Origin of the sequence: Paraburkholderia kirstenboschensis (assembly GCF_904848585.1) — a bacterium.
Lineage (GTDB): Bacteria > Pseudomonadota > Gammaproteobacteria > Burkholderiales > Burkholderiaceae > Paraburkholderia > Paraburkholderia kirstenboschensis.
This window is the reverse complement of the sequence record NZ_CAJHCR010000008.1, coordinates 1-230,686: the sequence shown is the minus strand read 5'-3', so window position 1 is coordinate 230,686 and position 230,686 is coordinate 1. Positions and strand designations below refer to the sequence as shown.

Below are 230,686 nucleotides of genomic sequence, written 5' to 3'. Positions count from 1 at the left end.
ATCGGCGGGATCGCCGACATGCAGCGTGCCCAGAACGTAGATGGTGGTCGTACCGCGAGTCGCGACGTAGAACGGCATGCGCGCCGGTTGCAGGCGCACCGGCCCGCTCGCAGTCGTACCAGGTGTGGCGGGCGGCGGGTTGAAGCCCGGCAGCGCGGCGCGTGGCTGCGACGGCGCGTGCGGCACCGGTAATGCGGGACGCGCACCTTGCGCGGTTGAATTGACGCCAGCCGCGGGCGTATTGGCCGCGGCGCCCGCAGCATGCGCGAGGCCGACCAGTGCCGCGGAGAAATACACAACGGAGCAAACGCCGACGAGCGCGGCACCGGTCAGTGCACGCGCCCGCAAGCGTCGCGTGAAGGCAGCGCGGCGGCCGCCATCACGCGAGCGGCGCGCAAGACGACGCGCCGCCAGCGCATCAGGCATCCACGTCCCCCACCTCCTCGGCGCGGTGACACGACACCTGACGGCCATCCACTTCACGCAGCTTCGGCTCCTCGCTGCGGCAACGGTCGATCACATAGGGGCAGCGCTGATGGAACGTGCAGCCCGACGGTGGATTCAGCGGCGAAGGCATCTCACCTTGCAGCTTGATCTTGATGGTGCGATCCGCCTCGAAGATCGACGGAGTAGCCGACATCAACGCGCGCGTGTACGGATGCCGCGGCTTCGAGAAAATCCGCTTCTTGTCGCCGAGTTCGGCCACGCCGCCGAAGTACATCACCATCACGTCGTCGGCGATATGCTCGACCACCGACAGATTGTGCGAGATGAACACATAGCTCGTCTTGAACTCCTGCTGCAGATCCATGAACAGGTTCAGAATCTGCGCCTGGATCGACACGTCGAGCGCCGACACGGGTTCGTCGGCGACAACGATCTGCGGGTCCAGAATCATCGCGCGGGCAATCGCCACGCGTTGACGTTGACCGCCCGAAAACATATGCGGATAGCGCTTCGCATGTTCCGGACGCAGGCCGACGGTACGCATCATTTGAGCGATACGTTCCGCGCGTTCCGTTGCGCTCAATTGGGAGTTGATCGCGAGCGGTTCGCCGAGCGTCTGCTCCACAGTCTTGCGCGGGTTGAGCGACGCGAACGGGTTCTGAAACACCATCTGCACGCGCCGCCGCAGCGCCGCGATTTTCGCGTGATCCGCGCCGGCCACGTCTTCACCGTCGATCAGCAAACGGCCCGCGCTGGGCGCTTCGATCATGGTGAGTTGGCGCGCAAGCGTGGACTTGCCGCAACCGGATTCGCCGACCACGGCGAGCGTCTTGCCGCGTTCGAGCGCGAACGACACGCCGTTGAGCGCCTTCACCGTGCCCGTTGCGAACATGCCGCGCTTGACCGTGTAGTAACGCGCGAGCTTGTCGGCGACCAGCACGTGATCGCCCGCATGGTCCGACTGGCGCCGCGTTTCGAGTACTGCGTTCATCGTGCGCCTCCACGGGTGTGAACGTTCGCGTCGCCGCTCAGGTTCAGGGGTTTGATGCAGCGCACGCGCGCCACTTCGGCGTGACCTTGCATCGGCGCAAGCGCGGGCCGCGCCTTCATGCAATCGTCGACCACGTACTTGCAGCGCGGCGCGAACAGACATCCTTTGGGACGATCGTCGCGCCCCGGCACCATGCCCGGCAAAGCAGCGAGACGCACGGCGCCCACGTTATGCTCGGGAATCGCGGCCAGCAACGCTTCCGTGTACGGATGATGTGGCGCGGCGAAGATATCCGGCACCTTGTTCGTTTCGATCACTTCGCCAGCGTACATGACCGCGACGCGCTGCGCGACCTCGGACACCACCGCGAGATCGTGCGAGATCAGCACGAGCGCCATGCCGCGCTCCTTTTGCAGGCGCATGAGCAATTCCATGATCTGCGCCTGGATCGTTACGTCGAGCGCGGTGGTGGGCTCGTCGGCGATCAGCAGCTTCGGGTTGCAGGCAATGGCCATGGCGATCATCACGCGCTGGTTCATGCCGCCCGACATCTGATGCGGAAACGCGCCAATGCGGCTCTTCGCGTCCGGAATGCCGACCTGATCGAGCAGTTCGAGCGCGCGCTTGTCGAGCGCGGCGCCGCGCAGCCCTTCGTGCAGTTTCAGCACTTCCTTGATCTGATAGCCGACCGTGTAGCTCGGATTCAGACTCGTGAGCGCGTCCTGGAACACCATCGCGATATCTTTGCCGATGATCTTGCGGCGTTCCTTCGCCGATGCCTTCAGCAGATCGCGGCCGTTGAACTTGATTTCGTCCGCCGTGACCTTGCCGGGGGCGTCGATCAGGCCCATCAGCGCCATCATCGTCACGCTCTTGCCCGAACCCGATTCGCCGACGACGCCGAGCACTTCGCCCGGCGCGACGTCGAGATTGATCCGGTCGACAGCGGGCAGTCCGTTGAAGTTCACCGCCAGATTGCGGATGGTCAGTAGATTGTCCATTTATGCCATCCGTTTCAGTTTGGGATCGAGTGCGTCGCGCAGCCCGTCACCGAGCAGATTGATGGCGAGCACCGAGATCAGGATGGACAAACCAGGCATCGTGACGATCCACCATGCGCTGTCGATGTAATCACGCGCCGAGGCCAGCATTGCGCCCCACTCCGCCGACGGCGGTTGTACGCCGAGGCCGAGGAAACCGAGCGCCGCCGCATCCAGAATCGCCGACGAGAAACCGAGCGTTGCCTGCACGATCAGCGGCGCGGTGCAGTTGGGCAGTACTTGCGAAAACATGAGACGCAAAGTGCCGGCGCCGGCCACTCGCGAAGCCGTCACGTATTCCTTCTGCAACTCGCCTTGCGCCGAAGCGCGCGTCAAACGCACGTAGCCCGGCAACGCGACGATCGCGATTGCCAGCATCGTATTGACGAGGCCCGGACCGATGATCGCGACCACCGCCACCGCGAGCAGCAGCGACGGCAGCGCGAGCAGCACGTCCATGATGCGCATGATCGGCGTGTCGGCCCACTTCTCGAAGAATGCCGCGATGAGGCCGAGCACGACGCCCGGAATCAGCGCGAGCACCACCGACACGAAGCCGATCCAGAACGACAGCCGCGCGCCGTACATCAGACGCGAGAGGATGTCGCGGCCGGCTTCGTCGGTGCCGAGAACGAACCGCCAGTTGCCGCCTTCGAGCCATGCAGGCGGAATCTTCACGAAGTCGCGGTACTGTTCGATCGGGCTATGCGGCGCGATGAGCGGCGCGAAAATCGCCACGACGATCAGCAGCAAAACGACGATGCCGGCGCCAACCGCACCGCGATTGCGCGAGAAATTCGCCCAGAATTCGCGAGCGGCGATAGCGCGGCCGCTAGGCGGAGTTACTGCTGTGGGGACTGTGTTTTGTATGTCTGCCATTTCCGAAATCACCTCGTATGGCGAATGCGCGGATTCAACACGCCGTACAACAGATCGACGACGAGGTTCACGAAGATCACCAGTGTGGCAATCATCAGGATACCGCCCTGCACGACTGGATAGTCGCGACGGCCAATTGCATCGATCAGCCACTTGCCGATGCCCGGCCACGAAAAGAGTGTCTCCGTCAGCACCGCGCCCGCAAGCAGCGTACCGACCTGCAGACCGATCACCGTCACCACCGGAATCAACGCATTGCGCAATGCATGAACGACGATCACTCGCCCCGGCGACAAACCCTTCGCGCGCGCGGTGCGGATGTAGTCTTCTCGCAGCACTTCGAGCATCGACGAACGAGTCATGCGAGCGACGACCGCAAGCGGGATCGTTCCGAGCACGATGGCGGGAAGAATCAGATGGCTCAGTGCGGACTTGAACGCGCCTTCGTCGGTGGACATCATCGCGTCGATCAGCATGAAGCCGGTCACGTGCGGAATGTCGTATTCGACCGCGATGCGGCCCGACACCGGCGTCCAGCCAAGCTTGACCGAGAACACCATGATGAGGATCAAGCCCCACCAGAAGATCGGCATCGAATAGCCGGTCAGCGCTGTACCCATCACGCCGTGATCGACCGCCGTGCCGCGCCTGAGCGCCGCGAACACGCCCGCCGGCAGGCCGACGATCAGCGCGAACAGCATCGCGCAAATCGACAGTTCAACGGTGGCGGGGAAACGGGCGAGAAATTCGCCCATGACGCTCGTGTTGGTGATGATAGAAGTGCCGAGATCGCCGTGCAGCGCGCGGCCGATGTAGTGGACGTACTGCATCGGCAGAGGTTCGTCGAGCCCTAGACGGTGCATAGCCGCGGCATGCATCGCCGGATCTACGCCGCGCTCGCCCATCATCACTTCGATGGGGTCGCCCGGTATCAGGTGAATCAGCGCGAATGCAAGGATCGTGATGCCGATGAACGTCGGTATCACCATGCCGATGCGGCGCAAAACAAAGCGGAACATGGTTCGTCCCTATGGTCTTGATGAAGAAAAAACGCAACCGGCGACGAGGGCTCGTGACCCCGGTCGCCGGACCATTTCGACCAGTTTTCTAACCGTGCGAAAAGCGTACTGCGCGAATTTTACGACTTGCCTGACGCAATATCTGGCGCCTTACTTGACGCTGACGCCGTCGAAGCGAGCGTAGCCGAGCGGCTCGATACGCATGTCGACCACCTTCTTGCTGACAGGCTGGTAGACCGTCGAGTGAGCGATCGGCGAGAACGGCAGTTGCTGCGCGAAGATCTGCTGTGCCTGCACGTATGCCGTGGTGCGCGCGCCCTGGTCGGACGTTGAACGACCCTTCTGGATCAGATCGTCGAAAGGCTTGTGGCACCACTTCGAGAAGTTGTTGCCGTTCACCGCGTCGCAGCCGAGCAGCGTGCCGAGCCAGTTGTCCGGATCGCCATTGTCGCCTGTCCAGCCGATCAGCATTGTGTCGTCCTCGCCTGCGTGTGCGCGCTTGATGTACTCGCCCCATTCATACGTGACGATCTTCGCCTTGACGCCGATCTTGGCCCAGTCGGCCTGGATCATTTCCGCCATCAGGCGTGCGTTCGGGTTGTATGCGCGTTGCACCGGCATCGCCCACAGCGTGATCTCGAAGCCGTTCGCATAACCGGCCTTCGCGAGCAGCGCCTTGGCTTTTTCCGCGTCGTACGATGCGCCCTTCAGGTTCTTGTCATAGGACCATTGGGTCGGCGGCATCGGGTTCGTGGCGGCCTGGCCTGCGCCCTGGTACACGGAGTCGATGATCGCCTTCTTGTTGATCGCCATGTCGAGCGCCTGACGCACTTCGACCTTGTCGACCGGCTTGTGCGTCACGTTGTACGCGAGGTAGCCCAGGTTGAAGCCAGGCTGCGACGGCATTGCCAGATTCGATTCGGCCTTCAGCGGCGCGATATCGGCCGGGCGCGGATAGCTCATCACCTGGCATTCGTCGCGCTTCAACTTCTGCACGCGCACGCCGGCGTCCGGCGTGATCGAGAAGATCAGCTTCGAGATCTTGACCGCGTTCGGCTTCCAGTAATCCGGATTGCCGTCGAAACGGATGGTCGCGTCTTTCGTATAGCTGCGGAAAATGAACGGACCCGTGCCGACCGGGAACTGGTTGATGTCGGCGGCCTTGCCGGCCTTCAGCAACTGATCGCCATATTCAGCAGACAGGACCGACGCGTATTCCATTGCCAGGTTCTGGATGAACGGCGCGTTGACTTCCTTCAGCGTGAACTTGACCGTGTACGGATCGACCTTTTCGACCTTCGTGATCAGCTTGTCCAGACCCATGTCGGTGAAGTACGGGAACTGCACCGGGTAGGCCTTGTGGAACGGCTGGTTCGCGTCGAGCATGCGCTCGAACGTGAAGATGACGTCGTCCGCATTGAATTCGCGCGTCGGCTTGAAGAACGACGTGGTCTGGAACTTCACGCCATGACGCAGGTGGAACGTGTACGTCTTGCCGTCCGCGGAAACTTCCCACTTTTCGGCGAGGCCCGGCTCGACCTTGGTGCCGCCACGCTCGAACTCGACGAGGCGGTTATAGACGGTGAACGTATTGGCCGTGAAATCGGTGCCCGTGGTGTATTGGGCCGGATCGAAACCCGCAGGGCTGCCTTCTGAGCAGTAAACGAGTGTTTTGTTCGGAATCTCGGCGTGCGCGCTGTTCGCACCCACCAGCGATGCCGCTGCAGCTGCGACGAGCGTCGTAACACGCGCGGCGCGCAACAGGTTGTTTTGCTTCATGTTTCCTCCAGGTTCGGGGCTGGCTGACGCCAGCGTAGCGCGATATTACTGAGCTTTCCCCGGTGTCACAAGCAGAGGAAATTATCCGCGACGCCGCAGCCGGCGCGCCTGCGCGGATATTTCGAGACCTCTTTCGAATGACTTTCAGAGTAGGACATCGCAGCGATTCCTGTGGAATCGTTTCGAGTTGTCCTGATTGGAGATTGGAGAAGGCGTTGGAACAGAGACAACTTGCCAGAGCCGCCGCGCATCGATCCGCGCGACGGCCCGGGCAAAACAACCAGCAACAACGACGAGTCAGCGGCTCAAACGCCCAACCGCTCGCAGATCGCCGTGGTCGCCGCGGCGCCGTTAAGCGTATAGAAATGCAGACCAGGCACCTTCGCGTCGGTCAGACGCTTGCACAGGTCGGTCACCACGTCGAGCCCGAACGCGCGAATCGACTCGCGGTCGTCGCCGAAACTCTCCAGCCGGCGCGCGATCCAGCGCGGAACTTCAGCCCCGCACATCTCGGAGAAGCGCATCAGTTGCGAGAAGTTCGTGATCGGCATGATGCCCGGCACGATCGGCACGTCGACGCCGAGTTTCCTTGCGTCGTCGACAAAACGGAAATACGCGTCCGCGTTGAAGAAGTACTGCGTGATCGCGGAATTGGCGCCGGCCTTCACCTTGCGGGCGAAGTTTTCGAGATCGTGGCGCGGCGAGCGCGACTGCGGATGATATTCCGGGTAGCCGGCCACCTCGATCCAGAACCAGTCGCCGAATTCGGCGCGGATAAAGCTCACCAGTTCCGACGCATAACGCAACTCGCCGACTTCGCCCATGCCGGACGGCAGGTCGCCGCGCAGCGCGACGATATGGCGAATGCCATGCGCGCGGTACTCGTTGAGAATCGCGCGCAAGCTCTCTTTGGAAGAGCCGATGCACGACAGATGCGGCGCCGCCTCCAGCCCTTCCTTCGCCATATCGACGACGGTATCGAGCGTGCCCTGTTGCGTCGAGCCGCCCGCGCCAAACGTGACGGACACGAACTTGGGCTTGAGTAAAGCGAGTTGTGCACGCGTTGCGCGCAGTTTGTCGACGCCTTCCTGCGTTTTCGGCGGGAAGAATTCGAATGAAAGTTCGATCGGGTTCATGGTTCAGTGTGTCAACCGAGACTGCGGTTGCCGAAAATGAGCGCGGACAGCAGCCATGAAACGATGCTGTACAGAATCGAGCCGAAGAACGCCGACCAGAAACCCGACACTTCGAAACCCTTCAGCAGCGACGCGCACAGCCAGAAGCACAGCGCATTGACCACCAGAATGAAGAGTCCGAGCGTGACAATCGTGACGGGCAGCGTCAACAGAATCAGCACCGGCCGCAGGACCGTATTGATCAGTCCGAGCACTACCGCGACGATCAACGCGGTGCCGAAGCTGCGGATATGAATCGACGGAACGAGGTAGGTGATGATCAGCAGCGCCAGTGCATTGATCAGCCAGGTCAGCAGAACGGTCATGTAAAGCTCCTTGCAGGCAGGATGTCCGTTGAACGAAAGAGGCAGGCATGGCGAGCAAAGCGGCGCCTAAGCGCCGCCCCGTCGTCACACCATCACGTATGCTTTCAGGCTGCCCTCGCACTTACGCGCGAAGGGCTTACCGGAACGCGCGTACTTAGTAGCGGTAGTGGTTCGGCTTGAACGGACCGTTCTTGTCGACGCCGATGTAGCCCGCCTGCGCGTCCGACAGCACGGTCAGGTTCGCACCGATGCGCGCCAGATGCAGACGCGCGACCTTCTCGTCCAGATGCTTCGGCAGCACGTACACGCGGTTCTCGTACTTCTCGCCTTGCGTGAACAGTTCGATCTGGGCGAGCGTCTGGTTCGTGAACGAGTTCGACATCACGAACGACGGGTGGCCCGTCGCGCAGCCCAGGTTCACGAGGCGGCCTTCAGCCAGCAGAATCACGCGCTTGCCGTCCGGGAAAATGATGTGGTCGACTTGCGGCTTGATGTTGTCCCACTGGTACTGACGCGTCGACGCCACGTCGATTTCCGAATCGAAGTGACCGATGTTGCACACAATCGCGTTGTGGCGCATCGCCTTCATGTGATCGTGGTTGATCACGTGGTAGTTGCCCGTTGCCGTGACGAAAATGTCGGCTTTGTCCGCCGCGTATTCCATCGTCACCACGCGGTAGCCTTCCATCGCCGCTTGCAGTGCGCAGATCGGATCGATTTCGGTGACCCACACGGTTGCGCCGAGACCGCGCAGCGATTGCGCGCAGCCCTTGCCCACGTCGCCGTAACCGGCTACCACGGCGATCTTGCCCGCGATCATCACGTCGGTCGCGCGCTTGATGCCGTCGACGAGCGACTCACGGCAGCCATACAGGTTGTCGAACTTCGACTTGGTGACCGAGTCGTTGACGTTGATTGCCGGGAACGGCAGGCGGCCTTCCTTTTCCATCTGATACAGACGATGCACGCCGGTCGTGGTTTCTTCCGTCACGCCCTGGATGTGCGCGAGGCGCGTGGAGTACCACGTCGGGTCGGCGTCCAGATGACGCTCGATCGACTTGTACAGCGCGACTTCTTCCTCATTGGTCGGCTTGGCGATCACCGAGCGGTCTTTCTCGGCCTTCGAGCCGAGGATCAACAGCAACGTCGCGTCGCCGCCGTCGTCGAGAATCATGTTCGCGAACTCGCCGTTCGGCCATTCGAAAATGCGGTGCGAGAACTCCCAGTATTCGTCGAGCGACTCGCCCTTGAACGCGAACACCGGTGTGCCGGCCTTGGCGATTGCGGCGGCGGCGTGATCCTGCGTCGAGAAGATGTTGCACGATGCCCAGCGCACGTCCGCGCCGAGCGCGGTCAGCGTTTCGATCAGCACGCCGGTCTGGATAGTCATGTGCAACGAACCTGCGATGCGCGCGCCCTTCAGCGGCTGCTGCGCCTTGTATTCGTCACGCGTTTGCATGAGACCGGGCATTTCCGTCTCTGCAATCGTGAGTTCCTTGCGGCCCCAGTCGGCAAGCGACATGTCGGCAACGATGTAGTCTTTGGAAGCTTGGGAATCGATAACTGCGGCGTTCATCACGCCCTCCTTTCTAAGTAGTGACTAGAAATTTGACGTGAGCGCGGTTCGATGCGGTGGATCGAAAAGCGCTATACGCATCCGATCCTTCCGATTGAAGCCTTCGAGCCTGGCGGGCGGCCGGCGAATATGCTGATTCGCGGTACCCGTCGCAACGCTCCTCGAAGACGAACGGCGATTGTAGCAAATCGAGATGGCTTCGGGGCGCGAGGATCGGTTTGGGGCGGGCTTTCAGGGTGGGCTTTTGGGTGGCTCACACAGCGGCCATGCCGCCTGCCGCATGCGCGCCAGCTTCGGCGGTCATCTGCGCGCCGTGCAACTGGACGATGCCTGCTCGCGCTCTGTCGAGGAACTGCCGGGAAAAGCGGAAAGCGTCGGCGACGTCGGCGGGATCCGGCGTCAGCCAGCCAAACGCAATGCGGAAATAGCGCTCAGCGTGAATGCCCGGGTGGTAATGCATGCGCACGCGCTTCATGTCCGCGAGCCGCGGATTGCCGAAAAGCTCGCGCAGCGCCCACGAAAATGCGCCGTCCTCGCCGCCGATACGGCGAAACGCGTCGTCCATAGGAAAGCCGCCGAGCGCCGCGTACGCCGCCCGACGCACGATGAGACTGCTCGGCACCGTGTTGCTGAGCGTCGCCGCATGCTGCGCGAAGTCCTGGTGACCGGTGATTTCATCAGGAAAACCAACGTAATCGACGTCGAGGCGCACCGATACCTGCTTCGGGTTCTGCGCCAGGAACGTGCTTGCTGCAGCCAATGCGCCGGGCAGGTATTCGTCGTCGGCATCGAGGAAGGCGAGCAGATCGTGCGACGCATGCAGCGCGCCCCAATTGCGCGCCTGCGCTGCGCCGCCGTTGCAGGGCATGCGCAGCAGCGCGACGCGCGAGTCGGTCCGCGCGTACCGAAGGACGAGTTCGGCGGACGAATCGGTCGATGCGTCGTCCACGACGATAATCTGCGCCGCCTCCGGCTGCAGCCGGCAACTTTCGAGAGCGCGGGCAAGCGTCGAGGCGCCGTTGTAGCAGGGAATAACGACGGAAATCGGGGAAGCGGGCGTCATGGGCGGAAGCTTTGGCGGGCGGCGGTCGCGGCAAAACTGGCGATGGTAGCGCGGGCGTCGGAAGACCCGTCTCGAAATCGCGGACTGCATGCGTCTGCCTGAAAGCCGCTTTCGCCAATCCTCGCCGCCATAAATACGATGACTTACAATCTGCGAGTTCATTCCAATATGGAATCCGGAGCCCGATAGTGGAACTGCGTGCGCTGCGCTATTTCGTCGAAGTCGTTCGTCAGCAGAGCTTCACTGTCGCCGCCGAGCAGATGTTCGTCACCCAACCGACCATCAGCAAGATGGTGAAGTCGCTCGAAGACGAGATCGGCTCGCCGCTGTTGCTGCGCGACGGCCGACAGATGGTGCTCACCGACGCCGGCCGCATCGTCTATCAGCGCGGGCAGGAGGTGCTTGCCGCGCACGCGCAGTTGCAAGCCGAGCTGAACGACCTCGGCACGCTCGGTCACGGCGAACTCACCATCGGCATTCCGCCGATGGGCGGTTCGCTCTTCACACCCGCTATCGCCACGTTCCGCCAGCGCTACCCGAAAATCGAACTGAAGCTTTTCGAGCAGGGCTCCCGCGCAATCGAAACCGCGCTCATCAGCGGAGAGCTGGAACTCGGGGGCGTTCTCCAGCCGGTGGACCCCGAAAATATCGACGTGCTGCCGATCACTCGCCAGTTGCTCTGGCTCGTCGCGCGCGCCGGCTCGCGGTGGGACGAGCTTCGCGAGGTGCCGCTCGCCCAGCTCGCCGACGAGCCGTTCGTGTTCTACGGCGAAAGCCTCGCGCTCAACGACGTGGTGCTCAGCGCGTGCCGCAGCGCGGGATTCGCGCCGACTATCGTCGGCCGCAGCGGACATTGGGATTTCATGGCGGCGCTCGTGCTGGCCGGCGTCGGCATTGCGCTGCTGCCTGCGCCCTATTGCCGGCGACTGGATGCTGCGCAGTTCACGTGCCGGCCGGTCGCCGAGCCGGAAATTCCATGGGAAATGGCGATTGGCTGGCGCCGCAATGGTTATCTGTCGCATGCCGCGCGTGCCTGGCTCGACGTGGCGCGCGAGACGCTGCCCGGTCGTGCCGGCGACGATCTGATGCTCGGCCTGACCGGCATTGCCGCGCCGCTTCAAACACCGCGTTCCGAATGACAACACGCCGCCCGGCGTGACCCGGGCGGCGTGTCGTTACCTACGTGCAAGCAGCGCCGGCCTTATTGCTGCGTAACGAACTTGATGCGGCGGTTGGCAAAGCGTCCGCTGGCAGTATCGTTGGTCCGGATCGGGCGCGCCTGGCCGTAGCCCTGAGCACTCAGCGAATCTGCCGGAGCGCCGGTTTTGACGAGGTACGTACGAACCGCCTCGGCACGCTGCTTCGACAGTTGCAGATTAGCCTGCTCGCCGCCCACGTTATCCGAGTATCCCGCCACTTCGAGCTTCGCCGCCCGGCCGTTGCGCGCACACGCGTTGAGCACGCGCGCGGACTGGTTCAGGTCTTCCGCTGCCGACGTGGGAACATGCGCGCTCGCGCTCGTGAAATTGATCACCTGTAGGTTCAGCACCTTGGCGACATCGGCTGCGGCGCAGGTAGCGCCGGGCGCTAGCAGCACCTTGATCGCGCTGCGAAAGTTCGCCGTTGCCTGCTGGACCGCGTTGTTTGCGTCGAAGGTGCCGATTTCATAGGGAGCGCCGAACAGCGATTTCAGCGTGTTCAGCCAGCCGAGTTTTGCATTGGCGGCTGCGCCGCTCAGTTCGACATGTGTGCCGTCCACTCTGAGTTCCGCGCCCGGCACGCTCATCAGCGGCATCAGGCCGTCGAGACGCGGGAGCCAGCCGGCGGGCTTCGTTGCCGGATCGACGGCAATATTTGCGGCGTAGTTGTACTGGCCGAGGCGCTTCGTCAGTTCATCCACAAGCTCGGTTTTTTCTGTTTCGCTGCCAACCGTCGCGGTGAGCGTCGGCTTCCCGCTTTCGCCGACCGTGAAAGCAAGCTGGCTGTCTTTCGTCGCCGCGGCGGCCACGCCCGGCTGACGTGCGGCGCTAGTAGCGCTGGCGACACTTGCGGCACTTGCCGCACTGACGCCGCTCGTGGAAGGCGAACCCGCAGCCGAGGCAGAAGCCCCACCCCCAGCCGCAGAACTCGCGGCATCAAGCGCGGCGACTGCACCTGCTGCAGTAGACGCCGCGGCATCGCTCGAAGCAGCCACCGCAGTAAGTTCAACTGACGCCGCGACCGGCGCCGAAGCGGTCCGCGCGGCGCCACGATGTTCTGCGTCTGCGCCCACCGCCGCCCCGCCACCCCATTGCCCGCGCTGGAAGCCGCCTGGAAACAGATAGACCAGCGCCATTGCGGCGGCGATGATCGCCAGTAGCGGCCACCACAGCCACGCATGCGAGCGGCGTTTTTCGCCGACCACCGCGTCCGCCGGGACGTGGACCGCGGCAGTGACCTCCGGTGCGGGCTTTGCCGCTGGCGTGGGCTGCTCGATATGCGCCGACACGGCCTTCAGTTGTGCGAGCACGCTCCCGGCGAAAGTGCCGATGCTGCCCAGGCCGAGCGCGGCAAGCAGACGATCGTTCAGATACGGTGCGATGAGCGGCATCTGATGGCTCAACAGCGCGGGCAACTGACCGACGTTGCCCTGGCTTTTGAGCATGTGCTGTTTCAACACGCCCAGCATGGTTGCACCGACGATACCCGTAATGGCATGCGTGGCGTGCGCCGGCACGCCGGTTTGCGCGGCGACTTCGTCGCTGAGCGACTCGGCGCGGCGGTCCAGCGAACGTTCGAGCAAACCGCGCCCCGCGCCTTCCAGTTCGCTGACGCCGCCCGTGCTCCCCGTCAGGTGCGGCAACTGTTCAGCGATTCTCGCGTTCACATCGGGCGAGACGACGGTGGCGAACAGCGAGCGCGCGCCCTCGAGCGTCGCAGCCTTTTGCATCAGCCCCGCGAGCAGCGCGGGTGCCGCCGTGCTCATCACCGAGCGCGCCGCCTCAGGCGGCAACCCGATGCGTGCTGCCAGCTGCCCGACCACCTCGTCCGTCAACGCCGACTGGATCGCGTGAACCAAATTGATACTCATGCCTTCGCTTCCTTGAGTTTCCGGACTCGCCACCTGACGCGACCGTTTTTGCGCGGCGATTATAGGCAGCGGGAAGTCTCATAAACCGAATGGCACAATTTATGACGATTTAAACGACGTTTGCCTGACTTATCTCCTTTTTGGCATCGAAAAGCCGGGTGTTCGGCCTGATCGGCGGAGCGTGGGGCGATGGATTCATGCCGCGTTGCCCGCAGGCGCCACGGTTGACGCTTTCACTGTCGCCGTCTGCGGCCTCCGACGGCTTGCCGCGATCAACTCGGCCGCGCGCTCGCCGATCATTACCGTGGGCGCATTCGTATTGCCGCCGATCAGCGTCGGCATCACCGATGCATCGACGATCCGCAGTCCTGTGACGCCTCGCACGTGCAATTGCGGATCCACAACGGAGCGCGCGTCGCCGCCCATCCGGCAGGTCGCGACCGGGTGATAAATCGTGTCCGCATGGCGCGCGATGGTCTCGCGCAATTGCGCGTCGGTCTGGCCCGCGCGCGTGTACAACTCGCGACCGCCATGCAGCGCGAGCGACGGCGCATCGAGAATGCGCCGCGCCATCTGCACGCCTTCCACCAGCAGGTCGAGATCGCGTGAATCGCTGAAAAAACACGGATCGATCACGGGCGCCGTGCGCGCATCCGCGCTCGCGAGCGTCACGGCGCCCCGGCTGAACGGCCGCAGCACGCATACATGCAGCGAATAGCCGTGCCCCCAATGCATATGACGGTTGTGATCGTCGACCAGCGCCGCGCAGAAATGCAGTTGCAGGTCGGGCCGTTTGAGCGTCGGCTTGCTCTTCAGGAAACCGCCCGCCTCCGCGACATTGCTCGACAACATGCCGCGTCCATGCCGGATGAAGGTGACGAACTGCGGCACCATTCGCGCGATGCCACGCACCGAAAAGCCCGTCGGCTCGATCGACGACACGCGTTTGTTGATCGTGAAATCGACGTGATCGATCAGGTTCTGCCCGACTTCCGGCGCATCGTGCAACACCTCGATACCATGCGCCTGGAGATGCGCGGCCGGCCCGACGCCGGAGCACATCAGCAGTTGCGGCGAGTTGAAGGCGCCCGCCGCGACGACGACTTCCGCGCGCGCTTTCAGCGTCTCCCGACGCCCGCCGCTCACGATTTCGACACCACAAGCGCGCTTTTGCTCGAAGACGACGCGCAGCACCGTGGCGTCCGCGATGGTATGCAGGTTGGCGCGCTCGCGGTCGTAGATATACGCACGCGCGACGCTGCAACGGCGCCCATCGCGCTGCGTGACCTGATAGAAGCCGATGCCTTCCTGGTCCGGGCCGTTGAAATCGTCGTTCGGCTTGTAGCCGGCTTCCATCGCGGCCTGCACGAATCGCCTGGAAAACGGATTGCGGTAGCGCAGATCCGACACGGTGAGTGGACCGCTGTCGCCGTGCCACGCGTCGGCGCCGCGTTCGTTGCCCTCGGCGCGGCGGAAATACGGCAGCACGTCGCGCCAGGACCAGCCGTCGCAGCCCAGTTCCGCCCATTCGTCGTAATCGAGCGGATGACCACGCGTGTAGATCATCGCGTTGATCGCACTCGATCCGCCGAAGCCGCGCCCGCGCGGCTGATAGCCTTGGCGGCCGGCGAGACCCGGTTGCGGCGTGGTCAGATAGCCGTAGTTCGTTTTGAGCCTGTTCGGCACGACCGCCGCGACGCCGACCGGCATATTGACCAACGGGTTGCGGTTCGTGTGCGGCCCCGCTTCGATGAGGGCGATCGTTGCGTCCGGACAGTTGTCCGCGAGACGGCTCGCGAGGGCGCACCCACCCGAGCCGGCGCCTACGATGATGTAGTCGTATTCCATCGCTCCTCCTGATAGCCCGCGTTGCTCGCGGACCCTGTCTCGTGCACACTTGTCTACGTGTGTTTCACTGGCATTGTAGGGAGCGTTCGGAGGCCGCGGCGGCTTCGCGTCAGAGCGATTACTCTAAACATGGGCGCCGCCGCGACCCTATGATGAAAGTCCCGCACGGCCCCGCCGGACGGCCGCGTGCGGCATTCAAACAGCGCCCGGGGACGTCACGCTTTTCCCACGCTGCCGAGATGCAGCGATCAAACGGCGTCGCGCCGATTTGGGCCGCAGACCCGTCCGCGAGGGCGGCGACCAATCGCGAAGAGCGAGGTCAAAAACGGGCCACGAACGGGCCGTCAACGAGCGATCAAAGAGCCCTAAGCGGAACGTGAACAAGCGAACGCAAAGGCCACCGACGGCGCGATGACCCCACGCGGGCAAACCGCCGTCGAACACACGGCGAACGGAGACAGCAGATGCAACGCCATAGCTTCGGCCAGACCCACGAGGTCACCAACCAGGTGCCGCCGCTCGCGGACTACAACCTGTTTTCGAGCGACGCCGCGCTCTCAGCCGCGCTAGAACGCGACGGCGCCGCATGGCATCGCGATGCGTTGTTGCGGCACGGCGCGGCGCTCACCACGCCCGAGACGCTCGCGCTCGCCGAACTAGCCAACCGCCACACGCCTGAGCTTTTCACGCACAGCCCGCGGGGCGAGCGCATCGACGCGCTGGAGTTTCACCCCGCGTGGCATGAGTTGCTATCGCTGCTGCGTCGCGGGGGGCTGCACGCGTTGCCGTTCTCCGATCCGCAGCCCGGCGCGATGGCCGCGCGCTGCGCCGGATATTTTCTGCATGCGCAGATCGAATCGGGGTCTCTTTGCCCGTTGACCATGACGTTCGCCAGCATTCCGGTATTGCAGCGCGAACCGCAATTGTTCGAGACGCTTCGCGACAAACTCTACGCACGTGAGCACGATCCACGCGACCTGCCGCTCACGCAAAAAATCTCCGCGATGATCGGTATGGGCATGACCGAAAAACAAGGCGGCTCGGACGTGCGTAGCAATCAGACGCAGGCGCGTGCCATCGCAGCCGGCGGCCGCGGCGGCGCCTACGAACTGGTAGGCCACAAGTGGTTCTTCTCCGCGCCGCAATGCGACGCCCATCTCGTACTCGCACGCACGCACGATCACGCTGGCCTCTCGTGCTTCTTCGTGCCGCGCTTCGCGCCGGACGGCAGCAAGAACGCAGTGCAGATCCAGCGTCTGAAAGACAAGCTCGGCAACCGCTCGAACGCCAGCAGCGAAGTCGAATTCTTCGACGCGTTCGGCATCATGATCGGCGACGAAGGACGCGGCGTGCCGACCATCATTGAAATGGCGAATTACACGCGGCTCGATTGCGTGATCGGCAGCGCAGCGCTGATGCGCGCGGCGCTCGTGCAGGCCATCCATCATGCGCGCCATCGCAGCGCGTTTGGCCGCAACCTCGTCGATCAACCGTTGATGCGCAACGTGCTCGCCGACCTCGCCCTGGAATCGGAAGCGGCCACCGTGCTGTTCATGCGGCTTGCCCACGCGTTCGAGCAATCCGCTGATGCGGATTCGACAACGTCTGCTGCGAACCCGGCGGAAGCATCCGCCGAGCGCGCATGGCGGCGCATCGTCACGCCCGCGGCAAAATACTGGGTCTGCAAGCGCACGCTCGAATTCACCGGCGAGGCAATGGAAGTGTGGGGCGGCAACGGCTATGTCGAAACCGGTCCGATGGCGCGCTTTTATCGGGAAGCGCCCGTCAACTCGATCTGGGAAGGCTCGGGCAACGTGATGTGTCTCGACGTGCTACGCGCGATGGAGCGCGAGCCGGAAGCGGCGCAAGCGCTCTTCGCGCAATGGCAAGTGGATGCCGCCGCGCATCCGGCGTTGAGCGCCGCGCTCGGCAAGCTTGCCGCGGCGCTCCATGGTCCCGCAGAGCATCGCGAAGCCTCGGCGCGGCGCATCGCACAGCAGATCGTGCTGATCGCGCAGGCCACGTTGCTCGTCAAGCATGCGCCCGCCGCTGTCGCCGAGGCTTTCATCGCCACGCGTCTCGCTAGCGGCTGCGGCGAAAGCAGCCGCGTCTACGGCACGCTGCCCGCCACGTTCGATCATGCGGCGATCGTCGAGCGGGCCTTTCCGGGTTGAATCTCGAAGCCGCACGCCTGATGGACTCTCCGGGGGACTTCCTGTCGCCCCCGGCGCGGCAAGCAACGAAAAGCAGCCCGCAACGACACCCAATAATCGCGGCGCGACAGTGCATCTTTCATCAGGGAGTGGTGAACAATGAAGAACGATCTGCCCGAGGTCGCCGCGCTAGACGCATTGCTTCGCGATCAGCGTCACGCTTATTTGCGTGCGCCGTATCCGTCATGGGAAACGCGCGCGGCGCATCTGAAAGCGCTGCGCAAAGTCCTGCTCGACAACCGCGACGCGCTAGCCGATGCGATGAGTGCCGACTTCGGCAATCGCGCGAAGCAGGAAGCGCTGCTCGCCGAATTTCTGTTGGTGAAGGAAGAAATCGACGCCGCGCTGCGGCACGGCAAACGGTGGATGAAGGCGCAGCGCCGCAGCACCAACAAATGGTTGTTGCCGGCCCGCGCGAAAGTGGTACCGCAGCCGCTCGGCGTGGTCGGCATTATCGTGCCGTGGAATTATCCGGTGCTGCTCGCGGCCGGACCGCTCATTAGCGCGCTGACCGCCGGCAATCGCGCGATCGTCAAGATGTCCGAGTTGACGCCGCGCACCTCGGCGATGTTCGAGCAGCTGATCGGCCAGACTTTTGCCCGCGATCACGTTGCGGTAGTGAACGGCGACGCCGCGCTCGCCGCCGCATTCAGCGCGCAGCCCTTCGATCATCTGCTGTTCACCGGCTCGACGAAGGTCGGCCACGAAGTGATGCGCGCCGCCGCCGAGCATTTGACGCCGGTTACGCTAGAACTCGGCGGCAAGTCGCCGGCGATCATCGGCGCGCATGCGCGGTTCGACAATGCCGTGGACAACCTCGTCGCCGGTAAGACGCTCAATGCCGGGCAAACCTGCATCGCGCCGGACTACGTGCTCGTGCCGCGCGGCAAGGAACAGGCGTTCGTCGAACGCGCGCGCACGCGGATGGCAAAGATGTATCCCGGCTTCGCGCGCAACCCGGATTACACGTCGATCATTTCGCCGCGCCACTTCGCGCGGCTCCAGCGTCTGGCCGACGAAGCACAGGCCGCCGGCGCGCAACTGCATCCCCTGACCGACAGCGCGCCGGACGCCGGGAGCCGCCGCTTTCCGCTGATCGCCGTCACTAACGCGCCGCAGCATTGCGAACTGATGCAGGAGGAAATCTTCGGCCCGCTACTGCCTATCGTGCCGTACGACACGCTCGACGAAGCGATCGCGTGGATCAATGCCCGGCCACGCCCGCTTGCGCTTTACCTGTATGCGGACGACGCAGCCACCATCGAACGGGTCACGCACGAAACCATTGCGGGCGGCATGGCGGTCAACGAAACGCTGATGCATCTGGCGTGCGAAAGCCTGCCGTTCGGCGGCGTCGGAGCAAGCGGAATGGGCGCGTATCACGGCTATGAAGGCTTCGTGACTTTCTCGAAGATGAAGCCTGTTCTGACGCAGGCGCGTCTGAACGCGCGTGCATGGATCGCGCCGCCGTATGGCCGGCGCGTCAACGCGCTGCTGAAACTGATGATGCGGTTTTGAGCAGGGCCGGCTGCGTGGCTTGACCGGACGGGTACCTAGCGCGCGCCTGCTGCGCCCTCGATATCGACCGCGACCACGTCGGTGACATCGTCCGCGCTAGTGCGGGCGGCGCCAGGCGCTGCCTGTGCCGGCTCGCTTTCCAGCCGGTGCAGCCACGCCAGCAATTCCGCCACCGCCTGATAGAGCTGCGGCGGAATGCGCGCGTCGAGGTCCACTTGCATAAGCAGCGAGACCATTTCGGGCGCTTCGTGCACATAGAGGCCGGCTTCCTTGGCGCGCTGCACGATCATCTCCGCCAGCATGCCGTAGCCCTTGGCGATCACGCGTGGCGCCGGATCGCCGCCTTGTGAGTCGTAGACGAGCGCAGCCGCGCTGCGGCGATGTTTGCGGCTCATCACATGTCCCAGTCGAAGTCGTCGAGCGGCGCGGTCGCGGCATTAGCCGCGTGCGGTGCGCGACGGCTTTTTCCGGCCGCGGCACTTGCCGGGCCCCCCGACGCCGCAGACGCCGCGGCGTCCGCCCGACTCGCCGCCGAAGCCGACCGCGCATACGCCGACGCCGCTGCCTGAGCCGCAGCCGCGGCGCCAGCTGCCGCCGCGCCCGTGGCAGGCGCACCGCCGCCGATCTCGCGAATCGTCAAACCGTTGAGCTGAATGCCCGCCGCCGCGAGCCGCTGGCGAAAACTTTCGCCCTGCATCGCGAGACGCGCCGCGCCGCCGGGACTCGCCTGCACACGCGCGACGAGGCGCATGCCGGTCAACGTCAATTCGGCGTCGACGGTGCCGAGCGTCGGCAGCGACAATGTAAGGCGCGTGCGCCACGGCTGATCGTCCTCGCTTGCGGTGCCGCCGCCGCTACGGTCCCACTCGTCGCCTTCCTGCTCGATGGTCCAGTCGAGCTTCGCGCCGGGCCATGCTTCGCCGGTCCAGCGGAACTGGCCGGTCGCGAGCAGATCCAGTTGCTGGCGCACGAGCGGCACCGTCGCGGGATGTACCGCGGCCGCCTGCGGATTCTGCTGCGACCCGCCGTCAGCCGCTGGGGAGGCTGCGTTATGCAGGCCGGCATGGGGCGTTTGGCCGTTCAGGTCCGAGAGGGAACTCGCCAGCACTTCACCGGCGACGAAGCGCGCGGCCTGCGCGGTGTCGATTGACGGCATCGGGCGGCCGGCGGTGTTGGCGGCATTCGGATTCGCCGCATTCGCGCTGCCGGCATCGGCCGCGCCGGCTGAACCGTGCGGCGTGGCGCCCATGCCTTGCCTCGCCGGAGCTTGCGCGGACGACGCGTCGGCGGTATCGCCTGTCCAGTTCAGCGGCAATTGCGCGGCGGCGGCGACGAGCTTGTTCTGCGCTTCGCTGGCGAGTGTCTCCGGCGAGCGTTGGCCGCTCAGCCATTGCGCGAGGTGCGCTTCGTAGAAGAGGCCGCTGTCGCCGACCGTGTGCGCGAGCGCGGCTGCGAGCGCCGCCACCGGCACCTGGGCCGCCGCGACATTGGCGGTGGCCGCGGAAGCTGCGGCGTTGGAAGCGATGTTGGACGGAGCAGGCGCGTCGAAGAGCGGCAAAGCGCCCACCTCGACGTCGAGTGCGGGAGCGGCGGGCCAAATCGGCAACTGCCCGACGATAGCGGGCGTCGCCTCGCCGCCGGAGCGCACGATCGCATTGAGCGTCAGTGCGACGGCGGACAGCGCGGTCTGCGCGGAAGGCTGCGGCGCAGAAGGAGCGACCGGAGCCGGCGTTGCCGGCGCGGTCTCGACATCGGCCGCGCCCGTCTGCGTGGTGGCCGCGCTGCCGGGGGCAATGTTGAGCAGGCTGTCGACGCGGGTCGCGAGGAGCGATGCGACGGCCGTGTCGATTCCGTTCATGCCGATTCCTTGATCACATTGGCGGCAACGCGCTCAATTCACACAATCAGACGCCTTGCGGTCACCCTCAGCGCGCCCCGTACAACTCCTTGAGCACCCGCGACGGCCGGCCCCCGAACAACGCCGACAGTTTGGCGAGGCTCGGATTGGCCAGGTCGCGGATCGCGGCGTCGTCGGCGAGGATTTGCCGGATCAGCGCGTACTTGCGCAGGCGTTCCGTCTCGTCGAGCTTGACGCCCGTCTCCGCCTCTTTCAGCGCGTCGACGAGCAGCCGGTATTCATCCTGCAAGTGGACCAGATCGTTCCACAGGGCACGTCGGGCAGCCATCAACATGCGGCAGGACAACGCTGCAATGGCCTCGTAGCGGGCAAAGTATTCTGCGTTCGATGTCATCTCATGCTTTCCGCGGCCGGCTGAGCAGCCATCCGCGCTATCTCCGGGGCAATCCCGATCCATGCCTCTTCGAGCGTAGCCAGCAGGCCGTCTACTTCGACCAGCATTGCCTCGCTCTCTTTTATGTTGGCTTCGAGCAGCCGGCGCGACATATAGCTATATAGCGCGTTCAGCCGCTGTGCAATCTCGCCGCCCACCTCAAGGTTGAGCGACTGTTGCAGCCCGCTTTCGACGATCTGAATCGCCTTGCCGATCGCCTCTCCACGACCGGGCACATTGGCCTGCTGCAAGTGCATCCGCGCTTGCGCGATTGCCTGCCGGGCCCCCTGATACAACATCACGATCAGACGATGCGGACTCGCGCCCATCACCCCTGTCTCGACGCCCACGCGTGCATACGCATTGGCTCCAGAGTGTCCTGGGGAAAACATCGGCGCTCCTCCTCAATTGCAACTACGGTTGGTCGTGGCAGCCCATCGCGATGCGTAAGCGCACCCCGATTCATGCCTGTATCTGGTTATCGGATACGCAGCGAAAAAGCTTTAGGCCGGTGTAAGGAGGATTAAGGGGCCAGGTCGCGCGATCCCCTTGGGGGCCGCGCGGCGCGTGTCACGCGGGCAGTTGCAGCCGGGCGGGCGGAACATTCTTGCCGCCGCGGCCACGGCCTCGTTCAGACCTGCATCTGCATGATGTCGTTATAGGCGGACACCAGCTTGTTGCGCACCTGCAGGCCGAACTGGAAGCCAACGTTCGCCTTCTGCATGTCGACCATCACGTCGTTCAGCGACACATTCGACGCGCCAAGCTCGAACGCCTGCGATTCGCCGACCGCCTTGGTCTGATCGCCGCTGATCTTGTCCAACGAAGCCTTCAGTGCCGACGCAAAACCGCCGGTAGTAGCCGCGCCGGACTCGCCTGCGGCCGAAGCGCCGGTCGCGGCGGTGCTGCCGCCGGCGGCGTGCGCCGCCATCGACTGCAATTGTTGCAGCGCCGACGAAAGCGCGTTCACGGGCAAAGTCATGTTCTCTCCAGGAATGACGAGCGGCACGACCAAACCGTACCGATCTGGACGAAAGCATAGCAGCGGGCTTTCCTGGAAAGCCCCGAAACTAGGGGGGAAACCCGGCTCTATTCAAGCAATCGCGCGCGCCTGCCGTGCGGATAATTTCAGTCGTGAAAGTATCTGTCCATACTCCCGCCGAGCCTCGGTGCGGTTGAGCGGCAGAACGCAAAAGGCTTCCCGGAGAAACCCGACGCATGGATTCGTCAGCCAACTCTTTGATCAACCCCGACGCCCGCATGGGCCTCGCCGGCGCACAGCCCGGCGCGGCGGCGGCGGGCGCCGGTCAGCCCGGCGGTAACGCAGACCTGGGCGGCCTCGGTGGCGGCCTCGGCGGCAATTTCGGCCAGCGCCTGTCGGGCCTCGCGCAAATGCGCGGCAACCCGCGCGCCCCGCTGATTTTCGCGGTGGCGCTGCTTGTGGCCATAGTGGCGGGCCTGTTCCTGTGGTCGCGCGCGCCGGACTACAAGGTGCTCTACAGCAATCTGTCCGATCGCGACGGCGGTGCGATCATCACCGCGCTGCAGCAGGCCAACATTCCGTACAAGTTCTCCGAGTCGGGCGGTGCGATCCTCGTGCCGGCGGAACAGGTGCATGAGATGCGCCTGCGCCTCGCATCGCAAGGCCTGCCGAAGAGCGGCTCGGTCGGCTTCGAACTGATGGACAACCAGAAGTTCGGCATCAGCCAGTTCGCCGAGCAGATCAACTATCAGCGCGCGCTGGAAGGCGAGCTGGAACGCACGATCGAATCCGTTTCGTCGGTCAAGTCGGCCCGCGTGCATCTGGCGATTCCGAAGCCCTCCGTGTTCGTGCGCGACAAGGAAGCGCCGTCGGCGTCGGTGCTCGTCAATCTCTATCCGGGCCGCGCGCTCGACGAAGGCCAGGTGCTGGCGATCACGCACATGGTGTCTTCCGCAGTGCCGGAAATGCCGGTCAAGGGCGTGACCATTCTCGATCAGGACGGCAACCTGTTGACGCAGCCGTCGGTTGCCGGCGGGCTCGATGCGTCGCAACTGAAGTATCGCCAGCAGATCGAACGCAGCACGCAGCAGCGCATCGACGCGATTCTCGCGCCGCTCTTCGGCGCCGGCAATGCGCATTCGCAGGTGAGCGCCGACATCGACTTCTCGCGCACCGAACAGACTTCGGAAAACTACGGCCCGAACGGCAACCCGCAACAGGCGGCGATCCGCAGCCAGCAGTCGAGCACCGCGACCGAAATGTCGCAAGGCGGCGCTTCGGGCGTGCCGGGCGCGCTGTCGAATCAGCCGCCGCAGCCGGCCTCCGCGCCGATCAATGCGCCCAACGGCGCGAGCGGCGGCGTGACGACGACACCCGTCAGCGATCGTAAGGACATGACCACGAACTACGAGCTCGACAAGACCGTGCGTCACCTAGAGCAGCCGATGGGCGGCATCAAGCGTCTGTCGGTGGCGGTGGTGGTCAACTATCTGCGCGTGGTCGACGGCAAGGGTCACGCGACGATGCAGCCGGTCACCGCCGACAAGCTCGCGCAGGTCAACCAGCTCGTGAAGGATGCGATGGGCTTCGACGCGCAGCGCGGCGACTCGGTCAACGTGGTCAACAGCCCGTTCACCGCCGACCTGGACCCGAACGCGGACCTGCCATGGTGGCGCACGCATGACATGTTGGCTCTGTACAAGCAGATCGCGACGTATCTCGGCATCGGCGCCGTAGCCCTGTTCCTCTACTTCGTGATGGTGAAGCCCGCGCTGCGCCGCGCCTTCCCGCCGCCGGAACCGGTCGCCGCCGCGGCGCTGCCGTCGCCGGACGAGCCGATCCTGCTCGACGGCATCCCGAGCGCGGAACGCGCCAACGGCACCGTCGAAATAGATAGCGGCGACAGCGAACTGCTGGCGCTGGAAAACGCGAAACACAAATATGAGCGGAATCTGGAGTTCGCACGCAGCATCGCGCGCCAGGATCCGAAGATCGTTGCAACAGTCGTCAAAAATTGGGTGACCGATGAGCGCTGAAGGCGTAATGAAGAGCGCGCTTCTGCTGATGTCGATCGGCGAGGAAGAAGCCGCGCAAGTGTTCAAGTTCCTTGGACCGCGTGAAGTTCAGAAGATCGGTGTCGCAATGGCCGCCATGAAGGCCGTGACGCGCGACGAGATCGACGTGGTGCTGCACGAGTTCGTGCGCGAGGCGGAAAAGCACACCGGCATGTCGCTCGACTCAAACGAGTACATCCGTTCAGTACTGACGAAGGCGCTCGGCGACGACAAGGCCGGCGCGATCATCGACCGGATCTTGCAAGGCAGCGATACCAGCGGTATCGAGGGCCTGAAGTGGATGGACTCGCCGGCGGTCGCTGAACTGATCAAGAACGAGCACCCGCAGATCATCGCGACGATTCTCGTTCACCTCGACCGCGATCAGGCGTCGGAAATCGTCGCGTGCTTCACGGACCGTCTGCGTAACGACGTGCTGTTGCGAATTGCGACGCTCGACGGCATCCAGCCGGCCGCGCTGCGCGAACTCGACGACGTGCTCACGCATCTGCTGTCGGGTAGCGACAACCTGAAGCGCAGCCCGATGGGCGGCATTCGCACGGCGGCGGAAATTCTCAACTTCATGTCGAGCAACCACGAGGAAGGCGTCATCGAGAACGTCCGCCAGTACGACGCGGAGCTCGCGCAAAAGATCGTCGATCAGATGTTCGTGTTCGAGAACCTGCTCGACCTGGAAGACCGCGCGATCCAGCTGCTGCTGAAGGAAGTCGAATCCGAGGCGCTGATCATCTCGCTGAAGGGCGCGGCACCGGCACTGCGTCAGAAGTTCCTGTCGAACATGTCGCAGCGTGCAGCCGAGCTGCTCGCGGAAGACCTCGACGCGCGCGGCCCGGTTCGCGTCTCCGAAGTCGAGACGCAACAGCGCCGCATCCTGCAGATCGTGCGCAACCTGGCAGAAAGCGGCCAGATCGTGATTGGCGGCAAGGCGGAAGATGCATATGTCTAATCGCAACTCCACGGCAAAGGAAAGCCTCTCGGCCTACCAGCGCTGGGAGATGGCCTCGTTCGATCCGGTGCCGCCGGCGCCGCCCACGTCCGAAATCGACGAAGCGGCTTTCGAAGCCGAGCTCGAGCGCCTGCGCGAAGCCGCGCACGCGCAGGGCATCGCATCCGGCCACGTGGCCGGTCAGGCGCTCGGCTATCAGGCGGGTTACGACCAGGGCCACGCGCAAGGCTTTGAACAGGGCAGAAGCGAAGCGCGCGAGGAAGCTGCGCGACTCGCTGCGCTCGCCGAGACCTTCAAGGCCGCGCTAGACGGCGCGCAAGGCGCCATTTCGGAAACGCTCGTCGCACTCGCGCTCGACATCGCGCAACAGGTGGTGCGCCAGCACGTGCAGCACGACCCGACCGCGCTGATCGCGGCCGCGCGCGAGGTGCTCGCCGCCGAACCGGCGCTGACCGGCGCGCCCGCGTTGATCGTGAGTCCCGCCGATCTGCCGGTGGTCGAAGCGTATCTGATGGAAGAATTGCAAACGCGCGGCTGGACCGTGCGCACCGATCCGGCCGTGGAGCGTGGCGGCTGCCGCGCGCAGGCCGGCAGCGGCGAGGTGGACGCGGGCATCGATACACGCTGGGAACGCGTTGCCGCGGCACTCGGCAGAGTGAGTACATGGTGAAGCCGACGCTCGAGGAAATCCGCGCAAGCGACCTGACGCCGCTCGAACGCGAGCTGGCGCTGGCGTCGTTCGGCGCCGAGGCGCTCGCGGACACGCCGTTCGCGGACGCAGTCTCGACTGCGGCTGACGCGGGTCACGCTCATCCGGTGACGGGCGCGGCCGCGAGCCGCGAGTCGGCACCGGCTGCGGGCGCCGGTATGGGTGCGAGTTCCGCCGCCGCCAAGGCAGCAAGCGCCGCCACGCCTGCTGCGTACGACCCCGCGCTCGACAGCAATCCGCATATGCAAGCCTGGCGCGGCCGGCTCGACGCACTGCGCGCGCGCAACGCGATTGCGAAGCCGATGCGCGCCTGCGGACGCCTGACGCGCGCCGCCGGTCTCGTGCTCGAAGCCGTCGGATTGCGCCTTTCGGTAGGCGCCGAAGTGATGATCGAACTGCCGCCGGGCAGTTCGCTGCCGATGGCGGAAGCGGAAGTTGTCGGCTTCTCCGGCGACAAGCTGTTTCTGATGCCGACTACCGAAGTGATCGGCCTGTTGCCAGGCGCGCGCGTCTACCCGCTCGAAAGCGCGCCGATCGCCGATCCGATGGCGGGCGCGAAGCGTCTGCCGGTCGGCTGGGAACTGCTCGGCCGCGTGCTCGATGCGTCCGGCCGCCCGCTCGACGGACTCGGCCCGCTCGGCGCGCATGCCGATGCGCCGCTGTCCGCGCCGGTCATCAATCCGCTGAACCGCGAGCCGATCCACAAGGTGCTCGACGTCGGCGTGCGCGCGATCAACGCGCTCTTGACCGTGGGACGCGGCCAGCGCATGGGGCTTTTCGCAGGCTCGGGCGTCGGTAAATCAGTGCTGCTCGGCACGATGGCGCGCTACACCAGCGCCGAAGTGATCGTGATCGGACTGATCGGCGAACGCGGCCGCGAAGTGAAGGAATTCATCGAACAGATTCTTGGCGAGGAAGGGCTCGCGCGCTCCGTCGTGATCGCCGCGCCGGCCGACGTCTCACCGCTTTTGCGGATGCAGGCCGCGTCGTACTCGACGTCGCTCGCCGAATATTTCCGCGATCAGGGCAAGCACGTGCTGCTGCTGATGGATTCGCTGACCCGTTACGCGATGGCACAGCGCGAAATCGCGCTGGCCGTCGGCGAGCCGCCCGCGACCAAGGGCTACCCGCCTTCTGTGTTCGCGAAGCTGCCGGCGCTCGTCGAGCGTACCGGCAACGGCCCCGCGGGCGGCGGCTCGATTACCGCGTTCTACACGGTGCTGACCGAAGGCGACGATCAGCAGGACCCGATTGCGGACTCGGCGCGCGCGATTCTCGACGGCCACATCGTGCTGTCGCGCTCGCTCGCGGAAGCCGGCCACTATCCGGCAATCGACATCGAAGCGTCGATTAGCCGGGCAATGACCGCGCTGATCGACGATAACCATCTGGACAAAACGCGTATGTTCAAGCAGATGCTGTCGCGCTATCAGCGCAACCGCGATCTGATCAACGTGGGTGCTTATTCGAGCGGACGCGACGCGTTGCTCGACCGCGCAATCGCGCTGTATCCGCGGATGGAAGCCTTCCTGCAGCAAGGCTTCCGCGAGTGCGCGAACTTTGAACCGAGTGTCGAGATGCTGGACGCGCTGTTTGCCCAAGGAGCCTGAGGATGGCGAAACACTTTCCGATCAAGACGTTGATTGGGCTGGCGCAAGACGATGTCAACGCCGCCGCGCAACGTCTCGGACGCGCTCAGCGCGAGCGCAACGACGTGGAGGCGCAGCTACAGTCGCTCGTGCAGTACCGCGACGAATACCACGCGCGTTTCACGGCGACCGCCCAGGCGGGCATGCCCGCCGGCAACATGCGCAATTTTCAGGCGTTCATCGACACGCTCGACGCCGCCATCGAACAGCAACGCAACCTGCTTGTGACGGCCAATGCGCGAGTCGAGGCGGCCAAGCCCGACTGGCAGCGTCAGAAGCAGAAGCTCGGCTCGTATGAAGTGCTGCAGGCGCGCGGCGAAGCCGCCGAGGCCAAGACCGTGGCGCGGCGCGATCAGCGCGACGCCGACGAACACGCTGCACGAATTCTGAGGATGCGCGCGGAAGGCGCCTGACGCCCGCGCCGCCCTCGACTGACTGAACACCGTACCCTTTGTCGGATTGACCGGACACTTATGTCGCTTCTTTCACAGATCGGCTCGCTGCTAGGTTCTACCAGCGGCACCTCCACCAACGGTTCGAACAGCGCCGCGGCTCGCGCCGCCGCAAGCGCGAAGCCGTTCTCGCAAACCTTGCAGCAAAGCATCAGCCTGCAGAACAGTGTGGCTGCGAACGCGGCTTCAAGCGCGGCTGCAAGCGCGGCTGCGAACTTCAACGCGAGCGCGAACCAATCGGCGCCGACGCCCTCGCCGGCGGATGCGTCGCAGGCGTCGTCGTCGAGCGTGCATGACGCGCCGCCGTCGGACGATTCCGCAACTAAAAGCGCCGACGACGCGAGCAGCGACAGCAAAGACAGCACCGCGACAGACGCAGCGGCGTCTGCGCCGGCGGACAAGCCGCAACAGGCATCGACCGACAAGACCGGGGCCACGCCGCCGAAGTCGGCCAACTCCGCCAGCGCGGCAAGCAACAGCGACGCCAGCACCGCGGCGGCAGCCGCAGCGGCTCAGGCGCAAGCCCAGGCCCAGGCGGATGCGAGCGCTGCCGCCGATGCGGCCAACGTGAACATTCCCGCATCGACGGATGCCGACGCGACCGCGACCGGCGCGGCCACCGACGCCACCACGGTCGGGCTGCCCGGCAAGAAAGCGCCGACCGATCCGAAGTCGCTGCAGGACGCATTGCAAGCGGCTTTGGCGGCGCTCGCGAACGGCCAGGCCGTGGTGCCATCGCAGGCGCTGGCGAGCGGCGCTGCCGCGGCTGCGGCGGCGAACGGACTGGCGAGCGCGAACGCGTCGTTGAACGATACAGACAGCAAGACGCTGGAAGCCGGTCTTTCCGGCGGCGGCAAGGGCTCGGCAGCCGCCCGCGGCGCATTGACGACGACGACCGCGGCGGTGGCTGATCCGACGGCGGCTGCTTCAGTTGCTTCAGCAACGGCGGCGGGCGCGTTAGCATCGGCGGGCGCGGCAGGCGCACAGGCGGACGATCTGGCGGCGTTCAAGAACGCAGCCGACGCGGCGAGCGAGGCGCTGGCCGCGACTCAGGCAGCAGCGAGCGCAGCCAGCGCGACGGCCGCCGTGCAGACGACCGGCAGTGCGGGCGCGGCTGCAGCGGCGAATGCGTTGGGACCGCAGGTCGGCACGACCGACTGGGAGGAAGCGCTGAGCCAGAAGGTAGTGTTCCTGTCGAACGCTCATTCTCAGAGCGCCGAGCTGACGTTGAACCCGAAGGATCTGGGGCCGCTCCAGGTTGTGCTGCAGGTTGCCGATAACCATGCCCACGCGTTGTTTGTTTCGCAGCACCAGCAGGTACGTGAAGCCGTCGAGGCAGCTTTGCCGAAGTTGCGCGAGGCGATGGAAGCGAACGGCATCGGGCTCGGCAGCGCGAGCGTGAGCGATGGGTTTGGGCGCCAGGGTGGGCAGCAGCAGAATGCCGAGTCGGGACGGTCTGGGTCTGGAAGCCGCTTTGCGGCGGCTAGTGGAGGCGGGATGGGCGGTGCGGCTGGCGGCGGCGGGGCGGTGGATGTTGCCGTGCGGCGTACCGTTGGATTGGTCGATACGTTTGCCTGACGGCTTTTTGCTTTTTTGCCGTTCGCGGTGTTGGCCTTTCCTTGAATTCGCGGTGGTCTATTGGCGTTGCCCCTGTGCGGGGCGGCACTTACTTTCTTTGCGGCCGCAAAGAAAGTAAGCAAAGAAAGCGGCTTTACACCGCTAGCTCATAAGTGGGTCCCCTGGCTCGCAGGGGGCAGTGGTGCATCTGGAGTCTGTGCTCTCGCACATTTCGCATCAGTGACAAGGCAGTCATACCTCCCGCCTCGCACTTCGTGCTCGCCGGAAAGGTCCGCTGAGACCACCCGCTCGCGGCTGCGCAGCGGGAGCGATCGGCTTCGTCAACAATGATCGAGCGCCGCGCCCCGCAAGAGTGGCTCCCAAGCAGTCGGTGCGAAACCCCCGATGGTCTAAAGAACGACCGCTGCGGCGCGCGCAGCGTCGCCGGAAGAATGACTGCCTTGTCACCGGCGCCGAATGTGCGAGAGCACAGATTCCAGATGCACCACTACCCCCTCCAAGCCAGGGGACCCACTTATGAGCTAGCGGTGTAAAGCCGCTTTCTTTGCTTACTTTCTTTGCGGCCGCAAAGAAAGTAAGTGCCGCCCCGCACAGGGGCAACGCCAATAGACCACCGCGAATTCAAGGAAAGGCCAAAAAAAGAAGCCCGAAAACCAGGCCAAAACCAAAGTTTCCGGAAAAAAGAACGAAAACAAATCCACAAAACCCATCAGCAAAAAGCACTGCCCCGCCGGGCCAAAAACTAGAGATAGCCCGCATTAACCCTTCTGTTCGACCCATCGCGCCGCAGGCAAATCAACAACAATCACTATCACCAGCACTAACGGCAAGCAAGCAAACCTCATGGCTACCACTCCCGCAAATCAGCAAGCCGCGCCCGCGTCTCCGGGCCCCTTGAAGCGCATCATCCTGATCGCCCTCATCGCTATCGTCGCCGCTGGCGCCGCCGGCGCAGGGGTGTGGTTCTTCATGTCCAAACGCGCTCCGGCCGCCGCCTCCGCAGCTGCGCCGGCCCCGGCTCCCGCTCCCACGTTCTTCCCGCTCGAATCGATGACGGTCAACCTGCAATCGGACGACGGCCAGCAGCACTTCCTGCGCATCGGCCTCACGCTCAAGCTTACCGATGCGAAGACGCCGCAGGAACTCACCGATCACATGCCGGAAATCCGCAGCCGCATCCTGCTTGCGCTGTCGAACCATCATCCGGATGAACTGGCTCCGCTCGAAGGCAAGCACGCGCTTTCCACCGAACTGCGGACGCTGATCGAGCAACCGACCGACAAGGGTGCCGCGCCGATCCATGTCCAGGACGTGTTGTTCACCGAATTCGTCGTGCAGTGACGTCGTTGTGACGCTATCCCGCACTGCCATCATCAACCGTCACGGTATGCACGAGGAATAAGGAATGGGCCACGAAGAGTTCATGTCCCAGGAGGAGGTCGATGCCCTCCTCAAGGGCGTAACCGGCGAGTCCGACTCTGAAGCCGAGCAGAGCGAGCGTGTAGGCGTACGTCCCTACAACATCGCGACGCAGGAACGCATCGTCCGCGGCCGGATGCCCGGCCTCGAAATCATCAACGACCGCTTTGCGCGCCTCTTGCGCGTCGGCATCTTCAACTTCATGCGGCGTTCGGCGGAAATCTCCGTCGGTCCGGTGAAGGTGCAGAAGTACAGCGAGTTCACCCGCAACCTGCCGATCCCGACCAACCTGAACCTGGTCCACGTCAAGCCGTTGCGCGGTACGTCGCTGTTCGTGTTCGATCCGAACCTGGTGTTCTTCGTGGTCGACAACCTGTTCGGCGGCGATGGGCGTTTTCATACCCGAGTCGAAGGTCGCGATTTCACGCAGACCGAGCAGCGCATCATCATGAAGCTGCTCAATCTGACGTTCGAACATTACGCGGCATCGTGGAAAAGCGTGCGTCCGCTGCAGTTCGAGTACATGCGTTCGGAAATGCACACGCAATTCGCCAACGTGGCGACGCCGAACGAAATCGTCATCGTCACGCAGTTCTCGATCGAGTTCGGCACGACGGGCGGCACGCTGCACATCTGCATGCCGTACTCGATGATCGAACCGATCCGCGACATCCTGTCGTCGCCGATCCAGGGCGAGGCGCTCGAAGTCGACCGCCGCTGGGTCCGCGTGCTGTCGCAGCAGGTGCAGGCGGCGGAAGTCGAACTGACGGCCGACCTCGCGCAGGTGCCGATCACGTTCGAACAGATCCTGAACATGCGCAAAGGCGATGTTCTGCCGATCAACATTCCCGAGCACATCACGGCGAAAGTCGACGGCGTGCCGGTGATGGAATGCGGCTACGGAATTTTTAATGGTCAATACGCGTTGCGCGTGCAGAAGATGATCAGCGCAGCCGACACGATGAAGGAAGGTGGATATGAGTGATCTGAACGCAAAGCCCGCGGACGAGTTGACCGCCGCCGCCGCGCAGGTGGCCGCCGACGCGGCGAGCGCGGAAGACGAAGCGGCGCTGGCCGACTGGGCGAGCGCGCTCGCCGAGCAGAACGACAACCCGAGCGAAATCAGCGCCACCACGGCCGGCGTGTTCCAGCCGCTGTCGAAAGTCGCGCCGACCTCAACACGCAACGACATCGAAATGATTCTGGACATTCCTGTCCAGATGACCGTCGAACTCGGCCGCACCAAGCTCGCGATTCGCAACCTGCTGCAACTCGCGCAAGGTTCGGTGGTGGAGCTCGATGGCATGGCCGGCGAACCGATGGACGTGCTCGTCAACGGCTGCCTGATCGCCCAGGGCGAAGTGGTGGTGGTGAACGACAAGTTCGGTATTCGCCTGACCGACATCATCACGCCGTCAGAACGTATCCGGAAGTTGAATCGATGAAAGCAGCAGTCCGCCGCGCCGTGTTCCCTGCGTCGCGCCATGTTCCGAGCCGTGCAGTACGGGCAGTGTTTGCGGCGACGTCGTTGTTTGGCGCGCTATGCGCACCGCTCGCCGCATCTGCGGCCGACATGAATGCGGTCAACAATGCTGCGAAGATCGCGTCCGGTGTCGGCGCGGGCACGGCCGTTCCGGCGCTCGGCGTCGGCGCGGTGTTGCAAACGATCGTCGGCCTGCTTGTCGTGATCGGCCTCGTATTCGGATGCGCGTGGCTTGCACGCCGCTTCGGCTTGCAGCCGGGTAGCCGCAGCGGTCTCGTCAAGACAGTGGGTGGCACGTCGCTCGGCGGCAAGGAGCGCGTCGCGGTGATCGAGATCGGCGATACATGGCTGGTACTCGGCGCGGCGCCTGGCAATGTACGCCTGCTTCATACGATGCCGGCCGGCTCGGTCGCCATCGAAACAGCAGGCAATGCGCAAGCGGGCACGCCCGGCGCAGCAGGCACCACGTTGACCGGCAACTTCGGCCAGCGCTTTCGCGACGCATTGAAAGGCGAAGTGAGCAAACGTTTCAACGGGCAAGGCAACGGGGTTCGGTAATGCAGTTCAGTCTTCAATCGGCGCATTGCGCGCAATCCGCCGGCACCTCGCGCGTCGCCCCGGCAATCCTTCGCGGATTGCGCCGCGCCGCACCTGTCGCGTCGGTTGCATTGCCCGCGCTGCTGCTTGCGCTGCCGTCGCTCTCGTTCGCGCAAGCCGCCGGCTTGCCGGCCTTCAACACGAGCCCTGGCCCGAACGGCGGCACCACGTATTCGTTGAGCGTGCAGACGATGCTGCTGCTCACGATGCTGTCGTTCCTGCCGGCCATGGTGCTGATGATGACGAGCTTCACGCGCATCATCATCGTGTTGTCGCTGCTGCGCCAGGCGCTCGGCACGACCACTACGCCGCCTAACCAGGTGCTCGTCGGTCTCGCACTCTTTCTCACGTTGTTCGTGATGTCGCCTGTGCTCGACAAGGCTTACACCGACGGCTATAAGCCCTTCTCCGAAGGCACGGTTCCGATGGAGCAGGCAGTGAGCCGCGGTCTCGCACCGTTCAAGACGTTCATGCTGCGTCAGACTCGCGAAACCGACCTCGCGCTGTTCGCGCGCATCTCGCACGCCGCGCCGATGCAAGGCCCGGAAGATGTCCCGCTGTCGCTGCTGGTGCCCTCGTTCGTCACCAGTGAACTGAAGACCGGCTTCCAGATCGGCTTCACGATCTTCATTCCGTTTCTCATCATCGACATGGTGGTGGCGAGCGTGCTGATGTCGATGGGCATGATGATGGTGTCGCCGGCAACGATCTCGCTGCCGTTCAAGCTGATGCTGTTCGTGCTCGTCGACGGCTGGCAACTGCTGCTCGGCTCGCTCGCGCAAAGCTTCGTGTGAGTTTGCTCAAGTTTGTCCAGGCGCGCCTTGCGCTCGCCTGGTTCAGGTCTTTCACGTTGTTCAAGCTTCCGGTTGAATCGCCATGAATCCAGAATCCGTCATGACGCTCGCGCACCAGGCCATGTATGTCGGCCTGCTGCTCGCTGCTCCGCTTTTGCTGGTCGCTCTCGTGGTCGGCCTGGTGGTGAGCCTGTTCCAGGCCGCTACGCAGATCAATGAATCAACGCTGTCGTTCATCCCCAAGCTTCTCGCGATTGCGGTCACGATGGTGATCGCAGGCCCGTGGATGCTCACGACCATGCTCGACTACCTGCGCCAGACGCTGACCAATATCCCGACGCTCGTCAACTGAGCGCCGCGTTTTCCTTCGCGCATCGAGCCCCGCCGCCATGTTTTCCGTCACCTACGCGCAACTGAACGCCTGGCTCACCGCGTTTCTGTGGCCGTTCGTGCGGATCCTCGCGCTGGTGGCGACTGCGCCCGTGCTCGGCAACCGCGCGCTGCCGCTGCGTGTGAAGCTCGGCCTGTCCGCTTTCGTCACGATCATCGTCGCCCCGACGCTCGGCGCGCTGCCTCAAGTCACGGTGTTCTCCGCCGAGGGCGTGTGGATCATAGTCAACCAGTTCCTGATCGGCATTGCGCTCGGCATGACGATGCAGATCGTCTTTCAGGCGATCAGTGCGACCGGCGATTTCGTCGGCCTGGGCATGGGCCTCGGCTTCGCGACGTTCTTCGACGCGCAGGCCAGCAGTTCGAGCCAGGTGCTTTCAACCTACATGTACACGATCGCGATGCTGGTGTTCCTCGTGATCGACGGCCATCTTCAGATGATCAGCGCGCTGCTCGCGTCCTTCAATTCGCTGCCCGTGTCGGCGAATATTCTTGGCTCGCCGGGTTGGCGTACGCTCGCCAATTTCGGCAGCACGATTTTCTCTGCGGGACTTTTGCTGTCGTTGCCGGTGGTCGCGGCTCTACTGATCACGAACCTGGCGCTCGGCATTCTGAACCGCGCGGCGCCGCAAATCGGCGTGTTTCAGATCGGCTTTCCGCTGACCATGCTGATCGGCATACTGCTTTTGCAGTTGATGATCCCGAACATGATTCCGTTCTTCACGCGTCTGTTCGCGGTGGGCATCGATCAGATGGGACGAGTTGCGCTGGGGTTCAGATAAGCCAACCGTTCCCGCAACAGACGTCGAAAACAGATTGAAAAACAAAAAGGGCGGAGCCGGTTAAACCGGTCTTCCGCCCTTTGTTCATGTACCGACCGCCCACTCCCCAATCAGTTCAAGTACTGGAACAACGACATATTCTGAATCTTGACGAACGCCTGTTGCGCCGCTTGCAACGCGTTCTGCGCCAACGTGTATTTGCCGACCGTCTTGATCAGGTCTGTCTGCGTCAGATCCGACAGGTTGCTGGCCGTTTGCAGCGTATTGGTCTGCGTGACCGTCTGCAATGCCTTGACCTCCTGTGAGCGGCCGCCCACCGTCGCTTGTGCGGTCGTGACGTTGTTCATCGTGTTCTCAAGCTGCGTCATGCTCGTCGTGAGCGCGCTCTGGTAGCTCGCGGTCGAGGCGCCGCCCGAGATCGGCGATTGCAGCGTGCTGATCAGCTGGCTCAGGTTCGCGAACACGTCCATGCTGCCTTGCGTCGCGGGAGTCACCGAGAAGCTGTCGCCCGCGTTCGGCGCGCCGCTGATCGTCACAGACTGGCCGCCGAGCGTGATCGCCGTGCCCGCCGTGAACGCCTGCGGCCCGCTCGTCGTCACCGCGCCGGTCGCCGGATCGGTCTGGCTCACCGTGTAAGTCGTCGACGACGTAAAGTTGATCGCGTATTTGTCGGCGTTCGTCGGATCGGTCGGGTTGTTCAGGCTCACAGTGCTGATGACGCCCGTACCCGTGTTGCCCGCGGTCGCCGCCGGCACCGCGCTCGTGCCGATAGGCGCGACGCTGCCGAAGATCGAAATGCCGGTGTCGCCGGTCTGCACGACGTGCGAGTCGGTGATCTGCACTGCAGGCGTGCCGGTATCGCCCGAATACGTGACCACACCGGCCGAACTCGTGGTGTATGGCTGCGCGCTGCTCTGATAGCCGGCGAACATGTAGTTGCCCTGCGGATCCGTCGCGTTGGCGAGCGTCATCAACTGGCTGCGCAAGCTTTGCAGTTGCGTCGCGATGGAGCCGCGGTCGCCATTGTTGAGCGAACCGTCGCCGGCGTGCAGCACGAGCGTGTGGATACTTTGCAGCACGTCGGTGACGCTGCCGAGCGTCGTGTCTTCGAGCTGCAGCGACGCAAGCGCCGTGTTCTGGTTGCTCGTGTACTGCGCGAGGCTCGTCGCGGTCGAACTCAACTGCACGGCCTGCGCCGCGCCGAGCGGATTGTCCGACGGCGTCGCGAGGCTCACGCCGCTCGAGATCTGCGCGTAAAGCTGCGACAACTGAGCTTGCTGATCGCTCATCGTCGCCACGTTCATGGTGAAGTACTGCGTGCTGGAGATGCGCATGTTCAACGCCTCACTGGAAGATGCCGAGCAGCGTCTGGAACAGGGTCTGCGCGGTCTGAATGACCTTGCTGTTCGCCTGATAGAGCTGCTGATACTGAAGCAGATTGGCTGCTTCTTCGTTGATGTTGACGCCCGAGACGGACTGCTGCGCGGTGGTGATCTGCGTCACCAGCGAAGCCTGCGCCGTGCTCGAAGTCTGGATCTGATTCGTCTGGTTGCCGATGTCGTTGACGTAGTTCGCGTAGGCGCCCGTCAGCGTGACCGTGCCGCCGTTCATCGATTTCGTCGTCGACAGGTTCGACAGTGCAAGCGCGTTGCGGCCGTCGTTGTTTGCGCCGGTGTTCGGACCGATCGTGAACTTGTCGCCGGCAGCGGGCACGCCGCTGATCGTCACCGACACGTTGTTCATCTGGCCGGCGGTCGGGTTGTTGATCGTCAGACTGGCGCCGTTGCTCGACGAATACGGCACGACGGTCGTCGCGCTCGTGATCGGATAAGTGGTCGCCGGCGAACCCGCGACGGTCACCGTCGAGCCGACCGGGAAGCCGGTGAGACCCGTGCCGTCATACGTCAGCGTGGTCGTCGAGCTCGGCATCGTGTAGCCCGCCGTAACCGTGCCCTTCGAGATGGTGCCGGTGCCGGTGTTGGTCGACGCTGCCGCGCCGAGAACCGGCGCTGCGGCCGCGATCGCCGAGGCGTCCGTCGTCGCGGTCGCAAAGCTGTTCAACGCGCCGCGGGTCGGCTGGACCGTGAACGAGTCACCGGCGTTCATCGTGCCCGTGGTCGAAAAGTTCAGGCCGTTGATCGGCTGGCTCAAATTGGTCGCCGATCCCACCACGCCGCCCGTCGAATTGTCGGTCAACGTGTAGGTGGTGCCGTTGAAGGCGAGCGTGTAGTCGCCAGTGGTCGGCTGTGCGGAATTCGCGAACGACACGTTGAGCGACGCATTGCCGGTGTTCTGCGTGTTCGCATAGACGGTCGGACCGCCTACCGAGAACAGCGCGCCGCCCTGCACGCCCGCGAGCGTGATGCCGAGCGCATTCTGCGCGTTGACTTGCGAGGCGAAGCTCACGGCAATCGCGCCGAGTTGCGCTTCTGCCGGATCGAGCGTCTGGCTGCGGAACGCGACGAGGCCGCCGAGCGTGCCGCCCTCGATCTTGCTGTCGGGCAGGTCTTGCGGGGCGGCGGCAGGATTCGCGCCGGCCTGGCCGAGATACTGTACGGACAGTTCGCTGGAATCGCCCTTCGAAGGCGTGGTACCCAGATTGAAGCTGTTGCCGCCCGACACGAGCGGCTGGCCGTTGCTCATGAAGACGCCATAGCTGCCGTTGCTGTTCACCACTTGCACGCCGATTAGTTGCGACAGATTCGACACGGCGAGATCGCGCTGATCGAGCAACTGGTTCGGCGGCTGGCCTTGCGTGCTCGCGGCGGAAATCTGGCCGTTCAACTGCGCGATCTGCTTCGTGTAGTCGTTGATCTGTGAAACGGTGTTGGTCAGTTGCGTATTGACGCTTTGGCGCAACGCGTCATATTGCTGGCCGGCGGCGTTGATCTGGTTCGCGAGCGTCTGCGCGCCGCTCATCGCCGTCTGGCGCGTGGAGAGGCTCGAAGCGCTGTTCGCGACGTTCTGCATGCCCGTGAAATAGCTCGTGACCGCGCTCGCAATGCCGGCAGTCGGGCTGCCGATCAGATTGTTCAGTTGCGAGATCAGCGTGTTGTAGGTCGCGAGCGAGCTGCTGGACGACTGCGCGTTATTCAGCTGGGTCGTCAGATACTGGCTGTACTGGCGCGTGACCGTGACGGTCGAGACGCCCTGCGGCAGATAGCCGGAACCAGTGTACTGGCCACCCGTTTCCGCGAAGACCGGCGTTTCAATGGTATAGCCGGGCGTCGACGCGTTGCTGATGTTCTGGCCGGTCGTCGTGAGTCCCCACTGGGCTGCATTCAGTCCACTGAGGCCGAGATTGATGAGATTGGACATGCGTCATCCTGAAGGGCGACACCACACATGCCGCCGCGTTGCTTGAACTTAGTGTTTAACGGCTTTCGCGACGGAAAATTGAGGCCATTCACGACGCTTGCGAGAGTTTGTTTCAACGTTTGCGAGGCCGATGCGCCGGGCCTTCGCCGGCGCGTCATGTCTGGTCCGCGCGCTGTCAGCGAACCAGCGAACGGCGCTTCATTTCGAGCTGCGTGATGAGACGCTGCAGCGTGTTCTCCGCGTTGCCCGGCAGCGTCAGAAAGCGGAAACCCAGCTGATACCGCTGCGTGCCGTTGGGCAGCGCGAGCGAGCGATGCGACACGAGCTGCAGATCGAGCGAGAGGCGGCCCAGTCCGCCGAGCGACAATTCGCAATCGTCGAGACGCGTGCCCATGGGCAGCTCGGCGACGCGTTCGTCGGAAGTGCGCATGCCGACGCCGCCCAGCGAGAGGTCGTGCACCTCGAAGCGGAAGGTATCGCCTTCCGGCAGACGGCCGCTGCACACGTACGGATCGAGAATCGGTGCGTCGACGCGGAAATACTCACGGCGTTGCACGTAGAAGAGCACTTGCGGAAAGTCGGCTTCGAATGCCGGCATTCCCTCGAAACGCGTTTCGCGCGGCGTGCCGGTGACGAACTCCATGCGCACGCCTTCGGGGGCCGCGTGGAACTGACAGCTCGACGCCGCAAGCAGACCGCGGTTCTGATCGGATAACGCGCCCCAGTCGAACGTGAAGGTGCGTCCGCGCACGTCGACGTCGAGCAGGCGCGTAACGAGTTGGCCGCCCGCATATTGAACGGTGAGGAAATCGCCCCGATTGACGAGGTTGCGCAATTGAACGCCGATTTCGAGCGGATTGCGGCGGCCAAAATCGTGCGCACTGTCGTCCAGCGGAACGTGCGGCTGAAGCGTGTCGGTTTGGCCGTTCGACTGATTGGTTTCCATGGGCTTGCCGGTATGCATGTTCTTGCGGGCACGTGCCAGAGCTCCTGACGGGGCTTTCACGCGGTCTTTCATTCCCGGCCGCGGCACGCACATTCAACCGGACATTAACGCTTCCGGTATGGGGTCTAACGGATTAGCGGCAGTATCGAGCCAAAATTTAGGGGCGACTAATAATATATTTAGAATAATCACTCGCAAACGTTAAAGCCCCGGTAACTCGCCGATAACGCGTCTGTAAATCGCCCACTGTCTCCTGGCCGCGTGTTTGTTGCTTGTACGTCCTTTGTTCGCCGCGCCCGGCAAAACCGCCTGTCGCGGCCAATCGCCGTCGACCGGTCGCATTGACGCCCGCTCAGCCCATCTTTTGCATAATGGACATCAGCTTCTTCGCGTAATGCGGGTCGGTTGCATAACCGGCGCGCTGCATGCCGTTCGCAAATCCCTTCACGTCGTGCGCAGAATTGATGACCTGCGCGTAACGCGGATTGCCCTTCAGCATGCTCGCATAATCGGTCATGGCTTCCTGATACGAGTCGTATGCGCGGAATTTCTCGACCACGCGCTGCGGCTTGCCGTTCACATATTCGGTAGTGAGCGTGGAAACCGTCTTGCCGGTCCAGTCCTTGGTCGCCTTGATGCCGAACACGTTGTGGCTCGTGCTGCCGTCAGCCTTCTTGATCTCGCTCTTGCCCCAGCCCGATTCCAGCGCGGCCTGGCCGATGATGAAGCGCGCCGGAATGCCGGTCGCCGCGCTGGCCGCCTGCGCCGGAGCCGCGAGCTTGTCGACGAAAGCGTCCACCTTCGGCGAGCTGCCGTCACCCTTCAACGGCGGCGTCAGCGCGCTATTGGCCGAGTAGCCCTTGCCCATCGCGAGCTGGCCGTTGGCTTGCGCATTGCCGTAGGCCTTGGCAAGCGCGTTGAGCGCCGCAGTCTGGCCTTCGTCCCCGCCGCTGCCGCCGCCGAGCGCGTTGGCCATGCCGGCCAGACCGCCGGCGCCGCCTGCTCCATTCGGGCCGCTCACCTGCATGCCCTGGTTGCGCATCAACTGCTTGAGCATCGCATCGGCCACACCGATGCCCTTCTGCGACATCTGCTGCGACAACTGCTGATCCATCATCGACGTAAACGTCGCGCTGTCGTGCGAGTCGAACGGGCCGTCCTGCGGCGTCGCATCGCGCATGCTCTTCAGCATCATCTGCGTGAAGACCGCGTCGAACTGCTGCGCGGCTACCTTCATGCCGGCTTGCGGCGACGCCTTCGCCTGCGCGCTCAGCTTCGCGAAACCCTGCACGTCGAGCGCGAAGCGCTGGCTAAGATCGTTTGCCGCCGCGGCGGAATTGGTCGTATCCGAATTCATCTGCTGTGTTCCTTAGATGATTTCCAGGTCGGCGCGCAAAGAGCCCGCCGCTTTCATCGCCTGCAGGATCGACATCAGATCCGCGGGCGTCGCACCCAATGCGTTGAGCGCCTTCACCACGTCGGCGAGATTCGCACCGGCGGTCACGAGCTTCAACGCGCCGTTGTCCTGCTTCATCTGAATCTGCGACTGTTTCGCCACCACCGTCTGGCCATTCGAGAACGCGCCCGGCTGGCTCACCACCGGCTGCGTGTTGATCACGACCGACAGGTTGCCGTGTGCGACCGCGCAGTTCTGCAGCGTGACCATCTGGTTCATCACGATCGAACCGGTGCGCGCGTTCAGGATCACCTTCGCTGCGGCCTGCGCCGGTTTCACGTCGAGATTCTGCAATTGCGCCATGAAGGCGACCTGCTGCTCCGGGTCAGCCGGCGCGCGCAGTTGAATCGTGCGGCCGTCGAGCGCCGTGGCCGTGCCGCCGCCGAATGCATTGTTCACTGCCGCCACCACGCGCTGCGTCGTGTCGTAGTCCATTTCGTTCAGATCGAGTTGCATCGTGCCGGCTTGCGACACCGAGGTCGGCACCGCACGTTCGACGATCGCGCCGCCGGCGATACGGCCGGCAGCGAGCGTATTGACCTGCACCTTGCTGCCGTTGGCGCTCGCGCCGGCGCCGCCGACCGCGAGATTGCCCTGGCCGAGTGCGTACACCTGGCCGTCGGCGCCCTTGAGCGGCGTGAGCAGCAGCGTGCCGCCTCGCAGGCTCTTCGCATTGCCGAGCGACGACACCGTCACGTCGATCTGTTCACCCGGGCGTGCGAACGGTGGCAGCACCGCCGTCACCATCACCGCGGCGACGTTCTTCAACTGGACGTTCGACAGCGACGATTGCGAGTTGCTCGAACCGGCCGCCTGGTTGTTGATCGAGATGCCGAGGTTCGCCAGCATGTTGGCGAGCGTCTGCGTGGTGAACGGGGTCTGCGTGGTCTGGTCGCCCGTACCGTCGAGACCGACGACGAGGCCGTAGCCGATCAGCGGATTGTCACGCACGCCCTGGATCTGCACGAGGTCCTTCAGGCGCTCGGCGTGAGCGGGCGTCGCCGCCGGCAGCGCCGCGCAGGCGAGCGCGACGAAAGCCAGCACCCGGCCGATCCGGCCGGCACGCGCGAGGAAGCGGAATGAAACAGTACGCATGATCACCACGGCGACACGTTGAGGAAGAAGCGTTGCAGCCAGCCCATGTTTTCGGCCTCGTCGAGATAGCCCTTCGCGGAATACTCGATCTTTGCGTCGGCCACCTGCGTGGAGTACACGGCATTCAGACTGGAGATCGTGTTCGGATTCACCACGCCGGAGAAGCGCACGAACTCGTTGCCCTGATTGATGAGCATCTGCTTTTCGCCGCTGACCATCAGGTTGCCGTTCGGCAGCACACCGGTCACCGTCACGGTGATCGTGCCGTTGAATGTGTTCGACGCGTTGGCGCCGCCGGTGCCGCTGAACACGTTCGCGCCGTTGGCGCTGAGACTCGCCTTGCCGAACAGTCCGGCAAGGAAGCCCGCCGTCGGCACGGCCAGATTGGTGCTGCCCGAGCGGTTTGAATTGGCACCAGAGGACTTCGTCGCGTTGACGTTTTCCTGAATCACGATGGTCAGGATGTCGCCGACATTGCGCGGACGCTGATCTTCGAACAACGGCCGGCCCGCGTAACCCGGGTTGTAGATCGAGCCTGGCGACTGTGCTTGCGGCGGCATCGGCGGCAGCGCCGTCATTGGCTGCTGCGTGATCGGCTGCTTCGGCACGAGCCCGCAACCGCCGAGCGCGACGAGCAGCGTGAGCTGCGCGAGCGCGACGGCAGTACGCGAATGAACCGGATTACGAGTGAAGTGCGACATCTTGATTACCGCCTGATTTACAGCCTGTTAATTCCAGTGACTTCAGCGTTAAACCTGCATCTGACTGAGCGTCTGCAGCATCTGGTCGGACGTCGTCACGGCCTTGCTGTTGATTTCGTAAGCACGTTGCGTCTGGATCATGTTCACCAGTTCCTGCACCACGTTCACGTTCGATGCTTCGACGTAGCCTTGATTGAGCGTGCCCGCGCCGTTCAGGCCCGGCTGTGCAATGTTGGGCGCGCCCGACGACGCAGTTTCCGCGAACAGGTTCTCGCCCTTCGCATCCAGACCGGCCGGATTGATGAAGGTCGCGACCTGCATCGAGCCGAGCTGCTGGCTGTTGGTCGAGCCGGCGACGGTGATCGACACCACGCCGTCGCTACCGATGGTGAGCGACGTCGCGTTGTTCGGCACCGTGATGGCCGGGATCACCTGGTAGCCGCTCGACGTCACGAGCTGGCCTTGCGCGTTGGTCTGAAACGAGCCGTCACGCGTGTAGGCGGTCGTGCCGTCGGGCATCTGCACCTGGAAAAAGCCCTGGCCGTTGATGGCGACGTCTTTCGAGTTGCCGGTCTGCTGCAGATTGCCCTGCGTGTACAGACGCTCGGTGGCGACCTGTTGCACGCCGGTGCCGAGCTGGATGCCCGACGGCAATTCCGTTTGCTGCGTCGAGTTCGCGCCGGGCTGGCGGACGGTCTGATACAGCAGATCCTCGAACACCGCACGTGAGCCCTTGAAGCCGTTGGTGCTGACGTTCGCGAGGTTGTTCGAGATCACGTCCATCTGCGCCTGTTGCGCATTCATGCCGGTGGCGGCGATATAAAGCGAGCGATTCATATTCCTTCTCCTATGTCGACCGGAGTCGGCGCTTCAGCTATGAACCAAAGTCCGCGCTTCAGCGCGTTACTCCGGTCTCATGCAAAGCACTTACTCTGGTCCCATGCAACATCGTTGCGGGCCGGCACGAGCCGGCGGCCCGTTAGCTAAAGCTGAGCAACTGGTTAGCCGACTGATCGTTCTTGTCGGCGCTTTCCAGCAGCTTGGTCTGCATCTGGAACTGGCGCGCGTTCGTGATCATCGAGACCATCGCGCTGACCGGATTCACGTTGCTCCCTTCGAGCGATGCAGGCGCGACCGTCACGGCCGGATCGGCGTCGGCGGGATTGCCGTCGGCGGTGCGAAAGAGTCCGTCGTCGCCGCGCGTCATGGTTTGCGGATCGGGGTTGACGAGCTTCAGCTGATCGACCGTCACCACGGCGGTCGGCGGATCGCCCGGCGTGAGCGCCGACACGGTGCCGTCCCTGCCGATGGTGATCTGCGCACCCGGCGGCACCGAGACCGGCCCGCCGTTGCCGAGCACCACCTGATTGGTGGCGTTCACCAACTGGCCGTTCTGGTCGATGTGCAGATTGCCCGCACGCGTGTAGGCCTCGCCGCCGTCAGTGGTTTGCACCGACAGCCAGCCCGGACCTTCGATCGCGACGTCGAGAGGATTGCCCGTCTGCTGGATCGGGCCGGGCGTGTAGTCCGCGCCCGGCGTCGACGACAGCACGAAAGTGCGCGTGGTGTTGTCGTTGATCGAACTGCCGTCGCCGAACGACATCGGCACGGCGCGGAAAGTCGCCAACTGCGCGCGAAAACCAGTGGTCGATGCGTTCGCCAGATTGTTGGCAACGATTGCCTGCTGTTCGAGCGCTTGCGTGCTGCCCGACATCGCGGTGTAGATCAGCCGATCCATGATGGGTCCGTCCTGCTCGCTTACAGGTTGATGAGCGTCTGGTCGACGGTCTGCTGCGTCTTGATCGTCTGCGCGTTCGCCTGATAGTTGCGTTGCGCGGTGATCAGATCCACCAGCTGGCTCGTCAGATCGACGTTCGAGTTTTCCACGGCGCCGCCTTGCAGCACGCCGTGGTTGGTCGAACCCGGCGCAGAGATTTGCGCGGCGCCCGATGCATCGGTCTGCTGGAACTCGTTATTGCCGAGGTTCACCAGACCGTTCTGGTTCGCGAAGTTCGCGAGCGCGATCTGGCCGAGCGCGGCCGTCTGCTGGTTCGAATAGTTGCCGGTCAGCGTGCCGTCGGCGCCGATGCTGAAGCTCGTCAGCGTGCCGGCCGGATAGCCGTCGGGCTGCAGCGAATTCACGCCGTCCTTGCCGCCGTATTGCGTGGTGCCGCCGATGTTCAGCGTCAGGTTCTGAGGCGTCGCCGAACCGTCGGTGGTCGGCACCGCGAAGTTGAAGACGAACGGCGTGGCAGTCGCCGCGCCCGAAGCGTCGGTCGTGCCGAGCAGCGTGCCCGACGAATTGAAGTTCGCATGGCCGACGAGCGCCGCAGTGCCGGTGGAGACGCCGGCATACACGTCCCACGTGCCGGCGGCCGTCTTGGCGAAATACATGTTGACCGTCTGCGAGCCGCCGAGCGTGTCGTACACCGTGGTGCTCGTCGAATAGTTGTACGTCGTCGAGCTGTTCTGGTTGAACGCCACGGCGGTCGGCGCGACGGCGTAGCTGTCACCCGCCGCCGGCACGCCGTTGAACGTGATCGTCTGACCGTTGCCGAGCGAAATGGGGGAGCCGGCCGTGTACGTGCCGGTCGTCGACGTGCCGAGCGTGGTGTCGGTCACCGTGTATGCCGTCGCGCTGGTGAACGAGACGGTGTAGTTGTCCTTGTTCGTTCCCGACGCCGTGTTGGTGATCGTCGCGCCGGTCGTGCTGAGCGTACCGGTGTTGGTGCCTCCTGCCGTGACGGTCGGCGTGCCGAGCATCAGCGGGTCCTGCGCATTCAGGTTCAGGCCGGCTGCGATGTTGGTGGTCGCCTTCGGCGCGATGTTCGCGGTCGGCACGCTGAGCGGCACGGTCTGCGCGGTATTGATGATGCCCGAACTGTTGGCCGCGTAGCCCATCAGTTGCAGGCCTTGCGCGTTCGTGATGAAGCCGTTCTTGTCGAGCTGGAACACGCCGTTGCGCGAGTACACGAGCGAGCCGTTGTTCGACAACTGGAAGAAGCCGTTGCCGTTGATCGCGACGTCGAGTGCCTGGTTCGTGCTGGTGATCGTGCCTTGCGAGAACTGCTGCTGCACCTGTGCGAGCTTGGTGCCGATACCGACCTGGTTGCCGACAGCCGTCGCCACCGAATTCGCGTACATGTCGGCGAATTGCGCTGCGCCGCTCTTGAAGCCAACCGTATTCGCGTTGGCAATGTTGTTGCCGATCACGTCGAGATCGCTCGACGATGCGGACAAACCACTCAAACCTTGTTGGTAACCCATGACGGTCTCCGTGTCTGGAAAGTCTTAACTGACTGAATCTGAATTAGAGGATCGCGGCCACGCTGGTCAGCCCGACAGTCGTGCCGTTCGACAGCACGAGACCCGGCGTACCGTTGTTCTGCATGACGACGCTTTGAACGGTTGCGCCTGCGAGCGTGGTGGCCGTGGCCTGCTGGCCGTTGATCGTGCCGACCGCGCTGATCGTGTACGTGCCGTCGGGCAGCGCGTTGCCGGCCGAGTCGGTCGGCGTCCAGCCCACCGGAATCGTGCCCGCCGACTGCTTGCCGAGGTCGATCGTGTTGACGATCTGTCCAGCCGAGTTCTTCACGACGACCTGCAGGTCGCTCACCGAGTTCGCGAGCTGCACGCCGAAAGCGCCGGCCTTGCCGCTCGCGACCGACACGGAGCTTCCCGGCGCGAGCACGGTCGAGCCGATCAGCAGCGCCGCTTGCGACTGCTGGCCCGCCGACATCTGCGTCGCGAGCGAGCTCAACGTCGTGTTCAACTGGCTGATGCCCGACACGGTGTTGATCTGGGCGAGCTGCGAGGTCATCTGCGAGCTGTCCATCGGATTGGTCGGATCCTGGTTCTTCAACTGCGCTACGAGCAGGCTCAGGAAGGTGTTCTGCAGATCGGTCGCCGAGGTGCCCGAGGTGCCGCTCTTCGAACTCGTCGAACTGCTCGAACCCGACGTGCTGTTCGTGCCGTTCATCGTATCGAGCAGCGTTTGCGACACGGTCGTGCCGTTGTTGCCGATGGTGGTGCCAGTAGTCAAGGGGCTCTCCTCAGGTTCCGATCGTGAGCGTCTTCAGCATCAGGGTCTTGGCGGTGTTCAGGGTCTCGACGTTGGCCTGGTACGAGCGCGACGCCGAAATCATGTTCACCATTTCCTGGACCGGGTCGACGTTGGGCAGCGTCACATAGCCGTCAGCGTTGGCCGCCGGGTTGCCGGGGTCGTAGGCGGTCTTCATCGGCGTCGGGTCGTCGACCACGCCGGTGACCTGCACGCCGCCAACCTGCTGGCCGGAGCCCGAGCGCGCGCCGCCGAGCGGCGCAACGCCGAACACGACCTGCTTGGCCTTGTACGGCTGGCCGTCCGGACCGGTGGTGCTGTCCGCGTTGGCGAGGTTCGACGCCGTCACGTTGAGCCGCTGCGACTGCGCGGACATCGCGGAGCCTGCAACACCAAATATGTTCATCAAAGAAGGCATGTTTGCTGACCTTTCCCGCCGGTTCGATCCGGCTTCAAGTTAGTTCCCGTAGCGATTGTTCTTGCGTACTGCGTGTTTCTTTGCGTGCAGACCGTTACCCGGTTACGAGCCCGACTGGATCGCCGACAACATCGTCTTGATCTGGCTCGACAGCATCGTCATGCCCGATTCGAAGTGCAACGTGTTGTCCGCGAACTGAACGCGCTCGGTGTCGATGTCGACCGTGTTGCCGTCGAGCGCGGGCTGCGTCGGAACGCGGTATTGCAGGTTGCCGTAGTCGTCGGGCATGCCGCCCGCCGGGCTCAGCGTCGATTTGCCGGACATGTGGCCCGGCGTGGTCGACGCCATCGACATTCCGCTTGTCACGCCGGCCGGCTGCGCCATCGGAAGCGTCGCGGTGTTCGAGGCCGTGTGCACGGCCACGCCGGTCTTTTTCAGCGCGCCGGCGAGCGACGAAGCGAAGTCGACGTCGCGCGCCTTGTAGCCGGGCGTGTCGGCATTGGCGATATTCGACGACAGGAGCTCCTGGCGATAAGCGCGCACATCGAGCGCTTCACGTCCAAAGGCGAATTCGGCATCGAGTTTGTCCAGCATAAGAATCTCCGGAGAACGGTCCCGAGGCTTCCCGTGCGCCTCGCGTGAGGACCGCATCAGGCGGGAAGACCTTTTTGCATGAGGTGCATCTTATGGGCCGAGTGCAAGCAGCAATCGGACGAATAACCGGGAAAGGGGGCTTCTATTCAACGTTTGCGCAGAGGGGGCTCTCAATAGAATGCAAGGCGTACCAAATGCATTCGATGGAGAACCGCAATGAACCAGCACACTTTCGATCCGACGCACCGCGCGAAACGCGCGGCGGCGCATCGCCTGTGTGCGGCCGCGCTGCGCGTCGCCGCGCGGCTCGTGCTGAGTTCGTCGCTGGGTGTGCCCGGTGTCGGCGCCGCCGCGCTTTGCGCGCCTGCCGCCGCTATGCTGTTCGCCAATGCCGCGCATGCCGGCGAGGCGGACGGCCCCATCGTGATTGCCGGTCCAAACGAAAAGAATCCGGCGGCACTCACCGAGCTTGCCGAGCATATGCAGGCAGCGCCCGCGAAACGCGTCGGCTCGGCGGCGACGCTCGCCTCCGCCACCGCGCAATCGCTCACGCGCGGTTCGGCCGCGCGCGACGCCGATTCTTTCAGCCGCGCCGCCAATGCAAGCGGCTCGATCGTCATCGCGGGCTCGGGCGACGCGCCGGCCGCGCCGCAAATGATCCGTACGAGTTTCAAGCCGGACGCGAACGGTGTCGTCACCATTCCCGCGCCGGGCCGTGCCGGTTCTGCCGCGACGAACGCAACAAGCGCAACAAACGCAACCGACGCACCCAGCAACATCAATCCGGCCGACGGTGCCGCACGCCTCAATGAGATGCCGGCCTCGCGCCGTGTGGTTCCGGTTGTCGTGACACCGGCGCCGCAAGCGAACGGCGTGCGTCAGGCTGCCGGCGTTCAGCCGGTGGCGGCCAACGCGCCGACCAGCGTGACGAGTCGCACAGCGGCCGCGCCGTCGCAAGCGTTGGGAGCATCGGCAACCGACTCGTTCGACACGCTCGCTTCGCGTGGCGAGCCGCCGCAGATCGGCGCGGACGGCAAGCCCATCAAGGCCCGTTTGAGCGCGCCCGCGAATTCGACCAGTGGCGCCGCCGCGCCGCCGACTGCACGCATGTCCGCGACACGGCCCGTCGCGCCCGCGGTCGCACAGCAGAATCTGCGTGCGGCAGCACCGGCGCAGCCTGAGCCGCTGCCCGGCCAGCAAGACCCGGAAGCGATCCGCACGACCGCGCTCGCGTTCCTGCAGCAGCAGTCGGCGGGATTGCCTGGCAAAGTGGACATCACCGTCGCACCCGCGTTTCCGCGCGGTCTCGCGGCCTGCATGATGCTGGAGCCGTTCATGCCGAGCGGCGCACGCCTGTGGGGCCGCGTGACCGTCGGCGTGCGTTGCGCGGGCCAGCGTCCGTGGACCATCTATCTGCAGGCGCGCATTTCGCTGCATGCCACCTACTACCTCGCAGGCCGCGCGATGTCGCCGGGCGAGGTGCTGACGGCCGCCGATCTGGTCGCGCGCGAGGGCGATCTGACGGGTTTGCCGCAGGCGATCGTGACCGACCCGTCGCAAGCGGTCGGCTCCGTCACGTTGACACGCGTTGCCGCCGGCATGCCGCTGCGCCGCGATATGCTGAAGAGCGCGTCGGCGGTGTCGATCGGACAAACGGTGCGCGTGGTCGCAGCCGGCGAAGGATTCGCAATTTCGTCGGAAGGCAGCGCGATGAACAATGCGTCGCCGGGTCAACAGGTCCGCGTGAAGACCCCCAACGGCCAGGTTATCTCGGGCATCGTCAAAGACGGCGCGACGGTGGAGATCCAACTGTGAGTCGCCAGCGTTCCAAGCTGGCGGCCGATCCAGATGCGTCCGCCGTTTCAGGGCCGGATCGTATTGACAGACAAGGAAAAAGCAGCAGCGATTGCGCTAAAGTTTTGATCGACGGTTGCCGTTATCAGAATCAAATCGTTCAGGAAGCCAATCGTGAAAGTCGATTCCAAAACCAATTCGAATCTGCCGACGTTGAAAGACGGCGTGTCCCGCTCGCAACAAAGCGACGCGGCGACGGCCAACACCGGCGCGCAGACCGCGAGCACTGCCTCGCAAGCCACTCCCAGCAGTTCGGGCGACGCCAGCGTCAGCCTGTCGGGTCTGTCGCAGCACCTGCGCAGCCTCGCGGCGTCCGGCTCGGCCGACATCGATACGGCGCACGTCGAGTCGATCAAGCAGGCCATCAAGGACGGCACGCTGCAAATCGACTCGGGCAAGATCGCCGACGGCGTGCTGAGCACCGCACGCGAACTGTTGCAAAGCAAAACCCCGTCGACCGGCAATTAATCGACGCATCGAAGTACGGTGAATGGCCGGGCGGCGTTCGACAAACCCGACTCGCGGATCGTCCGCGAGCCGTCGTTTTCAGCGAGTTGTTGAGATGAAAGACGCCCTGCTTGCCACCCTCATCGAAGAGTATTCCGCCGTCGAGGCGTTTGCCTCCGTTTTGACGCTGGAGACCAAGGCATTGACTGCCTTGTCGCCGGTCGAACTGCTGCCGCCAGTCATCGACAAGAAAACCGAGCTGATCGGCGAGCTCGCGCAGCTCGAAACCCGCCGCGACGAACTGCTCGCCGAAATGGGTTTTCCGGGCGGTTGGGCCGGCATGGAACTCGCGGCCAGCACCGACGAGCGGCTCGCCGCGCAGTGGTCGCTGCTGCAAAAAGCGGCCGAGCGAGCGCGCCGCTTCAACACGAGCAACGGCGAACTGATTCGCGTGCGCATGGATTACAACCAGCGGGCGCTGACGGCGTTGCAGGTAGCGTTGCCGCAAAAGGCCAACTTCTATGGCCCGGACGGACGCATTCCGGCGCGCGCCGCGGTGTGACGCCGGGTGACGCTGGCGCTCAGCGACAGCGTTTCGTGTTCACTTCTGCGAATGCTGATTGTCGCGATGCGGGCCTCGCATGCTTTGCATGCGTTTGACACTGACGCCCCACTCGCCCACAACTTCATGACTCGCGGCTAGCTCGCCGCAGCAACGCGGCCAACTCAAGCAGCCTTGCGTGAACAGATGGGTTCGTCGTCTCGACGAACCCTTTTTGTTTTCTGCCTCCTCTAGCGTTCGCGTCCTTCTCTTTCCCCGTCTGCTTTAGCCATTCGGCCAGGTGGCGGGAATCCGTCGCGCACGATCAAATCACCTCTTTCCCCAACGAAGTTTTTCGCTGCCAGCGAGCGCGCTGACGCGTCGCGACGAAGCGGGAGTCAACTTCCATCTAGCGAGGGTGTGTAATCGTGTGTATGATTAGAGGAGTGCAATATGAACAGTGCCGAAGTCGTAAAACTGATTCAGGCGAACGGTTGGCGGCTCGTCCGCATATCGGGCAGCCATCATCATTTTCGGCACGCATTCAAAGCCGGGCTCGTGACCATCCCCCATCCCAGGCGGGATCTACCAGCCGGCACGCTGAACAGCATCTTGAAACAGGCAGGGCTGAAATGAAAAATCTGATCTTCCCGATCGCAATCGAGGCGGGCGACGCGCAGCACGCGTTCGGCGTCATCGTGCCGGATATTCCGGGCTGTCACTCGGCGGGAGATACGCTGGAAGAAGCTTATGCGAACGCAAAAGAAGCGATCGAGGCGCATCTGGATACGCTGCTCGACGAAGGCTTGCCGATTCCCGAAAGGCTGACGCTAGACGAGCATCGGCGTAATCCTGACTACGCGGGTTTCACGTGGGGTTTCGTGACAACCCGGAATATTCCCGCGCTGAAGAGGGCGGTACGCATCAACATTTCGTTGCCCGAAGCTCTGGTGCATGAAATCGACGAATACGCGCAGGCGCGTGGCATGTCGCGTTCCGCTTTTCTCGCGCTCGCAGCCGAGCATGAAATGGCGGACGCATGACAGAAGGCGCGGGTAACGCCCTCGCTTCACAACTCATTCGCCCCGCTGAGCGCTAGCTCACGAGGCGAGCCGCTCACGTTGCCTCGGCATTGGCCCACGCCATCTCGCGCAAGCGCGTGCGCAAACGCGCCACCGCCTGGCTGTGCAACTGACACACGCGCGACTCGCTGACTTCCATCACCGCGCCGATTTCACGCAGGTTCATGCCGCGCTCGTAGTAGAGCGACATCAGCAACTTCTCGCGTTCCGGCAAGCGGTCGATCGCCTCGACCAACGCCGAGCGCAGACTGTCGTCGAGCAAGGCCGAAAGCGGGTCCGAGTGATCGACGCAGTAGCGGTCGAGAAACGGCTCGTCGTCCGCGGAACGGTCGAAGTCTTCGTAGTAGATCAACTGGCTTCCGTGCAGGTCCTGCAGCATCGACTGAAACTCGTCGAGCGGCATTTGCAGATGTTCGGCAATCTCCGTTTCGCTCGCCGAGCGGCCCAGATTCTGCTCCACCTTGTGCACTGCCGTCTCCACTTCTCGCGACGTGCGCCGCAAGCTGCGCGGCAACCAGTCGTTGCTACGCAGTTCGTCCAGCATCGCGCCGCGAATCCGCTGGCTCGCGTAGGTTTCGAACTGCGCGCCCTGATCTTCCTTGTAGCGACTCGCGGCATCCAGCAAGCCAATCATGCCGGCCTGAATCAGATCGTCGAGATCCACGCTGGCCGGCATTTTTGCAACGAGCTGCAAGCCGAGTCGACGCACCAGCGGTGCGTACTTCGTCAAAACATCGGCTTGGGAAATCTTTCCCTGAGCGTTATACATCGTGCTCCCCTTGTCCTTGTGCCGCCTCTCAGGCGTGCTGCGCAGACGGTTGGTCGGCGTGTTGCGCCGCTGTAACTGCCGCAGGCGCCATCCATGGCGTTTGCGGCGACATCGCTGGCCGCATCGGCCAGTACTGCAATTCGGCTGCGAGGTGCCGGAAGTCGCGCGCTGCCGGTGTCGACGGAAATGCGTCGACGACACAACGCGACAACTCCTCGGCTCGTGCCATCCGCGCATCCGCGGCAATACAACCGGCGTCTTCCAGCGCCACCGCGAGGTAGCGCCCGGCCACGCCGGCAAGGTTTGCAAAAGCGGTACGAGCGTCTTCCACGCTCTGCACGTGGTTCACCAGCACGCGAAACTGCGCGATGGCATGCACATAGTGCAGACGCTTCATGCACGCATACGCGTCGGTGATCGCCTGTGCCGCCATGCGCGTGACGATCATCACGTCATGGGCCTGCAGCGCGAGCGCCGAGAGGTGCCCTTGCTGATCCAGTTGCGCGTCGATCAGCACGATGTCGGCCGAACCATGCAGCACCGCGCTGAACTGCGCCGCGCCATAACCTTCGCGATGCGCACGTGAGGCGGCGAGCACCGAGAAGCCGAGCGCATGGCGCAAAGCGGCTTCGTCGAGCGTCATCTCGCCGCGCATAACGGCGGCAAAGTTGCCGGCGCCGCGCACGCTGCCGAGCATCGCGCTCACCGACTTGTCGCCGAGGCACTCGTCGATCACGAGCACGTCCTTGCCCTGCTGCGCGAGCGCCACTGCAAGGTTCATCACTGTCGCCGTACAGCCGGCGCCCAGCGAACCGCCCGTCACCGCAATCACGCGCGAGCCGCTCCGCGCGAGAAGGCGCCGCAGTCCTTCTGCCTGATCGGAGACGAGCTTATCCAAAGCGGACCTCGTGCAATTCGGCGGTCGAGCGCGCGGACAACGCGGACAGCAATGCCGGAACATCGTCGTCATGCGGGACGAATGGCGAGTGATCGCGCGGAATGCAGAACGCGCTCTTGATCAGGAAACGTTTGGTCGCGACGTACAGGTTTTCCGGCACTTTCTGACCGGTCGATACGTAGTGCACCGGCAGCTTGTAACGGATCACCGTATCGAGCACGCCGCCCAGGTTGGTCGCCTCGTCGAGCTTGGTCAGAATGCAGCCGGCGAGCGGCTGTTGATCCGGCCCGCGCTGATAGGCCTGCACGACTTCATTGAGCGTGTCGCCGTGGCTGGTTGCGTTCAGCAGCAACAGGCGCTGCACGGGCTGACCCGCGCGGCTCAGCATCGCGATCTGCTCGGAGACGAGGCGATCGCGCTGGCTCATGCCGATCGTGTCGATCAGCACGATGTGCTTGTTGCGCAATTCGGAGAGCGCGAGTTGCAGGTCGGCGCTGTCTTTCACCGCGTGAACCGACACGCCGAGAATCTTGCCGAAGATACGCAGTTGTTCGTGGCCGCCGATCCGGTAGCTGTCGGTGGTGAGCAGCGCCACTTTGCTGGCGCCGAAACGCATCACGCAGCGCGCGGCGAGCTTGGCGGTGGTCGTCGTCTTGCCGACACCCGTCGGACCCATCAGCGCAAAGACGCCGCCGCGTTCCATCAACGTGTCTTCGTCTTCCATGACCGGCAGATTCGAGGCGAGCACCGAGCGCACCCAGTCCATGCCGTCGTCCATGTTGTCGACTTCGTCGGGCAGGTTCGCGACCATCATCTGCACGAGCTGCGCGGAAAAGCCCGCGGCGAAGAGATGCTTGGTGAGCGACGCGTGCGCCGGGTTGCGGCGCTGACGATCGCCCCACATGAGGCCGGCGAACTGTTCTTCCATCATGCCGCGCATCGAAGAAAGCTCGTTCATCACGGTTTCTTTGACGACCTGTTCCATGCGCGCCTTGATCGCTTCAGCGACAGCAGCAGGCGTGCGCGAGTCGTCGGTCGGGGGCAGCGTCGTCGGTGCGATCTTCTGCGCGGCGCGGCGTGCGGCGACCTGCGCGGCTTCGCGAGCCCAATCAGGTGTGTTGTCCGCCTGCGACGCGGCGGCGTTGCCCGGTTCGACAGCGGCGCCAAGACCCTTGGCCATCGCGGCGGCCGGCGTCATCGCGCCGGGACGTGCGTTGTATTCGCTTTGCGGCTCGTGGTCGGCGGCGATCCGTCGAGCGTGATCGATCAGCCAGGGATTCGATTCGGCCATCGTGCGCGGCGCGTGAATGTCCGAAGCTGGCGCGGCAGAGCCGGACGGCACGCCTGCGGCATTCAGCAGATCAGCGCGAATGTCTTCGTTCAAACGCGCGGCGGCTGCTCGCGCGCTCGGCTGGCCGACGTGGATCTGTTGCGATTGCGGCGTCGACGCGTGCTTCGCGGCTGTAGCTGCCGACGCGCCCGGCAATGCGGTCTTGCGCGAGTCGGCTTGCCCGGCGGACGCCTTGGCTGCATTCATCGCGGCATTCATGGCCGCGCTCGGAACGACCTTTGCAGCAGGCTGGGCTTCGTGACTGGCGGCTAGCGCTGAGTCGGCGAAGCTGCCCGTCGTTTCGGTGCCGGCTTCCGGGCTCGCGCCGAACACCGACGAGAATACGTCCGGCATGCCGCTCGCGTACGGATTTGCCTGCATCGGCTGCGCGGCTGACATTGCGCGCGGCGCACTCAGCGCGGGCTGTGCAGCCGCTGCATTCGTCGATGCGAATTGCGCTGCGCTGGCGTCGGCGCGCGGAGCCTTCGGCGTGATCGCCGCGAGGTCGCTGTCGGCCAGGGCGACGATCTCGACGCTGCCGTCGTCCATCGTGCGATTGGACAGCACGACCGCGTCGGCACCGAGCGCTTCGCGCACGAGACGCAGCGCGTCGCGACTGGTAGCACCGATAAATTTACGAATGTTCAAGCTGGACCCCCGATGAGGTAAACGGACTGACGGACCGGCAACACACCGCTTCCCATTGAGATCATTATTGCGAAACGCGACGACCGACGATCGGTGGATAAAGGCTGTTAAACGTGGGTAATTCGAACGATGGACGCATGCAGCGATTCGCAGCCACCGCGCCTATCGAGTGAGCGCGCCCGCCGGGCGCTTCCCACTCCCGCGGTCGAAGCATGGACGCTCCAATACGGCGGCGGTACGAAAAGTCAGGCGCGGAAATGAAAACCGGCGCCCTGGGGCGCCGGTCAATATGTCGGGCGTGGATCTGGCCGAGAAGCGAGCCATGAAGCAAACGCAGCTCGCCCGATCGCAGTCACGCTCGTAGAACGCGCTTTAACCGTGCGCGCCGATCAGATTCACGACCTTGATGTTGCGTGTATCGGGCACTTCCGCATACGACAGCACCTTCAGTTGCGGCAGGCTGCGTCGCAGGAAGCGCGCGAGCATCGGCCGCAATGCGTGTTGCACGAGCAGCACCGGTGCGAGCCCCAGGTTCTGCTGGCGATTCATCGCCTTCTGCGTTTCGTTCATCAGCGTATGCGCGAGGCCAGGCTCGAGGCCCGGGTTGGAACCGGTCGAAAGCGCCTGCGACAGCACGCGTTCGAGATTCGAGTCGAGGCCCATTACCTGCATGTCGCCGGTGCCTGGGAACCACTGCTGCGTGATCGCGCGGCCGAGCGCGAGGCGCACGGCGGCGGTGAGATCGTGTGCGTCGGTGATCTTCGGCGTGTGTTCCGACAGTGCTTCGAGAATCGTGCGCATGTCGCGGATCGGCACGCCTTCTTCCAGCAGGTTTTGCAGCACCTTTTGCAGCGTGGTGAGCGGCAGCGACTTCGGCACCAGATCGTCGACGAGCGACGGCGTGTCTTTCTGCATCCGTTCGAGCAGCGCCTGCACTTCGCGGCGGCCGAGCAGTTCGGATGCATGCGTAACCACCAGGTGATTCAGGTGCGTCGCGACGACCGTGCTCGAATCGACCACCGTGTAGCCGTACACCTGCGCCTGTTCGCGCAGATTCGTGTCGATCCAGATGGCCGGCAGACCGAATGCCGGATCCTGCGTCGGCGTGCCCGGCAGCGCAGCGGAAACCTGGCCGGGATTGATCGCGAGCCATTGACCCGGATACGCCTCGCCGACGCCCACTTCCACGCCCTTGAGCGCGATCCGATAACCGTTCGGACGCAATTCGAGGTTGTCGCGAATGTGGATGACAGGCGGCAAAAAGCCGATTTCCTGCGCAAACTTCTTGCGGATGCTCTTGATCCGCTTGAGCAACTCGCCGTCGGAATTTTTGTCGACCAGCGGAATCAGCCGGTAGCCTACTTCGAGGCCGAGCGTGTCGATCATCGTCACGTCGTCCCAGCTTGCTTCGGCGTTTTCGATCGGCGTGACGGCTGCCGGTGCGACATCCACGAGCGCGGTCGTGTTCTTGCGTTCTTCGGCGCGCTTTTTCATCGTGCGGCCGAGCTGGATCAAACCGCCGCCGAGAATCAGAAACGCGAAGTGCGGCATGCCCGGAATCAGGCCCATCAGCACGAGAATGCAACCCGTGATCGCCAGCACGCGCGGGTTCGTGAAAAGCTGCCCCGTGAGCTGTGTGCCGATGTCTTCGTTCGTCGCGACGCGCGACACGATCACGCCGGCAGCGGTCGAAATCACGAGCGACGGAATCTGCGCGACAAGGCCGTCACCGATGGTCAGCAGCGTGTAGTTCTTGCCCGCCGACGCGAAGTCCATGCCGTGCTGAACCATCCCGACGATCAACCCGCCGAAGATGTTGATCACCATGATCAGCAAGCCGGCAATCGCATCGCCGCGCACGAACTTGCTCGCGCCGTCCATGGAGCCGTAGAACTCGGCTTCCTGCGAGACTTCCGCGCGACGCTTGCGCGCCTGTTCTTCGTTGATGAGACCGGCGTTCAGATCGGCGTCGATCGCCATCTGCTTGCCGGGCATCGCGTCGAGCGTAAAGCGCGCGGACACTTCCGCGATACGCCCCGCGCCCTTGGTGATCACCATGAAGTTGATGACCATCAAAATAATGAAGACGACGATACCGACCGCGAAGTTGCCGCCCACGAGGAAGTGGCCGAACGACTCGATCACCTGGCCGGCCGCGTCGGGACCGGTGTGGCCTTCGAGCAGCACGACTCGCGTCGACGCAACGTTCAGCGACAGCCGCAGCAAGGTCGAGAACAGCAGCACGCTCGGAAAAGCGGCGAAGTCGAGCGGCTTCATCGTGTACATGCTGACGAGCAGCACCATCACGGAAAGCGCGATGTTGAATGTGAACAGCAGATCCAGCAGGAACGGCGGCAACGGCAAAATCATCATGCCGAGGATCATGCAGATCAGCACCGGGCCGGCCAGGGCGCGTAAATTGGTGCCGCTCAAGGCATCGGGCCGTCGAGCGAGGAAACCGGCGCGAGCGTTCATGCGGAGGCTCCGTTATCGTTAGCGGGGTTAAGCGTGTCGGCGGCTTCCTGATCGGCTTCTTCATCCGATACACCGCCCTTGTCGAGTTCCGCGGGCACGTCGAGCTCGGTCGGTGCGACCGGCACGTCGCCGCCGTCGGTTTTGAAGCGCCGCAACTGGTACACCCACGCGAGCACTTCGGCGACCGCGCCATAAAGCTGGCCGGGAATCTCGCGGTTCAGTTCGACGTTGTGATACAGCGCGCGCGCAAGCGGCGGCGCTTCCAGCAGCGGTACATTGTTTTCGGCGGCGAGTTCGCGAATTCGCGCGGCCACCAGGTTCACGCCCTTGGCGACCACCTTCGGTGCGCGCATCTCACCGTCCGTGTATTGCAGCGCGACCGCGAAGTGCGTCGGGTTCGTGACCACGACGTCGGCCTTCGGCACCTGCGTCATCATGCGGCGGCGGGCAATCGCGCGCTGCTGCTGGCGAATCCGGCCTTTTACGTGCGGATCGCCTTCGCTTTCGCGGTGCTCGCGCTTCACTTCTTCCTTGCTCATGCGCAGTTTCTTGTGGAATTGCCACAGTTGATACGGCACATCCATCGCGGCCACGACGAACATGCCGGCCACCGTCATGCCGCAGCACACGGCGATCAGATGCACGGTGTTCGCGAGCGCGAGGTGCAGCGGCTGCGTGGCCAACGCGAGAATTTCCTCGCGCCGGTTCCAGATTGCAGTGCCGCCGATCACGCCCACCACCAGCGTCTTCGCGAGCGACATGACGAGCTGGATAGGTCCGTTGATCGAAAAGATCTTGCCGAGGCCGGCGATCGGGTTGAGACGGTCGAACTTGGGCTCGAGCCCTTTCGTCGACAGTTGCCAGCCGCCCAGCGCCATCGGCGCGAGCAAGGCCGCGGCGCCCGTGATGGCGAGGATCGGCAGCAACGCGTAGAGCCCTTCGCGGCTGGCGGCGCCTGCGCCGATCAACATACGGCGGGTCTCAAAAGCGGTGGCGTGATCGAAGGTAAAGGCCGCGCGCAGCATGCCCTGCAAATGTTCGCCGATGCTGCCGGACATGCCCCACACGCCGAAAAAGCCCGCCGCGAGCAGCGCGAACGTCGATAGCTCCCGCGAACGCACGATCTGCCCTTCCTCGCGCGCTTTCTGCAAGCGCCGGGGAGTGGCTGATTCGGTTTTTTCGAGGTCGCTTTCCTCTGCCACAAAGCTCTCCAGTCGGCCGAGGCACAGCGCCTCTTTCCAGTGAGAGCGATTATTCCCGCTCGGCGCAAGCACCGATCGACGGATAAGGAAGGGGAAACGGGGGCTTTTCGGGGGATGGGCAAGCGCGGCGTGGACCCGCGCGTGGCCGAAAAAAGAAACGCCCGCGCGGGGCCGCGCGGGCGTCGTGGACAGCCGTCAGGCTTTGCGTTGCCGCAGCTTAGCTTGCGTAAGCCACGTAAGGCGCCTGGGTCCCGCCGATTGGCCGCAGGTCGAAGCCGTGATACACGTGGCGTCCGTAGAAGAACGGCAAACCGAGGTCGAATGCGGCGAGCCCGCCGACCTGACCCGCCAGATCGTTGAACGCGTAGTTGGTGCCGTTGCCGAACAGCGTCGATGCACTGACGATGCCGATATTGGCCGTCGCCTTCACGCTGTTCAGGCCGGCCAGCGTGATGGAGCGGGTTTGCGCTGTGGACGGGCAATAGAAGCCCGAGAAGTTGCTGCCGCACATCGTGAGCGAGCTATCGGTGAAGAAATAGCCGTTCGAACCCGAATCCAGGAACGCCGTCACCGTGTTGCCGTTGAACACGCTGTTGGTCAGGTCGCCGAAGTTATCGGTCGTGAAGGTCTGTGCCGATCCGAGCGCATTGTTCGACTGCGTGCCGATGCCGAACACCAGCGTGCCGGTGGCCGACGCCGCGCCGCTATTCGATATGGGCGGCATCTGCACGATCACGCCATTGTTGTCGACGGGGAATCTGGCGACCGGATTGGCCACCTGATTCGCCAGCGCAACCGTGGCACGAGTGCACGATGTGCCGTTGGGACACTCGAAGTAATTGCTGTAGGTCGACGCAGTGGACGCGTTCGCGCACGTGGTGCCGCAATCGTAGAGCGCGGTGCCGATGCCGATGATGCCGTTCGCGCCGAGATCGCTCGCCGTGTTTTCCGCCGAGCCGCTGCCGCAACCGGCCGACGGCACGCTGCTCGCGTCCTTGTCGCCAATCACTTGGATTGGAACCGCCGATGTCGTGGTTTCGCCGCCGATGGTGACGGTGGCGGTACGCACGGTGCCCCACGTGTAGCCGTCGGCGAACGTCGCGCATTCGGCAAGCTGATTGCCGCTCGCGGTCGCGGTGACCGGCAATGCGCGCTGCATCGCCGTGCTCAGCGCCCCGCCTACGATGCGCAGCCCGAACGAGCCCGTGTCGACCTGAATGTTGTTGATGGTCTGGCAGGTCGTAGTGCCGGGCACGCACAGCGTCACGCTGATCGTGGGTATGTTGATCACACCGGAGGTGCCGTGGGCCACCGTGATCGGCACGGTGTTCGAGGCTGTCGCGGCAATCGGCTGCTGTGTTGGGCTGGCCGGCAACGAGCCGTTGATCTGGCCGCCAGACGAGCCGCCACTGGAGCTGGAACTCCCGCCGCTGTCGCCGCCGCCACCGCACGCGGCAAGCGCCGACACCAGCGCGACAGTCGCCACAACCTGCATCCAGTCCTTGAGTTTCATTGCAATATGCATGGTTCGCATCGTTCGTCCTCGCCGTTACTGGATGTCTGAGCTGGTGACGCCGGCCGGCAGCGCGGGCGGCAGCCATGCACGGCCGCTAAACGCGCCCATGTGACCACCGGACTGCACCACGAGCGTGCTCTGATCCACCGCGACCGGCCCACGGGCGCCGCCGCGCGCCGCGCGCGCCGCCTTCACACCCGCGACGTATTGCGGAAAGTAACTGCCGAGCATTTCATTCAGATCGGGCATTTGCGGGCCGCTCCACGCGATGCCGAACACGGTGCCGTCAGCGGCGAGATATTCGCGCACCACCGTGCCGTTGCCGAGCGTGGTTTCACGAACGGTATAGGACGCGGAAGCCGAAGCGGAAGACGCCGCACCGGATGCCGAGCGCATCACGGTGTTCGCCGAGGTGTCGGCAGGCTGGAACTTATGGGACGAAACCGACGCATCTGCCGGAGGCGACATTGGGGCGCCGCCGAGCGCCGCGTGAGCGGACTGCACGACCGACAACGAACAGGGCAAAACAAGCGCCGTAACCACACCGGCGCGACGTACACGACTCCACATAACGAGACTCCTCCCTGGCTGCTAGCCGGCGCATGCTCATGCCAACCGGCTGCAAATAGGCAAATCATAGGGCACGGACGGGGCCGCATTGTCGAGGAATACCTCGTCGTGCAGGCCGCTGGTGATAGCGTTCACCCTCGGGCCGCGCCGCTGCTTGACCTCGTAGTATGCCTGCGGTTTGTGTCGATAGACAGCATTCGCGCGCGGGAGCGCGCCTTGCTATTCATACTGGCTGGCCTCGCGCCGCAAGGGCGCGGGCCGCTCAGAAACCGAGGCTGGCGAGCAGATCGTCGACCTGAGACTGGTCCTGCACGACGTCAGTCTTGCCTTCAGGATTGATCTGCGGACCGTTCAGCAGATGCTCGGGGCTGCCGGTCGGCGATACTTCGGCGACCAGCGCTGCGGCGTGCGCCGCGAACTGCTCACGGCGCTCGAGCGCGATGTTCTCGACGAGCACGCCGAGCAACTGCTGCTCGATCAGGTACACGACGTCCGTGATCTTCTTGATCACCTGACCGGTCAGATCCTGGAAGTCCTGCGCGAGCATGATCTCCATGAGCTGCGAATTGGTCGCGGTGGTTGCTGCGGGCACGCCGCGCAGGAATTCGCGCGTATCGTTCATCAGCGCGCGCACTTCCGCGCGTTCGATCGGCGCCGCATACCATTGCTCCCAACGCGCGTCGAGTTCGCCGGCGTCTTTCTGCAACTGCTCCTGGATCGGCTTCGCGACGTCGATCGAGCCCAGCACGCGCTCGGCGGCCTGCTCGGTCATGTTCGCGATGTACTTCAGACGGTCGCGTGCATCGGGTACGGCTTCGGCCGCGCGCTCGACATGCTTGTCGAGCCCAAGCTCGCGCATCGAATCACGCAGCGTACGTGTCAGTTGTCCAATGCGGGCAAGAATGCGGTCTGACGCGAAGTCGCCGCTCTCGTTGACCGCTTCGGCGCCTGGTGCATTGGTCGGCAGGTTCACATCAGCTCCCGGTCTTGGCCATCTTTTCGAGAATCTTGTTGAGCTTCTCGTCCAGCGTCGCGGCCGTGAACGGCTTTACGACATAACCGCTCGCGCCGGCCTGAGCCGCCGCGATAATGTTTTCCTTCTTCGACTCGGCCGTCACCATCAGCACCGGCAAGTGCTTGAGGTTTGCATCGGCGCGAATCTCCTTGAGCATGGCGAGACCGTCGAGGTTCGGCATGTTCCAGTCGGAGATCACGAAGTCGTACGTGCCGCCGCGCAAACGGGCGAGACCGGCCTGGCCGTCTTCGGCTTCGTCGACGTTGCCGTAGCCCAGCTCTTTCAGAAGGTTGCGAACGATCCGGCGCATCGTCGGAAAATCGTCTACAACCAGAAACTTCATTGCCTTATCCATTTGATTCCCTTTACTTGATTCACGGTGCGGCGTATGACCGCCTCAATTCGAACGGCGCATCATACCCGCTGAACGCGATCGCCCATCGACGCAAGCCGCGCCATCACGCGCCGGCACATGTCCGGCAGCGACGCGATTTCGTCGGCCGCGCCCAGCGCAATCGCTTCGCGCGGCATGCCGAACACGATGCAGCTCGCCTCGTCCTGCGCAAGGGTGTAAGCCCCTGCCTTTTTCATATCCAGCAGACCCGCGGCGCCATCGCGCCCCATTCCAGTCAGGATCACTCCGACCGCATTCTTGCCCGCGTGCTGCGCGGCGGAACGGAACAGCACGTCCACCGACGGACGATGCCGGTTCACCGGCGGATCGTCCGACAGATGCGCGATGTAGTTCGCGCCGCTGCGGGCAAGCAGCAGGTGAGCGTGGCCCGGGGCGATATACGCATGTCCCGGCAGCACACGTTCGCCGTGCTCTGCCTCTTTAACGGTAATCCGGCACAAACCATTGAGGCGTTGCGCAAAAGATTTTGTGAAACCCGGCGGCATATGCTGTGCAATCAGCACCGCGGGTGCATCCGGCGGCAGCGGCACGAGCACTTCGCGGATGGCTTCCGTGCCGCCCGTCGACGCGCCGACGATGATCAGCTTCTCGGTACTCAGCAGCGGATTGTTGAAAAGCGGCGCGGCGCCGACGGGCGCATGTCCGGCGGCAGCCGGCGCATGATGCACCGGCGCGGCCTGGCGCACGCGAGCGCGCGCCGCGGCGCGAATCTTGTCGGCTAGCTTTTCCGAATAGTCGAGCATGCCGTCGCGAATGCCGACCTTCGGCTTCGTCACGAAATCGACCGCGCCGAGTTCCAGCGCGCGCAGCGTGATTTCATTGCCGCGCTCGGTCAACGAAGAGACCATCACGACCGGCATCGGACGCAAACGCATCAGCTTCTCGAGGAAGTCGAGACCGTCCATGCGCGGCATTTCGACGTCGAGCGTCAACACGTCGGGGTTGTGCTGCTTGATGAGCTCGCGCGCGACCAGCGGGTCGGGAGCGGTTGCAACGACGGTCATGTCCGGCTGGCTATTGATGATTTCCGTCATCAAGCTGCGGATCAGCGCCGAATCGTCGACGCACAATACTTTGATCTTTTGCACAGCGCTCACGCCTCCTCTGCGGTTCTGGCGTTATTTGAATTAGTCGGGCGCGGGGTCGAGCCGAACAGTTCGATACGCGATCTTGGCGCGCCCGCGCCGTTCGCTGCCGTGCTGCCCGAGCCACCGTTCGAGCCAAAGAGTTCTATCTTCGGCCTCGTGGCGGCTGGCGCTGAAAACAGTTCGACCCGCTTTCTCGCGGCGGCAAGCCGCTCGGCGCGCGCTTCGGCGGTCTGCCGCACGAGCGCCTGTTCGCGCTCGGCCACGCTCGGGTCCTGCTGCAGACGCAGCTTCTTCACCATCACCTGGCCCGTGCGCGGCATGAATGCCACCTTCCGCGGATGCGAGCCCTGCAAATCCTCGGCGACGATGCGAATCTTTTCGAGCGCCAGATAGCGGCGCACGAATTCCGAATTGCGATCGCCGATGTTGATCGTCGTCATGCCCGCAAGCACCGCGCCGCCGCCGAACACCTTCGCTTCGAAACGCTCGCGTCGGCCGCCGGCCTTGATGAGTTCGTTGATCAGCACTTCCATCGCGTAAGCGCCGTAGCGCATCGAATCCGATGCAGGCTGGCCGACTTCCGCGCCGTCGTCGGGCAACATGAAGTGATTCATGCCGCCGATGCCGGCCGTCCGGTCCTGAATGCAGGCCGCGACGCACGAACCGAGCACGGTGACGAGCACCATGTCCTCGTGCGTGGTGTAGAACTCGTTGGGCAACAGCTTCACGCCGGGGCGTTGGAAGTGGTTGTCGTAGTAGAGATTGGTCGCGATAGGCAAGGCGCTGCTCATACCGTCACCCCGCTCGTCGCCGCCGTGCGCGCCGGTGCGCGCGCGCCGGCTGCATCGCGCGTCAGTTCATACACAGTCTGACCGCGCAGCTTGAAAGCCTGCGTGACGTAGGTGAAGTTTTCCGAGTGGCCCGCGAACAGCAGGCCGCCCGACTTCATCAACGGCTCGAAGCGGCCGAGCACCTGAGCTTGCGTCGGCTTGTCGAAATAGATCATCACGTTGCGGCAGAAGATCGCGTCGAACTGCGTGCGCAACTGATAATCCCGGTCGGTGAGGTTCAATTGCTCGAAGCGCACCATCGCGCGCACTTGCGGACGCACCTTGACCATGCCCGCATGCGCGCCGGTGCCCTTCAGGAAAAAGCGCTTGAGCCGCTCGGGCGAAAGGTGCTTCACCTGGTCGAACTGGTACATACCGGCTTCGGCTTTCGCAAGCACTTGCGTGTCGATGTCGGTCGCGAGCACCGTGGCCTGGCGCGCGCCGGTCTCGCCGAGCGCTTCGATCAGCGTCATCGCGATCGAATACGGCTCCTCACCGGTCGATGCCGCCGAGCACCATACCGAAACGGGCTGCGCGCGGCGCGGCACGAAATCGGCGAGGATCGGAAAGTGATGCGCTTCGCGGAAAAACGCGGTCAGGTTCGTGGTAAGCGCATTGGTGAATGCTTCCCACTCGGCCGGATCGTTTTCCGCTTCGAGCAGATCGAGGTACTGCTTGAACGAGTCGAGACCACGGGCGCGCAGCCTCCGAGCGAGTCGGCTATACGCCATGTCGCGCTTGTGATCGGAGAGCGAAATGCCGGCGCTGCTGTGAATCAGTTCGCGAATGCGTGTGAAGTCCGCAGAAGTGAATTCGAAATCACGTCCCTGTTCGCCGGATCTGACCGGTTCTGCCCGGTCGGTGCGTTGCTGTGCGCGCGTTGCCATCATGAAAGTTCCTGCCTGCGATACGAGCCATCACGCTTGCGCGACGGAGCTGCCGGCGAGCAAGGGATTATTTTCACGGGGTCGCGCCCGCCCGCAAGTTCCACCACCATGCAGTCGGCCCGCGACACGCTGTATGAGCGTGCTTCGATGATTCGCGCCACATGGCGCGCGATACCGAATGACTGCATGTTTCTTCGTCATTTCCTAAAACGTTTCCCAGTCCGCGTCCGAGCCCGCCGAGGCTACGCTGGCAGCGGCCGGCCGTGCTGTGGGCGCGGATGCCGCAGGCGGCGTCTTCGGCTTGAGCGCCGGTTCGACGCGCACCGCGCCTGCTTCGTGATTGCCCGAAGCGGAAGCGGTGCTGCCTGCCGATGCTGCATTTGCCGTTGCTGCTGCGCTTGCTGCTCCGCTTGCTGCTCCGCTTGCTGCTGCGCTTGCTGCCGGCTGCGCTGCGGCGCCATGCGCCGGTCGCGGCGCGCTCTTCGCCATCGTCTTGCTCTTGCCCACCGCTGCCCGCGCCTTCACCTGCGGCTGCGCCGGCGCGGCGAAACTGCGAGCCGGGCTGCTGGCGACCTTCCAGCCGCTCAGCACGGCTTGCAACTGACGCGTCTGATCTTCGAGCGACCCTGCTGCTGCCGCCGCTTCTTCGACGAGCGCGGCGTTTTGCTGCGTCACTTCGTCCATCTGCACGACCGCGCGATTCACCTGCTCGATGCCGCCCGATTGCTCCTCGGACGCCGCGCTGATTTCACCCATGATGTCGGTCACGCGGCGCACGGCCTGCACGATCTCGTCCATCGTCGTGCCGGCGCGTCCGACGAGTGCCGAACCGCTTTGCACCTTGTCGGTCGAGTCGCCGATCAGTTCCTTGATTTCCTTCGCGGCGCTCGCGCTGCGTTGGGCAAGGCTGCGCACTTCGCCGGCCACCACCGCAAAGCCCCGGCCCTGTTCGCCGGCACGCGCCGCTTCCACCGCCGCGTTCAGCGCCAGAATGTTGGTCTGGAACGCAATGCCTTCGATCACGCCGATGATGTCGACGACCTTGCTCGAACTGCTCGCGATGTCCTGCATCGTCGTGACGACCTGGCTTACCACCTCGCCGCCGCGCGTCGCGATGTCGGACGCGTTCACAGCGAGCTGGCTCGCCTGACGCGCGTTCTCGGCGTTCTGGCGCACGGTGCCCGTGAGTTGCTCCATGCTCGATGCGGTTTCCTGCAACGAGGCGGCTTGCTGCTCGGTGCGTTGCGACAGATCGGTGTTGCCCATCGCGATCTCGCGCGCGCCGGTGTCGATCGATTCGGTGCTGCTGCGAACCGCGGTCACCATCGACGCCATGCTTTCCTGCATCCGTTTGATGCCGGCAAAGAGGCGGCCGATTTCGTTGCGGCTTCTCACCTCGATCGCTTCGGACAGATCGCCCGCGGCGATCCGCTCGAAGCATTCGGTTGCGTCCTGAAGCGGCTGCACGATGAGCCCGCGCAGCGCGAAACGCAGACCGATCACGAGCAGCAGCGCGAGTGCGGCAAACGCGACGATCAGCGTCGTCATCAGCGAAATGTTCGACTGCGCGGCTGCCTGCTGGTCCACCGCCTGTTGCTGCAGGTTCTTGATGACGAGCGACGCCGCGTTGTCATACGAGACGAACATCGGGCTGATCTTCGTATCGGCGATCGCGTGGTACGCGGCCATGTCGTTCGCCCGCAGCGCCGCGAATTCCGGCTCCATGCCGTCGCGCACGAGCGCCGTGCGGCGCGCGAGCAGTTCGTCCATCTGCGCCTGGTCGACGCCGTTTTTGGGCGCGTCGACGTAGGTCTGCCAGTTCTTGTTGCTGAAGCCGTACAGTTCCACTGCACGGTCCAGAACCTTCTTCGCCGTTTCAGTGTCGCCAGCGGCTGTCAGCGCGGTAAAGCGGTCCAGCGAAACACGCGAGCGCAGCAGATATGCCGAAGCGTCGTCGAGCGCGTGAATCGCAACCAGATCGCCGCGCGCGATGCGGTCGAGCGACTTGCTTGCGCTGCCGAGCGCCGTCAGCCCAAGCACGCCGACCACCATGGTCAGCGCGACGAGAATGATCCCCACTAGCGTGAGCGATGTGCGAATCGACCACCTGCTTAGCATCTCAATGCTCCCTGTTCCAAACTTTTCTGAACGCCGCGGCCGTTAGACGCCGAGCGTTTCGATGAGCGCCATTTCGCGGCTCGTCATCAGCTTCTCGATGTCCATCAGAATCAGCATGCGGCCGTCGACGGTGCCGAGACCCGTGAGGTACTCGGTCGTCAGCGTCGCGCCGAATTCCGGCGCCGGCATGATCTGGTCGATGGCAAGCGTCAACACGTCGGACACGCCGTCCACCACCATGCCGACCACGCGATGCGCGACGTTCAGGATGATCACGACGGTCTGGTGGTCGTACTCGACGCGGCCCAGATGGAACTTGATGCGCATGTCGACGATCGGCACGATGATGCCGCGCAGATTGATGACGCCCTTGATGAACTCGGGTGCATTCGCGATGCGCGTCACGTTGTCGTAGCCGCGGATTTCCTGCACCTTGAGAATGTCGATGCCGTACTCTTCGGCGCCGAGCGTGAAGACGAGGAATTCCTGACCGCCGGCGTCGGCCTGCTGCGCGTCGCGGCGACCATTCGTCGCGTTCGCGACGCTCGAATTGATGGATTGAACTTCTGCCACGTTAGCCCCCAAACGGTTGGGATAAATCAAGTTGAGTGAGTGTTACAGCGAATTTGACGGACATCATGCGAGACTCATTGCGCCATGCGCGTTGCGCGACTCGCGGTTCAGCGCCGCCACGTCCACGATCAGTGCTACGCGGCCGTCGCCAAGAATGGTCGCCGCGGAAATGCCGCGCACCTTGCGGTAGTTCGTTTCGAGGTTCTTCACGACCACTTGCTGCTGTCCCACCAGCTCGTCGATCAGCATCGCAAAGCGACGCCCTTCGGTTTGCATGATGGTGACGATGCCCTGGGTCGGCTCCTGCTTCGCTCCGTCGACGTTGAACACTTCGTGCAACGCGACGAGCGGCAGATATTCACCGCGCACGCGCACCACGCGCTCGCCGTTGGCGACCGTGTAGATGTCTTCGGCTTGCGGCTGCAGCGACTCCATCACGAAGTTCAGCGGCAGAATGAAGATCTCGTTGCCGACCTTGACGGACATGCCGTCGAGAATCGCCAGCGTGAGCGGCAGAACGATGCGCGTGGTGCTGCCCTTGCCGGCGTGCGACGTGATTTCCACGTGACCGCCCATCGCCTGGATGTTGCGCTTCACCACGTCCATGCCGACGCCGCGGCCCGACACGTCCGTGACCTGCTCCGCCGTCGAGAAGCCCGGCAGGAAGATCAGGTTCCAGACTTCCTCGTCGGTCATCGTTTCGCTGACCTGCATGCCCTGCTTCGCGGCCTTCGCGAGAATCTTGTCGCGGCGCAGACCGGCGCCGTCGTCGCTGACTTCGATCACGATGTTGCCGCCGTGATGCGCCGCCGACAGCACGAGCTGACCGGTCGAATCCTTGCCCGCCGCGCGCCGCGCTTCCACGGTTTCGATGCCGTGGTCGAGACTGTTGCGCACGAGGTGAGTCAACGGGTCGATGATCCGCTCGATCAGGCTCTTGTCGAGTTCGGTCGCCTGACCGAAGGTGACGAGTTCCACTTCCTTGCCGAGTTTCGCCGCGAGATCGCGCACGAGACGCGGGAAGCGGCTGAACACGTAATCCATCGGCATCATGCGGATCGACATGACGGCTTCCTGCAGATCGCGCGCGTTGCGCTCGAGCTGTGCCATGCCGTTGAACAGGCGATCGTGCAGTGCCGGATCGAACGTGCTGGTGGTTTCCGCAAGCATCGCCTGCGTGATCACCAGTTCGCCGACCAGGTTGATCAGCTGATCGACCTTTTCGACGCCCACGCGAATCGAGCTGCCTTCCGCGCCGCCTGCCGCCGCTGCCGGACGCGCGGCCTTGCGGTCCTGCTCGCCGGCTGCCGCGCCAGCGGTCGCCGGAGCTGCTGCCGGTGCGCTGGCCTGAGCCGCTGCGGGAGCCGGAGCCGCCTTGGCGGGCTCGGCGCTCGGCGTCGGAGCAGGCTGCGCTACAGACGCCGTGGGCGCCTCGGGTGCTGCGGTATTAGTGGCGGCCGAAGCCGCCGGTGCTGCTTGCGCCGGAGACGAGGGCTCAGCGTCGGGCGTTCCAGGTTCGCCTTGCTGAGCACCGTCCGCCGGTGCGGTTCCGCGGCCGATCGAGATCTGACTTTCGTCGATCACGAAACAGCACACGGCGATGATGTCGTCGGACGTAACATCGGTCTGAAGCCACAGCGTGAGATCGCCGCCGCTCTTGACCTGCCCGACGATATTGCCCAGGTTACCCAGCTCTTCGGCAAGGAGCTCCTGGTCCTTCTCATCAACGCCCCGTAGCGTAATTTTCAGATGCGGACCGGCGGCGTCGTCCGCGTCGCCGGTTCCTTCGGCTTGCCCGGTCTGTGCCGGTTCGCCGTCATTCCATTCGCCCGCCGCCTGCACCGCCTGTTCGACGACGTGTTCCGGCGGACTGCCTTCTTCTACTGTTGCCAGTTCCTCGACCGGCGCGGCCACTGTGGCTTCGACCGGCGCTGCAGCAGCCGGCGCAGCCACGCCGCGGCTTTCCGCGTGCAACTGCTCGAGCTTCGCGCAGATCGCCTTTGCAACCGCCGCGTCGGGCTCTGCGCTCGCGCGGTAGTCGGCGAGCTGCCCCGACAACACGTCCTTGGTTTCGAGGAACGTGTCGATCATGTCCTTGCGCAGAACGAGTTCGTTGTTGCGCGCACGGTCGAGCAGCGATTCGAGAATGTGGGTCGTCTCCGTCAAGGCGGTAAAGCCGAACGTCGCCGCGCCGCCCTTGATCGAATGCGCCGCGCGGAAAATCGCCGCGAGGTCTTCGGGGTCCGGGTGCGCGAGGTCCAGATTGAGCAGCAGCTGCTCCATCTGCGCGAGCAGTTCGTCCGCTTCGTCGAAGAACGTCTGATAGAACTGAGTGATGTCGAGTGTCATGCCTGGGTCACCGCGAGAGTTCCTGTCTAGGCTTGGGCTACCGTGCCGCAGCGTCGAGAGCTTCTAAAACTTGTCTAAGGTTGATGCTTACGCCTGATCTGGCTCGGCCAACGCCGCCACCAGTTCCGTGAGCATGTCGGGGTCGAGCGGCTTTTCGATCCAGCCGGTCGCGCCCGCTTCGCGCGCCGCGGCTTTGAACGACTCGCCCGATTCCGTCGTCAGGACGAGGATGGGCGTCGCCGCGTAAGCCGGATTGCCGCGCAGTTCCGCGATCAGATCGAGGCCGGTCTTGCCCGGCATGTGCTGATCGGTCAACACCAGGTCGAACCGCACGGCGAGCGCGTTTTCGAGCCCTTCCGCGCCGTCCGCGGCGAGCGTCACCTCATAGCCGGCCGCCGTCAGCGTCGCGGAAAGAATCTGCCGCATCGATGCCGAATCGTCGATTGCCAGGATATGCCTGATCATGAAAACCTCGCTGCACTTACGCTATGTGTCGCCCCGCTGTCCGCGCCAGTGAGGCGCATGGAGCAGCCGGGCGACCGCCTTCTGTTACTGAGCCGCCGGCGCTATCGCCGGTACCTTGGGCGCGACCGTCATCGGCTGCGCCAGTTTTTGCAGCAGCGGCTTCGAGCCGGCTGCGTCGTCCGACAAGGTCGTCGTAGTGGAGTCGTCATGATTGAGCGCCTCCTCTGACTTCCTGTTCAGAACGATGATGCTGATGCGGCGGTTTTCCGGATCCATTGCGTCCGCCTTGTTCAGGTTCTGCGTCGACGCGAGGCCGAGTACGCGCATCACCTTTGCTTCGTCCATGCCCCCGGCGATCAGCTCGCGGCGCGACGCATTCGCGCGGTCCGCGGACAGTTCCCAGTTGCTGTAGCCCTTCTCGCCGCCCGCGTACTGCGCGGCGTCGGTGTGTCCTTGCACGATGATGCGGTTCGGCACATCGTTCAGCGTGTGGCCGATCTCGCGCAGAATGTCGCGCATGTACGGCTCGACCTGATCTCTCGCTGTCGCGAACATCGGCCGCTTCTGCGAGTCGACGATTTCGATGCGCAAGCCGGTCAGCGTCGAATCGATTCGTATCTGCTGCTTGAACTGGCGCAGCACCGGATTCGCTTCGATCGCGGCCATCAGCTTCACTTGCAGATCGTGCAGACGGACCTGCTCGCGTCGCTCCAGCTCACCCTGCAACTGCTTCATCGAGTCTTCGCTGCTATGCGAGACCGTGCGCTCGGCTCGATTGTTCGAACCGTCCGTTGAGCGCGTCACTCCTTGCGCGTCGGTCGAAATATCGCGGCCGCCGCCCTTCAGAATGCTCGAATCTTCCGCGCTGCGGTCGCCGCCCCACAGCGTGATCTTCAACGGCTGGTTGAAGTACTCCGCGATGCCTTTCAGCTGCACCGTGGATGCCGAACTCAGCAGCCACATCAGCAGGAAGAACGCCATCATCGCGGTCATGAAGTCCGCATAGGCGAGCTTCCAGGCGCCGCCGTGGTGGCCGGCCTTCTTCGGCGCGGCGCGCTTGACGACAATGGCGCGGTCTTTGTTGTTGCTCATCGGTTCGTTCCCGGCGCCCTTACTTGGCCTTCACGCGGCGCACGTGCTCTTCGAGCTCGGCGAACGACGGACGCTCGGTCGAGAAGAGCACCTTGCGGCCGAACTCGACGGCAATCGCGGGCGCATAGCCGTTCAGGCTGGCGAGAATCGTCACCTTGATGCACTGGAACATCTTGGTCGACTCGGTCACGCGCTGTTCGGCGACGCTCGCGAGCGGCCCGATCAGCCCGTAAGAAAGCAGAATGCCGAGGAACGTACCGACCAGCGCCTGCGCGATCATTTCGCCGAGCACCGCCGGCGGTTTGTCGGCGGACGCCATGGTGTGCACCACGCCCATCACCGCGGCCACGATACCGAACGCCGGCATTGCGTCGCCGACCTTGTTCAGCGCATGCGCGGGCGCTTCGCCTTCCTGGTGATGCGTCTCGATCTCCTCGTCCATCAGGCTTTCGATTTCGAACGCGTTCATGTTGCCGCCCACCATGAGGCGCAGGTAGTCGGTCAGAAACTCGATGATGTGATGGTCGGCGAGAATCTTCGGGTACTGCGTGAAGATGGGGCTCTTCGACGGATCGTCGATGTCCGCTTCCAGCGTCAGCGTGCCTTCCTTGCGCGCTTTGGCGAGCAGGACGTAGAGGAGCGCCATCAGCTCCATATAGACGTCCTTGTTGTACTTCGCGCCCTTGAACAGGGTCGGAATGACGCGCAGCGTTGCCTTGATCGTCTTCATCCCATTACCGAGGATGAACGCGCCGACGCCAGCGCCGACGATCATCAGCACTTCAACGGGCTGCAACAGCGCGCCGAGATGGCCGCCTTCCAGCGCGTAACCGCCGAAGACGGACAAAAGCGTCACGAGTGTTCCCACGAAAATCAGCACTGCGGAGCCCTCACAAAGAAGCGACGGTGACCGTCGTTAAACTGGTTTACGGCAACGCACCAGAAAACTTTGACGGAAAAGAGGCTGGCCGCGCCGGTGTAAACCAGAGGCGGGCGCGGCTGGCCACACGCGCGATGCGCGAGGCTCGGCGCGGCAATCAGCCGGGCGGCAAGGCCCATTGGACGGGGAGGTGAACGAGGGCCGCGCGCCGGCGGCCCGCTTGCCGATCAGGCGACGAGCGCGGCGAGACTCTCGCGGGCCCGGGCGTCGGCAACTTTCTTTGTCTTACCGGCGCGCGAAGGCGGCTGGCACAGTCCGCAGACGAACCCGTGTTTCGGGTCGTGAGCATGTGCGACGAAATGCCCGCCGCAGCGGCAGCAGGGCGTGATCTGCAACATCCCCGAATCGAAGAAGCGCACGAGCGTCCATGCGCGCGTGAGGCTGAGCACGGGTTCGTCGTCGTGCAAATGCACGTGCTCGAGGTAAAGCCGGTAGCTCTTCACGATCGACTGGATCGTCGCGCAGCCGCCATGGTCGGCCATGAAGCGGTAGATGTTGTAGAACAGCGAGGAGTGAAAGTTCGGCTGCCACGTCATGAACCAGTCGGTGGAAAACGGCAGCATGCCCTTGGGCGGCGAGACCCCTTTCAGTTCCTTGTACAGCTTGATGAGCCGGTCGCGCGACAGGCTGGTTTCCGCCTCGAGCAGTTGCAGACGCGCGCCGAGTTCGATCAGTTCGATGGCCAAGGTGATTTCCTTGACTTCGAGCACCACGCTTTTATAGGCCATCCGCTTACGTTCCCGTCCCGACTGCTTGCCTCGTGCGGACTGCCATCAGCCGAGTTGCTCGACGGGCTGGCTTGCCATCAGGATCGCGGAGTGCGCCTGCGCAACGGCGCTTGATTTGCCCTTGTCCGCGAGCGCGGACAGCACGGCGTGATCGTCGAAACGGAAACGGCACAGCACCTGATTGGACGCCGCCAGCTTCACGGTCTGCGCCAACGAGAGGTTGGCGAGCACATCGGCCAACTGGTCCGAAATTCCCATGCGGAACATGCCCATGGGCTTGTCTTCGCGAAGCAGGCGCTGCGCGAGCAGGAGATAAGAAAGGTTGACTTCTCTGATCTCATTGAGCATTTCGCTTGTCGCGCTCATGATTCCCCCGGGGTGTATCTGGCTGGTCAGGCCGTTACGGAAACGTTTGCTCGAACGCGCGCAGTTAAACCGCGCCGGTCGGCTCGTTTGTAGTCTTGCAAGCATTGTCTCGAAAGGGGGAGCGAAACGAAATCGGACAGACACCCAGCTTGGTTGACGGATTAATCCGTCATTCGTGTAGGAGTTTTTCCTACAGCGCTGCGATTGGAGGCGGATTGAAGCGGATTAGTCGACCCGGTGGTCGGAGTCGCTATGCGCCGTGGATACTGGACTTCGCGGAAATGAACCAACCGGTGAGTTTGGTGAGCGCCAGGTTTGCACCGTTCAACGGTGAGCCGAATTATAAGACGTTTTCACCGCTCTGTAATAACTTGACCCTGTAGGCCTGGCTCGGTGCTTGCTATATAAGGGCGCGGCGGTTTCTCGTGGGTTCGCCATCCGCCGCCAGAACCAGTCTGAAAGCGCCGGAGGGCTGCCCGAGCGTGTGTAACGTCTCGTGTTTCGCGCTGTAACAACGTTAAGCGTTTGAAAAATAACTCGAATTGGCGCGGCCGATCCCGATAATGAAGCTAAGGGATAACCCGATGCAGATTCGGAGCACCCCCGGGCGGCGGCATACCGCGCCCAACCGTCCGTCAGGCATTCGCTCCTCGCTCTACTCGAGCGCCGCTGTGCGAAGCCGTACTCACAGGAGAAACGCATGCGAATCGCACAAATTGCGCCGCTATATGAAGCAGTCCCGCCGAAACTTTACGGTGGCACCGAACGTGTCGTGTCCTACCTCACCGAGGCACTGGTGGACGAGGGTCACGACGTCACGCTGTTTGCCAGCGGCGACTCGGCGACTTCCGCGAAGCTCGACGCGTGCTGGCCTCGTGCGCTGCGCCTCGACCCGACGATTCGCGACGCGCTCGCTCCCCATATCCTGATGATGGAAAAGGTTCGCCGGGTCGCGCACGAGTTCGACGTGCTGCATTTCCACCTCGACTACATGCCGTTTCCGCTCTTTTCGACGATGGACACGCCGTTCGTGACCACGCTGCACGGCCGCCTCGATCTGCCCGAATTGCAACCGGTGTTCGACGCGTTCTCCGGCGCGCCGGTCGTCTCGATTTCCGATTCGCAGCGCCTGCCGCTGCAGCAAGCAAACTGGCTGAGCACGATCTACCACGGCCTGCCCGAGCAGCTGCTCACGCCGCAAGCGCATAAGAAGCCGGAATACCTCGCGTTCCTCGGCCGGATCTGTCCTGAAAAGCGCGTCGATACAGCTATCAAGATCGCTGCACAAAGCGGTTTGCCGCTGAAGATCGCCGCCAAGGTGGACAAGGCCGACCAGGACTACTTCAAACGCGAGATCGAGCCGCTGTTGTCGCAGGCGCATGTGGAGTTCGTCGGAGAGATCAACGAGGCGCAAAAGCCCGAGTTCCTGTCGGGCGCCAAGGCGCTGCTGTTTCCGATCGACTGGTCCGAGCCGTTCGGACTCGTCATGATCGAGTCGATGGCATGCGGCACGCCGGTGATCGCTTTCAACCGCGGTTCGGTGCCGGAAGTGATCGACCATGGGGTGACCGGCTACATCGTAGAAGACGTGCAGGGTGCCGTGGCCGCGCTTGAACGTCTGGACGAGTTGTCGCGCAGCGAGATCCGCGCGCAGTTCGAGCGCCGTTTCAGCTCGAAGACGATGGCGCGCAACTACGTGGACGCGTATTCGGCGCTGATTGAGGCTTCGCGTCGGCCGATGCTTCGCCAGGTCGCGGTGGGCTAAAGCATGGTGAGCCTGTAGATGACAGCGCAGCCAGGGTGCCGGTGCTTTAAACGGGCCGGTACTCTGTCACTCTGTCGCGATCCGGGCTCACATGCCCCAAGCGCTTTTCGATTGACGCACGGAATGCAGGTATTTTTTCCACGTGAATCGTTTGCGCAAACGGTAACTCGGACTTATCCCGCTTCATTTACAGAAAAGCCGCCTCGCAAAGGCGGCTTTTTTAATGGCGACGTGGATGCGCTTCCATGTCCGATTAGAACAGCCGAGTAAAGTCGGACTCGCGCCCATCCTTCAATTCGCTTTCGTTCACTCGCGAACGACTCAGCTTGCGCCAATCAAAAAGCGTTCACGGTTCTTGCCGACGATCCACTTCGGCGGTTTGCCGCGTCCGCTCCACGTATTACCGGTTTTCGGGTCCTGATATTTAGCGGGCAGCGGCGCCTTCTTGGGCGGGCGTCCGCGCTTGGCGGCTACCGCAAAACCGAGGTCCTGCGCAGTCAGGCCGTATTCGGCGATTTTTTGGCGGATGTCGGCTATCACATTGTCGATTTCCGTACGGCGGGCTTCTTCTGCTTGTGCCTGCAATTTGGCGATCTGCGCCTTGAGGTCTGCATATTGAGACATTCCGGTTCTCCCCTTTTAGATCTCATTCGCTCCGCAGACTAACTGTAATTATAAAAATTCGCAATGGATAACATTACTGATTTAGGACAGTATCTTCTGATAATTATTAAGATCGATGAATTGCAAAACGGCTTTATCCCGGAATAATCGGTAATGCCGCCCGGCATTGACAATTCTTGACACTCGATTGGCGACTCTTTCCTTAGAATTGGCGGTCAAAGGCACGCGCCCGATCGGAGCGTGCGCTCAGACTCCGTGCTTTCACAGCATCAACTATTTTAGGATTACCAATCATGCAGTTGTCAAAGCGCCTTGCTGCCGAGTTGTTCGGCACCTTCTGGCTCGTGCTCGGGGGCTGCGGCAGCGCTGTCCTGGCCGCCAACTTCACCGGTCCGGTGCATGGCCTCGGCATCGGCTTCGTCGGCGTGTCGCTCGCTTTCGGGCTGACGGTGCTGACCATGGCGTATGCGATCGGCCACATTTCCGGCTGCCATCTGAACCCGGCGGTCAGCGTCGGCCTGACGGTGGCGGGCCGCTTCCCGGCTCGCGACCTGCTCCCGTACATCGTCGCGCAGGTGGTCGGCGCCGTGCTGGGCGCGGCTGTGCTGGCATTAATCGCCTCGGGCAAGCCCGGCTTCGAACTCGTCGCGAGTGGTTTCGCGAGCAACGGTTATGGCGAGCGCTCGCCGGGCCACTACTCGCTCGCCGCGGCATTCGTCTGCGAGGCGGTGATGACCGGCTTCTTCCTGTTCGTCATCCTCGGAGCGACGGACAAACGCGTGCCGGCCGGTTTTGCGCCCATCGCGATCGGCTTGTGCCTGACGCTGATTCACCTTGTCTCGATTCCGGTCACGAACACCTCGGTCAACCCGGCGCGCTCCACGGGCCCAGCGCTGTTCGTCGGCGGGGCAGCGGTGGATCAGTTGTGGCTCTTCTGGATCGCGCCGATCATCGGTGCCGCAATTGCCGGCGTGCTGTATCCCTTGGTCGCGGAAAGCCGCAGCGCTAACGCGCGGAAGCTGGCACTGGACTAGACGAAACCGGTTGGCTGCGGTCAGAGCGGGCGCTACGGCGCCCGTTTTTTATGAGGCCCGCGTGCCCGGTAGGTCGAGCAGCCGCTTAAAGCAGTATCTATATTGCTGGTCCTCGCGGCCGTTTGACACTGAAGTCAGCCAGCGCTGCCGATGCGCCGAAAGCCGCATAAGGGGTTTCGGCGAGCGGACCAGATTAATTCCGTTATACAGATGTAAGCCGCGATTACGCGCCACGCCTGCTAACGCTCCTGTTCGTTGCCGCCAATACGATGCGCGCGCCGCTTGCCCGCCTCAACGCCCCGCTGCGACAGGCTTTCCCCTCAACTACCTGCACCGATCCGACGCAAAGCAGGCAGGAGTGCGTGCTTTCCAGCCCTTCGACGATGCTTGCAGTCCGTAACATCTGGTCGCAGTACTCGCGACCCGGAATGCGTAGATTGGACCTGTGCGACAAACATCCGTCGCTTCACAGCAAGCCTCTTGCATGGAGAACAACATGAAACGCATCGTCACTAAATTGCTGGTTGCCGCAGGTCTCGCAGCAGGCGCATGCGGTGTAGCGCAAGCGCACACGGATTTGAACATCGGGCTGTCGCTCGGCACGCCGGTCTACACCCGCCCCGCGCCGGTCTACGCAGCGCCGCAACCGGTGTACTACGGCAATAGCGGCTGGGGCCGTCGCTATGATCGCGGCGACTACTATCGCGGCGACCACCGTTACGAGCACGGTTGGAACCGGAACGACCGCCGTTGGGGCCACGACGACCGTGGCGATCGTGGCGATCATGGCGACCGCCGTGGCGGATGGCGCGACTAGTCATCACCTCCGCTAAAAGAGCCGGAGATAGCCCGGCCTGGTGTCAACCGGCCCGCATCTGCAACGCGCGATGCGGGCCGGTTGCATTCGGGACTTCGGCTGTCAGGCCGTCAGTTCGTCGTCGAGTGAAAAGAGCTTGCGCAAGTGATGCGCGACGCCCGCTTCGAAATTGTTGCCGATGCGCGGCACATCTGGCAGCCGTGTCATCAAATCGGGATTCGCGTTGTTCATCATGAAAGGATGGCCGGCCGTTTCGAGCAGGTCGATATCGTTCATGTTGTCGCCGAAAGCCACGCAATGCGCGGCGTCCACGCCCACGCGCTCGAGCACGATCTGCAACGCGCGTCCCTTCGATACGTTCGACGTCATTACCTCCAGGCAGTCCGGCAGCGAATACGTCACATAGAGCGCGTCGCCGAACTCGCGTGCGAGATTCGCCGCCACCTTCGCCAGATCCGCCGGATCGCCAATGTAAAGAACCTTGGCGATGTCGACGCCGTCGTGGGTGAGCAGTTCGGCAACTTCATAGGTGAAGCCGGAATCCTGATGAAATTTCAGCAGCTCCGGTGCGTCCCGGTCGATCAGCCACGCCTGGTCGGCGAACAGATTCACGATCACGCGACCGTGCTCGCCGACAATTCGGGGCTGCACGAGACGTTGCACGATGGCGGGCGGCAGGTCGTCGGCGTGGATCACGGTGTTGTCGGGCGCATGGATGCGCGCGCCGTTCGACGTGATCAGGTACGGCTTGATGCCGAGAATGTCGCGAATACCCGCGACGTCGCAGAAATGGCGGCCCGTTGCAATCACGAATTGCACGCCGTCACTTTCCAGCTTGCGCACGGTGGCGACCGTGAACGGGTCGACCTGATGGTCGGCATTGAGCAGTGTTCCGTCGAGATCCGTGGCGATGACTTTATACATAGTGGGAAGGCGAGCAGCGTGGAAGGCGCTATTTTACCGTCGATGACGAGATGGGCCCGAGCGCTTTGCGCGCGGCATTGAACCCTCGGCGCCCGCGCACGCTCCGGACGCCGGTCAGACATTCGCTCACGCGTTGCCCACAAGCCGCGCGGCTTCGCGCTGCGCCAACTGCAAGCCACCGTGCGCGGAGTCCGACAACGGTTCGCGCAACCGTGGCTGATAGATCTGCGGCACATACTCGCGCAACGGCGCGCCGAGACCGCCGCACAAGGCAATGGGCAAAGCCGCCGATGGATCGAGTGCCGCGATCATCTTGCCGATCTGAAGGCCCGCTTCGCCGAGGAGCCGCGCGGCGAATGGATGCGCGCGGTGCGCAATCACGATTCGCGCAAGGCTCGCATACGCCGTTTGATTCGCTTCGCAAAGCCACACGACGAGCCCGTCGCGATCGTGTGCGCCGACGTGCGCGAGAAGCGCCTGCGCGAGGTCGTCGTTCGGGCCCCGTCCGTCGAGCGCGTGCTGTGCGTGAACAATGGCTCGCACTCCGAGCCACGCGCCACTCGCTTCATCACCCGACGGAAAACCATAGCCGCTGACGGTCCGGTATTCGCCGTCGTCCCGGTCGGCCGCCGCCGCGACGCTGCCCGTGCCGAGCGCGACAATCACGCCATACGCACCGCCGTGCGCGCCGAGCAATGTCGTGTACGCATCGCTTTCAACCGCGAGCCCGGCCAGAGCTGGCGTCTGCGCGAGGAACGCCGCCAGCCAGTCGCGATTGTTCACGCCCGCGAGACCACAACCGAGCACGCAGCGTGACCAGTCGAGCGCGGCGCCCGCGTGTGCGAACGCATCCGCACAGCCCGCCGCGATCGCTTGCCACGCACGTTCGACGCCCAGCCCAAGACCCGACGGCCCACTTGCCGCCTGCGCCAACTCGCGCCCGTGCGCGTCGGCCAGCACGATGCGCGTGCCGGTGCCGCCGCCGTCGACGCCGATCAGAAATAGGTCTTCGTTCATTGGCAAAGGTGCGTTTCCTGGGAAATGTGCATAGCGTGGCAGGTCTATTTCGATCCGGCAATTAGCCGAACGGCTAGCTTGCGGCGCCGAGGCGTTCCGCTATGCTGGCGAGCGACGTGACTACGGGGAGCGCCAAATGACACAGCGATGCAACTGGGTATCGAGCGAAGCGCTCGCACATTACCACGACACGGAATGGGGCGTGCCGTCCCGCGAGGACCAGCATCTCTTCGAAATGCTCGTGCTGGAAGGCGCGCAAGCCGGGCTGTCGTGGTCGACGATTCTTAATAAGCGAGCGGGCTACCGGCGCGCGTTTGCCGACTTCGATATCGACAAGGTCGCGCGCTTCACGCCGCAGCACGTCGAGACGCTCGTGGCGGACGAAGGCATCGTGCGCCATCGCGGAAAGATCGAGGCCGCCATCACCAATGCGCGCGCCGTGCAGCAGATCCAGGCGGAACACGGATCGCTCGCCAACTTCATCTGGTCTTTCGTCGACAACACGCCGATTCAGAACGAATGGGCATCGTACAAGCAGGCGCCGGCATCGACGGAAATTTCCGATGCACTCAGCAAAGCGTTGAAGCGCTATGGCTGCAAGTTCGTCGGTTCGACGATCTGTTATGCGTTCATGCAGGCGGTCGGCATGGTGAACGATCACGAGGTGACCTGCATGTGCCGCGCACGCTGCGCCGCCCTCGGCAAGAAGGGACGAGCTCGCAAAGCGGGTTGACCGCGGGGTTATCCGGTGACCGGTACCGGTCGCGCGGGAGACGACTTTTCTCTGTCTGCACGGTCCTCGCGCACCGGTCGAAACCGCTATCCGGTAAAGCCCTGCTGCGCTTTTCGCGGATGCCGGTCGTTATACGGTTATGAGCGCCGCTGCGTTTGCCGTCGCGAGCCCCGCTTTGAGTCACGCCGGAGTCACGCCGGAGTCACGCGGAAAAGCCGCGGCAAAGGCCGGAATTGAAGGCTTTTCGCCATGCTAGTCGGCGCTTGGCCAACGAACGCAGGCTGGATACTGGTATCAGGCGCTCAACAACGAGTAACCACCGCGCAGCATTGCGAGACCAACCATGAAAACCCTTGCCTTTCTCACGCATCAGGACATTTTTGACCAGGCCGTGAGCCACCTTTTCAGCCAGAGGCGTGCCGCGCTTCTGCCACGCGGGGGCGGCGCCTATCGCGGCTATTGCGGCGGCTGCCCTGTCGGCAACTTCATCAAGCTGCGCGACTATATGACAGCTATGGAAGGCGTGCCCGTGCGCTATATCGGCAAGACGCGCGTCGCGGCGCCTGCTTATATGGACGTGGGCGTGGCCGCGCTGAGGAAGGCGCTGCTGCGATCGCGCATCAATGTATACGATCAGGCCACCGTCGATCTGCTCAGCTGCCTGCAAAACGTGCACGACGTGTTCGGCACGTGGGAGTGGGACGAGCGCCTGAACTCGATCGCGCGTCAGTTCGGGCTCTCCGTGCACAAGCTGAAGAGCGCGGCGTAACCACGCCGGGAGCGTCGCTTGGCGAGGCCCTGTGTGCGGCGCCGCGCTCGCCCGCTCCAAGACCGCAAAACACGCGACCACAACGCAAAACGGCGGTGTGGCTTCTTTCGAAGCTCACACCGCCGTTTTGACGTGTGCTGAGAAGCTTGCTTAGTGCAGCTTCTTCGGCAGCATCTGGCTGCGCAGGCGCTTGTGCAGGCGCTTCACAGCAGCAGCCTTCTTGCGCTTACGTGCCGTAGTCGGCTTTTCGTACGATTGGCGCTCACGCAGTTCTGCGATCAGGCCGTTCTTTTCGATTGCGCGACGAAAGCGGCGAATCGCCACTTCGAACGGCTCGTTTTCCTTCAGAAGAATCGTCGTCATGTAATTCCTAACTCAATCACTTGATATGGGTTGATTGCGTGGCGGAGACCGCTCACGCGCCGGCCCTCCGGTCGTTTCGATTCATGGCCAGTAACAGGCAAACGCGGGAAGAACCCGGCCAAACCACGAATGAAACGAGAGGCAAAGCGGCCACGGAGGCCGGAAAAGAGAGGTGTGGAGCTCACCGCGGAACGCGGACAGACGTACTGTAAAGCCGCGCCTGCTGCCGTTTCGCCAACCTTTCACCAACGGAAAACCGATGACGAAACAGGCAAAGATCTCAATTCACTCCCGATGATATCAGGAAACTCTCCATGCTACCAGGGGTTTAGGGATTACGCCAGGCCATCCCGGCGGTTCATGCGCTCGCATCGTCCAGTTCGCGGATGTCGGTGCTCGTCAGCGTCAGATGAACCGCGGCGACAAGACTTTCCAGCTGCTGCAGCGACGTCGCGCTCGCAATCGGCGCCGTCACACTCGGGCGCGCGATCAGCCACGCCAGCGCCACGCTGGCCGGCGTGCTGCCGTGCCGCGCTGCGACGCGGTCGAGCGCTGTGAGAATTTGCAAACCACGTTCGTTCAGATACTTTTCGACGCGGCTACCCCGCGGCTTGTTGGCCAGATCCTGCCGCGAACGATACTTTCCCGAGAGGAATCCGCTCGCGAGACTCCAATACACGACCACGCCCAATTGATGGGCCACCGCGACCGGCTCAATGTCGGTCTCATATTCGGCCCGGTCATACAGATTGTATTCCGGCTGCAGCAACTGATATTCGGGCAGCCCGTGCTGGCGGGAAACGCCGAGCGCCTCCTCGACGCGCGCACCGCTGTAGTTGGACGCGCCGATAACCCGCACCTTACCCGCTTCGATCAGCCTCTGGTAAGCACCGAGCGTCTCGGCAAGCGGTGTTTCGGTGTCGTCTTCGTGGGAAAAATAGACGTCGATGTAATCGGTCTGCAAGCGGCGCAGCGAGTCTTCGACCGCCGCCTGAATGTTCGCAGCCGACAGTCCCTTGCGCCGCGGATGCTTCGCCACCTTGGTCGCAAGCACGATCCTGTCGCGCTTGCCGCTCTGCCGGAACCACTTTCCGAGGATGGTTTCGGACTCGCCGCCCTGATTGCCCGGCGCCCAGGCGGAATACACGTCGGCGGTATCGATAAAGTCCAGTCCGGCGTCGACGAAGGCATCCAGAATTGAAAACGACGTAGCTTCATCGGCGGTCCAGCCGAATACATTGCCGCCGAACATAAGCGGTGCCACTTGCAATTCCGAGCGTCCAATGCGGCGTCTTTGCATGATTTCTCCCGGCTTTATTCTCAAGAGAAAAAGAGAATACGCCGCCTTTTCAAATCCTGCAGCGCACCCGTGAATCGCACCGCAAACCGTTGCCAGGCGGGGCCGGCACGCCTCGCCCGTGATGGCATCTGCATCGCGATAACAGAAAGTCCCTCAAGTTTTTTTTAGGAGGGCCGTCAACCTTCACTGAGGCGGCCAGCAATGAACGAGTGCTTCCGCCGATGCCAACGTGGCGTATTGGGCTCAGGCTTATTTAGGAGATTTTCCATGCTCGGAATCAATAGCAATATCAACTCGCTGGTTGCACAGCAAAACCTCAGCGGCTCGCAAAGCGCCCTGTCGCAAGCTATCACCCGCCTGTCGTCGGGCAAGCGCATCAACAGCGCGGCTGACGATGCAGCAGGTCTGGCGATCTCGACGCGTATGCAAACCCAGATCAACGGTCTGGGCCAAGGCGTGTCGAACGCGAACGACGGCGTGTCGCTGATTCAAACGGCGTCGAGCGCGCTGTCCTCGCTGACGTCCAGCCTGCAGCGTATCCGTACGCTGGCTGTGCAAGCTTCGACGGGCACGATGTCCTCGTCGGACCAAGCTGCACTGCAGAAGGAAGTTGCGCAGCAAATCCAGGAAGTGAACCGTATCGCGTCGCAAACGACCTACAACGGCACGAACATTCTGGACGGCTCGGCTGGTATCGTGGGCTTCCAGGTTGGCGCGAACGTCGGTCAGACGATCAACCTCGACCTCTCGAAGAGCATGTCGGCATCTGGCCTGGGTAGCGGTTCCCTGGCAACCGGCCAACTGGCTGGCACGATCAGCGGTCTCGACATCGACGCATCGACCGGTGCAGCAGCAACGGCCGGCGCGACGGGCAGCGCGATCACCTCGATCAACGTTCTGTCGGACGGCCAGGGCGGCTTCACGTTCACGGACCAGAACGGCTCGGCGATCAACGCAACGGTTGCAGGCTCGATCTTCTCGACCGGTACGCAGACCGCGACGACGGCTTCGCCGATCACCTCGCTGACGATGTCGACGGGTGCATACGACACGACGAACGCAGCACTGGGCACGTCGATCACCAACGCGACGGCGCAGATCGGTGCGGTCAACGCATCCAACACCACCGTTTCGAGCCTCGACATCAGCACGGTCAGCGGCGCGAACGTGGCGATGGTCGCAATCGACAACGCACTGACCGCGGTGAGCAACCTGCAGGCAAGTCTCGGCGCAGCACAGAACCGCTTCAGCGCGATTGCAACGTCGCAGCAAGCTGAAGCAACCGACCTGTCGTCGGCACAATCGCAGATCACCGACGCGAACTTCGCGCAGGAAACCGCTAACCTCTCGAAGGCTCAAGTGCTGCAACAAGCCGGTATCTCGGTTCTGGCGCAAGCCAACTCGCAGCCGCAGCAAGTTCTGAAGCTGCTCCAGTAATAGCTTCTGAAGTTTGACCGGACTTCGCGCGTAAAGCGCGTTGTCCGGTTTTTAGCTATTCGATGGAAGGTCCGCCTTCCATCCTGCATTTCTGTCACGTCAATCACGCATCAAAACGGACGCACGGAGCATTTCCATGTCAACGATTACGAGTTCATCGGCGGCGAACGCAGCCGCGGCGACAGTCGCAGCCGACAACGCAGCCCTGCAGCAGGCCATGCAGTCGGTCATCAGCGGCGCGACCGGCAACAGCTCGCTGGATGTCAACTCGCTCGTTACGGCGCTCGTGAATTCCAAAACTGCTGGCCAGGTTGCAGCATTGGCAGCCAAGCAAAGCAGCGACAACACCCAGATTTCTGCATTCGGCACGCTTTCGGCCGCGCTCGGCGCGCTGGAGACGGGCCTCAGCTCGCTGTCGAACGGCGGGCTTGCTTCCACTTTCACCGCCACCATGACCGGCGGCACCGGCATCACCGCGACGGCCAAAACGGGCGCGGTCGCGGGCAGCTATAGCGTCGCCGTCTCGCAGGTCGCGACGGCGCAGGCGCTTACGTCTTCCAAATTCACCGCGAGCCAGACACTCGGCTCCGGAACGCTCGCCATTTCGCTCGGCAGCAAGTCGTTCAATGTATCGATCGACAGCAGCAATAACACCGTGGCCGGCATCGCCGCAGCAATCAACGGCGCGACCGGCAATCCGGGCGTAACCGCGACGGTCGTCAACGGCACCGACGGCGCCCACCTCGTGCTCGCCTCTTCCGGGAGCGGCGCGGCGAGTACGATCAGCGTCGCAGTCAACAACGTGACGGGCGATAACGGTCTGTCGAGCCTCGGCGTGACGTCAACTGCCAGCACGACGGGCGGCCAGTCGTCTATTGTGTCGGCGGATAGCTCGAACGCGTGGACGCAAAGCTCTGCCGCGCAGGACGCCGAATTCAGCATCAATGGCATCGCGGCATCCAGTTCGACGAACGCCGTGACCAGCGCGATCGCGGGTGTCACACTGAACCTGACTTCCGCAGCGATTACGACTCCGGCGACTACGCAGACGCTGACCGTGGCAACCGACACCGCGACGCAGGCCAGCACGATCAACAATTTCGTGTCGCTCTACAACACCGTCGTGACGACGATGGGCACGCTCGCGCAGTACACCTCGGGCGCGACGACGCAAGGCCCGTTGCTCGGCGACTCCACGCTCAACACGATCAAGAACACACTGGCTTCCATCGTTGCAGGCGGTGTGAAAGACGGCAGCACGACCAACAGCCTCGGCTCGATCGGTATCTCGCTGCAGGCCGACGGCACGCTTCAGGTTGACAGCACGGCGCTCAACAACGCGTTGACGAACAATTCGGCAACCGTGGCCTCGATTTTCAACTCGACCGACGGTATCGGCGCGAAGCTCAGCACCAGCATCACCAACTTCACGCAGACGGGCGGCATGATCGACGCGCGAACCAGCGCGCTGAACTCCGACCTGAAGAGTCTCACGACGCAGCAGACCAGCCTGAACGATTACATCGCGCAATTGACGAGCCAGTACTCGGCGCAGTTCACCGCGCTCAACACGCTGATGGCCACGACGAGCAACAACTCGGCTTACCTGACGCAGCTCTTCGGCGGCACCAACAGCGCCGGCGCGCTGGCGACCAACAAGTAATAGCACGGAGAATCGCAAATGGACCAATCTGCCCTGATCGAGAAAGTGCTGGCGCTGACCGGCGAAATCGAGCACGCGGCCGCGCTGGCCGACTGGCCCGAAGCCGCGCGACTTGCCGAGATCCGTTCGCCGCTCATCATGTCGCTCGACGCTCAGCAGGTTCAGGGCTCGCTTGAAGTCATCCGCTCGATTGTCGCGCGCAACGACGCGATCTTCGCCGACGCGCAAACCACGCAGGTCGAATTGCAGGCGGAATACACGGCTGCAATGCGCCGCGTGAGCGCCGCGAATCAGTATCAGAAGGCGGCACAGCTGTAAGCGGTACGAACGGCTCGCCGGTCCAACGAACGGCGGAACAACAGAACAGAAGAACAACAACACGCGCGCCAGCGTAAAGGTGCGCTCGCTTCACCCTCGCCCGCCTCGCGCGGGCGTTTCTTTTTGTGCTCTTCGCGACGCGCGCGAGGACAACGGGCAGCTTTGAAAGCCCAGCGCGACAGCCTCGCGCAAACCATATCGAGACGTTGCCTGGACGCCTGCCAGCGGCGTTTCATGGCGGCGCCGCCGGCGCCCGTAATCAGGTGAATTGGTGGCCATTTTGCCGTCACTTCCACCCTTCAGGCTGCGAATTCCGACTTGATAATCCAACGTACAGCTTCCTCGTGCGAGCATCATGTCCATCCAATTCGACTTCTCGGCTCCCCAGCCTCTCTCTCCTGAACAGCAGCGCGCTCAGGACATCGCTCTCGTCATGCAGAGCGCCATCGAGCAATATCACGCGGGCGAGGTCGACGACGCGCGGGCGCTTTTCGAAGCCATCGTCGAAGCAGTGCCGAATCATCCCGACGCGAACTACAACCTCGGCGTGATCAAAGTGCAGACAGACCGTGCCGCCGAAGCCGTTGGCCACTTCGAGGTCGCGCTGGGCGTCCGGCCGTCCAACGGGCAGTACTGGGTGGCCTATATCAATGCGCTGTTCCAGAGCGACCAGACGGCGGCGGGCTGGGTCGCTGTCGAAATGGCCCAGCAACAGGGCGTCAACGGTCCCGCGCTCAACGGCCTGATTACGCAGCTGGCCTATCCGGACCGCAAGCTCGAGACGACGCCCAATGCGCGCCCAACGACGGCGAACAACATCACGCTGATCGTCGGCGAAACGGCGGCCGGCGCGCAACAGCAGGAACCTGCGCCTCAGGAAGAGCGGCGCGAAGCGGCGCCTGTGTCGCTGAAAACGACCAAGCACCGTCAGGCCGAAAAGGGCGACCTCCATAAGCACAACACGCTGGTGCACAAAGGCCAGATCGCCGAGTCGGTCGCCGTGGCGCGCAAGCTGGTGGCTCGTTATCCGAAGGACAGCGAATGCTGGCGCGCGCTATCTATTTCGCTGCATAAGAACAGCCAGTTCCGCGAAGTAATTCCAGCGGCGCGCAAGGCCGTCGAACTCGATCCGAACGATGTGATCTGCCGCCTGCTGCTGTCGGACACGCTGCGCCACACTGGCGCATTGGCCGAGGCGGAAACTCAGGTGCGCGAGCTGCTCGCGATCGTTCCCGATCACGCGGAAGCGCACCGTATTCTGGGCGTCACGCTGATTGCGCGCGGCAAGCGCGCTGAGGCGATTGCATCATGTCAGCGCGCCGCCGATCTCGCGCCGCGGTCCGCCGCCGTGCATAGCTCGCTCGGCACGCTTTACCTCGGCATCGGCGCGATGGATCTCGCGGAGAAGGCACTGCGTCTCTCGCTGGAACTCGAGCCGACCAACAGCAACGCGCGTAGCAACCTGCTGTTCTGCCTGACGCACAACAGCACGATCGACAAGGCGGCGCTCTACAAGGAGCACTGCGTGTTCGGCGAGATTCACGACGTGCCCGCAGCCAGCAACCGCCGCTATCCGAACAAGCGCAATCCGGACCGCAAGCTGCGGATCGGCTTTGTTTCCGGCGACTTCTGCAACCACGCGGTGGCTTACTACTTCCTGCCGATCGTGCAGCATCTGAGCCGCGACCCGAATCTGTCACTGCATTTCTATTACACGTTCGGGCTCCAGGATCACATGACGGAGCAACTGCGCGCTCATGCGCACGCCTGGAATGCAGTCGCCGACATGAGCGACGCCGCGCTGGTCAAGAAGATCCGCGATGACGACATCGACATCGTGGTCGATCTGTCCGGACATACTGCACATACGCGAATCGTCGCGCTCGCGCAGAAGCCGGCGCCCGTGCAGGCGTCGTGGATCGGTTATCCGGGAACCACCGGCATGGCCGCCTTCGATTACTACATCGCGGACCGTTTCGTCGCGCCTATCGACGAGTTCACGGAACAGTTCACCGAGAAACTCGCACTGTTGCCGTCGTCGACCGCTTATATGCCGCCGCCGAACTGCCCGCCGGTCAACGGCCTGCCTGCTCTTCACAAAGGCTACATCACGTATGGCAGCTTCAACCGGCTGAACAAGCTGAGCCCCGAGGTCATTGCGCTGTGGAGCACGATCCTGCGTGCGCAGCCGACCTCGCGCATGGTGATCGGCGCGATCGGCAGCAAGCTCGACGAAGAGACGTACCTGGACTGGTTCAGGGCCGAAGGCATCGACACGTCGCGGCTCACGTTCTGCCCTCGCACGACGTTGCCGGTCTATATGCAACAGCATCATCACGTGGACCTGTGCCTCGATACATTCCCTTACGTGGGTTCGACAACCACGCTTAACGCGCTATGGATGGGCGTGCCGACGGTGACGATGCCGGGCATCTCGATGCCGAGCCGATGCGGTGCGGGCTGGCTCGAACAGGTTGGACTTCACGAATTCGTCGCGCGCGACAAGGAAGAATTCGTGCAGAAGAGTATCGACATGACGCGCGATCTGGACGCGTTGAGCCGTCTTCGCATCGGCATGCGCGAACGCTGCATGGGTTCCGTGCCGTTCCAGCCGGAGAAGGTAGCCGGCGGTCTGTCGATCGCGCTGCGCACGATGTGGAAACGCTGGTGCACCGAAGAAACGCCGAGCGCATTCGAAGCGACCTTGCCCGCGGACTGGTGTCCGCCGCCTGCGCCCGAGGTTAAGCCCGACCTCAAGGCCAACGTTAAGGCCGACGCGAAGTCCGACGCTAAGCCAGAAGCAGAGCCTGAAGTCAAAACAGCGGCGTGACGGATTCGTCCGGGCATTGTCCTCGATAAAAGTGAAGACGCGAATATGAATGCGAGCCTACCAGCCGAAGCGCTCTCGGCGCTGACCCAGGAAACGATCTACGTCACGCAGCCGCACCTGCCGCCGCTCGACGATTTCGTCCCGTATCTGCGGGAAATCTGGGACCGCAAGATCCTGACTAACGGCGGCCCATTTCACCAGCGCCTCGAGAAGGCGCTAGAGGAATATCTCGGCGTCCACCACCTCGCGCTGTTGTCCAACGGCACGCTCGCCCTCGTCACCGCGTTGCAGGCTTTGCGCATTACCGGCGAGGTCATCACCACCCCGTATTCGTTTGTCGCGACCGGTCACTCGCTACTGTGGAACGGCATCAAGCCGGTATTCGTCGACGTGGACCCGGTGACGCTCAACATGGACCCCGCGAAGATCGAAGCCGCAATCACGCCGCAAACGACCGCGATTTTGCCGGTGCATTGCTACGGCTATCCGTGCGACACGGACGCGATCCAGAAGATTGCCGACAACTACAACCTGAAGGTCATCTACGACGCCGCTCACGCGTTCGGCGTGAAAACGGGCGGCAAGAGCGTTCTGCGACACGGCGATCTTTCGGTGCTCAGCTTTCACGCAACGAAGGTGTTCAATACCTTCGAAGGCGGCGCCATCATCTGCCCCGACGCCAAGACAAAGCAGCGTGTGGATCACCTGAAAAACTTCGGCATCGTGGACGAAACCACCGTGGTGGCGCCCGGCATCAACGGCAAGATGAGCGAGATCAACGCGGCGTTCGGCTTGCTGCAACTCGAACATATCGACGAAGCGCTTGCACGCCGCCGCGATATCTCCGCGCGCTACTGTGAACTGCTCGCCAATGTGCAGGGCATTCACTGCCTGCCCGCGTGCGAGGACACGGTCTCGAATCACGCGTACTTCCCGATTCTCGTCGGCGACAAGTATCCGTTGAGCCGCGACGCGTTGTACGAGCGATTCCGCGAACACAACGTGATCGTGCGGCGCTATTTCTATCCGCTAATCTCCGACTTTCCGATGTACCGTGGCTTGCCGACCGCGCATCGAGCGAATCTGCCGATCGCGTCCGACGCCGCACAACGAGTGCTCTGCCTGCCGATCTTCCCGACTCTGTCCGATGCGCAAATGGATCGGATTATCGACATCATCACGTCCTGCTGACAGATCTGAGCGGACTCTTCGAACGCACGGCGGCGCCAGGCAGCGCGCTGCCGCAAAGCTGAATCGCCAGGCAGCGCAGCGCGCGCCTGGCTGCACCTTCCACGAATAATCGAATCGGCCGCTAGCGTTGGGCTGCGGCCGCGCGCGTTGCTTCGAGCGCGTTGTTCTTCGCCATCTGAAGCTCGGCGAGCAGTTCCAGCGCGTGGCCCTCGTCCTTCGTGAGATCTGCGAGAAATGCGCCGTTGTTCGCCTTGATCCAATCGAGCGGCATGTCCCACCACGCGAGTTCCAGCAGGCGCTCACGAATCTTTTCCGGGAAGCGGAAGCGCACCAGTCGCGCCGGCGATCCGACATATATTCCGTATGGCTCGCTGCGGAAGTTCGGCGGCACCACCGCGCGTGCGCCGATCACACACCCGCTTTCAATCACGCCGCCGCCAAGGATCATCGCTTCGTCGCCGATCCAGACATCGTTATGAACGATCGTGTCGCCGTATTGGGGCATCACGCAGTTGTCCAGACCGTTTCCGTACAGCGAGAACAGGGTCATCGAGATGCCTCTGATCTCATGCTGGCCATTCAACACGAACTTGAGCCGCTGACCGCCGGCCACGTTCTTGCCGATCACGAGCTTCTGAGCGTCGCCGTCGTACTTGACGACCGAACCGACACCCAGCCCCGAGCATCGGCCGATATGAAAAGTGCCGAACGTGGCTTCTTCGTCCAGCCAGTTACGGAAGCAGTTATTCGGAATAGTCGAGAAAGCGCCGTCTCTGTAGCCGATTACAACGAACTGCTTCGAGAGAGGATGGTTCGGCAAGATGCCGATGCTGTCGTCCGATGTCACGACGTTCATATTGTTTTGTCTTTCTTCTGGTTAGAAGTGCCGGATGGAAAGAAGCCCGGCATATGAGCCGGGCTTTGCGCCGATCAGTCGCCAGACTCAGATGCAAACGCGGCGATACGCGCCGCGATTTTCTCCGCGACAAGCCCGGTTTTCTCGAGCATGTAGCGATACTCGCCGGCTTTTTCGAAGCGGTCCGGCAAGCCGAGAATCAGTTGCGGCGGCGCCGCTCTTTTCGACGCCTTGTATTCGGCGACCGCGCTGCCAAGACCACCGATCACCGAATGCTCCTCGACGGTGACGAGCACTTTTGAACTCGCCATTGCTGCGTCGATAGCCGCGGTGTCCAATGGCTTCAACGTATGCATGTTGATCACCCCGACCGACATGCCTTGCGCTTCGAGCAGCTTCGCGGCTTCGAGCGATTCGTGCACCATCGTACCGTTGGCGATGATCGTCACGTCCGAGCCGCGGCGCAGCGTGATTGCGCGGCCAATGCGGAAATCGTAGTCCTCGGTATAGACGGGCGGATTGTTGACCGCGCCCGTCAACCGGATATACATGGGGCCCTTGAAATCGGCCGCCGCTTGCACGGTCTTGATGATTTCCGCGCAATCGGCCGGACAAACCACCGTCATATTCGGAATCGAGCGCATGACTGCCGCGTCTTCGATGCCGTAATGCGAATTGCCGAGAAAGGCCATCGACACGCCGCTGCCAATCGCCACGGCTTTCACGTTCATCTCCATGTAGCCGAGATTCATGCGAATCTGTTCGGCCGCACGCATCGAAATGAACGGTGCGAACGACGTGGCAAAAACGTTGTAGCCTTCCTTCGCGAGGCCCGCGGCAACGCCCACCATGTTCTGCTCGGCAATGCCGATGTTGAGGAACTTGTCCGGATACGCCTTCTTGAAACGATCCAGACCCGACGAATTGCCGAGGTCGGCAGACATCAGCATCAGATCGTCATGCGTCTCGCCAATCGACAAAGCCGCGAGACCGAACACGCCGCGCGAACCGAGCCGCGACCACTGACGCGCATTGCTTGCGTTGATTTCCAGCATTTGATTCGGTCTCCGTTCAGTCCGCCATGACGCTCAACTCGGCGAGCGCAAGATCGTAGTTGGTCTTGGTCAGCCGGTTATGGTGCCATTCATTGTTGTTCTCCATGAAGGAGATGCCCTTGCCCTTTACCGTGTGCGCGACCAGCACGCGCGGCCGGTCGGCAACCTTGGGTGCCTCGAAAGCGGCAACCAGTTGCGCGATATCGTGACCGTCTACTTCATGCACGTCCCAGCGGAAGCTGCGGAATTTGTCCGCGAGGTCGCCGAGGTCCATGATCTGGCTCGCTTCGCCATCGCTTTGCAGTTTGTTGTAGTCGACCATCGCCACCAGATTGTCGAGGCGCAATTGAGCCGCGGACATGATCGCCTCCCACACCGAACCCTCGTTGCATTCGCCGTCGCCGAGCAGCACGTATGTTTTGAATGGCTGCTTCTTCTTTTTGGCCGCGAGCGCAATGCCGATCGCCATCGAAAGGCCCTGCCCGAGACTGCCATTCGAGGACTCGATACCGAGATCCATGTTCATGACCGGATGAGCGATCAGATGACTGTCATTGGTCTGAAAACTGTTGAACACCGCATCGTCGATAATGCCGGCCGCTCGCAGCGCCGAAAAGTAGCCGAGCACGCCGTGACCCTTGCTGAGAATAAAGCGGTCGCGTTCGGGCCAGCGCGGATTGGCGCGATCGTAGCGCAACTGCCTTGCATACAGCGTTGCCATGATCTCCACCATCGACAACCCGCCGCCCAGGTGGGCGCTCAGATTGCAGTGGTGGCTCACCTCGAGGATTTTCTGACGCATCAGCAGAGCCATGCGCTCGATGTCGGAGTAGTTCATATTGTCTGGTCCTGAATTCAAACCATGCCGCCGTCCACCCGCATGATCTGCCCGGTCACACTGGCGGACAGATCTGATGCGAGGAACAGCGCCATGTTGGCAACGTCCTGGGGTTCGACTGCGCGCTTGAGCGCCGACGAAGCAATCAACTTCTCACGCGCAGCTTCGGACATCTGGTCGTACATGTCGGTGCGTGTCACGCCGGGTGCAATCGCATTCACGCGAATGCCCGACGCTCCGAGTTCCGTGGCCATGCTTTGCGTCGCGCGTGCGAACGCAGCCTTGCTCGATCCATAGGCGAGCGTGCCCGGATCGGCAACCATCGCGGCCGTGGATGCGATATTGATGATGGACCCGGCCTTATGCCGCGCCATCGAGCGCGCGAGTCCTTGCGTCAGCAGAATCTGGCTGAAGAAGTTGATCTCGAAGAGACGGCGCAATTCTGTCATCGACGTCATCTGGAAGATCGCGCCGCTCGCCACGCCGGCATTGTTCACCAGTACGTCGATGCGCGGCGCGAGGCCCGCGATCTGGCGGACGGCGGCTTTCACCGACGCTTCATCTGCGAGGTCGACGCTGACCGCGTGCGCTGTCACGCCGTGCTGCTGAGCGAGCGACGCAAGCCATTGGTGTCTTTCGTCGCTCGCCTCGCGCATGCAAGCGATCACGCTTGCGCCTTGCGCGGCGAACGTTTCCGTAATCGCGCGGCCGATGCCTCGATTGGCGCCGGTTATCACCGCGAGCTTGTCTTTTAGCAACATCGAAGGTTCCTGCATGTTCATTCGGCATTACGCCAGATCTGGCCACGAAGATAGACGGGCTCGAGAATCGTCCAGTCGTCGGCGGCTATTTCATTGCCTGCGGGAAAGGGCGGCACTGCGCCGACTGACAGCTGGCCCAGCACGCGGCGCTCGGTGTAATAGGCGCGCATCACATGAGTCACGAACGCAGAAAAGAGGCGCACATCGGCCAGCTTGCAGCCGTTGATTGCCGCGAGCCGCTCGGCTGCGTCGAGCGCCTCAAACGGCCGATCGAACTTTTCGCCCGCGACATTCGCGAGCATCTTTAGAAATGTGTCCACCTGATCTGTCACGCGATGACGCAGTTGATAGCCCTCGAAGTCGAGCGCCGAAGCGGAAGGCATGCCCAATGCGGCGTCGCCCGGAAGCATTGTGTCGAGAACGAGTTCGATCATGCTCACGCCACCAGTGTGTGCAGATTACGCTGCAGATGATCGCAAGCCATCAGCGTCAACGCCTGGGCTGTCGCGACAGGATTCACAGCGCCCGCCGTCACGAAGATGCTGCTGTCAACGACGAACAGATTCTTCACCGCATGCGCCTGACCGAATTTGTTCACGACCGACGTGGCCGGATCGTCGCCCATTCGAGCGGTGCCCATAAGATGCCAACCCGTGTTCTTCACCGGCGCAAACGAAGACGTGACTTTCGCGCCCGCTGCCGCGAACACTTGCTTGCTCATTTCAATGCCGTGCTTGAGCATGCGGCTCGTGTTATCACCCAGCTTGTAGAACACCTTCACGCCCGGCATGCCGCTCGAATCGCAATGGTCCGGATCGAGCTCCACGCGATTCTCCGGCTCCGGCAGATCTTCTGTAATGATCGCGATACCGGCGGTTCGATTGAAGAGCCGGTCGAACTTCGCATGATGCTCGGCGCCGAGCGGCACTTGCCGCATGAAATAGCCGGACACCGCGGTCTCGACCGGCGGCGCGCCGCGCAATACCTGCATCGTGTAACCGCGCACAAAGTCGCGCTCCGCTGCGCTCTCGTAGAACTGCTGGCTCAGAATGCAGCAGCCGTGCGGTCCAATGCTCGATTGCACGTCGTGATCGAACACGGCTTCGGTGTAAGCGAGCGGATGCAGCATGAGATTTCGGCCGACCAGACCGTTATCGTTCAGCAGCCCATCGGGAAATGCGCTCGACCTGGAGTTGAGCAACAGGCGCGGCGTGCCGACGCCGCTGCAGGCCACAACGACCACACGCGCATTCAGCCGATGCTCGACGCCGTGGGCGTCCATATAAAGCACACCGTCTGCTTGCCCGCGCGCATCGAGCGTGATTTCGCGTACGCGGCATTGCGTCTTCACCTCGACACCCTGTTGACGCGCAACGGGCCAATACGTGACATCCACGCTGGCTTTCGCGCCCTGCGCGCAACCCGTATTGCAAGGACCGAGATTGACGCACGCGCCGCGATTGCCGTGCCGGTGCGTATTGATCGCGCTGTACGACGGCCACCAGTGCCAGCCGAGTTCGTTGAATGCGCCTGCCATGGTTCGACCCATCGGGCCGAGCGGTATGGGCGGCAGCAGCGACTCGTAGTCCGGATTCGCAGGATCGCCGACGAGTCCGGCCACGCCCATCATGCGCTCGTTTTCCGTGAAGAACGGCTTGAGTTCCTCGAAGCTGAGCGGCCAGTCGTCGCCGACACCGTCGAGTGTGCGTGTACGAAAATCCGACGGATGAAAGCGCGGAAAGTGCGCCGAATAGAGAATGGTGCTGCCGCCAAAGCCGTTGAAGTTGGCAATCGAAATGGGAGACGCGGAATCGTCGATCGGATAGTCGGCCGCGTTGCGGCGCACCGACGGATTCGAGCTATACGCGCCCGAACGGCTCAATTCCCAGTCGACGGACGTCGACGGGTATTCGGATGGCTTCGTGACCGAGCCCTGCTCGATGCACACGATGCGCAACGAGCGATCGCGGCTCAAACTCCAGGCGGCGGCGGCGCCGCTCGCTCCGGAGCCGATGATCACGATGTCCGCGACTTCTTTCATACCGGCGATTTCTTCTTCGGCAGATATTGTTCGAGGATTTCCGGAATCGTAATGAGCATGTCCGCTTCGCAGGCGATCTCGCCGTCGACCTTGGCCACGCCGCGACCCTTGCAGATGCCGCGATTCCACGACAACACTTCGGTGTCGATTTCGAACTTCTTGCCGGGCAGAACTTCCTTGCGGTAACGCACGGTGTGCTGCAACGCGTGCGTCACCTTGCCCTTGAGACCGGGCAGCGTGGTGATCGCCACGGTGAGCATCTGCGCGAGCGCTTCCAGCTGAAGGGCGCCGGGCATATTCGGGCCACCGGGAAAATGAACGGGGAAGTACCACTCGTTCATTGTCAGGTTCTTGTAGCCGCGCGCGTATTTGCCGGGCATGACTTCATCGACGTGGTCGATCATCAGGAAGGGATAGCGATTCGGCTGGTATTCCTGCAGCTCGATGCAATTGAGACTGAACTTGTCCATCTGTTCCTCGGGTGTCCGATGCGTCATTGAATGTCCACGACGCGCGAGAGGCTCGCGACAACGTCGTAGCCATCCCATACGATATTCATATCCAGCGCGCGCCCAACCGGCACGACGCGGTCGATGCCACGCAGCCGCCGCGAGACGACGAGATCCTGCAACTGCGTCTTGTCGACGCCAAAGTAGGTGAGCGTCTGATAGCGTTCGTTCACGATCGGCGCGAGCTTATCGAGCGACGCGAGCGTGACTTCGTGAATGGTGCCGAAGTAACCGCGGCATTCGTCCTGATCGGCCGCGACCGCCGACAACTCGACGCGATACAGCAGGTTGCCATGCTGACGGATGGCAACGACCTGCTCGTTGTCGAATGCATGGCGGCAAGCCTGCACGTATTTGTCCATTACCTGCACGGGCTCCGGCGTATAGCGCTGCGCAACGTGTTTGACGAGCGCGGGCCAAAGCCGGTCTTTCGCAGCTTCCACGGTGTCTTGCGCGCCTATCCATGCAACGAGTTGCGGGGAAGAACACGCGGCCTGATCCATCAGATACAAGTCGTTGAACATTTGATGGCAGAGCGCACGTAAACCTTCGTCGTCGAGAGACAACACGGCTTGCGGTTCCATCACACACAACGAATAGCGATCGGAAAACGCGACCTCGCGCGAGCGCGGGCGGCTTGGCAGAGCACGCATATGCTCGACGGTCTTGTCGCCGCCCCACACGAGCCGTGCGTCCGCGACGGAAAGCCAGAAGCGGTTGAGCAGATCGTCGCGCTCAAAGCGAGTCAGCAGGATGCAATCGGACAGCGCCGCGTGCCGCTCGTCCTTCAACAAATCCGCGATTGCCTCGACGAGAACTTCTGCGGTGGCGGACGCTCGCGACGGCAAACGCAGCACGCAGGTGTTGCCCGACAACAGGCCGAACGCGAGCGAAAACGCGAAGTTCACGGGCACATTCGACGGGCAAACATGAAACGACAAGCCGAGGCCCATGCGCACTTCGCCGCGCGAACCGAACTTCGCGGCAAGCTGGGTCAGATTCGCGCGACGGCACCAATAGGCGAAGCTGACTACGTCTGGCAGCGACCGCGTCTCGGCACGGGCCAGCAAGGCGCGCGACAGATCGGCGAGAAACTCCACGCGTGCGGCGTCGAACACCAGCGCGGGCGCGTTCGAGATCTCGTCCCGACGGCCGACCAGAATCGTGGTCCTGCTCTGAATGTCATCGGGAATACGTATCACTGCAACCTCTCGTCTCGGCGTTCTGAATCCGGCCGTGCACCTTGAAATAGGTGCCGTGGCGGCCGCATGCGCAGTCATCGACACCGATAATCTCGCCTTGATCCTCGCTCAACAGCGAGTGGCCCGGATAGCTGTGCGGAATAACCGACAACAACTGAATCAGCCCCGGCTTGCCAGGCGGCAGCGCGCTGAAATCGAGCGGATCGCGAACGATCACATCCGACCACGACGACGCGTGCAGGTGACCATGCTCGCATTCGACGAAGATCGAACCAGTTTGCTCGACCATGCCGTAGTAGTTGTGCACACGCGCAACACCGGCGACATTTCGCAGGCGGCGCTTGAATTCATCGGCACTGACAGCCTTCGATTGAAGCTGCTTCCAGCCGCCGCCATGAATCAGAATGCCGCGTTCGAGAGGCAGCGTCTCGCCGCTTTCTTCGAGCGCCTGAACGAGGTGCTGCCAGACGATGAACGTGAAGCCGAACAGCAGCACCGGCTGGTCGTGATGCTTGTCGAGGAAACGCCGCGTCGCTTCGAGATTGAGCGACATGTCGTCGTTCAACGCATATTCGACGTCGCGCCCGAAAATCGAAAAACCGAGAATGCCGGCCGTGCGCGCGGAGAAACGATAGCGGTCCGCGACCGTCGCGCGGCAGTCGATCACGAGCATCGGCAGACGCTTCGGCCCAATGAAATCGCCCACGATGCGCGACAGCACTTTCACCTGAAGCGCCGACGTCTGCTTGTCCAGAAAGATCTGCGACACGCTTTGCCCGCTCGTGCCCGACGATGTCATCGTCTTGACGACTTCGCTCCTGGGCACGCTTAGCAACTGCTCGTGCTTGAAGAGCCGCACGGGCAGAAACGGAAGTTCTCCCAACGTGGCCGCCTCGCGCTTCGCGCCGAGCTTGTCGACGATCGCGCGGTATTGCGGGCAGCCTTCGTAGTGCAGGCGCGTGAGGCGCTGCAGTTCATCCAGCAGCGCAGGCTCTTTGTCCGCCTTCGGAAGCGCGAACACCGGCCATTGCGGGACGTCGCTCAGCACAATTGGGTCAGACATTGATAGTCAACCTTTCCTGTGGGTAGGCGCGGCAGTTCCGGCAAGCGGCTCACGGCGACGACAGAAGGATGAAGTCCAAGCGACTTCGCCATGGCGTTCCTGAATTCGTCTGCAACGAAATCCGGTTTGTCCACTACGTGAATGACCAGTTGCTCGTCGGTGCCCTTTGCGGCGCAGGCAAAGCCTTTGTCGGCGGCGATCTGCTCGACCGCATCGAGCGAGATTCGCAGGCCCAGTATCTTCAGGAAGCGATGACGGCGCCCTTCGATGAAGAAACAGCCGTCTTCATCGATCCGCGCAAGATCGCCAGTGCGCAGCGTGCCGCCGTTCAGATCGCCCAACGCGAGATCGGCCGCTTTTTGCGCATAGCCCATCGACACATTGCCGCCCGCGTAGATGAGTTCGCCCACTTCGCCGGGTCCCGTGATCGTGCGGCCGTCGTCGCTCTCGAGCCACAGGCGGCCACCCGGAATCGCGCGGCCGATACTGCCCGCCTTGTGCTCGATTTCCTCCGGGCTCAGATAGGCGATGCGCGCGGTCGCTTCCGTTTGACCGTACATCGAAAAGAAGCGAATGCCCTTTGCGCGGCAAATTTCGCTGACCTGGCGAAGCTTCGCCGGGTCCATGCGGCCGCCCGCCTGCGTCAACGTTTGTACCGACGGCATGTTGATTCGCGCAAGACGCAGCTTCAGCAAAATGTCGTAGCTGTAGGGCACGCCCGCAAAACTCGTCACCTGATGCTCGTTGATCTGCCGCCAGAACGCGGCATCCATCAGCGAGCGGTCCGATACGACGAGCGACGCGCCCGCCAGCAAATGGCTGTTGATAACCGACAGACCATACGAGTAGTTAAACGGCAACGACGTGATCGCGCGCTCTTCGTGCGTGATGCGCAGATAGTCGGCAATCGACGTCGCATTCGCGCGCAAATTTGCGGCGCTCAGTCGCACGAGCTTGGGCGAGCCGGTGGAACCCGACGTCGTCATGAGCAACGCGAGGTCGGGGTGAAGGTCGACGCGCGCCGAATCGGCGCGGCGATACAAACCGTAGGCGCCTTCCTCGTGGACCAGCATGCCGTGTTCCGCACCGGTTGAGGCGAAGATGTACGCCGGGTCGTATGTGTCGATCAGGCGATTCAATTGCAGCTGATCGAGCCCGCTGCTCAACAGCAGCGGCACGGTGCCGCTCGCGAGCGAGGCGAGATAGCACAGTACCGTCGGCAGATCGTTGCCGCCGACGATAAAAAGCAGTTGCCTTGCAGGCAACGCGGTCGCGAGCCGGTCAACGGCCTGATGCAGTTCGGCATACGTGAGCGTCACACCGCTCTCCGTAATGAGCGCTGCGCGTTCAGGATGTTGCCGGCTAACGAACCCGGAATTCATAGCTCTACGCCGTACTTCTTGAGCTTGTCGACGCCGATCGTGTACGAGCCGAATTCGATGATGTCGTCGGTCTCCATCATGATGCCGAATGTGTCCTCGAGCGCCGCGATCATGCCCATGTGGCCGACCGAATCCCACGCCGGCACGCACTGATAGACGAAAGCTTCGTTCAGCGCGTCGCGCGGAACGGCGAAGCTGTCCATGAACACCTGATCGTATTTATCTCTGTTCGTCATTTCTTTGCCAATCTCACTTGAAGACCTTGCGGTCGGTATTAGGACGGGCAACGCGCGCAGGGTTGCCCAGGGCGATCACGTCGTCGGGAATGTCGGAGTACACGACCGATCCCATGCCGACGATTGAATTCGAGCCGATGCGCACGCCCTCCTTGATCAACGCGCCCATGCCGAGGTAGCTGTTCGCGCCGATCACGCACGCGCCGCCGATGTTCACCATCGACGAGACGACGGTGTTTTCGCCGACCTGTACGTCATGGCCGACAATCGACATGGTGTTCACGCAAACATTGCGGCCGAGTTGTGCGTCGCTGGAAATGGAGCACAGCGGCGTGACCACGAGGCCTTCGCCGAGCGTTGCGGTGTCGGCGACGAGCGAGCTGAGGTCGATCACCTGGCCCAGGCGGGCACCGGCTTCGCGCAGCTTATTGCCGAGCTTTTCGCGGCCTGCCGGCTCGCCCACGGCGATCACGAATTCGGCCTGGTCGAGATGTTCGGCGACTTCCGCATCGTTGAAGCGCAATACCTGAGTGCCGTAGAACACGCGCTCTGTGCGAATGTCGTCGACGAAGCAGATCTGCTCCCAGCGTCGACTCACCGCGTTCTGGCGGCGCGCGACATCCATCACTTCTTTACCGAAGCCGCCGGCGCCGTACACGAAAAGTCTCAGAGTCACGATTTTGATTCACCCGAACATGAATGCCGGCGTCGCGGCCCGTATGGCGGTTGATGCGGCGAGCCGCTCACGCCAGACAGATGGGCACCGAGGCCAATGGAACATGGTCGAAATTATGCCGTTGCGCCCTCCTGTGCGATTCCAAGAGTTAGCACTGGAAAAGCCTTTAAATCGATGCATTGCGGAACGCGTGAGGCGGGGGGCAAGAGCGCTGAGCGGGGTTGCCGGGGGCGGGGTGGCGTGAGGGCGCCCTAGGTTTTGTGAACCTTAAGGGGCTGCGTAGGGGGACGCGTCGGGTCCGCGAGTCTACGCGGAACCTTAGCGCGGGCTGCGCAGTTCCCGCCCGCGCTGCGTGAAACACCCGACAAGTGAAGTGAACCGCCCAGTCGCACGCTGCAGCGCAGACTCCGCGAACCCTGCCGCATTATGCAAAACGCCCGGCGAGGTCCCCGGAACGCCTACAGCGCCGCGGGAATCTGCCCGGCTACGGTGACACACACGGGCGCAACGCCTAGCGGCTCAGCGTAATCGCCAGATAAGTCACGTATAGCGCACCGCACACGAGCAACGCCCACACCGGCGCGCCGCGCTCCCGCGCGTTGAGCCGCAGCCACGCCGCCGCGGCGAGCGTGATGACGATGCCCGTGACAACCTCGATGCGCGGCGTCCACGGCGTCAGAAGAATGCCGATCGCCGGAAGCAACGTGCCCTGAAACACCATCGCACCGGTGATGTTGCCGAACGCCAGCGTGTCCTTGCCGCGGCGAATCCACAGGATGCTGTTCACCTTTTCCGGCAGTTCGGTGGCGATCGGAATGATCAGCAGGGAGAGCAGCAGCGGCGAGACGCCGAATACCTCTGACACGCCTCGAACGCCGTGGATGAATCCTTCGGCGCCCCACACCAGCAAGGCGACCGCGAGCGCGAGCTGGACGGCGATCGTCGCCAGGTTGGTCGGCACGCCGAGGCGCGCGAGCATCATTTTGCCTGGAGCCTCGGTGCCGTGGCCGGCATCCACGAGACTGTTCGACGCGCGGAAGGTCGCCACCACATAGGCGACGTACACGCCCACGAGTGCAATGCTGAATAGCGCGCGGACGATTCTTTGCTCGTGCGGCACATACATGGCCGCGGCCGCCAGCAGGAACGCGAAGAGGAAATAGTTGAGGTCGCGCGTGAAGCCCGAGCGTTCAGGCGCGACGCGTCCGCCGATGCCGCGCGAACGCAGGATCGCGAGCGTCATGAGGAAGGTGGACAGTGTGGAAAGCATCAGCGGGGCGCCGAGGATTGCGCCCACACCGATTTCCTCATTGACGGCATGATCAGCGGTACCGCCGATGATCGCGATCAGCGGCACGAGCGTCTCCGGCAACGCAGTGCCGACCGCTGCAAACAGCGAGCCGGTGACGCCTTCCGAAATTTTGAGGCGCTCGCCGAGATGTTCGAGCGCGTTGGTGAAAAGCTCGGCCGCCACCAGAATGACGACCAGCATGACGGCCAGTTCGATGAGAAGACCGGTCATGCACGTCTCCCATCGACGGGAAACGCGCGGCGCAGCCCATAGCGCAGGGGGAAATTGGGTAGGGGACAACGTGATTTCACAGCGGCTCCGCGGTCGGACGTAAGACGAACCAATGACGCACCGCCACCCGTCCGACCAGAACGAAGCAGTGCGCCAATGGTCTCGCCAAACCGACCCGGTCGAACGCGCCATGACCCGTCAGGTCAAGTATGTTGACGCGCTCTCCTTCATGCGATGCGTGAAGGAAGGCTACTCCCCAATGACCGGGGGATTCTAACGGGAGTGGGCGGAGCGGACAAGCCTGGAGATGAGGCGGGGAATGGCGTGGGAAGCTGAACGCGTGAACCCGTGAACGCGCGGGAAATAAAAAAGGGCTTAGGCGTTGTTTGCCTAAACCCTTGATTCTGAGCCAACGTTATTGGTGCGCCCGGCTGGGATCGAACCAGCAACCCCTGCCTTCGGAGGGCAGTACTCTATCCATTGAGCTACGGGCGCTATGACACAAGAAGCACAAGAAACACAAGAAACGCGAAAGCGCGGCAATCTGAGCGATGCGGCGCCAAAGCAAGACCGAAAGGATACCCGGTTTCAGCCATACCGTCCACCGGACGGCCTTCGAGCCCGTCTCCAGCGCCTTCGCACACCTTTGCACCACTTCGCGCGATGCGGGTAAACGCCTGCTGAACAGCGCGCCGCGGCCCTCGCCGCCGTCGAAAGCTTGCGTCTATAATCGTCCGTGGCCGATCAAGAACAAGAAGTTGCCGTCGCGCTGTACCGCTCACATACCCACGGAGACGAGACAAGCATGAGCGAAGCACCACACGGAGCCCCGATCAAAACCCCTGGACAGCTCATCGCCGCGGTCATCGCCGGATTTGCTGTGCCGATCGTTATCATCGTTCTGCTGGCTTACTACGTCGACAATTCGACGCGCACCGGCGCCGGCACCGACAGTCTCTCCCAAGCCGAGGTCACCGCCCGCATCAAGCCTCTCGCTCAAGTCGACATTCGCGACGCCAACGCGCCACGCGTCTACAAGACCGGCGAAGAGGTCTACAAGGCAGTTTGCTCCGCCTGTCACGCGTCAGGGGCGGCAGGCGCACCCAAGTTCACCAATACTGCCGACTGGGCACCACGTATCTCGCAAGGCTTCGACACGCTGCTGCACGCGGCGCTCGCCGGTAAAGGCGCCATGCCGCCGCGCGGAGGCACGAGCCCGGACGATTACAGCGACTTCGAAATCGCTCGCGCGGTGACCTACATGGCGAACAATTCCGGCGCGAGCTTCGCTGAACCGGCGCAACCGGCATCGGGCGCGGCGGCCGCGTCCAGCGCTGCTGCCGCTTCCGGCGCGGCCGGCGCTTCCGGTGCAACAGCAGCCGGCGGCGCTTCCGACGCGGGCGCGGCACAAGCCGCCGCCGCAGTGGCGGCAATGGCGAGCGTCCCGCAAGCCGCGGCGCCCGCAGCCGCCGCCGCGCAAAGCGCGGATGCATCGCAAGCGGGCAAGGCCTTGTACCAGCAGGTCTGCCAGGCATGTCACGCTGCCGGCGTACTCAACGCACCGAAGTTCGGCGACAAGGAAGCGTGGGCGGCGCGCCTGAAGGAGCCGATGGACACCGTCTACAACTATGCGCTGCACGGCAAGGGCGCCATGCCGCCTAAAGGCGGCTCGAACGCCTCGGATGCCGACGTGAAGGCCGCCGTCGACTACATGGTCAGTGCCGCGAAGTAATGCGCAAATGCGCATTCATCGCGCGCAAAGACAACTGCGCGCCGCTTGCCCGACAATCGAATCCCTGCACCGCAGCGACGCGGGCAGGGATTTTTTCATGCTCGACGGATTCACGCGGGCGAGTGCCGGCTTTATTGCGCGTCGACGGGACGAGCGAACGCATCGACAAATGAGAGCGCCGGCGTGCTGCGCACAAGCTCGGTGAAACGCGCGTGCAGTTCGGCGGGCGGGAGCCACGGATAACTCAAGCCTTCCTGCAACGCGTCGAGCAATGCGCCGTTCGCATCCGGCACGACGTCCATGCGTGCGATGTGAATATGAAAGCGGCTGACAGCGGGTGTCTCGTCGAAAGTCCAGCGATACACGCCGTGGCCCACGCGCAACGCGCCGGCGGCCGGTTCACGCATCAGCACGAGCCACGGCAGCGCATCGATCGCACCGTCGCGCACCGTCAGCGAGTCGCACACGTAATACGTGCGGCACCGCGTGTACGTCGCGCCGAAATCGGTGATGAGCGTCTTCGTGATCGCGTCTATGCCGACAGTGCGCGCGGGAAAGGCGATTGCCGACGTCGCAAGAGAAATGGTGAGCTCGGCGTCGGAAGCAAACGCATCCGGCATGCGTTGCGCCCGCGTGTTGTCTTTCGCGTCGATGTAGGCTTCGAGGGCGCGGGTGTAAGGCGCGAGCGTCGGCGAGGTCATGCGGGCGGTCTCCAGTTGGCGTGCTCGAAGGTGCGCGAAGGTGCTCGAAGGTGCGTGAACGTGCATGAAGCCGCGCTAACGTGCGACCTACTAGCCGCGCCACTGTAGCGCGCCTATCCGCGAAAACCGGTGAAGCACCTCAGATCAACGGGGTCTTACCCGCGCACGCGCTGACCACCGTTTTCAAGGCTTCTGCAACAGCGCCTTGAGACTCGCGAGACGGTCTTTTGGCGACATCGGCGCCTCTTCGGGCGTCGGCGGCGGCGCGTCGTCCAGCAGCATTTCGGGTATGAACCGCGACGGCTCGCAGACCACCGTCTCGCGTGCGCGCTTGCGCTTCTTGCACCAGTTCAGATGCAGGCTGCGCTGCGCGCGCGTGATCGCGACATACATCAGACGGCGCTCTTCCTCGATGCGCGCGTCGTCGACCGGCTCGTCGTCCGCGCCGCCTCTATGCGGCATGATTCCTTCTTCGACGCCCACCAGAAACACGTGCGGATATTCGAGCCCTTTCGACGCGTGCACGGTCGAGAGCCGCACCGCGTCCGGGTCTTCTTCGCGGCCTTCGAGCATCGACATCAGCGCGACCGTCTGGATGAGGCCCAGCAGATTCTTGCCGGTGTCGCCAAAGCCGTCCGCCGTGTCGTAGCCGGTTGCCTCGTCGTTGGCCGAGCCAGCAGATCCATTCGAGCCTTGCGGCTCAGCCTTCGTGCCCTTGCGCTTCAACCATTCGACGAACTCCAGCACGTTTTGCCACTTGGATTGCGCCTGACGTTCGTCGAATGCGTCGTAGAGATACGCTTCGTAGTGGATTGCGTCCATCAACTCGTCGAGCAGCGTGCCCGCCGCATCCTTTTCGGCGCGGTCGGTGAGGCGCTGCATGAAGTCGCAGAACACGCGCATCGGTTCGATCTGACGCGGCGACAAGCGCGCTTCGATGCCGCCCATATACACCGCCTCGAACAGCGACACCTTCGCTTGACCCGCGAACGAGCCGAGTGCTTCGAGCGTCGTGTTACCGACACCGCGACGCGGCGTGGTGATCGCCCGGATGAACGCGGGGTCGTCGTTCGCGTTCGCGATCAGGCGCAGGTACGCGCAAATGTCCTTGATCTCGGCTTTGTCGAAGAACGACTGGCCGCCCGACAGCACATACGGAATGCGCTCGCGGCGCAGCACCTGCTCGAAGATGCGCGCCTGGAAGTTGCCGCGATAGAGAATTGCATAGTCGCGAAAATTCGCGCGACGCTCGAACTTGTGCGCGGACAGACGGAACACTACCGACTCGGCTTCGTGCTCTTCGTCGTTGCATGGCGTGACAGTGATCGAATCGCCCATGCCGTGCTCGGACCACAGCTTCTTTTCGAAGAGCTTCGGGTTGTTCGCGATCACGTTGTTGGCGGCCGTGAGAATGCGCACGGTCGAACGATAGTTCTGCTCGAGCTTGATCACATGCAGCTTCGGGAAATCCTTGCCGAGCTGCGCGAGGTTCTCGAGCGTCGCGCCGCGCCAGCCGTAAATGGCCTGATCGTCGTCGCCCACCGCCGTGAATGCCGCGCGCGGGCCGGCCAGTTGCTTGAGCAATTCATACTGGCAGGCGTTGGTATCCTGATACTCGTCGATCAGCAGATAACGCAGCTTGTTTTGCCAGCGGTCGCGCACCTGCTCGTTGCTCGCGAAGAGTTCAGCGGGCAGGCGGATCAGATCGTCGAAATCGACCGCCTGGTACGCGTGCAGCGTCGCCACATAGTTGCGATAGACGATCGCCGCCTGGTGCTCGTCCTCATTCGCGGCAATCGCGATTGCCTGTTCGGGCATGATGAGCCCGTTCTTCCAAAGCGAAATGATCGACTGGATCTTGCGGATAAAGCCCTTGTCCGTCGAGCCGACCTGTTCCTGGATCATGCCGAAGCAGTCGTCGGAATCCATGATCGAGAATTGAGGCTTGAGGCCCACGTGTTCCGCTTCCTGCCGCAGAATCTGCACGCCGAGCGAGTGAAACGTGCAGACCGTCAACTGATTGACGGGCACTTTGCGGCCTTCCTTGCCGGGCGTGGTCAGCGTCTTGCCTTCGAGCAGTTTCCCCACGCGCTCGCGCATTTCCGCCGCGGCTTTGTTCGTGAACGTAACCGCCGCGATGTGGCGCGGCTCGAAGCCCTTTGCCTCGATCAGGTGCGCGATCTTCTGCGTGATCACGCGCGTCTTGCCGCTCCCTGCGCCGGCGAGCACGAGACACGGCCCGTCAAGATAACGGACCGCTTCATTTTGAGCGGGATTCAGGCCTGCGGACATCGTCGGTGGATGGGGTAGTGCGGGTTGAAAAGCGGCTGTTCAGACGGAGTTCTCAAACGCGCCGTTTGAAAGCGGCGCTCGAGGCGCCGTAGCGCAGTATTACCGGTCGCGAAGCCAGCGCAACGCCGCGCGGCGTGCGCTCGGGGAATGCATGCCACGTGTTATGAGGCCAGCCCGGCGAGCCTCGGTTCGCGCGAGAGGAGCGATGTTAACACGGATGAAATCGGCGGATAGATTCAGTCGACGAATCCCATGGATAGAACCGGCGGCCACCGCGTCGCGAGGAAAGGCGGAGCTTCGGCGCTTCGCGTGCCGTCGCAATCCCCGTCCCGGCCATGCCACAATGACGGCGTTGCGCGCCGTCGCCGCGGTGGCAAAGCGGCGCGCCGTTTTTGCAGGAAGACACGCATGTCCGCATCGCTGAAAATTGGATTGATGGGTTACGGATTCGCAGGCGCGACCTTTCATGCGCCGGTGATCGAGCACTGCGGTCGCGCCAGCGTCGCCGCCATCGCGACCGGCAGACCCGAAGTCGCGCTCGCCGACTATCCGCACGCGAAAGTGGTGGCCGATCTCGACGCGTTGCTCGCGCTCGCGGAGATCGACTGCGTGGTGATCGCCACGCCGAACGACACGCACTTCGATCTCGCGCGCCGTACGCTCGAAGCAGGCAAGCACGTCGTGGTCGACAAGCCGGTCACGCTGAGCGCCGCCGACGCTCGCACGCTCGCCAACATCGCACTCGCGCGGGGCAAGCTGTTCGTGCCGTTTCACAACCGTCGCTGGGACGGCGATTTCATGACGGTTCGCGATCTGCTCGCGAACGGTGAGTTGGGGCGCATCACGCACTATGAATCGCATTTCGACCGGTTCCGGCCCGAAGTGCGTCAGCGTTGGCGCGAGGAAGCGTCGCGCGGCGGCGGCCTGCTGTTCGATCTCGGACCGCATCTGATCGACCAGGCACTGGCGTTGTTCGGCGCGCCGCAGACCGTGTCCGCGACCGTGCGAACGCATCGCGATCAGGCGAGCGCGCCCGACTACGTGCATATCCAGTTGGGCTACGGCGAATTCGAAGTCGTGCTGCACGCGAGCGCGCTGACGGCGATCGTCGCGCCGAGGTTCGCCATTCACGGCACACGCGGCAGTTACGTGAAGTACGGGCTCGACACGCAGGAAGACCAGTTGAAAGCCGGCTTGCGTCCGGGCGACGAGGGCTTCGCGGCCGGCAATGCCGCAGGGACGTTGCGCGTGCTGGAGGGCGACCGCGAAGTGCCAACGGGCAATGGCGATTATGCGAGCTTCTATATCGCGCTCGCCGAGGCGATCCAGCACGGCGTGAAGTTCCCGGTGAGCTCGCAAGATGCCGTCGACGTGATGACCATTATCGAACTCGCGGCGCGCAGTTCCGACGAAGGTGTCCGTCTGCCGTTCCAGCGGGTCCGCTGAACGGCGTTGCAGGTTTGCGGTTTGGCCGGCGCGACGCAGAACGCCGCGCCGGCAAACCTGCAAACCGGAAAGCAATATAACGTTACAAATGAGCCGGCCTTCCGGGTCAGCGCTCGTCTGCCGTGATCCGTTGCTACGCCTGTAGCACCGCAAAACCACAACGACTTCACGGAGTGTTCATGCCACGTCCCATCCGCGCCCTCGCCGCATGCGCATTACTCAGTTCGCTCGCCGCCTGTGTGGTGGCACCGCAGCCCGAACCGGCGCCGCGCCCAAGCCCGCAACAGATCGCCGATAAACGCCTGCATCAGGTCGACGGCCGCATCGACAATCTGAGCCGCCGTATCGACAATCGCGTGAACCAAGGTTATTACCCGCCGCCGCAAGGGGATGCGTTGCATCATCGGCTCGATGTGATCCGGCGCGAGGCGCACGAGATGGCCGGGCAACATGGCGGCGGCTTATCCGCCGACGAACAGCGCGTGCTGAACCAGGAACTGGACGGCGCGGCGCATGCAATCGGTGAATAAGGGCGGATAAGGGCGAATAACGGCGAATAAACCGTTCATTTGACAAGCCTCCGGCCCTCGCGTACATTCGCCGCACGCGTCGGGAGAGCGCGCTGGCCGCTGGTTTCGCAGGCCGCGCCGCCGAAGGGGCACACCCGCAAACTCTCAGGCAAAAGGACCGAACGCGTCGAAAAACCCGCCGCTACGTAACACACGCAACATCAAGGCGCCGTTTTTCGCACTCTGGAGAGCGGCAGTAGCCGTCTGCATCGCAATGTCGTGCAGATCCTGGCAAGCTGCCCACCGAAGGGGCGCGCGTTCCGCCGTGACAAATCAACGTCACCACGGCAGCGCAATCTCTCAGGTATCGAGGACAGAGGGGCCATGCAGATCCACGCTCGCAGCCAGCAGGCCGCGAGGCGCGGCTCCGCATGGCCTTTTTCGTTTCGCGAGACGCCCGAGGCCCCATGACCGAACTCAAACACACTCCGCTCAACGCCACCCATCGCGCGCTCAATGCCCGCATGGTCGATTTCGGCGGCTGGGACATGCCCGTCAACTACGGCTCGCAGATCGACGAACATCGCGCCGTGCGTACCGACGCCGGCATGTTCGACGTCTCGCACATGTGCGTCATCGACTTCACCGGGGAGCGCGTGCGCGGGTTCTTCGAGTATGCGCTGGCCAACAACGTCGCGAAGCTGCAAACGCCTGGGCGCGCGCTGTACTCGTGCCTGCTGAACGCGGACGGCGGCGTGATCGACGACCTGATCGTCTATTACTTCGGGGAAGATCATTTCCGCGTGGTGGTCAACGCGGGCACCGCCGACAAAGACATCGCGTGGTTCAAGCAACTCAACGAAGGCGGCTTCGGTCTGGCCATCACGCCGCGCCGCGATCTCGCGATCGTCGCCGTGCAAGGCCCCAACGCGCGTGAGAAGGTCTGGCAAACGGTACCGGCCATCCGCTCTGCAACTGAAACACTCAAGCCCTTCAACGCCGCGCGCGTCGAAGCAACGCCGTTCGGCGAATTGACCGTCGCCCGCACCGGCTATACCGGCGAAGACGGCTTCGAGATCATCGTCCCGGCCGATCACGTCGTCGCGTTGTGGAATGCGCTGCAAGCGCAAGGCGTGCGGCCGGCGGGTCTCGGCGCGCGCGACACGCTGCGTCTCGAAGCCGGCATGAACCTGTACGGCCAGGATATGGACGACAACATCTCGCCGCTCGACGCCGGCCTCGCGTGGACCGTCGACCTCACCTCCGCGCGCGATTTCGTCGGCAAGAGCCGGCTGGAAGCGGACGGCTCGCGCGCCGCGTTCGTCGGTCTGATCCTGCTGAAGGAGAACGGCAAGGCGGCAGGCGTGCTGCGCGCGCATCAGAAAGTCGTCACGCCGCACGGCGAAGGCGAAATCACCAGCGGCACCTTCTCCCCGACCATGCAGGAATCCATTGCCTTCGCGCGGGTGCCGAAAGGCGTGCAGCCGGGCGACACGGTTCACGTTCAAATTCGTGACAAATCGGTGCCCGCAAGCGTGGTAAAACTGCCGTTCGTGCGTAACGGCAAAGTACTCGCGGCGAATTGAACCGCTGCAAGCAGCCGGCGCGTGCGTCCTTTTCCAGTTTTTAGTCCATATCGAATCACACCGCATAGGAGCATCCGATGAGCATCCCGGCCGATCTGAAATACACCGAATCGCACGAGTGGGTCCGCACCGAAGCGGACGGCACGCTGACGGTCGGCATCACCGACCACGCGCAGGAAGCGCTCGGCGACATCGTCTTCTTCGAAGTACAGGAACTGGGCAAGACCGTCACGGCCGGCGATACGGTCGCCGTGATCGAATCGGTGAAAGCTGCTTCGGATATTTACGCGCCGGTTTCCGGCGAAATTATCGAAGCGAACACCGCCGTTGCCGACACGCCCGATTCGGTCAACAGCGCCCCGTATGAAAGCTGGCTCTTCAAGATCAAGCCGGCCTCGGACGCAGCGCAGGACCGTTTGATCGACGCGGACGCGTACTCGAAGTCGATCGGCGCCTGATTCACTTTTATATATAACCCGACAGGTGCGGCGCGTCCCTCGTGAAACACACAGGACCGCGCCGTGAAGAAAGTCCCTTTGGGGATGACCCTTCAGGAGACCGGGCGCTTTGCGCCAGGTCTCGGACGGTCCAGCACGGACAGCCGCACCGCCAGGAACACCATGAAGCTCGAACACCCGGATCGTCTGATGAACCGCACTCCTCTCTCGCTCGCCGCGCTCGAAGTGCATGACGCCTTCGCTGAACGGCATATCGGCCCGGACGCGGCCGACCAGCAAGCGATGCTCGAAGCCGTGGGCTTCACGTCGCGCGCCGCGCTGATCGACGCCGTCATTCCAAAGACGATCCGCCGCACCGAAGCGCTGCCGCTCGGGCCCTTCGCACAGCCTAAGAGCGAAGCGGAAGCGCTCGCCGCGCTGCGCGAACTCGCGGACAAGAACCAGGTGTTCCGCTCGTACATCGGGCAGGGTTATTACAACGCCCACACGCCGACGGTGATCCTGCGTAACGTGCTCGAGAATCCCGCGTGGTACACGGCGTACACGCCGTATCAGCCGGAAATCTCGCAAGGCCGCCTCGAAGCGCTGCTGAACTTCCAGCAAATGATCGTCGACCTGACGGGTCTCGCGATCTCAAACGCGTCGCTGCTCGACGAAGCCACCGCCGCAGCTGAAGCAATGACGCTGCTGCAACGCGTGGGCAAGCCGAAGTCGAATGTATTCTTCGTCGCCGACGACGTGCTGCCGCAAACCATTGAAGTGGTAAAAACGCGCGCCACGCCGGTCGGCATCGAAGTGAAAGTGGGCCCGGCAGCCGAAGCCGCGAACGCAAATGCATTCGGCGTGCTGCTGCAATATCCGGGCGTGAATGGCGACGTGCGCGACTACCGCGCGCTGACTGAGGCGATCCACGAAGCGGGCGGCCACGTGGTGGTCGCCGCGGACCTGCTCGCGCTGACCGTCCTTACGCCGCCGGGCGAGTGGGGCGCGGACGTGGCCGTCGGCAACACGCAGCGCTTCGGCGTGCCGGTCGGCTTCGGCGGCCCGCATGCGGCCTACCTCGCCGTGCGCGACGAATTCAAGCGCCAGATGCCGGGCCGTCTCGTCGGCGTGACCGTCGACGCGCAAGGCAATCCCGCGCTGCGCCTCGCGCTGCAAACGCGCGAACAGCACATTCGCCGCGAGAAAGCGACGTCGAATGTATGTACCGCGCAAGCGCTGCTCGCCATCATGGCCAGCATGTACGCGGTCTATCATGGCCCGCGCGGTCTGAAGACAATCGCGCTGCGCGTGAACCGTATTGCCGCGTTGCTTGCGGAAGGCGCGAAGCAGCTTGGCTACTCGCTCGTCAACGAAACCTTTTTCGACACGCTCACATTCGACACCGGCGCGCGCACGCAAGCGCTGCTCGACGCGGCAACCGCGAGGCGCATCAACCTGCGCCGCGTGAGCGCCACGCAAGTGGGCCTGTCGATCGACGAAACCACCACGCGCCACGACCTGGCCGATCTGCTCGCTGTGTTCGCGCAAGCGGCTTTCGTCAGCGAAGTGCCGCAAGTCGACGCGCTCGACGCCGCGATGGCTGCGTCGAACACCGCTTCGGTGCCGGCCGAGCTCGAACGCACCAGCGCATACCTCACGCACCACGTATTCAACCGTCATCATTCGGAAACGGAAATGCTGCGCTATCTGCGCAGCCTCTCGGATAAGGACCTCGCGCTCGACCGTTCGATGATCCCGCTCGGCTCGTGCACGATGAAGCTGAACGCGACGTCGGAAATGCTGCCGGTCACGTGGCCCGAGTTCGGCCAGATTCATCCGTTTGCGCCCGCTGAGCAAACCGTCGGCTACCGCGAAATGATCGATCAGCTCGAAGCGATGCTGGTCGCCGCAACCGGCTACGCAGCAGTTTCACTGCAACCGAACGCGGGCTCGCAAGGCGAATACGCCGGCCTGTTGATCATCCACGCGTATCACGCGTCGCGCGGCGAAGCGCATCGCGACGTCTGCCTGATTCCCGCTTCGGCGCACGGCACCAACCCGGCGTCGGCACAAATGGCCGGCATGCAGGTCGTGGTCGTCGCGTGCGACGCGCAAGGCAACGTCGACATCGAAGACTTGAAGAAGAAGGCCGACCAGCACGCCGACAAGCTCGCGGCGATCATGATCACGTATCCGTCCACGCATGGCGTGTTCGAGCAGAACGTCCGCGAAATTTGCGAGATCGTTCATGCGCACGGCGGTCAGGTCTATGTGGACGGCGCGAACATGAACGCCATGGTCGGCTTGACCGCGCCGGGCCAGTTCGGCGGCGACGTCTCGCACCTGAATCTGCACAAGACCTTCTGCATTCCGCACGGCGGCGGCGGACCGGGCGTCGGTCCGGTTGCGGTCGGCGCGCATCTCGCGCCGTTCCTGCCGAACCAGATTTCGTCGGGCTACGAACGCGCACCCAACGGCATCGGCGCAGTGTCGGGCGCACCGTATGGCTCGGCTTCGATCCTGCCAATCTCGTGGATGTACATCGCGATGATGGGTGCGAAAAATCTCACCGCCGCGACCGAGACCGCGATCCTCAATGCGAACTACGTCGCGAACAAGCTCGCGCCGCATTACCCAGTGCTGTATTCGGGCCCGGGCGGACTCGTCGCGCACGAGTGCATTCTCGATCTGCGTCCGATCAAGGAAACCAGCGGCATTACTGTGGACGACGTTGCGAAACGCCTCGCCGACTATGGTTTCCATGCGCCGACCATGAGCTTTCCGGTGCCGGGCACGCTGATGGTCGAGCCGACCGAATCGGAATCGAAGGAAGAACTCGACCGTTTCATTGAAGCGATGATCGCGATCCGTGACGAAATTCACGCTGTGGAAGAAGGCCGCTCGGACCGGGAAGACAATCCGCTGAAACACGCGCCGCACACCGCGGCAGTGGTCATCGCCGACGAGTGGAAGCATGCATACGCGCGCGAAACAGCCGCCTATCCGCTGCCCACGCTGATCGCGAAGAAGTACTGGCCGCCGGTCGGCCGCGCGGACAACGTATATGGCGATCGCAACCTGTTCTGCTCGTGCGTGCCGGTTGCGGATTACGAGTAACACCCGGCCGTCGCCGCGCGCCGCCCGCAGCTTGTAAGCGCGCGGTGCGCGGTTCTGTCGCTGGAGGCCGCAAACGGCTAACATCACACACCGAATCAGCCCAACGAGGAGTTTCGCATGGTGCGAAAGGTGCGATTGATGCAAAGCCCGGCCGGGGCAACGCGAGTACCAACGTGGCGGCACGCCTGCGCATGCCTGCTTGCCGGCGCAGCCGTGTTGCTGCCGCTTCGTCACGCGCAGGCGGCGATGAATTTTTGCGCTGCGCCTGCCTGGCAAACCAGCGAGCGCACGAACGCCGATCCCGGCGTCAAGGCGTTGGTGAGTAATGTGCTCGCGCATCTGGGCGACAAGCCTCACGCGCAAGCCAAACTGCACACGGAAGGCACGCTGCCGCACGAGGGCATCTACGACCAGAGCGTCGAAGCGGAAAAGGATCTCGATCTGCTGCGCGACGCCGCGCTCGCATGGCGCGCCACCAGCGACGACCGGTATCTGAAGCTCGTCGACCGTTTGCTGTACGCATGGGTCACGACCTATCAGCCGAGTTTCAATCCAATCGACGAAACGCACTTCGAAGGGCTGATCCTCGCGTATGACATGACCGCGAGTGCGCTGCCTGTGAAAACGCGCAACGCGTCGATGGCGTTCCTGACGAAGCTCGCGAACGGCTACATCGCGGAGATCGACGACCAGCCGCGTCCTTTGAAAGGCACTTACCGGAACAACTGGCAGAGTCACCGGATCAAATTGATAGCGATGGCCGCCTTTACGCTCGACAACCGCAAGATGATCAATGCGGCCCAGCGTCTCTTTGCCGAGCATATCGGCGACAACATTGAGCCGGACGGTTCGACGATCGATTTCAGCGAGCGTGACGCGCTGCACTATGTCACTTACGATCTGCAGCCGCTCGTAACCGCCGCGCTTGCCGCCCGCCGCCACAACCGCAACTGGCTGCCGGAGAAGGGCGCGAACGGCGCGTCGCTGCAAGCCGCGCTCAACTGGCTGGCGCCGTATGCGGCGGGCAGCAAGACGCATGAGGAATTCGTGCATTCGAGCGTCGCGTTCGACGCAAAACGTCGCGAAGCCGGCTTGCCCGGTTACTCGGGTCAGTGGGATCCGAAGAACGCGACCGAACTGTTTCATCTGGCGGCGCGTCTCGACGGACGCTATACGCCGATTGCGCTGCAGCTCGCGCCGACGCCACCCGCGTGGCTCGCCGTGTGTTTGCCGATGCCGGCGCGCTAAACCAACTTTCATCAGCAGGGAGCAGTAATGGCAGTCAGCGTCTTCGATCTCTTTAAAATCGGCATTGGTCCGTCAAGTTCGCATACGGTCGGGCCGATGCGCGCGGCGCTGATGTTCGCGCAAGGGCTCGAACGCGACGGGCTGCTGCCGAACACGGCGTCGGTGAAAGTCGATCTTTACGGGTCGCTCGGCGCAACCGGCAAAGGGCACGGCACGGATCGCGGCGTGATGCTCGGCCTGATGGGTGACGCACCCGACACGGTCGACCCCGACACGATCGCCCAACGACTCGAGGCCGTGCGCACCACGCGCAAGCTCGCATTGCTCGGCACGCATGAAGTGCCGTTCGTGCAGAAGGATCACATTTCGTTCTACCGGCAAGCGCTGCCCGAACATCCGAACGGGCTCAAGCTGCGCGCGTTCGACGCGCAAGGCGAGACGCTGCGCGAGTCGACGTATCTGTCGGTGGGCGGCGGCTTCGTGGTGACGGCCGGCGCGCCGAACACCAAGGTCCTTGCCGCCGTCGATCAATTGCCGCACCCGTTTCGCACCGGCAACGAGTTGCTCGCGCTGTGCGGATCGACCGGCAAAAGCATCGCGCAATTAATGTGGGAAAACGAGCGCGTCTGGCACACCGAAGAAGAGACCCGTGCAGGCCTCCTGAAGATCTGGGACGTGATGCAGTCGTGCGTGTCGCGGGGCTGCGGCATCAACAATCCGGACGCGGACGGTAACTTGCCCGGCCCGTTCCAGGTGAAGCGCCGCGCGCCGCAGCTATATAGAGCGCTGTCGGGCAACCCTGAGCTTGCGCTGCGCGATCCGCTGTCGATGATCGACTGGATCAATCTCTACGCAATCGCCGTCAACGAAGAAAACGCCGCCGGCGGCCGCGTCGTCACCGCGCCCACCAACGGCGCGGCCGGCATTATTCCCGCCGTGCTGCACTACTACACGCGCTTCATGCCCGGCTCGAACCAGCAAGGTGTGATCGACTTCCTGATGACGGCGGCCGCGATCGGCATTCTGTACAAGCTGAACGCGTCGATTTCCGGCGCGGAAGTGGGCTGCCAGGGCGAGGTGGGCGTCGCGTGCTCGATGGCTGCGGGCGCACTCGCCGCCGTGATGGGCGGCACGCCGAAGCAGGTCGAAAACGCGGCGGAAATCGGCATGGAGCACAACCTCGGGCTGACTTGCGATCCGGTTGGCGGCATGGTGCAGATTCCGTGCATCGAGCGCAATGCGATGGCGTCGGTGAAGGCGGTCAACGCGGCGCGCATGGCCCTACGCGGCGACGGCAGTCATTACGTGTCGCTCGATTCGGTCATCAAGACCATGCGCGAGACCGGCGCGGATATGAAGACGAAATACAAGGAAACGTCGCGCGGCGGGTTGGCGGTGAATATCGTCGAATGCTGATGGTTGACTGCATGTGATGCCCGGTGCTGATTGTTGATCGGCAAACGCGGCATGTGCCAAGTAGACGAAACGCGGGCCCTGGGGTCCGCGTTTTTTGTTTGCGCGTCTGCGGGTCGCGCTCGCTGCACCAGCGCGCATTGCGCTGCGCCGTGACACTGAGCGCGCTCCCAGCGTAAGCTGTCAGGGCGCCGGTCGGCTGACCATGCAGTCGATGCGGACGCAACCGCACTCATGCACTGCCTGGAGGCCTCATCGCAATGTCGCAGCCGAATGCTCCCGTTTCCAATACTGCCGCCGCTCGAACCACTGGCGCGCGCCTTGTTGTCGACGCTTTGCTCACGCACGGTGTCGAACGTGTTTTCTGTGTGCCCGGCGAGAGTTTTCTCGCAGTGCTCGATTCATTGCACGACGAAACCGAGCGCATTCAGACCATTGTCTGCCGTCACGAAGCGGCGGCCGCGAACATGGCGGAAGCGATCGGCAAGCTGACCGGACGCCCAGGCGTCGCGCTCGTCACGCGAGGACCGGGTGCGACGCATGCATCGATTGGCGTGCACACCGCGTTTCAGGACTCCACGCCGATGATCCTGCTCATCGGTCAGTGCGCGCGCGAGCATCTCGATCGCGAGGCTTTCCAGGAGATCGACTATCGGCGCATGTTCGGTCAGATGGCGAAATGGGTTGCGCAGATAGACGACCCCCGGCGCATTCCCGAGTATCTGAGTCATGCGTTCCACACGGCGACTTCCGGCCGGCCGGGGCCCGTGGTGCTGTCCTTGCCCGAAGACGTGCTGAGCGATGCATGCGACGCCGTACCGGGCGCGCCTCGTTATCAGCGTGTGGCCGCGTCGCCGTCAGCCGCGCAGATCGGCAAGCTGCGCGAATTGCTGGAAAGCGCGCAACGGCCAATGGTGATTGCAGGCGGAAGCGGGTGGACGAGCGCGGCCTGTGCGGACTTGCAACGCTTCGCCGAGAACTGGCAGTTGCCGATCGGCCTCGCGTTCCGCTTTCAGGACACGCTCGATAACGAGCATCCGAACTATGCCGGCGATGTGGGGCTCGGCATCAATCCGGCGCTGGCCCAGCGTATTCGCGATGCCGACCTGTTGCTCGCGCTTGGTCCTCGCCTCGGCGAAGCGACGACGAACGGCTATACGTTGCTCGACATTCCCAAGACGAAGCAGACACTGGTTCACGTGCACCAGGGCGCGGAAGAGCTGGGGCGCGTGTATGCCGCCGATCTGCCGATCGTCTCCGGCATGCCTGAACTTGCCGCGGCGCTCGCGGCGTTGGAACCGTCTGCCGGAAAGCTGACTTGGGCGGGCGCGGCGGAAGAGGCGCATCGCGCATATCTCGAATGGCGTGAACCCCGGCCGATTCCCGGCAACGTACAAATGGGCGAAGTGATCCAGCAACTTCGCGCGCATCTTCCGGACGACGCAATACTGACGAACGGCGCCGGCAACTATGCGACGTGGTTGCATCGGCATTTTTCGTATCGCCAATACCGCTCGCAACTTGCGCCTACGAGTGGCGCGATGGGCTACGGCGTGCCGGCGGCGATCGCGGCGAAGTCGCTGTATCCGCAGCGCGCGGTGGTCGCGCTGGCGGGCGACGGCTGCTTCATGATGGCCGCGCAAGAACTCGCGACGGCGATGCAATATGACCTGCATGTGCTGTTCATCGTCGTGAACAACGGTCACTTCGGCACGATCCGCATGCATCAGGAGCGACACTATCCGAATCGCGTGCACGGCACTGGGCTCACGAATCCGGACTTCGCGGCATTCGCGCGATCGTTCGGCGCGCATGGTGAAACGGTTGAACGCACCGAAGATTTTCTGCCGGCGTTGCAGCGTTCATTGGCGGCGAAATGCGCGGCGGTGATCGAGATCCGCATGCCGCAGGAGGCCAGCACGCCCGGCGCGACGTTGGAGCAGATTCGGGAGCAGGGTAGGAAGTTGCGCGGCGAGTAAGCGCAACGGTGCGGCGGAAAAGCGCCCGGTACGAAAGGCCATGAAAAAACCCCGCCGAAGCGGGGTTCTCAACATCGAGCCGATCTACAAAGAAAAGCTTACTTGCCGCCCACGCTTTGCAGCGTCGTCCACTTGCCGTCGACAACCTTGTACAGCGTGATGCCGCCGTTCTTCAGATCACCCTTGGCGTCGTACGAGAGGTTCGACGACGTCACAGCCGGCATCGACGTCTTCGCGAGCACCGGCAGGTACTTGGCCGGATCGGTCGAGTTTGCCTTCTTCATTGCCGCGAACATGGCCATTGCGCCGTCGTAAGCGTACGGCGAGTACGTTTGCACGTCTTCGTTGAAGCGCTTCTTGTACTTGGCGACGTAGTCCTTGCCGCCCGGCATTTCTTCCAGCGGCAGGCCGGCGAGCGATGCCACCGTGCCGTTCGCCGCGTCACCCGCGATCTGGATGAACGTCGGCGTGTGAACCATTTCGCCGCCCATCAGCGGCGCCTTGATGCCGAGCGCCTTCATCTGCTTGACCATCGGTGCCGCTTGCGAATCCGCGCCGCCGTAATAGATCAGGTCCGGATTGGCCGCCTTCAGCTTGGTCAGGATCGACTTGAAGTCCACGGCCTTGTCGTTCGTGTATTCACGATCGACGATCGTGCCGCCCGCTGCCTTGGCCGCCTTTTCGAACTGATCCGCCAGACCCTGGCCGTAAGCCGTGCGGTCGTCGACGATCACGATTTTCTTCACGCCGAGCGTCTTGACCGCGAACGTGCCCGCGACCGAACCTTGCTGCGTGTCGGACGTCATCATGCGGAACGTGGTCTTGAAACCTTGTTGCGTGTATTCAGGCGCCGTTGCCATCGCGATTTCGGGAATGCCAGCGTTCGCGTAGATGCGCGAAGCGGGAATCGTGGTGCCCGAGTTGAAGTGGCCGAGCATGCCCTTGATGCCGTCGTCCACCAGCTTCTGCGCGACGGTGGTGCCGGTGCGCGGGTCAGCCTGGTCGTCGGCCGAGTCGAGCACGAAGCGAACCGGCTTGCCGCCGATCACCGGCTTCGTCGCGTTCATGTCTTCCACAGCCAGCGTGATGCCGTTCTGGAAGTCTTTGCCGTAGTGCGCCTGCGCGCCCGTCATCGGACCGGCGAAACCGATCTTCACGTCGTCTGTCGATTGAGCGTTGGCCGTCCCCGCCAGCGACATCGCCGCAACCAGCGCTGCGCCTGCCAGCTGTGTCATCTTGTGTTGCATATCTTCTCCTTGGTACCAGGTGTGGATGGAGCGGCTTTCGGGATCGCCGTTACCGCTTCCGTTCTAATGACCGCCCCCAAATCCTGGCGCATCGCGCCAGGCCCCCCCGAGGGGGCGCAAGAAAACTTGGGGCGGCCCGGCGTTTTCTTGCCAGTAATCGATGAGGTTCGCTCAACCGATCGTCATCAAATTCGCATTACCGCCGGCAGCTGCCGTATTCACGCTGACCGAGCGTTCCGTCAACAGACGTTCGAGCGCGTAGTCTTCGTCGCCGCTCTCCAACGCGCGCGACGCGACGCCTTGCACCGACACAATCGGCCCAGGACGCTTCGCGACTTCCTTCACGAGCGTCAGCAATTCGTCGCTGTCGCCTTCGAACAATACGGCGTCGAACGGCGTCTCCGCGTTCTTGCGCACGCTCGCATAAGACTTCAGCGACGCGGGCAACTGCGTCACCAATTGTTCACCAGCCGCGCCTTCGAACAACGCTCGATTTCCCGTAGCCAGCACGGCGGCAAACTGCGCGCGCGCACCGCCCGCGGTCGACGCAATGCACAACACAGTGCCGCGCGCGCCCAGCGTGTAGGTGTTGCGCTCGCCGGTCGGCCCCGACAGCACCGCGGTCGCGCCAGCCGGCATATGCGACAGATAACCGTCACAGCGCGCGGCCAGTTGCGGCTCGCGCTCGGCGATCAGCCAGTCGCGCAGCGCTGTCAGCGCGGCGGACGGATTGTCGCCTTTTTCTGCTGCTTGCGGTACATCTACGATAAGCGCCTGCGCGAGCGATTTCGGCAAACCCGCCGGACGCGTCGCGAGCAGACGCTGCAGATACAACGCGCCGCCGGCCTTCGGACCCGTACCCGACAGACCTTCGCCGCCGAACGGCTGCACGCCGACCACCGCGCCGATCACGTTGCGATTCACATAAATGTTGCCGACATGCGCGCGGCTGATCACGTGAGCGATGGTTTCGTCGATGCGCGTATGGATGCCGAGCGTCAGGCCATAGCCCGTCGTGCGGATCTGCTCGAGCAGCGTATCGAGCTGGCTGCGGCGGTAACGCACCACATGCAATACGGGCCCGAACACTTCGCGCTTCAATTCGTCGATGCTGTCGAGCTCGATCAGCGTCGGCGGCACGAACGTGCCTTGTGCACAGCCGTCCGGCATCGGCAGTTGCTCGACCTTGCGGCCCTTCTCACGCATCGCCGCGACATGCGCGTCGATGCCGCGCTTCGCGTCAACGTCGATCACCGGGCCGACGTCGGTCGACAGGCGATCAGGATTGCCCACCGTCAGTTCGCGCATCGCACCCGTCAGCATTTCTAGCGTGCGGTCCGCAACGTCATCCTGCAAACAGAGAACGCGCAGCGCCGAACAACGTTGACCGGCCGAATCGAACGACGACTGCATCACGTCCGCCACCACCTGTTCAGCGAGCGCCGACGAATCGACGATCATCGCGTTCTGACCACCTGTTTCGGCGATCAGCGGAATCGGTTTGCCTTCCGGATCGAGACGGCCCGAGAGCGTCTTGTTGATGAGACGCGCGACTTCCGTCGAACCGGTGAACATCACCGCACGCGTGCGCGGGTCGGCGACGAGCGCGGCACCGACCGTTTCGCCATCGCCCGGCAGCAGTTGCACGGCGCCGGCAGGCACGCCGGCTTCGCGCAGAATGCGCACGGCTTGAGCGGCGATCAGCGGCGTTTGCTCAGCCGGCTTCGCGAGCACGGTGTTGCCGGCTGCGAGCGCGGCGGCCACCTGGCCCATGAAAATCGCAAGCGGGAAATTCCACGGACTGATACAGACGACAGGTCCAAGCGGACGATGCGTGTCGTTCGAAAACTCGCTGCGAATCTGAGTCGAGTAGTAGCGCAGGAAGTCGATCGCTTCGCGGATTTCCGACACCGCGTTGGCGAGCGATTTGCCCGCTTCGCGCACCACGAGGCCCATCAGCGTATGCATCTGCGCTTCGAGCAGATCGGCGGCACGCGCGAGGCAATCGGCACGCGCTTCCACAGGGGTTGCCTGCCAGATCGGCGCGGTGGCAACCGCGTGGGTCAATGCGGCGCTCACATGTTCCGCGCTTGCTTCGACAACCGTACCGACGAGGTCGCGATGATCCGCCGGGTTGCGCACGTCGCGCGCATTGCCCAAGGCGATCTGATCGTCGGCGAGCATCGGCGCGGCGCGCCACGGATGATTCGCGCTCGCCAGCAACGCCGACGACAGCGACGCCAGACGATGCTCGTTCGACAGATCGAGACCCATCGAATTGAGACGCTCCGCGCCGTACAGATTGCGCGGCAGCGGAATCTTTGCGTGCGGCGCGCCGAGCGGAACGATCTTCGACGCTTCTTCGACCGGATCGGCGATCAGATCCTGGATCGCGACGTTTTCATCGGCGATGCGATTTACGAACGACGTGTTAGCGCCGTTCTCCAGCAGACGTCGCACGAGATACGCGAGCAGCGTTTCGTGCGTGCCGACCGGTGCATACACGCGGCACGGACGGTTCAGCTTTCCAGCGGACAGCGGGCCTGTCACTTCTTCGTAAAGCGGCTCGCCCATGCCGTGCAGACACTGAAACTCGTACTGACCGGGATAGTAGTTGTTGCCCGCGAGGTGATAGATCGCCGACAGCGTGTGCGCGTTGTGCGTGGCAAATTGCGGGTACACCGCGTCGGGCGCGCCGAGCAGCTTCTTTGCGCACGCGAGATACGACACGTCCGTATAGATCTTGCGCGTGTAGACCGGATAGCCTTCCAGGCCGTCCACTTGCGCACGCTTGATTTCGGTGTCCCAGTACGCACCCTTCACGAGGCGCACCATGATGCGGTGACGGCTGCGGCGCGCGAGGTCGACGATGTATTCGATCACGAACGGGCAGCGCTTCTGATAAGCCTGCACCACAAAACCGATACCGTTCCAACCGGCGAGCTCCGGATCGAAGCACAGCGCTTCAAGCAGATCCAGCGAGATTTCGAGGCGGTCGGCTTCTTCGGCGTCGATATTCAGGCCGATGTCGTAACGGCGTGCGAGGATCGCAAGCGAGCGCACGCGCGGCAGCAACTCGCTCATCGTGCGCTCCTGTTGCGAGCGCGAGTAACGCGGATGCAGTGCGGAGAGCTTGATCGAGATGCCCGGACCTTCGTAGATCCCGCGGCCGCCAGCAGCCTTGCCGATTGCGTGGATCGCCTGCTCATACGACGCGTAGTAGCGCTGCGCGTCCGCTTCGGTCGTGGCCGCTTCACCGAGCATGTCATACGAGTAGCGGAAACCGCGCGCTTCGTATTTGCGGCTGTTCGCCAGCGCTTCGGAAATGTTCTCGCCGGTGACGAACTGCTCGCCCATCAGGCGCATCGCCATGTCCACGCCCTTGCGGATCAGCGGCTCGCCGCCCTTGCCGATCAGCCGCGTGAGCGCCGACGAGAGGTTCGTCTCGCTGTTGGTCGTGACCAGCTTGCCGGTGATCATCAAGCCCCAGGTCGCGGCGTTGACGAACAGCGACGGCGCCTGACCGACATGCGATTTCCAGTCGCCCTTGCTGATCTTGTCGCGGATCAGCGCGTCGCGCGTCGCGCGATCGGGAATGCGCAGCAGGGCTTCGGCGAGGCACATCAGTGCAACACCTTCCTGGCTCGACAGTGAGAATTCGTGGATCAGCCCTTCGACGCCGCCGCCCTTGCTCTTGCCGCGCAGCGTTTCGACGAGCTTCGCAGCAAGCGCTTGCACGTCGCCCGCGAGGTTGGCCGGCAAGCGCGCCTGACCCAGCAGGAACGGCACGCATTCCGGCTCCGGCCGACGATATGCCGCCGTGATTGCCGCGCGCAGCACCGATTGCGGTTGGACGTTCTGCGCGAAGTCGAGGAACGGGTGCGCCGCACCGTCCTCGTCCTGTTCGACCGACGCGCCGTCGGCCATGTCGGCAGAACCTGCCGCGCCCGACAATTCCGGCGGCAGTTGACCCTGCTCGATCTTCTCGAGGTACGCGAAAATCGCCTGCTTGATCAGCCAGTGCGGAGTGCGTTCGAGGCGAGTGGCGGCATCTCTCAGCCGGGAACGCAGGAGGTCGTCGACCTTGACGCCAAGGGTGGTGCTAGCCATGTTTCCTTCTTCGGATACCAGACGAAATGCTGGTGAAAGACAAAAGTTGGGCGAATCGTACGCCTCCCAATAAAAAGGTGCAACCGACACCGAGAAACGGTTGCACCTTGCTGGAGCCCTTGACTGTCGGGGCTTTCGGCCGAGTCCTGGCGCGGCGGCCAACGTCGGTAAGGATCGGTATTTTCCCTGGCCTGATTTCTTTTCTTCGAGCCCTTATCAAACCGGCGTGCGCGCCGTTATAGAGGACATAGCGGCGCGGCGTCATGCGCGCATAAGAACGGTACGGGGTGAGGACAGGCGAAATGGAAAAGTGGCTGATCGTATTGGGCATCTGGGCGATGTGCGCAACTTGCGCTGTACTGTTTATCCGCGGCGCTACGGGCGGCTCGGACAAACGTAAGGCGCCCGAAAGTCGGGGACGTGCGACGTCGGCTGCGTCAGCCGGCGACGCGCAAGCGGCATTGAACGATTAAGCGCAACGGCGGCGCAATTAGCTAGGCGGCGTGTGGCTGCCTGTCGTGCCACGCGTGTCGGGCGCGGGTTTGCGGCGCGTTCGTGAGGTTTGCCGGCCGTTGCTGTCGGGAAGTGAAGAAGTGAACACTGTGAGATCCACCATGCTTTGTTCCAGCGACTACAGATCTTCCGCACGCTATCGGCAACTCGCGGCACGCGGCGCGCACGCTTCGTCGCGGGCATCGGCAGTCTTGGGTACGCGGACAGCCACGCGCGCCGCGGCTCCCGCCGCAAGCTATTCGAATACGGTGCGAGCGCGTGCCCGGAGCGCGCGCAGCCGCTGTCGATATTGATGGTTTGTTGAGCCGCGCCGACGCAAAGCGGAAGCAGGCATGCCGGCTCAAATATCGAGCGGGTCGACTTCGAGGTTCCAGCGCAGCACGCCCTTCAAACCGCGCAGCAACGGCTGCCACGCACGCAACGTGGCCTGCAGCGCCGCGCGCGAGGCACTTTCGATCAGCAACTGAGCGCGGTGCACGTGCATCACCTTGACGATGGTGAGCGGCACTGCGTCGTAGACGGTCACTCGTTCGGCGGCTGCAATGCCCGTCAGTTCAGCCGCGGCCTGTTGCAGAAAAGCGAGCGCAGCTTCGAGCGTGCGGCCCTCCGCCCTCAGCAACGCCTGATAAACGAACGGCGGCAAATGCGCGTCGCGCCGCTCGGCCAGCGTCGAATTGGCAAAGCCGACGTAATCGTGACGCCCAAGCGCGTGATAAAGCGCATGGCGCGGATAACGCGTCTGCACCAGCACCTCACCCGGCAAACCGGCACGGCCGGCGCGGCCGCTCACCTGCATCAGTTGCGCGAAGAGGCGTTCGCTCGCTCGAAAGTCGTGGGAAAACAGCGCGGTGTCGGCGTTCAGCACGCCAACTAGCGAAACGCGCTGAAAGTCGTGTCCCTTTGCGATCATCTGCGTGCCGACCAGAATGTCGACTTCGCCCGCATGCACATCTGAAAAGAGCGCCTGCGCGCTCCCTTTGCGGCGCGTGCTGTCGGCGTCGATGCGCAGCACGCGGGCGCCAGGCACCGCGCTCGCGAGCGTTTCTTCAACGCGCTGGGTGCCGCGGCCCATCGGTGCAATGTCGACGTTGCCGCACTCGGGACATGAGCGCGGAATGCGCGACTCCCAACCGCAGTGATGACAGCGCAGCGCGCGCTCCGGCTTATGCAGAACCACGTACGCGCTGCAACGGGGACAACCGGCGACCCATCCGCAGGCATCGCAAGCAAGTTGTGGCGCATAGCCACGGCGGTTCAGAAACACGAGACTCTGCTCGCCGCGCTCGAGCCGCGTCTTCAGAGCGGCAATCAATGGGCCGGACAATCCTTCCACCGAAGCGCGTCCACGCCGCCGCTCGTCCTCGAGATCGATCAGGCGCACGGTGGGCAGCACCGCATCGGCGACCGCGCGGCGCGACAAGGTGAGCCGCTTATAGCGCCCCTGATCCGCCTGCCACCAGCTTTCGAGCGACGGTGTGGCCGATCCCAGCACGACCGGCAAGCCAAGCTGCTTTGCGCGATAGATGGCCAGATCGCGCGCCGAGTAGCGCAGCCCTTCCTGCTGCTTATAAGCCGGATCGTGCTCTTCATCCGCGACGATAATGGCGAGCCGCGGCAGCGACGCGAGCACCGCGAGGCGCGTACCCAGCACGATCCGCGCGTGGCCCGCATGCGCCGCGAACCAGTTGCGCGCGCGCTCGCCCTCAGCAAGACCGCTGTGCAATGTGACGATGGCCGTGTCCGCGAGCGCCGCGAAGCGCGCGCGGAAAGCCGCTTCGAACTGCGGCGTCAGATTGATTTCGGGCACCAGCACGAGTGCTTGCGCGTCTGCATTGGCGGCAAGAATCTCGGCGAGCGAGCGTAAATAGACTTCCGTCTTGCCGCTGCCGGTCACGCCATGCAGCAGGAACGGCGCGAAGCCGTGCGCGTCGCGAATCGCTTCGACGGCGGCGGCTTGTTCATCGGTGAGCGTCGGAAGCGTCTGCGCAGGAACCGCCGTGGCCGCGACGGCGGGCGGCACCGTGGCGGCATCGACCACGTCGAGCGCAACCCAGCCCTCGGCTTGCCATGCGGCGAGCGTGGTGATGGCTTTAGGGTGCAGCCCGCGGGCGTCGGCGGCACTCAGGAACTCGCTGGCGGCAAGCGCCTGCGCAAGGCTTCGCAGCGCAGTGGCGCGCGCGGGGAGAGCCTCGGGCAAGGCCGCGCGGCCTTCCGGCGTTAGGCTGTAGCGCTCTTCCGGCGCGAGCAGCCGCGACCAGCGCGAGGCGTCGCGCAGCGCCTGCGGCAGCGCCGGTAACGCCACTTCGCCAAGTCCACGTTGGTAGTAATCGGCAGCAAAGGCAGCAAGCGCGAGCCATTCAGCCGACAGCGGCGGGCACGCGGTGAAAACGCTATTCACCGACCGAAGGCGATCGGCGGGGACCTCACTGTGAGCAGTCACTTCGCACACGAGCCCGACCACGTCGCGTTTGCCGAACGGCACACTGACGAGCGTCCCGGGCACGGGCGACTGCGATGAATCGCAGCGGTAATCGAACAGGGTCGGCAGTGGGTGATCCAGTGCGACGCGGACGAACGCTTCGCTCATACGGCTGCGCGGATGCTGGCAAAGGCAAGTCGCGTCATTGCGCCGCAGCTTGCAGTCGAGATCGCACCGCTCTGAAGCGAGCCGCCGAAGTTAAAGTAAAACTTCAAATTCGGCGCTAAGTTTTGGATTCCGCTGAACAATTGCTCTCGACCCCGACTGCCTGTGGATAACTTTGTTGAGAACTTCGCTTTGAAAGCCCGGAAACCGCGTCGCAGCGGCGTTCTGTGGGGTTCCGCACACTTCTTTGGGAAGCCGTGAAACCCTTGCCAGATAAGGCTGAGATCAAATGTACGCGCACTCTGCAAGGGTCAGGACAGGACTAAAGCTTCTACCGCGCCGCAGCGTGATAAATGTGTATAAGTCAAGTCTTGACAACTGCGAGAGCGCCGCCGGACGGCCCGCGCAGTGCGAATTTTTCCTGAGCGGCAGAGCCCAGCGTGCTGCGTCGCAGCATAAAACGGTATGTTTTACAGCATTAAGTCGGTGCATGCGCGCCGCTACGAATGGCGCGACTATGACGATGCACTTCGTCGACGAGCTCGGCAACGTTTTCGGGCGGCGTGAATTGCGAGATGCCGTGACCGAGGTTGAAGACGTGGCCCGGATGATTTCCGAAGCTGTCCAGCACGGCGCGCGCTTCGATGCGGATAGAAGCGGGCGGCGCGAACAACACGGACGGATCGATATTGCCCTGCAAAGCCACCTTCGCGCCTACCCGCTCGCGTGCCTTACGCAGGTTGACCGTCCAGTCGAGACCGACGGCGTCCACGCCAGTGTCCGCAATCTCGTCCAGCCACAGGCCGCCGCCCTTCGTGAACGTGATCACCGGCACTTTTTCGCCGTCGTGCTCGCGCTTCAATTGATTTACGACCTGCTGAATATAGTGCAGAGAGAAGCGCTGATAGGCGCCGTCCGCGAGCGCACCGCCCCACGTGTCGAAAATCATGACGGCCTGGGCGCCCGCTTCGATCTGCGCGTTCAGATAAGCGGCAACCGAATTCGCGTTGATTTCGAGGATGCGATGCATCAGATCCGGACGCGCGTACAGCATGGACTTGACCGTGCGGAAGTCCGCCGAGCCGCCGCCTTCGACCATGTAGCACGCCAACGTCCACGGGCTGCCCGAGAACCCGATCAGCGGCACGCGTTGACGGCCTTGAGCGTCGGTGAGCGCAGTGCGAATCTCGCGCACTGCGTCGGTTACATAGCGCAGCGTGGCGTCGATGTCGGGCACCGCGAGCCGCGCTACGTCGTCTTCTGTGCGCACCGGGCGCGCAAACGTCGGCCCCTCGCCCGTGACGAACTCCAGACCGAGGCCCATTGCGTCGGGCACGGTAAGAATGTCGGAGAACAGAATCGCGGCATCGAGCGGGTAGCGCTCGAGCGGCTGCAACGTGACTTCCGTTGCGAACGCGGGGTTCTTGGCCAGTCCGAGGAAACTGCCAGCGCGAGCCCGCGTGGCGTTGTATTCCGGCAGGTAACGACCCGCCTGCCGCATCAGCCAGACAGGCGTGTAGTCAGTGGGCTGGCGCAGCAGCGCGCGCAGGAAGGTGTCGTTCAGGAGTTTATGGGCCACGTTGCGTGCGACTAAGAGCAAAGGGGCATTTTACCGGACGGCGCGCGCCGCATCCCGCTTGATGCGGCCAATAACTGTGATTCGCGAACGGTTGGAAACCCATTTTCCCAGCCAGGCGGCAGCGGCGCAACCTGGTCAAACGGCCAATGTTCAAGCGGAAATCTCCCGGCTATTATGCAGCGGCTTAACCATAACGATCCGCAACGAAGGAGACTCAATGAATAAGGCAGCACTCGCATTGCTCGGCGTCCTGGCGGGCGTTCTCATGCACACCGGCGCGGTGCAGGCGCAAGCATCGGCCCCAGCCGCGACATCTTCCCGGCTCGACGAAATCCCCGCCCGCGGCACGTTGCGCGCATGCACGACCGGCGACTACAAACCGCACTCGTTCTATAAGGGGGACGGTCAGTTCGAGGGGATTGACATCGATATGACCGAATCGCTCGCTAAATCGCTCGGCGTCAAGGCGGAATTCGTCAAGACTTCGTGGTCGAACCTGATGAACGACTTCGTCACCAAATGTGACATCGGCGTGGGCGGCGTTTCGCCCACGCTGGAGCGGCAAAAGCGAGCCTTCTTCACCCAGGCGTTTATGGTCGACGGCAAGACGCCGATTGTCCGATGCGACGACGTCGACAAATACCAGACCGTCGCGCAGATCGACCAGCCGGGAACGCGTGTGATCGTCAACCCGGGCGGTACGAACGAACGTTTCGCAAAGCAGTTCTTGTCTCACGCCTCGATGACTGTCTATCCGGACAACGTGACAATCTTCAAGCAGATCGCTGCCGGTAAGGCGGATGTGATGGTGACCGACGCGTCCGAAACCCTGCTGCAGCAAAAGCTCAATCCCGGCCTGTGCGCGGTGCATCCCGACAAACCGTTCCAGTATGGCGAGAAAGCGTGGCTGCTGCCTCGCGGCGATGTAGCGTTTCAACAGTACGTCGATCAGTGGCTGCATTTCGCGCGGGCGACAGGCGAATATCAGGCTGTACTGGACAAGTGGCTCAAGTAAGCCACGCCGCTCGGCCGCGTTCTTTCTCGGCGTAATCGACGAAAGAACCACGGCCGCGCCCCTGTAGAGCAACCTTTTGGCGGCCGCATCATGTAACGCGGCTCGAGAAAGCCGGGCAAACGTCAAACAAAGGCGAGAACCCGGCCAACGCGTGAACCGGCCCTTACATTCATAAAGGTTGTGCGACGTTTATTGCGTCGCACCAGCTCTGCTCCTGGCTGCACGCGAATCTCTGCGTGCCGGGAACCAGTTGTAACAACAACGGTTTATTGTCAGAAAGATGAACGCACAACTATTTCACGCGGAATCGACTTAACGCTTTATGCGGCGCTATGCTTCGCGAATATCATTAAACGGTCGTATTAAATTGACGCACAGTCATCGGTATATATTACGGTTTTATCGCTTGAATTCCGCAATTAATCCCGCAGCGCCTTATCTGGCGGGCGTTACAACCTGAAACACTTTGTTACGGCGCTCCTTTGTTTATTCGCCCACAATGCCCTCAACGGTTTCAACACGGATGTGGCTGCGTGCATGGTGTGAGCGGATACGATGCACTTGCCGGTCGGCTTATGCCGAAGCCCTGTGAAGGGGCATCCCTGCTGGGACCGTAGTCGACGCCGGGTCGTCGTCTCAGTCGGTTCCTACATTGGTCTCCTCGCGCTAACCCCGTAGCGTGTGGTTTTTAGCGGGCTCCAGGCCCGCTTTTTTTTCGTCCAGCCAAACGTTTGCGCACTGCAAAATGGCATGTTTTACATGCTTTTAGGCGCAATTTGCTGTTTAGCGGTGTATGCGATAGTTGCCGTCGGCCTCACCGACGTGCGCAAGCCGCTCGCAAGCGAGCAGCCTCGCACTGCCGCCGTCATGCCTCGGGCGAGGCACGTCAGGCCGTCTTCCCTTCCTGCAACTTCAGTTCGCTGATCATGCGCTCACGCATGACGAACTTCTGCACTTTGCCTGTCACCGTCATCGGCAGCTCGTCGACGAAGCGGATGTACTTCGGCACCTTGTAGTGCGCTATCTGACCATTGCAGAACTGCTGGATCTCTTCAGCTGTCGCCTGTTCGCCTGGACGAAGCACTACCCACGCGCACACCTCTTCGCCGTATCTGCTGTCCGGTACGCCGAACACCTGCACGCTCTGGATCTTCGGGTGGCGGAAAAGAAACTCCTCGATCTCGCGCGGATAGATGTTCTCGCCGCCGCGAATCAGCATGTCCTTGAGACGACCGACGATGTTGCAATATCCCTCGGCGTCGAGCGTAGCAAGGTCGCCGGTTCGCATCCAGCCGTCCTCGATACTTTCACGCGTTTTCGCCTCGTCGCCCCAATAGCCTTGCATTACCGAATAGCCGCGCGTGCACAGCTCGCCGGTCTCGCCCACCGGCACGATGTTGCCTAGCGGATCGACAATTTTCACCTCGAGATGCGGTTGAATGCGGCCCACGGTGGTGGTGCGCTTGTCGAGCGGGTCGGTGGTCGAACTTTGGAACGAGACAGGGCTCGTCTCCGTCATGCCGTACGCAATCGTGATTTCGTTGAGGTGCATTCTCGACACGACCTTCTTCATCGTCTCGATCGGGCACGGCGAGCCCGCCATGATGCCAGTGCGCAGATGTGAGAGGTCGTAGGAGTCAAAGTCCGGGTGATCCAGTTCGGCTATGAACATGGTGGGCACACCATGCAGCGCCGTGCACTGCTCTTGCGCGACGGCCGCGAGTGTCGCGGCGGGGTCGAAAGCCTCGCCTGGAAACACCATGTTCGCGCCCACCGAGACGCACGCGAGGACCGCGAGCACCATGCCGAAGCAGTGATAGAGCGGCACGGGAATGCACAGCGCGTCCTGCTCGCTCAGGTTCATGGCCATCGCGATATAGCGCGCGTTGTTGACCACGTTGCTATGCGTAAGAGTCGCCCCCTTTGGATTGCCCGTCGTACCACTGGTGAACTGGATATTGATCGCCTCGTGGCACGAGAGCGTCGCGCCGATCTCGTCGAGCTTTGCGACGTCGAGGGTTGCGCGCCCCTGCTCGATGACGTCCGAGAACGTGAGCATTCCGGGCGTTTCCGTGTCGCACATGCGAATCACGTAACGCAGATCAGGCAGTCGTGCCGCGTGCAGATCGCCGGGCGCGTGCGTCGCAAGCTCGGGCGCGAGTTGCTGCAGCATTTCGAGGTACATCGACGTCTTGAAGCGCTCCGCCGCGACAATCGCCTTGCAGCCCACCTTGTTCAACGCGTACTCCAACTCCGCGAGCCGGTAGGCCGGATTAATGTTGACCAGCACCGCGCCGATGCGCGCGGTCGCGAACTGCGTCAGCAGCCACTCGACCCGGTTCGGCGACCAGATGCCGACGCGGTCGCCCTTCACAATGCCCAGTGCCAGGAAGCCGGCGGCTAATATGTCGACTTCTTCGGCGAACTCTTTCCAGGTCCACCGGATCCGCTGCTCACGAAAAACCACCGCAGGCCGGTCGGGAAAGCGCTCGGCGGTCCCGCGCAAAAACTCGCCGATGGTCGCTTCGCTCAACGGAATGTCTGTCGATCCGCGGACGTACGAAAGTCCGTCTTTCGGTTCGATGATTGCGCCTTCGCCTGACACTTGCGTTGCCATGGTGCTGTCTCCGTGAGCAGATCGCCCTACTGAAATGAATTTGAAACCGATTGTGCCACCGGCGCGTGCCCGTACGGCATCAAGTCTTACCCGCAGCGGCCCGGCGTATTGGACGGCTGTCAGTTCTTTGCCCTCGCCGGGACGGCCTCACAATCTCGCTGACCTTTCCGTAAACGTCAAGTGAAGGCCAAAAAAAAGCAGCCACGCGGGCTGCCTTTTCTCTGATACGTGTTGCTTAGCTCTGACCGCGCAGCTTGCGCAGACGCTGGATCGCAGCAAGCTGAGCCGTCGCGTACGCCAGTTCCGCCTGAGCGGTTGCGTATTCGAGGTTCGAGCCGGTGTTCTGCAGCGCTTCTTCCGCACGTTTGCGCGCGTCTTCGGCCTTGGCTTCGTCGAGATCCTTGCCGCGAATTGCCGTGTCGGCGAGAACCGTCACTGCACCCGGCTGGATTTCGAGGATGCCGCCAGCGACGAACACAAACTCCTCGTCACCGTTCTCAGCTTCGATGCGCACTGCACCCGGACGGATCCGGGTGATGAGCGGCGTGTGGCCCGGCAGAATGCCGAGTTCACCTGCTTCGCCCGGCAGCGCGACGAACTTCGCCTGGCCCGAGAAGATCTGCTCTTCCGCGCTGACGACGTCTACTTTAATGGTTGCCATAAGTGTCGACTCCTGTGGCGACCAGGGTTAGCGCTTTAGCGCTCACTCTGGCCCCGTGCAAGGCTGGGTTAAGCGTAGTGAGAGGCACCGGCTTTGCGGACAACTACTGTTGGCAGTCATCACGCGCGAGGCCGGCGCCCGCTTCGTTACACCCGACCTTTACTGGATCTTCTTGGCCTTTTCAAAGGCTTCGTCGATCGTGCCGACCATGTAGAACGCTTGTTCCGGCAGGTGGTCGCACTCGCCTTCAACGATCATCTTGAAGCCGCGGATCGTTTCCTTCAGCGGAACGTACTTGCCCGGCGAGCCCGTGAACACTTCAGCAACGTGGAACGGCTGCGACAGGAAACGCTGAATCTTACGAGCGCGCGCCACGGCGAGCTTGTCTTCCGGCGCGAGTTCGTCCATGCCCAGAATCGCGATAATGTCGCGCAGTTCCTTGTAGCGCTGCAGCGTTTGCTGAACGCTGCGCGTGATCGAGTAATGCTCTTCGCCGATCACGTGCGGGTCGATCTGACGCGAGGTCGAATCGAGCGGGTCCACTGCCGGGTAGATACCCAGCGAAGCGATGTCACGCGACAGCACGACGGTTGCGTCCAGGTGGCCGAAAGTCGTAGCCGGCGACGGGTCGGTCAAGTCGTCCGCAGGGACGTACACGGCCTGAACCGACGTGATCGAGCCGGTCTTGGTCGACGTAATACGCTCTTGCAGCTTGCCCATTTCTTCAGCCAGCGTCGGCTGATAGCCCACTGCCGACGGCATACGGCCGAGCAGTGCCGACACTTCAGTACCGGCCAGCGTGAAACGGTAGATGTTGTCGACAAAGAACAGCACGTCGAGGCCTTCGTCACGGAAGTGCTCAGCCATCGTCAGGCCGGTCAGTGCGACGCGCAGACGGTTGCCCGGCGGCTCGTTCATCTGGCCGTACACCAGCGCGACCTTGTCCAGAACGTTCGAGTCCTTCATTTCGTGATAGAAGTCGTTCCCTTCACGGGTACGCTCGCCAACACCGGCGAACACGGAGTAACCACCGTGTTCCTTAGCGATGTTGTTGATCAGTTCCATCATGTTCACGGTCTTGCCGACGCCGGCGCCACCGAACAGACCGACCTTACCGCCCTTGGCAAACGGGCAGATCAGGTCGATAACCTTGATGCCGGTTTCGAGCAGTTCGGTCGACGGCGACAGTTCGTCGAACGCCGGAGCCTTCTGGTGAATGCCGCGAACGACGTCCGAGTTGATCGGGCCGGCTTCGTCGATCGGGCGACCCAGCACGTCCATGATGCGGCCCAGCGTCGGCTTGCCGACCGGCACGCTGATCGGATTGCCGGTGTTCTTGACGACCGTGCCACGACGCAGACCGTCCGATGCACCCAGACAGATGGTACGGACAACGCCGTCGCCCAGCTGTTGCTGGACTTCGAGGGTCAGTTCCGAACCTTCGAGAATGAGCGCGTCGTAAATCTTCGGCATGTCCGAACGCGGGAATTCCACGTCGATCACCGCGCCGATGCACTGTACGATCTTGCCTTCTACCAAAGCAGTAGTACTCATCGCTTTTCCTTTAGATACTCAATTCTTCACTCGCGCAAAGGCGCTGTTTCGATGGAATCGCCCAGACCGGTTGCCTGGACGGTGCGCCACGGGGGCGCACGCAAGGCGACATGCCTGACCGTCAAGGTCAGACGGCCGCCGCGCCACCGACGATTTCCGACAGTTCTTTCGTGATCGCGGCCTGGCGGCTCTTGTTATAAACAAGCTGCAGTTCGTTGATGACCGTCTTCGCATTGTCCGAAGCGGCCTTCATTGCGACCATACGGGCCGACTGCTCCGACGCCATGTTCTCCGCGACGGCCTGATAGACCAGCGCCTCGACATAACGCACCAGCAGTTCGTCCACCACTGCCTGTGCATCCGGCTCGTAGATGTAGTCCCACTGGGTGGTCGGCGTCGCGCCCTGCTCTTCCTTGCGCTCGAATTGATCTGCCGCCAGCGGCAACAGTTGCTCGATCACCGGCTCCTGCTTCATCGTATTGACGAAGCGCGTGTACGCGAGATACACCGCCGAAACCTTGCCTTCCGAGTACAGGTCGAGCTGAACCTTCACCGCGCCGATCAGCTTTTCCAGATGCGGCGTATCGCCCAGCTGCACGACATTCGACACCACCTTGGCGCGCAAGCGGTTCAGGAAACCCAAGCCCTTGGTGCCGATCGCAGTTGCTTCGATCGTCTTGCCCTGGCCTTCCAGTTCCTTGAACTTCTGCAGCGCTGAACGCAGCACGTTGGTATTCATGCCCCCGCACAGACCCTTATCGGTCGTGACGAGGATGATGCCCGCCGTCTTCGCGCCTTCGTTCGACACCATGAACGGGTGACGATACTCAGGGTTCGCACGGCTCATGTGCGCAGCGATGTCGCGGACCTTGTCGGCATACGGGCGAGCAGCGCGCATGCGCTCCTGAGCGCGGCGCATCTTCGATGCGGCCACCATCTCCATCGCTTTCGTGATCTTGCGCGTGTTTTGCACGCTCTTGATCTTGCCGCGAATTTCCTTCATTCCAGCCATTGCTTGCTCCTTGTCGGCCCGAGTTAGTGCTTCAGCGCTTACTCGGGTCCCATGCAAAGCGATCGAAGCGGCGCGGGAGCATTCGCATGCGGCCCGCGCCGCTTCAAGGTCCGTTTATGCCTTGCGGATCACTCGCAGATCAATAAGCGCCGGACTTCTTGAAGTCTTTGACGGCCGTGTGCAGCAGGCCTTCGTCGTCCTTCGAGAGTTCCTTGTTGTCTTCGATGCGCTTGACCAGGTCAGCGTGGCTCGACTTCAGGTATTCGCGCAGGCCCTTTTCAAACGGCAGGACTTGCGAGATTTCGAGGTCGTCGAGGTAACCGTTGTTCGCTGCGAACAGCGAAATGGCCAGTTCCCACACTTGCAGCGGCTGATACTGCGGCTGCTTCAGCAGTTCCGTCACGCGGCGACCGCGCTCCAGCTGCTTACGCGTCGCTTCGTCGAGATCCGATGCGAACTGCGCGAACGCCGCGAGTTCACGGTACTGCGCGAGGTCGGTACGGATACCGCCCGAAAGCTTCTTCACGACCTTCGTCTGAGCCGCACCACCCACGCGCGACACCGACACGCCGGCGTTAATTGCCGGGCGGATACCTGCGTTGAAGAGGTCGGTTTCCAGGAAGATCTGGCCGTCGGTAATCGAGATCACGTTCGTCGGAACGAATGCGGTCACGTCGCCGGCTTGCGTTTCAATGACCGGGAGTGCCGTCAGCGAACCGCTCTTGCCCTTGACTTCGCCGTTCGTGAACTTCTCGACATACTCTTCCGAGACGCGAGCCGCACGTTCCAGCAGACGCGAGTGCAGGTAGAACACGTCGCCCGGGTAGGCTTCGCGGCCCGGCGGGCGGCGCAGCAGCAGCGAGATCTGACGGTATGCCCAAGCTTGCTTGGTCAAGTCGTCGTACACGATCAGCGCGTCTTGACCGCGGTCGCGGAAGTATTCGCCCATCGTACAGCCCGCGTACGGTGCGAGGTACTGCATCGCAGCCGATTCCGAAGCCGAAGCGGACACGACGATCGTGTATTCCAGCGCACCGGTTTCTTCCAGCTTGCGCACCACGTTCATGATCGACGAAGCCTTCTGGCCGATCGCGACGTAGATACAGAAGAGGTTCTTGCCCTTCTGGTTGATGATCGCGTCGACTGCGACTGCGGTCTTGCCGCACTGGCGGTCGCCGATGATCAGCTCACGCTGGCCGCGGCCAATCGGCACCATTGCGTCGATCGACTTCAGACCGGTCTGGACCGGTTCCGAAACCGACTTACGCCAGATCACGCCCGGAGCAATCTTTTCGATTGCATCGGTCTTCTTCGCGTTGATCGGGCCCTTGCCGTCGATCGGGTTGCCGAGTGTGTCGACCACGCGGCCGAGCAGTTCCGGACCCACCGGCACTTCCAGAATGCGGCCCGTCGTCTTGACGATGTCGCCTTCCGAAACGTGCTCGTACTCACCCAGAATCACGGCGCCGACCGAGTCGCGCTCGAGGTTCAGTGCGAGACCGAAGGTGTTGCCGGGGAATTCGAGCATTTCGCCCTGCATCACTTCCGACAGGCCGTGAATACGCACGATACCGTCGGTCACGGAGATCACGGTGCCCTGGTTGCGAACGTCTGCGCTCGCTTCAAGGCCCTGGATCCGGCTCTTGATCAGCTCGCTGATCTCAGAGGGATTGAGTTGCATTATTCGCTCCTGATAGTCAATTCTGTTGCGTGCCAGCCGCTTCAGCGCGAGGCGCTTCAGGCCGTCAGAGCCGTTTGCATGCTGGCAAGCCGCGCGCGGACCGAGGTATCGAGCACTTCGTCGCCGACTGTCACGCGCACGCCGCCGATCAACGACGAGTCGATCTCGACCGTCGGCTTCAGCTTGCGTTTGAACTTGCGTTCGAGACTTGCGACGAGGTCGTTCAACTGCGCGCCCTCGAGCGGGAATGCGCTGACGATCTGCACATCGGCCGCCCCTTCGCGGGCGTTCTTCAACTCTTCGAACTGCACGGCGATTTCCGGCATCAATTGCAGGCGATGGTTGTCCACCAGCATTTGCACCAGATTCTTCGCTTGCGCGTTGTCCTTGAGCGGCGACTTGACCGCAGCCAGCAGCAGTTCGCTGACCTGGGCGCGGCTTACTTTCGGGCTCGAGGCGATCGACAGCACTTCGGGCAGACGCGCAACCTGTGCCAGCTCCTGCACGAGCGTGGACCAGGCGGCGATGTCACCAGCTTCGGCCACGCCAAACAGCGCTTCTGCGTACGGACGGGCGATGGTTGCAAGTTCGGCCATGATCAGAGCTCGGCTTTCAGTTGATTCAGCAGGTCAGCGTGCGCTGCCTGGTCGACTTCGCGCTTCAGGATCTGTTCAGCGCCTTTCACCGCGAGCGCGGCGACTTCACCGCGCAGCGTTTCGCGCGCCTTCACGACTTGCTGGTCCGCGTCGGCCTTCGCTTGCGCGATGATGCGAGCGGCTTCAGCTTGTGCTTGAGCCTTGATTTCGTCAGCGACTGCCACGGCGCGCTTTTCCGCGTCAGCAATACGCTGCTGACCGTCGTTGCGAGCCTGAGCGAGTTCCTGGTCGACGCGCTTGTGAGCGGCTTCCAGTTCTGCCTTGCCCTTTTCTGCAGCCGACAAACCGTCAGCGATCTTCTTCGAGCGCTCGTCGAGGGCGTTGATCAGCGGCGGCCACACGAACTTCATCGTGAACCACGCGAGGATCAGGAACACGACCATTTGCGCAAACAGGGTTGCGTTGAGATTCACGGTGTTTCCTTAAACGTTGCTAGTTCGGAAAGTGAAACGGCAAGGCGCTCATCGATTCTGTGTTCGATCAGCGCCCGAGTGCCCGTTCCGCCCTGCGCCTTTACCAGTTATAGCTCAGGCGCAAACTTCCGAGGAACCTCAGCCTGCCAGCTTCGCCAGCAGCGGGTTCGCGAACGCAAACAGCATTGCCACACCAACGCCAATCAGGAACGCCGCATCGATCAGACCAGCCAGCAGGAACATCTTGGTTTGCAGCGGGTTCATCAGTTCCGGCTGACGAGCACATGCTTCGATGTACTTGCCACCCATCAGGCCGATACCGATACAGGCGCCGATTGCACCCAGGCCGATGATGATGCCGATACCGATGGCGGTCAGACCCTGGATGTTGGCGATGAAAGCTTGCATGATCACTCCTTTGTGAAAAGTCTTTTAGAACTGGTTGGAACTGGGATTTGAAAAACTACGATTCTTTAACGACAGCGCCGTTTAGTGCGTGTCGTGTGCCTGGCCGATGTACACCAGCGTCAGCATCATGAAAATGAACGCCTGCAGCAGAACGATCAGGATGTGGAAGATTGCCCACACGCTGCCGGCGATCACGTGGCCGATGAAGCCAAGCACCGTCGTGTCCGCGCCGAAGCTCCAGATGCTGCCGAGCAGGGCAATCAGCAGGAACAACAGTTCGCCCGCGTACATGTTGCCGAACAGCCGCATGCCGAGCGAGACCGTCTTCGCGACGAACTCGATGATGTTCAGTGCAAGGTTCGGGATCCACAGCAGCGGATGCGCGCCGAACGGAGCGGACAGCAGTTCGTGCACGAAGCCGCCGGCGCCCTTGATCTTGAAGTTGTAGTAAATCATCAGCACGAACACACCGAGTGCGATGCCGATGGTGCCGTTCAGGTCGGCAGTCGGAACGATGCGGTGGTGCGGGATGACTTCTGACAGACCAAGCCAGCCGATCACGTGGCTCGGCAAGTCGACAGGAATAAAGTCGAGCGCGTTCATCAGCGCGACCCAGACGAACACCGTCAGTGCCAGCGGCGCGATGAAAGTGCGCGTGCCGTGGATCATCGACTTCGATTGATCCTCGACCATTTCGACCAGCATTTCGATCGCGCATTGGAAACGGCCCGGCACACCGGACGTTGCCTTACGTGCAGCGAAGTGCAGGATGAGGATGGTGGCCAGACCGCAAACGATCGACCAGAAAAGGGTGTCCAGATTCCACACATGGATGTCGAAAATCGACGTCTGGTGCCCGGTGGAAAAGTTCTGCAAGTGGTGCGCGATGTACTCGGACGGATCCATTGCGCGCGTGCCTTCGCTAGCTGCCATATCGTTAAAGCCACCCAAATTGTCGAAAATCGTCTTAGGCCGCCCCGCCGCAATACGCTATTGCGGGAACGCGCCGGGTGCGGATCCTGTCTTATCCGCACACTCTCGCCGGCGCCGCGCGCCAGCTTTGAATCCTGGTGTTACCTGTTGCCTCTTCAGCGCCACGCCAAAGCGATCCAATACGTCTTGAGCGCGATGAGATAAGTCACGAGCAGCGGAACCCAGCGTACGTCGTGATACCAGAAGGCGATGGCTACAAACATCGCGATCGTTGTCCCCATCTTGAGCGCTTCGCCGATCATCCAGCTCATTACTGTTTCGGCGCCGCTCAGCGTTCTCAGCCGCGCCGCGAACAATGCAGCCGGCACCCAGCATATCGCCCCTCCCAGGAACGCGGACAGCGCAGCAGCGCCCGGCGGCTCATAGAACAGCCACCACACCAGCGTCGCACCTAGGGACAAGACCATTTGCGCTGCCACGACCCTTAATGGGGTAACGCGCGATGGTCGGTTCACACTGGGACCAAACAGCTTTTCAGCCTCGGCCCGCGTGAGCGGAACGATATTGTCTTGCTCGGCGTCCCACGGTTCTTCATGCGTGACTTGCTGAGCGGTGGACGCCTCCGAAACGGTGCGTTTGTCGCGGTGTTCGTCGCGCCCATTTTTAGGCGCTTGATTCGACGTTTTGACCGCCATCGCAGTGTTCCGAAAGTCTCGTTCCGGTCAGCGAGCTTTCGCTGCGCTTACGGGGTTGCCGTGCAATTAAATCCGGGCGATTGTAAGCGATAGTTGCAGGCAATTCAAGACTTTAGGCCGTTCAATAAACAGTGCGAAACGACTCCCCGCGATGCGAAAAAAGCTTCGGAAGAATGGTCAGCCTGTCAACTGTAAGGCGGTCATGCAAAGGTAATTTCTGCGCGTCCGTTGAACCGTTTAACTGGCAGCAAGCGGTCCATGCAACCGCTCAAGGGGCCGTGTCGAAAATGCAACAGACGATCATGAGGCGGTCAACCCCGCGTGACGCGCCGCTTCTTTTGCGGACTGTTCGCGACAGGCACGCTACCGTTTTCCCGAGTCGAACGCGCGCTAAGCCCTAGGCCACTCGAGCGCCCACTGACTCGAAATTAGTTAGGATTCCCAGATATTTCGTGCCTGCTGTGATCCCTCAAAAACCGGTGCTCAGCCAACCCAGGTCAGCTGGGCCCGGCAGTGTACATGAGCGGCGCTCAAGCACCCTTCCGCGCCGCTCACACCATGGACCTCCGGTCGTCAGAAGCTCAGGCCGTGGCGTTTCCGCGCAACCGCACAAGGATACCCTCGAGCGCATCCAGATCGCCGAAGTCGACCAGCACCTGACCGCGACCGCGTCGGCCGAGCTTGATTTTGACGGTTGCTGCCAGCAGATCGGACAGTTCTTCTTCCAGCCGTCTCGTATCGCGGCCGCCGTCCGGGTTGGCGCGCGCTTTGACCGCTGGAGCCGCCTTCGTGGTCGCCGTCACCAGCTTCTCGGTTTCTCGCACGGACATCCGCTTGTTGACCACCTGATTGGCCAGCGTGATCTGCGTCGCTGCGTCGACCGCCAGCAGCGCGCGCGCATGTCCCATGTCGAGGTCACCAGCGAGTAACATGGTTTGAACCGGTGTCGCGAGGTTGAGCAGGCGCAGCAAATTCGACACGGCGCTACGCGACCGGCCGACCGACTCGGCGGCCTGCTCGTGCGTGAAGTTGAATTCGTCGAGCAAACGCTGAATGCCTTGCGCCTCTTCCAGCGGATTCAGGTCCTCGCGCTGGATGTTCTCGATCAGCGCCATGGCGGCGGCAGCCTGGTCGGGCACGTCCTTCACGAGTACCGGGACTTCTTCCAGACCAGCAAGGCGAGCCGCGCGGAAACGCCGCTCGCCAGCGATGATCTCGTATTTGTCCGCCGACACCGGCCGCACGAGGATCGGTTGCATCAAGCCTTGAGCGCGTATGCTGGCCGCCAACTCCTGCAATGCGCCTTCATCCATGCGCGTGCGCGGCTGATATTTCCCCGCCTGCATTTTGCTGAGCGGCAGCACGTTCGGCGCGCCTTCAATCACCACCGCCTCGGTGATGTCGGCGCTGCCGCCGAGCAACGCTTCCAGGCCGCGGCCCAATCCCTTTTTTCTTGCTACTGCGTTCATCGTGCTTCCTCGATCCGCTTAGGATGCTTGGGGCGCGTCATTCAGTGCGCGCACCCGTTCAATCATTTCCACGCCAAACTGCACGTACGCTTGCGCGCCGCGCGACGCCCTGTCGAATACCACGCCCGGCAGACCATAACTGGGCGCCTCGGCGAGGCGCACGTTGCGCGGAATGACCGCGTCGAACACCTTGTCGCCAAAGTGCTCCTTCAATTGATCGGAGACTTGTTGCTGCAGCGTGATCCGCGGGTCGAACATGACGCGCAACAATCCGATCACCTTCAGGTCGCGATTCAGATTTGCATGCACCTGCTTGATCGTGTTGACCAGATCGGAGAGCCCTTCGAGCGCGAAGTACTCGCACTGCATCGGGATCACTACGCCATGCGCGGCACAGAGGCCATTGAGCGTCAGCAGCGACAAAGCCGGCGGACAGTCGATCAACACGAAATCGTATTCGCCTTCCACTGTCGCAAGCGCGACCTTCAACTGTCGCTCGCGGTTCTGCACGCTGACCAACTCGACTTCCGCTCCCGCAAGTTCGCGGTTGGCAGGCAGCACGTCATAGCCGACGGCTTCGGGCCGCATCCGCGCATCAGCCACCGCGACTCCGTCGACCAACACCTCGTAGACGGTGTTGGCGCACGCTGCCTTATCGATGCCGCTGCCCATTGTGGCGTTGCCCTGCGGGTCCAGATCGATAAGAAGGACTCGCTGTCCCTGCGCTGCCAGGCTGGCCGCCAGATTGACTGTGGTCGTCGTCTTACCGACTCCGCCTTTCTGGTTCGCAACGCAGAAAATTTTTGCCATCGTTGGAGTGTCCCTTTGCTGCTTGAAGAAGTGATTACGTCGTCTATCTGGAACGGCGTCGTACACGCGAGGCGACGCTTAGCTGCCTTCGTCCACAAGAACCGTGACCAGGTGCCGCTCGGCGTCGAGGAACGGCACGTCGAGGCGGACGATCTGCTTCACGTCGGCGCCTGCAGGCAAACGCTCGATTTCGCCATCGGGACGCACGCCCTTCATGGCCATGATGGCGCCGCGCTCCGCCACCAGATGACGGGCCAGTGTAACGAAATCGGCGAGCTCTGCGAATGCTCGGGAGACAATTACGTCGAACTTTGCCGACACTTCGGCGCCCGGCCGCAGCGTTTCCACGCGTCCGGTCACGACCGATAGATTCGTCAGGCCGAATTCGGCCTTCGCCTGCGCCTGAAAGGCCGTTTTCTTGTGAACAATATCGTTCACGGTGACGCCCCAGTCAGGCCGAACGATCGCCAACACGATGCCAGGTAAACCGCCGCCGGAGCCAACGTCTAGCACCGTGCTCGGGTTGCGCTGCGCCAGGTGCGGCACGATCGAAAGCGAGTCGAGTATGTGCTGAATCAACATCTGCCGAGGATCGCGAATAGCCGTCAAGTTGTAGACGGCGTTCCACTTGGCCAGCAGCGCCACATAGTCAAGCAGCTTGCCCAGTTGCGCATCGCTTAGCTCGAGCCCGAGTTCGAGCACGCCTTCGGCGAGAAGTTGTGACAACGCTTCTCGATCGCTTCCCTGCTGCCTGGACGTCATTGCGCCACCGGCTTGCTATCCGCGCCCGGTGCGCCCGTTTTTGCAGGACGGCGGCCCAATCCACGCTTAAGGTGGACCATCAGCAGAGAAATAGCCGCAGGAGTGATCCCCGAAATGCGCGACGCCTGGCCGATGGTTTCGGGACGGAATTGCGTCAACTTCTGCCGCGCCTCGAAGGACAGACCCCTCACTTCGGCATAGTCCAAACCTTCCGGGAGACGCGTACCTTCTTGCGCCTCATTGCGCTCTATTTCGTCCGCCTGCCGGTCGATGTAGCCTTGATACTTGATGCCAATCTCGATCTGTTCCTTGATCTGAGCCAGTAGGACGTCGTCGTCAGCCAACGTGTCGGGCGCGGCGCAAGCACCTTCCCGCAACGCACAGACACCGTCGTAGCTCACGCCGGGTCTACGCAGCAGATCCGCAAGGCTGTATTCGTGGTCGATCGGCTTGCCTAGCAAGGCTGTCGCTTCGTCCCCCGACAATGTTTTGGGGTTCACCCAAGTCGTGCGCAGCCGCTCTGTTTCACGTGAAACAGCATCGCGCTTGCGGCTGAATGCATCCCAGCGGACGTCGTCAACGACGCCAAGCTCGCGGCCAACCTCCGTCAGCCGCATATCGGCGTTGTCTTCCCGGAGACTCAGCCGGTACTCCGCCCGGCTCGTGAACATCCGGTAAGGCTCCGAGACGCCGCGCGTCACCAGATCGTCAACCAGCACACCCAAATAGGCTTGGTCCCGACGCGGGCACCACGCTTCCCTGCCCTGCACGAACAAGCCAGCGTTGATACCAGCCAACAGGCCTTGCGCCGCCGCTTCTTCATAGCCGGTGGTGCCATTGATCTGACCCGCGAAGAACAAGCCGTTGATCACTTTGGTTTCCAGCGACGCCTTGAGCCCACGCGGGTCAAAGTAATCGTATTCAATCGCATAGCCGGGACGCAGGATATGCGCGTGCTCCAAGCCACGCATGGAGCGCACGAGTTCGAGTTGCACATCGAACGGCAGGCTTGTTGAGATCCCGTTCGGGTAGAACTCGTTTGTGGTCAGCCCTTCCGGCTCCAGAAAGATCTGGTGCGATTCCTTTGATGCAAAGCGGTGAATCTTGTCCTCGATGGACGGGCAATACCGTGGCCCCACTCCTTCGATCACGCCCGTGTACATGGGCGAGCGGTCCAGGCCGCCGCGGATGATGTCGTGCGTGCGCTCGTTGGTATGCGTGACCCAGCACGGCACCTGCCGCGGATGCTGCTCAGCGCGGCCGAGAAACGAAAAGACCGGCACCGGGTCGAGATCGCCCGGCTGCTCTTCAAGCTGCGAGAAGTCGATGGTCCGACCATCAATTCGCGGCGGCGTGCCGGTCTTCAAGCGCCCCTGCGGGAGTTTCAGTTCCTTCAGACGCGCTGACAACGACACAGCCGCCGGATCGCCGGCGCGGCCACCTGTGTAATTGTTCAGTCCCACGTGGATCTTTCCGTCCAGGAAGGTCCCCGCCGTCAATACGACGGCCCGCGAGCGGAAACGGATTCCCACCTGCGTAACTGCGCCGACCACGCGATCACCCTCAACCATCAGGTCGTCCACGGCTTGCTGAAAGAGCCACAGATTTGGCTGATTCTCGAGCCGATGTCGGATCGCTTGCTTGTAGAGGAGCCGGTCTGCTTGAGCACGCGTCGCGCGGACAGCCGGGCCTTTGGAGGAATTAAGGATGCGGAACTGGATACCGCCTTCGTCCGTCGCGGCTGCCATGGCACCGCCCAGCGCATCGACCTCCTTGACCAGATGACCCTTGCCAATGCCGCCAATCGACGGATTGCAGCTCATCTGACCGAGCGTTTCGATGTTGTGAGTCAGCAGGAGCGTCTTGTTGCCCATGCGCGCCGAGGCCAAAGCGGCCTCAGTGCCGGCGTGGCCGCCGCCGACGACGATTACGTCAAATTCTGTGGGAAAAAGCATCGCGGATCTCACGCCAGATCGTCGCGTGAGCCTTCATAGAAAAAGTATGGGCGAATTATAACGGGTTCGGTTTCGGCCCGAATTCGGCCGAATGGCTAAGCAACAAAAAAAGCGGCGTGTTTCACGTGAAACACGCCGCTTAAAAGTCGAAAGATAGACTGCCTACGCTGCCTTTTTAGCAAGCCCCAGATAGGTTTCAATAACCCGAGGATTCTGTGCAAGGTCCGACGCCGCGCCCTCCAGCGCTAGCTCTCCGGTTTCGAGAACATAACCGTAGTCGGAAATTTGCAGTGCCGCGCGAGCGTTTTGCTCGATCAAAAGCGTCGCCACTCCCGTCTGACGCAGAGCGCTGATGATGTGAAAAATCTCTTTCACGATAAGCGGCGCGAGGCCCAAGCTGGGCTCGTCCAGCATTAGCAGATCCGGCTTGCCCATCAAAGCGCGCCCGACCGCGAGCATCTGTCGCTCGCCACCGGACAATGTTCCAGCTGCCTGCTTGCGGCGTTCCTTCAGACGCGGAAACAGCTGGAACACCGGCTCCATCTGGTCCAGAAAGTTGCGCTCACCTGCACGCTTGCGTCGATAGGCGCCGAGGACCAGGTTGTCCTCGACGCTCATCGACGCGAAAAGCTCGCGCTTCTCAGGCACCAGACACATGCCGCGAGCCACGCGCTTCTCCACCGGTACCGCACTGACATCCTCGCCCTGGTACACGACCGCGCCCTTCGCATGACCGGTGGTCGGCAACGCGCCCATGATGGCGTTGAGCAGCGTGGACTTGCCCGCGCCGTTTGGGCCGATCACCGACACAATTTGCCCGGCTCGCACCTTGATGGCAGCGCCGTGCAGCGCCTCGACCTTGCCGTATCGGACGGACAAGCCGTTCACGTCGAGAATGGGTGCAGCTGCGTTCATGAGGTTCTCCATTACTCCACTCCGCCGAGGTACGCTTCGAGCACCGCCGGGTCCTGCTGCACCTCCTGCGGCAAGCCTTCGGCGATACGCGTGCCGAACTCCATCACGACCAGTCGATCAGTCAGATTCATTACAAAATCCATATCGTGCTCGACCAGCAACACGCTCATGCCTTCCGCCTTCAACCGGCGCAGTAGATCGGCCAATTGCAGCTTTTCCTGATACCGCAGCCCGGCCGCGGGCTCGTCCAGCAGCAGCAAGGTCGGGTCGCAGCACAGCGCACGAGCGATTTCGAGAATCCGCTGCTGACCCAGCGCGAGGCTTCCGGCTTCGTCGTACATGTGTTGTTCAAGGCCGACGCGGCGAATCTGGCGGGCGGCCTCGGCCATCAAGCGCGCTTCTTCCACGCTGTTCAAGCGCACGATGCTTCGCCAGACGCCTGCATGCCCGCGCAAGTGCGCGCCGATCGCGACGTTCTCCAACACCGTCATGCCGGGCAGCAGCTTGACGTGCTGGAACGTGCGGCCAATTCCTCGCTTGACGATTTCACGTGAACTAAGCGCGTCGATGCGCTCGCCGCGGAAGGTGATCTCGCCGCTTGTCGCCTGCAGCACACCGGTCACCAGATTGAACGTAGTGGATTTGCCGGCGCCGTTCGGTCCGATCAGGCCTATGATCTGCCCTGCTTTGACTTCGAAGCTAACGTCGTTCACCGCTATCAGCCCGCCGAACTGCTTGCGCGCCTTGTTCACCGTCAGCAGGTTCTCGCCGCCCGCCGGCTTGCTGCGTTGCGGCAAAGCTTCAGCCTGATCGGGCAAATGCGCGCGCGGGCCGCGCGGGAAAAAGCGCGCGACGAACGGCCAAACGCCTTGCCGTGCGTACTGCAGCAACAGCACCATCAGAATGCCGAACACGATCACTTCGAAGTTGCCGTTCTCGCCCAACAGCTTGGGCAGCAGCGTTTGCAGATAGTCCTGTAGCACGGTGAGGATTGCCGCCCCGAGCACTGCGCCCCAAACGTGCGACACACCGCCCACCACCGCCATGAACAGAAACTCGATGCCGTGATTCAGGCCGAACGGCGTCGGATTCACCGCGCGCTGCAAATGCGCATAGAGGAATCCGGAAACCGACGCCAGCACCGCGGCGTAGACGAAAATAACGACGCGCATCCACGCCGTATTCACGCCCATGGCTTCGGCCATCATGCCGCCGCCGCGCAAAGCCCGAATGGCCCGTCCCGGCCGGCTATTAAGCAGATTCTGAACCGAGACAACCGCGCCGAGCACGACCAGCCAGATCAGGTAATAGATATGACGGCCCGACTCCAGATCGATACCGAAAACATTCAGCACCGGAATGCCGTTGATGCCGTCGTACTTGCCCAGCATCTCCAGGTTACCGAACAGATAGAACAGGGAGAGCCCCCAGGCGATCGTGCCAAGCGGCAAAAAGTGACCGGAGAGACGCATGGTCACGAGACCGAGAATCAAGGCGATCAGCGCCGTCACCAGCACCCCGGCGATCAGCGCAAGCCAAGGCGAAACGCCGAAGCGCGTCGTCAGGTACGCAGTTGCATACGCGCCGATGCCGACAAACGCGGCCTGCCCGAAACTCGTCATCCCGCCGATACCGGTGAGCAGCACCAGCCCGATTGCCACGATCGAATAGAGGCCGATGTAGTTCAGGAGCGTCACCCAGTACTCGGGAACGTGAATCGGTTGCGGCAACACCGGCAACGCGAACAGGACGACGAGGAACAGCCAGAAGAACTTGTTTTTCATGATCCGTTTCATCGCATCACTCCTCGTCCTCTTCAGCGTGCGGGCTGGCAAGACTGCGCCAGAGCAACACCGGGATAATCAGCGTGAACACGATCACTTCCTTATAGGCGCTAGCCCAGAACGACGAATACGACTCCAGCAGGCCGACGAGGATCGAGCCCGCCGCCGCCAGCGGATAGCTGACGAGCCCGCCGATAATCGCCCCCACGAAGCCCTTCAGACCGATCAGGAAGCCCGAGTCGTAGTAGATGGTGGTCAACGGTGCCACAAGGATGCCGCACAGCGCGCCGAGCCCCGCTGCGAGCGTAAACGCGAGACGCCCTGCTTGCGTCGTACCGATGCCGACAAGGCGCGCACCGAGCCGGTTCACCGAGGTCGCACGCAACGCCTTGCCTGAAATCGAGCGGTCAAAGTACAGATACAGCGCCCCGATCAGCACAACGGCTGTCCCGACGACCCACAGGCTTTGGCCCGAAATCGACAGGCTACCCACGTTGAAGGTCGCGTCCGAAAACGCCGTCGTGCGCGAGCCTTCCGCGCCGAACATCACGAGGCCGAGGCCGACCATCGCAAAGTGCACCGCCACCGCGACGATCAGAAGCAACAACGTGGTCGCCTCGGCGATCGGCTCATACGCGAGCCTGTACACGAACGGGCCCATAGGAATCACGATCAGGAGCGTCAACGCAATTTGCGCGATCATCGGCAATGGGTGCAGGAAAACCCCTTGAGTGATCGCATAAACCGCCACCGGGAACAGCAGATATTTACCGACCAGTAGAGCCAGCGTGCGAGCCGCATGCCGGCGCCGCTCGGCGTGCCGCACGAGCCCCGCCACTTCGACCACGAAGCAGGCCGCGCCCATTGCCATCAGCAGCCAGCAGGTGGCCGGAAACTTCTGTGTTTGCAACGCGGCGAGCGTGAGCGCGCCATACGAAACAAACTCGCCCTGCGGGATAAAGATCACCCGCGTCACGGAGAACACCAGCACCAGCGCGAGCGCAAGCAACGCGTAGATGGCGCCCGTGGTGATGCCGTCCTGCGCGAGGATCGCCGCAATTGATAGATCCATACTTCCTCGTCCTGAAGCGTCTAAATCGAAACTGGAAACAGTCGTGGCGGCGCAACCCGCAGCCGTCCATCGAACTGCAATGCCTGAAAGACGACCGCCGCGCTGGAGCACGGCGCGGCGGTCGGTGCCATTGTCGTCGAACAGAATGGCAATGCGGCGTCATATGCCGCACTTCGCGAGAGGCGCGTACCGCTTTTGTATTAGTCGTTCTGCAGCTTCCACTTGCCGTCGACGATCTGCACGATCACGCGTGCGCGCTTGTCGAGGCCGTTGTGGTCGGTCGTCGTCGTGTTCATGATGCCGTGCGAGACCGGCAGTTCCTTGATGCTTTCGAGCGCGCTGCGCAGTGCCACGCGAAATGCCTCGGTGCCCGGCTGTGCCGTCTTCAGCGCTTCAGGGATCGCACGTTGCAGCATCTGGCCGGCGTCCCATGCGTGACCGCCGAAGGTCGCGACCGAACCCGCGCCATACGCTTTCTCATACGCAGCCTTGTAAGCCAGCGAGGACTTCTTCACCGGATTCGACTCGGGCAACTGGTCGGCGACGAGGATCGGGCCAGCCGGCAGAATTTCGCCTTCGCAGTCCTTGCCGCATACGCGCAGGAAGTCATTGTTGGCGACGCCGTGCGTCTGATACACCTTGCCCTTGTAGCCGCGCTCCTTGAGCGTCTTCGCCGGCAGCGCCGACGGTGTGCCTGAGCCAGCGATCAACACTGCGTCGGGATTCGCGCCCATTGTCTTCAGCACCTGGCCGGTCACCGAAGCGTCCGTGCGATTGAATCGCTCGTTGGAAACGATCTTCAGATTGTGTGCATTGGCGGCGGCGGTAAATACGTTGTTCCAGCTGTCGCCGTACGCATCCGCGAAGCCGATGAAGCCCACCGTCTTCACGCCGTGATGCTCCATGTAATCAGCAATCGCGTCGGCCATCAGACTATCGTTCTGCGGCGGTTTGAAGGCCCACGCACGCTTTGCGTCCATTGGCGAAATGATCGCGGCAGAAGCGGCGAGCGAGATCACCGGCGTCTTACCCTCGGAAGCAGGATCGAGCATGGCGAGAGAATTCGGCGTGACTGTCGAGCCGATAATCGCGTCGACGTGGTCTTCGTCGATCAGCTTGCGCGTGTTCTGCACGGCCTTGCCGGTGTCCGATGCATCGTCGAGGATGATGTACTGCACCGTCTTGCCGCCGATCTCCTTCGGCAGCAACGCAATCGTGTTCTTTTCAGGAATCCCGAGCGATGCAGCCGGCCCCGTCGTGGATAGCGTTACACCGATCTTCACCTGGGCGATGGCGGCGCCCGCGCCGCACATCAACGCCATCGCGATGCCAGTGCGTACCCATTGTTTTGTCTTTGTCATTGCAAGTCTCCAAACGCTGCGAAGCGCGTATCTGTTATCCGACTCGTGGGCCGGGTGTCTGAATCTAGTTATCGGCTCCGGGCGTGCCAAGCATGGTTTTCCCTGCTCAACACGCATGCCTTCGCCGTTTTTATGTCACTCCCTGCTGCCTGCCGTCACTGCCTGCTGCTGCGATTCCTGAGTGCCTCGCCGAACCGGCGTGCACAAAACACTAACATGTTAGTAGTATTGCGTTGCGCGTCATTGACGGTCAATAGACTGCGACCCAAATGCGGGTTTGTCCTGAAGCCGCACAACCACACTTCTCCTGCGACGTGGGCAATAAAAAAGACGCGTCAAACTGCACGCGTCTTTTGTTATGGGGTCCCCTATCGCTTCGCCTTCGCTCAGTCGCCGGACAACTTCCACTTGCCGCCGACAATCTTCACCATTACGCGCGCCCGCTGATCGAGACCGGCATGGTCGTTCGCGCTCATGTTGAAGATACCGTGCGACGCCGGCAGCTCTTTGGTTCCTTCGAGCGCTGCGCGCAGCGCCTCGCGGAATGCCGGCGTACCGGGCTGGCCTTTCTTCAGTGCGAGCGGAATAGCACGTTGCAGCAGCAGGCCAGCGTCCCATGCGTGACCGCCGAAGGTGGACACGGAACCGGCGCCATAGGCGGCTTCATACGCCCGCTTATAGGCGAGCGCGCTCTTCTTCACCGGATTCGAATCAGGCAATTGCTCAGCGACGAGCAACGGGCCGGCGGGCAGATATGTGCCCTCGCAGTCCTTGCCACACACGCGCAGGAAATCGTTATTCGCGACGCCGTGCGTCTGATAGTACTTGCCCTTGTAGCCGCGCTCGCGGAGCGTTTTCTGCGGCAACGCGGCCGGCGTGCCGGCGCCCGCAATCAACACCGCGTCTGGGTTCTGCGACACGATCTTCAATACCTGGCCGGTGACGGAAGCGTCATTACGCGCAAAGCGCTCGTTCGCGACAACCTTGATCTTTGCCAGATCTGCGGCCTTGCTGAATTCCTTGAACCAGCTTTCGCCATAACCGTCTGAGAAGCCGATGAATGCCACCGTCTTCACGCCATGATTGGACATGTGCTGAGCGATGGCAGTAGCCATGAGAATGTCGTTTTGCGGCGTCTTGAAGACCCACGCACGCTTCGCATCCATTGGCTCGACGATGCTGGCCGCAGCGGCCAGCGAAATCACCGGCGTGGTGCTCTCAGCGGCGACGTCTATCATGGCAAGCGAATTCGGCACGACGGTCGAGCCGATCAGCGCGTCGACATGATCTTCGCTCGTGAGCTTGCGGGCGTTTTTGACGGCTTGCGTCGAATCGGTCGCGTCGTCCAGTACGATGTATTCGATCTTCTGACCGGCCACTTCCTTGGGCAGCAGCGCGACCGTGTTCTTTTCCGGAATGCCTAGCGATGCGGCCGGCCCCGTTGCCGACACGGTGACGCCGATTTTCACATCTGCAAATGCATGGCTGCTCCATGCAGCCGAAATGCCCGTGGCGACCAATGCCGCACTGATCCAACGCAATGCCGACTTCATCCCGCTCCTCTATGCCCCGTTAAAACAATTCAGATTAAATTCGCGATTTAAATCCCGACCCAGCGGTCGGTGAATAAGGAGTGTAGCGGCGTGAGCCGCCCGCGGCAAGCACTTTGCAGGGCGGTAGCGTGGGAAAATTGAGCAACTATCGGAGACATAAAACAGTCACCGACTTAGCAAAGGAATTGAATGAGGCAATTCGAAAAACCAAATAAAAAAAGCGCTGTTGGATATCAATCCAACAGCGCTTTCGTGTGGGCACTTAGTGCCTCATGTCTCCTCGTTCTCCACCTGCAAATTCGTGGTGCATCAGAACTGCATGAAGGTTAAACGAGCACCCCGCGTGCCACAACTAGCAATTACCCTAGTGGTGCACTGCGGCACAAAATTGGGGCAAGTTTAACCGGCGTTGCCGCACGATGCGTAAATAAGGGCTCAAGCGAGCTATCGTCGTCATACTGCATGGCAGCGCAATTAGATCGGACGTCGAAGCAATCATTCGTGTGACCGGCATCTCACGCGCGCAGCGGCCGTACGCGCGCGATGATCTCGCCCACGATCCCCCGTCGGAAGGCAAGCACGCACGCAATAAAGATCACGCCGGTCACGATCGTCACCGATTCACCCAGTGAACGGAACCACTCGATGCCCGTTGTCGACGCGAGCGCGCCACCGATATCGCCGAGCCGATCCTCGAGCGCGACGATCAACGCCGCGCCGAGCAGCGGTCCGAACAACGTGCCCATGCCGCCGACAAGCGTCATCAACACCACGAGGCCCGACATGGTCCAGTAAGCGTCGCTCAACGTCTCGAAGCCCTGCACCACGACCTTCAGCGAGCCCGCGAGTCCCGCGAGGCCGGCCGACAGAACGAACGCGAGCAACTTGAAGCGATCGGTATCGTAGCCAAGCGACACGGCGCGCGGCTCGTTCTCCTTGATCGCGACCAGCACCTGGCCGAACGGCGAATGCACGATCCGCACGATCAACAGGAAGGCGAGCACCATCACCGCCAGCACTACAAAGTACAACGCCACATCCGAAGAAAGATCCAGCACGCCAAAGAGCTTGCCGCGCGGCACGCCTTGCAGGCCGTCTTCGCCATGTGTGAACGGCGCTTGCAGGAACACGAAGTAGACCATCTGCGCGAGTGCGAGCGTCACCATTGCGAAGTAGATGCCCTGGCGCCGGATCGCGAAGAGGCCGACGATGAAACCAAGCAACGTCGCCGACGCCGTGCCGGCCAGCACACCCAGCTCGGGCGAGAAGCCGAGCGTCTGCATCGCATAGCCGGTGACATAGCCGGCCGAGGCGAGAAACATAGCGTGCCCGAACGAGAGCAGCCCGGTGTAGCCGATCAACAGATTGAACGCGGCGGCGAAGAGCGCAAAGCACATCACCTTCATTACAAAGAGCGGATAGATGCCGAGCACGGGCACCGCGAGGAGCACCACCAGCAGCAAACCGTACAGTACTTTTCTCTGCATCATTTTTCCTTGCCGAAGAGACCCGCCGGACGCACGAGCAACACGAGCGCCATGATGACGAACACGACGGTCGCCGACGCTTCCGGATAGAACACGCGCGTCAGTCCTTCGATTACGCCGAGCATCAGTCCGGTGAGAATCGAACCCATGATCGAACCCATTCCGCCGATCACCACTACCGCGAACACGGTAATGATCATCGGCTGGCCCATCAGCGGCGAAACCTGGATAACCGGCGCGGCCAGCACGCCGGCGAACGCGGCGAGCGCTACGCCGAAGCCGTAGGTGAGCGTGATCATCAGCGGGACGTTGATGCCGAACGCCTCGACGAGCTTGGGGTTTTCGGTCCCCGCGCGCAGATAGGCTCCGAGCCGGGTCTTCTCGATCACGAACCACGTCGCGAAGCAAACGATGAGCGAAGCCACCACCACCCACGCGCGATAGTTCGGCAGGAACATGAAGCCGAGATTGGTCGCGCCCGAAAGCGCCGACGGCACGTCGTACGGCTGGCCCGAAGAACCATAGATAGAACGGAACACGCCCTCGACGACGAGCGTGAGCCCGAACGTGAGCAACAGCCCATACAGATGATCGAGCTTATAAAGCCAACGCAGCATCGAGCGTTCGATCGCGACGCCGAACAGGCCGACGATCAGCGGTGCAAGCACGAGCATCGCCCAATACGGCACGCCGAAGTATGAGAACCCCATCCACGCGAGCATCGCGCCGAGCATGAACAACGCGCCGTGCGCGAAGTTGATCACGTTCAGCAAGCCGAAGATCACCGCAAGACCAAGACTCAGAATTGCGTAGAACGAGCCGTTCACGAGCCCGAGCAGCAACTGGCTCAGCATCGCGGGAAGCGGAATGCCAAAGATGTCCATTGAAGCCTTAACCCATCGTCAGGGTGAGATCGGTTGTGCGCGATCCGGCCGGCACGCGAGAAGCGCTCATGACGCTGGCCGCGCTCGGCATATGAAAAGAACAGAGACGGACGGCTGCCCGCAGGCGCGCGGACAGCCAGCCGTCAGTCAGCTCTTCAGCCCGCGTTTATTTCCACAGCGCGCAGCGGGTTTCCGACTTTGTCGTGAACGCCTGCTCGCCGGGAATCGTCGCGGTGATCTTGTAGTAGTCCCACGGCTCTTTCGACTCCGCCGGCGTCTTCACCTGCATCAGGTACATGTCGTGGATCATGCTGCCGTCCTGACGGATGTAGCCCTTCGCGTAGAAGTCGTCGATCTTGGTCTTCTTCAATTGCGCCATGACCTTGTCGGCGTCGGTCGAACCGACTGCCTGCACGGCCTTCAGATAGTTCATGGTCGCCGAGTAGTCAGCGGCTTGCAGGCTCGACGGCATCTTGCGCATCTTGTCGAAGTAGCGCTGCGCCCACTTGCGCGTGTTCGCGTCCTTGTTCCAGTACCAGCTATCCGTCAGCACGAGGCCTTGCGTAGTTTCGAGACCGAGGCTATGCACGTCGTTGATGAACATCAGCAACGCGGCGAGCTTCATGCTCTTCGTAATGCCGAATTCCTTCGCGGCCTTGATCGAGTTGATGGTGTCGCCGCCCGCATTGGCGAGGCCGAGAACCTGCGCCTTCGACGACTGCGCCTGCAACAGGAACGACGAGAAGTCCGACGCCGACAGCGGATGGCGCACCGTGCCGAGCACCTGGCCGCCGCTCGCTTTCACGACGTCCGCGGTGTTCTTTTCGAGCGCCTTGCCGAACGCGTAGTCGGCAGTCAGGAAGTACCACGTCTTGCCGCCCTGCTTCACCACCGCGGAGCCCGTGCCCTTCGCGAGCGCCGTAGTGTCGTACGCATAGTGAATCGTGTACGGCGTGCATTGCTCGTTGGTCAGCGTGTCGGCGCCCGCGCCGATGCTGATATACACCTTGTGCTTTTCGCCGGCGACGGTGTTCATGGAAAGTCCCGTTGCCGAGTTCGTGCCGCCTACCAGCAGATCGAGACCCTCGCGGTCGAACCATTCGCGCGCACGCGAGGCCGCGATATCGGCCTTGTTCTGGTGATCCGCATACAGCACCGTGATCGGCTTGCCATTCACCTTGCCGCCGAAATCGGCGACGGCCATGCGAATGGCTTCAAGGCCACCCTGACCGTCGATATCCGCATACAACCCCGACATATCCGTGACGAAGCCGATCTTTACTGCATCGTCAGCCGCCTGCGCGCTGCTCATCGTGATGGCGGCGCCGGCGGCGACCGCGAAACAAACTGAAGCAAGCCGCGCGAGTGGGTTCTTTTTCATTCCTGTCTCCTGGTTCAACGCTTGTGGTTATCAGAGGCAATCGGGCGCGCGTTTTCTATACGCCCAGCAGATCGTGCAGTGTCGGCATCTTGCTTTCGAGTTCACTCGCCCCGAAGTGCTCGACGATCGCACCATGCTCCATCACATAGAAGCGGTCGGCAAGCGGCGCGGCAAAGCGGAAATTCTGTTCGACCATGACGATCGTGTAGCCACGCGCCTTGAGCGTAACGATCATGCGCGCAAGCGCCTGCACGATGACAGGCGCCAGCCCTTCGGAGATTTCGTCGAGCAGAAGCAGGCTCGCGCCGGTGCGCAAGATACGCGCTACCGCAAGCATCTGCTGTTCGCCGCCGGAGAGCCGCGTGCCCTGGCTCATGCGGCGCTCCTGCAAGTTCGGGAACATCGAATAGATCTCTTCGAGCGACATCATGTGCGCTTTGTCGCCGACGAGCGGCGGCAGCAGCAGATTTTCCTCGCACGACAGGCTCGAAAAAATCCCGCGCTCTTCGGGGCAATAGCCGATGCCGCAGTGCGCGATGCGATGCGTGGGCAGGTTGATCGTTTCACGTCCGCCGATGCGGATCGAACCCGTGCGCCGGCCGGTGAGTCCCATGATCGCGCGCAATGTCGTGGTGCGCCCCGCGCCGTTGCGGCCAAGCAGCGTGACGACCTCGCCGCGGTCCACCGTCAGATCGACACCGTGCAGAATGTGGGACTCCCCGTACCACGCCTGCAGACCCGCGATCTCAAGCGCAGGAGCGCCCGCCGCGGTGCCGCTCACTTCGAGGCTTTCGCGCTCGGCAATTGTATTCATGCGTGGGCTCCGGCGAGCGCCGCGTCGGCGCTGCCCATATAGGCTTGCATCACGAGCGGATTCTTCGACACTTCGGCGTAGCTGCCTTCGGCGAGCACCTCGCCGCGTTGCAGAACAGTGATGGTGTCGGAGATGCCGGCGATCACATTCATGTTGTGTTCGACCATCAGGATCGTGCGGCCGCTCGATACTTTTTTGATCAACGCCGTGACGCGGTCGACGTCCTCGTGACCCATGCCTTGCGTCGGTTCGTCGAGCAGCATCAGCTCGGGCTCCATCGCGAGCGTCGTGGCAATTTCCAGCGCGCGTTTGCGGCCGTATGAGAGTTCGACGGTCAACACATCGGCGAAATCAGTCAGGCCGACTTGCGTCAGCAGGTCCATTGCGCGGTCGTCGAGCTGGCGCAGCGTGCGCTCGCTCTTCCAGAAATGGAAAGCGGTGCCGAGCGAACGTTGCAAACCGATGCGCACATTCTGCAATGCCGTCAAATGCGGGAACACAGCGGAAATCTGGAACGAACGGATGATGCCGCGCCGCGCGATCTGCGCCGGCCGCTCATTCGTGATGTCGACGCCGTTAAAGACAATCTGGCCCGCGGTCGGCTCGAGGAACTTGGTGAGCAGATTGAAGCAGGTGGTCTTTCCTGCTCCATTAGGGCCGATCAGCGCATGGATCGAGCCACGGCGCACGCGCAGGTTCACTCCGTTCACGGCAATGAAGCCTTTGAACTCGCGAGTGAGGCCGCGCGTTTCGAGAATCGTATCGCCGAGAATCATGTTCCCTTCCATACGGAGTAAGGCGAAGCACTACGATCTTACGCGCGAAGCTCTGCGCGACTTATGTGGACGGCGGCACCCCGTGCACGCTCGTTGGCGTGCTGCACCAATCCGGACGGTAATCCTTGGGGCAACACGCAGCATGGCTGCCATTGTCGCGCCAATGATGCAGCGCATTCATTGGGATTTGCACTTAGTGGATGACGCGTGTGAGCGCTTGCGCACTGTAGTCTCTCACTGGAGACACACACGCGCAGATTGACCTGACACACGAAGATGAGAACACGAGGCACGCGCGAGGCGTGCCCTACTCGTAAACACGCGTGTCACACAGCGGACATCGATACGGCCTGACCCGCATGCGCAGCAAGGCTGCCGGCCACGCGTGCACGCCGATCCTCGCGGATCATGTCGCTCGCGCGCTCGGCGATCATCAACGTGGGCGAGTTCGTATTGCCCGATGTGATGGTAGGCATGACCGATGCGTCGACCACGCGCAGTCCTTCGACACCGATAACTCGTAGTCTGTTGTCGACGACCGCGCCTGGATCGTCGGTCGTACCCATCCGGCATGTGCCGACCGGATGGAAGATCGTCGTGCCAACCACTCCTGCCGCGCGCTGCAGTTCTTCCTCGGTCTGATATTCCGTGCCCGGCAATATTTCCCGCGGCTGATAACGGGCCAATGCCGGTGCTGCAGCAATGCGACGCGTGAGACGCAATGCGTTGGCGGCGACATGGCGGTCGTAATCGGTGGACAGGTAGTTCGGCGCGATCAACGGCGGCGCAGCGGCGTCTGTCGATTCGATATGAATACTGCCGCGCGAAGTGGGCCGCAACTGGCACACCGACGCGGTGAATGCATTGAACCGATGCAGCGGTTCGCCGAAGCGATCCAGCGAAAGAGGCTGTACGTGATATTCGAGGTCCGGGCGCGTGAGCGAGCGATCGTCGGGGTCCGACTTCGCGAATGCGCCGAGTTGCGACGGCGACATCGACATGGGACCGCTTTGAAAGAGCGCGTACTGCAAGCCGATCATGAGCTTGCCCCACCAATGCGCGGATGCGGTATTGAGTGTGCGAACTCCGTCGACCTGATAAGCCATGCGCAATTGCAAATGATCCTGAAGATTTTCGCCGACGCCGCGCAGGTCGTTGACCACGTCGATACCGAGGTTCTGCAAACGCGCGCCGTTACCTATGCCGGACAGCTCCAGCAATTGTGGCGAATTGACTGCGCCTGAACTCAGAATCACTTCGCAACGGGCTTTCGCAAAGTACTCTGTTTCGTTGCCGCGGTATTCGACGCCCGTGCAGCGGCGTCCCTCGAATACCACGCGCTGTGTATGCGCTCCGGTGATGATGGTGAGATTCGGGCGCTTCATTGCGGGGCGCAAAAATGCCTTAGAGGCATTCCAGCGAATACCCCGCTTCTGATTGACGTCGAAGTAGCCAACGCCCGTGTTGTCGCCGCGATTGAAGTCGTCGGTGGCGGGAATGCCGGTCTCTTGCGCGGCCTTCGAAAATTCTTCGAGCACCTTCCATTTGAGGCGTTGCTTCTCCACGCGCCACGGTCCCCCGGCGCCATGCGATTCGCTCTCGCCCGAGTAGTGATCTTCACTGCGTCTGAAAACTGGCAGCACGGAATTCCATGACCATGACGCGTCGTTCGTGACGCGCGCCCACTCGTCATAATCTTCGCGCTGGCCGCGCATATAGATCATTCCGTTGATCGACGAACTGCCACCCAATACGCGGCCGCGCGGATAGGAAAGCGCGCGGCCGTTCAGGCCCGGCTCCGCCTGCGTTTTATAGAGCCAGTCGGTACGAGGATTGCCGATGCAGTAGAGATAGCCGACCGGCACGTGAATCCAGTGATAGTCGTCCTTGCCGCCCGCTTCGAGCAACAGCACCTGCACATCCGGATCTTCGGTCAGGCGATTGGCGAGCACGCAGCCCGCCGTCCCAGCGCCGACGATGATGTAGTCGAATTCGCCCTCGAGACGCCGCCCAGAAGACGCGGCTTGCGCGTTGCTCATCGTTCAGTCTCCTAATCATTTTTACCAGCCTATGCAGGACCGGTTTTATCGATGCCTTCGGCGCGACAGGATCGCCTCCACCGAAGGCCAACATCTCGAACTACTTTGCAACCGGCATGGTGAACTCAGCGCCCTTGGCGATGCTGTCGGGCCAGCGCTGCATGATGCTCTTGTAGCGTGTGTAGAACCGCACGCCCTCCTCGCCATATGCGTGGTGATCGCCAAATAGCGACTTCTTCCATCCGCCGAACGAATGCCACGCCATCGGCACCGGAATCGGTACATTAATGCCGACCATGCCTATCTGAATCTGCCGCGAGAAAGCGCGCGCAATGCCGCCATCCGACGTGAAGAGCGACACGCCGTTGGCCAACTCGTTGGCGTTGATCAATTCCACCGCGGACGCAAAGTCCGGCACGCGTACCACGCATAACACCGGTCCGAAAATTTCCTCGCGATAGATCTTCATATCGGTCGATACGTCGTCGAACAGCGTACCGCCGAGAAAGAAGCCCTTGTCGTGACCGTCCACCCGATGACCGCGGCCGTCGACCACGAGCTTCGCGCCCGCCGCGATGCCCGCTTCGATATAGCCGACCACTTTCTCACGATGCGCGGCCGTCACCAACGGTCCCATCTCAGCAGCCGATTCCATGCCGTTCAGAATCTTCAGGGTCTTTACGCGGGGCGTGAGCCGCTCGATCAGTTCATCGGCGATATGGCCCACCGCAACGGCGACGGAAATCGCCATGCAGCGCTCGCCGGCCGAGCCGTATGCGGCACCGATCAAAGCGTCGACAGCCTGGTCGAGATCGGCATCCGGCATCACGACCAGGTGATTTTTAGCGCCGCCCAGCGCCTGCACGCGCTTGCCGTGCTTCGTGCCTTCCGTGTGGATGTACTCGGCGATCGGCGTGGAGCCGACAAACGAAACCGCACTTACGTCGGGATGCACGAGCAGCGCATCGACCGCGACCTTATCGCCGTGCACGACGTTGAACACGCCGTCCGGCAAGCCGGCCTCCTTCAGAAGTTCCGCGAGACGGTTCGACGCCGACGGATCGCGCTCCGACGGCTTCAGCACGAACGTGTTGCCGCAAGCTATCGCGACCGGGAACATCCAGCACGGCACCATCATCGGAAAATTGAATGGCGTGATGCCGGCGACCACACCGAGCGGCTGACGCAGGTTCCAGTTGTCGATGCCGCCGCCGATCTGGTCCGTGAAGTCCGTCTTCAACAGATTCGGAATGCCGCATGCGAACTCGACTACTTCGATGCCGCGCATCACCTCGCCCTTCGCGTCGGAAAACACCTTACCGTGTTCGCGCGTGATCAGTTCCGCGAGTTCGTCGTGATGGCGGTCCAGTAATTCCTTGAACTTGAATAGCACCCGCGCCCGCTTGATAGGCGCGGTCTCGCTCCACGCGGGAAACGCGGCATATGCGGCGGCAACCGCGGCATCCACTTCGGCGACGCTCGCGAGCGGCACGCGCGCGGCGACGTCACCCAGCGCGGGATTGAAGACGTCGCCGAAACGGCCGCTCGTTCCGTCAATCGCCTTGCCGTTGATGAAATGGGTTAGCGCCCGGATGCCGGCGTCCGCGCGGACGCGATCGTCCTGATATGTCTCGCTCATGTTCTGTCCTCTGGATAGTGGGCCATTCATAGATGGCTGCTGGGAATCTTCCGCCAACACGCTGGCGTGCTCAAACGCCAGCGTAAGGCGCTTCGCCCGGTGAAATCCAATGAGTAATGCTCAACTGGGCCATAAGCGGCGTTAATATCAGTGGATGGATCTGACTCTGCTACGCGCGTTCGTCACCGTTGCACGCGAGGGCAACCTCACGCGTGCTGCGGTGCAACTGCATTTGACCCAGCCGGCCGTCAGTCTGCAAATCAAGCATTTGCAGGAGACGCTGGGCGTCACGCTGTTCACACGGACCTCCCACGGACTGTCGCTGACCCGCGACGGTCAGGCGCTTCTGCCGCACGCCGAACGTGCGCTGGCCGCGGCGAGCGACGTGCAGCGAGCCGCGCAATCGCTGCGCCAGGAGGTGCGCGGACGCTTGCGCATCGGCACGATTCTCGACCCGGAGTTCCTGCGCCTCGGCGGTTTCCTCAAGCAACTGGTGGAGACGTGGCCGCACATCGAGACTGCTTTGCGGCACGGCATGTCGGGCTGGGTACTCGACCAGGTCCGCGCAGGGGAACTGGATGTCGGCTATTACATTGGCGTGCCCTCCGAGGACGACACGCGCGACGGCCCTGCCTTCCACACACTGACGCTCACGCAGTTCCAGTATCGCGTGCTTGCGCCTGCCGGCTGGAAAGACCGCGTGAAAGGCGCGCGCGACTGGCGCTCGCTTGCCGCATTTCCGTGGATCTGGACGCCGCCCGCTTCCGCGCATAACCGCCTGCTGTCCCGCGCTTTCGGGGAGGCCGGCGTGAAGCCGGTGAAGGTCGCGGAAGTGGATCAGGAGCCGTCGATGCTGGATCTCGTCAAATCCGGCGTGGGCCTGACGCTCGCGCGCGATGCAATTGCGATTGCCGAGGCTCATGCGCACGCGTTGACCATCGTCGAAGGCATTACCGTACCGACGCAACTGAGCTTCATCACGCTCGCCGAACGCAAGGACGAGCCGGCGATAGCCGCTGCGCTCAAGCTTGTCGAACTGCAATGGACCGCCTGAGTACGATACGCGGCTGCGATATGAGCGGTCCTCATGACAGCGTTCGCGCGATTTCCGCCGGATCTTGGGGAGCTTAAACCGCGGCGTCACGCAGTTTTTGTTAGATTGACGGTTCTCTCATGCGCGCACGCCGGTGGCGCCCGCCCTCACCGCTTTCCGTTCCAACCGACTCTGTCCTTCCTGGCAGCTTGGCGCCGGTCACACCGGAAGCCGCCCACCACTCAATTCTTCGACAGGAGCCTGACATGGCACGCAACATCGAAATAAAAGCCCGCGCGCAGCATTTCGAGCAACTGCGCGAACGCGCGGCGCAGCTCGCGCCGGACACGCCTTTGATCTTCCGCCAGCAGGATTTTTTCTACGACGTGCCGCGCGGGCGCCTCAAGCTGCGCCAGTTCGACGACGGCACGCCCGCCGAACTGATCTTCTATCAGCGTGACGACCGCGACGGGCCCAAGGCGTCGTATTACACACGCAGTCCTGTTACGAACCCCGAAGCCATGCACGCGCTGCTTGCCACGGCGCTGACAACGCGCGGCATCGTGACCAAGGAACGGCATGTGTATCTGGCAGGGCGCACGCGCATTCATCTGGATCGCGTCGACGGTCTCGGCGATTTCGTGGAACTCGAAGTGGTGCTCGCGCAAGACGACAATGAAGAAGACGGTCAGGCCGAAGCGCACGCTATGTTCGCGAGCCTCGGTGTGCCGGAATCGGATCTGGTGGCGGTCGCCTACGTCGATTTGCTGAGCCCGGACAGCGAGCCGAAGCAGTTGGCATAAGCCAAGCGCGCGGCCAATGCGCGCGTCAGGCGGCGGCCGTTCCCGGCGACAGATGGCCAAGCGGCAACGGCCCGTTGCGCTTGAACGTGGTGAGTACGATGTTCGAGCGCACGCTATCGACGCCCGGCACGCGCATCAGCTTCTTCATCACGAAGGTGGACAGGTAGTTCAAGTCGGGCGCGACGATGCGCAGCAAATAGTCGGCGTCGCCCACCACCGCATGGCATTCCAGCACTTCGGGCAAGGTGTCGATCTGTTGCTGGAATTGCTCGATGATCGAATCGCCATGATGCTTGAGCTTCAGGCTCGTAAAAGCCGTCACGCCAAGACCCAGCTTCTCGGGCCGCAGCACCACGCGATAACCGTCCACCACGCCGACCTGTTCGAGCCGTTGCAATCGCCGTCCGATTTGCGACGGCGACAGCGGCACCTGTTCGGCCAGTTGCTGATGCGTTGCGCGCCCGAAGCGCTGCAGTACGTCGAGGAGTGCGAGATCGAAGTGATCGAGTTCTAGCATGTAGGGTGTTTCATCGACTGTATTACCGCTTGTTAAAGAATTCGTCGTATTGAAAGGGCTTTGCAGGCAACGCGGGACTCAAACCTTCAGTTCTACAGGCTATTCTTAAGGCGCACGTAAGAATCCCACGCTTGCTGCGCAAAGGCGTCCAAAGCATCGCGCGTTAGCGTGTTCTGACGCTGTACAATCAGGAGCGCATACGGCTTGGAGAGCGCGCTTGCCTCCTTGCACAGAACGAGTTCGTCTCCGCTCGAAGGTGAGCGGGCGCGCCAGAAGTTGATCGCGGCTTCCAGTTCGTGAATGCTTATCTCGGACATGGCTTCGACTACCGGTGTGCGCCAGCAGGCTGCTCGATGACTGCTTCGTGGCCGGTTACGCCAGTTGGCACAGGCACACCACAGGCGGTCTGTGAAGCAGGACTGTGTAGCAGGCGCCCGGCGAACCGCTTGCCCAAACGCCTAAACCCATTGTACTTGAGCGAAATCCATGCGACTCCTTCTGATCGAAGATGACCGTCCCATCGCGCGCGGCATCCAAAGCAGTCTCGAACAAGCCGGCTTCACCGTCGACATGGTCCACGACGGCATTTTCGCCGAACAGGCCCTCACGCAAAATCGGCACGAACTGGTGATTCTCGACCTCGGCTTGCCGGGCATCGACGGTATGACGCTGCTCTCGCGCTTCCGTCAGAGCAATCGCCACACTCCGGTGATCATTCTCACCGCGCGTGACGAACTGAACGACCGTGTGCAAGGCCTGAATTCCGGTGCCGACGACTACATGCTGAAGCCGTTCGAGCCCACCGAACTCGAAGCGCGCATTCGCGCGGTGATGCGCCGCAGCGGACCGCACGGCGACATGCCGCGTCCGGAAGTGTCGCTGGGCGGCGTGCGTTTGTCGGGCGTCGATCGCCGCATTTTCAACGACGACAAGCCGCTCGAACTGTCGCCGCGCGAATTCGCCGTGCTCGAGATGCTGCTGCTGCGCCACGGCCGCGTGGTCAGCAAGGCGCAACTGCAAGACCACCTTACGCATTTCGGCGGCGATCTTGGCGACACCGCAATCGAGGTCTATGTGCACCGTGTGCGCAAAAAGCTCGAGAACTGCCGTGTCGAAATCGTCACGGTGCGCGGCTTCGGTTATCTGTTGCAGGAAATCCGCCAGGCCGCATAATCGTCGTGAAGGCCGCAATTCACTTGCGGCCCGACGGCGCCGGGCCGGCGCAGCGCACTGCTTGCGCGATTCGCCGGCATCCGGCGAAACTTCACGGCGCCTTGCGCCTGCCCTTTTCCCGCGCGTTCGATCATGCCCCAGCCGGCCGCCAATAGTCTGCGCCGCACGCTGCTGCGGCGCCTAGCTGCTCCTCTTTCGCTGCTCGCGCTCATGAGCGGCCTGATCGCCTACTGGCTCGCGTGGCAGTACACGCAGCACGTGGTCGACCGCTCGCTTGCCGACCTCGCGACCGCCATCTCCAAGCAGATCCAGATCGCGGGCCCCGAAGCGCCTATCACCGTGCCGCCGCTCGCGCAGGCCATGTTCTCAGATCCGGTCGAGCATCTCGTCTATCGGATCAGCAACGGCGAAACCGAAATCGCCGGCGATAAGAGCCTTCCGCTGCAAGGCACGAGCGTTCGGCGCATGCATTACGCGTATGTGTTCGAAACCCAGCACCAGGGCGTGACCGTGCGCGTCGCGCAGGTACGGGTGGATCAGCCGGTCGGCAACCCGATCGTCGTCGAAGTCGGGCAGCCGGTGCATCACCGTTTTCGTATCGCAGCCGAATTCCTCGTCGCCATCATGATGCCGCTGCTGTTGCTGCTGCTCGCCGGCTGGGTGATCGTATGGCGAGTGGTCAATCAGCAGCTCAATCCGCTAACCGATCTCGCGGACTCGCTGAACCGGCAAACTCATACGTCGCTTGAACCGGTGGACGAAACCTACGTGCCCGTCGAAATCCGGCCGCTGACTGGCGCTGTGAACGCGCTGCTTGGCCGTCTGAAAACCGCGCTCGACGGTCAGCGCAAATTTATCGCCGATGCCGCGCATCAGTTGCGCACGCCGCTCACCGCCGTCAAGTTGCATGCGGAGCAGGCGGCCACCGCCCGCGACCCGCAACACACGCTCGCCGCCGTGCGCGAACTGCGTGCGGCGGCCGATCGCGCGGTGCGTCTGTCGAATCAGCTGCTGTCTCTTGCGCGCGCCGAACCGGCCGAGCAGGCTGCACGCTTCGTGAATGTGGATATGGCCGCGCTCGCGTTCGATACCGGCGCGGAATGGGTGCCACGCGCATTGACGTCGCACGTCGACCTCGGTTTTCAGCGGCTCGACGACCCGACCAACGATCATCCGTTGATCGCCCGCGGCAATCCGGTTCTGCTTCACGAAGTGATCGCGAACCTGCTGGATAACGCGCTGAAATATGTGCCGCCGTCGCGGTTCGACGGCGGGCGCATCACGGTCACCGTGTCGCAAACCGTGATCGACGAGGTACGCATGGCGGAAATCGTAGTGGAAGACAATGGAGCGGGCGTGCCCCACACGCAGCAAGCCGATCTGTTCAAGCGGTTTTTCCGCGGCGACGGTCAGAGCGATAACGGTGTGGATGGCGGTGCCGGTCTCGGCCTCGCGATCGTTCACGACATCATGGCGTTACATCACGGCAGCGTGCATTACGAAGACGCATTGGAAGGCGGAGCGCGTTTCATCGTGCGTATTCCGCTCGTGCATATCGCCGTTCCGTCCGGGCAGAAAGACGACATACAGCGCCACGAAAAAAAACCGGCGCACTCGGCTCCGGTCGATCTGTAGCAGTGTCTCTTGAACGGGTTGCCTCGCCGTCATTCGCATGACGAACCGGGCAACTCGCGCTACTTCTTCTTGGCCTTCTTAGCCACCTTTGTTGATTTCGCCGATTTAGCCGGCTTCGCTGTTTTGGCCGCGCCCTTCTCTTTCTCGGGCGGCGCCAGCATTGTCCCGCGGCACTTGCGCGAGCCGCAGCGGCATTCGTATTCCTTCTTGAGCTTCTTGGTCTGACGCGCGTCGATCACGAGGCCGTAATCGTAGAAAATTTCCTCGCCTTCAGCGATGTCGCGCAGCGCGTGCACATACACGTGACCGTCGATCTCTTCGGCTTCGCAGTTCGGCGCGCACGAGTGGTTGATCCAGCGCGCGCTGTTGCCCTTCACCTTGCCGTCGATCACCTTGCCGCTGTCGAGCGCGAAGTAGAACGTGTGGTTCGGTTCGTCAGGATTATGCGGATGACGGCGCAACGCTTCTTTCCAGGAAATCCGCTCGCCCTTGTATTCGATTAGCCGCTCGCCGGCCGCAATCGGTTCGAGCGCAAACACGCCTTTGCCGTGCACACCTGAACGACGCACGGCGATCCTGCGTGAACTCATTGAATGAATCCTTGTGAAGAACTGGGGATGAAGTCCGGCAGCCGTCGGAAACGCCCGCGTCTGACGCGCTGATTTTTTCTGGCGCTGATAGCAAACGCGGCGCCCTGCGAGCGCCGCGTCGACCTGCGACGCTCATGCGCCACATCCGGCATCCTACACGCTGACGACGGCTTCGTTCAACCGTCAAAAACGTGAGGCCGCATCATGCCCATTGGAGGCTTCATCTTTGTCCAAACGAAATCTCGCCAAACAGCGCCTTTTGCTCGCGCGGTTGTGAACGCCAGTACTGCGGAGGTGCTTCGACCGTCGCACCAAGTTGTGCCGCGGCGTGCCACGGCCAGCGCGGGTTATACAGCAGCGCACGGGCCAGCGCGATCAGATCGGCGTCGCCCTGTTCGATCAGTTGCTCGGCATGAAGCGGATCTGTGATGAGTCCGACGCCGATGGTCGTGAGACCCGTCGCTTTTTTGACGGCCTTCGCGAACGGAATCTGATAGCCGGGTTCAAGCGGAATCTTCTGCAACGGCGACACGCCCCCGGACGATACGTCGATCCAGTCGCAACCACGCTTTTTCAACTCCTGCGCAAACACGATGGTGTCTTCAAGCGTCCAGCCGCCTTCGACCCAATCCGTCGCGGACACGCGAACGCCGACCGGTTTGTCGGCGGGAAACGATGCGCGCACGATGTCGAAGATCTCAAGCGGAAAGCGCATGCGGTTTTCGAGCGAGCCGCCGTAGTCGTCGTCACGCTGGTTCGCGAGTGGTGACAGAAACTGATGCAACAGGTAGCCGTGAGCGGCATGCACTTCCAATGCATCGATACCGAGGCGCGCCGCGCGGCGGGCCGATGCCGCGAAGGCTTCGCGAATGCGGTTCAGCCCCGGCGCGTCGAGCGCCAACGGCGGCTCTTCGCCGGCCTTGTGCGGCAATGCCGAAGGCGCGTGCGGCAACCAGCCGCCTTGCGATACCGGAATCAGCTGACCGCCTTCCCACGGCGCCTGGCTCGACGCCTTGCGCCCGGCATGCGAGAGCTGCATCGTCACGTTGATATGCGAATGCTTGCGAATCGCGGCGAGCACCGGCTTGAGCGCAGCCTCGGTGGCGTCGTCCCATAAACCAAGATCCGCTGGCGTAATGCGGCCGTCCGGCTCGACGGCTGTCGCTTCGATGCACAACATGCCGGCACCCGATAACGCAAGACTGCCAAGATGGATCATGTGCCACGCGGTTGCCTCGCCGCGTTCGGCGGAATACTGGCACATCGGCGACACGACGATGCGATTCGGAAGCGTCACGCTACGCAGCGTGAGTGGAGAAAATAGCGCGCTCATGGATCACCGCCCAGTTAAAACCCAAGAGCGAACGAGCATAGCACCGCAGTTCGTTTACTGCAGGCAGCGCAGTGTCGATAAGAGTCGGCGTTCTGACTGCCGGTCGCGTTCAAGCCGGAGACAGACCGGACGCTCAAGCCGCCGCTTTGGCCTGGCAACGCGGCGCCAACTTCAGTCTCGCCGACCTGCTCGCGCTCAGGGCCTGGGTTCCACCTGATCCAGCCATTCGCCGAACATGCGGCAAGCGGCAGCTTCCAGAGCCGGACCGAATTGCGCGGTCTCGGCGCGCAACCGGCGTGCGTCGATTCCGTGGGCGACGAGTTCGCCGGCATTGCCGATCAACCACGGCTCAAAGCGGTCGGCGCGAATCTCGGGATGACATTGCAATGCGAGCACATGGTCGCCCCATGCGAACGCCTGGTTTTCGCACGCGCTCGTGGATGCAAGACGCGTGGCGTTGGCGGGCAGATCGAAGGTGTCGCCATGCCAATGCAGCATGGATGTCTGCGCGCCATCGAGATGACGCACCGGCGATGCTCGCCCGGCATCGGTAAGCGTGAGCGGCTCCCAGCCGAGTTCCGCATGGATCGCGGGATAGACCCGCGCCCCGAGCGCACGCGCGATCAATTGCGCGCCGAGACAAATGCCGAGTGTAGGCAGCCCCGCCTCGATGCGTCTTTCGATCATCGAGAGCAGCGGCACGAGGGTGGGATAAAGCGCGTCGTCGGTGGCGCTGATCGGGCCGCCGAGCACCACCATCAACGATGGCGCAACGGGATTCGGCGCTTCGATGCGCGCAAAGCCGACGTCGAGATAACGGACCGGACGTCCACGCTCGCCGAGCACCAGTTCGAGACTGCCCAGATCTTCGAAGTGCACGTGGCGAATGGCCAGAACTTCCTGATTCATCAGCCTGTCACCTTCAGGTTGACTGGAGACCTGCCGCTACGCGGCGCCCAACGGCTGGCAGGCGGCCAAGGCCGCCTGCCGGAGCCGGCTTTGCAGTGTAGCGGATTGTCAGGAAAGCAGCCGCCTTATTGGGCGAAGATCTTCCAGGTCTTCTTCTGCGTCGCGGCGTCAGCGGTTTCATGCACCGCGCAATCGAGACGCAGGTCCGTATCGGCCATGTTCAGGTCGAGCAACGCGCAATGATGCGGCATCTTCTTCGGATTCTTGCTGGGCTCGAAATGCGTGCAGCTCAGGCACATGCGGTGCGGCGGAATGTGGCCCTGCGCTTCCAGTTGATGAACCGTCTTGAGCAGCGTGCGGTAGAACATGGCCTGCTCGTCGTCGCGCAAGGTGCCGACTGCCTTGGCCAGAAAGTCCGGCCATTGCGCGGCGCGCTTGGCGGCCGTGCGCCCACGAGCGGTCAGGCGAACGGCGAGCGCGCGACCATCGTCGAGTGCACGGCGCTTTTCGACAAGCCCCTTGGTTTCAAGCGTGCTGACGGCGTCGCTCGTGGTAGCGGCGGTCAATGCCGTTTCACGCGCGATTTCTCCGAGCCGCATCGGGCCCTTTCGCTGCATCAACAGAACCAGGATTTCGCCCTGCGTGGGTGTGAGACCCGCGCCTTCCGCCCACTCCCAAGCCTGGCTTCGCATGGCCGTGCTCAGTCGCAAGAGGCTGTGGGTGACTCGCCCGGTTGCCTGTTCTCCGTATACGCCTTCGCTCATAATCTTCGATTGGTTTATTTACAGCTTTTGTGCGGTGCCGGCTTTACTTGCCGGGAACGCCCGTAGCCTGTGTGGGGTAGCCCCGCCCAAAACAGGACGAGACGGATTCTACTATCTCAAAAATTCACCGCTTTGAAAGCCAAAGCAGTTAAGACGACATTCTATGCGAGAGCGGCCAATCGTACAGCTAAGTTATCCAATGCAACTTGTGGATAACCATGGGACAACACCGGGGAAGACATGTGCGCCGATTCTTGATAAGCATCTGCTGCACGCCTGCCGGTCTTAAGTTGTCCTCGTTTACCGCCGCCCACGCACTGCTCAACGGCCTACTTATAGTTTACGCAGCGCCTTGACTTTGCAGGGAATTATTCAGTTGTCCACAGTCGAGGGCAATGCTTGTTAACTACTACTACGTATGTATACGTACTTATTTGAAAAACCTTAAGGGCCCCGAACTGGAAAATTTTAATTACGAAAAAAAACCCGCCGACGGCGGGTTTCTTACGGTTGAATACGAAGCAGGCGCCGCGCTCGTCATGCGCGCCACTTCAGACACTGCTGCCGGACAGCCTCATGCAGCGACTTTTCCTGTTCGACCACGCCCCTGAGCCACGTTGCGTCGTTTACCTGACCGCGTGCAATCGTGCCGATCTCGGCCAGCGCATGGCCCGAGCCCAACGCCTCTGCGTGCGGTGCGATCAAATCGAGCGTTTCCAGAATATCTTCGGTGATCGTCTTGCGTTCGCCGGTCTGCGGATTGATGCAAGTCCCCGCAAGTCCGAAGCGGCATGCCTCGAAACGATTGAACGTGTAGACGAGGTAATCGTCTTCGTGCGGTGTGATCGGCTTGTCGAGCAACAGATGGCGCGCGAGCGTCTGGATGTAGCACGCAATTGCCGCCGCGCGATCCACCGACAGCGGCGTATCCATCACGCGTACTTCGATGGTGCCGAAGCCGGGCTTCGGCCGGATGTCCCAGTAGAAATCCTTCATGCTGTTGACGACACCGGTATGGACCATCTTCGAGAAATATTCCTCGAAACTGTCCCACGTCAGCACGAACGGCGCGCGGCCCGAGAGCGGAAAAGCGAACACGGAATTCAGGCGTGCCGAATGAAAACCGGTGTCCACGCCCTGCACGAACGGCGACGATGCGGACAACGCAATGAAGTGCGGGATGAAGCGTGACATCGAATGCAGAAGGTACAGCGCGCTATCCGGATCGGGGCAGCCAATGTGCACATGCTGGCCGAACACAGTGAACTGCTTGGCCAGATAGCCGTACAACTCCGAAAGATATTGAAAGCGCGGCGTATCCACGATCTGCCGCTCGCTCCATTGCTGGAAAGCGTGCGTGCCGCCGCCGCATAAGCCGACGTTCAGATGATCGGCTGCCGAAACGAGCGTGTCGCGAATCTTGCGCAGATCGGCGAGCGCCTGTTCGTGGTTCGTGCAAATGCCGGTGGACAGCTCGATCATGCTCTCGGTGATTTCCGGCGTGATGTTGCCGGGGATCTTCTGATCCTTGACGAGGCGCAGCAGATCCGAGCCGGCTTTGGTCAGATCATAGTCATGCGTATTGACGATCTGCATCTCGAGTTCGACACCGAAAGTGAACGGCTTCGAATCGATGAAGGGTTCGAGTGACATAGCGTCCCCTGAGTGAGGTCGGCCGGGCAGTTGTCAGGCGCCCAGCCGTTTTTTAGCGAATATGTGGATTAATGCGTGGCCGGAAACGCGAAACGCTTACTCTTCGCGCCGTTCGGCGACCAGCGCAAGGCTGCGATATACGAGCCACGGCCCGAGGATCTGCAGCACGACGATCGAACACATGACAATCGCCCGGAGTTGCGGATCGAAGTTCGGATAAAGGTTGTACGTGTCGTCGACCAGCAGATAGGCCAGTGCCGACATTGGCGACAGCGACAGACCGAGCGCCATGCCCTGCTTCCAGTTCAGACCGCTCGGCTTCGCAAAGGCGAGCACGCCGACCAGTTTCGCGACGAGACGCGCAACAATCAGGCCCAGCGCCGCGACACCGCCGAGCGCAATGTCTTTCCACTCGAACGACGTGAGCGTCAGCACGAACAGAATCACAGTGAGAAGCCACCCTGCGGTGCCGAAATGCTGAGGCCACAATTGCGGCCGCGCTTCCAGATTTTTCACGATGATGCCGGCGGCAAGCAGCGCAAGAATCGTAGACAGCTTGAACAGATGCGCGAGCGCGATCGCGAGCAGCACGAGGCCGAACAGCGCGACGAATGAATGCTCGTCCTGCATGTTCATCCGGCGATAAAAGAACGTACAGGTGCGCGCGAGCAGATACGCAAGCACCAGCGAGCCGGCGAGCAGATAAAGCGGCTGGAGGATCGTCGCAAAGACGTTGCCGTACGCTTCCTGATGCAACCAGCTCGACACGAGTTTTTCGATTACCACCGCATACATGCTGTTCAACGCAGTGAGAGTCAGCAGACGCTGCGTGACCTGGCCTTCCGCGCGCAACTCGGTTTTTAGCTGAATCACCATTGCAGGCGACGTCGCCATCGCGATCGCGGCGAGCACGGTCGCGACCATCAGCGGCACGTTCAGAAACAGCAGCACCGGCAAAACCAGCGCGAAAGTCAGCGTCGCTTCGGCGACGCTCGACATGACGAGCCACGGGTTACGGCGGATCCAGCGCAAATCGAGCCGGCTACCCAGTTCGAACAGCAGCAAGCCGAGCGCTACGTCGAGCAATGGCCGCGCGGCCTTGGCCGATTCGGCGTCGATCACACCGGATCCGGCCGCGCCGGCAATCAGACCGATGACCGCATAGCCGGAAATACGCGGCAAGCGCCACGCGCGATAACAAAGCTCACCGCATAAACCCGCGGCAAGCAATGCGAGGCCCGCCCAAAAAATGGCGTCGGGTGCGAGCGGCCAGGCGGGAAAAAATGAAAACGCCGAATTCATCGTTATGGGTTCTCCTTTTGCAGCAACGGCGGATAACACGAACCGGCGCAAACCGGCGCGAACGCCGGCAAGCGGGTGCGCGCACAAGGCGCTCACTGTCGCAATCGATTCGCGTGATCCGCGTTGCGAGTTTTCAACGAGCAGATGATTCGAACGCGCCGCAGTCGCAGGGAGCCGGCGCATTCAGGGGTGCGGCCGTAGCAACCAGCACGGCACGGTGAAAGAACGCCGTCGACGTTGAATCAGAGTCTGATTGAACGGCACCGTTCCGTTGCAGCGGGTACTGCGGGAGCAGGCACCACGCGGAAAAGAACGGCGATTGTGCCATAGCTTTTTCAGCTTCAACCGAAAAGACGCCAACATGCAGGCAAAACGGTAAAAACATACTTTATCTTGCCGACGTGTGGAAAAACCGACCGTTTTTCCTGCTGGCTTTGGACCATCGCCGGCGTTGTTGCGACGCTCGCCAACGGAGTTTGCGCCGTCCGCATGTGTTTTTCAGGACAGTGGTTAGACATCGTCGCATGCGGCTTCGAGATGGTTCGATGCGAGCGTCAACGCGTGAACCAGCTCGGGCCTTGCTGTTTACGTGTTTACTGTATGTATACGTAGTAACAGTTAACAAGCTGCCCCGAATTCTGTGGATAACCGTTGTTTACCGAAGCGAATCAGCGCTTTGCAAACTTCATAACCGGAAGCACTGCGTGTGAGATTGCGACTCGTATACGAGGGTAACTTTTCGCGGATTTCGACGGCGGTCGAGTTACCCCGTTTACATCCACAACGGTTCCACACGAGTTGCGCGGGTAAACAATGCGGTTATCCACAATTTGCGGTGGATAACCGGGCCGCACGCAGACGACCGTTAACTGGCGATGCTTCCCTGCCGCAGCGCGCGCAAGAGAAAGCGCGCAGGGTCGATGTCTTCGGCGAGATCGCGTTCCAGCGGCCAGGGCTCGCCTTCTATCTGCGAGGCGATCAGTTCCGCGCCAAGTGTGGCCCAGACGAGACCACGCGAGCCATAAGCAAACGCGCTGTACAAGCCCTCTGTGCGCGGCAAGTCGAGCGGCCAGGCGCCGCGCAGGCGGTCGGCGTCGCGCGTGGCGAGCGCTTCGTCGGCGACATTGCCGATCATCGGCATGCGGTCGCTCGTCACGCAGCGGAATGCCACACGGCCGGTCAGCGCTGCTGGATCGGCATTAGCGGCAACACCTGCGAACGCGGGCAACATCTGCGCAACGCGCTCGATATTTTCCAGATGTCCGCCGGGCCGAAGCGACGTATCGGCGTCGTCGAGTTCGTAAGTGGCCCCGGTCAGCGTGACGCCGCCAGGTAGCGGTATCGCGTAACCTTCGCCGATCACCGGCAGCCTGAGCGAGGGTGCCGTGCCCGCCGGCAGCAAAGTAAGCTGGCCGCGTATGCTGCGAGTCGGCGCATGCTGCAACCCGGCGATGCGCGCCGCATCGTGGGCGCTCGCGACGATCACGACCGGCGCGCGCACGAGTTCTTCGCCCGTCGTATCGAACACGGTCCACTGGCTGCCCGAACGCTCGACGCGCCCGACGTCCACGCCAAAGCGCCGTTCGAGCAGATCGCCCGCCGCGGCGCACTGCGCGGCACAAAGCGATGCCGGGTCGATCCAGCCGCCGTGCCGAAACAGCCAGCCGCCCCGCGCGAGCGGCATGCCGGCGAGCTTTTGCGCATCTGCGGCGGAAACCGGCGTGACGAACTCCGGCGGGTAGCCCAACGCCGCGATGGCTTCGCTCATGGAGCGCGCTTCGTCGTCGTTTTCGGCAATCTGTAGCAGGCCCGGCGCGCCGCGTGACGGCGCGTAACCGCGCCGTTCCAGTGCGGCCCAGCGCCTGAGCGCATACAGAAAGCCGGCGCGCGTGACGCGCGAGGCGACGCTGTCGTCGCGGGAAATCATTGGATGGAACACGCCGGCCGGATTGCCAGACGCGTCTTGCGCAACCGACGCGTGCCGCTCCAGCGACGTAACGCGCCAGCCGCGAGCGGCCAGCCGCTCGATCACCGAGCATCCCGCCAGACCGGCGCCGATCACGACCGCATGCCGCTCGTCGGGCGCGAACGGTCCGATCGGCGACGGTGGTTCATGACGGCGAACGCGCCAACGCGGCGCGAAATGGCCGACCAGCATTGCCCGCTTCCAGCCGAAGCCCTCGACCTTGCGATACTCGAAGCCGCACTGGGTCAGCGCGCGCTTGATGTCGCCGGCGCTGCTGTAGGTCGCGAAAGTCGCGCCCTCGCCCGCCACCCTAGCCAGCGACTTGAAGATGGCGGGCGTCCACAGTTCGGGGTTTTTCGCTGGCGCGAAGCCGTCCAGGTAGAACGCGTCGGCGCGCAGGCGCAGGGTCGGCAAGCTGTGCTGGGCGTCGCCGAAAACCAATGTGAGGACCACGCGTCCGTCCTCGAACTCCAGGCGATGCGTGCCGGCGACGAGCATCGGCCATTCGTCTGTGAGCGTTTGCGCGAGCGCTGCTATTGCCGGATCGCCGATGGTCGCGGCGTAGGCCCGGCGCAGATCGGCGAGCGTGAACGGATGTTTTTCGGTGGAAACGAAATGCAGGCGCTCGCTACGCGACGGATCTGCACGCCAGGCGGCCCAGGTCATCAGGAAGTTGATGCCCATGCCGAAGCCGGTTTCCAGCACGGTGAAAATGCGCCGACCTTGCCAGCGTTCCGGCAGCGCATTTCCGCGCAGAAATACATGGTCGGCCTGCTCCAGACCGCCGACGGCACTGTGATAGATATCGTCGTAGAGGGGCGAAAAGGGCGTGCCGTTGTCTCGGAAAGAGAGGACGGCGGGCATTAGCGGATCGGTCATGCGTGACGCAAAGTGACGCCCGCAACGAGCGGGTCGAACGTTACCGCCCGCGCGCGGCTCCCCGGGCGGCGAAAAAGACGCGCTGAGCGTTGGCAAAAACCAACGTCAAAGCCCCGTCCGTGCTGGGTTTCGGCGCTCGCGGCGTGGCGAGATACGCAAGAAGTACCGTTTCCTTGCTGTATCTGTTCCAAAACCGCGTAATTCTTCGAAACCCTTGTCCTGATTGGGTTTGCGCTGCGCTATCATAGCAAGCGCCGCGAGAGGAGCGGCAGCACGGCCGACGGACACTCGCTGTCCGGCGCTTTCGATCCGGAGGGGCTCCGGAGCCGTAGCTGCTCGACGGCGCGGCACGCGCACGTATAATCGGCGCGTTCGCGCTGTTCGTGTCAACCTAAACTCAGAAAGGAACCTTAATGAACAAACAGGAACTGATCGACGCCGTCGCAGGACAGACGGGCGCCAGCAAGGCTCAAACCGGTGAAACGCTGGACACGTTGCTTGAAGTGATCAAGAAGTCTGTGTCGAAGGGTGACGCGGTCCAGTTGATCGGCTTCGGCAGCTTTGGTTCGGGCAAGCGGGCAGCGCGTACGGGTCGCAATCCGAAGACAGGCGAAACCATCAAGATTCCGGCCGCAAAGACCGTCAAGTTTACGGCTGGCAAGGCGTTCAAAGACGCAGTCAACAAGCGCTAAGCAGATTACTGCCTGGCAGTTGACACCCGCCAATGGCGGGTTTTTTTTCGTCTGCGGTTCCGCCTGTGAAGGTTACGCGAGACGGGCTTGGCGCTGTGCCGGATCTCGCGTCGAGGCTTTCACTGTGCTAGGCGAGGCCGCTCAGTCGTGGCGATGCGCGATGTCGCCGTGGTGGTGGTCATGGCCGTGGTCATGGTGATCATGATCGTCGTCGAAGTCCCATGCCGGGAACGGGTCGGCGAATTGCTGCCAGCCTTGCGGTCCCAGCGCGTATTCGGCGTCGGTCAGAAGGCACGCGTCGAACTTCGCGGACCAGAGCGCCGGGTCGATGCCCACGCCGATCATCACGAGCTCCTGCCGACGGTCGCCGATGCTCAGATCGTCCGGCGCGCCGTACCAGTCGGCAGCAATTTCAGCGGCCAGTTCGTCGTCCGCGTCGGGCCATTCGCTGCGATCCTGCGCCGCCCACCACATGCCCGCCGGACCGTGCCGGCAAGCGCCGCCCGCCTGTGACAGCGAACCGGCGATATCGTTACGCGTCGCGAGCCAGAAATACCCCTTGCTGCGCAACACGCCCTTCCATTCCTCATGCAGCAGCGCCCACAGGCGCTCGGGATGAAACGGACGGCGCGCGCGATAAACGAAAGTGCCGATGCCGAACTCGTCGGCTTCACTGTGATTGCTGTGGCCGGGCGCGGACTGGCGTTCGTGCTCATCATGGCTATTAAGCGCCGCAAGCCAGCCGGGCGCGCTCGACGCCTCGTCGAAATCGAAGCGGCCCGTGTTCAATACCTGATCGAGCGGCACCGCGCCGAAGCGGCTCACCACCTGCACCGCCCGCGGGTTGATTCGCGCGAGGATGCGTCGCAGACGCGTGAGTTCGTCGGCGCTGACCAGATCGGCCTTGTTCACCACCAGCACGTCGCAGAACTCGATCTGCTCGATCAGCAGTTCGACCAGCGTGCGGTCGTCTTCTTCGGTCGCGGCGATGCCCCGTTCGGCGAGCGCATCCGACGAACTGTAATCGCGCAGGAAGTTGAATGCGTCGACGACCGTCACCATCGTATCGAGCCGCGCGACGTCGGACAGCGACGCTCCGTCATCGTCGCCGAACGTGAATGTCTCGGCGATCGGCATGGGTTCGGCGACGCCGGTCGACTCGATCAGAATTGCGTCGAAGCGTTTTTCGGCGGCAAGGCGTTTGATCTCGACCAGTAGCTCGTCGCGCAGCGTGCAGCAGATGCAGCCGTTCGACAATTCGACTAGCTGCTCCTCCCTATGTGAAAGCGCGGCGGCGTCGCGCACCAGCGTCGCGTCGATATTGACGGCGACCAGATCGTTGACGATCACGGCGACCCGCAAGCCGGCGCGATTCGCGAGGATGTGGTTCAGGAGCGTGGTCTTGCCGGCGCCCAGAAAACCGGAGAGCACGGTGACGGGCAATGGCGGCTGGTTCATCGCAGTACGGAAAAGCTAGAGATTGGAGGGCGTGCCGGGCGCAGCATTGCTGCGTGAGCGTAGAGACGGCGGTCGACGCTCGAGCGCCGACGGCAGCACGAAGCCGCATTGTGCATCAAAACCTAGGAAGGCAAGCGGACGGAGGTCGCCAGCAGGCTACGGACCGGGCCGCTCTACAGGCCGACGAGCGTGCCGACCAACGGGCCAGTCAGAGGGCTGCTCAGTGCTCTACTCAGCGCGCAGCCGGCATCAGGTTCCACTTGCGCAGAATCGCGGCGATCTGTTGCGCGTACTTGTCGCGCAACGCGGGCGTCTCCGAGTGATACGCGCCGATAGCTTGCCACGAGTTGCCGTACTTGTTCATCTGACGGCGCAGATGCCAGGCCGCGATATAGACGTTCTTGCACGGCTCCATCAGCGTGCCCTGCGAAATGCCGTACTGAGCAAGCGTGGGCAAATGGATCGAGTTGATCTGCATGACGCCGTAGTCGGTCGAACCGTTGGCGTTCTTGTGCTGCGCGTCCGGCCGGTTATGCGACTCCTGCCAGGCGATTGCGCGCAGGACCAGCGGGTTGACCTTCTGATATTTCGCAGCCTCGTCGAAACAATCGGCGCGCGCCGACCCGGCTGAAGCCAATAAGGTAATTCCTGCCAGGGCGGTTACGAGGGATCGTTTCATCGGTCAAGCTGACTAGGCAAACCGCAAGGGTAAGGCTTCGTAATGCATTGCGTCGGCCATTGTTCAGACGCAGGAAGCCGGGAAGCGCACTGTGGGTCGGGCGTTGACGCAACATCGGGAAAACCCGCGTTGGCAACAGCGAACCGGCGGCTCGAACGGCTCGTATGATACCGGCAGGCCGATACCCGTCAAGTTGGCTAACAGACATAAGAGCGCGGAATACGAGTTCTGACGCGGTTTTCCGGCCGTATCGCGTGCCTTTCAATGTGCTGACGATCCGACTGGATCCTGGCGGAAACTCACGGAGCCTTTCCTTTTGTGACAAATCCGACATGAAAAACTGTTACTGTTCACTTTTTTCGGACATTGGATGGCCAGCATTTTAGGGCGGGTTTTCGCCCACCTGGCCCGCCAGCAGACCGACAGACCGGCGCTCTGCTCCCATGTCCGCGCTGCATGACCGCCGGCGGCTCACGCTGCCGGCATCGACATTACATTCCATGAGAAGAAATCGTATGGCTTTGCGTCGCGTCGCAACGGCGTTGCTGGTGGCTGGATTGATCACTGCGCAGACGGCAGACGCACAGGTGACCCTCAACTTCGTCAACGCCGATATCGACCAGGTGGCCAAGGCGATAGGCGCGGCGACCGGCAAGACAATCATCGTCGACCCGCGTGTCAAAGGTCAGTTGAATCTCGTGTCGGAAAACGCGGTGCCCGAGGACCAGGCGCTGAAGACGTTGCAATCCGCGCTGCGCATGCAAGGCTTCGCGCTGGTACAAGACCATGGCGTGCTGAAAGTCGTGCCAGAAGCCGACGCCAAGTTGCAAGGCGTACCGACCTATGTCGGCAACGCGCCGACTGCGCGAGGCGACCAGGTCGTCACGCAGGTATTCGTGCTGAAAAACGAGTCGGCCAACAACCTGTTGCCGGTGCTGCGCCCGCTGATTTCGCCGAACAACACCGTGGCCGCCTACCCGGCCAACAACACGATTGTCGTGACGGACTACGCGGACAACGTGCGGCGCATCGCGCAGATCATTGCCGGCGTCGATTCGGCGGCCGGCCAGTCGGTGTCGGTCGTGCAACTGAAAAACGCGAACGCGCTCGACATTGCCACGCAACTGAACAAGATGCTCGACCCGGGCGCGATCGGCAGCACGGACGCCACGCTCAAAGTGTCGATCACCGCCGACCCGCGCACTAACTCGCTGCTGATCCGCGCGTCGAACGGCGCGCGTCTTGCCGCCGCGAAAACGCTCGCACGCGAACTCGACTCGCCCACCAGCATGCCCGGCAACATGCACGTCGTGCCGTTGCGCAACGCCGAGGCGACCAAGCTCGCGAAGACCTTGCGCGGCATGCTCGGCAAAGGCGGCGAAACCGGCTCATCGGGTGGATCGAACGAAGCGAATGCCTTCAACCAGACCGGCGGCGGTGGGCTCGGCGGCAACAATTCGACGGGCACCTCCGGCACGCCGCCGTTGCCGTCGGGCGGGCTCAACAGCAGTTCCATGTCCTCGCCGATGGGCGGCGCCGGTGGGGGTGGTTATGGCTCGAACAGCGGCGGTTCTTCGGGCGGGCTCCTGGGCGGCGACAAGGACAAGAACGACGAGAATCAGCCAGGCGGCATGATTCAGGCGGACTCTGCCACCAACTCGTTGATCATCACAGCGTCCGAGCCGGTGTACCGCAATCTGCGCGCGGTGATCGACCAGCTCGACGCGCGCCGCGCGCAGGTTTATATCGAGGCGCTGATCGTCGAACTGAATTCGAACACGAGCGGCAATCTCGGCATTCAGTGGCAGGTCGCGAACAATTCGATTTTCGCCGGCACCAACCTCGCAACTGGTTCGAGCAACAGCATCATCAACCTGACGGCTGGGGCCGCGGCGGCTGGAGCCACAGGCGGTCTCGCCACGGCGCTGGCCGCGCAAAACGTGCAGCAGGGGTTGAACATCGGCTGGCTTCACAACATTTTCGGCGTGCAGGGTCTCGGCGCATTGCTGCAGGCGCTCTCGCAGACCGCCGACGCGAACGTGCTGTCCACACCTAACCTGATCACGCTCGACAACGAAGAGGCGAAGATCGTCGTCGGTACGAACATACCTATTCAGACCGGTTCGTATTCGAACTTGACGAGCGGAAATACAAGCTCGGCCTTCAACACGTACGACCGCGTCGACGTGGGCCTGACGCTGCACGTCAAACCGCAGATCACCGACGGCGGCATTCTCAAGCTGCAGCTCTACACGGAAGACTCGGCGATCGTGAACGGCACGACCAACGCGGCGACGAACCCGGCCGGCCCGCAGTTCACCAAGCGTTCGATCCAGTCGACGGTGCTCGCGGACAACGGCGAAATCATCGTGCTCGGCGGTCTCATGCAGGATAACTACCAGGTCAGCAACAGCAAGGTGCCGCTGCTTGGCGATATTCCGTGGATCGGCCAGCTGTTCCGTTCCGAGCAGAAGAACCGCAACAAGACGAACCTGATGGTGTTTCTGCGCCCCGTGATCATCAGCGATCACGACACCGCGCAGGCTGTCACGTCCAACCGTTACGACTATATTCAAGGTGTGCAGGGCGCGTACCGGCAGGACAACAACCTGATGAAGGACAAGGACGATCCGGTGGTTCCGCCAATGCCCGTCGGCCCGAGCCAGGGTGGATCGCCGTTGAATCTGTTCGATCTCGACCAGATGCGCCGTCAGCAGATGCAGCCGCCTCAGCCGCCTCAGCCGCATTCGTCCGCGCCGCAGCCGAATACGGGCATGCCCGCCGCCCCCGCGGTGAACGGCGCCGTGCAGAGCAACCCGGTGCCGGTTGCGCCGTCTACCGCATCGCCAGGAGTTCAGCCGTGAATACGCCGTCCATGCCGCCGTCAGCCTCAACGTCGCCGGCATCGTCGCGGGCCGCCGGAGTTGCGCCGGCGGCGATGACCGAGCACGCCGACCATGCGGAGCGCGCGGCGCCGTCGGCGATCGCCGCCAGGCTCGTGCCCTACGGCTTCGCGCGCAGCGGCCAGATTCTGGTCGCGCATCAGCACGCCGACAGCCTCGAAGTGTGGATCAGCGAGCGCACGAGTGAAGCCGCGCTCGCCGAAGTAGCGCGCAATTTTGGCGCGGTGTCGGTGGTGCGTCTTCCCGCCGACGAACTCGCGCAGGCGATCAACCAGGCCTATGCGCGCCACGACGGCAGCGCGGCGCAGGTGGTCGGCGAGGTGGAAGGCGAAGTGGATCTGTCGCGTCTGATGCAGGACATTCCCGAGGTGGAAGACCTGCTGGAATCGGAAGACGACGCACCGATCATCCGCATGATCAACGCGCTGCTCACGCAGGCGGCGCGCGAACAGGCGTCGGATATTCACATCGAGCCGTTCGAAACATCGTCGGTGGTGCGTTTTCGCGTCGACGGTACGCTGCGCGACGTCGTGCGTCCGAAGAAAGCGCTGCACGGCGCGCTGATTTCGCGGATCAAGATCATGGCGCAGCTCGATATCGCCGAGAAACGTCTGCCGCAAGACGGCCGTATCACGCTGCGCGTGGGCGGGCGTCCGGTCGACGTGCGCGTGTCGACTCTGCCCACGGGCCACGGCGAACGCGCGGTGCTGCGTCTGCTGGAAAAGGACGCGACGCGCCTGAATCTCGAAGCGCTCGGCATGGGCGCGGACACGCTCGGCAAGTTCGACAAGCTGATCGGCAGGCCGCACGGCATCGTGCTGGTAACGGGCCCGACCGGCTCGGGGAAGACGACCACGCTGTACGCGTCGATGTCGCGGCTCGAAACGGCGACCACCAACATCATGACGGTGGAAGACCCAATCGAATACGACCTGTCGGGCATCGGCCAGACCCAGGTGAACGAGCGGATCGGTATGAGCTTTGCGCGCGCGCTGCGCTCGATTCTGCGTCAGGATCCGGACATCATCATGATCGGTGAAATCCGCGACCTCGAAACCGCGCAGATCGCGGTGCAGGCTTCGCTCACCGGCCACCTCGTGCTGGCTACGCTGCATACCAACGACGCCGCGTCCGCCGTCACGCGTTTGACCGACATGGGTGTCGAGCCGTATCTGCTCGCGTCGTCGCTGCTCGGCGTGCTGGCGCAGCGGCTCGTGCGGCGCCTGTGTCCGGTGTGCCGCGAAAAGCGTGTCGAAGAAGACGGTCGGGTGCATTGGCATCCGGTCGGTTGCGACAAATGCGGCCAGTCCGGTTATGCAGGCCGCCGCGGCGTGTATGAACTGCTGCTGATCGACGACGAGATCCGCACGCTGATTCACCGCAATGCGTCCGACGCGGACATCCTCGCCGCAGGCCGCGCGCAAGGCATGCTCACGCTGCGCGAGGACGCGGAGCGCTGGCTCGCTTCGGGCCTGACGTCGCTTGAAGAAGTGATCCGCGTGACGGGCGGAGCATAAGCGCATGCCGGCATTTCGTTTTGAAGCGATCGACGCGGCGGGCAAGGCGCAAAAAGGCGTGCTCGACGCCGACAGCGCGCGTGGCGCCCGCACCAATCTCCGTTCGCAGGGCCTCACGCCGCTTGTGGTCGAACCGGCGGCCACGCGCACGCGCGGCGAGCGCAATCAACGTCTGTCGTTGGGGCGGCGCCTGTCGCAGCGCGAGCAGGCGATTCTCACGCGTCAGCTGGCCAGCCTGCTGATTGCCGGCCTGCCGCTCGACGAAGCGCTCTCCGTGCTCACCGAACAATCGGAGCGCGACTACATTCGCGAACTGATGGCGGCGATCCGCGCGGAAGTGCTCGGCGGCCACTCGCTCGCGAATGCGCTGACGCAGCATCCGAAAGACTTTCCCGAGATCTATCGCGCGCTGGTTGCAGCCGGCGAACATACCGGCAAACTCGGACTCGTGCTGTCGCGGCTTGCCGACTACATCGAGCAACGCAACGCGCTCAAGCAGAAGATCGTGCTCGCGTTCACGTACCCGACCATCGTCACGATCATCGCGTTCGGCATCGTCACTTTTCTGTTGAGTTACGTGGTGCCGCAAGTGGTCAACGTGTTTGCGAGCACCAAGCAGCAACTGCCCTTCCTCACGATCATGATGATGGCGCTGTCCGGTTTCGTGCGGAACTGGTGGTGGGCCGTGCTGATCGCCGTGGCGATTCTCTTCTATGCGGTGCGTTCGACGCTAAGACAAGCCGGCCCGCGCCTCGCCTTCGACCGGTGGCTGCTCACCGCCCCGCTACTCGGCAAACTCGTGCGCGGCTACAACACCGTGCGTTTCGCGAGCACGCTCGGCATTCTGACGGCGGCAGGCGTGCCGATTCTGCGCGCGCTGCAGGCTGCGGCTGAAACGCTCAGCAATACGGCTATGCGCGGCAACATCGACGATGCGATCGTGCGTGTTCGTGAAGGCACGTCGCTCTCCCGCGCGCTCGGCAATACGAAGACGTTTCCGCCGGTGCTGGTTCACCTGATCCGCTCGGGCGAAGCGACCGGCGACGTCACGACCATGCTCGACCGCGCGGCCGACGGCGAAGCGCGCGAACTCGAGCGCCGCACGATGTTTTTGACGAGTCTGCTGGAGCCGCTGCTGATTCTGGCGATGGGCGGCGTGGTGCTGGTGATCGTGCTGGCGGTGATGCTGCCGATCATCGAGTTGAACAACCTGGTGCAGTGAGGGTTCGGTGCCGCGGCGCTTTTGTGCGGCGGCAGAAGCGACGGGCCTATGCGAATTAGCCGGTGCGATGACGCATGGAGACCAGGCGGTGGCCACGCTGTGGGTCGACGCGAAGCAGTGTGCGCGTCGCCTGGCTTTGCCCGGTTTTCTAGCGAACGTAGATCGTGGGACCCGCGGCGTTGGCCGGCAGGAATACTTCGGAATGCGCGCCATTGCGGTCGATAACGATCGAACGGGCGCGGACTTCGGAGAGTTTGGCGCCTTGCATCAGTGTGCTGCCGAGCGACACCGCACGCGGCGGTTCGCCGCCCACGCTGACGATAGCCGCGGCGCCTTCGCGCAAAGCGAGAATGCCGAACAGATGCACGTCCTGGTTGGCGGTGCGCGTAAGCTGGCCGCCGAACAGCGTCGCGGCCTGGTCGGTCGAGACCTGCGCGTGCGCGGCGGCTGCTGGCAACGGCGCGCCGGACATCGTAGTGAGCGTGATGGTCCAGTAGGTCAGCGTCGCGCAGAACACGGCGAACAGCGCAAGCGACAGAAGGCGGATTTGAATGGCGTTCATGCGCATCATTGTACGGACTATTGTGAAAATTGCGTTGGGTTGAAACCCCGCGATTACATGACATTAAAATGACCGGCCGGGCGTGTTCAATGGCACCGAAAGTGCTGGACGCGAATCCCGCCCAGTCGAAAATTCACCTGAAAAGAGGTAGCAAGCTATGCAACTGTCGACCACTCGCCGCACAGCAATCGCGGGTCCGCGCAGCCGTCGTCAACGCGGCTTCACGCTGATCGAAATCATGGTCGTGATCGCGATTCTCGGCATTCTGGCCGCGTTGATCGTGCCCAAAATCATGAGCCGTCCCGACGAAGCGCGGCGCGTTGCCGCGAAGCAGGACATTGGCACCGTGATGCAGGCGCTCAAGCTTTATCGTTTGGACAACGGCCGCTATCCGACTCAGGAGCAAGGCCTGCGCGCATTGATCGAAAAGCCGGCCACCGATCCGGTGCCGAACAACTGGAAAGACGGCGGCTACCTCGAACGCCTGCCGAACGATCCGTGGGGCAACGGCTATCAGTATCTGAATCCGGGCGTGCACGGCGAAATCGACGTCTTCAGCTACGGCGCGGACGGCAAGGCGGGCGGCGAAGGCAATGACGCCGATGTGGGCTCGTGGCAATAGACGATAACAAAGCACGCTTGACGATCAAGCCGCCGCTCCCCGCGGACGGCACGGCTGCGCGCGCCCGTGGCTGCGGCAGTTCGAGCGCAATGAGCGCAATGAGTGCGAGCGCCGGCCGTCGACATGCGGCGGGCTTCACACTGCTGGAAATGATGGTGGTGCTCGTGATCGCAGGCTTGCTCGTGTCCTTGACCGCATTGACGATGACGCGTAATCCGCGCACCGATCTGAACGAAGAAGCGCAGCGTCTCGCGCTGCTGTTCGAATCGGCCGGCGACGAAGCGCAGGTGCGCGCGCGTCCTATCGCATGGCAACCATTGGACGGTGGCTTTCGTTTCGACATGCGTACCGAAGACGGCTGGCGTCCGCTGCGCGACGATCTGCTGAAGCCCCGCCAGTGGGAAGGCGGCGTGACCGGCGTGACGATCGACTATCCGGGTTCGAGTTCGCAAGCGAGCCGTGTTGTATTCGGCACTGAGGCGATCGACGTGCCGGTGCGCATCACGCTCTTCTCCGCTGCGGGGAGCGCGACAATCGTCGGCACCGGCAACGGCCGCTACGAGGTTCACTGACATGCGTCGTTGCAGCAGCACGGCGGCGCGCAATGCCGCTAACCGCCAGCGCGGTTTCACGATGATCGAGGTGCTGGTTGCGCTCGCGATCATCGCGGTGGCTCTCGCCGCATCGTTGCGCGCGGTAGGCAGTCTCGCGAGCGGCGAGGCCGATCTTCACCGGCGCCTGCTGGCTGGCTGGAGCGCGGACAACACGCTCGCGCAATTGCGTCTTACGCATGCATGGCCCAATGTGGGCTCGACGAGCTTCGATTGTTCGCAAGGCAATTTGCAGTTGATCTGTACCGAGCATGTGACGTCGACGCCGAACCCGGTGTTTCGTCGCGTGGAAGTAATGGTGACGATGCCTGGGCGTTCCGGCAACCTCGCTCAGATGGTCACGGTGGTCGCAAATGAAAACAACCGTTCGCTCTGAGCGCCGCCGCCGTGCGGGCGCGCATGGCTTCACGCTGATCGAGCTGCTGGTCGCGATTGCGATCATGGCGGTGATCGCCGTGTTGTCGTGGCGTGGACTCGACCAGATCATTCGCGGCCGGCAGACCATCACGAATGCAATGGAAGACGAGCGGGTCTTCGCGCAGTTGTTCGACCAGATGCGTATCGACGCACGTCAGGCCGCCTCCGACGACGAATCCGGTCAGCCCGCGGTAGCGCTCGCGGGCGGCGGCTTGCAGATCGTGCGGCAATTGACCCTGCCCGGCTCCGCGCCGCGTTTGCAGGTGGTGCGATACCGCGTCACCGAAGGGCGCGTGATTCGCTATGCGTCGCCGCCGCTCGCGAGCGTCGGCGAATTGCGCTCGGCGCTGCGCGGCGGCGAAGGCGAAGGATGGACCGGCTTGCCGTTGATGGGCGGCGTCGGCGCGATTTCCGCGCGCCTCTACGTGCCGAGAGTCGGCTGGACCACGCAGATGAAAGACGTGCAGGGCGCGATCACGGAGGCCGACAATAACCTGAAGGTGCCGCAGCTCGGCAATGCGCCGTTGCCGCGCTCGGTGACCGGACTTGAAGTGAGTGTGGGCGCGAAGTCGCTCGCGCGGCCCGTCACACGCGTTTTTCTGATTGGAGAATGACATGAGATTCTCCTCGCTTCATGCGCGGCGTTCGACCGTTTGTTCGGCCTCAATTGATGGCTCGCGTGGCTTGGCGCAACGTCGAGCGACGCAAGCGGAACAACGCGGCCAAGGACGTCGGCAACAGCGCGGACAACAGCGTGGACAACAAAGCAGACAGCGCGGCGCGGCCATCATCAGTGCGTTGCTGGTGGTGGCGCTGTCGGCCATTCTCGTCTCCGGCATGCTGTGGCGCCAGCAGGTTCAGGTTCGCCGCATCGAGAATCAGCGCCTGCTCGCGCAGGCCCAATGGGTCTCGCGCGGCGCGCTCGACTGGACGCGTCTGATTCTTCGCTCCGAAGGCGATACTTCCGCAGGCATCACGTATCTTGGCGGCGTGTGGGGCGTGCCGATCGCAAAGACGAGACTTTCCGATTTCCTTGGCCAGATCGGCGAGGTCCGGGCCCAGCAAGGAGCCGCCACGTATCTGTCGGGATCGATTGAAGACGCTCAGGCCAAGTTCAATCTTCGCAATCTGGTCGCGAGCCCCGCGCCCGGGGTCATGCAACTGGACATGGCGCAGATCGACGCGTACCAGCGTCTGCTCGTTTCGCTCGGCTTGAACAGCCAGCTCGCCAAGAACACCGCCGTGCAGGTGCGCGCGAGCCTCGCGCAGTCGGCAACGCGTTTTCAGACTGTCACGTCGACGTCCGGTACGATGTCGACGCCGCCTATCCAGGGCGGCGCAATGAGCGGCGGCTTCACCGACAAGCCCGGTATCGAAGACAGCGACGACAGCGCCGCGCGCGCACCACTGCAAATGACCAGCGTCGACTCGCTGCTCGACATTCCCGGCTACACGCCGGAGATGGTTGCGCGCTTGCGGCCCTTCGTCACCGTGCTGCCGACGGTGTCGGCGGTCAACATGAACACGGCCTCCGCGGAGGTGATCGCCGCGGTTGTGCCGGGCATGAGCCTGTCATCGGCGCAGGCATTCGTTGCGCGCCGGCAGACGGTGTTTTTCCATAACGCCGGCGACGTGCAGCTCGCTTTGCGCGGTGCGGGCGCGCAGCAGGTTTCGGTCGATCCGAACCAGCTCGACGTCAACACGAACTACTTTCTGATTCACGGCCGCGTGCAGCACGAGCGCGCCGAGGTGGATCGCACGACGCTCGTCTATCGCGATGCTTTGACTCACACTACACGTATCGTGCGGGTGCAAGACCAACTATGAATAACGCCTTTCCCAAAGAGAGTGGCCTTTGAGCACGCTGATCGTCTTATTGCCGCCGCGTGATCCGGCGGTGCCGTCGCAGGAATGGCAACTGCCGGACCTGCCGTTCGTGCTGCTCGACAAGTCGGGACGCACCCAGCGCGCCGGCCGCTCAGCGCTTGCGCTGCTGCCGCGCGCCACGTCGACGGTGCTGATGGTCGCCGCGCGCGACCTGCTGATGATGCCCGCCACGCTGCCGCCGCTGCGCGGTCCGAAGCTGCGCCAGGCATTGCCGAATATCGTCGAGGATCAGCTGATCCAGGACCCGCAAACCTGCCATATCGCCGTTGATTCGCAAGCGGCCGCGGGCGGTCGTCAGGTGCTCGCGATCATCGACCGCGGATGGTTCCGCTTTATCTACGAGGCTTTTTCCGCAGCTGGCCACCGGAGTCTGCGCGCCGTGCCGGTTACGCGATGTCTGCCGGAAGCAACGCTGCCCGCAATGCAGGCCGAAGTCGCCGAAACCGTGAGCGCGGCCGAGCCGGCAATGGCGGAGGCGGGTGCGTCGCTGCGAGACACTGCGCCGGTGGCGAGTGCGGCCGACGCTGCGCCCGAAGTCGTGCCGATGGTGGCGGCGGTGCTCGGCGCCGTGGTTCAGACCGCGCCCGCGATGCTGCTGGAAGGCGCCGTCGAGAGCGGCATGCCGCGCGTGGAGCTGGCAATTGCCCGCGGCGCGCAAGGCGAAGGCCTTGCGGTACCTGCAAATGCGGTGAACTCGACGCTTGCCGCGCTCGCCGGCGCAACGCCGGTTTCGCTGTATATGCTGACCGAGGTTCCGGGCAACGAGCCGAGTCTTGGCGCGAGCAGTCCGGCGCGGCTCGGCGCGCACGTGCACGGCGCGAGTCCGCTGCCTTTCGAGCAGCTTGCCCGCCGCGCGCTCACGTGCCGCTTCGATCTCTGCCAGTTCGAATTCGCGTCGCAGCCGTGGCGGCTCGACCGCGCGACGCTGCGCCGCTTGCGCCTGCCCGTGCTGCTGGCGCTGGGCGCGCTGGTGGTCGCCATCGTCGGTGCGAATGTGCAGTGGCTGATGCTTTCGCGTCAGCGCGACGCGATCAACACGCAGATGACCGAACTTCTGCTGAACACCTTCCCGAAGACGACGGTCGTGCTCGATGCGCCGGATCAGATGTCGCGTCAGTTGCAGCAGTTGCGCGTGGCCGCCGGTGAGCTTTCGCCGGGCGATTTCCTGTCGCTCGCCGATGGCCTCGCGCGGTCGCTGCCGCCTGTGCCGGTCAACGGCATCGCCGCGCTGGACTATCACGACCGGCGTCTCGACGTTACCTTCAAACCCGAAGTGAAGCTCGATCCCGATTTCGCCAAACGCCTCGCGCGCAACGGACTCAGCGGCGCGATCGACAGCAACACCGGCAAGTGGACCATCAGGAACGGACAATGAAAGCTGAACTTGCGCAAACCTGGGCAGGCTTCTGGGACCAGCGGACCGACCGCGAAAAAGCGTTGTTGACGTGGGGCGGCGGCGTGCTCGCTGTGGTGATCGCGTGGTCGGTGCTGTGGGCGCCGGCGCAGGAGGGGCGCGCGCGTCTGCGCGAATCGCTGCCCACTTTGCAGCGGCAGCTCGCGCAGATGACCGCGCAGGCCAACGAAGCGCACCAGCTTGCGGCGGCGGCACAAGGCGTTGCGCCGACCGGCGGTGCGCTGAAGGACGCGCTCTCCGCGTCGCTCAGCGAGCATGGCCTTGCGGCCACGCAAGTGCAGGTGATCGGCAACGCGGTGCAGGTGCAGATGAAGAACGCGTCGTTTCCGGCGTGGACGTCTTGGGTCGACGACGTGCGCCGCCAGTTCAAGGTGCAGGTCTCCGAAGCGCACGTGACGGCGCTGAAGGAAGACGGCCAGGTGGATGTGACTGCGTCGTTGCAGCCATCCACGGCGAAATGACCGCGCTGTCACGGGATCTCGCATGACTTACTGGATGCGGCGCCTGCGCGCCGTGCTGCCCTGGCTGCTGGTTGCCGTCTTCTCGAACGCCGCCGTGATGCTCGCGTTATTACCCGCCGCATGGATCACGCCGCAGTTTGCCCGCCAGAGCAGCGGCCACGTGAACCTCGTCGACCCGGCCGGTTCGTTCTGGCACGGCTCCGCTACGCTGATGCTGGCGGCCGGCTCCGACATGAGCGCCGCCACGCTGCTGCCGGGACGGATCGAATGGCACACGGCGTTCTGGCCGCTCTTCACCGGCCGTGTGCGCATGACCATGCGGCATAGCGAGGCAATGCCCGATCCGATCACCATCGACGCGACGCCGCGCAGCGCCAACGTCACTCCCGGCACGATAGGCGTGCCGGCTTCGCTGCTAAGCGGCCTGGGCGCGCCATTCAACACGCTGGACCTGCAGGGCGACGTGCGGCTTTCGTGGTCCGACTGGCGCAGTTTCAAGCGCGAGGCGTTTGGCCAACTGACGGTCGCGCTGAGCGATGTCAGCTCGCGTGTATCGCCGGTGAAGCCGCTCGGCTCGTATCAGCTCGTGTTCCAGGCCGAGGGCGTGTCGTCGACGCTCGAGTTGCGCACAATCAAAGGCCCGCTGATGCTGAACGGCCGCGGCGTCGTGTCGCCGGCTTCCACGTCGTTTCACGGAACGGCGACGTCCGCGCCCGAGGCTCGCGACAATCTCGCGGGACTGCTGAATTTGCTGGGACGGCCGAGCGGACCGGACACCGTTACGTTGTCGTTCGCGCATTGAGCGCGGCGTGCGGGCTGGGAAACCGCGTTTAGGTCAGGCCGTGCGAGTCCAGACAGAATGAAGAAGAGGCATGCCCGGCTCCGTTAGCCGTTCATGCCTCTTTCGTATTTCAGCGCCGTGCGGCGCTTGCTGCCGCCCGCGAGGTTTATTTGCTTAGCGCTTCTATCTGCGCCTGAGTGGGCATTTACGACTGCGGCGCATCGCTCCGTGCAACCGGCGTCGCCGATGACGTCGATGACGCTGGCAATGGCGCCGGTGCGGCCACATCGCCGGTTTCGCGGTTCATCTGCGTGACGTCCCAGCCGCCGCCCAGCGCCTTTACCAGACCGACCGACGACACCATCCGCTGACCTGCGATGGTCTGCAGCTTCTGCTCGGCCGTGAACGCCGTGGTTTGCGCGGTGAGCACGTTAACGAAGCCCACCGTCCCGGCCTTGTATTCATTCGTCACGATGGCAAGCGCCTGGCGCGCCGATTCCACCGCCTGCTGCTGCACCACGATTTCCTGTTCAAGGATGCGCTGCGACGCGAGGTTGTCCTCCACGTCCTGGAACGCGGTCAGCACCGTTTGGCGATAGGTCGCGACGTTCTGGTCGTAGGCGGCGCGGGCGGCTTCGGTTTGCGCGCGGCGCAGTCCGGCGTCGAACAGGGTCGCCGCGAGTTGCGGGCCGACGGTCCAGAAGCGCGACGGCGCGGTCAGCAGTTGCGAGAACAACGAACTTTGGAAGCCGCCGCTCGCCGACAACGTCAGCGACGGGAAAAACGCGGCAATTGCAATGCCGATCTGCTCGTTGGCCGCCGCAGCCTTGCGCTCCGCCGACGCGATGTCGGGCCGCCGCTCGAGCAGCGCGGACGGCATTTGCGCGGGCACGGCGGGCGGCGTCGCGGTGAGCGGCATCGGCGGAATGGAAAACGTGGAGGCCGGTTCGCCCACGAGGACCGCGATTGCGTGTTCGTCCTGCGCGCGCTGAACGCCGTTGTCGATCGCGGCGGCCTGCGCCGATTGCAACTGCGTTTGCGCCTGGATGACGTCCGAGCGTGCGGCCACGCCCGCAGCGTACTGGTTCTGCGTGAGTTGCAGCGAGCGCTGATAGGCGGCGACGGTTTCGTCGAGCAGCTTCTGGTTCGAGTCGAGCGAGCGCAGCGCGAAATAGGTCTGCGCGAGCGTGGCCTGCGCGGACAGACGCGCGTTGGCCAGATCAGCGGCGGCGCTCTGTTGGCCGGCCTTCTGCGCGTTGACGGAACGACCCACCGAGCCCCATAGATCGGGCTCCCAGCTGGCGTCGAGTTGCACGTTGTAGCTGTTGTGGACGCCCGAGCGGCTGCTCCCGCTCGCTGCCACCGCACTCGACGCTACACCGCTGCCGGAGCGCGTACCGCCCGCGGACAAGCCGACGGTCGGAAAATACGCCGCGCGCGCCTCACCGACCAGCGCGCGGGCCTGCCGGTACGCGGCGGCAAATTGGGCGACGGTCTGATTCGCGGCGTTCAGCTTTTCTTCGAGCGCATCGAGCTGTGGATCCTGATAGACGGTCCACCATGCGCCGCGGTCCTGCTGATCCGCCGGTTGCGCGACTTTCCAGCCGGGCGCGGCTTCCTTGTACGAGGCGGGAATCTCGGCGTCCGGGCGCTTGTAGTCTGGGCCCACCGCGCACGCGGCCACGAGGCCCGCGACGGACACAGCTACCGCGAGGGTCAGGACGCGCGGCGCGAAGCTTCGCACGGACGAGATTCGGTCAGACTGCATGCATTGATTTCCTTCTGGACGCCGCGATGCCGCCGATGACGGCGCCGCCGGCCGGTATGGTTTGCCGGCATGTTAGCGTAAGAGCCCGCTGGGCGCGGGAAACAGAAAGGTTAATGCGGCGAGCGATGAAGGTGTGTTACCGACAGTGTCGCGAAGGTTACGCGCTGTTACCGGCCAGCGGCATGTTTTGAATGAGAGCGGCGGGGCCGCGCCCGTCACGCCCGCGAGTCGATCCGCGATTCCGCCGATGCCGGCTTGCGCGCGAGCTTGCCCGCAGCCGCCCGGCATGGCGCGTCGCCGCGCGACTGGCAGGCGCTCGCCGCGTTGTGCGCGGTGGCCGTTGCAACGCCGGGCAGTCGCGCCGGCTCCGCCGCGATTTCGACAGATGCGCTTTTCGAGCCTTTGCGCCCGCGCCGATGCTCGACCCACGCCAGGATCGCGACCCCCACCGATCCGCCGGGCAGTACGAACAGCACGGCAAATAACGCGAGCTTCCACCAGCGATGCGGACCCTGGAAGCTGTGCAAAGCTGAATCGGTCAATGAGCGGCTAAGGCCGCCGAGGGTATTTTTGAGGTACAGCATGGGAGGAACATCCTTGGGTCACGCCGTAATCGAGGGCGGACAAAAAGCGGTCAGAACATAGTCTCGGGTGGCGCGGAACGCGTAACTCGTTGCTTCGTATAATATTGACTGTGCAAGTAAATTTCAAGATACTGTGCGCGATGTGTGGGTGGGCTGTTGTTTTTCGGCGGCTCCGTCACGACGATCTACGAGAATCGGCATTTGATCTTCCTGCTTAGGCAGTTAAACTTCGCTTGCCAGCGGTGTACCGGATACAAGATGACAGACGGCCCCTACAAAGCGGATGAAATCCGGCTCGAGTCCAGTCTCGGCTACTACCTGTCGAAGGCTCGCAATGTGCTGGTGGAGCGCACCGACCGCGCGGTCAAGCCGCTGGGGCTCACGGCCCAGCAGATTGGCGTGATTCTGATGCTGGCCTCGGGCCGGGCGCACACGCCGTTCGAGTTGTCGCGCGTTATGTCGTACGACAGCGGCTCGATGACGCGTCTTCTGGATCGCCTTGAAAAGAAAGGCTTCGTGTCGCGCACGCGCAGTGATTCCGACCGACGCATGATCAAGCTGGAACTGACGCCGCAGGGTCAGGACGCGGCGCGGCAGTTGCCGGACATCGGCGCTGCCGTGCTGAACGAACAGTTGCGCGGCTTCACGGCCGCCGACCTGGCCACGCTGATCGATCTGCTTGGGCGTTTCATTGCCAATGGCATCGATCCGGATTCGAGCGCCGGTTGCGGTCTGTGCTCGCCGGACGACCTGCCCGACGAGACGCTTCAGGATTCATCGCCGGAAGACGGCAAGCAGTAACCGGAGCGCGCCTTTTCGGGCGACGCTGTCAGCGAATCTCTGTCTGGGCAGAGTGTGATCGTGCATATATGCAAGCTGTTCGGGATGACGCGATAAACGTGGCACAACAATCTTTTCCGCGTTGAGGAGAAAAACATATGGACGCTACGGTTTCCGACGCTGCCCCACCGGCTGCCCGACCGGCCGCCCCACCCGCCAGTCCACCCGCAGCCGAACCGGCACCGCTCAAAGGCGGCGCGCTCGCGCTGCTGACGGTGGGACTCGCGCTCGGCACGTTCATGGAGGTGCTGGACACGTCGATTGCCAACGTGGCCGTGCCGACCATCTCCGGCAGCCTCGGCGTGGCGACGAGCCAGGGCACGTGGGTGATCTCGTCCTATTCGGTGGCCTCGGCGATTGCCGTGCCGCTGACCGGATGGCTGGCGCGGCGCGTCGGCGAAGTACGGCTCTTCACGCTGTCCGTTCTGCTCTTTACGATCGCCTCGGCGCTGTGCGGTTTTGCGCAGAACTTCGAGTCGCTGATCATGTTTCGCCTGGTTCAAGGACTCGTGTCCGGGCCGATGGTGCCGCTTTCGCAGACCATTCTGATGCGCTCGTATCCGCCGGACAAACGCGGGCTCGCGCTTGGCCTTTGGGCGATGACTGTGATCTGCGCGCCGATCTTCGGGCCGGTGATGGGCGGCTATATCACCGACAACTACACGTGGCCGTGGATCTTCTACATCAACGTGCCGATCGGTCTTTTCTCCGCGGGCTGCGCGTTCGTGCTGCTGCGCGGCCGCGAAACGAAAACGACCCAACAGCGTATCGACGCGGTCGGTCTCACGTTGCTCGTGATCGGCGTGGCCTGCCTGCAGATGGTGCTCGACCTCGGCAAGGATCGCGACTGGTTCAACTCGACATTTATCGTGACGCTCGCAGTGATCGCGGTGGTGTCGATTGCGTTCATGCTGGTGTGGGAGATGACCGAGAAAGAACCCGTCGTCGATCTTTCGCTGTTCAAGGACCGTAACTTCGCGCTTGGCGTGCTGATCATCTCCTTTGGCTTCATGGCGTTCTTCGGCTCGGTGGTGATTTTTCCGCTATGGCTGCAAACCGTGATGGGTTATACCGCCGGCCTCGCCGGTCTCGCCACCGCGCCGGTCGGCTTACTCGCTCTCTTCCTCTCGCCGATGATCGGCAAGAACATGCATCGGTTGAATTTGCGCGTGGTGGCGAGTTTCGCGTTTATCGTGTTTGCGTTCGTGTCGTTCTGGAACTCCACGTTCACGCTCGACGTGCCGTTTAACCACGTTATCTGGCCGCGTATCGTGCAGGGCATTGGCGTGGCCTGCTTCTTTGTGCCGATGACAACCATCACGCTATCGAGCGTGTCCGACGAACGGCTCGCGAGCGCATCCGGTCTATCGAACTTTTTCCGGACCTTGTCGGGCGCGATCGGCACTGCGATCAGTACGACGTATTGGGAAAACGATACGATTCGCCATCACGCAATGCTGGTCGACAGCGTGAACGTGTATACCCCGAATACGAATGCATACACCGATGCGCTCGCGGGCGTCGGCTTTTCCGGCGGCAGCATCACCGCGCAGCTCGAGCAGGTGGTGACTGCGCAGGCTTATATGCTCGCCACTAACGACTTCTTTCGCATTTCGTGCGCGGCATTCCTCGTACTTGCCGTGCTCGTGTGGATCACGAAGCCGCGCAAAGGCGTTGGTCCTTCGATGGGCCATTGAGCGGCGCGCAACGCTTCGGTCATTGACTGACCGCTTCGCCAGTTGTTGGCGTCACCGACTGCCCTTGCAACGCGTCGGGATGCATGGCGGTGGGTGCGGGCTGCGGCGGCTTCACAACGGGTTTTTGTGTGCCCGCCGCGGTGCCTCGCACATATTGCTTGAAGTCGGCGCCCGCTTCCCATGGGTTGGGCGTGCAACCGAGCGAGCCATCGCAATGTGCGGCGAAGCCGATTGTCGCGGTGCCGTCGGGATTTGCGGTGCGGGTGATCTGATACGCTAGCGCGCGTTTGCCGCCATCGGGGCCGGCCGTCTGAATCAGTGTGTCGGTCGCGGATTCGACTTTGTATTTCGAGTTGTTCGTGACCCACGTTTGCGCGCGCTGCCACCAAAGGTCGCACTCGGCTTTGTTCGAACACGTCAGGGGCGTGGTTGCGATCTGCATGACATCGGGATCGACTTGTCCTTGCGTTGAACATGCCGTCGCGGCGACCGCCGCCATAGCAACGCTTAGTGCGGCCAACAGACTTTGCTTCATCACGTTGATCCTCCCTCTCGCTAGCGTGTCGTAACAGTTTGGACCGTAACGTGCGGAGGGCGTTTCGTTTACATCAGAGAAACGTGGAAGCCGCGAAGGATTTGCCGATGCGGCCGACGCTGCGCGCGTCGATTACGTAGCCGTTACCGTGCGTGCTTCGCGCAATGAAAAAAAGCGGCTACTCGAGCCGCTTTCGCACAGTGCTGCGCGCACGTGAGCCGGTGTGCTCAGACGCTGAAACGATTCAACGTATACGCCCGGTAAGCGGCGACGAATGCATCGAATGAGCCTACTTCCTCGCGTTCGAGCTTCGCCTGCTCCTCGAGCGATTGCCTGGCCAGTTCTGCAAATGCGTTGGCCTCGCCCGGCTCCAGCGGACGCGCGCGGAAATACGCCGCATGCGCTTCGCTTAGTTCCAGACCGAATTCGAGGAAGCTCTGCTGCTTGTCGCGCATCGTCTGCAACACCCGCGCCGATGGCGTGAGCGACGCATCGGCAAGCTTCGCCCGCTGAACGGCAACCGAGCGCGCGTGCGCGTCGCCGCCCTGCAGTGCGTCGAGCCTGGCTGCCGCCGCCTCGATCTTGACGAATAGCTCTTCGGCCCAATCGATCATCGCGAGCGGATGGCCGTCGCGGATCAGTTCGAGGCCGGGCTTGCGCCCTTCGGTCGTTACGCGCGCGAAGTTCTGGTTGGCTTCCGCGTACGGCTGCGGCGGCAATGGCGCGCTGTCGTCGAGCGCGCACACAAGCAGATAGGCGTCGAGAAAGCGTGACGTCTCCAGCGAAATACCAACCGGCTCGAATGGATCGATGTCCATGCAGCGCACTTCGACGTATTGCACGCCGCGCGCGGCCAGCGCATGCAAAGGACGCTCGCCGGGATATGTCACGCGCTTAGGACGGATCGTCGAGTAGAACTCGTTTTCGATCTGCAGCACGTTCGTGTTGATCTGCACCCACTCGCCGTCGCGCTGCGTACCAATTGCCTCGTACGCGGGATAGGGTTGGCTGACGGCCTTTGCGAGCGCGTCGAGATAACCGGGCAGCGTGTCGTAGTCCGCATGCAGCGCCGCTTGCGCGGTGGTATTCGAGTAGCCGAGATCGCTCATGCGCAGGCTGGTTGCATACGGACGGTACAACGTGTCGGCGTCGAACGTTTCGAGCGTATGTTGGCGCCCGCGCAAGAAGCGGCGATCGAGCGCCGGCGACGCGCCGAACAGATACATCAGCAGCCAGTTGGTGCGGCGGAAATTCCGGATCAGCGCGAGATAACGATCCGACTGGAAATCGACGGCGCTCGCGGTGGATTGCTGATCCGCATGCAACAGCCGCCACACTTCTTCGTTCAGCGAATAGTTGTAGTGGATGCCGGCAATGCACTGCATCGTGCGACCATAACGCAGCGCAAGGCCGATGCGATACACGTACTTCAGCTTGCCGATATTGGACGTGCCGTAATTCGCGATTGGAATGCCGTCGTCGGTCTCGGGCAAGAGGCCGGGCATGGAGTTGTTCCACAGAATCTCGTCGCCGAGTTCCGCGTAGACAAAGCGATGCAGCTTGTCGAGCTTGTCGAGTGTGAGCGCGACGTCCTGCTCGGCCGGCGTGATTAATTCGAGCAGCGCTTCGGAATAGTCGGTGGTCAGCGACGGATGCGTGAGCGCCGAACCGAGCGCGCGCGGATGCGGCGTCAACGCGAGCTCGCCATTGTGCGTCACGCGCAGGCTTTCCCTTTCTATGCCGCGCAGGCCGTGCAGCAGCGCATCGCGTTGCGGGCCAGAAGTCAGCACGGACAGGCGGTGCGAAAACGCGTCGGTCGTGCGGGATTGTGTGGTGTTTGGCATTGATGCGAGTCGGGCGTTGTCGGCCGCCATGTGCCGCTTCGCTGCTCGCTGGCAGGATGGTGCGGTCGACAACGTTCGGCGGAATTTTCAGTAGCGGGCACTTTAACATCTCGCCACGGCGCCTGCTTGAGGCCGCCTCGGCGGGCTGTTCCGGCTGGCCGGCCCGACTGTTTTCACGCCGGATTCGCAAATTTAGCCACGGGAAGTTGGGGGTTATTCAGGGTATTGCGGCGGTAGGGTTTTTAGCCGGCGGCGGTGCGGCGGCAGGGGCGGCATGGGCGGCATGGGCGGCAGATGCGGCAGATGCGGCGCAACCGGCACAACGACGCAACGACGCAACGACGCAACGACGCAACGACGCAACGACGCAACGACGCAACGACGCAATGGAACAACGGCACAACGGCACAACGGCACAACGGCACAACGCACAACCCGCGCGTGTCGCCAACCCGCCCGGGCCAACACGCAAATCTAGCCGCCTCGCGCGGCACCAACGCGGTCCGCCACTTCGTTCCACAGATGCATCGCCGCGTAAGCGCGCCAGGGCCGCCATGCGTCGGTGCGTGCGCGTTGCTGCGTCGCCCGCACGAGCGACGGATCGCGCGCGGAGATCGACTGCATCAACACGAGGTCTAACGCAGGCCACGCGTCGGCATCGCGCCAGGCGCGCATCGCGACATACTCGACAGTCCACGGGCCGATGCCCGGCAATGCGAGTAACGCCGGGCGCAGGCTGTGCGCATCGGCGGTCGCGCTGTCGAGCGGCACGTCGCCGCTTGCGACGGCGCGCGCGAAACCCTGCAGCGCCGCGACGCGTTTGCCCGGCATGCCGATTTGCGCGAGATCGACTGTGGCCAGCGCGTCCGGCGTCGGAAAACGCCACGCGGTGTTCTCGTGCGGATGCCCTTCGATACGCTCGCCCGCTCGCTGTACCAATCGTCCGATGATCGTCGTCGCGGCCTTCACGCTGATCTGCTGGCCGACGATAGCGCGCACCACGAGTTCGAAACCGGACCACGCGCCCGGCACGCGCAAACCCGGCGCCGCTTCGATTAGCGGCGCTAGCCACGGGTCGGCGGCCAAGGCGGCACCGATCTTCTTCGGCTCCGCGTGCAGATCGAAGATCCTCGCGATGGGTGCCGCAAGCGCATCGGCGTGACGGCTCACCGGTCCTTCGATGCTCGCGACGAGGGAGCGCTTGCGTGGATGCTGGCGCACGCTGAGCGTGCCGCTGTCGCCGGCCCATTCGATTGCGCGACGATAGGCGCCGTCTTCGACTGTCTCGACGCCGGGCGTCGCGCGTCCGCGGAAAAAGCGCAGCAGGCGCGGCCAGTCGAACGGCGATTTGTACGGCAGTTCCAGGGTTGCGACTTCGTCAAGCGTGCTCACGCGGCGTGGTCCAGTTTAGTAGCGAGGGTCTTAGTAGGAGCCGTTTGCGAAGGGTTGGTTTCGTCGTCGGAAACGTTGCGTGCGTGCTGCGCCTCGTTGTCGAGAAGCGCCGCCTTGCGCGGCAAGCCCCAACGATAGCCCGCCAGCGCCCCGCCCTTTTGCACGACGCGATGACACGGAATGGCGAGCGCAACGGGGTTCGTCGCGCAGGCGCTCGCCACCGCGCGCACGGCTCGCGGCGCGCCGACCGCTTCGGCGATCTCCGTGTAGCTGCGCGTCTGGCCATACGGAATGCGCCGCAGCGCGTCCCAGACACGCTGCCGGAAGGCGGTCGCGGCAATATCGAGCGGCAGGTCGAAGTCTTGACGCGTGCCGCGCAGGTACGCGTCGATTTCAGCGATGAACGGTGCCAGCCGCTCGGGATCGTCAAGCAGGTCCGCGTTGGCAAATTCGCCGCGCAGTTCGTCGACGAGGAAAGCGGCGTCGTCGCCGAAACCGAGTTTGCAGATGCCTTTGTCGGTCGCGGCCACCAGCACGAAGCCGAGCGACGTCGGCGCGCTCGCATAGCGGACCGTCAGTCCCGCGCCCTTGCGGCGATATTCCGAGGGCGCCATGCCCAATTCCGCCGATGCGCTGTCGTACATCCGCGAAGGCGAGTTGAAGCCGGCGTCGAGCGTCGCGCGCGTGACGTCCGCGCCGCTCTTCAGCGCATCGCGCAGCGCAGCGCCGCGTTGCGCAGCCTGGTACTGGCGCGGCGACACGCCCACCACGCGCTTGAACAGGCGCTGAAGATGGAACGGGCTCACGTGCACGGCGTCGCTCAATTGGACGAGCGTGAGACGCCGCTGCGGATCGGCGTCGAGCGCGGCGCACGCCCGGTTCACGATCTCCAGTTCGCGCGGCAAGCCGCCCGGCTGGCAGCGCTTGCAATCGCGAAAGCCCGCGGCGCGGGCGGCGCCGGGGTCGGCGAAGAAGGCGACATTCTCACGACGCGGCTGGCGCGAAGCGCAGGACGGACGGCAGAACACACCCGTCGTCTTCACGCCGTAGAAAAAGGCGCCGTCGGCGAGGGGATCGCGGCGAGTGACGGCTTCCCAGCGTTCGTCGTCGGAATTCCAGCTGGCGGTGTCGGCGGTAGGGCCAATGTTAACGGGCTCGGCAGTGCGGTTCATGATGGGTCCCGGATAGGTGCTGTCGATGCTCACCAATGTAGGCCGCATGCCGACACACTACGCTCCGGTTCTTGCTGTGTCATTGCGGTTCCTCGTAGCGGACGGCCCGTTGGAACCCCGCCAAGCGCCCATTTCGCCTCAAAGTGCGACAAATTTCCACGATATCGGGTTTTCCCTTAAAAAGTTATTGCGTCGCACCAACCCCGTGTGTATATTAGTACCTGTCTCCTCCATGTCTCCTCCTGATATGGATTCAGCCCGCTCCACATAGAGCGGGCTTTTTTTCGTCTGCACGTTCTGCGTCTGGCCCTCTTAACGCCAGCCGTTCACAGCCGCCGCTTTCTCATAAACTGGTGGTTCATCCGTTCCGTAAGCCGGCCAGAGGAGACGTTCCAATGAAAATTCATATTCGCGAGATCGACCACGTGGTGATTCGGGCGTCGAACGTCGAAGCCATGGCGCGCTTTTACTGCGAGGTGCTCGGTTGCAGCCTCGAGAAGGAGCAGCGCGAGCTCGGTCTCACACAGTTGCGCGCGGGCCGCTCCCTGATCGACCTGCTGCAGATGGGCGCGAAACTCGATCGCCCGGAAAACGGCGCGGCCGGCGCGGGGCGGAACATGGATCACGTGTGCTTGCGCGTGGAACCGTTCGACGCCGATGCGCTCAAGGCGCATCTGAGCGAACACGGCGCACGGCTTGGCGAGCAGGCGCTGCGTTACGGCGCAGACGGCTATGGGCCGTCGCTGTATCTGTTCGACCCGGAGGGCAACATGGTCGAACTGAAAGGGCCGCCGGAAGCGGCGCGGGTGACGTCGCGCTAAAGGCGAACCCCCGGCGTCGGCCGCGAGCCGCCGGCGTGTCAGCCGTTGGCGGGCGCCTTCAACACCGTCCACTCGATCTTCACCGCGTCGGCTTCCGCGCTGCCGAGCCACGCTTCGCCGTCCTGTACGGTGCATTGAAGCCGCATCGTGCGCTCGGCAAGCGCGCCCAACTCTGCCGCGACGTTCTCGCCGAGCGACCAGACCGTCACATTGCGCATGCGCTCAACCTTGTTGCGCACGCCCTGCCACCAGATATCCGAAGTACGGCCGCCGTACGCAATCACGATCACGTCGTTCGAGCGGCCGCTCGCCTTCGCGATGCGCCGCTCGTCAGGCTGGCCGACTTCGATCCACGTTTCGATCGCGCCGGTCAGATCTTTCTGCCACAGATCGGGCTCGTCGACATCCGACAATCCCTTGCAGAACTCGAGCCGTTCCTGCGCAAAGAGCGCGAACGCAGCGACGCGGACCATCATACGTTCGTCGGTTTCCGACGGATGACGCGCGATGGTGAGTGAATGGTCGGCGTAATAGTGCCGGTCCATATTGGCGATCTGCAACTCCGCCTTGTAAATCGTCGATTTGAGAGCCATGCCGTTGCTAAACCAGACGCTCGCTCCAGCGGAGCGAACCGAAAATGAGTCGTCGACGGCGCGCTGCCGTCTTCCGTGCTTGTTGTACATTTTGTGTCCCTCCCGCGCCGTTCGTCGGCCACCTTATAGACGGGAAGAAGCATTTACCGAGCCATGGCCTGCTCAACGGGAGCGCCATAAACCTCGCCGGCCGCCTCGCGCAACGAGTCGAGCACCACTGAGGCCGCGGGAGAAAGCAGGTGCGACTGGCGCGTGATGATACCGAATGTGTCCATCCTGCACGGCAAATCGATCGGCAGCCGCTTCAACACGCCGTACTGTTGGTACTGACGCGCCACTTCGTCGGGCAAAACCGCCAACATGTCGCTCTGGAGCAGCAGACTGGAAATCGCGAGGAAGTTGTTGGTGTTCACCACGTTCTGTGGCGGATTCAGGCTGATCTGCGAAAACATCAGGTCAAAACGATGCCGCAAAACACTGCCCGGCGGATGCAACACCCAGCTCGAGTTGACAATGCCGCGCAGCGTCAGGCCGGCTTCGTTTTCCAGAGGATGGCCGGGCCGCGCCACCACGCACAGCGGCTCGTCGGCGAGCGGTTCGTAGCGGACTTCAGTCTTGAACTGATTTTGCCGCTCGAGCACGCGGCCGATCATGATGTCGAGTTCACCTTCGGCAAGCCGCGGCAGCATCACGTCTGACGTCTCGACTTCAGCCCAGATTTGCAACTGCGGATAACGCTCCTTCACGCTCGCGATGGCACGCGGCACCATGGTTGCAGCCGCCGCCGCGATCACGCCGATACGCACCTGACCGGCGAGTCCCGCGCGCAACGCCGAGATTTCGTCGTGCGCGTGGCTGAGATTGGACAGCACCATGCGCGCGTGACGGATCATCACCTCGCCGTACAGCGTCGCATGCATGCCGTGCGGCGTGCGGTCGAAGAGGCTCACGCCCAGCATGTCTTCGAGTTCTTTCAGCAGGCGTGAAGCCGCCGGCTGCGTCATGCCGAGCACGTCGGCGGCGCGCCGCACGTTGCCCTCCTCTTCCATCGCGGCGAGCAGCAGCAACTGCCGCGTCTTGAGCCGGGCACGGACGAACCAGTTCGAGTAGCTACGCGTCATCGCCTGTCTCCAAACCTTATTTCTCGAATGGCCTCAATCATGCCATATCGAAATTGTTATGGGAGTGGCCCAAAAAGGGATTGGAAAGTTATTACGCGCACTCATACCATTCGTGGACTTTCAGCTTCTCATGTGGCGCCCTTCCGTCGATGAACCGCGATCCGCTCGTCCCGCTCGTTGCCAGCCCGCTGCGCCATTACATCAATGGCGGATGGGAGACGGGCGCGACTACGGGTGTTTCGCTCAATCCGTCGGATCTGGACGAGCCCGTCGGCGAATATGTTCGCGCCGACGTCCGGCAAACCGATAGCGCGATCGAAGCAGCGAGCGCCGCCTTCCGCGAATGGGCGCTCAGCTCGGCGCAGCGCCGCGCGGACGCGCTCGACGCAATCGGCAGCGAAATGCTGGCGCGCCGCGACGAACTCGGTCGCCTACTCGCGCGCGAAGTCGGCAAGACGTTGCCCGAGGCGTTGGCCGAGGCCACGCGCGCAGGTCAGACGTTCAAGCTGCTCGCCGCCGATGCGCAGCGCGCGTATGCCGAGCCGCTTGCGTCGGCGCGGGCTGGCGTTGAAATCGACATGACGCGCGAACCGCTCGGCGTGGTCGGCATCATCGCGCCGTGGAGCGCGCCGTTCGCGATCGCCGCGGCGAAGATCGGCGCGGCGATCGCGCATGGCAATTGCGTGGTCTACAAGCCGGCTGAATCGACGCCGGCTTGCGCGGCGGCGCTCGCGTCGATCGTGAGCCGCGCCGGTTTGCCCGCCGGCGTCTTCAATCTCGTGATGGGCAGCGGCCGGCAGGTCGGCGCGCGAATCGTCGCTCATCCGCTCGTCGCGGCGATCAGCTTCAGCGGTTCGGCGGAAACCGGCACGCGCGTGCTGCAAGCCGCTGCCGCTCGCCAGGCGCGCGTCCAACTGGAAATGGGCGGCAAAAATCCCTTTGTCGTGCTGGCCGACGCCGATCTCGACAGCGCGGTCGATGCCGCATTGACCGGCGCGTACGGCTCGACCGGCCAGCGCAGCACGGCGGCGGCGCGGTTGATCGTCGAACGCTCGATGTTCGAGCCGTTCGTCGACGCGTTGCAGACAAAGCTCGCCAGGCTCACCGTGGACCATGCACTCAAGCACGGCGCGGACATGGGTCCGGTAGCGAACGCCGCGCAACTCGAACGCGATCTCGACTACGTGCAGATCGGCAAGCAGGAAGGCGCGCACTTGCTGAACGGCGGCCGTCAGCTGGAACGCGCGACACGTGGCTACTTTTTCGAGCCCGCGCTGTTCGTCGGCGAGGCGGAACATCGTATTGCGCGCGAGGAAATCTTCGGTCCGCTCGCAGTCGTGCTGAGCGCGGACGACTACGACCACGCGTTGCATCTCGCGAACGACACCGCTTACGGTCTATGCGCGGGCATCTGCACGCGCTCGCTCAGCCGCGCGCGGCATTTTCGACGTCACGTGCATAGCGGCCTCGTCACGATCAATCTGCCGACCACGGCCGTGGAGCATCACGCGCCTGGCGGCGGGCGCAAGGCGTCCGCCTACGGCTCGACCGACGCAGCATTCTGGACGGCCGTGAAAACGGCGTACGTCGCGAGCTGATCGCGATGACCTGCATTCGCGTGGCCGCCCGCCTCGATTCGATAGCCAAGTTTTTACGCACCGGCTAACGCCGCCGCGTATCGCCTCGCTGCACATAAACGAAATCAATGCAGCTTTTCAACCTCAGGAGACAGACATGACCAGCAAGCTTCGCCGTTTGACGCTAACCGCGATCGCCGCCGCCGCAATCGCCGCGCCCTTCGCCGCCCAACTTTCCGCGCACGCGGACCAGCAGCTTAAAGTGGGCTTTCTCGTGAAGATGCCGGAGCAGGCGTGGTTCATCAACGAACAGAAAGCCGCGACCGCGCTCGGTCAGAAGGACGGCTTTTCGGTGGTGAACATCGGCACGCCGGACGGCGAGAAAGTGCTGTCCGCAATCGACAATCTCGGCGCCCAGGGCGCGAAAGGCTTCGTGATCTGCGCACCCGACGTGCGTCTCGGACCGGCCATTCAGGCGCGCGCCAAGCGCTACAACATGAAGTTCGTCACCGTCGACGATCAACTGGTCGATTCCAGCGGCAAGCCGCTCGCCAATGTGCCGCACCTCGGCATGTCCGCGTTCAAGATCGGCAACCAGGTCGGCCAGGCAATCAGCGACGAAATGAAGCGCCGCGGCTGGAAGCCCGAGGAAGTCGGCGCACTGCGCATCACGAACTACGAACTGCCGACCGCGAAGCTGCGCACCGACGGCGCGACCGAAACGCTGCTCGCCGGCGGCTTCAAGAAGGAAAACATTTTCGACGCCCCGCAAAAGACGACCGACGACGAAGGCGGCTTCAACGCGTCGTCGCCGGTGTTGGCCAAGCATCCGAACATCAAGAAGTGGGTGATCTTCGCGCTCAACGAGGAAAGCGTGCTGGGCGGCGTGCGTGCTACCGAGCAGTTGCATATTCCGGCGGCGGACGTGATCGGCGTCGGCATCAACGGTGCAGGCGAGGCATTTGCCGAGTTCCAGAAGAAGGAGCCGACGGGCTTCTACGGCACGATTGCCGTCAGCTCGACGATGCACGGCAAGGAGAGCACCGAGAACCTCGTCGAGTGGATCAAGGACGGCAAGCAGCCGCCCGCCGATACGCAAACCACCGGCAAGCTGATGGTGCGCGGCAACTGGCAGGACGTGCGTAAAGAACTCGGCATTTAAGCCGCGTTCGACTTTGCACGCGGCGGGCCGCGCCTCGCATTTGCCTGACGCGAGAGCAGCCTGCACAGCTTGTCCACCATTGAGGTTTTTTGATGACGTCCTCACACACTGCGACATCCATTGGCGGTGCCGCCACGCCGCTGCAGGCGCCCTCGCCTGCGCCCGCTTCGACCGAGCCGTATCTGCAACTCGACGGCATCACCGTGCGCTTTCCCGGCGTGCTCGCGCTCGACCAGGTGTCGCTCGAAGTGCGTCGCGGCGAAGTGCACGGCCTCATGGGCGAAAACGGCGCCGGCAAATCGACGCTGCTCAAGGTGCTGTCCGGCGTGAACCAGCCGGCGGCGGGCACGTTGTCGCTCGATGGCGTCGAGCAGCAGTTCACCACGACGAAGGCGGCCATTGCGGCGGGTGTGGCGATCATCTACCAGGAATTGCATCTGGTGCCGGAACTGACGGTCGCCGAAAACCTGATGCTCGGCGCGCTGCCGAATCGCTTTGGTGTGCTGGATGAAAAGGCGCTCGTCGCGCGCGCGGTGCGCGAACTCGAACGGCTCGGCGAAAAAATCGATCCGTCGCAGCAGGTGAAGAATCTGTCGATCGGTCAGCGTCAGATGATCGAAATCGGCAAGGCGCTGATGCGCGACGCGCGCGTGATTGCCTTCGACGAACCGACCAGTTCGTTGTCATCGCGCGAGACCACGCAGCTGTTCCGGATCATTCGCGCATTGCGGGCCGAAGGCCGCGCGATTATCTACGTCACGCATCGAATGGATGAAGTCTACGAACTGTGCGATCGCGTAACCGTGTTTCGCGACGGCCGCCGCATCGACACGTTCGATGCAGGCGAAGGCCTCGACCGTGACCGTTTGATCAGCTGCATGGTGGGCCGCTCGATCGCCGACGTGTATGGCTATCGCACGCGCGATCTCGGCGACGTGCAACTCGACGTGAAAGGATTGATGGGGCCGGGCCTGCGCGAACCCGCCACATTCTCCGCACGCAAAGGCGAGATCGTCGGCTTCTTCGGACTCGTCGGCGCCGGGCGCTCCGAATTGATGAAGCTCATCTACGGCGCGGTCAAACCCACGGCCGGCGACATCACGCTCAAAGGCAAGCCGGTGCGCTTCGCCACGCCGCGCGACGCGGTGCGCGCGGGCGTTGCGCTCTGCCCCGAAGATCGCAAGCAGGAAGGCATCGTCTCGATCGCTTCGGTTTCGGACAACCTCAACATCAGTTGCCGCCGGCACTTTAGCCGCTTCAACGTGCTCAACGGACGCAAGGAAGCGCAGACCGCGAAAGAGTTCATCGGCAAGCTCGCGATCAAGACGCGTAACGGCGAGACGCCGATCGGCACGCTCTCGGGCGGCAATCAGCAGAAGGTGATTCTGTCGCGCTGGCTCGCCGAGGACATCGACGTGTTTCTGATGGATGAACCCACGCGCGGCATCGACGTCGGCGCTCGCAGCGAAATCTACGGTCTGCTGTATGGGCTCGCGGACGCGGGACGTACGGTGATCGTGGTGTCGAGCGATCTTGCGGAAGTAATCGGCGTGACTGACCGCGTGATCGTGATGAAGGAAGGCCGCCTGGTTGGCGATCTGCCGAAAGCACAGGCCACGCCCGATGCGCTCATCAAGCTCGCGCTGCCCCGCTAGAACACATGCTGGCCCCGGTCGCCCGACGAACGAAGGCACCTGAACCGAACGCAACTGAATCGCGCCGTTGAACTGAACCACGCGGCATTGAAACGGAACACACATCATGCACACACCTTCAACCGACCCCTCCACGCCGGCCGTCGCTTCCGCGGGCTTGAGCGCGCGCGCCGCGCGAACCTGGGATCTGATCAACAAGTCCGGCATCGTGATGGTTTTCATCATCCTGTTTGCGGCGCTGTCGTTTACCGTGCCCGACTTTTTGAGTTCACGAAACATTCAGGGCCTGCTGCTTTCCGTCACGCTGATCGGCTCGATCTCCGTGACCATGATGTTCGTGCTCGCGCTCGGCGAAGTCGATCTGTCGGTCGCGTCGATCGTGGCGTTCGCGGGCGTCGTGGCATCCACTTTGATCACCGTGACGCATAGCGTACTGCTCGGCGTTGCAGCGGGCGTGCTGGCAGGCGGCGCGGTCGGCCTCGTCAACGGCGTGCTGGTCGCGCGCTACAAGATCAATTCGCTGATCGTCACGCTCGCGATGATGGAAGTCGTGCGCGGCCTCGCCTTCATCACGTCGAGCGGCGACGCGGTGATGATCTCGGAAGAAAGCTTCTTCGACCTGGGCGGCGGCTCGTTCCTCGGCATTTCGTATCCGATCTGGAGCAACATCATCGGCTTCGTGGTGTTCGGTTTTCTGCTGAAGAAAACCGTGTTCGGCAAGAACGTGCTGGCTGTCGGCGGTAACAGCGAGGCAGCGCTGCTCGCGGGTCTGCCAGTCACGCGCATCAAGATCACCGTGTTCGTGCTGCAAGGGCTCGTAACCGGCTTTGCGGGCGTGATGCTTGCGTCACGTATGAGTCTGGGCGATCCGAAGACGTCGGTCGGTCTCGAACTCGGCGTGATCTCCGCGTGCGTGCTCGGCGGCGTGTCGCTGACGGGCGGCGTCGCGACGATTTCCGGCGTGCTGGTGGGCGTGCTGATCATGGGCTCCGTGCAGGACGCAATGAGCCTCATGAACGTGCCGACTTTCTATCAATACCTGATTCGCGGCGGGATTCTGCTGCTCGCGGTGCTGTTCGACCAGTTCCGCCGCAGCAAGCGCGTGCACTAAGCGTGCAATGACACGCGCCCTGCCCTACATGTTTGCCAACAGGAGATTTCATGGCTGATTCCAACCAGACTAAAAAGCCGCTGCGCAGCCAGGCGTGGTTCGGCCTCAAGGACCGCGACGGTTTTCTGCATCGCTCGTGGATGAAAAACCAGGGCATTCCGCACGACGAATTCGACGGACGCCCGGTAATCGGCATCTGCAATACGTGGTCGGAACTGACGCCCTGCAACGCGCATTTCCGCGAGCTCGCGGAATACGTGAAGAAAGGCGTGCATGAAGCGGGCGGCTTGCCGCTCGAGTTTCCGGTGATGTCGCTCGGCGAAACCAATTTGCGACCGACGGCCATGCTGTTTCGCAATTTGGCGTCGATGGACGTCGAGGAATCGATTCGCGGCAATCCGATGGACGGCGTGATTCTGCTCGTCGGCTGCGACAAGACCACGCCTGCGCTGTTGATGGGCGCGGCGTCGTGCAACCTGCCCTCGCTCGCGGTGTCCGGTGGACCGATGCTCAACGGCCGGTTCCGCGGCAAGCATATCGGCTCGGGCACGGGTGTGTGGCAGATGTCCGAGGAAGTGCGCGCCGGCTCGATGACGCAGGAAGAATTCACCGAAGCGGAGTCGTGCATGAACCGCTCGCGCGGCCACTGCATGACGATGGGTACGGCCTCGACGATGGCTTCGATGGTCGAATCGCTCGGCATGGGCTTGCCGCACAACGCCGCGATTCCCGCAGTCGACGCACGACGCCAGGTGCTCGCGCACCTGGCCGGCCGACGCATCGTCGACATGGTTCGCGAGGATCTGACGATGGATAAGATTCTCACGCGCCAGGCCTTCGAAAACGCAATCCGCACGAACGCAGCGATTGGCGGCTCGACCAACGCCGTCGTGCATCTGATCGCGCTCGCGAAGCGCATTGGCGTAGAGCTTTCGCTCGAGGACTGGGAGCTCGGCTCCAACGTGCCGTGTCTCGTGAATCTGCAACCGTCGGGCGAATACCTGATGGAAGACTTCTACTACGCGGGCGGTCTGCCGGCGGTGCTCAAGCAAATGGGTGAGCAAGGGCTGCTGCATCGCGAGGCGCTTACCGTGAACGGCAAGACCATCTGGGACAACGTGCGCAACGCGCCGAATCACGACGAGAAGGTCATCACCACCTTCGCCGAGCCGTTCAAGCCGAAGGCTGGCATTGCGGTCCTCAAGGGCAACCTCGCCCCGAATGGCGCGGTGATCAAGCCGTCGGCGGCCACTGCGGAACTGCTGAAGCACCGAGGCCGCGCGGTCGTGTTCGAAAACATCGAGGAGCTGCACGCGAAGATCGACGACGAGTCGCTCGACATCGACGAAAACTGCATCATGGTGCTCAAGGGCGCGGGTCCGAAGGGTTATCCGGGCTTTGCCGAAGTGGGCAATATGCCGTTGCCGAAGAAGGTGCTGCAAAAAGGCATTACCGACATGGTGCGCATTTCCGACGGACGCATGAGCGGCACCGCGTACGGCGCGGTGGTGCTGCACGTGTCGCCCGAAGCAGCTGCGGGTGGCCCGCTCGCTTTCGTGCAGACCGGCGACATGATCGAGCTGGATGTCGAAGCGCGGCGCCTGCACCTGGACGTAAGCGACGACGAACTCGCGCGCCGGCGCGCCGCGTGGCAGGCGCCCGAGTCGCCGAAGCGCGGTTACTACAAGCTCTATGTCGAGCATGTGCTGCAAGCGGATCAGGGCGCGGATCTCGACTTCCTGGTCGGCTCCAGCGGTGCGCCCGTGCCCCGCGACTCGCACTGAGGAGCGGCGCGAGTCGTTCTGAACAGTTAAACGGTTGTTCCTGCGCTTTGCGAGAAGGCGTACTGCCGATGCGGCTTGAGATAACCGCATCGGCTTTTTTTCGCCCGTTACGCCAGCACGTCGCACAAAATAAAAATCGGTTGGACATTTTGAAATGTCCAACCGATTTTTTTAGTCACAAGCTCACCGTCTCCGGCTTTTAAAGCCAGAGATTTCACGTAAGCGCGCATCGTTCCGGCGTTCTGCCGAAATGTCTGCGAACCCGGCGTTCTATAAGATCATTGCTTGATGAATCGATCGTTCGCCCAGAGGCCTTGTGTGTCGCTATTGCTGGCATTCACGAACTCGAAGTCGTGACCGACGACACGCACGACGCGGAAGCTCGAATTCTCCGGCGTCGAAACGCATTGATACCCGGAGAAGAACTCCTGCATTTTCTGCTGTTCACCGGCTTGCGCATGCTCGTTGACGGCGTCCAGTTTGTCTTTCGACAAGCAGCCGTACGAGTTGGCTTTGAACTGAATGGTTTGCTGCGGCTTGATCATGACGTCTTGCGCCTGAACGCTTGCGGCAGCCAGACTTGCAACGGCGAAAACAAGGGCGAGTCGAGTTTTCATATGTTCCTCCGGGTGCGGGCCGAATGCTCAGGTTAGCTATGTATTTAACTCCATCGTCTAGCCCGCACCTTGCACTTTAGGAGAACGCGAGAGAACCACAAGCACATCTTGTGTGCGGTCGCAACAGCGGCAGATTGTCGCACCGTGCGCGGCGTCCAGCCAACGGTCCCGTTGCGCATGAAAGAGGTGGAATTACGAGGGATTACTAAAGGACTCCGCCTGCGGGCCGCTCTAGCCAGTAACGCTTTGCGAGGCGCATTAGCGTTAACGCGATATTCGATTTAAGCGATTTATTAGGAACTGCAACTACCCTTGGTGCATTGCACACAAAGTCATTTCACCGACTGAATAAACCCGTCGATATAACGGTGTAAATGCAGAAGATAAACGATGCCAGGCATCGCTCTGCCTTATGCGTCGCAACTGGCGGGCAGATGGCCGACTTTGCGGGTACGTGCGGTGCTCTACAATAAACACCATGGAACGTGAGAACGGAGGCCGCCGTGATCGAGAATCTCATATTGGGCGTTTTTCTCGTCCTTCCGCTGCTGATCGTCGCGTTTCTTTTCTCCGACGAATTGTGGCAAGAACACCGGCATCTGCATGACACGCGCCCCATGCACGCGGGACCGCGGCGTCTCGACTGGCGTCATCCGCTGCGCCGCTCGCGGCATCGGCTGTAACGCGGCGCTCGTGCCGTTCCATTAACGCACCGCACGAGCGCAGCTTTCCACCGCAGATCGCGGCTCAATCCGCTCGCCAGTGGGCGCGAATGCGTTTGGCCAGCGCTTCCAGTGTGTCCGCGTCCGCGACGTCGCGCGCATGCATGCGTAACGGCTGACCTTCCCAGCGCGGAATCACGTGAAAGTGCACATGCGGCACCGTCTGCCCGGCAGCCGCGCCATTGAACTGGCCGATGAACACACCGTCTGGACGCAACGCCGCCCGCACGGCAACGGCAAGCTTTTGCGTCATGCGCATGCATGCCACAGTCGCCGCGTCCGACAGGTCGAAGATCTCGGCAGCCGCTTCCTTCGGCACGACGAGCAGATGGCCGTCGGCTTGGGGCATCAGGTCCATGAAGGCGAGCGCGGCATCGGTTTCCGCGACCTTGATGCACGGTAGTTCGCCACGCAAAATCTTTGCGAAGGGATTGCTGTCGTCGTAGTTCATCGCTTTTTCTCCTGATTCCTGTTGCACGCTTTTCGCGGGTAAGGCTTGACGCCCGCTGTCGTGCCTATTGTCGGCCATCTCTGTTACAGCAGCGCGCCGCTTCGGCGGAAGCGAGGCGCGGTGACGCGTCAGCGCCAGTCGGTCGCGACGTCGTCCGGATCGGTCAGCGTCAATCCAGACGACGGCAATGGCAGCGCCGTCTTATAACGCACCTGTTTAAGCGCAAAGCTGGAACGGATGTTGGAAATGCCGGGAATCTTCGTCAAATGATCGACGATAAAGCGCTCCAGAGTCTGCATGTCGGGCATTACCACGCGCAGCAGGTAGTCGGCGTCGCCCGTCATCAGATAGCACTCCATCACCTCCGGGCGCTCCGAAATGGCCTGCTCGAAACGCTGCAGCGCGTCCTCCACCTGTTTTTCCAGGCTCACCTGAATGAACACGTTGATGCGTAGCCCGAGCGGCTCCGGGTTCAGCAGCGTGACCTGCTGCTTGAAAAGACCGAGCTTTTCGAGCGCGCGCACGCGGTTGAAGCACGGTGTGGGCGAGAGATTCACCGAGCGCGCCAGGTCGGCATTGGTGATGCGCGCGTTCTGCTGCAACTGGCTCAGAATGCCGATGTCGATGCGATCGAGCCGTCTGGTTGGCGAGGTCATAGATTAAATATTCCGTGAGCAAGGCGAAATCCGGAATAAATAGCCTATCGCAGCGAGCGATAGCAAGCAAATGAGACGCTCATTTTGCAGACTCGTAAGTACCATTACCTCACTCGATCTTGAACCGAACGTGTCGATGCGGGAGTGGTGCCATGACGGATTTGTCCAGCGGTAACGAGCAGGTGCGGTCCCTCGGCGTTGAGCGCACGGAGCCGGCGGACGCCGATCCGCAGGAGACAGCCGAGTGGCTGGAGGCGCTCGACGCTGTCGTCGAACACGTGGGCCGCGAGCGCGCGCAGTTTCTGTTCGACCGGCTGGCGAGTCACGCGGTGTCGCTCGGCGTCGAGTCGGCGCGCACCAACGTCACGCCATACCGCAACACGATCGCCGCCGAAGATCAGCCGCGCTATCCGGGCAATCTCGAACTGGAGGAGCGGCTCGCCGCCGCGCTGCGCTGGAATGCGCTCGCGATGGTGGTGCGCGCGAACAAGGCGTACGGCGAGCTCGGCGGGCACATCGCGAGCTATGCGTCGGCGGCCGATCTGTTCGAAGTCGGCTTCAACCATTTCTTTCGCGCGTCGATGCCGGGGGCGGGCGAGGGCACGGGCGATCTCGTGTATTTCCAGCCGCATTCGTCGCCCGGTGTGTATGCGCGCGCGTATCTGGAAGGTTTTCTCTCCGAAGAGAATCTGCGGCATTACCGTCGCGAGATCGGCGGGCCCGGGCTGTGTTCGTATCCGCATCCGTGGCTGATGCCGGACTTCTGGCAGTTTCCCACCGGCTCGATGGGCATTGGACCGATCAACGCGATTTATCAAGCGCGCTTCATGCGCTACCTCGCGAACCGCGGCCTCGCGCCCACCGGAGGCCGCAAGGTGTGGGGCTTTTTCGGCGATGGCGAAATGGACGAGCCCGAGTCGACCGGCGCATTGTCGCTGGCCGCGCGCGAAGGGCTCGACAACCTGGTGTTCGTTATCAACTGCAACTTGCAGCGTCTGGATGGTCCGGTGCGCAGCAATGGCCGGATCATCGACGAACTGGAGGCGCATTTCGTCGGAGCCGGCTGGAACGTGATCAAGGTGATCTGGGGTTCGGACTGGGACGCGCTGTTCTCGCGCGACCGCAGCGGTGCCTTGCTGCGCGCGTTCGCGAATACCGTCGACGGCCAGTTCCAGACTTTCTCCGCGAACGACGGTGCGTACAACCGCGAGCGCTTCTTCGGCCAAAACCCGGAACTGGCCGCGCTCGCCGCGCAGTTGAGCGACGAGGATATCGACCGCTTGCGGCGCGGCGGTCACGACGTGCGCAAGCTGCATGCGGCTTACGCAAAAGCGCTCGGGCATAGCGGCCAGCCGACCGTGATCCTCGCAAAGACGATGAAGGGCTTCGGCATGGGCACGGCTGGCCAGGGCCGCATGACCACGCATCAGCAGAAGAAGCTCGATTTCGACGACCTGAAAGCGTTTCGCGACCGCTTCCGTCTGCCGCTCACGGACGTGGACGTCGAACAGCTGAAGTTTTACAAACCCGCGGAAGACAGCCCGGAAATGCAATACCTGCATGCCCGCCGGGCCGCTCTCGGAGGCTATCTGCCCAGAAGGCGGAGAGTCGCATCGGAGGGGCTGATCGTCCCGCCGATGTCCTCCTGGAGCCAGTTCGCGCTCGATTCCAACGGCCGCGAAATGTCCACGACGATGGCGCTCGTGCGCATGTTGACCGCGCTGCTAAAGGACGCCGGGCTCGGTTCGCGCGTCGTACCGATTGTCGCCGACGAGGCGCGCACCTTCGGCATGGCGAACATGTTCCGCCAGGTCGGCATCTACTCGCCGCTGGGCCAGCTTTACGAGCCGGAAGACCTCGGCTCGATGCTGTACTACCGCGAGGACACGCAAGGGCAGATTCTGGAGGAGGGCATTTCGGAAGCGGGCGCGGTATCGTCGTGGATCGCGGCGGCGACGTCGTACAGTGTGCACGACCTGCCGATGCTGCCGTTCTACATCTATTACTCGATGTTCGGTTTCCAGCGGATTGGCGATCTGATCTGGGCGGCGGCTGACCAGCGCGCACGTGGTTTCCTGATCGGCGCGACGTCGGGCAAGACGACGCTCGGCGGCGAGGGCTTGCAGCATCAGGACGGCACGAGCCATCTGGCGGCATCGACCATCCCGAATTGCCGCGCGTACGATCCCGCGTTCGCTTACGAAGTCGCAGTAATCGTCGACGAAGGCATGCGGGAGATGGTCGAGCGGCAGCGCGACGTGTTCTATTACGTCACGGTGATGAACGAGAACTACGCGCAGCCTTGTGCGCCAGGCGGCGATGTGGCCGCAGTGCGCGAAGGCATTCTGAAGGGCATTTACCCGCTCGCCGCTCGTGCGGAAAAAGGCGCGAGGGCGCAGATTCAATTACTTGGCGCCGGTGCCATTCTCGGCGAGGTCATCGCCGCGCAGCGCATGCTGAAGGACGACTGGCAGATCGACGCCGCAGTGTGGAGCGTGACCAGCTTCAGCGAATTGCAGCGCGACGGCATGGCGGCAGAGCGGCTCGCGCGTTATGGCGAGGCGTCGTCGCAAGAGCCTTACGTCGCGCGAGTGCTCGGCGAGTCAGACGGGCCGATCGTCGCGGCAACGGATTACGTTCGCGCCGTGCCCGAACTGATTCGCGCATACGTGCCGCGCCGCTACGTGACGCTGGGTACGGACGGTTTCGGCCGCAGCGATACGCGCGAGGCGTTGCGCGAATTCTTCGAGGTGGATCGCAAGGCAATCGTCATGGCCGCGCTCAAAGCGCTGACAGACGAGGGCGCGCTTCAAGGGGACGTGCTGGGCAATGCGCGCCAACGGTATTACGGCGATGCGCCGGTGCAAGCAGCGTCGTGGCAGCGTTGATCCAGGACCTGCCGATGGCGGTAGTTACACAGGTAATGTGTCGTTACCACTTGCAGCATCTATTTCTACGCGCGTAGCCGACAATTCGTTCCATGCCTGAACGGCGGGAGCGAAAAATGAAAAAGTTAGCAGTGGCATTGGTGATGGTGGGCAGCTTGAGCGTCGCGGGACAAGCCTCGGCTCATGGCCATAGCGGCGGTGGCGGCGGCGATGTAGTCGGCGCGCTGATCGGCGGCGCGGTGCTGGGCGCGGTGGTGACTTCAATATTGAATCCTGCGCCCGCTGTGGCCTATCAACAGCCGGTCTATGCGCAACCTGTCTATGCACAGCCGGTGTATCAGCAGGCACCGGCTTACGCGGGCCCGCCGCCGGGCTACTGCTACGACCAGTATCAGCGCGGTTATGTGGCGTGCGGAGCGCCGCAGCAGCAGTACGAATATGGCGAGTCTGCGCCCCGGTGGTAAGTAGTAGGCGCGCCATGACTGCGCGCAGACAGAAAGGCCGTCGCTCACTGCGACGGCCTTTTGTTTTGACGCCGCAAGGCGCCGCCCTCAGTGCCTGTGATGCAGCCACTCGGCGTAATGCGTATCGAGCCAGCGCTCGAGCTTTTGCGGTCCCGCCTTGTGATGGTAGCGTGAGGCCGCCCAGATTGCCCCGCCGACCAGCACCATCACGGTCGGCCCAAGCAGGTAAGCGATCAACGATTCAGACATGGCAGCCTCCACGAAAAGGTTGCATCGTTGCTCCAGTGTAGGCGATCAGTCGCAGGAGAGAAGCGCCGCGTGAAGGGATGGCTCGGCTTGGCGCTTTCGTGCTCGTGACGATGTATTAATAACCTCGTGAACGATGCACGTTTTCTTTGCGGTGCGATGGCTTGGAGGGTGGCGGTGCGTCTTTGTGTACCTAAAAAATGGCGGGCCGCGACCCTTCACCTTTCCGCTGGTCTTCTCGCTTGATCAGCCCGCGCTAACCGCTCTTTTCCGCGCCGCGTCGAGCTCGGCATCGACGAAATCCGCCCACTGCTGCGCGATTTGCCGCTGCTCGGCCGGATCGCATTCGGGCTTGGCTCGCGACTCGCTTTGTCGCGTTTGCGCTGATGTTTTGTCCGGTTGTGCATGCTCGATCATCTCGCGCAGATGCGCCGACGCCGTTCGACGGAAGTCATGAAGAACGAAATGCTCGACTTCCAGGCCAAGCGCCTTCACCGCCTGGTTGAGCGTGCTCTTTGCAATCGGCCGGTCGTCGCCCCTCGCGCTCGGAAAGACAAAGGTCCTGCTTGCTCGCGTGCGATGCAACTCTTGCAGCATCGCCACCGCTTGCCGAGGCAGGTAGACGATCCGATCCGTATCTCCGTGCAGACGCGCAGCGGAGATGCGCCACAGCGCACGGTCGAGATTGAACTCGTCCCACGTCGCCTCCACGAGGTCCGATTTGCGTACCATCGTCAGTACCAGCAGGTGCAGCGCCATCTTGAGCGGCCGGCGGATGCTCGACGTTTCGATCGAATGCAGCATCGTGCCGATCTCCTCGCCGGACAGCACGCGAGTGCGGCTCTCGAAGGTGGCGATGGAGCGCGCCGGCACGACTTCCGCCGGGTTCGCGGTCGCAAGTTGGCGGGCGATCAGATACTCGTAGAGACGCTTGATGACGTTGCGGGTGTGCAGCGCCATTTTTGGCGAGCCGCGGCTTTTGATTGCGTCGCAGATAGCGACAACGTGCTCCGCGGTCACCGCCTTGACCCGCATGCCGCCGATTGCGGGCAACACGTCTTTGTCGAGTGCGCGCCGCGTGGTGCGTCGATATTCGTCCGATTTCCCGGCCATTTCGGTCGCCATATAGAGCTCGGCTGCTTCACGCAGAACCTCGGCTTTAGCTTCGGCCCCGCGGTCGCGGCGCGCAGTGGCGACGGGCGAAATGCCTTGCGCGACGAGCTCGGCGTACTTCTGCGCCTTGGCTCGGGCGACGCGCAGCGAAATCATCCGGTAATCGCCGATGGTCGCAAGCGGCTGGCGCTTGCCGTTCAGCGAATAGCGGAAGCGCCAGACCTTGGTGCCCGTGGTCATCACTTCGATTACGAGGCCGTTGCCGTCGGCGACGCTGTAGCGGGCGGCGCGCGGTTCGAGTGCGCGGATCTGGGATTCGGTGAGTGGGGCGGCTAGGCGGGGCATGCTGTAGTGGCTGGTACGCGACGGAGCGAGTTTAAACTGTCTGCGTTTGTGTACCAAGAGGACGTGGCGCGATTGGTCCACAAAGCACGTTGATCTGTTTCGCCTATAAAGCGCGGATGCCCTGTGTTAGATGGTCTTATCGCGTTCCAAGGCGCCTCGAATGCGCACCTCTATTTACCAATACAAAACCTGCTGAAAATCACTCCCAACAGATCGTCGGAACTGAACTCGCCAGTGATCGAGTTGAGTTGGTCCTGCGCGAGACGCAGTTCCTCGGCGAAAAGATCCAGCGCCTGCGAGTTCTGATCGGCATGCGCGGCGGCCGTCATCAGATGTTCCTGCGCCGCGCGCAACGCAATCAGGTGACGCTCGCGCGCCAGGTAGACGCTCTCGGCGCCCGCCTGCCAACCGGCGATGCGCAGCAGTTCGTCGCGCAACAAGCTCACGCCGTCGCCTTGTTTCGCCGACAGCCGGACTTCGCTAAGGTCGGAATCGGCGTCGAGCGCGCGAGCCTCGGGCGGCAAGCCGACCAAGTCCGTTTTGTTCAGCACGCGCACGACCGGAACGCCAGCCGGAAAGCGCCCGGCGATGGTTTCGTCTTCCACCGTCATGCCCGTGCGCGCATCGAGCAGATGCAGCACCACGTCCGCGCGCTCGATCTCGCTCCAGGTCCGCGCAATGCCGATTTTCTCGACTTCGTCTTCGGTATCGCGCAAGCCGGCGGTGTCGATTACATGCAGCGGAATGCCCTCGATCTGAATGGTCTGGGCAACCTTGTCGCGCGTCGTGCCCGCAATCGGCGTGACGATGGCGAGTTCAGCGCCGGCAAGTGCATTCAGCAGCGACGATTTGCCGACGTTCGGCTGGCCGGCCAGCACCACCGACAATCCCTCGCGCAGCAGCGCACCTTGCCGCGCTTCGGCGAGCACGTGCGCGAGGCGTTCGCGAATCCGCGCGAGCTTGCCGCGGGCGTCGGCGGCTTCGAGGAAGTCGATTTCTTCTTCGGGGAAGTCGAGCGTTGCTTCGACCAGCATGCGCAGCGTGATTACTTCTTCAACCAAAGCGTGGATGTCGCGCGAGAACGCGCCGTCGAGTGAACGGCCCGCTGAGCGCGCCGCGGCCTCGGTGCTCGCTTCGATCAGATCGGCCACCGCTTCAGCCTGCGCGAGGTCCAGCTTGTCGTTCAAAAACGCACGGCGGGTGAACTCGCCGGGCTCGGCAAGCCGCAGACCAAATCCGCGCCCCGCGTCGATGCAACGTTGCAGCAGCAGTTGCAGCACGACCGGCCCGCCATGGCCTTGCAACTCGAGCACGTGCTCGCCGGTGTACGAATGCGGCGCGGGAAAGTAAAGCGCAATACCGCGATCGAGCGCGTTGCCGCCATCGTCGAAAAAAGGCACGTAACTCGCGTGACGAGGCGCGAGCGCCTGCCCGGTCAGCGCATGCATCAGCGGCTGCGCCGCGGCCTCGCCCGCGCGTCCAAATGAAATGCGCACGACGCCGATGCCTCCCCGGCCGGGCGCGGTGGCAATGGCGACGATCGGATCGGAATCGGTGGTCAGCATGAGTGAGGCGGCGAAATCGGAAGAGTGGGGCGGGGCGGCGCGGCGCGGACATCTCGGGCGCGCCGGGCATTGTAACGCGGGCCATAAGCCGGGTCGGTCCGTGCGGCGCCTGTCCGTCCGATCGCGCTTCCGAGTCACCGTTGAGATTGATCCTAAACAAGCTACGATTTTTACTTTTTAGCTAGGACAGATACAGACTCAGCGAGAGCACTGCGCGGCGGGGACGCACGCCCCGCATAGAAAAGTCGCAAAAAATGACATTGCGCTGAATCGCCGTCGCATTGCGGCAATCAAGCTAAAATTATCTCAAATACGTTCAACATGAGCCTGGTCAGTTGTCAACTGGGAGGACGCTGAATTGCACAATCTGGCCCATGCCAACCCCGAAAGAAAAAGCTGCCTTCTCGAAGAGGCTGAAGGAAACATTGGAGCCGCTGAAGATTCGCGGCGGGACCAAGCTCGCCGAACAGTTCAACCTTCGCTATCGCGGTGACCGTCCGGTTACTCCGCAAACCGCGCACAAGTGGCTCACGGGTACGACGATTCCAAAGCCCGATAAGTTGCGCACGCTGGCCGAGTGGTTGAACGTGAAGGAGCATTGGCTGCACTACGGACCTTCGCCCGGTGCGAGCGCCAGACCGATGGCCCGGGGCGAGAAATATCCGCCGTCGCAGGAAACGATCGAACTGGCTTCGAAGATCGAGTCGTTGACGCCGAAAGACCGCTTTCTCGTCGAAGAAATGATTGTGCGCTTCTACGGTGAGGATACCGAAGAAGAGTAGCGGATGCGCCGTCTGCCCACGCAGCTCGCATGAAAAAGCCGCCCGGTTCGTTCGAACCGGGCGGCTTCGTTTTTGCGGGCGAGTCGGCTCGCCGTCAGCGCTGGCGGCGCGCGGCATTTTTGGTCCGCCGCGCGCCGCTTCAGGCAGGCATCAGGCCGGCTTGGCCTTCGACTGACCCATCATGCGCGTGATGTAGTACTGCTGCGCGATCGACAGCACGTTGTTCACGACGTAATACAGCACCAGACCGGCCGGGAAGAAGAAGAACATGACCGAGAACGCGATTGGCATGAACATCATCATCTTCGCTTGAACCGGGTCAGGCGGCGTCGGGTTGAGCTTCGTCTGCAGGAACATGGAAACAGCCATTAGTACCGGCAGGATGAAGAACGGGTCCTGCTGCGACAGATCGTGAATCCACAGAATCCACGGCGCGCCGCGCATTTCAACCGACGACAGCAGCACCCAGTACAGCGAGATGAACACCGGAATCTGAACCACAACGGGCAGACAGCCGCCGAACGGGTTCACCTTCTCGGTCTTGTAAAGCTCCATGAGCGCGGCGTTCATCTTCTGCGGATCGCCCTTGAAGCGTTCGCGCAGCGCCTGCATGCGCGGCGTGATCGCCTTCATGCGCGCCATGGACTTGTAGCTCGCGGCCGACAGCGGGAAGAATACCGCCTTGATCAGCAGCGTGAGCAGCACGATCGCCCAGCCCCAGTTGCCGACATAGCTGTGGATCTTTTCGAGCAGCCAGAAAAGCGGCTTCGCGATGATCGTCACCCAGCCGTAGTCCTTCACCAGTTCGAGACCCGGCGCGATGCCTTCGAGCATGCGCTCTTCTTCCGGACCGGCGAAGAGACGCGCGGACACGTCGACCGTCTGGCCCGGTGCGATGGCCGCAACCGGCTGCTTCACGCCGATGCGATAGAGCGTCGGATCGATCTTCTCGACGTAGATGTCGCGCTTCACGCCCTGCTGCGGAATCCAGGCCGACGCGAAGTAATGCTGCACCATCGCGATCCAGCCGTTGTCGGCTTGCTTCGTGAAGTCTTCCTTGTTTTTGTCGATGTCGCCGAACGTCATCTTCTGGAAGTGGTGCTGGTCGGTGTAGACAGCCGGGCCGATGAACGTGTGCGAGAAGCGCGGCGTTTCGACCGGCTGGTCGTCACGCACCAGTTCCATATAAACCGACGGGCTCACCGGCGCCGTGCCGACGTTCTGGATCTTCGTATCGACGCCGATCACATAGCTGCCGCGGGTGAACGTGTAGGTCTTGATGACCTTCAGTCCGCCCTTAACCGGCGACTCGAAGCTGAGCTGGAACGATTTGGCGTCGCCCGTCAGGTCGTGCGGCTGGTTGGGCAGCGGCGTGAAGACGTCGTTGTGATTCGGGAAATCGCCGCCGAGCAGACCCGTACGCGCCAGATACGTGTGATTGGCGGTGCGGTCGAATAGCGTGATGACGAGATCCGGCTGCTTGCCGTCGCCTTGCTTGACGAGCGACAGCTTCGACAGCGTGCCGCCGCGGGTGTCGATTTCGCCGTTATAGACGTCGGTGCTGAACTTGACGAGTTGCGATTGCGTGGCCGCCGGCGTGTTGGCCGGCGCTGCTGCGTTGGTGGCCGGCAAATCGGCGGGCTGGGTTCCCGGCGTCGTGGTTCCCGGTGCGGCGCTACCGACCGTCTTGGTCGGCGTGGCGCTCGGGAAGAACATCGACGGGCGTCCGTGGTCGCGTTGCCAGTTGTCGAACAGCATGACCGCTGACATGAAGAAGATGACCCATAGGACGGTGCGTTTGATATCCATGCGTTGTCTCAGTGTCGATGGAACGGCGCGTCAGCGCTTTTCAGAAGTGGGAGGCGGGACGAGATCGATGCCGCCCGCGGAAAACGGGTGGCAACGGCAAATACGCCTGGCGGCGAGATAAGTCCCGCGCGCGGCGCCATGATACTGGATTGCTTCGCGCGCGTAATCAGAGCAGGAAGGGTAAAAACGGCACCGGTTGCCGAGCATTGGACTCACGGCAAGCTTGTAAAAACGCAGTAAAGCGATGAGTACCGTTTGCATGGCTGATGCGGCCGGACGGCGCCGCGCAACGTGGAGTACCGGACAACACCCGCTGGCCAAGGCTGCCGCAGCTACGTCGGCCTGAGCGAAAAAGCGGGCGGTCACCTGAGCGTCATTCCGTCTTGGGCGCTTCCGCGGGCGGCGCCTGACGACGGGCAATTTCGCGTGCTGCCTTGTCGAGCAACGACTCGATTTCACTGCGGCACAGCGCCTTTAACGGCGGCGACGCGGCGCTCGGCAAAGCCTTCTTGTCGAAGCGCGTGTGCAGACGCAGCAGCACATCCCAACCGCCGAATTCCGCGCGACGCACCCGAAAGGCTTCACGCGCGATTCGACGTACCAGATTACGCGTAGCCGCGCGCGGCGCATACTTCTTGCCGATCACGAGGCCGAGGCGAGCCTGGTTGCCGGTAGGCCGGCCGTACACCACGAAGTGCGCAGTGCGGCGCCACGGGCGCAAACGAAAAACGGATGAAAATTCATCCGTTTTCAGTAGCCTTGCGGCTTTGGGGAAGGCGGCTTGCGCTCGCAACGGTACCGAGCCCTGCTGCGGCGCCTCTGCCGGTCCCGCTTCGCCACCGATCTCGCCCGGCACGGACAGAACGCGCAATCCGCTCGCCTGCCTTAGATGGCGAGGCGCTTGCGGCCCTTCGCGCGACGTGCGTTGATGACCTTGCGGCCGCCAGCGGTCTTCATGCGAACGCGAAAGCCGTGGGTGCGCTTGCGACGGGTAACGGAAGGTTGGTAAGTACGTTTCATGTTGCTCTCACTTGATCGAAAAATAACCGCGCGATCATCGCTGAAAGCGCAATGGCCGGAGGTCTACTGAATTGGTTTTCGCGGAACCCGCTATTTAAACTGGTTTTTCGTTGACCGTCAATACTTTAGCCCGTGCGGTCCGGGCGCGCGGTGCGCTTGCGCAGTTGATCCGTCCCTGTGGATAACTCCCTTTCGGCTCTCGTTTGGCGTTAGAATCTCGCCTTACTTCCCAAAAATGATGCACGCCGCTCCGGCTCGCTTGCCCCGCAAATCCCTTGTGGCACAGGCGCCTGGGGCTGTCACGCCTGGCTGCTTCGGGCCTTGTTGCGTGCGCGCGACGGGGGCAGAGGGCGAACCTCGTGCACACCATAACGACAGCAACTCGATGAACGAATTCTGGCAACACTGTTCCGCATTGCTGGAGCGTGAACTCACGCCCCAGCAGTACGTGACGTGGATCAAACCATTGGCCCCGGTCGCCTTCGACGCCGCTGCGAACACGCTCAGCATTGCTGCGCCGAACCGCTTCAAGCTCGACTGGGTCAAGAGCCAGTTCTCCGGCCGCATCGCGGATATGGCCCGCGATTTCTGGCAAACCCCGGTCGACGTGCAATTCGTACTGGACCCGAAAGCCGGCATGCGCGCCCCTGCGGCAGCCGCGCCGGCTGCGGCGCGTCCGGCTTCCGCGCCTGGTTCCATGGGCGGTAGCGCGGGCAATGGCGCTGCGGTGGACGCGGCCGTTGGCGCCGTGCAAGCGGCCCACGCCGCGCGCGCGAACGGCGCCAACAGCGCGATGGCAAACCTCAACGCCAACGCCCGCGCGGCAGCTGAACACAACGCAAACGCACGCGCCGCAGCCGAAGATTCCGCCGACCTGGACCTGCCGAGCCTCGACGCGAACGAAGCCGCGGCGGCACGCCGCACATGGCGTCCGGGCCAGAGCGCGAGCTCCAATGGCAACGGCGACAACGACTCGATGTACGAGCGCTCGAAGCTGAACCCGGTCCTGACTTTCGACAATTTCGTGACCGGTAAGGCCAACCAGCTGGCGCGTGCCGCGGCGATTCAGGTCGCGGACAATCCCGGCATCTCGTACAACCCGCTGTTCCTGTATGGCGGCGTGGGCCTCGGCAAGACTCACCTGATCCACGCAATCGGCAACCAGCTTCTGATGGACAAGGCCGGCGCGCGGATTCGCTACATTCATGCGGAACAGTACGTGTCGGACGTCGTGAAGGCGTACCAGCGCAAGGCGTTCGACGACTTCAAGCGTTACTACCACTCGCTAGATCTGCTGCTGATCGACGATATTCAGTTCTTTTCGGGCAAGTCGCGCACGCAGGAGGAGTTTTTCTACGCGTTCGAGGCGCTGGTCGCGAACAAGGCGCAGGTGATCATCACCAGCGACACGTATCCGAAGGAAATTTCCGGTATCGACGACCGTCTGATTTCGCGCTTCGACTCCGGCCTGACGGTGGCGATAGAGCCGCCCGAGCTCGAGATGCGCGTCGCGATTCTGATGCGCAAAGCGCAGTCGGAATTCGTGAGCCTGAACGAAGACGTCGCGTTTTTCGTCGCCAAGCATTTGCGCTCCAACGTTCGGGAGCTGGAAGGCGCGCTGCGCAAAATTCTCGCGTACTCGAAATTCCACGGCCGCGAAATCACGATCGAACTGACGAAAGAAGCGCTGAAAGATCTGTTGACGGTGCAGAACCGCCAGATTTCTGTGGAAAATATTCAGAAGACCGTGGCTGACTTTTACAGCATCAAGGTCGCAGACATGTATTCGAAGAAGCGGCCGGCTAATATTGCGCGGCCGCGGCAGATCGCCATGTACCTCGCGAAAGAGCTCACGCAGAAGAGCTTGCCGGAAATCGGCGAGTTGTTCGGCGGACGCGACCACACCACGGTGCTGCACGCGGTGCGAAAAATCGCCGACGAGCGCAGCAAGGACGCTCAACTGAACCACGAGCTGCACGTGCTGGAGCAGACGCTGAAAGGCTGAGCGGCGTCGACGGAAAAATCGACCTGTTTATTTCCTAACTCGCCCCCATTTTAGTGAGGCGGTTCCTTTTTCAGGCACAATACAGGTTTAACCGCCCGGCGGCCGCGGGCGGATTTCACGCCGTGACGGGCGCTGCGTGGCGCCGGCGGGGAGCTGCGGTGCGTGCCGGAAAAATGCCTAAAAGGGCTGAAAGGCGCGTGGGCCGTTATATCAACGAAGGAACTCTATGCAACTGGTCAAGACCGAACGCGATAACCTCCTCAGGCCGCTGCAAACCGTGAGCGGCATCGTCGAACGCCGCCATACGTTGCCGATCCTCGCCAATTTGCTGATTACCAAGAACGGCCCGGACGTGTCGTTCCTGTCGACCGACCTGGAGTTGCAGATCACCACGCGCGCCGATTTCGGCGTGGGCGGCGATTCGGTGGCGACCACGGTGGCAGCACGAAAGCTCCTCGACATTCTGCGTGCCATGCCCGACGGCCAGGTCACGCTCACGCTGAATGACAAGCGTCTGACGGTGCAATCCGGCAAGAGCCGCTTTGCACTGCAAACGCTGGCTGCGGACGAGTTCCCAACGGTTGCGCAAGCTAAAGACTACGGCGCGAGCCTGGTGGTTCCGCAAAAGACGTTCCGCCAGTTGCTCGGCATGGTCCATTTTTCAATGGCCCAGCAGGACATTCGCTACTACCTGAACGGCATGCTGCTGGTAGTAGACGGCGACCAGTTGATGGCAGTCGCAACCGACGGCCACCGCCTGGCGTTTTCGTCGATGAAGATCGAAGGCACGTTCGCGCGCCAGGAAGTGATCATTCCGCGCAAGACGATTCTGGAATTGCAGCGTCTGCTGGAAGATATCGACGACACGCTGAACATCGACATCGCGCAAACGCAGGTGAAGTTCACGTTCGGTCAGGTCGAACTGGTGTCGAAACTGGTGGAAGGAAAATTCCCCGACTTCCAGCGTGTGATTCCGAAGTCGCATAAGAATCAGTTCGTGATCGGCCGTGAAGAGCTGCAGCGTTCGCTGCAACGTGCGGCGATTTTGACGTCGGACAAATTCAAGGGCGTGCGCTGCATCATCGAGCCGGGCCAGTTGAAGATCATGTCGACCAACGCCGATCAGGAAGAGGCGCAAGAAGAACTGGAAATCGCGTACGACGGCGACAGCGTCGATATTGGGTTCAACGTCACGTATCTGCTCGACGTGCTTGCGAACCTGAAGGTCGACATGTTGCAAGTGAGCCTTGGCGATGCCAGCTCCAGCGCGTTGATCACGATTCCCGAGAACGACGAATTCAAATACGTCGTGATGCCGATGCGCATCTAACGCGTCCAAAAACCAGAACACACCAAGGGGCGCAGCGCCCCTTTGGCGTTTTTATGGCATTTTGAAAAGTCCCGAGCAGCAACCCAGCAGTAATGCAGAACCGGAAAAAATCCATGACTGAAACGAACAATACGCAACCCGACAACAGCTACGGCGCCTCGTCCATTCAGATCCTCGAAGGTCTGGAGGCGGTGCGCAAGCGGCCGGGGATGTACATCGGGGATACATCGGATGGCACCGGGTTGCACCACCTCGTGTTCGAAGTGCTCGACAACTCGATCGACGAGGCGTTGGCCGGGTACTGTAACGACATTCAGGTGATCATTCACGCCGACAACTCCATCTCGATCACCGACAACGGCCGCGGCGTGCCGACCGGCCTGAAGATGGACGACAAGCACGAGCCGAAGCGCAGTGCCGCCGAAATCGTGATGACCGAGCTGCATGCCGGCGGCAAGTTCGACCAGAACAGCTACAAGGTGTCGGGCGGCCTGCACGGCGTGGGCGTGTCGTGCGTGAACGCACTGTCCGCGTGGCTGCGTCTTACGGTTCGCCGCGACGGCAAAAAGCACTTCATGGAATTCCACCGTGGCGTGCCGCAGAACCGCGTGATCGAAGTGATCGACGGCGTCGCGGTGTCACCTATCCAGGTGGTGGGCGAGACCGAAAACCGCGGCACCGAAGTGCATTTCATGGCCGACGAGACGATCTTCGGCAACGTCGAATATCACTACGACATTCTCGCAAAGCGAATTCGCGAACTGTCGTTCCTGAATAACGGCGTGCGGATTCGTTTGACGGATCAGCGTTCGGGCAAGGAAGACGATTTCGCGTTTGTCGGCGGCGTGAAGGGTTTTGTCGAGTACATCAACAAGACCAAGAGCGTGCTGCACCCGACCATTTTCCACGTGAACGGCGAGAAGGACGGCGTGGGCGTGGAAGTGGCGATGCAGTGGAACGACAGCTACAACGAAAACGTGCTTTGCTTCACGAACAACATTCCGCAGCGCGACGGCGGCACGCACTTGACCGGCTTGCGCGCAGCGATGACGCGCGTGTTGAACAAGTACATTGCCGACCATGAAGTCGCGAAGAAAGCGAAGGTCGAGACGTCGGGCGACGACATGCGCGAAGGGCTTTCGTGCGTGCTGTCGGTGAAGGTGCCGGAGCCGAAGTTCAGCGCGCAGACAAAGGACAAGCTGGTGTCGTCCGAAGTGCGTGCGCCGGTGGAAGATGTGGTCGCGAAAGCGCTCGAGGAATTCCTGCTCGAGACGCCGAACGACGCGAAGATCATCTGCAGCAAGATCGTCGATGCAGCGCGTGCTCGCGATGCGGCTCGCAAGGCGCGTGAAATGACGCGTCGCAAGGGCGTGCTCGATGGCGTTGGTTTGCCGGGCAAGCTCGCGGATTGCCAGGAAAAAGATCCGGCGAAGTCGGAGATTTATATCGTCGAGGGTGATTCGGCTGGCGGGTCCGCGAAGCAGGGTCGCGACCGGAAGTTTCAGGCGATCTTGCCGCTGCGCGGCAAGGTGCTCAACGTGGAGAAAGCGCGTTATGACAAGCTGCTTTCTTCGGAGCAGATCGTGACGCTGATTACCGCGTTGGGTTGCGGTATCGGTAAAGAGGATTACAACCTCGACAAGCTGCGTTATCACCGCATCATCATCATGACCGACGCTGACGTGGACGGCGCGCACATCCGGACGCTGCTGCTGACGTTCTTCTATCGGCAAATGCCGGAGATGATCGAGCGCGGGTATATCTATATCGCGCAGCCACCGCTGTACAAAATCAAGGCGGGTAAGGACGAGCGGTATCTGAAGGATGAGAATGAGGTCAATGCTCATATCTTGAAGCTGGCGTTGCAGGGTTCGGAGCTGTTGCCTTCTGAGAACGCGACTGCGATTACCGGCGATGCGTTGGGCGAATTGGCACGTGCTTATCTGCTTGCGCAGGCGGTGGTCAACCGGTTGAGCAGGCTGTATGACGCTGGGGCGCTCGAGGCTGTGATGGATGGCGTTGTCATCGATCTCTCTAGCGAAGATGCGGCTGAGGCTTCTGCAAAAGCGCTCGAGGCTAAGCTGCGGGATGACGCGCTGAAGCCCGAAGTTACCGTTACGACGATGTATGACCCGGTGCGTGAATTGCGTTCGCTGCGCGTCGCGAGGACGCATCACGGCAATCAGAAGGTTTCGGTGCTGGACGAGGAGTTTCAGTTGACGGCTGATTATCAGCAACTGGTCAATACCGCTAATACGTTTAAGGGGCTAATTGGTCCGGGCGCGGTGATCAAGCGTGGTGAGCGGAGTATGGCTGTTAGCGACTTCAAGTCTGCGATGAAGTGGTTGTTGGCTGATGCTGAGCGGAATGTTTCCAAGCAGCGCTATAAGGGGCTTGGTGAGATGAATCCTGGGCAGCTTTGGGAGACGACTATGGATCCGGCTGTGCGTCGTTTGCTGAGAGTGCAGATCGAGGACGCTATCGCGGCTGATGGGATCTTTACTACGCTCATGGGTGATGATGTGGAGCCGCGTAGGGCTTTCATTGAGTCGAATGCGTTGAGGGCGGGGAATATTGATGTTTAAGGACCGCTGTAGATGAACCCATAACCTGAGAATTTTGGACCCATAAGTTGAGAAACTTATGGGTCTTTCTTCATTGATAGCTCGATTTATGGTGATTCGTGGTCAGGTCGTCGCCCGTTCCCGAATCTCTCCGCGAGCACCGGCGCAATCTGCGTCACCGCATAAACTAGGCGCAGATGGTACGACGATATGCAATTACGTCTGGGATAATGCTCCAAGCCCAATGACAACCTTTTCAGCATCGGAAATCCATGCTTACCGGCGAACTCAAAAACCAAATCGACGCCATCTGGAACGCCTTTTGGTCTGGCGGCATCTCCAACCCGATGGAGGTGCTCGAACAAATCACCTACCTGCTGTTCATCCGTCGTCTCGACGACACCCACACGCTGGAAGAGAGCAAGGCGGCCATTCTTCACCAACCCATGGCCAAGCGCATCTTCCCTGAGGGGCAGGACCCCAAAGGCCGGGACTACAGCGACCTACGCTGGTCGCACCTCAAGCACTTCGCCCCGGCCGAAATGCATACCGTGGTGGCCGAGCACGTCTTTCCCTTCCTGCGCACGCTGGGTGGCGATGGTTCCACATACACCCACCACATGAAGGATGCCCGTTACACAATCCCAACCGCCGCCTTGCTGGCCAAAGTGGTGGACATGCTCGACGCGGTGTCGATGGAAGACCGCGATACAAAGGGAGACCTGTACGAATACCTGCTGAGCAAAATCGCCGCTGCAGGCCAGAACGGTCAGTTCCGCACTCCGCGCCATATCATCAAGCTGATGGTGGAGCTTACTGCGCCTACACCTATGGACGTGGTTTGCGACCCGGCCAGCGGGACCTGCGGATTCCTAGTGGCGGCAGGTGAATACATTCGCGCACACTCCCCCAATTGTTGATTTGCACCGCGAACTGACCCACTTTTTGCATCTAGAATTGACCCACCCCTGATGCTCAGAAACATCATTCTGGTGCGTCGATTTCCTCCTCTTTTTGTCGTTTGG

General features: G+C 62.7%; 202 protein-coding genes, 1 tRNA gene and 4 riboswitches (1 of these 207 cut by a window edge). Of the genes, 73 read left to right on the top strand and 130 right to left on the bottom strand.

What is annotated here, in order from left to right; translation table 11 throughout:
• The 10 genes from JMY24_RS21650 to JMY24_RS21605 form a co-directional block, all read right to left on the bottom strand.
• Nucleotides 1–426: the start of a TraB/GumN family protein gene (locus tag JMY24_RS21650; protein ID WP_201702865.1), read on the bottom strand. 747 nt of this gene lie to the left of the window's left edge; the window shows 426 of its 1,173 coding nt (coding positions 1–426); its start codon is at nucleotides 424–426; its stop codon lies off the left edge, out of view.
• Nucleotides 419–1,438, bottom strand: a complete 1,020-nt coding sequence (locus JMY24_RS21645) for a peptide ABC transporter ATP-binding protein (RefSeq protein WP_128586135.1) — start codon at nucleotides 1,436–1,438, stop codon at nucleotides 419–421. Before JMY24_RS21645 ends, JMY24_RS21650 begins: the two co-directional genes overlap by 8 nt.
• Entirely contained in the window at nucleotides 1,435–2,439 is a 1,005-nt protein-coding gene (locus JMY24_RS21640; protein WP_128595977.1) for an ABC transporter ATP-binding protein, read from the bottom strand. Before JMY24_RS21640 ends, JMY24_RS21645 begins: the two co-directional genes overlap by 4 nt.
• Entirely contained in the window at nucleotides 2,440–3,357 is a 918-nt protein-coding gene (locus JMY24_RS21635; protein WP_020070785.1) for an ABC transporter permease subunit, read from the bottom strand.
• An 8-nt stretch (nucleotides 3,358–3,365) separates the two neighbouring features.
• Complete coding sequence (locus JMY24_RS21630; protein WP_006052552.1) at nucleotides 3,366–4,376, bottom strand: ABC transporter permease subunit; 1,011 nt, start codon at nucleotides 4,374–4,376, stop codon at nucleotides 3,366–3,368.
• Nucleotides 4,377–4,526: 150 nt separating this feature from the next.
• On the bottom strand, nucleotides 4,527–6,155 hold the full coding sequence (locus tag JMY24_RS21625) for an ABC transporter substrate-binding protein (protein WP_128595978.1): 1,629 nt from the start codon (nucleotides 6,153–6,155) through the stop codon (nucleotides 4,527–4,529).
• Nucleotides 6,156–6,460: 305 nt separating this feature from the next.
• Nucleotides 6,461–7,291: a methylenetetrahydrofolate reductase [NAD(P)H] gene (gene metF / locus JMY24_RS21620; RefSeq protein WP_128595979.1), complete on the bottom strand. Its 831-nt coding sequence runs from the start codon at nucleotides 7,289–7,291 to the stop codon at nucleotides 6,461–6,463.
• Nucleotides 7,292–7,302: 11 nt separating this feature from the next.
• Nucleotides 7,303–7,656, bottom strand: coding sequence for a phage holin family protein (locus JMY24_RS21615; RefSeq protein WP_006052549.1), 354 nt, complete (start codon nucleotides 7,654–7,656; stop codon nucleotides 7,303–7,305).
• A gap of 154 nt (nucleotides 7,657–7,810) precedes the next feature.
• Nucleotides 7,811–9,232 (bottom strand): adenosylhomocysteinase, encoded by a 1,422-nt coding sequence (gene ahcY / locus JMY24_RS21610; RefSeq protein ID WP_128586130.1) that lies wholly within the window; start codon nucleotides 9,230–9,232, stop codon nucleotides 7,811–7,813.
• Nucleotides 9,233–9,264: 32 nt separating this feature from the next.
• Nucleotides 9,265–9,401, bottom strand: a riboswitch (S-adenosyl-L-homocysteine riboswitch).
• An 84-nt stretch (nucleotides 9,402–9,485) separates the two neighbouring features.
• Nucleotides 9,486–10,295, bottom strand: a complete 810-nt coding sequence (locus JMY24_RS21605; RefSeq protein WP_128595980.1) for a glycosyltransferase family 2 protein — start codon at nucleotides 10,293–10,295, stop codon at nucleotides 9,486–9,488.
• A gap of 188 nt (nucleotides 10,296–10,483) precedes the next feature.
• Between JMY24_RS21605 and JMY24_RS21600 the strand changes: the two genes are divergently transcribed.
• Nucleotides 10,484–11,434, top strand: coding sequence for a LysR family transcriptional regulator (locus JMY24_RS21600; protein WP_128595981.1), 951 nt, complete (start codon nucleotides 10,484–10,486; stop codon nucleotides 11,432–11,434).
• 62 nt (nucleotides 11,435–11,496) lie between these two features.
• Here JMY24_RS21600 and JMY24_RS21595 read toward each other — a convergent pair whose 3' ends face one another.
• The gene (locus JMY24_RS21595; protein ID WP_201702864.1) at nucleotides 11,497–13,365 is read right to left on the bottom strand and encodes an OmpA family protein; all 1,869 of its coding nucleotides are present in this window, start codon (nucleotides 13,363–13,365) and stop codon (nucleotides 11,497–11,499) included.
• A gap of 195 nt (nucleotides 13,366–13,560) precedes the next feature.
• On the bottom strand, nucleotides 13,561–15,213 hold the full coding sequence (locus JMY24_RS21590; protein WP_128595982.1) for a GMC family oxidoreductase: 1,653 nt from the start codon (nucleotides 15,211–15,213) through the stop codon (nucleotides 13,561–13,563).
• Nucleotides 15,214–15,677: 464 nt separating this feature from the next.
• Between JMY24_RS21590 and JMY24_RS21585 the strand changes: the two genes are divergently transcribed.
• Nucleotides 15,678–17,387 carry an isovaleryl-CoA dehydrogenase gene (locus JMY24_RS21585; RefSeq protein WP_201702863.1) on the top strand — a complete coding sequence of 570 codons (1,710 nt, stop codon included), beginning with the start codon at nucleotides 15,678–15,680 and terminating at the stop codon, nucleotides 17,385–17,387.
• Between the two features lie 138 nt (nucleotides 17,388–17,525).
• Nucleotides 17,526–18,944: a coniferyl aldehyde dehydrogenase gene (locus JMY24_RS21580; RefSeq protein ID WP_128595983.1), complete on the top strand. Its 1,419-nt coding sequence runs from the start codon at nucleotides 17,526–17,528 to the stop codon at nucleotides 18,942–18,944.
• A 35-nt stretch (nucleotides 18,945–18,979) separates the two neighbouring features.
• On the opposite strand, the gene JMY24_RS21575 is transcribed toward JMY24_RS21580, so the two are convergent.
• From JMY24_RS21575 to fliE, 5 genes are all read right to left on the bottom strand, one after another.
• Nucleotides 18,980–19,339, bottom strand: coding sequence for an EscU/YscU/HrcU family type III secretion system export apparatus switch protein (locus tag JMY24_RS21575; protein WP_128595984.1), 360 nt, complete (start codon nucleotides 19,337–19,339; stop codon nucleotides 18,980–18,982).
• Nucleotides 19,339–20,802 carry a flagellar hook-length control protein FliK gene (gene fliK / locus JMY24_RS21570; protein ID WP_201702862.1) on the bottom strand — a complete coding sequence of 488 codons (1,464 nt, stop codon included), beginning with the start codon at nucleotides 20,800–20,802 and terminating at the stop codon, nucleotides 19,339–19,341. Before fliK ends, JMY24_RS21575 begins: the two co-directional genes overlap by 1 nt.
• 67 nt (nucleotides 20,803–20,869) lie before the next feature.
• Nucleotides 20,870–21,196 (bottom strand): flagellar protein FliT, encoded by a 327-nt coding sequence (locus JMY24_RS21565; RefSeq protein WP_013589910.1) that lies wholly within the window; start codon nucleotides 21,194–21,196, stop codon nucleotides 20,870–20,872.
• On the bottom strand, nucleotides 21,193–21,627 hold the full coding sequence (gene fliS, locus JMY24_RS21560) for a flagellar export chaperone FliS (RefSeq protein ID WP_128595986.1): 435 nt from the start codon (nucleotides 21,625–21,627) through the stop codon (nucleotides 21,193–21,195). Before fliS ends, JMY24_RS21565 begins: the two co-directional genes overlap by 4 nt.
• 239 nt (nucleotides 21,628–21,866) lie before the next feature.
• On the bottom strand, nucleotides 21,867–22,217 hold the full coding sequence (gene fliE, locus JMY24_RS21555; protein WP_128592522.1) for a flagellar hook-basal body complex protein FliE: 351 nt from the start codon (nucleotides 22,215–22,217) through the stop codon (nucleotides 21,867–21,869).
• 236 nt (nucleotides 22,218–22,453) lie between these two features.
• On the opposite strand from fliE, the gene fliF reads away from it, so the two are divergent.
• The 13 genes from fliF (at nucleotide 22,454) to fliR (ending at nucleotide 35,091) form a co-directional block, all read left to right on the top strand.
• Nucleotides 22,454–24,253, top strand: coding sequence for a flagellar basal-body MS-ring/collar protein FliF (gene fliF / locus JMY24_RS21550; RefSeq protein WP_201702861.1), 1,800 nt, complete (start codon nucleotides 22,454–22,456; stop codon nucleotides 24,251–24,253).
• Nucleotides 24,243–25,238 (top strand): flagellar motor switch protein FliG, encoded by a 996-nt coding sequence (gene fliG / locus JMY24_RS21545; RefSeq protein WP_128592554.1) that lies wholly within the window; start codon nucleotides 24,243–24,245, stop codon nucleotides 25,236–25,238. The genes fliF and fliG overlap by 11 nt, the downstream gene beginning before the upstream one ends.
• Nucleotides 25,225–25,908 carry a flagellar assembly protein FliH gene (fliH, locus tag JMY24_RS21540; RefSeq protein WP_201702860.1) on the top strand — a complete coding sequence of 228 codons (684 nt, stop codon included), beginning with the start codon at nucleotides 25,225–25,227 and terminating at the stop codon, nucleotides 25,906–25,908. Before fliG ends, fliH begins: the two co-directional genes overlap by 14 nt.
• Nucleotides 25,902–27,557, top strand: a complete 1,656-nt coding sequence (gene fliI / locus JMY24_RS21535; protein WP_201702859.1) for a flagellar protein export ATPase FliI — start codon at nucleotides 25,902–25,904, stop codon at nucleotides 27,555–27,557. The genes fliH and fliI overlap by 7 nt, the downstream gene beginning before the upstream one ends.
• 2 nt (nucleotides 27,558–27,559) lie before the next feature.
• Complete coding sequence (gene fliJ / locus JMY24_RS21530; RefSeq protein ID WP_128592340.1) at nucleotides 27,560–28,009, top strand: flagellar export protein FliJ; 450 nt, start codon at nucleotides 27,560–27,562, stop codon at nucleotides 28,007–28,009.
• Nucleotides 28,010–28,069: 60 nt separating this feature from the next.
• Complete coding sequence (locus tag JMY24_RS21525) at nucleotides 28,070–29,626, top strand: flagellar hook-length control protein FliK (RefSeq protein WP_201702858.1); 1,557 nt, start codon at nucleotides 28,070–28,072, stop codon at nucleotides 29,624–29,626.
• Nucleotides 29,627–30,469: 843 nt separating this feature from the next.
• Nucleotides 30,470–30,967 carry a flagellar basal body-associated protein FliL gene (gene fliL / locus JMY24_RS21520; protein WP_128592515.1) on the top strand — a complete coding sequence of 166 codons (498 nt, stop codon included), beginning with the start codon at nucleotides 30,470–30,472 and terminating at the stop codon, nucleotides 30,965–30,967.
• A 64-nt stretch (nucleotides 30,968–31,031) separates the two neighbouring features.
• Nucleotides 31,032–32,030: a flagellar motor switch protein FliM gene (fliM, locus tag JMY24_RS21515; protein WP_020070762.1), complete on the top strand. Its 999-nt coding sequence runs from the start codon at nucleotides 31,032–31,034 to the stop codon at nucleotides 32,028–32,030.
• Complete coding sequence (gene fliN, locus JMY24_RS21510; protein ID WP_201702856.1) at nucleotides 32,023–32,490, top strand: flagellar motor switch protein FliN; 468 nt, start codon at nucleotides 32,023–32,025, stop codon at nucleotides 32,488–32,490. Before fliM ends, fliN begins: the two co-directional genes overlap by 8 nt.
• Entirely contained in the window at nucleotides 32,487–33,086 is a 600-nt protein-coding gene (fliO, locus tag JMY24_RS21505) for a flagellar biosynthetic protein FliO (protein ID WP_128595988.1), read from the top strand. Before fliN ends, fliO begins: the two co-directional genes overlap by 4 nt.
• Nucleotides 33,086–33,919: a flagellar type III secretion system pore protein FliP gene (fliP, locus tag JMY24_RS21500; RefSeq protein ID WP_128589893.1), complete on the top strand. Its 834-nt coding sequence runs from the start codon at nucleotides 33,086–33,088 to the stop codon at nucleotides 33,917–33,919. Before fliO ends, fliP begins: the two co-directional genes overlap by 1 nt.
• Nucleotides 33,920–34,001: 82 nt before the next feature.
• Nucleotides 34,002–34,271 carry a flagellar biosynthesis protein FliQ gene (gene fliQ / locus JMY24_RS21495; RefSeq protein ID WP_128589891.1) on the top strand — a complete coding sequence of 90 codons (270 nt, stop codon included), beginning with the start codon at nucleotides 34,002–34,004 and terminating at the stop codon, nucleotides 34,269–34,271.
• 37 nt (nucleotides 34,272–34,308) lie between these two features.
• Complete coding sequence (gene fliR, locus JMY24_RS21490; RefSeq protein ID WP_128595989.1) at nucleotides 34,309–35,091, top strand: flagellar biosynthetic protein FliR; 783 nt, start codon at nucleotides 34,309–34,311, stop codon at nucleotides 35,089–35,091.
• A gap of 110 nt (nucleotides 35,092–35,201) precedes the next feature.
• Here the strand turns inward: fliR and flgL are convergent, their stop codons facing one another.
• The 12 genes from flgL to flgB form a co-directional block, all read right to left on the bottom strand.
• Nucleotides 35,202–36,425 (bottom strand): flagellar hook-associated protein FlgL, encoded by a 1,224-nt coding sequence (flgL, locus tag JMY24_RS21485; RefSeq protein ID WP_128589886.1) that lies wholly within the window; start codon nucleotides 36,423–36,425, stop codon nucleotides 35,202–35,204.
• A gap of 10 nt (nucleotides 36,426–36,435) precedes the next feature.
• Nucleotides 36,436–38,409: a flagellar hook-associated protein FlgK gene (gene flgK / locus JMY24_RS21480; protein WP_128595990.1), complete on the bottom strand. Its 1,974-nt coding sequence runs from the start codon at nucleotides 38,407–38,409 to the stop codon at nucleotides 36,436–36,438.
• A gap of 175 nt (nucleotides 38,410–38,584) precedes the next feature.
• Entirely contained in the window at nucleotides 38,585–39,355 is a 771-nt protein-coding gene (locus JMY24_RS21475) for a flagellar brake protein (RefSeq protein ID WP_201702886.1), read from the bottom strand.
• Nucleotides 39,356–39,707: 352 nt separating this feature from the next.
• A complete protein-coding gene (flgJ, locus tag JMY24_RS21470; protein ID WP_110405353.1) occupies nucleotides 39,708–40,712 on the bottom strand; it encodes a flagellar assembly peptidoglycan hydrolase FlgJ in 1,005 nt (334 codons plus the stop codon).
• A 12-nt stretch (nucleotides 40,713–40,724) separates the two neighbouring features.
• The gene (locus JMY24_RS21465) at nucleotides 40,725–41,906 is read right to left on the bottom strand and encodes a flagellar basal body P-ring protein FlgI (RefSeq protein ID WP_201702854.1); all 1,182 of its coding nucleotides are present in this window, start codon (nucleotides 41,904–41,906) and stop codon (nucleotides 40,725–40,727) included.
• Nucleotides 41,907–41,908: 2 nt separating this feature from the next.
• Nucleotides 41,909–42,607, bottom strand: coding sequence for a flagellar basal body L-ring protein FlgH (gene flgH / locus JMY24_RS21460; protein WP_128592219.1), 699 nt, complete (start codon nucleotides 42,605–42,607; stop codon nucleotides 41,909–41,911).
• A 48-nt stretch (nucleotides 42,608–42,655) separates the two neighbouring features.
• On the bottom strand, nucleotides 42,656–43,444 hold the full coding sequence (gene flgG, locus JMY24_RS21455) for a flagellar basal-body rod protein FlgG (protein ID WP_128592221.1): 789 nt from the start codon (nucleotides 43,442–43,444) through the stop codon (nucleotides 42,656–42,658).
• A gap of 142 nt (nucleotides 43,445–43,586) precedes the next feature.
• Nucleotides 43,587–44,345 (bottom strand): flagellar basal-body rod protein FlgF, encoded by a 759-nt coding sequence (flgF, locus tag JMY24_RS21450; protein WP_128592223.1) that lies wholly within the window; start codon nucleotides 44,343–44,345, stop codon nucleotides 43,587–43,589.
• Between the two features lie 20 nt (nucleotides 44,346–44,365).
• Nucleotides 44,366–45,874: a flagellar hook protein FlgE gene (locus JMY24_RS21445; protein WP_128595992.1), complete on the bottom strand. Its 1,509-nt coding sequence runs from the start codon at nucleotides 45,872–45,874 to the stop codon at nucleotides 44,366–44,368.
• 43 nt (nucleotides 45,875–45,917) lie between these two features.
• Nucleotides 45,918–46,649: a flagellar hook assembly protein FlgD gene (gene flgD / locus JMY24_RS21440; protein ID WP_128595993.1), complete on the bottom strand. Its 732-nt coding sequence runs from the start codon at nucleotides 46,647–46,649 to the stop codon at nucleotides 45,918–45,920.
• Between the two features lie 10 nt (nucleotides 46,650–46,659).
• On the bottom strand, nucleotides 46,660–47,085 hold the full coding sequence (gene flgC / locus JMY24_RS21435; RefSeq protein ID WP_027805057.1) for a flagellar basal body rod protein FlgC: 426 nt from the start codon (nucleotides 47,083–47,085) through the stop codon (nucleotides 46,660–46,662).
• Between the two features lie 102 nt (nucleotides 47,086–47,187).
• Complete coding sequence (gene flgB / locus JMY24_RS21430; protein WP_128595995.1) at nucleotides 47,188–47,679, bottom strand: flagellar basal body rod protein FlgB; 492 nt, start codon at nucleotides 47,677–47,679, stop codon at nucleotides 47,188–47,190.
• Between the two features lie 216 nt (nucleotides 47,680–47,895).
• Between flgB and flgA the strand changes: the two genes are divergently transcribed.
• The 5 genes from flgA (at nucleotide 47,896) to JMY24_RS21405 (ending at nucleotide 51,564) form a co-directional block, all read left to right on the top strand.
• Nucleotides 47,896–49,494: a flagellar basal body P-ring formation chaperone FlgA gene (flgA, locus tag JMY24_RS21425; protein WP_201702852.1), complete on the top strand. Its 1,599-nt coding sequence runs from the start codon at nucleotides 47,896–47,898 to the stop codon at nucleotides 49,492–49,494.
• A 153-nt stretch (nucleotides 49,495–49,647) separates the two neighbouring features.
• A complete protein-coding gene (flgM, locus tag JMY24_RS21420) occupies nucleotides 49,648–50,001 on the top strand; it encodes a flagellar biosynthesis anti-sigma factor FlgM (protein ID WP_027776970.1) in 354 nt (117 codons plus the stop codon).
• 94 nt (nucleotides 50,002–50,095) lie between these two features.
• A complete protein-coding gene (locus tag JMY24_RS21415) occupies nucleotides 50,096–50,542 on the top strand; it encodes a flagella synthesis protein FlgN (protein WP_128595996.1) in 447 nt (148 codons plus the stop codon).
• Nucleotides 50,543–50,974: 432 nt separating this feature from the next.
• A complete protein-coding gene (locus tag JMY24_RS21410; protein WP_128588352.1) occupies nucleotides 50,975–51,157 on the top strand; it encodes a type II toxin-antitoxin system HicA family toxin in 183 nt (60 codons plus the stop codon).
• Nucleotides 51,154–51,564, top strand: a complete 411-nt coding sequence (locus JMY24_RS21405) for a type II toxin-antitoxin system HicB family antitoxin (protein ID WP_128588353.1) — start codon at nucleotides 51,154–51,156, stop codon at nucleotides 51,562–51,564. The genes JMY24_RS21410 and JMY24_RS21405 overlap by 4 nt, the downstream gene beginning before the upstream one ends.
• 73 nt (nucleotides 51,565–51,637) lie before the next feature.
• On the opposite strand, the gene JMY24_RS21400 is transcribed toward JMY24_RS21405, so the two are convergent.
• From JMY24_RS21400 to flhD, 20 genes are all read right to left on the bottom strand, one after another.
• Complete coding sequence (locus JMY24_RS21400; protein WP_128595997.1) at nucleotides 51,638–52,372, bottom strand: RNA polymerase sigma factor FliA; 735 nt, start codon at nucleotides 52,370–52,372, stop codon at nucleotides 51,638–51,640.
• A gap of 28 nt (nucleotides 52,373–52,400) precedes the next feature.
• A complete protein-coding gene (locus JMY24_RS21395) occupies nucleotides 52,401–53,270 on the bottom strand; it encodes a MinD/ParA family ATP-binding protein (protein ID WP_128595998.1) in 870 nt (289 codons plus the stop codon).
• Nucleotides 53,263–55,248 carry a flagellar biosynthesis protein FlhF gene (gene flhF, locus JMY24_RS21390; RefSeq protein ID WP_201702850.1) on the bottom strand — a complete coding sequence of 662 codons (1,986 nt, stop codon included), beginning with the start codon at nucleotides 55,246–55,248 and terminating at the stop codon, nucleotides 53,263–53,265. The genes JMY24_RS21395 and flhF overlap by 8 nt, the downstream gene beginning before the upstream one ends.
• Nucleotides 55,249–55,620: 372 nt before the next feature.
• Nucleotides 55,621–57,723: a flagellar biosynthesis protein FlhA gene (gene flhA / locus JMY24_RS21385; RefSeq protein ID WP_128596000.1), complete on the bottom strand. Its 2,103-nt coding sequence runs from the start codon at nucleotides 57,721–57,723 to the stop codon at nucleotides 55,621–55,623.
• Entirely contained in the window at nucleotides 57,720–58,925 is a 1,206-nt protein-coding gene (gene flhB / locus JMY24_RS21380) for a flagellar biosynthesis protein FlhB (RefSeq protein WP_201702848.1), read from the bottom strand. The genes flhA and flhB overlap by 4 nt, the downstream gene beginning before the upstream one ends.
• Before the next feature lie 217 nt (nucleotides 58,926–59,142).
• The gene (locus JMY24_RS21375) at nucleotides 59,143–60,459 is read right to left on the bottom strand and encodes a DUF3443 domain-containing protein (protein WP_128596001.1); all 1,317 of its coding nucleotides are present in this window, start codon (nucleotides 60,457–60,459) and stop codon (nucleotides 59,143–59,145) included.
• A gap of 15 nt (nucleotides 60,460–60,474) precedes the next feature.
• Nucleotides 60,475–61,011, bottom strand: coding sequence for a DUF2844 domain-containing protein (locus tag JMY24_RS21370; protein WP_201702846.1), 537 nt, complete (start codon nucleotides 61,009–61,011; stop codon nucleotides 60,475–60,477).
• Between the two features lie 262 nt (nucleotides 61,012–61,273).
• Entirely contained in the window at nucleotides 61,274–61,984 is a 711-nt protein-coding gene (cheZ, locus tag JMY24_RS21365; protein ID WP_128592425.1) for a protein phosphatase CheZ, read from the bottom strand.
• Between the two features lies 1 nt (nucleotide 61,985).
• Nucleotides 61,986–62,381 (bottom strand): chemotaxis response regulator CheY, encoded by a 396-nt coding sequence (gene cheY, locus JMY24_RS21360; protein WP_006050905.1) that lies wholly within the window; start codon nucleotides 62,379–62,381, stop codon nucleotides 61,986–61,988.
• 59 nt (nucleotides 62,382–62,440) lie between these two features.
• The gene (locus JMY24_RS21355) at nucleotides 62,441–63,529 is read right to left on the bottom strand and encodes a protein-glutamate methylesterase/protein-glutamine glutaminase (protein ID WP_027776958.1); all 1,089 of its coding nucleotides are present in this window, start codon (nucleotides 63,527–63,529) and stop codon (nucleotides 62,441–62,443) included.
• A gap of 5 nt (nucleotides 63,530–63,534) precedes the next feature.
• The gene (cheD, locus tag JMY24_RS21350; RefSeq protein ID WP_128590994.1) at nucleotides 63,535–64,320 is read right to left on the bottom strand and encodes a chemoreceptor glutamine deamidase CheD; all 786 of its coding nucleotides are present in this window, start codon (nucleotides 64,318–64,320) and stop codon (nucleotides 63,535–63,537) included.
• A complete protein-coding gene (locus JMY24_RS21345) occupies nucleotides 64,317–65,249 on the bottom strand; it encodes a CheR family methyltransferase (protein WP_128596004.1) in 933 nt (310 codons plus the stop codon). The genes cheD and JMY24_RS21345 overlap by 4 nt, the downstream gene beginning before the upstream one ends.
• 201 nt (nucleotides 65,250–65,450) lie before the next feature.
• On the bottom strand, nucleotides 65,451–67,364 hold the full coding sequence (locus JMY24_RS21340; RefSeq protein WP_201702844.1) for a methyl-accepting chemotaxis protein: 1,914 nt from the start codon (nucleotides 67,362–67,364) through the stop codon (nucleotides 65,451–65,453).
• A gap of 42 nt (nucleotides 67,365–67,406) precedes the next feature.
• Nucleotides 67,407–67,937 (bottom strand): chemotaxis protein CheW, encoded by a 531-nt coding sequence (locus JMY24_RS21335; protein WP_020070727.1) that lies wholly within the window; start codon nucleotides 67,935–67,937, stop codon nucleotides 67,407–67,409.
• Between the two features lie 63 nt (nucleotides 67,938–68,000).
• Entirely contained in the window at nucleotides 68,001–70,286 is a 2,286-nt protein-coding gene (gene cheA / locus JMY24_RS21330; RefSeq protein ID WP_201702842.1) for a chemotaxis protein CheA, read from the bottom strand.
• Nucleotides 70,287–70,373: 87 nt separating this feature from the next.
• Nucleotides 70,374–70,751: a response regulator gene (locus JMY24_RS21325; protein ID WP_128596006.1), complete on the bottom strand. Its 378-nt coding sequence runs from the start codon at nucleotides 70,749–70,751 to the stop codon at nucleotides 70,374–70,376.
• A gap of 84 nt (nucleotides 70,752–70,835) precedes the next feature.
• The gene (gene motB / locus JMY24_RS21320; RefSeq protein WP_128596007.1) at nucleotides 70,836–71,843 is read right to left on the bottom strand and encodes a flagellar motor protein MotB; all 1,008 of its coding nucleotides are present in this window, start codon (nucleotides 71,841–71,843) and stop codon (nucleotides 70,836–70,838) included.
• A 19-nt stretch (nucleotides 71,844–71,862) separates the two neighbouring features.
• Nucleotides 71,863–72,723, bottom strand: a complete 861-nt coding sequence (motA, locus tag JMY24_RS21315; RefSeq protein WP_006050895.1) for a flagellar motor stator protein MotA — start codon at nucleotides 72,721–72,723, stop codon at nucleotides 71,863–71,865.
• 227 nt (nucleotides 72,724–72,950) lie between these two features.
• Nucleotides 72,951–73,511, bottom strand: a complete 561-nt coding sequence (flhC, locus tag JMY24_RS21310; protein WP_128596008.1) for a flagellar transcriptional regulator FlhC — start codon at nucleotides 73,509–73,511, stop codon at nucleotides 72,951–72,953.
• A gap of 45 nt (nucleotides 73,512–73,556) precedes the next feature.
• Nucleotides 73,557–73,877 carry a flagellar transcriptional regulator FlhD gene (gene flhD, locus JMY24_RS21305; protein WP_006050893.1) on the bottom strand — a complete coding sequence of 107 codons (321 nt, stop codon included), beginning with the start codon at nucleotides 73,875–73,877 and terminating at the stop codon, nucleotides 73,557–73,559.
• 700 nt (nucleotides 73,878–74,577) lie between these two features.
• On the opposite strand from flhD, the gene JMY24_RS21300 reads away from it, so the two are divergent.
• Entirely contained in the window at nucleotides 74,578–75,642 is a 1,065-nt protein-coding gene (locus JMY24_RS21300) for a glycosyltransferase family 4 protein (RefSeq protein WP_128596009.1), read from the top strand.
• 321 nt (nucleotides 75,643–75,963) lie between these two features.
• Here JMY24_RS21300 and JMY24_RS21295 read toward each other — a convergent pair whose 3' ends face one another.
• Entirely contained in the window at nucleotides 75,964–76,266 is a 303-nt protein-coding gene (locus JMY24_RS21295; RefSeq protein ID WP_006050891.1) for an H-NS histone family protein, read from the bottom strand.
• 293 nt (nucleotides 76,267–76,559) lie between these two features.
• Between JMY24_RS21295 and aqpZ the strand changes: the two genes are divergently transcribed.
• Complete coding sequence (gene aqpZ, locus JMY24_RS21290) at nucleotides 76,560–77,300, top strand: aquaporin Z (protein WP_128596011.1); 741 nt, start codon at nucleotides 76,560–76,562, stop codon at nucleotides 77,298–77,300.
• Between the two features lie 496 nt (nucleotides 77,301–77,796).
• Nucleotides 77,797–78,117 (top strand): PXPV repeat protein, encoded by a 321-nt coding sequence (locus tag JMY24_RS21285; RefSeq protein ID WP_128596012.1) that lies wholly within the window; start codon nucleotides 77,797–77,799, stop codon nucleotides 78,115–78,117.
• A gap of 102 nt (nucleotides 78,118–78,219) precedes the next feature.
• On the opposite strand, the gene JMY24_RS21280 is transcribed toward JMY24_RS21285, so the two are convergent.
• Together JMY24_RS21280 and JMY24_RS21275 are read right to left on the bottom strand one after the other, a co-directional pair.
• A complete protein-coding gene (locus tag JMY24_RS21280) occupies nucleotides 78,220–79,041 on the bottom strand; it encodes a Cof-type HAD-IIB family hydrolase (protein ID WP_128596013.1) in 822 nt (273 codons plus the stop codon).
• A 126-nt stretch (nucleotides 79,042–79,167) separates the two neighbouring features.
• A complete protein-coding gene (locus JMY24_RS21275) occupies nucleotides 79,168–80,058 on the bottom strand; it encodes a glucosamine kinase nucleotide-binding domain-containing protein (protein WP_201702840.1) in 891 nt (296 codons plus the stop codon).
• 136 nt (nucleotides 80,059–80,194) lie between these two features.
• On the opposite strand from JMY24_RS21275, the gene JMY24_RS21270 reads away from it, so the two are divergent.
• Together JMY24_RS21270 and JMY24_RS21265 are read left to right on the top strand one after the other, a co-directional pair.
• A complete protein-coding gene (locus JMY24_RS21270) occupies nucleotides 80,195–80,791 on the top strand; it encodes a DNA-3-methyladenine glycosylase I (RefSeq protein ID WP_128596015.1) in 597 nt (198 codons plus the stop codon).
• A gap of 343 nt (nucleotides 80,792–81,134) precedes the next feature.
• Nucleotides 81,135–81,560: a hypothetical protein gene (locus JMY24_RS21265; RefSeq protein ID WP_128596016.1), complete on the top strand. Its 426-nt coding sequence runs from the start codon at nucleotides 81,135–81,137 to the stop codon at nucleotides 81,558–81,560.
• 150 nt (nucleotides 81,561–81,710) lie between these two features.
• Here the strand turns inward: JMY24_RS21265 and rpsU are convergent, their stop codons facing one another.
• Together rpsU and JMY24_RS21255 are read right to left on the bottom strand one after the other, a co-directional pair.
• Nucleotides 81,711–81,923: a 30S ribosomal protein S21 gene (gene rpsU / locus JMY24_RS21260; protein WP_006050883.1), complete on the bottom strand. Its 213-nt coding sequence runs from the start codon at nucleotides 81,921–81,923 to the stop codon at nucleotides 81,711–81,713.
• Nucleotides 81,924–82,281: 358 nt separating this feature from the next.
• Nucleotides 82,282–83,223 carry an aldo/keto reductase gene (locus tag JMY24_RS21255; protein WP_128596017.1) on the bottom strand — a complete coding sequence of 314 codons (942 nt, stop codon included), beginning with the start codon at nucleotides 83,221–83,223 and terminating at the stop codon, nucleotides 82,282–82,284.
• A gap of 267 nt (nucleotides 83,224–83,490) precedes the next feature.
• Here JMY24_RS21255 and JMY24_RS21250 point away from each other — a divergent pair, with 267 nt between their 5' ends.
• The 5 genes from JMY24_RS21250 (at nucleotide 83,491) to JMY24_RS21230 (ending at nucleotide 90,662) form a co-directional block, all read left to right on the top strand.
• The gene (locus JMY24_RS21250) at nucleotides 83,491–84,660 is read left to right on the top strand and encodes a flagellin (protein WP_128596018.1); all 1,170 of its coding nucleotides are present in this window, start codon (nucleotides 83,491–83,493) and stop codon (nucleotides 84,658–84,660) included.
• Between the two features lie 136 nt (nucleotides 84,661–84,796).
• Nucleotides 84,797–86,323 (top strand): flagellar filament capping protein FliD, encoded by a 1,527-nt coding sequence (fliD, locus tag JMY24_RS21245; RefSeq protein ID WP_128596019.1) that lies wholly within the window; start codon nucleotides 84,797–84,799, stop codon nucleotides 86,321–86,323.
• Between the two features lie 18 nt (nucleotides 86,324–86,341).
• Nucleotides 86,342–86,641, top strand: a complete 300-nt coding sequence (locus JMY24_RS21240; protein ID WP_128596020.1) for a flagellar protein FliT — start codon at nucleotides 86,342–86,344, stop codon at nucleotides 86,639–86,641.
• A gap of 355 nt (nucleotides 86,642–86,996) precedes the next feature.
• On the top strand, nucleotides 86,997–89,471 hold the full coding sequence (locus tag JMY24_RS21235) for a tetratricopeptide repeat protein (RefSeq protein ID WP_128596021.1): 2,475 nt from the start codon (nucleotides 86,997–86,999) through the stop codon (nucleotides 89,469–89,471).
• A gap of 45 nt (nucleotides 89,472–89,516) precedes the next feature.
• Complete coding sequence (locus JMY24_RS21230; protein WP_128596022.1) at nucleotides 89,517–90,662, top strand: DegT/DnrJ/EryC1/StrS family aminotransferase; 1,146 nt, start codon at nucleotides 89,517–89,519, stop codon at nucleotides 90,660–90,662.
• Nucleotides 90,663–90,783: 121 nt separating this feature from the next.
• On the opposite strand, the gene JMY24_RS21225 is transcribed toward JMY24_RS21230, so the two are convergent.
• The 14 genes from JMY24_RS21225 to JMY24_RS21160 all read right to left on the bottom strand — a co-directional run bounded on the left by JMY24_RS21225 (nucleotide 90,784) and on the right by JMY24_RS21160 (nucleotide 103,298).
• Nucleotides 90,784–91,518 (bottom strand): LbetaH domain-containing protein, encoded by a 735-nt coding sequence (locus tag JMY24_RS21225; protein WP_128596023.1) that lies wholly within the window; start codon nucleotides 91,516–91,518, stop codon nucleotides 90,784–90,786.
• Between the two features lie 74 nt (nucleotides 91,519–91,592).
• Nucleotides 91,593–92,573, bottom strand: a complete 981-nt coding sequence (locus JMY24_RS21220) for a transketolase family protein (RefSeq protein WP_201702838.1) — start codon at nucleotides 92,571–92,573, stop codon at nucleotides 91,593–91,595.
• 16 nt (nucleotides 92,574–92,589) lie between these two features.
• Nucleotides 92,590–93,411: a transketolase gene (locus JMY24_RS21215; protein ID WP_128596024.1), complete on the bottom strand. Its 822-nt coding sequence runs from the start codon at nucleotides 93,409–93,411 to the stop codon at nucleotides 92,590–92,592.
• 17 nt (nucleotides 93,412–93,428) lie between these two features.
• Entirely contained in the window at nucleotides 93,429–94,172 is a 744-nt protein-coding gene (locus JMY24_RS21210) for an SDR family NAD(P)-dependent oxidoreductase (RefSeq protein ID WP_128596031.1), read from the bottom strand.
• Nucleotides 94,173–94,189: 17 nt separating this feature from the next.
• On the bottom strand, nucleotides 94,190–94,606 hold the full coding sequence (locus tag JMY24_RS21205) for a hypothetical protein (RefSeq protein WP_164853624.1): 417 nt from the start codon (nucleotides 94,604–94,606) through the stop codon (nucleotides 94,190–94,192).
• Nucleotides 94,607–94,608: 2 nt separating this feature from the next.
• Complete coding sequence (locus JMY24_RS21200; protein WP_128596026.1) at nucleotides 94,609–96,213, bottom strand: GMC family oxidoreductase; 1,605 nt, start codon at nucleotides 96,211–96,213, stop codon at nucleotides 94,609–94,611.
• Entirely contained in the window at nucleotides 96,210–96,683 is a 474-nt protein-coding gene (gene fabZ, locus JMY24_RS21195) for a 3-hydroxyacyl-ACP dehydratase FabZ (protein WP_087754282.1), read from the bottom strand. Before fabZ ends, JMY24_RS21200 begins: the two co-directional genes overlap by 4 nt.
• A gap of 23 nt (nucleotides 96,684–96,706) precedes the next feature.
• A complete protein-coding gene (locus JMY24_RS21190) occupies nucleotides 96,707–97,924 on the bottom strand; it encodes an acyl-CoA reductase (protein ID WP_128596027.1) in 1,218 nt (405 codons plus the stop codon).
• The gene (locus tag JMY24_RS21185) at nucleotides 97,905–98,987 is read right to left on the bottom strand and encodes a LuxE/PaaK family acyltransferase (protein WP_128596028.1); all 1,083 of its coding nucleotides are present in this window, start codon (nucleotides 98,985–98,987) and stop codon (nucleotides 97,905–97,907) included. The genes JMY24_RS21190 and JMY24_RS21185 overlap by 20 nt, the downstream gene beginning before the upstream one ends.
• The gene (locus tag JMY24_RS21180; protein ID WP_128596029.1) at nucleotides 98,966–100,369 is read right to left on the bottom strand and encodes an AMP-binding protein; all 1,404 of its coding nucleotides are present in this window, start codon (nucleotides 100,367–100,369) and stop codon (nucleotides 98,966–98,968) included. The genes JMY24_RS21185 and JMY24_RS21180 overlap by 22 nt, the downstream gene beginning before the upstream one ends.
• Nucleotides 100,366–100,605 (bottom strand): acyl carrier protein, encoded by a 240-nt coding sequence (locus JMY24_RS21175; RefSeq protein WP_020067453.1) that lies wholly within the window; start codon nucleotides 100,603–100,605, stop codon nucleotides 100,366–100,368. The genes JMY24_RS21180 and JMY24_RS21175 overlap by 4 nt, the downstream gene beginning before the upstream one ends.
• A 13-nt stretch (nucleotides 100,606–100,618) precedes the next feature.
• Entirely contained in the window at nucleotides 100,619–101,281 is a 663-nt protein-coding gene (locus JMY24_RS21170) for an acetyltransferase (protein ID WP_236597469.1), read from the bottom strand.
• Nucleotides 101,282–101,792: 511 nt separating this feature from the next.
• Nucleotides 101,793–102,803: a sodium:calcium antiporter gene (locus tag JMY24_RS21165; RefSeq protein ID WP_128596030.1), complete on the bottom strand. Its 1,011-nt coding sequence runs from the start codon at nucleotides 102,801–102,803 to the stop codon at nucleotides 101,793–101,795.
• A gap of 89 nt (nucleotides 102,804–102,892) precedes the next feature.
• A riboswitch (yybP-ykoY riboswitch) is annotated at nucleotides 102,893–103,073 on the bottom strand.
• 149 nt (nucleotides 103,074–103,222) lie between these two features.
• Nucleotides 103,223–103,298, bottom strand: a tRNA-Arg gene (locus JMY24_RS21160).
• Nucleotides 103,299–103,608: 310 nt separating this feature from the next.
• On the opposite strand from JMY24_RS21160, the gene JMY24_RS21155 reads away from it, so the two are divergent.
• On the top strand, nucleotides 103,609–104,535 hold the full coding sequence (locus JMY24_RS21155) for a c-type cytochrome (protein WP_201702836.1): 927 nt from the start codon (nucleotides 103,609–103,611) through the stop codon (nucleotides 104,533–104,535).
• 131 nt (nucleotides 104,536–104,666) lie between these two features.
• Here JMY24_RS21155 and JMY24_RS21150 read toward each other — a convergent pair whose 3' ends face one another.
• Complete coding sequence (locus tag JMY24_RS21150; RefSeq protein WP_128596033.1) at nucleotides 104,667–105,236, bottom strand: hypothetical protein; 570 nt, start codon at nucleotides 105,234–105,236, stop codon at nucleotides 104,667–104,669.
• A gap of 183 nt (nucleotides 105,237–105,419) precedes the next feature.
• Nucleotides 105,420–107,528, bottom strand: coding sequence for a UvrD-helicase domain-containing protein (locus JMY24_RS21145; RefSeq protein ID WP_128596034.1), 2,109 nt, complete (start codon nucleotides 107,526–107,528; stop codon nucleotides 105,420–105,422).
• A gap of 408 nt (nucleotides 107,529–107,936) precedes the next feature.
• Between JMY24_RS21145 and JMY24_RS21140 the strand changes: the two genes are divergently transcribed.
• The 8 genes from JMY24_RS21140 (at nucleotide 107,937) to JMY24_RS21105 (ending at nucleotide 119,266) form a co-directional block, all read left to right on the top strand.
• The gene (locus tag JMY24_RS21140) at nucleotides 107,937–108,974 is read left to right on the top strand and encodes an oxidoreductase (protein WP_128596035.1); all 1,038 of its coding nucleotides are present in this window, start codon (nucleotides 107,937–107,939) and stop codon (nucleotides 108,972–108,974) included.
• Nucleotides 108,975–109,153: 179 nt separating this feature from the next.
• Complete coding sequence (locus JMY24_RS21135; protein ID WP_128589854.1) at nucleotides 109,154–109,504, top strand: hypothetical protein; 351 nt, start codon at nucleotides 109,154–109,156, stop codon at nucleotides 109,502–109,504.
• A gap of 71 nt (nucleotides 109,505–109,575) precedes the next feature.
• Nucleotides 109,576–109,674, top strand: a riboswitch (glycine riboswitch).
• 42 nt (nucleotides 109,675–109,716) lie between these two features.
• A riboswitch (glycine riboswitch) is annotated at nucleotides 109,717–109,870 on the top strand.
• A gap of 80 nt (nucleotides 109,871–109,950) precedes the next feature.
• Nucleotides 109,951–111,069 (top strand): glycine cleavage system aminomethyltransferase GcvT, encoded by a 1,119-nt coding sequence (gcvT, locus tag JMY24_RS21130; protein WP_128596036.1) that lies wholly within the window; start codon nucleotides 109,951–109,953, stop codon nucleotides 111,067–111,069.
• A gap of 77 nt (nucleotides 111,070–111,146) precedes the next feature.
• On the top strand, nucleotides 111,147–111,527 hold the full coding sequence (gcvH, locus tag JMY24_RS21125; protein ID WP_020067442.1) for a glycine cleavage system protein GcvH: 381 nt from the start codon (nucleotides 111,147–111,149) through the stop codon (nucleotides 111,525–111,527).
• A 162-nt stretch (nucleotides 111,528–111,689) separates the two neighbouring features.
• Nucleotides 111,690–114,626: an aminomethyl-transferring glycine dehydrogenase gene (gene gcvP / locus JMY24_RS21120; protein WP_201702834.1), complete on the top strand. Its 2,937-nt coding sequence runs from the start codon at nucleotides 111,690–111,692 to the stop codon at nucleotides 114,624–114,626.
• A 117-nt stretch (nucleotides 114,627–114,743) separates the two neighbouring features.
• Nucleotides 114,744–115,874, top strand: coding sequence for an alginate lyase family protein (locus JMY24_RS21115; RefSeq protein ID WP_128586879.1), 1,131 nt, complete (start codon nucleotides 114,744–114,746; stop codon nucleotides 115,872–115,874).
• A 27-nt stretch (nucleotides 115,875–115,901) separates the two neighbouring features.
• Nucleotides 115,902–117,290 carry an L-serine ammonia-lyase gene (locus tag JMY24_RS21110; RefSeq protein WP_128596038.1) on the top strand — a complete coding sequence of 463 codons (1,389 nt, stop codon included), beginning with the start codon at nucleotides 115,902–115,904 and terminating at the stop codon, nucleotides 117,288–117,290.
• A gap of 257 nt (nucleotides 117,291–117,547) precedes the next feature.
• Nucleotides 117,548–119,266: a thiamine pyrophosphate-binding protein gene (locus tag JMY24_RS21105; protein WP_128596039.1), complete on the top strand. Its 1,719-nt coding sequence runs from the start codon at nucleotides 117,548–117,550 to the stop codon at nucleotides 119,264–119,266.
• Between the two features lie 98 nt (nucleotides 119,267–119,364).
• Here JMY24_RS21105 and JMY24_RS21100 read toward each other — a convergent pair whose 3' ends face one another.
• From JMY24_RS21100 to hemE, 4 genes are all read right to left on the bottom strand, one after another.
• Nucleotides 119,365–120,513 carry a branched-chain amino acid ABC transporter substrate-binding protein gene (locus JMY24_RS21100; RefSeq protein WP_027776926.1) on the bottom strand — a complete coding sequence of 383 codons (1,149 nt, stop codon included), beginning with the start codon at nucleotides 120,511–120,513 and terminating at the stop codon, nucleotides 119,365–119,367.
• 171 nt (nucleotides 120,514–120,684) lie between these two features.
• Nucleotides 120,685–124,623 carry a trifunctional transcriptional regulator/proline dehydrogenase/L-glutamate gamma-semialdehyde dehydrogenase gene (putA, locus tag JMY24_RS21095; RefSeq protein WP_201702832.1) on the bottom strand — a complete coding sequence of 1,313 codons (3,939 nt, stop codon included), beginning with the start codon at nucleotides 124,621–124,623 and terminating at the stop codon, nucleotides 120,685–120,687.
• An 853-nt stretch (nucleotides 124,624–125,476) separates the two neighbouring features.
• A complete protein-coding gene (locus tag JMY24_RS21090) occupies nucleotides 125,477–127,723 on the bottom strand; it encodes a primosomal protein N' (protein ID WP_201702830.1) in 2,247 nt (748 codons plus the stop codon).
• Nucleotides 127,724–128,198: 475 nt separating this feature from the next.
• Nucleotides 128,199–129,299, bottom strand: coding sequence for a uroporphyrinogen decarboxylase (gene hemE, locus JMY24_RS21085; RefSeq protein WP_128584475.1), 1,101 nt, complete (start codon nucleotides 129,297–129,299; stop codon nucleotides 128,199–128,201).
• Between the two features lie 217 nt (nucleotides 129,300–129,516).
• Between hemE and JMY24_RS21080 the strand changes: the two genes are divergently transcribed.
• On the top strand, nucleotides 129,517–130,314 hold the full coding sequence (locus tag JMY24_RS21080) for a transporter substrate-binding domain-containing protein (protein ID WP_128596054.1): 798 nt from the start codon (nucleotides 129,517–129,519) through the stop codon (nucleotides 130,312–130,314).
• A gap of 886 nt (nucleotides 130,315–131,200) precedes the next feature.
• Here the strand turns inward: JMY24_RS21080 and JMY24_RS21075 are convergent.
• The 26 genes from JMY24_RS21075 to JMY24_RS20950 all read right to left on the bottom strand — a co-directional run bounded on the left by JMY24_RS21075 (nucleotide 131,201) and on the right by JMY24_RS20950 (nucleotide 161,645).
• Nucleotides 131,201–132,931, bottom strand: coding sequence for an AMP-binding protein (locus tag JMY24_RS21075; protein WP_128596044.1), 1,731 nt, complete (start codon nucleotides 132,929–132,931; stop codon nucleotides 131,201–131,203).
• 235 nt (nucleotides 132,932–133,166) lie between these two features.
• Nucleotides 133,167–133,592 (bottom strand): F0F1 ATP synthase subunit epsilon, encoded by a 426-nt coding sequence (locus JMY24_RS21070; RefSeq protein ID WP_027799204.1) that lies wholly within the window; start codon nucleotides 133,590–133,592, stop codon nucleotides 133,167–133,169.
• A 159-nt stretch (nucleotides 133,593–133,751) separates the two neighbouring features.
• Nucleotides 133,752–135,146 (bottom strand): F0F1 ATP synthase subunit beta, encoded by a 1,395-nt coding sequence (atpD, locus tag JMY24_RS21065; protein WP_128584478.1) that lies wholly within the window; start codon nucleotides 135,144–135,146, stop codon nucleotides 133,752–133,754.
• A gap of 127 nt (nucleotides 135,147–135,273) precedes the next feature.
• On the bottom strand, nucleotides 135,274–136,158 hold the full coding sequence (atpG, locus tag JMY24_RS21060; protein WP_128584479.1) for a F0F1 ATP synthase subunit gamma: 885 nt from the start codon (nucleotides 136,156–136,158) through the stop codon (nucleotides 135,274–135,276).
• Nucleotides 136,159–136,297: 139 nt separating this feature from the next.
• On the bottom strand, nucleotides 136,298–137,839 hold the full coding sequence (gene atpA / locus JMY24_RS21055) for a F0F1 ATP synthase subunit alpha (protein WP_128584480.1): 1,542 nt from the start codon (nucleotides 137,837–137,839) through the stop codon (nucleotides 136,298–136,300).
• A gap of 56 nt (nucleotides 137,840–137,895) precedes the next feature.
• The gene (locus JMY24_RS21050) at nucleotides 137,896–138,435 is read right to left on the bottom strand and encodes a F0F1 ATP synthase subunit delta (protein WP_128584481.1); all 540 of its coding nucleotides are present in this window, start codon (nucleotides 138,433–138,435) and stop codon (nucleotides 137,896–137,898) included.
• A 2-nt stretch (nucleotides 138,436–138,437) separates the two neighbouring features.
• Complete coding sequence (locus JMY24_RS21045) at nucleotides 138,438–138,908, bottom strand: F0F1 ATP synthase subunit B (protein WP_106284870.1); 471 nt, start codon at nucleotides 138,906–138,908, stop codon at nucleotides 138,438–138,440.
• Between the two features lie 138 nt (nucleotides 138,909–139,046).
• On the bottom strand, nucleotides 139,047–139,316 hold the full coding sequence (atpE, locus tag JMY24_RS21040; RefSeq protein ID WP_006050844.1) for a F0F1 ATP synthase subunit C: 270 nt from the start codon (nucleotides 139,314–139,316) through the stop codon (nucleotides 139,047–139,049).
• Nucleotides 139,317–139,397: 81 nt separating this feature from the next.
• Nucleotides 139,398–140,249 (bottom strand): F0F1 ATP synthase subunit A, encoded by an 852-nt coding sequence (gene atpB, locus JMY24_RS21035; RefSeq protein ID WP_128584482.1) that lies wholly within the window; start codon nucleotides 140,247–140,249, stop codon nucleotides 139,398–139,400.
• 155 nt (nucleotides 140,250–140,404) lie between these two features.
• Nucleotides 140,405–140,944: an ATP synthase subunit I gene (locus tag JMY24_RS21030; RefSeq protein WP_128596045.1), complete on the bottom strand. Its 540-nt coding sequence runs from the start codon at nucleotides 140,942–140,944 to the stop codon at nucleotides 140,405–140,407.
• Nucleotides 140,945–141,525: 581 nt separating this feature from the next.
• Nucleotides 141,526–142,413: a ParB/RepB/Spo0J family partition protein gene (locus JMY24_RS21025; RefSeq protein ID WP_128596046.1), complete on the bottom strand. Its 888-nt coding sequence runs from the start codon at nucleotides 142,411–142,413 to the stop codon at nucleotides 141,526–141,528.
• Between the two features lie 18 nt (nucleotides 142,414–142,431).
• Nucleotides 142,432–143,223 (bottom strand): ParA family protein, encoded by a 792-nt coding sequence (locus JMY24_RS21020; RefSeq protein ID WP_128596047.1) that lies wholly within the window; start codon nucleotides 143,221–143,223, stop codon nucleotides 142,432–142,434.
• Nucleotides 143,224–143,301: 78 nt separating this feature from the next.
• A complete protein-coding gene (gene rsmG, locus JMY24_RS21015) occupies nucleotides 143,302–143,985 on the bottom strand; it encodes a 16S rRNA (guanine(527)-N(7))-methyltransferase RsmG (RefSeq protein ID WP_128596048.1) in 684 nt (227 codons plus the stop codon).
• Entirely contained in the window at nucleotides 143,982–145,940 is a 1,959-nt protein-coding gene (gene mnmG, locus JMY24_RS21010; RefSeq protein WP_128584486.1) for a tRNA uridine-5-carboxymethylaminomethyl(34) synthesis enzyme MnmG, read from the bottom strand. Before mnmG ends, rsmG begins: the two co-directional genes overlap by 4 nt.
• 162 nt (nucleotides 145,941–146,102) lie before the next feature.
• Nucleotides 146,103–146,855: an ABC transporter ATP-binding protein gene (locus JMY24_RS21005; RefSeq protein WP_193414766.1), complete on the bottom strand. Its 753-nt coding sequence runs from the start codon at nucleotides 146,853–146,855 to the stop codon at nucleotides 146,103–146,105.
• 11 nt (nucleotides 146,856–146,866) lie between these two features.
• Nucleotides 146,867–148,651 carry a branched-chain amino acid ABC transporter ATP-binding protein/permease gene (locus JMY24_RS21000; RefSeq protein WP_201702828.1) on the bottom strand — a complete coding sequence of 595 codons (1,785 nt, stop codon included), beginning with the start codon at nucleotides 148,649–148,651 and terminating at the stop codon, nucleotides 146,867–146,869.
• Between the two features lie 4 nt (nucleotides 148,652–148,655).
• Complete coding sequence (locus JMY24_RS20995) at nucleotides 148,656–149,711, bottom strand: branched-chain amino acid ABC transporter permease (protein ID WP_128584489.1); 1,056 nt, start codon at nucleotides 149,709–149,711, stop codon at nucleotides 148,656–148,658.
• Between the two features lie 200 nt (nucleotides 149,712–149,911).
• Nucleotides 149,912–151,072, bottom strand: coding sequence for an ABC transporter substrate-binding protein (locus JMY24_RS20990; protein ID WP_027776908.1), 1,161 nt, complete (start codon nucleotides 151,070–151,072; stop codon nucleotides 149,912–149,914).
• Between the two features lie 386 nt (nucleotides 151,073–151,458).
• Complete coding sequence (locus JMY24_RS20985) at nucleotides 151,459–152,625, bottom strand: ABC transporter substrate-binding protein (protein ID WP_128596049.1); 1,167 nt, start codon at nucleotides 152,623–152,625, stop codon at nucleotides 151,459–151,461.
• Nucleotides 152,626–153,140: 515 nt separating this feature from the next.
• Nucleotides 153,141–154,112 carry a branched-chain amino acid ABC transporter permease gene (locus JMY24_RS20980; RefSeq protein ID WP_164853627.1) on the bottom strand — a complete coding sequence of 324 codons (972 nt, stop codon included), beginning with the start codon at nucleotides 154,110–154,112 and terminating at the stop codon, nucleotides 153,141–153,143.
• Nucleotides 154,112–154,996, bottom strand: a complete 885-nt coding sequence (locus JMY24_RS20975) for a branched-chain amino acid ABC transporter permease (protein ID WP_020067410.1) — start codon at nucleotides 154,994–154,996, stop codon at nucleotides 154,112–154,114. Before JMY24_RS20975 ends, JMY24_RS20980 begins: the two co-directional genes overlap by 1 nt.
• Before the next feature lie 166 nt (nucleotides 154,997–155,162).
• A complete protein-coding gene (locus JMY24_RS20970; protein ID WP_128596051.1) occupies nucleotides 155,163–156,377 on the bottom strand; it encodes an ABC transporter substrate-binding protein in 1,215 nt (404 codons plus the stop codon).
• A gap of 55 nt (nucleotides 156,378–156,432) precedes the next feature.
• Nucleotides 156,433–157,191 (bottom strand): ABC transporter ATP-binding protein, encoded by a 759-nt coding sequence (locus JMY24_RS20965; RefSeq protein WP_201702826.1) that lies wholly within the window; start codon nucleotides 157,189–157,191, stop codon nucleotides 156,433–156,435.
• The gene (locus JMY24_RS20960) at nucleotides 157,188–157,967 is read right to left on the bottom strand and encodes an ABC transporter ATP-binding protein (protein ID WP_027776903.1); all 780 of its coding nucleotides are present in this window, start codon (nucleotides 157,965–157,967) and stop codon (nucleotides 157,188–157,190) included. The genes JMY24_RS20965 and JMY24_RS20960 overlap by 4 nt, the downstream gene beginning before the upstream one ends.
• A gap of 326 nt (nucleotides 157,968–158,293) precedes the next feature.
• A complete protein-coding gene (locus JMY24_RS20955; protein ID WP_128596052.1) occupies nucleotides 158,294–160,006 on the bottom strand; it encodes a GMC family oxidoreductase in 1,713 nt (570 codons plus the stop codon).
• A 100-nt stretch (nucleotides 160,007–160,106) separates the two neighbouring features.
• Nucleotides 160,107–161,645, bottom strand: coding sequence for a CoA-acylating methylmalonate-semialdehyde dehydrogenase (locus JMY24_RS20950; RefSeq protein ID WP_201702824.1), 1,539 nt, complete (start codon nucleotides 161,643–161,645; stop codon nucleotides 160,107–160,109).
• A 154-nt stretch (nucleotides 161,646–161,799) separates the two neighbouring features.
• On the opposite strand from JMY24_RS20950, the gene JMY24_RS20945 reads away from it, so the two are divergent.
• Together JMY24_RS20945 and JMY24_RS20940 are read left to right on the top strand one after the other, a co-directional pair.
• Nucleotides 161,800–162,699 carry a LysR family transcriptional regulator gene (locus tag JMY24_RS20945; RefSeq protein ID WP_128584495.1) on the top strand — a complete coding sequence of 300 codons (900 nt, stop codon included), beginning with the start codon at nucleotides 161,800–161,802 and terminating at the stop codon, nucleotides 162,697–162,699.
• Nucleotides 162,700–162,944: 245 nt separating this feature from the next.
• Complete coding sequence (locus JMY24_RS20940) at nucleotides 162,945–163,481, top strand: class IV adenylate cyclase (RefSeq protein ID WP_201702823.1); 537 nt, start codon at nucleotides 162,945–162,947, stop codon at nucleotides 163,479–163,481.
• A 25-nt stretch (nucleotides 163,482–163,506) separates the two neighbouring features.
• On the opposite strand, the gene JMY24_RS20935 is transcribed toward JMY24_RS20940, so the two are convergent.
• Nucleotides 163,507–163,998, bottom strand: coding sequence for an Lrp/AsnC family transcriptional regulator (locus JMY24_RS20935; RefSeq protein WP_128596053.1), 492 nt, complete (start codon nucleotides 163,996–163,998; stop codon nucleotides 163,507–163,509).
• Nucleotides 163,999–164,090: 92 nt separating this feature from the next.
• The gene (locus tag JMY24_RS20930; RefSeq protein WP_128584498.1) at nucleotides 164,091–164,315 is read right to left on the bottom strand and encodes a DUF3717 domain-containing protein; all 225 of its coding nucleotides are present in this window, start codon (nucleotides 164,313–164,315) and stop codon (nucleotides 164,091–164,093) included.
• A gap of 169 nt (nucleotides 164,316–164,484) precedes the next feature.
• Here JMY24_RS20930 and JMY24_RS20925 point away from each other — a divergent pair, with 169 nt between their 5' ends.
• Both JMY24_RS20925 and JMY24_RS20920 read left to right on the top strand, forming a co-directional pair.
• Nucleotides 164,485–165,171, top strand: a complete 687-nt coding sequence (locus tag JMY24_RS20925) for a response regulator (protein ID WP_013590077.1) — start codon at nucleotides 164,485–164,487, stop codon at nucleotides 165,169–165,171.
• 132 nt (nucleotides 165,172–165,303) lie between these two features.
• Nucleotides 165,304–166,806, top strand: coding sequence for a sensor histidine kinase (locus JMY24_RS20920; RefSeq protein ID WP_201702822.1), 1,503 nt, complete (start codon nucleotides 165,304–165,306; stop codon nucleotides 166,804–166,806).
• 59 nt (nucleotides 166,807–166,865) lie between these two features.
• Here JMY24_RS20920 and JMY24_RS20915 read toward each other — a convergent pair whose 3' ends face one another.
• From JMY24_RS20915 to mnmC, 7 genes are all read right to left on the bottom strand, one after another.
• Nucleotides 166,866–167,396 (bottom strand): SET domain-containing protein, encoded by a 531-nt coding sequence (locus tag JMY24_RS20915; RefSeq protein WP_128584500.1) that lies wholly within the window; start codon nucleotides 167,394–167,396, stop codon nucleotides 166,866–166,868.
• A gap of 220 nt (nucleotides 167,397–167,616) precedes the next feature.
• The gene (locus tag JMY24_RS20910) at nucleotides 167,617–168,729 is read right to left on the bottom strand and encodes an NADH:flavin oxidoreductase/NADH oxidase (RefSeq protein WP_201702821.1); all 1,113 of its coding nucleotides are present in this window, start codon (nucleotides 168,727–168,729) and stop codon (nucleotides 167,617–167,619) included.
• A gap of 195 nt (nucleotides 168,730–168,924) precedes the next feature.
• A complete protein-coding gene (locus JMY24_RS20905; protein ID WP_128596055.1) occupies nucleotides 168,925–169,638 on the bottom strand; it encodes a glutamine amidotransferase in 714 nt (237 codons plus the stop codon).
• 125 nt (nucleotides 169,639–169,763) lie between these two features.
• A complete protein-coding gene (locus JMY24_RS20900; protein ID WP_128596056.1) occupies nucleotides 169,764–170,402 on the bottom strand; it encodes a MarR family winged helix-turn-helix transcriptional regulator in 639 nt (212 codons plus the stop codon).
• A 537-nt stretch (nucleotides 170,403–170,939) separates the two neighbouring features.
• On the bottom strand, nucleotides 170,940–172,055 hold the full coding sequence (locus JMY24_RS20895) for a YbdK family carboxylate-amine ligase (RefSeq protein ID WP_128586400.1): 1,116 nt from the start codon (nucleotides 172,053–172,055) through the stop codon (nucleotides 170,940–170,942).
• 96 nt (nucleotides 172,056–172,151) lie between these two features.
• On the bottom strand, nucleotides 172,152–173,357 hold the full coding sequence (locus tag JMY24_RS20890; RefSeq protein WP_128586399.1) for a cation:proton antiporter: 1,206 nt from the start codon (nucleotides 173,355–173,357) through the stop codon (nucleotides 172,152–172,154).
• Between the two features lie 865 nt (nucleotides 173,358–174,222).
• Entirely contained in the window at nucleotides 174,223–176,202 is a 1,980-nt protein-coding gene (mnmC, locus tag JMY24_RS20885; protein WP_201702819.1) for a bifunctional tRNA (5-methylaminomethyl-2-thiouridine)(34)-methyltransferase MnmC2/FAD-dependent 5-carboxymethylaminomethyl-2-thiouridine(34) oxidoreductase MnmC1, read from the bottom strand.
• A gap of 413 nt (nucleotides 176,203–176,615) precedes the next feature.
• On the opposite strand from mnmC, the gene JMY24_RS20880 reads away from it, so the two are divergent.
• A complete protein-coding gene (locus JMY24_RS20880; protein WP_006050811.1) occupies nucleotides 176,616–176,894 on the top strand; it encodes an HU family DNA-binding protein in 279 nt (92 codons plus the stop codon).
• A 141-nt stretch (nucleotides 176,895–177,035) separates the two neighbouring features.
• On the opposite strand, the gene JMY24_RS20875 is transcribed toward JMY24_RS20880, so the two are convergent.
• Nucleotides 177,036–178,352, bottom strand: coding sequence for a GTP-binding protein (locus JMY24_RS20875; RefSeq protein WP_128596058.1), 1,317 nt, complete (start codon nucleotides 178,350–178,352; stop codon nucleotides 177,036–177,038).
• Nucleotides 178,353–178,584: 232 nt separating this feature from the next.
• Nucleotides 178,585–179,031, bottom strand: a complete 447-nt coding sequence (locus tag JMY24_RS20870) for a lytic transglycosylase domain-containing protein (protein ID WP_128586396.1) — start codon at nucleotides 179,029–179,031, stop codon at nucleotides 178,585–178,587.
• Nucleotides 179,032–179,546: 515 nt separating this feature from the next.
• Here JMY24_RS20870 and gspD point away from each other — a divergent pair.
• From gspD to gspF, 3 genes are read left to right on the top strand one after another with little or no spacing between them, the layout of a single operon-like run.
• Entirely contained in the window at nucleotides 179,547–181,895 is a 2,349-nt protein-coding gene (gene gspD, locus JMY24_RS20865; RefSeq protein ID WP_201702818.1) for a type II secretion system secretin GspD, read from the top strand.
• Complete coding sequence (gene gspE / locus JMY24_RS20860) at nucleotides 181,892–183,451, top strand: type II secretion system ATPase GspE (RefSeq protein ID WP_328809239.1); 1,560 nt, start codon at nucleotides 181,892–181,894, stop codon at nucleotides 183,449–183,451. The genes gspD and gspE overlap by 4 nt, the downstream gene beginning before the upstream one ends.
• A 4-nt stretch (nucleotides 183,452–183,455) precedes the next feature.
• Nucleotides 183,456–184,673 carry a type II secretion system inner membrane protein GspF gene (gene gspF / locus JMY24_RS20855; RefSeq protein ID WP_027776886.1) on the top strand — a complete coding sequence of 406 codons (1,218 nt, stop codon included), beginning with the start codon at nucleotides 183,456–183,458 and terminating at the stop codon, nucleotides 184,671–184,673.
• A 148-nt stretch (nucleotides 184,674–184,821) separates the two neighbouring features.
• On the opposite strand, the gene JMY24_RS20850 is transcribed toward gspF, so the two are convergent.
• Nucleotides 184,822–185,235: a type II secretion system protein N gene (locus tag JMY24_RS20850; protein WP_128596059.1), complete on the bottom strand. Its 414-nt coding sequence runs from the start codon at nucleotides 185,233–185,235 to the stop codon at nucleotides 184,822–184,824.
• Nucleotides 185,236–185,392: 157 nt separating this feature from the next.
• On the opposite strand from JMY24_RS20850, the gene gspG reads away from it, so the two are divergent.
• From gspG to JMY24_RS20810, 8 genes are all read left to right on the top strand, one after another.
• The gene (gene gspG / locus JMY24_RS20845) at nucleotides 185,393–185,857 is read left to right on the top strand and encodes a type II secretion system major pseudopilin GspG (RefSeq protein WP_020067385.1); all 465 of its coding nucleotides are present in this window, start codon (nucleotides 185,393–185,395) and stop codon (nucleotides 185,855–185,857) included.
• An 89-nt stretch (nucleotides 185,858–185,946) separates the two neighbouring features.
• Nucleotides 185,947–186,429 (top strand): GspH/FimT family pseudopilin, encoded by a 483-nt coding sequence (locus tag JMY24_RS20840; RefSeq protein ID WP_236597468.1) that lies wholly within the window; start codon nucleotides 185,947–185,949, stop codon nucleotides 186,427–186,429.
• A gap of 1 nt (nucleotide 186,430) precedes the next feature.
• Nucleotides 186,431–186,844 carry a type II secretion system minor pseudopilin GspI gene (gene gspI / locus JMY24_RS20835; protein WP_128596061.1) on the top strand — a complete coding sequence of 138 codons (414 nt, stop codon included), beginning with the start codon at nucleotides 186,431–186,433 and terminating at the stop codon, nucleotides 186,842–186,844.
• Nucleotides 186,822–187,499, top strand: coding sequence for a prepilin-type N-terminal cleavage/methylation domain-containing protein (locus JMY24_RS20830; protein ID WP_128596062.1), 678 nt, complete (start codon nucleotides 186,822–186,824; stop codon nucleotides 187,497–187,499). Before gspI ends, JMY24_RS20830 begins: the two co-directional genes overlap by 23 nt.
• 1 nt (nucleotide 187,500) lies before the next feature.
• Entirely contained in the window at nucleotides 187,501–188,712 is a 1,212-nt protein-coding gene (gene gspK, locus JMY24_RS20825) for a type II secretion system minor pseudopilin GspK (protein ID WP_193425197.1), read from the top strand.
• A 28-nt stretch (nucleotides 188,713–188,740) separates the two neighbouring features.
• Nucleotides 188,741–190,147 carry a type II secretion system protein GspL gene (gene gspL / locus JMY24_RS20820; RefSeq protein ID WP_201702817.1) on the top strand — a complete coding sequence of 469 codons (1,407 nt, stop codon included), beginning with the start codon at nucleotides 188,741–188,743 and terminating at the stop codon, nucleotides 190,145–190,147.
• Nucleotides 190,144–190,647, top strand: a complete 504-nt coding sequence (locus tag JMY24_RS20815; RefSeq protein ID WP_128596064.1) for a type II secretion system protein M — start codon at nucleotides 190,144–190,146, stop codon at nucleotides 190,645–190,647. The genes gspL and JMY24_RS20815 overlap by 4 nt, the downstream gene beginning before the upstream one ends.
• Before the next feature lie 22 nt (nucleotides 190,648–190,669).
• Nucleotides 190,670–191,449, top strand: coding sequence for a type II secretion system protein N (locus JMY24_RS20810; protein WP_128596065.1), 780 nt, complete (start codon nucleotides 190,670–190,672; stop codon nucleotides 191,447–191,449).
• Between the two features lie 184 nt (nucleotides 191,450–191,633).
• Here the strand turns inward: JMY24_RS20810 and JMY24_RS20805 are convergent, their stop codons facing one another.
• Nucleotides 191,634–193,196: an efflux transporter outer membrane subunit gene (locus JMY24_RS20805; RefSeq protein WP_201702816.1), complete on the bottom strand. Its 1,563-nt coding sequence runs from the start codon at nucleotides 193,194–193,196 to the stop codon at nucleotides 191,634–191,636.
• Nucleotides 193,197–193,411: 215 nt separating this feature from the next.
• The gene (locus JMY24_RS20800) at nucleotides 193,412–193,780 is read right to left on the bottom strand and encodes a hypothetical protein (RefSeq protein WP_201702814.1); all 369 of its coding nucleotides are present in this window, start codon (nucleotides 193,778–193,780) and stop codon (nucleotides 193,412–193,414) included.
• A 258-nt stretch (nucleotides 193,781–194,038) separates the two neighbouring features.
• Here JMY24_RS20800 and JMY24_RS20795 point away from each other — a divergent pair, with 258 nt between their 5' ends.
• Together JMY24_RS20795 and JMY24_RS20790 are read left to right on the top strand one after the other, a co-directional pair.
• Entirely contained in the window at nucleotides 194,039–194,581 is a 543-nt protein-coding gene (locus tag JMY24_RS20795; protein ID WP_128596067.1) for a MarR family winged helix-turn-helix transcriptional regulator, read from the top strand.
• 137 nt (nucleotides 194,582–194,718) lie between these two features.
• Nucleotides 194,719–196,317 (top strand): DHA2 family efflux MFS transporter permease subunit, encoded by a 1,599-nt coding sequence (locus JMY24_RS20790; RefSeq protein ID WP_128596068.1) that lies wholly within the window; start codon nucleotides 194,719–194,721, stop codon nucleotides 196,315–196,317.
• Nucleotides 196,318–196,336: 19 nt separating this feature from the next.
• Here JMY24_RS20790 and JMY24_RS20785 read toward each other — a convergent pair whose 3' ends face one another.
• From JMY24_RS20785 to ada, 4 genes are all read right to left on the bottom strand, one after another.
• A complete protein-coding gene (locus JMY24_RS20785; RefSeq protein ID WP_128591180.1) occupies nucleotides 196,337–196,852 on the bottom strand; it encodes a hypothetical protein in 516 nt (171 codons plus the stop codon).
• A 227-nt stretch (nucleotides 196,853–197,079) separates the two neighbouring features.
• Nucleotides 197,080–198,696, bottom strand: coding sequence for a glutamate--cysteine ligase (gene gshA / locus JMY24_RS20780; RefSeq protein ID WP_128596069.1), 1,617 nt, complete (start codon nucleotides 198,694–198,696; stop codon nucleotides 197,080–197,082).
• Between the two features lie 474 nt (nucleotides 198,697–199,170).
• Nucleotides 199,171–200,088 carry a DNA-3-methyladenine glycosylase family protein gene (locus tag JMY24_RS20775; protein ID WP_201702812.1) on the bottom strand — a complete coding sequence of 306 codons (918 nt, stop codon included), beginning with the start codon at nucleotides 200,086–200,088 and terminating at the stop codon, nucleotides 199,171–199,173.
• Complete coding sequence (gene ada / locus JMY24_RS20770) at nucleotides 200,085–201,260, bottom strand: bifunctional DNA-binding transcriptional regulator/O6-methylguanine-DNA methyltransferase Ada (RefSeq protein WP_201702882.1); 1,176 nt, start codon at nucleotides 201,258–201,260, stop codon at nucleotides 200,085–200,087. The genes JMY24_RS20775 and ada overlap by 4 nt, the downstream gene beginning before the upstream one ends.
• A gap of 395 nt (nucleotides 201,261–201,655) precedes the next feature.
• Between ada and JMY24_RS20765 the strand changes: the two genes are divergently transcribed.
• The gene (locus tag JMY24_RS20765; RefSeq protein ID WP_128596070.1) at nucleotides 201,656–202,081 is read left to right on the top strand and encodes a VOC family protein; all 426 of its coding nucleotides are present in this window, start codon (nucleotides 201,656–201,658) and stop codon (nucleotides 202,079–202,081) included.
• A 38-nt stretch (nucleotides 202,082–202,119) separates the two neighbouring features.
• Here JMY24_RS20765 and JMY24_RS20760 read toward each other — a convergent pair whose 3' ends face one another.
• Nucleotides 202,120–202,674: a YaeQ family protein gene (locus tag JMY24_RS20760; RefSeq protein ID WP_027776868.1), complete on the bottom strand. Its 555-nt coding sequence runs from the start codon at nucleotides 202,672–202,674 to the stop codon at nucleotides 202,120–202,122.
• 143 nt (nucleotides 202,675–202,817) lie between these two features.
• The gene (locus JMY24_RS20755) at nucleotides 202,818–203,795 is read right to left on the bottom strand and encodes a LysR family transcriptional regulator (protein ID WP_128596071.1); all 978 of its coding nucleotides are present in this window, start codon (nucleotides 203,793–203,795) and stop codon (nucleotides 202,818–202,820) included.
• Between the two features lie 149 nt (nucleotides 203,796–203,944).
• Between JMY24_RS20755 and JMY24_RS20750 the strand changes: the two genes are divergently transcribed.
• The 5 genes from JMY24_RS20750 (at nucleotide 203,945) to JMY24_RS20730 (ending at nucleotide 211,084) form a co-directional block, all read left to right on the top strand.
• A complete protein-coding gene (locus tag JMY24_RS20750) occupies nucleotides 203,945–205,393 on the top strand; it encodes an aldehyde dehydrogenase family protein (protein WP_201702810.1) in 1,449 nt (482 codons plus the stop codon).
• Nucleotides 205,394–205,529: 136 nt separating this feature from the next.
• Nucleotides 205,530–206,534: an arabinose ABC transporter substrate-binding protein gene (locus JMY24_RS20745; protein ID WP_128588368.1), complete on the top strand. Its 1,005-nt coding sequence runs from the start codon at nucleotides 205,530–205,532 to the stop codon at nucleotides 206,532–206,534.
• Between the two features lie 92 nt (nucleotides 206,535–206,626).
• A complete protein-coding gene (gene araG, locus JMY24_RS20740) occupies nucleotides 206,627–208,189 on the top strand; it encodes an L-arabinose ABC transporter ATP-binding protein AraG (RefSeq protein WP_201702808.1) in 1,563 nt (520 codons plus the stop codon).
• Nucleotides 208,190–208,295: 106 nt separating this feature from the next.
• Nucleotides 208,296–209,300 carry an L-arabinose ABC transporter permease AraH gene (gene araH / locus JMY24_RS20735; RefSeq protein WP_128588366.1) on the top strand — a complete coding sequence of 335 codons (1,005 nt, stop codon included), beginning with the start codon at nucleotides 208,296–208,298 and terminating at the stop codon, nucleotides 209,298–209,300.
• Nucleotides 209,301–209,350: 50 nt separating this feature from the next.
• Nucleotides 209,351–211,084, top strand: a complete 1,734-nt coding sequence (locus JMY24_RS20730; protein ID WP_201702800.1) for an IlvD/Edd family dehydratase — start codon at nucleotides 209,351–209,353, stop codon at nucleotides 211,082–211,084.
• Nucleotides 211,085–211,362: 278 nt separating this feature from the next.
• On the opposite strand, the gene sap1 is transcribed toward JMY24_RS20730, so the two are convergent.
• Entirely contained in the window at nucleotides 211,363–211,701 is a 339-nt protein-coding gene (gene sap1 / locus JMY24_RS20725) for a surface attachment protein Sap1 (RefSeq protein WP_020067361.1), read from the bottom strand.
• A 503-nt stretch (nucleotides 211,702–212,204) separates the two neighbouring features.
• On the opposite strand from sap1, the gene JMY24_RS20720 reads away from it, so the two are divergent.
• Entirely contained in the window at nucleotides 212,205–212,384 is a 180-nt protein-coding gene (locus JMY24_RS20720) for a hypothetical protein (RefSeq protein ID WP_128588362.1), read from the top strand.
• Nucleotides 212,385–212,448: 64 nt separating this feature from the next.
• On the opposite strand, the gene JMY24_RS20715 is transcribed toward JMY24_RS20720, so the two are convergent.
• The gene (locus JMY24_RS20715) at nucleotides 212,449–212,874 is read right to left on the bottom strand and encodes an HIT family protein (protein ID WP_128596074.1); all 426 of its coding nucleotides are present in this window, start codon (nucleotides 212,872–212,874) and stop codon (nucleotides 212,449–212,451) included.
• A 128-nt stretch (nucleotides 212,875–213,002) separates the two neighbouring features.
• The gene (locus JMY24_RS20710) at nucleotides 213,003–213,530 is read right to left on the bottom strand and encodes an Lrp/AsnC family transcriptional regulator (RefSeq protein ID WP_128596075.1); all 528 of its coding nucleotides are present in this window, start codon (nucleotides 213,528–213,530) and stop codon (nucleotides 213,003–213,005) included.
• Nucleotides 213,531–213,682: 152 nt separating this feature from the next.
• Between JMY24_RS20710 and mdeB the strand changes: the two genes are divergently transcribed.
• Nucleotides 213,683–216,418: an alpha-ketoglutarate dehydrogenase gene (gene mdeB / locus JMY24_RS20705; protein WP_128596076.1), complete on the top strand. Its 2,736-nt coding sequence runs from the start codon at nucleotides 213,683–213,685 to the stop codon at nucleotides 216,416–216,418.
• 116 nt (nucleotides 216,419–216,534) lie between these two features.
• The gene (locus JMY24_RS20700) at nucleotides 216,535–216,882 is read left to right on the top strand and encodes an ecotin precursor (RefSeq protein ID WP_128596077.1); all 348 of its coding nucleotides are present in this window, start codon (nucleotides 216,535–216,537) and stop codon (nucleotides 216,880–216,882) included.
• A gap of 87 nt (nucleotides 216,883–216,969) precedes the next feature.
• Here JMY24_RS20700 and JMY24_RS20695 read toward each other — a convergent pair whose 3' ends face one another.
• The 3 genes from JMY24_RS20695 to mnmE all read right to left on the bottom strand — a co-directional run bounded on the left by JMY24_RS20695 (nucleotide 216,970) and on the right by mnmE (nucleotide 220,151).
• Nucleotides 216,970–217,131 (bottom strand): hypothetical protein, encoded by a 162-nt coding sequence (locus JMY24_RS20695; RefSeq protein WP_164853631.1) that lies wholly within the window; start codon nucleotides 217,129–217,131, stop codon nucleotides 216,970–216,972.
• Nucleotides 217,132–217,374: 243 nt separating this feature from the next.
• Nucleotides 217,375–218,586, bottom strand: a complete 1,212-nt coding sequence (locus JMY24_RS20690) for a tyrosine-type recombinase/integrase (RefSeq protein ID WP_128596078.1) — start codon at nucleotides 218,584–218,586, stop codon at nucleotides 217,375–217,377.
• Between the two features lie 170 nt (nucleotides 218,587–218,756).
• Entirely contained in the window at nucleotides 218,757–220,151 is a 1,395-nt protein-coding gene (mnmE, locus tag JMY24_RS20685) for a tRNA uridine-5-carboxymethylaminomethyl(34) synthesis GTPase MnmE (RefSeq protein ID WP_128596079.1), read from the bottom strand.
• Between the two features lie 374 nt (nucleotides 220,152–220,525).
• Between mnmE and JMY24_RS20680 the strand changes: the two genes are divergently transcribed.
• A complete protein-coding gene (locus tag JMY24_RS20680; protein WP_027776859.1) occupies nucleotides 220,526–220,933 on the top strand; it encodes a transcriptional regulator in 408 nt (135 codons plus the stop codon).
• Between the two features lie 150 nt (nucleotides 220,934–221,083).
• Here JMY24_RS20680 and yidC read toward each other — a convergent pair whose 3' ends face one another.
• From yidC to rpmH, 4 genes are all read right to left on the bottom strand, one after another.
• The gene (yidC, locus tag JMY24_RS20675; RefSeq protein ID WP_128596080.1) at nucleotides 221,084–222,742 is read right to left on the bottom strand and encodes a membrane protein insertase YidC; all 1,659 of its coding nucleotides are present in this window, start codon (nucleotides 222,740–222,742) and stop codon (nucleotides 221,084–221,086) included.
• A 30-nt stretch (nucleotides 222,743–222,772) separates the two neighbouring features.
• A complete protein-coding gene (gene yidD / locus JMY24_RS20670; RefSeq protein WP_006050604.1) occupies nucleotides 222,773–223,003 on the bottom strand; it encodes a membrane protein insertion efficiency factor YidD in 231 nt (76 codons plus the stop codon).
• A 112-nt stretch (nucleotides 223,004–223,115) separates the two neighbouring features.
• Nucleotides 223,116–223,613, bottom strand: coding sequence for a ribonuclease P protein component (locus tag JMY24_RS20665; protein ID WP_236597467.1), 498 nt, complete (start codon nucleotides 223,611–223,613; stop codon nucleotides 223,116–223,118).
• Nucleotides 223,614–223,627: 14 nt separating this feature from the next.
• Nucleotides 223,628–223,762, bottom strand: a complete 135-nt coding sequence (rpmH, locus tag JMY24_RS20660; protein WP_004198824.1) for a 50S ribosomal protein L34 — start codon at nucleotides 223,760–223,762, stop codon at nucleotides 223,628–223,630.
• Nucleotides 223,763–224,147: 385 nt separating this feature from the next.
• On the opposite strand from rpmH, the gene dnaA reads away from it, so the two are divergent.
• The 4 genes from dnaA to JMY24_RS20640 all read left to right on the top strand — a co-directional run bounded on the left by dnaA (nucleotide 224,148) and on the right by JMY24_RS20640 (nucleotide 230,581).
• Nucleotides 224,148–225,767 (top strand): chromosomal replication initiator protein DnaA, encoded by a 1,620-nt coding sequence (gene dnaA, locus JMY24_RS20655; protein ID WP_201702798.1) that lies wholly within the window; start codon nucleotides 224,148–224,150, stop codon nucleotides 225,765–225,767.
• A 226-nt stretch (nucleotides 225,768–225,993) separates the two neighbouring features.
• Nucleotides 225,994–227,097: a DNA polymerase III subunit beta gene (dnaN, locus tag JMY24_RS20650; protein ID WP_128584616.1), complete on the top strand. Its 1,104-nt coding sequence runs from the start codon at nucleotides 225,994–225,996 to the stop codon at nucleotides 227,095–227,097.
• Nucleotides 227,098–227,210: 113 nt separating this feature from the next.
• The gene (gene gyrB / locus JMY24_RS20645) at nucleotides 227,211–229,682 is read left to right on the top strand and encodes a DNA topoisomerase (ATP-hydrolyzing) subunit B (RefSeq protein WP_201702796.1); all 2,472 of its coding nucleotides are present in this window, start codon (nucleotides 227,211–227,213) and stop codon (nucleotides 229,680–229,682) included.
• 251 nt (nucleotides 229,683–229,933) lie between these two features.
• Nucleotides 229,934–230,581 carry a type I restriction-modification system subunit M gene (locus tag JMY24_RS20640; RefSeq protein ID WP_236597466.1) on the top strand — a complete coding sequence of 216 codons (648 nt, stop codon included), beginning with the start codon at nucleotides 229,934–229,936 and terminating at the stop codon, nucleotides 230,579–230,581.
• Nucleotides 230,582–230,686: the final 105 nt, after the last annotated feature.

Coding starts and splice junctions, on each gene's coding strand:
- JMY24_RS21645 (WP_128586135.1), bottom strand. CDS start 1,438: ATGAACGCAGTACTCGAAACGCGGCGCCAGTCGGACCATGCGGGCGAT.
- JMY24_RS21640 (WP_128595977.1), bottom strand. CDS start 2,439: ATGGACAATCTACTGACCATCCGCAATCTGGCGGTGAACTTCAACGGA.
- JMY24_RS21635 (WP_020070785.1), bottom strand. CDS start 3,357: ATGGCAGACATACAAAACACAGTCCCCACAGCAGTAACTCCGCCTAGC.
- JMY24_RS21630 (WP_006052552.1), bottom strand. CDS start 4,376: ATGTTCCGCTTTGTTTTGCGCCGCATCGGCATGGTGATACCGACGTTC.
- JMY24_RS21625 (WP_128595978.1), bottom strand. CDS start 6,155: ATGAAGCAAAACAACCTGTTGCGCGCCGCGCGTGTTACGACGCTCGTC.
- metF (WP_128595979.1), bottom strand. CDS start 7,291: ATGAACCCGATCGAACTTTCATTCGAATTCTTCCCGCCGAAAACGCAG.
- JMY24_RS21615 (WP_006052549.1), bottom strand. CDS start 7,656: ATGACCGTTCTGCTGACCTGGCTGATCAATGCACTGGCGCTGCTGATC.
- ahcY (WP_128586130.1), bottom strand. CDS start 9,232: ATGAACGCCGCAGTTATCGATTCCCAAGCTTCCAAAGACTACATCGTT.
- JMY24_RS21605 (WP_128595980.1), bottom strand. CDS start 10,295: ATGACGCCCGCTTCCCCGATTTCCGTCGTTATTCCCTGCTACAACGGC.
- JMY24_RS21595 (WP_201702864.1), bottom strand. CDS start 13,365: ATGAGTATCAATTTGGTTCACGCGATCCAGTCGGCGTTGACGGACGAG.
- JMY24_RS21590 (WP_128595982.1), bottom strand. CDS start 15,213: ATGGAATACGACTACATCATCGTAGGCGCCGGCTCGGGTGGGTGCGCC.
- JMY24_RS21585 (WP_201702863.1), top strand. CDS start 15,678: ATGCAACGCCATAGCTTCGGCCAGACCCACGAGGTCACCAACCAGGTG.
- JMY24_RS21580 (WP_128595983.1), top strand. CDS start 17,526: ATGAAGAACGATCTGCCCGAGGTCGCCGCGCTAGACGCATTGCTTCGC.
- JMY24_RS21575 (WP_128595984.1), bottom strand. CDS start 19,339: ATGAGCCGCAAACATCGCCGCAGCGCGGCTGCGCTCGTCTACGACTCA.
- fliK (WP_201702862.1), bottom strand. CDS start 20,802: ATGAACGGAATCGACACGGCCGTCGCATCGCTCCTCGCGACCCGCGTC.
- JMY24_RS21565 (WP_013589910.1), bottom strand. CDS start 21,196: ATGACATCGAACGCAGAATACTTTGCCCGCTACGAGGCCATTGCAGCG.
- fliS (WP_128595986.1), bottom strand. CDS start 21,627: ATGTTTTCCCCAGGACACTCTGGAGCCAATGCGTATGCACGCGTGGGC.
- fliE (WP_128592522.1), bottom strand. CDS start 22,217: ATGACTTTGCCCGTGAACGCGCTTTCGTCGGCGCTGCAACAATTGCAG.
- fliF (WP_201702861.1), top strand. CDS start 22,454: ATGGATTCGTCAGCCAACTCTTTGATCAACCCCGACGCCCGCATGGGC.
- fliG (WP_128592554.1), top strand. CDS start 24,243: ATGAGCGCTGAAGGCGTAATGAAGAGCGCGCTTCTGCTGATGTCGATC.
- fliH (WP_201702860.1), top strand. CDS start 25,225: ATGCATATGTCTAATCGCAACTCCACGGCAAAGGAAAGCCTCTCGGCC.
- fliI (WP_201702859.1), top strand. CDS start 25,902: ATGGTGAAGCCGACGCTCGAGGAAATCCGCGCAAGCGACCTGACGCCG.
- fliJ (WP_128592340.1), top strand. CDS start 27,560: ATGGCGAAACACTTTCCGATCAAGACGTTGATTGGGCTGGCGCAAGAC.
- JMY24_RS21525 (WP_201702858.1), top strand. CDS start 28,070: ATGTCGCTTCTTTCACAGATCGGCTCGCTGCTAGGTTCTACCAGCGGC.
- fliL (WP_128592515.1), top strand. CDS start 30,470: ATGGCTACCACTCCCGCAAATCAGCAAGCCGCGCCCGCGTCTCCGGGC.
- fliM (WP_020070762.1), top strand. CDS start 31,032: ATGGGCCACGAAGAGTTCATGTCCCAGGAGGAGGTCGATGCCCTCCTC.
- fliN (WP_201702856.1), top strand. CDS start 32,023: ATGAGTGATCTGAACGCAAAGCCCGCGGACGAGTTGACCGCCGCCGCC.
- fliO (WP_128595988.1), top strand. CDS start 32,487: ATGAAAGCAGCAGTCCGCCGCGCCGTGTTCCCTGCGTCGCGCCATGTT.
- fliP (WP_128589893.1), top strand. CDS start 33,086: ATGCAGTTCAGTCTTCAATCGGCGCATTGCGCGCAATCCGCCGGCACC.
- fliQ (WP_128589891.1), top strand. CDS start 34,002: ATGAATCCAGAATCCGTCATGACGCTCGCGCACCAGGCCATGTATGTC.
- fliR (WP_128595989.1), top strand. CDS start 34,309: ATGTTTTCCGTCACCTACGCGCAACTGAACGCCTGGCTCACCGCGTTT.
- flgL (WP_128589886.1), bottom strand. CDS start 36,425: ATGCGCATCTCCAGCACGCAGTACTTCACCATGAACGTGGCGACGATG.
- flgK (WP_128595990.1), bottom strand. CDS start 38,409: ATGTCCAATCTCATCAATCTCGGCCTCAGTGGACTGAATGCAGCCCAG.
- JMY24_RS21475 (WP_201702886.1), bottom strand. CDS start 39,355: ATGGAAACCAATCAGTCGAACGGCCAAACCGACACGCTTCAGCCGCAC.
- flgJ (WP_110405353.1), bottom strand. CDS start 40,712: ATGAATTCGGATACGACCAATTCCGCCGCGGCGGCAAACGATCTTAGC.
- JMY24_RS21465 (WP_201702854.1), bottom strand. CDS start 41,906: ATGCGTACTGTTTCATTCCGCTTCCTCGCGCGTGCCGGCCGGATCGGC.
- flgH (WP_128592219.1), bottom strand. CDS start 42,607: ATGTCGCACTTCACTCGTAATCCGGTTCATTCGCGTACTGCCGTCGCG.
- flgG (WP_128592221.1), bottom strand. CDS start 43,444: ATGAATCGCTCGCTTTATATCGCCGCCACCGGCATGAATGCGCAACAG.
- flgF (WP_128592223.1), bottom strand. CDS start 44,345: ATGGATCGGCTGATCTACACCGCGATGTCGGGCAGCACGCAAGCGCTC.
- JMY24_RS21445 (WP_128595992.1), bottom strand. CDS start 45,874: ATGGGTTACCAACAAGGTTTGAGTGGTTTGTCCGCATCGTCGAGCGAT.
- flgC (WP_027805057.1), bottom strand. CDS start 47,085: ATGCCTTCTTTGATGAACATATTTGGTGTTGCAGGCTCCGCGATGTCC.
- flgB (WP_128595995.1), bottom strand. CDS start 47,679: ATGCTGGACAAACTCGATGCCGAATTCGCCTTTGGACGTGAAGCGCTC.
- flgA (WP_201702852.1), top strand. CDS start 47,896: ATGAACCAGCACACTTTCGATCCGACGCACCGCGCGAAACGCGCGGCG.
- JMY24_RS21415 (WP_128595996.1), top strand. CDS start 50,096: ATGAAAGACGCCCTGCTTGCCACCCTCATCGAAGAGTATTCCGCCGTC.
- JMY24_RS21410 (WP_128588352.1), top strand. CDS start 50,975: ATGAACAGTGCCGAAGTCGTAAAACTGATTCAGGCGAACGGTTGGCGG.
- JMY24_RS21405 (WP_128588353.1), top strand. CDS start 51,154: ATGAAAAATCTGATCTTCCCGATCGCAATCGAGGCGGGCGACGCGCAG.
- JMY24_RS21400 (WP_128595997.1), bottom strand. CDS start 52,372: ATGTATAACGCTCAGGGAAAGATTTCCCAAGCCGATGTTTTGACGAAG.
- flhA (WP_128596000.1), bottom strand. CDS start 57,723: ATGAACGCTCGCGCCGGTTTCCTCGCTCGACGGCCCGATGCCTTGAGC.
- JMY24_RS21375 (WP_128596001.1), bottom strand. CDS start 60,459: ATGCGAACCATGCATATTGCAATGAAACTCAAGGACTGGATGCAGGTT.
- JMY24_RS21370 (WP_201702846.1), bottom strand. CDS start 61,011: ATGTGGAGTCGTGTACGTCGCGCCGGTGTGGTTACGGCGCTTGTTTTG.
- cheY (WP_006050905.1), bottom strand. CDS start 62,381: ATGGATAAGGCAATGAAGTTTCTGGTTGTAGACGATTTTCCGACGATG.
- cheD (WP_128590994.1), bottom strand. CDS start 64,320: ATGAGCAGCGCCTTGCCTATCGCGACCAATCTCTACTACGACAACCAC.
- JMY24_RS21345 (WP_128596004.1), bottom strand. CDS start 65,249: ATGATGGCAACGCGCGCACAGCAACGCACCGACCGGGCAGAACCGGTC.
- JMY24_RS21340 (WP_201702844.1), bottom strand. CDS start 67,364: ATGCTAAGCAGGTGGTCGATTCGCACATCGCTCACGCTAGTGGGGATC.
- cheA (WP_201702842.1), bottom strand. CDS start 70,286: ATGACACTCGACATCACTCAGTTCTATCAGACGTTCTTCGACGAAGCG.
- JMY24_RS21325 (WP_128596006.1), bottom strand. CDS start 70,751: ATGATCAGGCATATCCTGGCAATCGACGATTCGGCATCGATGCGGCAG.
- motB (WP_128596007.1), bottom strand. CDS start 71,843: ATGAGCAACAACAAAGACCGCGCCATTGTCGTCAAGCGCGCCGCGCCG.
- flhC (WP_128596008.1), bottom strand. CDS start 73,511: ATGGCCTATAAAAGCGTGGTGCTCGAAGTCAAGGAAATCACCTTGGCC.
- flhD (WP_006050893.1), bottom strand. CDS start 73,877: ATGAGCGCGACAAGCGAAATGCTCAATGAGATCAGAGAAGTCAACCTT.
- JMY24_RS21300 (WP_128596009.1), top strand. CDS start 74,578: ATGCGAATCGCACAAATTGCGCCGCTATATGAAGCAGTCCCGCCGAAA.
- JMY24_RS21295 (WP_006050891.1), bottom strand. CDS start 76,266: ATGTCTCAATATGCAGACCTCAAGGCGCAGATCGCCAAATTGCAGGCA.
- aqpZ (WP_128596011.1), top strand. CDS start 76,560: ATGCAGTTGTCAAAGCGCCTTGCTGCCGAGTTGTTCGGCACCTTCTGG.
- JMY24_RS21285 (WP_128596012.1), top strand. CDS start 77,797: ATGAAACGCATCGTCACTAAATTGCTGGTTGCCGCAGGTCTCGCAGCA.
- JMY24_RS21280 (WP_128596013.1), bottom strand. CDS start 79,041: ATGTATAAAGTCATCGCCACGGATCTCGACGGAACACTGCTCAATGCC.
- JMY24_RS21275 (WP_201702840.1), bottom strand. CDS start 80,058: ATGAACGAAGACCTATTTCTGATCGGCGTCGACGGCGGCGGCACCGGC.
- JMY24_RS21270 (WP_128596015.1), top strand. CDS start 80,195: ATGACACAGCGATGCAACTGGGTATCGAGCGAAGCGCTCGCACATTAC.
- JMY24_RS21265 (WP_128596016.1), top strand. CDS start 81,135: ATGAAAACCCTTGCCTTTCTCACGCATCAGGACATTTTTGACCAGGCC.
- rpsU (WP_006050883.1), bottom strand. CDS start 81,923: ATGACGACGATTCTTCTGAAGGAAAACGAGCCGTTCGAAGTGGCGATT.
- JMY24_RS21255 (WP_128596017.1), bottom strand. CDS start 83,223: ATGCAAAGACGCCGCATTGGACGCTCGGAATTGCAAGTGGCACCGCTT.
- JMY24_RS21250 (WP_128596018.1), top strand. CDS start 83,491: ATGCTCGGAATCAATAGCAATATCAACTCGCTGGTTGCACAGCAAAAC.
- fliD (WP_128596019.1), top strand. CDS start 84,797: ATGTCAACGATTACGAGTTCATCGGCGGCGAACGCAGCCGCGGCGACA.
- JMY24_RS21240 (WP_128596020.1), top strand. CDS start 86,342: ATGGACCAATCTGCCCTGATCGAGAAAGTGCTGGCGCTGACCGGCGAA.
- JMY24_RS21235 (WP_128596021.1), top strand. CDS start 86,997: ATGTCCATCCAATTCGACTTCTCGGCTCCCCAGCCTCTCTCTCCTGAA.
- JMY24_RS21230 (WP_128596022.1), top strand. CDS start 89,517: ATGAATGCGAGCCTACCAGCCGAAGCGCTCTCGGCGCTGACCCAGGAA.
- JMY24_RS21225 (WP_128596023.1), bottom strand. CDS start 91,518: ATGAACGTCGTGACATCGGACGACAGCATCGGCATCTTGCCGAACCAT.
- JMY24_RS21220 (WP_201702838.1), bottom strand. CDS start 92,573: ATGCTGGAAATCAACGCAAGCAATGCGCGTCAGTGGTCGCGGCTCGGT.
- JMY24_RS21215 (WP_128596024.1), bottom strand. CDS start 93,411: ATGAACTACTCCGACATCGAGCGCATGGCTCTGCTGATGCGTCAGAAA.
- JMY24_RS21210 (WP_128596031.1), bottom strand. CDS start 94,172: ATGTTGCTAAAAGACAAGCTCGCGGTGATAACCGGCGCCAATCGAGGC.
- JMY24_RS21205 (WP_164853624.1), bottom strand. CDS start 94,606: ATGATCGAACTCGTTCTCGACACAATGCTTCCGGGCGACGCCGCATTG.
- JMY24_RS21200 (WP_128596026.1), bottom strand. CDS start 96,213: ATGAAAGAAGTCGCGGACATCGTGATCATCGGCTCCGGAGCGAGCGGC.
- fabZ (WP_087754282.1), bottom strand. CDS start 96,683: ATGGACAAGTTCAGTCTCAATTGCATCGAGCTGCAGGAATACCAGCCG.
- JMY24_RS21185 (WP_128596028.1), bottom strand. CDS start 98,987: ATGTCTGACCCAATTGTGCTGAGCGACGTCCCGCAATGGCCGGTGTTC.
- JMY24_RS21180 (WP_128596029.1), bottom strand. CDS start 100,369: ATGAATTCCGGGTTCGTTAGCCGGCAACATCCTGAACGCGCAGCGCTC.
- JMY24_RS21175 (WP_020067453.1), bottom strand. CDS start 100,605: ATGACGAACAGAGATAAATACGATCAGGTGTTCATGGACAGCTTCGCC.
- JMY24_RS21165 (WP_128596030.1), bottom strand. CDS start 102,803: ATGACCGGTCTTCTCATCGAACTGGCCGTCATGCTGGTCGTCATTCTG.
- JMY24_RS21155 (WP_201702836.1), top strand. CDS start 103,609: ATGAGCGAAGCACCACACGGAGCCCCGATCAAAACCCCTGGACAGCTC.
- JMY24_RS21150 (WP_128596033.1), bottom strand. CDS start 105,236: ATGACCTCGCCGACGCTCGCGCCTTACACCCGCGCCCTCGAAGCCTAC.
- JMY24_RS21145 (WP_128596034.1), bottom strand. CDS start 107,528: ATGTCCGCAGGCCTGAATCCCGCTCAAAATGAAGCGGTCCGTTATCTT.
- JMY24_RS21140 (WP_128596035.1), top strand. CDS start 107,937: ATGTCCGCATCGCTGAAAATTGGATTGATGGGTTACGGATTCGCAGGC.
- JMY24_RS21135 (WP_128589854.1), top strand. CDS start 109,154: ATGCCACGTCCCATCCGCGCCCTCGCCGCATGCGCATTACTCAGTTCG.
- gcvT (WP_128596036.1), top strand. CDS start 109,951: ATGACCGAACTCAAACACACTCCGCTCAACGCCACCCATCGCGCGCTC.
- gcvH (WP_020067442.1), top strand. CDS start 111,147: ATGAGCATCCCGGCCGATCTGAAATACACCGAATCGCACGAGTGGGTC.
- gcvP (WP_201702834.1), top strand. CDS start 111,690: ATGAAGCTCGAACACCCGGATCGTCTGATGAACCGCACTCCTCTCTCG.
- JMY24_RS21115 (WP_128586879.1), top strand. CDS start 114,744: ATGGTGCGAAAGGTGCGATTGATGCAAAGCCCGGCCGGGGCAACGCGA.
- JMY24_RS21110 (WP_128596038.1), top strand. CDS start 115,902: ATGGCAGTCAGCGTCTTCGATCTCTTTAAAATCGGCATTGGTCCGTCA.
- JMY24_RS21105 (WP_128596039.1), top strand. CDS start 117,548: ATGTCGCAGCCGAATGCTCCCGTTTCCAATACTGCCGCCGCTCGAACC.
- JMY24_RS21100 (WP_027776926.1), bottom strand. CDS start 120,513: ATGCAACACAAGATGACACAGCTGGCAGGCGCAGCGCTGGTTGCGGCG.
- putA (WP_201702832.1), bottom strand. CDS start 124,623: ATGGCTAGCACCACCCTTGGCGTCAAGGTCGACGACCTCCTGCGTTCC.
- JMY24_RS21090 (WP_201702830.1), bottom strand. CDS start 127,723: ATGAGCGAAGCGTTCGTCCGCGTCGCACTGGATCACCCACTGCCGACC.
- JMY24_RS21080 (WP_128596054.1), top strand. CDS start 129,517: ATGAATAAGGCAGCACTCGCATTGCTCGGCGTCCTGGCGGGCGTTCTC.
- JMY24_RS21075 (WP_128596044.1), bottom strand. CDS start 132,931: ATGGCAACGCAAGTGTCAGGCGAAGGCGCAATCATCGAACCGAAAGAC.
- JMY24_RS21070 (WP_027799204.1), bottom strand. CDS start 133,592: ATGGCAACCATTAAAGTAGACGTCGTCAGCGCGGAAGAGCAGATCTTC.
- atpD (WP_128584478.1), bottom strand. CDS start 135,146: ATGAGTACTACTGCTTTGGTAGAAGGCAAGATCGTACAGTGCATCGGC.
- atpG (WP_128584479.1), bottom strand. CDS start 136,158: ATGGCTGGAATGAAGGAAATTCGCGGCAAGATCAAGAGCGTGCAAAAC.
- atpA (WP_128584480.1), bottom strand. CDS start 137,839: ATGCAACTCAATCCCTCTGAGATCAGCGAGCTGATCAAGAGCCGGATC.
- JMY24_RS21050 (WP_128584481.1), bottom strand. CDS start 138,435: ATGGCCGAACTTGCAACCATCGCCCGTCCGTACGCAGAAGCGCTGTTT.
- atpE (WP_006050844.1), bottom strand. CDS start 139,316: ATGCAAGCTTTCATCGCCAACATCCAGGGTCTGACCGCCATCGGTATC.
- atpB (WP_128584482.1), bottom strand. CDS start 140,249: ATGGCAGCTAGCGAAGGCACGCGCGCAATGGATCCGTCCGAGTACATC.
- JMY24_RS21030 (WP_128596045.1), bottom strand. CDS start 140,944: ATGGCGGTCAAAACGTCGAATCAAGCGCCTAAAAATGGGCGCGACGAA.
- JMY24_RS21025 (WP_128596046.1), bottom strand. CDS start 142,413: ATGAACGCAGTAGCAAGAAAAAAGGGATTGGGCCGCGGCCTGGAAGCG.
- JMY24_RS21020 (WP_128596047.1), bottom strand. CDS start 143,223: ATGGCAAAAATTTTCTGCGTTGCGAACCAGAAAGGCGGAGTCGGTAAG.
- rsmG (WP_128596048.1), bottom strand. CDS start 143,985: ATGACGTCCAGGCAGCAGGGAAGCGATCGAGAAGCGTTGTCACAACTT.
- mnmG (WP_128584486.1), bottom strand. CDS start 145,940: ATGCTTTTTCCCACAGAATTTGACGTAATCGTCGTCGGCGGCGGCCAC.
- JMY24_RS21005 (WP_193414766.1), bottom strand. CDS start 146,855: ATGAACGCAGCTGCACCCATTCTCGACGTGAACGGCTTGTCCGTCCGA.
- JMY24_RS21000 (WP_201702828.1), bottom strand. CDS start 148,651: ATGAAACGGATCATGAAAAACAAGTTCTTCTGGCTGTTCCTCGTCGTC.
- JMY24_RS20995 (WP_128584489.1), bottom strand. CDS start 149,711: ATGGATCTATCAATTGCGGCGATCCTCGCGCAGGACGGCATCACCACG.
- JMY24_RS20990 (WP_027776908.1), bottom strand. CDS start 151,072: ATGACAAAGACAAAACAATGGGTACGCACTGGCATCGCGATGGCGTTG.
- JMY24_RS20985 (WP_128596049.1), bottom strand. CDS start 152,625: ATGAAGTCGGCATTGCGTTGGATCAGTGCGGCATTGGTCGCCACGGGC.
- JMY24_RS20980 (WP_164853627.1), bottom strand. CDS start 154,112: ATGCAGAGAAAAGTACTGTACGGTTTGCTGCTGGTGGTGCTCCTCGCG.
- JMY24_RS20975 (WP_020067410.1), bottom strand. CDS start 154,996: ATGGACATCTTTGGCATTCCGCTTCCCGCGATGCTGAGCCAGTTGCTG.
- JMY24_RS20970 (WP_128596051.1), bottom strand. CDS start 156,377: ATGAAAAAGAACCCACTCGCGCGGCTTGCTTCAGTTTGTTTCGCGGTC.
- JMY24_RS20965 (WP_201702826.1), bottom strand. CDS start 157,191: ATGAATACAATTGCCGAGCGCGAAAGCCTCGAAGTGAGCGGCACCGCG.
- JMY24_RS20960 (WP_027776903.1), bottom strand. CDS start 157,967: ATGATTCTCGGCGATACGATTCTCGAAACGCGCGGCCTCACTCGCGAG.
- JMY24_RS20955 (WP_128596052.1), bottom strand. CDS start 160,006: ATGAGCAACGCGCAAGCCGCGTCTTCTGGGCGGCGTCTCGAGGGCGAA.
- JMY24_RS20950 (WP_201702824.1), bottom strand. CDS start 161,645: ATGAGCGAGACATATCAGGACGATCGCGTCCGCGCGGACGCCGGCATC.
- JMY24_RS20945 (WP_128584495.1), top strand. CDS start 161,800: ATGGATCTGACTCTGCTACGCGCGTTCGTCACCGTTGCACGCGAGGGC.
- JMY24_RS20940 (WP_201702823.1), top strand. CDS start 162,945: ATGGCACGCAACATCGAAATAAAAGCCCGCGCGCAGCATTTCGAGCAA.
- JMY24_RS20935 (WP_128596053.1), bottom strand. CDS start 163,998: ATGCTAGAACTCGATCACTTCGATCTCGCACTCCTCGACGTACTGCAG.
- JMY24_RS20930 (WP_128584498.1), bottom strand. CDS start 164,315: ATGTCCGAGATAAGCATTCACGAACTGGAAGCCGCGATCAACTTCTGG.
- JMY24_RS20925 (WP_013590077.1), top strand. CDS start 164,485: ATGCGACTCCTTCTGATCGAAGATGACCGTCCCATCGCGCGCGGCATC.
- JMY24_RS20920 (WP_201702822.1), top strand. CDS start 165,304: ATGCCCCAGCCGGCCGCCAATAGTCTGCGCCGCACGCTGCTGCGGCGC.
- JMY24_RS20915 (WP_128584500.1), bottom strand. CDS start 167,396: ATGAGTTCACGCAGGATCGCCGTGCGTCGTTCAGGTGTGCACGGCAAA.
- JMY24_RS20910 (WP_201702821.1), bottom strand. CDS start 168,729: ATGAGCGCGCTATTTTCTCCACTCACGCTGCGTAGCGTGACGCTTCCG.
- JMY24_RS20905 (WP_128596055.1), bottom strand. CDS start 169,638: ATGAATCAGGAAGTTCTGGCCATTCGCCACGTGCACTTCGAAGATCTG.
- JMY24_RS20900 (WP_128596056.1), bottom strand. CDS start 170,402: ATGAGCGAAGGCGTATACGGAGAACAGGCAACCGGGCGAGTCACCCAC.
- JMY24_RS20895 (WP_128586400.1), bottom strand. CDS start 172,055: ATGTCACTCGAACCCTTCATCGATTCGAAGCCGTTCACTTTCGGTGTC.
- JMY24_RS20890 (WP_128586399.1), bottom strand. CDS start 173,357: ATGAATTCGGCGTTTTCATTTTTTCCCGCCTGGCCGCTCGCACCCGAC.
- mnmC (WP_201702819.1), bottom strand. CDS start 176,202: ATGACCGATCCGCTAATGCCCGCCGTCCTCTCTTTCCGAGACAACGGC.
- JMY24_RS20880 (WP_006050811.1), top strand. CDS start 176,616: ATGAACAAACAGGAACTGATCGACGCCGTCGCAGGACAGACGGGCGCC.
- JMY24_RS20875 (WP_128596058.1), bottom strand. CDS start 178,352: ATGAACCAGCCGCCATTGCCCGTCACCGTGCTCTCCGGTTTTCTGGGC.
- JMY24_RS20870 (WP_128586396.1), bottom strand. CDS start 179,031: ATGAAACGATCCCTCGTAACCGCCCTGGCAGGAATTACCTTATTGGCT.
- gspD (WP_201702818.1), top strand. CDS start 179,547: ATGGCTTTGCGTCGCGTCGCAACGGCGTTGCTGGTGGCTGGATTGATC.
- gspF (WP_027776886.1), top strand. CDS start 183,456: ATGCCGGCATTTCGTTTTGAAGCGATCGACGCGGCGGGCAAGGCGCAA.
- JMY24_RS20850 (WP_128596059.1), bottom strand. CDS start 185,235: ATGAACGCCATTCAAATCCGCCTTCTGTCGCTTGCGCTGTTCGCCGTG.
- gspG (WP_020067385.1), top strand. CDS start 185,393: ATGCAACTGTCGACCACTCGCCGCACAGCAATCGCGGGTCCGCGCAGC.
- JMY24_RS20840 (WP_236597468.1), top strand. CDS start 185,947: ATGAGCGCAATGAGTGCGAGCGCCGGCCGTCGACATGCGGCGGGCTTC.
- gspI (WP_128596061.1), top strand. CDS start 186,431: ATGCGTCGTTGCAGCAGCACGGCGGCGCGCAATGCCGCTAACCGCCAG.
- JMY24_RS20830 (WP_128596062.1), top strand. CDS start 186,822: ATGAAAACAACCGTTCGCTCTGAGCGCCGCCGCCGTGCGGGCGCGCAT.
- gspK (WP_193425197.1), top strand. CDS start 187,501: ATGAGATTCTCCTCGCTTCATGCGCGGCGTTCGACCGTTTGTTCGGCC.
- JMY24_RS20815 (WP_128596064.1), top strand. CDS start 190,144: ATGAAAGCTGAACTTGCGCAAACCTGGGCAGGCTTCTGGGACCAGCGG.
- JMY24_RS20810 (WP_128596065.1), top strand. CDS start 190,670: ATGACTTACTGGATGCGGCGCCTGCGCGCCGTGCTGCCCTGGCTGCTG.
- JMY24_RS20805 (WP_201702816.1), bottom strand. CDS start 193,196: ATGCAGTCTGACCGAATCTCGTCCGTGCGAAGCTTCGCGCCGCGCGTC.
- JMY24_RS20800 (WP_201702814.1), bottom strand. CDS start 193,780: ATGCTGTACCTCAAAAATACCCTCGGCGGCCTTAGCCGCTCATTGACC.
- JMY24_RS20795 (WP_128596067.1), top strand. CDS start 194,039: ATGACAGACGGCCCCTACAAAGCGGATGAAATCCGGCTCGAGTCCAGT.
- JMY24_RS20790 (WP_128596068.1), top strand. CDS start 194,719: ATGGACGCTACGGTTTCCGACGCTGCCCCACCGGCTGCCCGACCGGCC.
- JMY24_RS20785 (WP_128591180.1), bottom strand. CDS start 196,852: ATGAAGCAAAGTCTGTTGGCCGCACTAAGCGTTGCTATGGCGGCGGTC.
- gshA (WP_128596069.1), bottom strand. CDS start 198,696: ATGCCAAACACCACACAATCCCGCACGACCGACGCGTTTTCGCACCGC.
- ada (WP_201702882.1), bottom strand. CDS start 201,260: ATGAACCGCACTGCCGAGCCCGTTAACATTGGCCCTACCGCCGACACC.
- JMY24_RS20765 (WP_128596070.1), top strand. CDS start 201,656: ATGAAAATTCATATTCGCGAGATCGACCACGTGGTGATTCGGGCGTCG.
- JMY24_RS20760 (WP_027776868.1), bottom strand. CDS start 202,674: ATGGCTCTCAAATCGACGATTTACAAGGCGGAGTTGCAGATCGCCAAT.
- JMY24_RS20755 (WP_128596071.1), bottom strand. CDS start 203,795: ATGACGCGTAGCTACTCGAACTGGTTCGTCCGTGCCCGGCTCAAGACG.
- JMY24_RS20750 (WP_201702810.1), top strand. CDS start 203,945: ATGAACCGCGATCCGCTCGTCCCGCTCGTTGCCAGCCCGCTGCGCCAT.
- JMY24_RS20745 (WP_128588368.1), top strand. CDS start 205,530: ATGACCAGCAAGCTTCGCCGTTTGACGCTAACCGCGATCGCCGCCGCC.
- araG (WP_201702808.1), top strand. CDS start 206,627: ATGACGTCCTCACACACTGCGACATCCATTGGCGGTGCCGCCACGCCG.
- araH (WP_128588366.1), top strand. CDS start 208,296: ATGCACACACCTTCAACCGACCCCTCCACGCCGGCCGTCGCTTCCGCG.
- JMY24_RS20730 (WP_201702800.1), top strand. CDS start 209,351: ATGGCTGATTCCAACCAGACTAAAAAGCCGCTGCGCAGCCAGGCGTGG.
- sap1 (WP_020067361.1), bottom strand. CDS start 211,701: ATGAAAACTCGACTCGCCCTTGTTTTCGCCGTTGCAAGTCTGGCTGCC.
- JMY24_RS20715 (WP_128596074.1), bottom strand. CDS start 212,874: ATGAACTACGACGACAGCAATCCCTTCGCAAAGATTTTGCGTGGCGAA.
- JMY24_RS20710 (WP_128596075.1), bottom strand. CDS start 213,530: ATGACCTCGCCAACCAGACGGCTCGATCGCATCGACATCGGCATTCTG.
- mdeB (WP_128596076.1), top strand. CDS start 213,683: ATGACGGATTTGTCCAGCGGTAACGAGCAGGTGCGGTCCCTCGGCGTT.
- JMY24_RS20700 (WP_128596077.1), top strand. CDS start 216,535: ATGAAAAAGTTAGCAGTGGCATTGGTGATGGTGGGCAGCTTGAGCGTC.
- JMY24_RS20695 (WP_164853631.1), bottom strand. CDS start 217,131: ATGTCTGAATCGTTGATCGCTTACCTGCTTGGGCCGACCGTGATGGTG.
- JMY24_RS20690 (WP_128596078.1), bottom strand. CDS start 218,586: ATGCCCCGCCTAGCCGCCCCACTCACCGAATCCCAGATCCGCGCACTC.
- mnmE (WP_128596079.1), bottom strand. CDS start 220,151: ATGCTGACCACCGATTCCGATCCGATCGTCGCCATTGCCACCGCGCCC.
- JMY24_RS20680 (WP_027776859.1), top strand. CDS start 220,526: ATGCCAACCCCGAAAGAAAAAGCTGCCTTCTCGAAGAGGCTGAAGGAA.
- yidC (WP_128596080.1), bottom strand. CDS start 222,742: ATGGATATCAAACGCACCGTCCTATGGGTCATCTTCTTCATGTCAGCG.
- yidD (WP_006050604.1), bottom strand. CDS start 223,003: ATGCAAACGGTACTCATCGCTTTACTGCGTTTTTACAAGCTTGCCGTG.
- rpmH (WP_004198824.1), bottom strand. CDS start 223,762: ATGAAACGTACTTACCAACCTTCCGTTACCCGTCGCAAGCGCACCCAC.
- dnaA (WP_201702798.1), top strand. CDS start 224,148: ATGAACGAATTCTGGCAACACTGTTCCGCATTGCTGGAGCGTGAACTC.
- dnaN (WP_128584616.1), top strand. CDS start 225,994: ATGCAACTGGTCAAGACCGAACGCGATAACCTCCTCAGGCCGCTGCAA.
- gyrB (WP_201702796.1), top strand. CDS start 227,211: ATGACTGAAACGAACAATACGCAACCCGACAACAGCTACGGCGCCTCG.
- JMY24_RS20640 (WP_236597466.1), top strand. CDS start 229,934: ATGCTTACCGGCGAACTCAAAAACCAAATCGACGCCATCTGGAACGCC.